Source organism: Rhodanobacter sp. ANJX3 (assembly GCF_014200755.1).
GTDB lineage: Bacteria > Pseudomonadota > Gammaproteobacteria > Xanthomonadales > Rhodanobacteraceae > Rhodanobacter.
Genome location: NZ_JACHCM010000002.1, coordinates 57672 through 287199, shown reverse-complemented (window position 1 = coordinate 287199; position 229528 = coordinate 57672). Strand labels below are relative to the sequence as shown.

Below are 229528 nucleotides of genomic sequence, written 5' to 3'. Positions count from 1 at the left end.
TCGATTCCACCTCGTCGTCGAACAGCTCGATGCGGTACGGCTCGTTGCTGCCCATCGGGAAAATGTCGATCAGCGCGCCGCGTACGGCGAAGTCGCCGGGCTCGGCCACCTGCGGCACGTTGCGATAGCCGGAGGCCTCCAGCCGCCGCTGCTCGGCGATGATGTCGAGCTTCTGGCCCTTGCTCAGCATCAGCCCGGCGCCGGTGATGTGGGCACGCGGCGCGATGCGCTGCATCAGCGTGGCTACCGGCACCACCAGCACGCCGCGCTTCACGCTGGGCAGCTGGTACAGCGTGGCGATGCGCTGCGAGACCACCTCCGGATGCGGGCTGAACGCGTCGTACGGCAGCGTTTCCCAATCGGGGAAGTGCAGCACCGGCAGGCCGCCGGCAAAGAGTTTCAGCTCGGCCTCCAGCGCATGCGCACGCTGGGTGTCGCGCGTCACGGCCACCAGCAGGCCCGGATGTTCGCGCGCCGACTCGGCGATCAGCAGCGCGCGCGCCGAGCCGTGCGGCGGCGACCAGTAACGGCGCTGCTTGGGCGTGGTGGGAAGGGGAGGATGCGGGATCAAAACGGGCATATCGGCGTCGGCACGTAAACCACTTGTTCGGGACGCGACCGGCAGGTCGCCTCGGGTAAGCGGACAAGTGTAACGTGCCGATGGCAGATGGCTGAGTCGCGGTGGACGGATGCGGGTAAACGCCGCAGAGCGGGCGCTTTCTAGATCAGGCGCAGTACGATCTGCGCCACGCCCGGCTCGTTGTCCATCCGGCGACGGACGAAACCCAGCGCCTTGCACAGATCGAGCATCGGCCGGTTTTCCAGCAGCACGTAGCCCCAGATTTCGGCGAGGCCGCGGCGGCGGCAGTCGTCGACCAGCCGCTGCATCAGCAGGGCGCCGAGGCCGAGCCGGGTCCAGTCTTTTTCCACCAGCACGGAGAACTCGGCGCTGTCGGCCGCTTCGTCGACATAGATACGGCCGACACCGCGGATTTCGCCGGGCACCACGGTCTCGTCCACCAGCACCAGCGCGGTCTCGATGCTCGGGTCGATCTGGCACAGGCGCTGCGCCATCGGCGTGGGCAGCTCGGACATGGCGTGCAGAAAGCGGCGGCGCACGTCTTCGGGCGACAGCCGCAGAAAGCAGCGCTGCAGGGCTTCGATATCGTTGGGCCGGATACTGCGCAGGTGCAGCTTGCGGCCGTCCTGGATGGACACCAGCTCGCCGGAGGTCTCCGGCACCAGGCGCGGCGCAAAGCGTTCGCGCGCGGGCGGGCGCAGCGAGGCTTCGTCGGGCGGCAGGGAAAAGTCGATGGCAGGTAGCGGCAGCATATCCGTACTCTAGCGTATTTGGTGCGACGCAACATGAATGGGAGGGCTTTGGAACGCCGTTCTCATTGCAGCGCCGATCGTCCAGCGTGGCGGCGAATGGCGCGGGGGCCGCCGTAGCCGATCATCGGCATCATCGCGGCGCTCCACGCCACAATGTGCTTATCGACGGCTCTTATGACGAAGGCACCGAGTCCAATGCGCAGAACGATGGGGATGAGCGCGCGGCAGCTGGAAGCGTTTTGCGGCCATTGGCCGGGCGTGACGCGCGATATCAAATGGGAGACCAAGCTCGTGCTCAGCGTCGGCGGCAAGATGTTTGCGATGACGCCGGCCGACGGCAGCGACGGCGGCCGGCTTTCCTGCAAGGTAGACGACGCGCGCTTTCTGGAGCTGACCGATCAGCCGGGTATCATGCCCGCCCCTTACCTGGCGCGCGCGGGCTGGATCTCCATCATCGAGCCGTCGCGGTTCGCTACGACCGAGCTGCAGGACCTTATCCGCGACGCCTACCTACTCGTGCGCGCCAGGCTCACCAAAAAAGTACAGGCGGAGCTCGCTCTGCTGCCAACTGACAAGGCAACCAAGTCATGACACAACATCTCGGCGCACTCGCGCTGCTGGTCGACGATTACGACGAAGCGATCGCCTGGTACACCCGCGCGCTGGGTTTCGATCTGGTCGAAGACACCGACATGTGCCACGGCAAGCGCTGGGTGCTGCTGGCGCCGCCGGGCTCGACCGAAACGCGACTGCTGCTGGCCAAGGCCAAGGGCGACGAGCAGGTCTCGCGCGTCGGCAACCAGACCGGCGGCCGCGTGTTCCTGCTGCTGCATACCGATGACTTTGAGCGCGACTGGCAGCGCATGCGCGCCGAAGGCGTGCACTTTCGCGAAGAGCCGCGGCACGAAGCCTACGGCACCGTGGCCGTGTTCGAGGATCTGTACGGCAACGGCTGGGATCTGCTGCAGCTGAAAAAGTAGCCTGCGCCAGCTGGCGCGCTACGCGTGCGGCGCGTTCTTCGCCTGCCACACCCAGCGGCCCTGCACGGCGGCGTCTTCGCCGGACTTATCCATGGCGAATACCACGGCGCTGCGTGGGGCCACGCGCAGCTGTGCGCCGGGTTGCAGGCCGAGCTTGGCGACGTCTTCGCCGGCGATGTCGGCCTCCAGCGTGTGGTCCAGCGAGGGCACATAAAGCTCCAGATGCGCCACGCTGCCGGCCAGGTAGACGTGACGCAGTCGAGCGCTCCAGGCGGGCTGGGTTTCCGGTACATCAAGCGCCAGATGCTCGGGCCGCACGTAGGCGACGGCGTGGGCATGCTCGCCGTTCCACGGCTCGCCATCGAGGAGCCATTCGCCCATGCCGAGCCGGCCGCCGCTGAGCGTGAGCGGCAGCTTGTTGACCTTGCCGATGAACTCGCATACGAAGGGCGTGGCCGGCTGCTGATAGATCGCCTCGGGCGTGCCGACCTGCTCGATGCGGCCGCGGTTCATCACGGCGACGCGGTCGGCCAGCTCCAGCGCTTCCTCCTGATCGTGGGTAACGAAAATGGTGGTGAGCTCGAGGTCCTCATGCAGTTCGCGCAGCCAGCGGCGAAGGGTGAGGCGAACCTGCGCGTCGAGTGCGCCGAAGGGTTCGTCGAGCAGCAGCAGGCTAGGCTCCACCGCGAGCGCGCGCGCCAGTGCGACGCGCTGGCGCTGGCCGCCGGAGAGCTGGGTCGGATAGCGATGGCCAAAGCCATCGAGCTGAACGCGCTGGAGCAGTTGCTCGACGCGCTCGGCGATCGCTTTTTTGGACGGCCGCAGCCTGCGCTTGCGCACGCGCAAACCGAAAGCCACATTTTCGGCCACGGTAAGGTGACGGAACAGCGCGTAATGCTGAAAGACCAGGCCGATTTTTCGTTCGCGCGCCGGTGCGGCCAGAAAGTTTTGGCCGTCCAGATCGACGCTGCCGCTATCGGGGTAATCGAGCCCCGCCAGGATGCGCAGCAGCGTGGTCTTGCCCGAACCGGACGGCCCGAGCAGCGCCAGGAACTCGCCCGGCGCGATCGACAGGCTGACGTCGTCCAGCGCGGCGAAGTCAGTGAAGCGGCGGCTCAGATGGGAAAGTTCGAGAGTCATGGTTGTCTCAGTGTCCACCTGGCGCATGCGCGGCAATCTCGTCGCCGTAGCGCCATTCCAGCAGTGTCTTGATCGCCAGCGTCAGCAGGGCCAGCAGCGCCAGCAGCGAGGCCACGGCGAAGGCGCCGACATAGTCGTACTCGTTGTAGCGCATCTCCACCTCCAGCGGCATGGTGGTGGTGAGCCCGCGGATATGCCCCGACACGACGGACACGGCGCCGAACTCGCCCATCGCGCGGGCGTTGCACAACAGCACGCCGTACAGCAGCGCCCAGCGGATATTGGGCAACGTGACGCGGAAAAACATCTGCCAGCCGCCCGCGCCGAGCACGCGCGCGGCTTCCTCCTCGTCGCTGCCCTGCGCCTGCATCAGCGGAATCAGTTCGCGCGCGATAAAGGGCAGGGTGATGAAAATGGTGGCCAGCACCAGCCCCGGCACGGCAAAAATGATCTTGACGTGGTGCGCCTGCAGCCACGGTCCGAACCAGCCCTGAGCGCCGAACAGCAGCACGTAAACCAGGCCGGAAATCACCGGCGAGATCGAAAACGGCAAATCGATGAAGGCACCCAGCAGCGCCTTGCCGCGAAATTCGAAGCGTGCCATCGCCCATGCCGCGGCGATGCCGAACACGATATTCAGCGGTACGGCGATCACCGCGACCAGCAGGGTCAGTCGGATCGCAGACAGCGCTTCCGGTTGTTTGATGGTCGAAAGATACGCGTGCATGCCTTGACGAAACGCCTCGACGAACACCACGCTCAGCGGCAGCACCAGAAACACGGCAAGAAAGATCACCGCCGCCAGGATCAGCAGCGAACGCCCGATCTTGCGTGGCCAGTGTGGCGCGCGCCTGTGCCGAATGCCTGTCGCTGACGTGGTCGAAGAGGCCGTCATCGCGTGTGCTCCGCCCAGCGCCGGCTCCATCGTTGCAGCAGCGAGATGACGATCAGCAGCACGAACGAGGCGATCAGCATCACCATGCCGAGCGCGGCCGCGCCGGCGTAGTCGAATTCCTCCAGCTTCTCCACGATCAGCAGTGGGGCGATCTCCGAGCGCATCGGGATGTTGCCGGCGATGAAGATCACCGAACCGTATTCGCCCACGGCGCGGGCCAGCGCCAGCGCAAAGCCGGTCAGCAGCGTAGGAAACAGCATCGGCAGGATCACCCGGAAAAAGGTTTGCGGATGCGACGCGCCGAGACTCTCGGCGGCCTCTTCCACATCGCGATCGAGCGATTCCAGCACCGGCTGCAGCGTGCGCACCACGAAAGGAAAGCCGACGAACACCATCGCCAGGATCACGCCCGGCGGTGCATAGGCAATCTGGATACCGTGCGGCACCAGCCACTGCCCGAGCCAGCCGTTGGGTGCGTAAAGCGCGGTCAGCGCGATGCCGGCGACCGCGGTGGGCAGGGCAAACGGCAGGTCGACCAGCGCATCGAAAAGTCGTCGCCCGGGAAAGCGGTAGCGCACCAGCACCCAGGCGACCAGCAGACCGACGAAGGCGTTGACCACGGCGGCGAACGTCGCGCCGACAAAGCTCAGCTTGAGCGCGGCGAAGGTACGCGGCGAACTGAGCAGGCGGATCAAACCGTGCAGGCCGATACCGGAAGCCTTCCACGCCAGCGCCGCCAGCGGCAGCAGCACGATCAGGCCCAGATACGCCAGCGCATAACCCAGACTGAGCCCGAAACCGGGCAGGATGCGCCGACGCATGCGTGGTCAGTGCCCGGGGCCGATCTGGTCGAAGATCGCGCCGTCGGCGAAGAATTTCGCCTGCGCCTGGCGCCAGTCGCCGAACAGCTCGTTGATGGTGAAGGTGTTGACCTTGGGAAACTGCGCGGCGAACTGCGCCGATACGGCGGGCAGGCGCGGGCGATAGAAGCTCTTGGCTTCGATGGTCTGCGCCTGTGGCGAATAGAGAAACTTCACGTAAGCCTCGGCCACGGCGCGCGTGCCGTGCGTGTCGACGTTGCTGTCGACCACGGCGACCGGCGGCTCGGCCAGTATGCTGATCGACGGCACCACGATGTCGAACGTGCCTTTACCCATCTGCTGCTGTGCCAGCAGCGCCTCGCTTTCCCAGGCCACCAGCACGTCGCCCACGCCGCGTTGCGCGAAGGTGTTGGTGGCGCCTCGCGCGCCCGCATCAAGCACCGGCACATGCTGGTACAGCGCCTGCACATAGGCCTTCGCCTTGGCCTCGTTGCCACCGGGCTGTTTGAGCGCGTAGCCCCAGGCTGCCAGAAAATTCCAGCGCGCACCGCCAGAGGTTTTCGGGTTTGGCGTGATGACCTGCACGCCGGGCTTGATCAGATCGGCCCAGTCCTTGATGCCCTTGGGATTGCCCTTGCGCACCAAGAAGACGATGGTCGAGGTGTAGGGCGACGCGTTGTCGGGCAGGCGGGTCTGCCAATTCTTCGCGAGCAATCCATGATCGGCGATCGCATCGATGTCGTAGGCCAGCGCCAGCGTGACGATATCGGCCGGCAATCCGTCGACCACCGAGCGCGCCTGCTTGCCCGAGCCGCCGTGCGACATCTGTACGGTCACGTCGTCGCCGTGCTGGGCCTTCCACTGCGCCGCGAACGCGGTGTTGATATCTCGGTACAGCTCGCGCGTGGGATCGTAGGACACGTTCAACAGCGTCACGTCTTTCGCCTGCGCAGTCGCCGCCGACAGTGTGCCCAGCATGGCCAACAGCATTCCCAGCTTTTTCATGGTCCGTGTCTCCCTTAGGCGGATGGACGGGTCAGCGTAGCCAGCGCGCCGTCCGCCACAAAATGGCCAAATGCCATTTGTTTATACCCGATCGTTATGCCCGATGGCTGAAGAAAGTTTCATGGGCGATGCCATATGGCGCGTATGCCCCGTACTACTGGGCCAGCGCCTGATCGATGGCGCGCTGCGCCAGCGGCGTCATCACCGCGTAGCCTGCGGCGTTCGGGTGCAGGCCGTCGAAGGAGAGACTCCTCTTCATCGAATGGTTTGCGTCAAGCAGGGCGGAGTAATAGTCCGCATAGATGAAATGTTGTTTCCGTGCGTAAGACTTGATCCACTCATTGAGTTCTAGAATTTTTTGTGGCGGGTGCGCCGTTGTCTGAGTTGGAATCAAAAAATTGCTGACAGGCGTCAGTGAACTCATGACCACTTTGATACCGTTGGCCCTTGCCAGTTCGGCCATGGAGCTGAGATTGCCTTCGATCGTGGTGAGTGCTGCGGGTTCCGGCGTGGTGGCGAGGTCGTTGACGCCACCGAGTAGGACGACGACGCGCGGATGGAGGTCGATAACGTCTTGTCGAAAACGTAGCAGCATTTGCGATGTTGTTTGGCCGCCGATACCGCGATTTATATACGGCTTGCCGGGGAAAAATACGTCTGCGCTGTGGCCCCACAGATCAGTGATCGAATCGCCCATAAAGACGACTCGTGTTTCGCCCTGTTTGCGTGGAGCGACACCGGCGTTTTGCTTTTGGTAGTAGCCAAGTTGTGGCCAGTCGGCGAGCAACTTTTCATCGGCCTGAAATTTTTGTGTCACCGCCTGCGGCAACGACGCCGTGGTCTGCGCGAAAGTTGCGGCGTTACACGCGATCGCGGCTAGCAAGACCAGATACTTTTTCATCGCAGTTGCTCCATCGGCCGATAGCTCGCTGTAAATAAGATCTTTACTCGAACTGTCCTGTTCGCCTGCGCGTTATGTGTCGAAGTGACCATATTTTTGACTGATCCGATGATCGGATCTTAATCCGTGAAATCCGGCTCGAAGAAGCTCCAGCGCACGTCGTCGAACTGGGTTTTCATGGCGCGCTCGACCGTGTTGATCGCCTCGATCAAACCGCGCGCATCGGCGGTCGGCGCCATCAGCGCCTTGACCGCGACCATCACGTCCGGGCCCATTTGCAGGGTGATCAGGTTCAGCACCTGGGATACTTCGTGACGCGCTTGGAGAAACGCCATCAGTTCGGCCCGGCGCTGCGGCTCCACGCCCTGGCCGATCAGCAGGGCTTTCACCTCGATCGCCAGCAGAATCGCGACCACCACCAGCAGCACGCCGATCGCCACCGTGCCGATGGCGTCGTACATCATGTTGCCGGTGAGCATGGTGGCGCCGATGGACACCGCGGCGAAACACAGGCCGAGCAGGGCGGCCAGATCCTCGCCGAAGATCACCAGCAGCTCGCTCGAACGCGTTTCGCGGAACCAGCGCCACAGGCTGCGATCGCCGCGCGCCTTGTTCACTTCGGCCAGGCAGCCGCGCATCGAGATGCTTTCGGCGACGATGCCGAACACCAGCACGCCCAGCGCCAGCCACGGCCATTTCAGCGGCTCGGGATTCGTCAGCTTGTGCACGCCCTCGTACACCGAAAACATGCCGCCCACGGAGAACAGCAGGATCGCCACCAGAAACGACCAGAAGTACAGCGCGCGGCCCCAGCCCAGCGGATATTCCGACGAGGCCGGCCGCTTGGCCTGGCGCATGCCCAACAGAAGCAGGCCCTGGTTGCCGCAGTCGGCGAGCGAGTGCACCGCTTCGGCCATCATCGCGCCGGAGCCGGTGACGAACGCGGCGACCAACTTGCTCACGAAGATCGCGAAGTTGGCGCCCAAGGCCAGAAAAATCGCTTTCAGCGAATTGGCGTTACCCGACATGCGAGAGTCCTTGTTCGAAGAAGGGGCGGCGGCTGCGCCGGCACTCCGTTGCGTTGCTCATCATCAATGGATGCCGACACCCACGCCCAGGCCGAAGCTGACGTTGTTGCGACCCTGCTCCAGCTCCTTGCGGGTCCATACGTGCGACTGCGTAGCGCTGACCAGCGGGAATACGTAGTTCGCTTCGCCGACCTTGCCGGCGCGGCTGCCGTTGAGCTTGCCGCTGACCGTGATCAGCGAGACGCTCGGGTAGTCCAGCGGTTCCACGTAACCGGGCATCGCCACGATGAAGCGGCCGTTGCCGCTGTCGTTTGCCTTGGGGCGCTGCGAGCTGTCCAGCGGATAGGCCAGCACTTCGACCTCGCTGTGGTCCGACAAATTGGTGACCTGCACGATGCGGCCGCCCCAGATCACGTCGCCGCTGGTGTAGCGCTCGGGCGTTTGCGACACCTGCATGGGGGTCACGATCACGGCGCCCGGCACCGGCTTGTAGATCGGTGCCGGCGCGCACGCGGCCAGCGCGAGAACGGCGAGGGGAGCAAGCCATCGACTGAAGCGGAAAGTATTGCGGCGCATGCTGAACTCCGGCGGGGATGAGGGAAGGTCCGAACGGTTCGTGCGTCGACGCGACCGCGTCGAACCGTCGTACCGACGACGCTACAACAAGATGCGTGGCAAGAGCGTATATCGCCGGCCGCGCAGTGAAGCGGGCCGCCGCAGCTTCAGCGCGGCCGGCGCGTACGCGGCTCCGGCGTCACACGCGAGCGGGGCATCGGGCTGGCGACCGGGACGGCATCACCCTCCTGCAGCAGCCAGTCCAGCTTCCATTCGGCGGGGTGATCTTTCGACAGCAGGCGCGCCATCGCCCGCAGCGAGTCGCGCAGCACGTCGTCGAGTTTCCACGGCGCGTTCAGAATGACCATGCCCGAACCGTTCAGCCGCAGCGGCGAGTCGTCCGGATGCACCAGCAGCTCGGCGCGCAGCACGCGCTTGGCGCCGCTGCGCGGCAGCCAGCGCAGGAAAGGCTGCACCTGGCTGCGCAGCTTGATCGGGTACCAGATCGCATACACGCCGGTCGGCCAGCGCTGCATGCACAGCTTGATCGCCTGTTCGAGCTGCTTGTATTCGGCCTCCTGCGCCTCGTACGGCGGATCGATAAGCACCAGGCCGCGTTTTTCTTTCGGCGGCAGCAGCGCCTTCAGCGCTTCGTAGCCGTTGCGCTGGTGCGTGTGGATGCGGTCGTCGCGGTGGAACAGCTCGGCCAGCAGGCCAGCTTCTGTCGGATGCAGTTCGCACAGCTGCGCGCTGTCTTCGGCGCGGATCGCCTGGGCGATCTGCAGCGGCGAGCCGGGGTAGAGCTTCAGTTCGTCCTCGTTGCCAGGTATGGCCAGCACGCTGTCGAGCCAGCGGCGCAGCAGCGGCGGCAGCGCGGCGGCATCCGCCTTGCCGCCGTGCAAGTCGGGATACAGCAGCCGCGAGATGCCGTCCTTGAATTCGCCGGTCTTGCCGGCCTCGTAACCGTCCAGCGCATAGCGGCCGCTGCCGGCGTGGGTTTCGATCACGCAGAACGGCGTCGGTTTGCTGCGCATCGCCTCGATCAGCGCGAGCAGCACGGTGTGTTTCAGGACATCGGCGAAGTTGCCGGCGTGATAGGCGTGGCGATAGTTCATGGAGATCACGGCATGCGGGATAGGCAAGTATAGGGGCGCTTGGCGTTACAGCCTGTTTTGACCTGTTGAGCATCGGCGGCGCAGCGCCTAAGCTTATTGATGTGAACCAATCACTCCGCCATGTCACGCACTCGCCGTTCCTTCGGGTTCTGGCGGCTTTTGCGTGGCTGCTGCTGGTGGTTTTGCCGGTACACGGCGAAACCATGGCGATGAACGGCACCGCCTCGGTGGCCAGCCACTTGACCGTCAGTCACTCGATGGGCGGCATGTCGCCCCTGTCGATGGCATCCGCGGCCGGTGCCGATCACGCCCAGCATGCGGCTCCGGCCAAGCCATCGGTGCACGCCGAAGACTGCTGTGGCGCCGGCAAGCACGGTCTGGCCGGCAGCTGCCACTGCGCCGCAAGCGCCGGCAGCGCCATGGCGGCGGTCAGCATCATCGAGCTGCTCCCGTTGATGCCTGCCGACACGTATCCATCGCTGCGCAGAGCCGCCGCACCGGATGTCGCCCACGCTCCACCGCTGCGACCGCCAGCCGCCTGATCCTCCCCCGTCGCGATGAGCCCGGCTCGCGCGCGCCTGTTCGCATGCGCCGCCGGAACTACGACCGGCATCGCCATAGATGCCAGCGCGGAGAGCGTCATGAAACATCGATTTCCTTCCTACGCGGCTGACCTTTCGCGGCGCCGCTTTGTTCAGGGCCTTGCGCTGGGCGGTGCGGCCGCCGGCCTGGGCCTGCTGAGTCCTTCCAACGCGTGGGCGCTGAGCAGCCCAGGCCAGCCGACGGTGCTCAGCGGCAGCGACTTTGCGCTGGATATCGCCGACACGCCGGTCAATATCACCGGCAATACCCGCCCGGCGACGACGGTCAATGGCGGTGTGCCGGGCCCCGTTCTCCGCTGCAAGGAGGGCAGCGCGCTGACGCTGCGCGTCACCAACCGGCTGAAGGTGCCGACCTCGATCCACTGGCACGGCATCGTGCTGCCGTACGAGATGGATGGTGTGCCTGGCATCAGCTTCGACGGCATTGCGCCCGGCGAGACGTTCGTCTACCGGTTTGCGTTGAAGCAGTCGGGCACCTACTGGTACCACTCGCACTCGCGTTTTCAGGAGCAGACGGGTTTGTACGGTGCGCTGATCGTCGATCCGATCGAGCCGGATCGCCATGCCGCCGATCGCGATTATGTCGTGCTGCTCAGCGACTGGAGCGACCAAGACCCCGAGCGCATCTGCGCCACGCTGAAGAAGCGCAGCGACTATTACAACCGCGCCATGCCCACGGCGCCGAACTTTGCGCGCGACGTGCGTGAGCAGGGCATCGGCAAGGCACTGGCCGAGCGCAAGATGTGGAACGTCATGCGTATGAACCCGACCGATTTCAGCGACGTCTCCGCTTACACCTATACCTATCTGATGAACGGTGCCGCGCCGGCGGCCAACTGGACCGGCCTGTTCCGTCCCGGCGAAACGATCCGGCTGCGCTTTATCAACGGCTCGTCGATGAGCCTTTTCGACGTGCGTATTCCGGGCTTGAAAATGACTGTGGTCGCGGCCGACGGTCAGACCGTGGAGCCGGTGTCGATCGATGAATTTCGCATCGCCGTGGCGGAAACCTACGACGTAGTCGTCGAGCCGCAGGAGGATCGTGCCTATACCGTGTTCGCCCAGTCGATCGACCGCAGCGGCTACGCCCGCGGCACGCTGGCGCCGCGCGCCGGTATGGAGGCGGCAGTGCCCGAGGTCGACCGCATCGTGCAGCTCGGCATGCAGGACATGATGGGCGCGATGGCGATGTCGGGTGCCGGCGATCGCGGCAGCATGGCCGGTATGAGCACGGGCGACGCGCCGGCCGTGCATCATGCGCGTACCGAGTACGGCCCCGGGGTCGACATGCAAGTCGACATGCCGCGCACCAACCTCGACGATCCGGGTGTCGGCCTGCGCGACAACGGCCGACGCGCGCTCACCTACGCCGATCTGCACACCGTCGGCGGATCGATCGATACGCGCGAACCGAATCGCGAAATCGAGCTGCACCTCACCGGCAATATGGAACGCTATATGTGGTCGTTCGACGGCGTGAAGTTTTCCGACGCGGCGCCGGTGCATTTTCGTCGGGGCGAGCGGCTGCGCATCGTTTTGGTCAACGACACCATGATGAATCATCCGATCCATCTGCACGGCATGTGGAGCGAGCTGGAAAATCCGCACGGGCAATTCCAGGTGCGCAAGCACACCATCAACGTGCAGCCGGCGCAGCGCATCACCTATGCAGTGACCGCCGACGCGCCCGGGCGTTGGGCGTATCACTGCCACATGCTCTATCACATGGAAGCGGGCATGTTCCGCGAAGTGGTGGTGGCATGAGTTCGCACAACCTCGTCCCAACCGTCGCTCAGAGATCGTGGTTGATGGCGACAGTGCTGTACGCCTGCGTGTCGACGGCGGTCGCGCAAACGGCGCCGGCGTCGTCCAGCAGCACATCGTCATCGGACATGTCTGGGATGGATCACGACAGCATGCCCGGCATGGACATGGGCACGCCGACGGCACCGGCGAGCACGGCGAAGCCCGCTCCGGCCAAGAGTGCTTCGGCCTCCGGCGATATGCGGAGCATGGACGGCATGCAGGGCATGGATCATGCGTCCATGCCGGCGACGAATTCTGCACCTGCGCCAGCGGCCACTCCCGGCGTCATGCATCACGGTTCGATGCCATCAGAGCAAAGCGGCGGCATGTCCGGCATGCGGATGGGTCCGATGCAGGGCGGCAGCGCGCCGGCGAATGCACGCAGCGCGGATTACTCCGATGGCATCGGCTACGGTCCGATGCGCGGCATGGACATGCAGGACAACGCGCCGCAAAGCATGCTGACGATCGATCAGTTCGAGGCGTTCCACGACAGGGATGCCAACGGGCAGTCGTGGGAGGCGGAGGCCTGGTACGGCAACGATGACGACAAGCTGTGGTTGCGTACCGAAGGCGAGCGCTATCGTGGCCGGCTGGATGATGGCGACATCGAGGCGCTGTGGAATCACACCGTAGCGACCTACTGGAGCACGCAGCTCGGTCTGCGGCGGGATATCGGTCAGGGTCCGAATCGCGACTGGGCCGCCTTCGGCGTGCAGGGTTTGTCGCCATACTGGTTCGAGCTCGAGGCGACGGCGTATCTTGGCGACAGCGGCCGCACGGCGGCGCGTTTTCGCGCGGAGTACGACTTGCTGTTTACCCAGCGGCTGATCCTGCAGCCGGAGTTCGAAGTCAATCTATACGGCCAGTCCGATCCGTCACGGCGCATCGGCAGCGGCCTGTCGGATGCGCAGCTTGGCCTGCGTCTGCGTTACGAAATCGGCCGGCAGTTTGCGCCCTACGTCGGCGTGGTGTGGACGAATCGTTACGGTCGCACGGCTGACTTTTTGCGCGACGATCATCAGGGCGCGTTCGATCGGCAGTGGGTGGCCGGCGTGCGTTTCTGGTTTTGAGATTTCGAACTTGGACGTCTACTTTTATTTCTATTTTTGGCGATATTTCAGCGGGAGATTTTCATGATGCAAGCGATCAGGCGAGTCGTCATCACGATCGTCATTCTTGGGGCAATAGGGGCGGTCGGCATCGGCGCGTTCGTTTATTCCGGCATCTACAACATCGGCGCGGACGATCATCACACCCGCCCGGTGTTTGCCCTGCTGCAGACGCTGCGCGAACGCTCGATCACGGTGCGTGCACGCCACGTGCAGGTGCCGGATCTGGAAGACCCGGCCTTGATCCTCAAGGGCGCCGGCCAGTATGCGGCGATGTGCACGCAATGCCATCTCACGCCGGGCATGAAGGACTCGGAAATACGACCCGGCCTGTATCCGCAGCCGCCCAATCTGGCCCGGCTGCGGGTGGCGCCTGGCGAGGCCTTCTGGGTGATCAAGCACGGCATCAAGATGAGTGCGATGCCGGCCTGGGGCGGCAGCCACGACGATGCCACGATCTGGAGCATGGTCGCGTTTCTGCAGAAGCTGCCAGACCTGTCGCCGAAGCAGTACAAGGACATGGTGGCCAAGGCGCCGCCGGATGACGATATGGATATGAGCGAGATGGATCGCGACGGGAAAGCCGCCGACCGCCCGGCCGAGCAGCGCGCGGGCAGCGCGGTCGACCAGGGGGGCGATGCTGGCGACGTTCCGGCGATGGCGATGCCGGCGGCGCCGACCAGCGTTGCGCCGCCGCCTGCCGTCAAGGCATCGCATCGCCGCCACTGAGCCGTCCTCGCGCCTGGCGCAACTGCGTGGCGAACCCCTTCTCGCCGCTGGGCCACCATGGGCCACCATGGGCCGCCATGCCACAATATGGCCGAGTAGGTGAGTTATCGGTGCCGCTTGGTATCGGGAAAGGGGCCCCGAGTCGATGAGCGCGACGCTTCGACACTTGTGGATTGTGGCCGCTGCGCTGCTCGCGCTGGCGTGCTTGCCCGTGCGGGCGCAACAGTATTCCTTCCAGAGTTACGACCGCAAATCCGGGCTGGAAAGCCAGACCATCAACTGCATGCTGCAGGATCATCGCGGCTTTATCTGGGCCTGTTCGGAGATGGGTCTGTACCGTTTCGACGGCACCAACTTCGTGCGCATGGGCCGCGCGGAAGGTTTCGACAAGGGCGAGTACGTCACGTCCATCGTCGAGAACGTGAACACCGGACGATTCTGGGTAGCCACACAGTCGGGCCTGCGCGTGGGCGACGGCCTGCATTTCCAGAAAGTGGAGCCCGATGGCAAGCCGCTGGTGGTCGATGTGGCCAGACAATTGGTCGCGCTGGACGACGGCCGGCTGCTGCTGGTTCGCAATGACCGGCTGATGGTGTTGTCGCCGCGTCATACCGATGGCCAGTGGCAACTGGCGCCGATGTTCAGCACGGCGCAGCTAGACCGCTATCCGCAGCTGCGCAGGATTACCTCCGTCTTTGCCTATCGGAACGGCCTGTGGATCGGCTGCGACACCGCCCTGTGCGAGATCGGCGCCGACGGTCAGGTCCGCATCCACGGTGCCGACGAAGGCGTGCCGGCAGACACCTGGTCGGGCATGCGCGTGGACAACGACGGCACGCTGTGGCTGCGTGGCGTGCATCAGGTGCGGGCGCGGCCCGCCGGCAGCGCCCGCTTCGTCGCGCGCGACGTGCCCGACAAGGACATGGACACCGTCACCGACAACGGCACGTTTATCGAGGATCCTGCGGGACATGTTCTCACCCCCACCAACCACGGCCTGGCGCGCTGGAACGGCATGCACTGGGATGTCATCGACGCGCGCAACGGCCTGCCGGATATCGGTATCACCGCCGTGCTGTTCGACCGCGACGGCACGATGTGGCTGGGCACCTACGGACGCGGCATCTTTCGGCTGAGCAACTATGGCCTCGTCGATGGCTGGGGCCGCGGGCAGGGGCTGGACAGCGTGCCGAACTGGTCGATTCTTCGCGATGGCCAGGGCACCATGTGGTTCGGCAACGAACTGGGCGGCAGCGTGCTGCCGCGTGGACAGACCCACATGAGTCCGTGGCCGGTCAGCATTTCGCCCGCGCCGCGACAGGTACTGTCGATGGTCAAGGCGCCGGACGGTGCCATCTGGATCGGCCTCTACGAACATCGCCTGTTGCGCTACGACCCGGTGAGCAAACGCACCGCGCTGGTGGCGCGGCTGCCGAGTTTCATCAAGGTGCTGTTTTTCGATCGGCAGGGCCGCCTGTGGATCGGTACGGTCAACGGGATTTATCACATCGATCGTCTCGGCGCGCCGCCGCAGCGCGTGCCGGCGGAACAAAGCACCGACAACCAGTGCTCGGACATCGCCGAAGACAGCCACGGCGCGCTGTGGTTTGCCTGCAACGCTGGCGTGCTGCGCTACGCCGACGAGCGCTGGACGCTGATGGCCGCTACCGAGGTGAGCATGGCCTCCGGCTTCAGCGCGATCACTATCGGCACCGACGACAGCCTGTGGCTGGGTGCGAACGAGCCGGGCGTCTTTCGCGGCAAGGTGGTCGGCGATCAGCTGAGCATCGCAGCGGTGGACGATAGCTGGCTGCAACGTTCGCTGGTGTATTTCATCCGGCGCGATCGGCGCGGCTGGATATGGACGGGCGGCGGTGGCGGCGTGGACGTTTTCAACGGCCACAGCTGGACGCATCTGTCGCCGGACGACGGACTGATCTGGGACGAAACCGACCAGAACACGTTTTTCGAGGACGACGACGGCTCGATCTGGATCGGCACGCCGGTCGGCATCAGCCACGTGCTGCGACCCGAGGACATGCTGTCGGCCAGCCCGCATACAGTGGTGATCACCTCGGTGATGCATGGCGCGCAGCCGGTCAACGAGGGCGATACCGTGCCGAACGACGGCAACCACGCGCCGCTGATTGTGCGTTACACCTTGCTCGGCCGGGTTTCCAGCAGCGCGCCGCACTTCCGCTATCGGCTGCAGGGCTCGGACTGGATCGAAACCTCGTCGCATGTGATCAATTTCACCGGGCTGCCGTCGGGCCACTATCGTTTCGAAGTGCAGTCGATCGATGAAGATCGGCGTTCGGTTTCATCCTCGGCCACGTTCACTTTCCGGATTCCCGCGCCGTGGTGGTTTGCATGGTGGACTTATCCGCTGGAGATCGTGCTGGCAGTCCTGATGCTTGCCCTGGTCTGGCGCTGGCGCTCACGCCTGCTGCGAGGGCAGAACCGCCGCCTGGAGGCGATGGTGGCCAAGCGTACGGCCGAGCTTACCGAAGAGAAGCGTGAGCTGGAGCGGGCTCGCGCCGAGCTCTATGTGCAGGCCACCCACGACGGTCTCACCGGCTTGTACAACCGCATGGCGATTCTCGGTCTGCTGGCCGCGCATCTGGAAAAAGGCGCGCGCGTATCGCCGGGCCTGGCGGTAGCCTTGATCGATGCCGACCACTTCAAGCGGATCAACGATACCTTCGGCCATCAGGCCGGCGATGCCACTCTGCAGACGATTGCCGAGCAGCTGCAGTCGTATGTGCGCGGCGGCGATCAGCTGGGTCGTTACGGCGGCGAAGAAATTCTGATGGTGCTGCCGGGCATCGGTCATCTCGATGCGGAAAATCGCATGCTGCAGATCCAGCAGGCGGTGAGCGCCATCGCGCACAGTTGGCACGGCGATCAGTTTCGCGTCACGCTGAGCATCGGCCTGGTCTGGGTCGGCGGCGAAACGGTCACCGTCGAAGACGTTATCCGTCGCGCCGATGACGCGCTGTATGCCGCCAAGAGCGAAGGTCGCGATCGGGTCGTCAGCGAGGTCATCGGCGCCTGACCGGGCGCCCGAAGCGCGAGTGCATTACTCCACCATGCCGTGGCTTTCCGCGGTGCTCAGCAGCTCCGGCTGCTGCGTCGCACCCTGCCGGCGATGGAGCAGCGGATGCATGAATACGGCGGCGAGGATCACCACCACGCCTGCATAGAACCAGCCGTCCAACTCGCGCTGCTCGTGCAGCAGCACGATCGCCAGCACGATGGCGTACACCGGTTCGAGGTTGGTGATCATCTGCGTGCCGAACGCGCTGATATGACGCAAAGCGACCAGGGCCAGGGCGAATGGCAGCAGCGTGCAGCCGAACGACAGCGCCAGCAGCATCCAGGTGTCATGCAGATTCGGCCATACGAACGCCGCGCCGGCATGCGGAAAGAAGGGTGCCATGGCGGTGAGAAACAGCGCGCCCGTACCCATCTCGATGCAGGTCACCGTCAGCGGATCGCCGTGATCCACCAGCCGCTTGTTGAGCGAGCCGAACAAGGCCACGAACAGCGCCGACAGCACGCCGACCAGAATACCCGGGCGCATGCCGTGCGGCACGCCGCCCACCACCATCGCCACGCCGGGCACTACCGCTGCGCCGATCAGCAGTTCGCGCGGATCGAACTTGCGGCGGGCGATCCATGGTTCGATGAATGCCAGAAAGACCGGCCCCAGCGCGATGCAAGTGGCGCCCACCGACGCGTTGGAAAGCTTGATCGCGGCATAAAAGCTCAGCCAGTGCAGCGAGACCAGCACGCCGATGCCGGCATACGCCCAGCGCACTCGTGCCGGCATGGCACTCAGGCCACGCCAGACCTTCGGTAGCAGCAACAGTGCCCCGGAGACCAGCAGCATGCGCCACCACACCAGCGGTAGCGCGGGCAGGGTGATCAGCTTGCCGAGGATGGCGGTAAAGCCCCACAGCACCACGCAGAAATGGATCTGCAGGCGCGCCTTGCTTGCAGCTTGCATGCGTCAGTCACATCGTGGGAGAAGGCGCATTCTAGCCGGACGGGTGCTAGCTTGGTCCGCCAACCCGGTGAGGCCGCCGGGTTGGCTCGATCGGTTTGGGTTAATGGGTCTTCTTCGGCACGCCGCTCTTGGTCGCCGCCTCGGTTGCCGGCATGGCGCTGCCAGAGTTGCGCAGCTGCTGCAGCACATCGCGACACGTGTTGCCGCCATCGTCGCCATGGTTCGGCGAGATCAGCGCCAGCAGCGCAGCCGCCGGCGCGGCAACCACGCCCAGCGTGACCGCTCCCGCACCGCGAAGGATCAACGGCACTTTCTGCACGCCGACATCCGGGTTTTTCAGGGTGCCGCGCGCATACAGCGGCGTGCGCAGCGAAAAGATGCGGAAGCCCTTGGTCTGCGGCCGCACGTTGAGGTCGAGCTTTTCCGTGGCAAAGTCCACCGTGCCGTCGACCTTGATCACCGCGTCATCAGTGTCGAAGACGAACAGGTTCATGGTGAACAATCCGTCCTTGGCTGTCATGTCCGACGCAGCGCAGTTGATCGGCACCGTGCGGTCGCCGAACAGCTTGCCGATGATGATGTTGCCGACGTTGAGGCCGGCCGTTTCCAGCAGGGTCTTGCTGATCGCGCCGTCGTTCATCAGCAGCTTCATCTCGCCGTTGGAACTGCCGAGCAGGGTAGCGACGGAGTTGCCGCGTGCGGTAAGGCTGACGTCGCCGTTGATTTCGCCGAACGCGGTGCGCATCGGCGCAAAGGTCGGGAACAACTGCTTGAGCTTGAGATGCCGCGCGCCGATTTTTATCGTGCCCTGTAGCGGCGTCTTGCTGCCATCGAGGCGGATGGTGCTCTGGACGGTGCCGCCGGCGAGGCCGAAGTTCAGCGGCGTCAGCTGCAGCACGCCGCTGTCCATGATCAAATGGGTGTCGAGCGAGTTGATCGGCAGCTTGTCGTTCTGCACGATGCGCGCGGCGCTGAAGGTGACGTCGGCATCCATCGCTTTCCAGCGATCGGTGCTGAACGGTTCGACCGGCAGCAGTTTGTCCTTCGGCTGCACGGTCTTGTCGCCGCGCTGCTTCTTTTCTTCATCGGAACCACCGCCGATCAGCGGCGCCAGATCGGCGAACTGCAGCAGCTGCGAAGACAGATTGCCGCTGAGCTTCGGCCGCGCGCCGCCGGTGGTATAGAGCAGGCTGCCGCTGGCGTCGCTGCCGCCGATATGGCCATGGAAATTCTCGTAGCTGAAGCGGCTGTTGTTCTTGTGCAGCTGCGCGATCAAGTGGCCTTCGGTAGCGTAAGGCGGCGTGTTGGGCAGAGTGACGCCGGTGATCGCGTAAAGCTTGGCCATGCTGGAGCCGGAGAACCACAGTTTCAGATCCAGCGCCGCCAGATGCACCGGATCGGTCAGCGTGCCGACCAGCGCGATATGGCTGTCACCGATATGCACGTCCGCCTGCACCGGGAATGGCTGGTTGGCTTCTTGGAGCGCCAGTACGGCGCCGGTTTTTCCACTGCCGCTGACGGCTGCACCTTGATAGCTGCCGTCGGCCTTCCAGGCAAACTGATAGCTGGTCTTGGATGCTGCAGCGGCCGTCTTTGGATCGGCTGGCGCATCGGCCGAGGCGGCTTTTTTGAGCGATTTCGTATTCGTTCCGGTTTGCGCACGGGTTGCGGCCGACTGCTGGGCCACGAGCTGGTCGTAGGGAATGGCCTGCTGCAGCGGCGTGATGGCGACTTGCAATTTGATCTTGCTGGCGGCGTCATCCAGCGACACCTCGCCGCGATCGAAACCGATCGACCCGAGCTGCAGACTCCAGGTGGACGGCTGGCCATCGTTCTGCGGCAGCGTGAAATCCCACGTTGCGCGGTCCTGCTTGTCGCGCTCCAGATCGACGGTCGGATGCACCAGCTGCAGCGACGGCACGTCGACCGTGTGGGCGATCAGCGCCAACGGCGACAGGCGAAAGCGCAGCGCATCGAGCTGGGCGAACTGGGGCTTCGCTGCCCACACCGGGTTGCCGATGCGGATGTTTTGAGCGGTGAACTCCGGCCATGGCACCCACGCATGCCAGCCACCCTCGGTGGGCTCGCGTCGCCAGTCGACGCTGAGGTTTCCCTGGATCGCAAAAGGACGACCGATGGCCTGGCTCACCTTGTCGTCGATAAACGGCTTGAGCCGATTCCAGTCGAAAGTGGCGATGACGACGACCAGCACCGCCATCAGCGCCAGGAATATTCCGCCGATCCATGTCAGCACTTTGCGGCTGCGCTTCATTCACTCTTCCCATGATGGTCCCGCGACGGCGGGCGTAGCGCGCTTGATAGCGCACCGGATGGAAAAGTTATGTATGCAAATGCTGAAAAGCCGTACAGGAAACCCCTGCGAAGGCCGGTCTTAGCCTCAATCGTCCGATAGTGTCGGCGTCAAACGGCGACGCGCTTCCGCTGGCGTCGGCCGATTCGATACACCGTGGCGGGCGGCAGATTGAACAGCACGCTGCCGATGCGAACCGCCTCAAGGTCGAGCTGTTCAAGCAGGTGACGTGGCAGCGGGCAACGGTGGCCGTAGGTGAACTGATAGAGCGCACCATCCGCGTGCAGCTGCTGATCGAACACGCCGCGAATAATCGCCGCGACCTGCTCCGGTGGCATCGACAGTAGCGGCAGGCCGCTGATCACGGCGCTGGCGCGTTCGTCGCCGAACAGCGGCAGCGTATCGCCCAACTTCGCAGCATCCATGCGCAGCACGTTCGCCTGGGGATAACGCTGAATGAGAGCATCGGCAAAGACCGGGTCGGCCTCCACCAGCGCCAGCCGATGCATCGGCAGTCCGCCAGCGAGCAGGGCGCGAGTGAATACGCCGGTGCCCGGACCCAGTTCGATCACCGGGCCATGCCGATGATTGACATGGCGCGTCATCAGTCGCGCCAGCGATGGTCCCGACGGCGCCACGGCGCCCACGCTGCGCGGCGCGCGCAGCCATGCACGCCAAAAGCTGAAGGTCTCACTCAACATCATCCGTTTCCCTGGTCAACGCGGCATCACGCATGCAGGCATTCCGCAAACCGTCAAACTAGCTGATGACGCTGAATAAAATGTTGTAGCGAGGCTCAATGCCTGGTCGCGGCAGCCGTCGGGATCGCGCGCATCGGCACATCGATGCTGCAGATGTCGATCTTGCCGGCCGGCACGGTGTAGAACGCATCGCGGCGGTTGCGCTTGGCGTCGACCAGGGCCGCGAAGGTCTTGCTGTCGGTACGCAGCACCTCGATCGATGGCCGTTGCGCCGCCGGCAGATCGGCGGCCAGTTGCACGGACTGGATGGCGACCTGCTGCGACGGCTTGTCGTAGAAACCCATCGGACCCGTGCCACGCGGCAGGCTCGACAGCAGCGGCATGCCATCGAGCACGCGGCCGATCACGGCGAGGTTGCGATCGAGCCGACGCGGCGCCTGACCGATCACCGCGTACAGCGCGCTGCCGTTTCCGGTATCCGCACCGTTGTCGCGGCCCACGCCGACCATGCCGTAGCAATGGGTCAGCCACTCCTGCCCGCTGGCCGGATCGCGCGCCACCGGAAAGCCTTCGGAGAAACCGACTTCCGCCGCATACACGTCGCCATCGGGCAATCTCGTCCACGGCAGTTTCGCGTCGATCGGACGAGTGAACTCCGGTGGCACGGTGGCCTTGGCCTTGCCTAACGGGTGCATCTTCGATTTGTCGCCGTTGTCGTCGCCCGCCGGGTCATCCCACTGCGTGACGAAGTTGTCCTGCACCCGCACGATCGCCAGCCCGTCGAAGTAGTGCTGGCGGATCAGCGTGCGGATATTCGCCGCGTGCAGCGGCGTGAAATCCGGCGCCAGTTCGATCAGCACACGGCCGTTGGCCAGCTGCATGACCACCAGGTTTTCCGGATTCGGCTTGCGCCATTCGTCCGAGGTGGACTTGGCCAGCAGCTGCGGCGTGGTCAGCGTCGGCGCGGCCTGGTCCTTTTCGGCCAGGGCAGGCAGCGCGAACATCAGACTGGTGAGCAAGGCAGCGGCGAACTGGCGGCAACGGATCATGGCGGTCCCCTTCTATCGAATCGGTACAGAGCGCAACTTAGCAGAGCTGAAGGACCGACATGAGCCGCTGCTCTAACTCGCGGGAATCCAGCCAAGCCCGAGGCTCTTTTGCAGCGACACGAAGTCGTTCAGCAGATCGGCGCGTCCCTCGACGAGATTTTGCTGCGCGGAAAACTGCACCCGCTGCGTATCCAGCAGGTCGATCAGCGATGAAGCGCCCGCGTCGTAACGCTGGCGCATCAATGTCGCCGAGCGATCGGCCGAGGCTTCGATCTGCTGCAGGCGGGCGACGCTTTCGCGCTGGTGACCGTAGCGGGACAGCGCATTGTTGGCGTCCTGCAACGCAGCGAGCACGGTTTGCGCATAGCGGGCGTCGGCCTCGTCGCGGCTCGCTTCGGCCTGTCGAATACCGGCGCGCGTGCGTCCAAAGTCGAACACATCCCATTGCAGATAAGGCACGCCCAGCCAGGAGAGTGAGCGCTTTCGCGTCAAGTGCCCCGGGTCGGCCGCGTTGGAGCCGACAAATCCCAGCATCGTCACCTTGGGAAACAAGTCGGCGGTGCGTTCGCCGATCTGCGCGTTGCTCGCGGCCAGCCGCCGCTCGGCGGCGCGAATGTCCGGGCGCTGCCGTAACAGTCTTGCGGGATCGTCGATTGGCACGATCGACGGCAAAACCGGCAACGGGGCAGGCGCCGACAGCTCCCGATCGAGCGCGCCGGGCGCCTGTCCGGTGAGCACGGCAAGCTGATCGAGCGACTCGGTGATCTGCTCGTCCAGCGGAATGAGCGTCGCGCGGGTGGTTTCCACTTGCGTGGTCTGGCGTTCGACATCCGCGTCGCCGGCGACGCCACGAGCGCGCCGCTGCTGTATCAATACCAGCGTCCGCTGTTCCAACGCGGCCGACTGATTGACCAAGGTCAGGCGTTGCTGCTGGTCGCGCAGATGGATGTAAGCCTGGGCCACCTCGGCGGCCAGCGAGACCTGCGTATCGGCGAGATCCGCGTCGACCGCATCGGCCTGCGCAGAAGCCGCTTCGATGGCGCGGCGCGTGCCACCGAACAGATCCAGTTCCCAGGATGCGTCGAAGCCGGCGCTGTACAGCTGCAGCGGACTCTGTCCGCGCGACGTGCGACTGGCTTGTGCGGTGGAGGCCGTCGGGTTCGTGTCAGTCGGCGACGTCTGCAGGCCGGCAAGATCCGGTTCCCGCGTGCGCAGCGCGGCGGCGTCGGCCGACACGGTCGGCAACGCGTCGGCACGCTGTTGCTGCAGCTGCGCGCGCGATTCGCGCAAGCGTGCCTGCGCCGCTTGCAGATCCTGGTTGTGCGCCAGCGCGGTCTCGATCAAGGCGCTCAGCTGCGCATCGCCGAGCGTGCGCCACCATCGGCTTGGCGCATGCGTCGATGCCATTCCGGCGGACGGTGCGCGCACGAATGCGCTGGCGTGCAGCGCGTTCCCCGCAATATTCGGTGCGCCACGATAATCGGGGCCGACGGTGCAGCCCGGCAATGCGGCGAGCGAACCCAGTAGCGCAAAAAAGAGAACGCGTGAAACCGGTGAATCGCTTATAGGCATGACGGACATCCTTAATGGCCTGCGGCGGCGGGTGCGCCATAGCTGGGTGTTTTCAGAAGCAAGGCGAGTGGAATGCAGCACGCGAGCGCGATGCTGAGCAGGTAGAAAACTTCGGAATAGGTGATCACCATCGCCTGCTGCTGAATCTGCGCAGCAAGCTGGCCAAGCACGCGCATTTTTGCGTAGGCCATATCCCCGGTCCGCGCGAACCAGCCCGCTGCATTGGCGGCCAGACGATCCTGGCCCAGCACCGAATTCGCCGTCAGCGATTCGCGGATGGAAGCGACATGGAACGTATTGCGCCGATCGATGACGGTGCCGATGACCGCCAGGCCGATCGATCCGCCGAGGTTGCGTGCCATGTTGTACACGCCGGCGGCATCGCCGGCTTCCTCCCGTGTTACCGCGGCCATCGATGCCTGGTTCAACGGCATGAACACCAGCATCTGGCCGGCGCCGCGTATCAGCTGCGACCAGAGGAAATCGTGGCCGACGCTTTGCGCGGTCAAATGGATGTCCAGCAGGCAGCTCACCACAAAACACATCAGGCCGACGATCACCATGATGCGGAAATCGACCTTGCCCAGCAGGCGCGGCAGCAGCGGCATCATCAAGAACGCCGGCACGCCGGATGCCAGCATCACCCAGCCCGATTGCTCGGCGTTGTAGCCGGCGATCAAGCCGAGGAATTGCGGTATCAGATAGATGACCGAATAGAACACCGCGCCGACCACCAGCACGATAAAAATGACGCTGGCATAGCGCGGGTTGCGCAGCAGGCTCAAGCGCATCACCGGGCGCCTGGCGGTGAACTGCGAGATCGCGATCAGCACCATGCCAGCCAGCGATAGCAGGCTCAGCCAGATGATCAGATCGGACTCGAACCAGCGCTCGCGCTGGCCTTCTTCCAGCACCACCGTCAACGAACTCAGGCCGGCGGTGAGCCCGACGATGCCCAGCCAGTCGGCCTGCTTGAGCGCATCCCATTGGGGCCGATCGGGCGGCAGTCCGATCAACAGCAGCGCGATCAAGCCGATGCACACGGGCAGGTTGATAAAGAAGCACCAGCTCCAGCTGATGTTTTCCGTCAGCCAGCCGCCCAGCACCGGGCCGAGCAGGGGGCCGAGCAGCACGATCAAACCGAAGATCGTCATGCCGATCGGCAGTTGCGACATCGGCAGGCGGCTGCGAATGATGGTCTGTCCGGTCGGAATCATCGCGCCGCCGGTCAGGCCCTGGCCGATGCGGCCGACGATCATGGCCGTCAAGGTATGCGACAGGCCGCACATCATCGAGAACAGCATGAACAGCACCGCCCCGCCGAGCAAAAAGTTGCGCAGGCCGAATACGCGCGTCAGCCACGCGGCCAGGGGAATGATCACGATTTCGGACATCAGGTAGCCGGTCGAAATCCAGGTGCCTTCCGTACCGGTAGCGCCGATTTCGCCCTGGATCTGCGGCAGCGCGGAATTGGTGATGGAGATGTCGAGCGTGGCCATCAGCGCGCCAAGCGAACCGGCGGCCACGGCAATCCAGTCGGCAGCGCTGGCGCGGTCGGGGTGTGCTGCCGGGATGGAGGCCGCCTCAGCCATGAGGGTTGCCTGCGCTGGCGACGGCCCGATCGTCGTGTGCCGGGCGTGTATCCACCTCGACCGTCACCGACAAGCCGGGTACCAGCAGCTTGCGCGTCTGTTCGTCGGTATCGATGCGAATGCGCACCGGCACGCGCTGCACGATCTTGGTGAAATTGCCGGTCGCGTTTTCGGGCGGAAGCAAGGCAAATTGCGAGCCCGTGCCCGGGGCGAAGCTGTCCACCACGCCGTGCAGATCGGCATCCGATAGGGCATCGATGTGCAAGCGCGCACGCTGGCCGGCACGCATGTGCCCGACCTGGGTTTCCTTGAAGTTGGCCGTGAGATAAATGCTCTGCACCGGCACCACGGTCAGCATGCGCGTGCCGGGCTGCACATATTGCCCGACGCGTACCGTGCGATCGCCGATGCGGCCACTCAGCGAACTGCGGATCACGGTGTCTTGCAGGTCGAGCTGCGTTTGTCGCGCGGAGGCCTGTGCCGCCTCCAGTTGCGCGCGTGCCTGCGCCAGCTGGGCATCCAGATCGGCCATACGTGCCTGCGCCTGGTCCAGCGCCGCGGTGTCGGCGGCGAGCGTCGCGCGCGCCTGGTCGCGATTGCTGGTCAGTACGGATAGTTGGTCGCCGCTTTCCGCACCGGTCGTCGCCAGCGGCCCGTAACGACGCACTTCGTCTTCGGCGTGGCGGCTATTGAGCGCGGCCACTTGCTGCTGCGCCTTGGCTTGTGCGATCGCGGCCCGCTGCTGCGGCACACCGGCTTGCGCGCGCAGAATATCCGCCTTGCGTGTGTCGATCGTGGCCTGGGCCTGATCCAGCGCAGCCTGATATTGACGGCTGTCGAGCCGTACCAGCGGCTCGCCTGCTTTCACCGAGACGTTGTCGCCCACGTAGACATCGGTGACGTAGCCGCTGACCTTGGGCGCGACGGTGACGCTGTCGGCCTGCAGATACGCATCGTCCGTGCTCTGCATGAAGCGGCCGACGAGCCACCAGTAAACCAGCGCGACGACCGCGATGATGGCGACGACAATGCCGGCGGGGATGAGGAAACGACGCACTTTCGACGGTCGCGCCGGTGGGGCGGTGGTGCCTTGCGTGCCGTCGGCGTTCGATGCGGATCCAGTAGCGGGAGGCATGGTTATCGTCCAAAAGTATTCCGGGTGGAACATTTATTCCGATTGGAATACTTTTGTCAAATGTTATTATCCGCGGGCATCCAGGAGATCACCCGTATGAGAGCCCGCGCATGAGCCCCGTCAAGCGACCCCGTCGGCCGTTGGCGGGCGGTTATGCGCGTGGCGACGAAACGCGTCAGCGCATCATCGCCGCGGCGGTGAAGCTGTTCGGCGAGCACGGTTTTGCCGGTGCATCCACACGCGATATCGCCGCCGCCGCCGGCGTCAACGCGCCGGCGCTGCAGTACTACTTCGAAAACAAGGAGGGGGTGTATCAGGCGTGCGCCGAATACATCACCAACGATCTCAGGGATCGCTTCGCGCCGGCCATGCGGCAAGCCAATGACGTATTGAAAAGCCATGGCGATAGCGATGCACTGATCGACGCCTTCATCGCCATCCAGGCAACCACCTTGGATTGCGTGCTTCTACAGCCCTATGCCTCCAAGCGACGACTTTTCGTGGCTCGAGAGCTGGCCGACGAAGAGGCCGATGTTGCCTCCAAGCTGCTCCATCGTCGATTGAAGCAGCCGCTGAACAAAGTGACCCTGACCCTGCTTTCGCGCATCACCGGTCGTAGCGTCAACGACTCCATAACCCGCATCCGGATGCTCACGCTCAAAGGCCAGATCATGCCGTTCTACCATCCTCCCGGGGCTTGCCTCGATGTGCTCGGGTGGAAAGAGATCGATGCGGCCAACGGCGCTTTGCTGAAAGCGACCGTACTTGAGCAGACACGCACTTTGCTCGATAGCTGGGCTGCGCTATCGGCTGCGAAGCCGGCGAAGTAACAGCTTCACCGTTCCAGACAATCATGCGTGTCGCCGCCCATGGACGTATTCGGCGCTGTCAGGCGCAAGGTTTTTATGCTGAGTCTGCCAAGTGGGCGTGGCACCAAAGTCTGTGCAGTTTTGGAGACCAAAGTATGTGCCGGACAGGCCACTGGAACGCCCCATGCGTCTTGCCACCAAGAAGGCAAAGTGACGATGAGGTCAAAGACAGTCGCCGTCCTGCCATGCTCGCCTGGCACTTCATTTTTTTGTGCTATTCACGTAAGCGGTGATGTCGGCGACCGCGTCGAGAATCTTCACTGTAAGCGTGCTCGGATGCCTGCTTCCAGACTCGTCGTCATGGTACTGCTTGATGTCTATCGACTTGTCGTTTCGCTCTTTTCCATATTCAGGGCTATTGATGGTCTGCGATGGGCCATCGCTGCGTTCTTTCGCCTTGCGAGGCGCAAAGCTCATTGCGCCATAGAGTGCATGACAGCAGTCGAGTAGCTTTTATCGTTGGAACGATGTCGCGATTTCAATGTGCTTCCGCCTCGCGGCTGAGAACTTCGAGCTCCGTCGCGGATTTGATACAGGACTCCATCTCGCGGCGGCCTGTAGGTAGCTCGCGTTTTGCGGTCAGCGCATGATGCCGGTATGGCCCAGCGAATAGCGTCCCGGCTGCGGCCATACGGTCAGGCCGTGCGGCTCCATGCCGACCTTGATACTGCGCACCTTGCCGGTGCGAGTGTTGATCGCATACACCACGTCGTCGAAGCGACCGCTCAACCACAGCATGCTGCCATCGGCGCTGACATTGCCCATGTCCGGGCTGCCGCCACCGGGAATCCGCCACCTGGCGACGACCTTGCGCGTGGCGTAGTCGATCACCGAGACACTGCCCTTGCCGTGGCGTCGGCCGTGAATATTGTGCGAGCCCCGATTGCTGACGTACAGCCGGGTGCCGTTGCGACTGGGGTACAGCCCATGGGTGCCGATGCCGGTGTGGATGAAGCCGATCTTGGTGAAGCTGTCGCCGTCGATCAGGAACACGCCATCGGCCATCATGTCCGCCACGTAGAACACCTTGCCGTCCGGCGAAACTCGGACGTCCTGCGGCATGCCGGCTTTCTTGTCCACCTGCAGGTAGCCGAGCACCTTGTGGTTCACCATGTCGATCTTGGCCAGAGCGCCGCCAAACTCGCAGGTGAAGATCGCGTAGCGCCCGTCGATCGAGAAGTCGGCGTGGTTGATGCCCTTGCAGCCAGGCACCGGCAGGCGGCTCTTCAGCGCCATCGTGTGCGCATCACGAAAATCCAGCTGCGCATGCGCATCGGATACGACGATCGCTTCGCTGCCATCCGGGGTGAAGTACATGTTGTACGGGTCGTCCACCGGGATCGCCTCGCCCGGCTGACCGGTCAGGGGATCGATCGGGGTCAGGCTGCCTTCGCTACCGCCCTCGGCATTGTTGGTCACCCACAGCTTCTTCAGATCCCATGACGGCACGATGTGCTGCGGGCTGCGGCCAACCTTGAACGTGGTCAGCACCTTGAATGTGGCTGGATCGATCACGGATACGTCATCTGAACGCACGTTCGGCACATACACCCGCGGCAGTGCGCCCTTCACGGCCGGGCTGAAATCGTTGGCGGCGGACTGGCTGTAGAGGTTTGCCGGGCTGCTCACCGGCGGCATGCCCGGCACGGTGACGATTGGCGTTGCCGCGGTTACGGTGCCCGTCAGCGCCAAGCCGGCCCACAGCACATTCGCGCCACCCGCGCGACGCATCAAACGGTGGAAGGGCATATCTAGCGTGTCCTGTTCTGGTTTCGTCGAGTGTCGATGATAGGGAAATGGCCGGCCTGCGCGAGATCAGTGGCCGACGGTTTCTTCACGGATCGCCGCGACCGTGCGAGACACGATCGCATCGATGCCCAGTTTACCAAGCTGCGCGGAGGAGCGACGCGGATCGCCGCCATAGACTCCATCGACGGCGCCTGGTTTAACGGCATGTCGCAACACATCCAGCCGGACCATCTGCGGCGCCACGGCCAATTGCAGCGAGGTATCGGCCATGCCTGCATGAGTACCGATCTCGTCATCGTGAAAACCGTGCTGGCGCAATATTTGCGCAAAGCCCGTCGAACTGCTTTCGTAGTAAGCGGGAGGCACGAACGCGCGCACCCTGGTCTGCGCCCATGCTTTATTAAGCTCAGCCACCACCCGCTTGAGGTCGTTCTGGTAGCCGCCGTGATCACCCAGGAACACGATGTCGCGAAAACCATGCACCGCAAAACTGTTTGCGACGGACACCAGCATTTGCTCGAACGTCGAGTCAGGGATGGTGATTGTGCCGGGGAAGCGCATATGCGCAGTGGGCGGCGCATAACCACCCTCCGGCACATAGGCCACTACCGGTGCCACCAGCGCATTGCCCAACTGCTGAGCGATTTGTTGCGACAGCCATGCCGCCCGCGCATTGTGCTTGCCCAACGCGACGTAGGGCCCGCTCTGCTCGGTGCCGCCGATCGGTATGATGACGGTGGTCTTGCCCGCTGCAATCTGGGCGCGCAGCTCGGTCCAAGTGAGATCTTGAAGTTGCACCGTGTGCGGGACCTGCGCGCGGGCTAGTTGCGCCAGCAAGAGCAGCAGCGAGAAGGCGAAGATCTGTCGACACGAAAAGCGGGGCAGGGGAGAGTTGGGCACGGCGACATGATGGTTGAAGAACGGTACCGCGAACAGTGGAGCAGTGATGTGTCGTTGCGCAAGCCCGGGTACCAGACCCGCTCCCCCCATCGGTACAACGACCTCGGCGCCTCTGGCGCCTGCTCCAGCCTGGGAAAGCTCTCGTCCAACTGCGCACGATCGCGTGGGTGAGTCCACTGCGACAGTAGGCGAGGCAGGTGGTCATGAGGTTTCGCGTTTGGTCGACGACAAAGATGACAACTTTTTTCATTGAGCTGGTGTTCGACACGAGGCAGTTGGGGCATCAATCCATCTACTTACTTCCATCCACTGATTTTTTCGGACCGGGACTGCATATAAACAAGGAGAGCCAAAACGCTTCACGCAAAAACCAAAAATGAGGCCGAGAGCCAGTTATTCGCATTTACCGAGCAATTTCCGTGCTTGCGTAGGTGCACAGATACGGGACGGAGATCCGCAACTCTTTAAGATTCCTACCGGCACGAATAAGCACCGTCGACAGCTGATGCCTAGGTCAGCACTTGTCCGACATCAACTGTTCGCAGCGCCACTGCAAAAGGGGTATGGGCCAATCCACGTGCCGGCGCCCGCTCGCACATGTGTTTACGCGAGTCTAAAACCCATATCTGTAAAACGCCCACACCCATTGGTTTCATGCCCACAAGACTTTGCCGGGACCATGACTTCAGGCCCATGTACTAGTGCTAACTAAGTACTACTGTTTACTCACGACTAAGTAGCCGTGCAGGTAAGTCCATGGATGACCTCGTCAGCCAGTTGAAGAAATTCCAGAAGGAGCTTTCCAGCGGCACGGTTTCGCTGGTGCTGCTGGCGGTACTGAGCCAGTCGCGCCAACCGATGTACGGCTATCAGATTGCCAAGCGGCTGGAAGAAACCGGCGAGGGCGTGCTGGCAGGTAAGCAGAGCGCGCTGTATCCGGTGCTGCGCAATCTGGAAGCGGCAGGCCTGCTTTCCAGCGAGGTCGAGCCTTCCGTCAGCGGTCCGCCGCGTCGTTATTACCGCATCACCAAACCAGGGCGCGAGGTGCTGCGCGAGTGGGTCGCGGCATGGAACGCCACCCGCGATTCCGTCGATAACGTTTTGCAAGGAGGGGTGTCATGAACTCGTCGTCGCCAGGTGCACCGCGCACGATCGTCGAATATCTCAATCAGTTGCGCACTGCTTTGCGTGGCGCCGATCCGGCGTTGATCCAGGATGCGCTGTACGACGCGGAAGAGCACTTGCGCGCCGAACTGGCCGATCAGCCGGGCCGCAATGAGGCGACCATGCTGCAACACGTCGTCGGCAGCTACGGTGCGCCCGATGAAGTGGCCGATATCTATCGCGATCAGGAAATAAAGATCCAGCGTGCGATTCGGCCACCGCCCGTACCGCGGCGGCGGTCTCTGGCGGGACGCTTCTTCGGCGTGGCGGCCGATCCGCGGACTTACGGCGCGCTGTTTTATATGCTGCTGTCCTTGGCCACGGGCAGCCTCTATTTCAGCTGGGCCGTCGTCGGGCTCTCGCTGTCGCTCAGTTTGTCGATATTGATTATCGGCATTCCCTTCATCGTGCTTTTCTTCAGCAGCGTGCGCGGCTTGTCGCTGCTGGAAGGTCGCACGGTAGAGGCTCTGCTCGGTGTACGCATGCCGCGGCGGCCGGCATATCCCGCGCAGCCCGGGCAGTCGCTGTTCAAACGCATCGGCACGATGTTCACCGATGCGCGCACCTGGACCACGTTGTTCTACATGCTGCTGATGCTGCCGCTGGGTATCGTTTATTTCACCCTGGCCGTGACCCTGCTCGGCGTGTCCTTGCTACTCGTTCTCGCACCCGTCGCACTCGCGATTCAGGACACCGGCGTTGCCAATCTTTTCGTGGATGGCCGTCTGATGATCGACTGGGGTTTCGGCGCGCACGTGCCGGGTTGGGGCGAGGCGATCGTTCTATCGTTCATCGGCTTTCTGTTGATGTTTATATCGCTGCATCTCGTTCGCGGTTTGGGTCGGCTTCACGGTCAGCTCGCCAAGCATCTGCTGGTACAACGTTCTTCGCCCGAATGACGCGCTGTACTCCAAGTGGATAGCTAGAACGAACGTATTACCGGATCATCGGTAATTGAGATCCGGCGACGCCAGCAAAAAGCTGTTCCACTCCTGCTGCGAGTTGGCCTTGGCCAGCGCATCGTGTGTGGCCGCAGACAGATAGGGCTCGATCGTGTCGTAGTAGAGGCGCGTGGTCAGCATCGGAAAACCGGCAGCGCGCGCGGTGCTGCCGGCCGGCGTGAACAGCAGGTTGTTGCCGTTGCCGATCGCGCGTGCGATGTCGAAGCGCTGGGTCAGCTGGCCGGAGCTGGACCAGCTGGCGCCGTCCAGCGGCCAGCCATCGGGCGTGATGCGGCCGAACAGCGGCTCGTCCAGCTGGTTGAGCCAATAGACCAGCGGCAGCGCATTGGCGATGGGCTTGCCATCGAAAGCCAGGCGCACCGACGAGACAACGAAGCGCATCGGATCGTCGAATTTTGCATCGTGGCGTTTCGGGTCGGTGCCGGCCACCCATTCGCGCGACTCGATCATGGTGCGCATCACCTTCGCGATATCGCCGCCGCTACGCTGGAAGGTGTGCGCCATTTTCTTCACCAGCGCCGGTGGCGGATTGTCGGAGACGAAATACTCGGCCAGTTGGCGCGAGATGAATTCGCCGCACGCCGGTTGTTGCACGATCAGGTCGACGGCCTGGGTTACTTCGTCGAAGCCGCTGCCCTTGATCGTATGGCCGAGGAACACTTTGTCGCTGAAATCGTGCCGCTGCGGGTTGAACTCGAACAGCCCGTTGCGCACCACCAGCGGCGCCATCTTCGGATTGAATTTTTCCGGCTTGCCGTTGGTCGGCGCGATGCCGACGCCGGAGAGGATCAGCGCCAACTGCTGCACGTCCTGCTGCGAATAGCCCGAGCCCACGCCCAGCGTGTGCAGCTCCATCAGCTCACGCGCGTAGTTCTCGTTGACGTGCCCTTTGGCGTTCTGATTGTTGTCGAGAAATTCCAGCATCGCCGGGCTTTCCAGCGTGGCCATCACCAGATCGCGGAACTTGCCGAGCGCGTGCGGACGAATGGCGTTCTGCGTGTAATCGCCCAGCTCCCAGCGCACGCGTCCTTTCGGCGCGTAGACGCTGAAATGGTTGAGCCAGAACCACACCAGCTGCTCCTTGAGCTGGTTCGGCCCATAGACGGCCTGCAGTAGTTCGGCCTGCTGCGCCTGCTGCTGCAGCTGGTTGCCCATGTCCTGCAGATTCTTTTTCGCGGCGACCTGATCGGGGCCGTCCGGCATCGTTTTGATGTGCTGCTGGGCGGCGTCCAGCTCCATCAGCAGCTGCTGTGGCGGCGTGGCGATGGCCTGGTAGCCGTCGAGCAGCGACGCGATGGGTGGCGGCAGTGAATCATTGATATGGTCCGCGAGCTGCGCATCGAGCAGCCCGTTTCGACCCAGGTCGCGATAACGCGTTACCGCGGCGGTATCCAGGCCGAACCCGTCGCGGCGCAGCCAGGTGATGTCATCGGGCTTCAGCGGCGCCGTGCCGCGCGCGCTGGCGATGAGAGGAGCGAGCAGAACGAGGCATGCGCCGATGCGCAGGCGGGAAATAACAAGGCGTTTCGAAAGGGCGATTCGTTGGGGTTGCATGCAAGGCGTTTCCTGTGAAATCCATTTAGAGTCGTCGCGCCGCTCAACGAGCGTGCGCGACGTCGCACTCAGACCAGCTGCAGATCGCGCGGCTTTGCGCCGGGGAACACCGTCTGCATGCGGTTGCCCTGCAGCCCCCACAGGCGGCCGAGCAGGCCGGCGAGCACGTCGCGATAATTGTTCAACACCTGATAGTCGCGGTTCTGCAAGAGATTTTGTTGGGTCACGGCGATCTGTTCGCCGGCGATGCGGCCACCGTTGACCTTGCCGCCGAGCACCCAGTGCACGGTGCCGTGGCCGTGGTCGGTGCCCTTGTCGCCGTTTTCGCGGAAGGTGCGGCCGAACTCGGAGACGACCACGACCGTAGTGTTGTTCCACTCGTCGCCCAGCGCATCGGCGTAGGCGGCCAGGCCGTCGCCGAGATTTTTCAGGTTATTGGCGAGGCCGCCGGTGACGCTGCCCTGGTTGACGTGGGTATCCCAGCCGCCGACATCGACAAAGCCGAGCTTGTACTGATCGCGCATCATGGTGGCGATGCGCTGCGTCTCGGTGGCGAAGTTGCGTGCGCTCGGTGCGCCGCGGCCCGCTTTGGCCATTTCGTCCATCAGATCCTTCGACACCGTCTTGCGCAGCTCCAGGCCGTCGGCCGTGGCGGAAGCCAGCGGGGTGCCGCGGTACATGTCGGTGAGGATGGCCGACTGCCGCGCGTCGAACGAGGAGGCGGTATTGCCGCGCAGCGAAATGTTCGGCACGTCCTTGGCCGCGCCCTGCAGGCTCAGCGGCAGGTCGTTGGTGAAGGCGATGGTCGGCACGCCGGTGAGCTGGCCGGACAGTCGCGCGAGAAAGCCGGAACGGTAGTTGCCGGTAGCACCCGCTGCCTGGCCGCGCTCGATATTGTCCTGCGTTTCGAAGTGGCTGCGCGAGAGATCGTCGGTGCCTGCGAATGGGATGAAGGCGACCTGTTTGCGCTGCCATAGCGGATAGATCGAATCGCGCAGCACCGGGTTGAGCCCCCAGTGGGCGTCCAGCGCAATGGCACTGTTCGCGTTGCCGGCGTCGGGCTTGGCGATGGCCAGGGTAGGCCGCGACTCGTAGTAGAAGTCGCTGCTGTAAGGCACCAGCAGGTTGTTGCAGTCGTAGCCGCCGCGCAGAAAAACGAACAGGAAGCGCGGTGAGCTGGCGGGCGCCGCAAACAGCTTGCCGGAGAAGGACAGCGTCGGCAGCGCGACGGCCGCCGAGGCGGCAGCGAGCAGAAATTCACGACGGTTCATAAGCACCTCGACTCAGTGGGTGTTCTGGAAATAACGCAGCGTTGTTGCATTTGATAAGCATCGAAATAAGTCGTACCCGGCTCATCGGTAATTGAACTCCGGCGAGGACAGCACAAACGTATTCCATTCTTCTGGTGACGTGGCCTTGCTCAACGCGGTGCGCGTGTTGGGCGATAGCATCGGCTCGATCGTCTGCTGGTATACGGCATTGTTCATGACCGGCGGATCGACTCGCGCTGGCGGCGCATCGCCGACGGCGAAGAGGCGGTTTTTTCCGCTACCGATCATATGCGCCACGTCGAAGCGTTTGGCCATCTGTCCGGAACTCGACCAGTTGCCGCCATCCAGCGGCCAGCCGTCAGGCGTGATGCGGCCGAAGACCGGCTCGCCCATCTGGTTGAGCCAGTTGACCAGCGGCTGGGCGTTGCCGATCGGCTGGCCATCGTAAGCCAGCCGCATGGCGGAAACTAGAAACTGGGTCGGGTCCTTGAACTTTCTGGCCTCATGGGCCGAGTTCAGGCTGGCCGTCAGCGCTTTGGACAGAAACATCGTGCGCAGCACGGAAGCGATATCGCCGTCGGTGCGCTGGAACGTCTTCGCCATGGCATCGACCAGCGCGGCGGGCGGCTTATCGGCCACGAAATACTGCGCGATCTGTCCTGACACGAATGTCGCGCAGGCCGGCTGCTGCACGATCAGGTCCACGGCCTGCGCGATTTCGTCCGCGCCGCGGCCCTTGATCGTGTGACCAAGAAAAATCTTGTCGCTGAAATCGTGCTTGTTGGGGTTGAAGACGAACAGGCCGTTGCGCACCATGCCGGGCGGTTGGCGATGGAAAAAGCCCTGGTCCGCGCCATCCCCCTTGCCGAGGGCCAGGCCGGCGCCGGTGAGGATCAGCGTCAGCTGCTGCACATCCTGCTGGCTGTAGCCAGAGCCGACGCCCAGCGTATGCAGTTCCATCAGCTCGCGCGCGTAGTTCTCGTTGGTCTTGTCCTTGACGTTTTTTGCGTTGTCGAGAAACTGCAGCATCGCGGGGCTTTCCAGCGTCGCCAGCAGCAGATCCTTGAACTTGCCCAGCGCGCGGGGGCGAATCACGTTTTCCTCGTAGTCGGCCGCACCGATGGCGACGCCGCCTTTGGCCGCATAGACGCTGAAGTGATTGAGCCAGAACCAGACCATTTGCTCTTTCAGCTGGTCGGTGCCGTAAATGGCACGTAGCAACTCGGTTTGCTGAGCCTGCGTCGCCAGTTCGCGGCCGTGGATGCGCAGCGCTTTTTTGGCGGCAATCTTGCCATCGCCGTCCGGCATCGCCTGAATGCCCTGTCGAGCATCGCGAAACTGCACTGCCAGTTGGCTGATGGGGGTGTCGATGGCCTCGTAGCTCTGAATCATCGAAGCTACCTCGGGCGGCAGCGCATTGTCGCGGCGGTCGGCAAGCTGTTCATCCAGAAACCGTACGCGGCCAAGCTTTCGGTAATCTGACAGTTCGGCCGAGTCGATACCGAAGCCGATCCGCTGCAGCCAGGCGATGTCTTCCTTCCCGAGCGGCTGTTCGCTCGACAGCGCGGGCGTTGCGGCCAGCACGCACAGCGCGGTGACTGCCAGCGCGGGCCATACCTTGCGTACCCGATTGCCTGTTTTCGAGACCATGCCGATGCCCACGCGAGACGACGAAAGCGCCGCCGGAAGGCGACTTGTTTCCTATCAACGTATGAAATCGTGGTCGGCTGACTCGCCAACGAAAATAAAACGATTGTGTTGGCTTGGATTCACCTGACGCGTCGCGAGAACTGCCGAGCTGGGCAGTTATTTTATTTGTGGTCGAAGCGCGCTGCGCGTTTTTGCGAGGCGGAGCCGCGTCAAAACTCGTCGACGAACTCGATGCCTGCTTCCAGTTCGTAGGCCACCGCTTCGGCGCTGCCGCGCACGGTGTCGGCGACGTCGTCGGTCGGCGTATCCACCTCGATGCAGTAGACCTGGCCTTCGCTGTCACTGACCGACTCGCTGGAGCTGGAGTCGTCGCGCATCATCGGCATAAGATCGTCGACTTCTTCCACATGCTCGACGTCGTTGATGCCATGCAGTGCGGCGATGACCGAATCGGCGCTGGCGCGGCTGCCGATCAGACGAAAACGGACCATGGGCATAAGGGATTCCTTCGGCAAGATTCAGAACATGATGCTGACAAGCCGCACGCATACGCGAGGTGATGTCTTCGCTATTGGATACCATATGCGCCAGGCGGGCGTTGCCCTGCGTCGCCCATCGCCGCGCCTTATCACCCGAGAACCGACCATGCCGAAGACCTACGACCGCGATTATTTCGACAAGTGGTATCGCGACCCGAAGCACGCGGTGGGCTCGCCTGCCGAGCTGAAGCGCAAGGTGGCGATGGTGGTGGCGCAGGCGGAGTATTACCTCGGCCGGCCGTTGCGCAACGTACTCGATGTGGGCTGTGGCGAGGCGACTTGGCGTGCGCCGCTGTTGTCCTTGCGGCCAGGCGTCGCGTATCGGGGTCTCGATGCGAGCGAGTACGTGGTCGCGCGTTACGGCCGGCGCCGGAATATCGGGCTGGCGCGTTTCGGGCAGCTGGAGCAGCTGCGCTTCGATACGCGCTTCGATCTGATCGTTTGCACCGATGTGCTGCACTATCTCAAGCCGGCGGAAATTCGCGCCGGCCTGGTCGGTATCGGCGAGATGCTGGAGGGTATCGCCTTCCTCGAAGTATTCACCCGTCGCGACGATGTGGCCGGCGATCACCATGGCTTCGTCTCGCGCGCGCCGTCGTGGTATCTGCGCCAGTTCGGCGAGGTCGGCCTGCTGCCCTGCGGTTCGCACTGCTACCTGGGGCCAAGGCTGGAGCGCCATATCGCGGCGCTGGAGCGGGCGCAATTGCCAGTTTGATGAACGGGGAACAGGGAATGGGGAACAAAAGCTTGAGCTCGCCGTGATCCGCTCTTTCCATTCCCCGTTCCCCGTTTTACCGCTTCTCCACTGTCTTGTCCTTGAACCGACAAAGATCGCGAATCACGCATTGCGGACAGTCCGGCTTGCGCGCCTTGCACACATAGCGGCCGTGCAGGATCAGCCAGTGGTGGGCATCCATCTTGAACTCGTCCGGGATCACCTTGACCAGCTTGTCTTCGACCGCGCGCACGTCTTTGCCGGGCGCCAGGCCGGTGCGATTGGCGACGCGAAAGATATGCGTATCGACCGCCATGGTCGGTTCGCCGAACGCGGTGTTGAGCACCACGTTCGCGGTTTTGCGGCCTACTCCGGGCAGGGCTTCCAGCGCTGCGCGGTCGCGGGGCACCTCGCCGTCATGCCGATCGATCAGCAGCCGGCATAGCGCGATCACGTTTTTCGCTTTGGCATTGAACAATCCGATGGAGCTGATGTAGCGCTTCAGGCCGTCTTCGCCGAGATCGAAAATGGCTTGCGGGGTGTTGGCGACCGGATAGAGTTTCTTGGTCGCCTTGTTTACGCCAACATCGGTGGCCTGCGCCGACAGCACCACCGCGACCAGCAGTTCGAACGGTGTGCTGTACGCCAGTTCGGTGGTGGGGTGCGGATTGAGTTCGCGCAAGCGGGTGAACAGCTCGATGACGTCGGCGCGCTTCATGATTCACTTTTCATGGGTTGGTGGTCGGCTTTTTGGCTTTGGCGCGAGCGAGCGCTTCGAGCACTGGATTGCGTTGCGCGGCGCGCTCGCCCACGGCCGCTTTGTGCGCCGCCAGCTCGGCGTCACGCTGCCGGCGCTGGCGTTCCAGTCGGGCTTCGCGCCGCTGGAAGTGCTCGCGTGCGGCATCGGCATGGGCTTGATCGATCTGTGTCGCAGGCATCGGCAGCAGCACGATGCAGTCGACCGGGCAGGCGGGCACGCAAAGTTCGCAGCCGGTGCAGTCGTCGGCGATGACGGTGTGCATCACTTTGGATGCGCCCACGATCGCGTCCACCGGGCAGGCCTGGATGCACTTGGTGCAACCAATGCAATCGGCCTCGACGATGCGCGCCAGCGCACGCGGCTTCTCGACACCGTGATCCGGGTCGAGCGGTACGATCGGTCGATTCAACAGCGAGGCGAGCCGCTCGATGCCTGCCGCGCCACCGGGCGGGCATTGATTGATCGATGCTTCACCGCGCGCTATGGCTTCGGCATACGGTCGGCAGCCGTGGTATCCGCACTGCTCACACTGCGTCTGCGGCAGGATCGCATCGATGCGGTCGGCGAGCGTGTGGAAAGAGGATTCGATGTTCACCGTCGCATTGTAACGACGGCCGACCTGCTGCGATGCGTGTATAGCCGCTTGCCTGCCTGTCTATCGGCGGGTTGAATCGCCGAGCGATCGCCGCATGTATTCGGTACACCCTTCGCCAGATCGAGGAATCATCATGAAAATAGGCATCATCGGCGCCGGCCAGATCGGCGGCACGCTGGCTCGACGTTTCACCGAGCTCGGCCATCAGGTTTCCATCGCCAACTCGCGCGGACCGGCCTCGTTGGCCGACGTGGCGGCAAAGACCGGCGCGAAGGCGGTGACCGCCCACGAAGCGGCGCGCGCGGGCGACGTGGTTGTCGTGACGATCCAGCAGTCGCGCATCCCGGAGTTGCCCAAGGATCTGTTCGCCGGCGTACCCGACAGCGTCACGGTGATCGACACCGGCAATTATTATCCGCGCGAGCGCGACGGCCGCATCGAAGGTATCGAGGGCGGCCTGATCGAGAGCCGCTGGGTCGAGCAGCAATTGGGTCGGCCGGTGATCAAGGCGTTCAACAATATCTACGCCAAGAGCCTCGGCGACAAAGGCACGCCGGCGGGCACGCCGGGACGCGTGGCGCTGCCGGTCGCGGGCGACGAAGCGGCTGCCAAGGCCGCCGTGCTGAAGCTGGTCGAGGAGCTGGGCTTCGATGCCATCGATGCCGGCGGCCTGGATGAGTCGTGGCGCCAGCAGCCCGGCACGCCGGTCTACTGCAAGGACTACGACGCGGCCGGCGTGCGCAAGGCCTTGTCCGAAGCCAGCCGGCAACGCACGGCGCAGTGGAGCGGCACCGAAAACAGCCCGGGTACGTTTGAATCACCGGCGTGATTGCGTAGTCGCTCCATAAAATAAAAGCCGGCGGCCTCGAAGCAGCCGGCTTTTTATGGAAAGCGATCAGCGGACGGCGGCGCGCGACGTGACCGTTTCATAGGCTGCGCTAGCCGATGTGTGCGAATGACTTAAGCGGTCCCTTCCTTACCGAGCGTCGAAACGCCTGACGGGTGATTTCATTCCAGCGGTTTCAACGCCTTGGGCACTGGATACGTTTTGCCGTCGTAACTCAATCGATAAGCCGGTTGATCCTGCTTGCTGATCTTCTGCTGGCAATCGCCGTTCTTGCCCACCGAGGCCGTTGTGCTGGAGGACTTTTCGGTCACCAGGATATCGGCGTAGCCATTGTGCGTAGCCGCGTCCATGGCGAGCGTGCGGTGGGTTTCGTCGAACGTCCCCGCGCATTGGGTATCCCATTCACCGCCGTTCTTGCGGGTAACTATCCCGTCAAGCACAGGGCGCAGCCTGTCGTGGTCGACCATATAGAGCGACAGATCCACTTCGCCGAAGGGATCGGGGCGAGAACTCCCCTCGAGGCTGATGCGCAGCCCGAAAGCCGACTGATCCGGCGTGAGTCGATAGCGCGCGGTATCGAACTGGATGTCGGCGATGCGGACGGCGTCGTCATTCATGCGTGCATGCAGGCGCAGTCTCGATTGGACCTTCAGCGAGTTTCGATCGATCACCAGCACATCGAGATCGCCCTCGTTGCCGTCGTCGTCGATCTTGGTCATCAGTGGCACGGCCACCAGCAGCCATTGCGGGTACGCGGGCCACGCGCGGCAGATCAGCGCGTGGGGGTCATCACCTGAAGCGTCGGCCGTTGGCAGCGTGATACTGGCGTCGCCCACGCGGAAGCCGTCGGTTGAAGCTTTTGCCCCAGGGTAGGCCTGCTGCACGATGGTGGCGGCCTTGTTGCCGCAGGCGTCTTCGGCGTGCGCGATTGGGGTTTCGAGCAGCAGGGCGGCGACAATCAAAAAGCACTGTGTCTTCAGCATGCGCATGACTTCCTGTGTGGCTAATGCGACGCAACGAAAGCCTGATGCCGCTCAGCGGACAGTGGCACCCGGCGCGGCGCCCTGGTCGGCATCGAGCAGAAACAGATCGCTGCCACCGTCACCGGCGGAAAGAATCATGCCTTCGGACAGGCCGAAGCGCATCTTGCGCGGCGCGAGGTTGGCGATGAAAACCACGTTGCGGCCGACGAGTTTCTCCGGCTCGGCGTAGGCGGCGCGAATGCCCGAGAAGATCTGGCGCGTACCGAGGCTGCCGGCATCCAGTGCGAAGCGCAGCAGCTTGTCCGAGCCTTCCACGAATTCGCAGGCGGTGACTTTGCCGATGCGCAGATCGAGTTTGGCGAAATCGTCGATGGAAACGGTCGATGTCGCCGCGGCGTCGCCGCTGGTGGGCTGGTCGTTCATAGGCTTGCTGGATTCCTTGGGCTTTTTAGTCGGCGCGACCTTCGCTGGCGGCTCGCTGGAGGGAGCGCCCAGCGATTCCTTCGAGGCTTCGACCATGGCTTCGACGTGTTTCGGATCGATGCGGCCGAGCAGCGACTCGAACGGCTGGATCGTGTGGCCGAACAGCGTACGGCGCGCATCGTCGAAGCTGCCGATCGGCGCAGCGAGGAACTGTTCGGCAGCGGCAACGGTTGCCGGCAGCATCGGCTTGAGCAGGCCGGCCAGCAGGCGAAAACCATTCAATGCCAGCGTGCAAATCTGCTGCATTTCGTCGCGACGGCTGTCGTCTTTCGCCATCAGCCACGGCGCCTTGGCGGCGATGTAGCCGTTGACCAGATCGGCGATGGTGACGAAGCGGCGGGTGACCTCGGCGAATTCGCCGGTTTCGTAAAGCTCGTCGACGCCGTCGTAGTGCGCCAGCAGGGTCTGCCACAGCGCGGATTCTTCGGTGCCGAAATGATCGGCCAGCTTGCCGTCGAAGAATTTCTGCACGAAGCCGGCGGTGCGACTGGCGATATTCACCCACTTGCCGATCAGGTGCGAATTGACGCGCTCCTCGAAGGCCTTGAGGTCGAGATCCACGTCGACCGGCGCATCGCTGAGCATGGTGGCGAAGTAGTAGCGCAGGAATTCCGGATGCAGGCCCGCATCGAGATACGTGCGTGCCTTGATGAAGGTGCCGCGCGACTTGGACATCTTGGCGCCGTTGACCGACAGGTAGCCGTTGACGTGCAGCGCCGTCGGCGTGCGCAGCTGCGCACCGTGCAGCATCGCCGGCCAGAACAGGCCGTGGAAATTGATGATGTCCTTGCCGATGAAGTGGTGCATTTCGGCCGTGCTGTCCGGCGCCAGAAAGTCGTCGAACGTCAGCCCGGTCCGGTCGCACAGCGCCTTGAAGCTGGCGAGGTAGCCGACGGGCGCATCCAGCCACACATAGAAAAACTTGCCCGGCGCATCGGGTATCGGAAAGCCGAAATACGGCGCGTCGCGCGAGATGTCCCAGTCCTTCAGGCCGCCGTCCAGCCACTCCATCAGCTTGGCCACCACCCCGCCGTTGGCGACCGGCTTGCCGGCAGTGAACTTGCCGCCGAACCAGTCGCGCAGCAGCGGTTCGAACTTGGACAGCTCGAAAAAGTAGTGCTCCGAATCGCGCAGCACCGGCGTGGCGCCGGACATCACCGAGTAAGGGTTGATCAGGTCGGTGGGCGCATACGTGGCGCCGCAGTTCTCGCAGTTGTCGCCGTACTGGTCGGGCGTACCGCAGTTGGGGCACACGCCCTTGATGTAGCGGTCCGGCAGAAACATGTCCTTTTCCGGATCGAACAGCTGCTGGATGCTGCGGCGGGCGATGTAGGTTTGATTTTCCGCGCTGCCGCGCCGGGCGCCGTCGCGCAGTCGCGTATAGATCAGCGAGGCCAGCTCGCGATTCTCTTCCGAGTGCGTGGTGTGATAGTGGTCGAAGCTGAAATGGAAGTCCGAAAAGTCCGCTTCGTGACCCGCACGAATGTCGGCGATAAACGCTTCAGGCGACACGCCGGCCTTTTCGGCGGCCAGCATGATCGGCGTGCCGTGCGCGTCGTCCGCCGCCACGAAATGCACCTCGTTGCCCATCATGCGCTGCGCACGCGCCCAGATATCGGTCTGGATATAACCCAGCATGTGGCCCAGATGCAGCGGGCCATTGGCGTAGGGCAGGGCGTGGGTAACGAGCAGGCGACGTGGCATGGCGGTTTTGATGACGGCGATTCGGCAGCGGGAAAGCCCCGAATTATGGCACGCAGGCATGACGGCCGGTGCGGCGTTCCCCTTGCGGGAGCCCGGAATGACTCAACCGAGCGTGCACGATTTGCAATGCATGTTTATGCATGTTTATATATGTTTATGAATATTCTAAACGACGTGGTGCAAGAGCCGTATGACGCCGTCGGAGGGCGGGCCTTGCAAAAAGCCGCCCTGGCGACGCGCCTGATTTTTCTGATGGCGGGATTTGCGATGGCCAGCTGGGCGCCGATGGTTCCCTACGCCAAGGCCCGACTTCATCTCGACGATGCGGATCTCGGGCTCGTGCTGCTGGCGTTCGGCGGTGGATCGATGCTGTCGATGCCGGCGATCGGCTGGCTGGCCGGTCGCTACGGCAATCGCCGCGTGATCGGCGCCGCGGGTTTTCTGATGTGTCTGGCTCTGCCGGTGTTGGCGCTGGTTTCCACGCTGCCGTTGCTTGCCGTGGGACTGCTCTATTTCGGCGCGATGCTTGGCGCGGTGGATGTGGCGATGAACGCGCATGCGGTGGACGTCGAGCGGCTGCAGGGTCGCGCGATGATGTCCGGCTTCCACGGGCTTTTCAGCGTGGGCGGTCTGGTCGGTGCCGCGGGTATGAGTGCGATGCTGGCCAGCGGTCTGCCTTTATTGGCCTGTGCGCTGTTTGTCTCGCTGGCGATAGCGGTCATCGTTTTCAGTCAGCAAGCCAGCCTGCTGCGTGGGGCGGCTGCCACGCGCGGTGCGGCGGCGCCGGCGTTCGTCTTCCGCCTTCCCCGCGGATTGCTGCTGCTGGTCGGCATGCTTTGCTTCGTCATCTTTCTGGCGGAAGGCTCGATGCTCGACTGGAGCGCGCTGCTGCTGCGCGACTTTCGCGGTACTGCAGCGGCGTCTGCCGGCATCGGCTATGCGTGTTTCTCAGTGGCGATGGCCGTTGGACGGCTGACCGGCGATCGCCTGGTCGCGCGGCTCGGCCCGGTGTGGACGGTGCGCGCGGGCGCAGCGCTGGCAGCGATCGGTTTTCTCATCGCGGCGTTGCTGCCGTGGGAAGCCACCGCGCTGCTCGGCTTTGTGCTGGTCGGCCTGGGCGCTGCCAACGTGGTGCCGGTGATGTTCAGCGCGGCGGGCCGTTTGCCGGCGAGCGCGCCGGCGGTGTCGATCGCCGCCGTGACCACACTGGGCTACGCCGGCCTGCTGCTGGGACCGGCGTTGATCGGCTTCGTCGCCCACGCAACCACTCTGCCTGCGGCGCTGGCCTGCGTGGCGGCGCTCTTGCTGCTGGTGGCGGCGTCCGCGCGCGTGGTGCGCCGTTGATTTCTTCTTTCTTGCATGGAGTGAATGCCGTGAACGATGCATGGGTCGACGAACCGGAGCAGCCTGCGCCCGATACGGTGATTTTCGATATCGGTGGCGTGCTGATCGACTGGAATCCCCGCTATCTCTATCGCCAGTTGTTCGACGATGAAACGGCCATGGAACGATTTCTCGCCGAGGTATGCAGCCCCGAGTGGAACGAACGGCAGGATGCCGGTCGCTCCTGGGATGAGGCGATCGCGCTCTTATTGGCGAAATTCCCTCGGCAGGCGTCGCTGATCCGCGCTTACCGCGAGCGCTGGGACGAAATGCTCGGCGGCGCCTTGCACGACACCGTGGCCGTGCTCGATGCGCTGCGCCAGCGCGGCGTGCGCGTGTTTGCCTTGACCAACTGGTCGCACGACACGTTCGTCATTGCGCGGCAGCGCTATGCCTTTCTGCAGTGGTTCGAAGACATCGTGGTTTCCGGCACCGAGGGTTTGATCAAACCGGATCCGGCCATCTTTCGGCTGCTGCTGGCGCGCGGTGGTATCGACGCGGCGCGCGCGGTCTACATCGACGATACGCTGCGGCACGTCGATGCAGCGAAGGCGATCGGCATGCGTGCGCTGCAGTTCCGCGATGCGGCGGGCCTGCGCCGCGAGCTCGCCGCGATGGGCTTGCTGGCGCCCTTGTCGGAGGCGACCGCGTCATGACCACGCCCACGCCCGACGAAGCGCTGCCGCGCGAACGACAGCAGTGGATTCTCGAACGGCTGCGCAGTCATGGTCGCGTGGTGTCGGTGGAACTGGCGCAGACGTTTCGGGTATCGGAGGACGCGGTTCGTCGCGATCTGCGCGAGCTGGCGGCGCAAGGACTGTGCAAGCGCGTCTACGGTGGCGCGCTCCCGCTTTCCGCGGCATCGACGCCGTTGAAACAGCGTCGTCAAGAACATGCCGAGCGGAAGATGGCGCTGGCGCGCAAGGCCGTGACGCTGGTGCGTCAGGATCAGGTATTGCTGATCGATGCGGGTTCGACCAATGCGGCCATCGCCGCGGCCCTACCTGAAAATTTCGGCTTGACCGTGGTCACCAATGCACCCGACGTGGCGCGCATCCTGATCGATCGCGAAGGTTTCGAGATACTGCTGATCGGCGGTCGCATACACGCTGGTATCGGCGCTGCCATCGGGGCGCAGGCGATCAAGGACATCCGCCGCATTCGCGCCGATCTCTGCTTTCCCGGCGCCTGCGCCATCGACGCTGAGCACGGCTTGTGGAGTTTCGACAGCGAAGAGGCGCTGCTGAAGCGGGCCATGATCGAGGCCAGCGGCGAAACGGTAGTGGTCGCGACGCAGGACAAGCTGGGATCGGCCGCGACATATCAAGTTGCCGGCATGGACGAAGTGCATCATCTGGTGATCGAACACGCGGTGGATCGCGCCACGCGCGGGGCGTTGACCGCCAGCGGCGTCACGGTGCATCGGGCGGATGCGGTCAGCGGTTGAAGCCCTGCGATATCGCGCACGCGGAGCCATAAAAAAACCCCATGCCGGATAAAAACATGGGGTCTTTCAGGGTGGATGACCTTTTCAGCGCTGTGGCAGCGAATTATTGCGACAGGCGATACCATGTCTGCGAGCGGCCGAGCAGCGAGAAGCCGATGTAGCCGCGCACGTCCATTTTCTGGCCGCCGTTGTCGAGCGTGAGCTTGACCTTATAGACCTTGCCGGTTTTCGGGTCGAGAATCTTGCCGCCATCCCACACGTCGCCGTCCTTCTTGACGCCGGACATGATCGTCATGCCTTCGACCGGCTGATCCTTGAGCGCGCCCTCGCACAGCACGCATTTGGGATGCTCGCCGCCGCCTTTGGCGATTTCTTCCGGGGACAGGTTCATGATCTGCAGAACCTTGCCCTGGAGCGTGCCTCCATTATCGGTGATCTCGATGACCGACTTCTGCTTGCCCGAGACATCGTCGATCTGCTTCCATTTTCCGACTGGCGAGTCGGTGGCCGCCATGGCGGTTGCGGCCGCCAGCAACAGGCTGGTGGCGAATGCGATGCGAAACACTTGCTTCATGGTATTTCCTCCCGTACGAAAGCGTATGGATGCAGAGTGACCAGCCGTCGGGAAGCGGTCAAGTTGCACTGCGCAAAGACTGATTTTTCACATATGGCCGGCCTGTATGGCGCCGACTGGCATAATGCGCAGCTGACTCTTTCCGATTGCTTATAACGAATGAATGTCTCTATCGAAGCCCTGGTTCGCCGCGTTCTCGCCGAGCAAACAGATCCGCACACGGGCGCTCCCTTGGTCGACGCCGTACGCGCTATCGGCGTCGATGGCGGCCGCGTTTCCGTCGATATTCAGTTGGGTTATCCCGCTATCGGTGCCGTTGACGAGCTGACCAAACGCGTCCAACAGGCGCTCGAAGCCGAGCCGACCATCGAGTCGGCGGCGGTGTCGATGACCAGTCGCGTCCATGTCCACAAAGTACAGGGCACGCTGGCGCCGCTGCCCAACGTGAAGAACATCATCGTGGTCGCCTCGGGCAAGGGCGGCGTGGGCAAATCCACCGTCTCGGCCAATCTGGCGTTGGCGCTGCAGGCGGAGGGGGCCAAGGTGGGCGTGCTGGATGCGGATATCTACGGTCCGAGCCAGCCGCGCATGCTCGGCGTCAGCGGCAAACCCGAATCGCCCGATGGCAAAGTCATCATCCCGATGCAGGCGCATGGCCTGTCGGTGATGTCGATCGGCTTCCTGGTCGAGGAAGACACGCCGATGATCTGGCGTGGCCCGATGGTGACCCAGGCGATGATGCAGCTGCTGACCGATACGCGCTGGGAGCAACTGGATTATCTGATCGTCGACCTTCCACCAGGCACCGGCGATATCCAGCTGACCCTCTCGCAGAAGGTGCCGGTGGCCGGCGCGGTGATCGTCACCACGCCGCAGGACATCGCGCTTTTGGACGCGCGCAAGGCGTTGAAGATGTTCGAGAAGGTCGAGGTGCCGGTGCTGGGCGTCGTGGAAAATATGGCGACGCACGTGTGCTCGAACTGCGGCCACGAGGAACATATTTTTGGCGAAGGCGGCGGTGCGCGCATGGCCGAGCAATACGGCGTGCCGTATCTGGGTTCGCTGCCGCTGGATATCCGCATCCGCGAGCAGGCCGATGGCGGTACGCCGACGGTCGTGGCCATACCGGATTCCGATCTGGCCGCCCGCTATCGTGAAATCGCCCGCAATGCCGCCGGGCGCCTGTCGCGTCAGCCGCGCAACAAGTCGCTGGGGCTGGGCAAAATCGTGGTGCAGGGCGCGCCTGCCGCATGATGCGGCAACGCGTGCTGTGCCTGTCGGGCAGCCTGCGCCGGATCTCGACGAATACGGCGGTACTGCAGGCAGCGCAGCAACTGGCGCCGGACACGCTCGAACTCGAGTTGTATACCGGTCTTGGCCGCTTGCCGCTGTTCTGTCCGGATGACGACGTCGAGCCGTTGCCGGCCACGGTACAGGCGTTGCGCAGTGCGGTGGGTCGCAGCGATGCGCTGCTGATTGCCTGTCCCGAATACGCCCATGGCGTGCCGGGTGCGTTCAAGAACCTGCTCGACTGGCTGGTTGGCAGCCTGGAGTTTCCGGGCAGACCGGTGGCACTGCTGAATACCTCTGGCCGTGGTTCGTTTCATGCGCAGGTCGCCTTGCGCGAGATCCTGCGCACGATGTCTGCGCAGTTGCTGGAGTCAGCCTGTATGACGGTGCCGTTGTCGGGCGCAGGCTGTGAGGTCGGGGCGATCCTGGACAACCCGGCGCGCTGCGCCGAATTGCGTGGCGTCCTGGCCGCGCTTGCCACGGAACTGTCCAGTGGGTGATGCCCAAGGCGCATTGCGCGGCCCGTGCCGTGGTATTTTGGGCACCTTTGGCCGGGTTCGTGCCCAGCCGCAGCCCGCTTTGAGACTGGAGATCGCGTGAGCATCAAACCTGACAAGTGGATTCGCCGCATGGCGGAGCAGCACGGCATGATCGAGCCGTTCGAGCCCGGCCAGGTCAAGCTGCGGGACGGCCAGAAGCTGGTCTCCTACGGCACCTCCAGCTACGGCTACGACGTGCGCTGCGCCAACGAATTCAAGATATTCACCAATATCAACTCGACCATCGTCGACCCCAAGCATTTCGATGCGGGCAGCTTCGTCGACGTGACGGCGGATGTCTGTATTATCCCGCCCAATTCGTTCGCCCTGGCGCGGACGGTCGAGTACTTCCGCATTCCGCGCAAGGTATTGACCATTTGCCTCGGCAAAAGCACCTATGCACGCTGCGGCATCATCGTCAACGTGACGCCGCTGGAGCCGGAGTGGGAAGGTCACGTGACGCTGGAATTTTCCAACACCACGCCACTGCCGGCACGCATCTATGCCAACGAAGGCGTAGCTCAGATGCTGTTCCTCGAATCCGACGAGGAATGCGAAACCAGTTACAAGGATCGCGGCGGCAAATATCAGGGCCAGCAGGGCGTTACGCTGCCGCGCACCTGAGCCATCGCTTCCTGCGCCTGAACGGCCTTTGTAAAGGCCGCTGCCATTGCCGCAGCCGGGCGCTACACTCCAACCGATTGAATCGATCCACCGCACGGGAGACTTGCATGATCCGTTTTTCCACACTGCTGAAGCGCGCCACGGCCGCGATCATGCTGGGCAGCGTTGTGCTGCTTTCCGGTTGCCATATGTTTGGTGGGACGAAGCAGGTTCCTTCCTATACGGTGAAAGGTCAGTTTGACACCACCATCCAGGCTTACAAGGAAGGGCAATTTCTTGTCGATGGCGCCGTTTTGTCGGCAATCGACACAGGTAGCCATTTCGCCTATCTGAAAGATCAGGGCAAATTGCCCAAGACGGTGCTGCTGACGGCCAGCGACGATTCGAAAATCCGTAAAATTCACTTGCAGTACATGGCTCGCCTGCAGCTCGATTACGGGTTTCGCGTGTATTACCAGGACAAGGATCAGTTAGTCGAAATCAACCCGGTCGATACAAAGGCGCGCGCTCTGGAAGATCACCACGAGAAAGCACCGATTGAGGACTCCGCTCCACCGCCGCAGGACCATACCGGTGCGGGTAACGGTTACTGATCAGGCAATTTCTACCGTCTAGTCAAAAGGTCCGCGGAGCAATCTGCGGACCTTTTGCTTTTGAGTCGTTCAATGAGGCGAGGCTGGGCGTGCTTAGCGCTGTATCAATCTATTGCACCGGCAGAAAGCTTGCGATCAACGCTGGTGACAATGGCGGTGCGCAGCGCAATCTCAAGTCCCTGCACGACATCAGCCTGCGCCATGCTGGCGGCGCCGCGCAAGCGTGCAGCCTGCTCCGGTAGGTAGGGAATATGCATGAAGCCCGCCCGCACGCCGCGCTTTTTAGAAGCTAGATGCAGCATGGCGTAAGCGATATGGTTGCAGACGTAGGTTCCCGCCGTTTGCGATATCTCGGCCGGCAGTCCCTTCGCGTGGAGCGCAGCAAGCATGGCTTTGATCGGTAGGGTGCTGAAGTATGCCGCCGGACCATCGGCAATCACCGGCTCGTCGACCGGCTGTGCGCCGGCGTTGTCGGCGATGCGCGCGTCCTGCACGTTGATGGCGACGCGTTCGATCGATAGCTGAGTACGACCGCCCGCTTGGCCCACACCGAGCAAAATAATCGGGGCGATCTCGCGGACGGCCGCCTTTAAGACGCGCAGCGAGCCGGCGAATTCGGTCGGTAGCTGACGGGCCACGATGCGATGTCCGCCGATGCGCTTTCCGTCCAACGTGCGCACCGCCTCCCATGACGGGTTGATGCTTTCGCCGCCAAACGGATCGAAGCCGGTCAGCAGAATGCGTGGCAGATCCTGGTGGGAGGTCTTTGGCATGGTCGGTGATCGAATCAGCGGAACACCAACAGATACATCAGCATGACGTTGGCGGCAAGAATCGCCAGCGCGCTGCCGAGCTGGGCACGAATCACGCCGTACGGGCTGCGCAGTTCCAGCAGGGCGGCCGGCACCAGATTGAAGTCGGCAGCCATCGGCGTCATCAGTGTGCCGCAATAGCCGCACAGCATGCCCATCGAGCCGAGAATCGCCGGATTCGCGTGATGCTGCTGGATCAACAGCGGCAGGCCGATGCCGGCCATCATCACTGGAAAGGCGGCGAAGGCGTTGCCCATGATCACGGTGAAGATCACCATGCCCAGCGCGAACCCCAGCAGGCAGGCGAGCGCGCTACCGGTAGGCAGCCAAGCGCTGGTGAGCCCGGAAATCGCGTTGCCGACGCCACTCTCGGTAAACACTTGGCCCAGTGCAGCGAGTAGCAGCGGCAAAACGGTAGCCCAGCCGATCGCATCGAGCAGGCGTCTGCCTTCGAAGAACCCGTCTTGCATCGGTGCGCGGGTGACGCGCGAGGCAGCGAACAGTGCGACAACACAGGCGAGCGCCAGGCCGGTCAGGGTCAGCTGCGGCTTGGCGAATACGGCGTAGCCCATGATCGACAGATGTGGGCCGAGCAGCGCGATCAGCAAGGTCACCAGTGGAATAAGCAGCGCAGGTACGAATAATCGGTGACCAAGTCGCAGCGCCGATTGCCGGCGCGTCTTGCTGCCTACATCCTGCGCGTGCGGCACACGCCGCAACCGCGGTGCCAGCAGTGCGAGCAGAATCACGCCACCACCGGCCAGTTGCGAGGGCAGTTCGTTCCCTGCTGCCTGCTGTGCCAGCACCTCGTCGCCACTGGCGAAAAGCAGGCCCAGCAGTAGCCAGAATGCCGCGCGCCAGCCCTGGCGCTCGCGCAGATGGCGTAGCCCTGCATAGAGCAAAAAAGCGGCGATCAGCCAATAAGCGTATTCAACCCGCAGCATGCTCAGCCTTTCCTTGGTGCATGAACGTCGCCGGCCCGGCGTTGCAGCTGCCGTTGATAAAGCCAGACGCGCACCGATTGAATGACGAAGGCGGCCACAGCGGTCGGCAAGGCCCATAGAGCAATCGCCAACGGCGACAGCTCGATGCCGTGCTGGGTATAGAACGCCTGAATCAGCAGCACGCCGCCGAGCGCAATGAACACGTCCTCGCCGAAGAAGCGGCCGACGTTGTCGGTGGCGGCCGCGATGGCGCGCACTTCATCGCGATCGGCATCGGTCAATGCCGGCAGGATTTTTTCCGCCGCCGCCTCGCTCATCGGGGCCAGCAGTGGGCGCACCGTTTGCGGTGCACCGGCGACGCCGGTCAGGCCGAACATCGCCAGCACTTGGCGCACGAGAAGGTAGCTCATCAGCAGTCGCGCCAGGCTCAGACCGCGCAGCTGGCCGATCCAGCGCTGCGCGTGTTCGCGTAACCCGGCACGCTCGAGCAGGCCGATCACCGGTAGGGTCAGCACAAAAAGCAGCAGCAGGCGGCTGGAGACGAAGCTTTTGCCCAGCAGCGCGAGCAGCGTCAGCGGGGCGATGCCGGCCAGCAGACCACTGGTCAGTGCGGCGCACACGACAACCGGCACCGGATTGAAGCGCAACAGGAAGCCGATCACGATCACGGCGATGCCGAGCAACGGCCAGTAGTTCATCGGCTCGTCTCGGTAATGGCCGCGGCCTCCGCTAACAACGTCGACGCGACCGGCATCATTGCGTGCCCGGTGCGCTGATTTGCAAGCCAGCAGTCAGCAAGGCTTCGTGCAACCGGCTGGCGAACATCAGCGCGTGCGCGCCGTCGCCATGCAGGCATAGCGTGTCGGCGTGCAGCGATACGGTGCTTCCATCGTTGGCGATGACATGGCCGTGCTGTGCGATAGCGATCGCCTGCGTTGTCGCGTCGTCGATGTCCTCGATGACGGCACCGGTTTCGCCGCGTGGCTGCAGCGAACCATCGTTGCGATAGCGCCGGTCGACGAACGCCTCGCTCGCCACCGGCAAACCGATGGCTTCGGCCGACGCGATCAGCGCGGAGTTCGCCAGGCCAAACAGGCGCAGCCGCGGATCGAACCGATGAACGGCGTCGGCGATGGCGTCGGCGAGCGCGGCGTCGCGTGCGGCCATGTTGTACAGCGCGCCGTGCGGTTTGACGTGCGCCAGCCGTGTGCCGGCCGCGACGGCGAAGGCGTGCAGGGCGCCGATCTGGTACAGCGTCATGGCTTGTACTTCGGCCGGTGTCACGCGCATTTCGCGCCGGCCGAAACCCTGTAGATCCGGCAGGGATACGTGCGCGCCGATCGCCACGCCGTGTGCCATGGCCTGTTTGACGGTGTACTGCATGATCGTGGGGTCGCCGGCATGGAAACCGCAGGCGATGCTGGCGGAGCTGATCAGTGCCAGTACCGCATCGTCGGCGCCCATGCGCCAGGCGCCGAAGGACTCGCCGAGGTCGCAGTTCAGGTCGATGCGTTTCATCGCGTATCCCCTCTCATCCCATCCCACTCCATCTCGTTCGCTTAGTGTGCCGTCCGATCCAGCCGGAGCCTGCGCTGGATCGTCTGGATCAACTTCCCCAGCCGCTGCTCACGTTCGTGCAATCGTCGGACAGCGTCGTCGAGCGTGCTCGGACGAAAGCATACGGCATCACCGGGACGACGCTGTGCCAGTCGCGGTAGATCCACCACGGCGATCTGGCCGATGCGTGGGTAGCCGCCGGTCACCGGCGCTTCGGCCAGCAGTGCGATCGGCTGGCCGGACGGCGGCAGCTGCAGCGTGCCGGGAAGGGTGGCTTCGGAGATCAGTTCCAGCGGCTGGCGCAGGCTCAGCGTATGGCCGTCCAGACGTCCGGCGGTTCGGTTGCTGTCCTTGCTCAGAACGAACTTTCCATCATGCAAAATTTGCTGCGATCTTTTGTCCAAAAGCGCCGAGTGTTTGCCCGCCAATAGCGCCAGCGGCCGGAAAGCGAAGTCGAACCACGGATGCGGGTCGATGCTCCAGGGCAGCGATGTCAGTTCATCGTTGTGGTGCATGGATGCTTGCGATGTGCACGCTCCCGTCGGCAGTGCGTCACCCGCGCGCAGCGCCCGGCCGTTGGCGTAGCCCAGCCTGGCATGCAGATCGGTACTGCGGCTGCCCAGCACCTTCGCCACGTCGAAACCGCCGCCCACGGCTAGATAGCTGCGGCAACCCACCGACATGCCGCCGAGCTGCAGCACGCTTCCGGCGGGCAGCTGGCAGCGCGTCCACATCGGGATCGGTCGACCGTCGACCGACGCCTCTATCGTAGCGCCGGTCAGCGCGATCACGGTCGCTTCGATAAATTTCAATGTGGGTCCGAGCAAGGTGCATTCGATCGCCGCCTCGTTGTCGACATTGCCGACCAGCGCGTTGGCCAGCTGCAAGGCCGGCCCATCCATCGCGCCTGCGCGTCCCACGCCAAGCGCCGCATGGCCCGGGCGACCGGCGTCCTGCAGCGTGCTCAGAAGCCCGGGCTTGAGGACGATGACGCTCATGCGGATCGCGCTTTGGCGATCTGCTGAAAGGTCGCCCGATCGATCGCGCGGAACCGAACCCGATCGCCGGCGGCCAGCAGCGATGGAACATCGGCGGCGACATCGAACAGCTGCAGCGGGGTGCGTCCGATCAGCTGCCAGCCGCCGGGCAATTCAGTGGGATAGATACCGGTCTGTCGGCCACCGATGGCGACGCTGCCGGCGGGCACTCGCTGGCGCGGATCGGTCCGGCGCGGTACGGCAAGTGCCGGATCCAGTCCGAGCAGATAGGGAAAGCCTGGCGCGAAGCCGAGCATCGCCACTCGATATTCCACCGCGCCGTGGCGCACGATGACGTCCTCGATGGAAAAGCCGGTGAGCGCGGCAACGTCGGTCAGATCGGGGCCGTCGTAGAGCACGGGTATCTCGATCAGCGCAGATGCGGTCGCTGCCGTCGACAGGTCGGCCAGCGCGGCGATAACGGCATCGCCCAGCTGCTGATGCGGCGAGCGTTCTTCGAGCGCAGGCCAATGCGCGGGATCGAAACGCAGCAGCACGCTGGCATAGGCCGGCACATATTCCAGTGTCGGCAGCCGCTCTCGCAGATGCGCGGTAGCCGCATGGACGCAGGTGTTGAGGGAACTATCGATCGTGTCGCCGAAGCGCAACAGCAGGGCGTTCTCCGCCATCGCCTCCCACTGCACGGCAGGCGGCACGGCGCTAATGGGCGGTGCCGCCGAGCGCGTCACGCAGTGCCTCGACTCGTTCGTTCAGCGCTGGCGCGCCGTACGTCTCGGCCTTGCCATGGCCCCATACCGGGCCGGGCCATGCGGCGTCGCCCTCGATACGCGCCACCAGATGAATATGCAGCTGGCGCACGATATTGCCCAGCGCGCCGAGGTTGAGCTTGTCGCAGGGCGCCACCGCGCGCAGGGCGGCGGTGGCGCGGTCGACTTCCTGCCACAGCGTTGCCTGGTCCTCAATGGCCAGATCGGTGATTTCGACCAGGCCGGTGCGGCGCGGTACCAGCACCAGCCACGCGTAGCGCGCGTCGTTCATCAGCAGCACGTCGCACAGCGGGAGCGACATCACGCCGACCGTGTCGGCTGCCAGTCGCGCATCGAGTGCGAAATGCCGATCGATCACGCCAGGTTCTTCTCGAAGAAGGCCAGCGTGCGCTCCATCGCCAGCTTGGCGGCGCTCGCGTCGTAGCTGCCGCGCTGGTCGCAGTTGAAGCCATGGTCGGCGTCGTAGACGTAGAAGCCGGCATCCGGATTGGCGGCCTGCACCTTGGCGCGATCGTCGGCGCTGATATGCGCGTCGCGTTCGCCGTAGTGGAACAGCAGCGGCGCCTTGGCCTGCAGGTCGACGAACATGACGTTGCGCCCGCCGTAGTAGCTCACGCCCGGCAGGCCCAGCTTGATCGCCGACAGGTACGCCACGCTGCCGCCCCAGCAGAAGCCGACGGTGCCGACTTTACCCGCGCCGGCAATACGCTTGGCGGCGGCTTCGACGTCCTGGATCGGCTGGTCGAAGCCGACCTTGCCGACCAGATCGATACCGGCCTTCATGCCGGCTTCGTCGTAATTCAGCTCGACGTTTTTCTCGGCGTGATCGAACAGCGCCGGTGCGATGGCGGTATAGCCGGCCTGGGCAAAGCGATCGGTGACGTCGCGGATGTGGCTGTTGACGCCGAAGATCTCCTGGATCACCACGATACCGCCCTTGGATTTGCCCGCGGGTTCCGCCAGATAGGCGTCGATAGTGGTATTGCCGCTTTCAAGCTTGATGAACTGGCCCATGAGTTGTCCTGTGCTGTGGTTGGGGGGTATCGGTGGCATCGCATGGAGAGCAGGGAAGCGATGCCGACGAAACGGTGGATCGAATGCGCGAAGTCTAGCGCGAGGCACCGCCCGGGCATGTTAGACATTCGTCGTCGCAAGGTGCTGCGGCCGATGGACGCGGCGCGCGGGGTACAATACGCAGTCTTGCCATCACGTTTCCAGCCCATGCCCGCCTCAGCCAGCCCCTCCACGAGCACGCAAAAAATCGGTTTCGTCAGCCTGGGTTGCCCCAAGGCGCTGGTCGATTCCGAGCGCATCCTCACCCAGCTCAAGGTCGAGGGCTACGAGATCGTGCCCAGCTACAACGCCGCCGACGCGGTGGTGGTGAACACCTGCGGCTTTATCGATTCGGCCGTGCAGGAGTCGCTGGACGCGATCGGCGAGGCCTTGCACGAGAACGGCAAGGTGATCGTCACCGGCTGCCTGGGCAAGCGCGAGAGCCTGATCCGCGAGGCCTATCCTGACGTGCTGTCGATCAGCGGTCCGCAGGACTACGCCAGCGTGATGACGGCGGTGCACAAGGCGCTGCCGCCGATGCGCAACAAGTTCCTCGATATCGTGCCGGACACAGGCGTGAAGCTCACGCCCAAGCACTACGCCTATCTGAAAATTTCCGAAGGCTGCAACCACCGCTGCAGCTTTTGCATCATTCCGTCGATGCGCGGCAATCTCGTCTCGCGCCCGGTCGACGAAGTGCTGCTGGAAGCCGAGCGTCTGGTGAAGGGCGGCGTCAAGGAGCTGCTGGTCATCTCGCAGGACACCAGTGCCTACGGTGTGGATCTGAAATACGCCGAGCGCCCGTGGCGCGACAAGACCTACCGCACGCGCATGACCGAACTGTGCGAAGGCCTGTCGGAGCTGGGCGTGTGGTCGCGGTTGCATTACGTCTACCCGTACCCGCACGTCGACGAAATCATGCCGCTGATGGCAGAAGGAAAATTGCTGCCGTATCTGGATATTCCGTTCCAGCACGCCAGCCCGCGCATCCTCAAGCTGATGAAGCGGCCGGGCAATATCGACCGCACGCTGGAGCGCATCAACAACTGGCGCAAGGTCGTGCCGGATCTGACGATTCGCAGCACCTTCATCGTCGGCTTTCCCGGCGAGACCGACGCCGAGTTCGAGGAGCTGCTCGATTTTCTGCGTGAGGCCAAGCTCGATCGCGTCGGTGCGTTCGCCTATTCGCCGGTCGACGGCGCCAAGGCCAACGAGCTGCCCGATCCGGTTTCCGAAGAGCTGAAGGAAGATCGCCTCGAGCAGTTCATGATGGTGCAGGCGGAGATTTCCGCGGCCAAGCTGCAGCAGAAAATCGGTCGCACCATCAAGGTGCTGGTCGACGAAGCCGGCAAGGACGGTGCAATCGCGCGTTCGGCCGCCGATGCGCCGGAAATCGATGGCACCGTCATCATTGCGGACGGTCAGAAGCTGCGCCCGGGTCAGTTTGTCGACGTGGTCGTCGAGTCCGCCGACGATCACGACCTGCACGCCCGCCTCGTCGGCTGATCCATGCGCTATCACGCGCCGGCGCGCGGGACGGTCGATGCGGCCGCGTTTGCGCGGCAGCCGCTGGCGGCGTGGCGCGAGCATGCGGCGAAGCTGGAAGGCATCGAATGGCCGTCCATCGATGCGTTGAACGATGCCCTACCGAGGGACGCTGGCGTCCGTTTCGTAGCGCAGACGCCCGACCTGCTAGCCGATGGCATGCACTACGAACAGCGCATCGCCGAGCGCGGTGAAATTGCCACCCGTGAGGGCAACTGGCACGACCTGCTCAATGCGCTGATCTGGCTGCGCCATCCGGCGTTGAAGCAGGCGTTGAATCGACGTCAGGTCGACGAGATCGCACGCATGGGGCCTAAACAGCGCTCGCGCCCGCAGTACGCGATGACCCACTTCGACGAAGCCGGTGTGATCGTCGCCGTGCGCGACCCCGCGCTGCTGGCGCTGTGGAATGCGCACGACTGGTATGGCCTGTTCTGGAATCGGCGGCGGGCTTGGCTCGACGGCAGCATCGAAGTGGAAGTGTTCGGCCATGCGCTGCTGGAGCACGCGCTGAGCCCGGACAAGCTGCTGGTCGGCAAGGCGCTGGTCTTCCAGCCGACGACCACGATGGACATGGCGGATGTGCATCGCGCCTGCGTCGATGCCGTGATGAGTGGACAGCTGCTGTGCGATCCGTTGGAGCTGCGGCCGCTGCCGCTATCGGGCATTCCGGGCTGGCATCCGCAGGGCGATAACGAGGCGTTCCATCGCAGCGCGGACTGCTACCAGCCGCGGCGGGCGGACCGCGAGTATCCCGACGCCTTGCGTCTGGCCTGAACCAGGCGTTGCTCCACGCTCACACTGACTAAATGCGCCGATGCTAGGCTCTGCGTTCACCGAAACCAACCAGGAGCGTTTGATGAAAACACGTACGACGGTAAACAAGCGCTTTAGGCGACCGCTGCTGTTATTGCTCGGCGGCATGCTGGCGATGGCCCCGCTCTGGTCGCAGGCGCAGCAGGTTCCGGTCTTTTCGCCGGAAGACAAGCAGGCGATCGAGAATTACAGCTTGAACGAAGACAACTTCAAGCGGCTCGTCGGTGCGACCAAGGAAGCGCACGACCTGCACATCAATCCGGAGCAGCCGAAGGATTTTTCCAACGTGCACAGCCTGGACGATCTGGCCAACCTGCCGGTGGCGCAGGACAAGCGCGTGGCGCCGTTGCTGCAGAAGTACGGCTTCACGCCGCGCGAATTTCTGCTGGCGAACTTTGCGCTGATGAATGCGGGTATGGCCGTGCAGGCCAAGAGCCATCCGGAAGCGGCGCAGTATATGGATAAGAGCCGGATCAACCCGGCCAATGTCAGCTTCTACGAAGCACACGAGGAGCAGATCGGCGCGCTGCAGCAGGAACTGAACGGCGCTCAATAGTCGCTTTCGACGCCTGCGGCAATCGTCGCGGGCGTCACCTTCCAGCGGCCGCCTTCAGGCGTATTCGATGCCGATAATGGCGAACGCTGCCGGACCATGCGGCAATTCCACGTTGAACTCGTCGTCGACACGTCGCTTCAGCGCGGCACGCGCCAGCGGCGAGTCGATACTGATCCACCCACGCTTGGCGTCGGTCTCGTCCGGCCCGACGATCCGGTAGTGGACGATCTCGCCGGTATCGACGTTTTCCAGTTCGATGCGCGCGCCGAAAAACACCAGGCCCGGATCGCCCGGCAGTCCTTCCGCGACTTTCAGATCGGGAATGCGCTTGCTCAGATAGCGCGCCCGCCGGTCGATTTCACCCAGCTGCTTTTTGCGATAGATGTATTCGGCGTTTTCCGAACGATCGCCTTCGGCTGCCGCGGCGGCCAGAGCCTTCACCACCTGCGGCCGCAGCACGTGCCACAGGTGATCGAGCTCGGCCTTCAGCCGCTCGAAACCCTCGCGGGTGATGATCGCGGTGGAGCGGGGTGACGGCGGGCGCCAGCGGCTCATGGCGTGCGCGCCAGGCGCGATCGCTGCAGGCCGATTTCTGCGTGCAGCGGGTGTTCCGGCCACGCGCAAGCCAGGCTATCCAATAGCTGTGCCGCTTCGCTTTTGTGCTCGGGCTCGTCGGCCAACAGGCGCGCGGCCAGCAGGCCGACATGCGGTGCATCGGTGTCGCGCGGCCACGTGTTGAGAAATCCGCGGCCGAGATGAAGCGCCAGCCGGCGCATGCCCAGCCGCGCCGACAGATCGGCCAGTTCGCGGCAGGTGCGCGGGTCGTCGGGAATGAAATGCGCGTCGATGCCGCAGCACTCCTGCAGCACGCCCAGCGCGCGTTTGGCTTCGCCCTGGGCCATCAGCGAAGCCATCCATATCTGTCCGTGCACCAGCAGGCCGTCGCGAAAACCCTGCTGCTGAAGCAGCCGTCGATACGCCAGATGCAGCGGCGTCGGCGCCACGCGATTCTGCATGCGCGCCACCAGCAGCGACGTGGCCGCCATCGGATCGTCCGACGCCAGCGCTTCGACCTGCGCCAGCAAATCTTCATCGGCATCTTGTCCGACGGCCTTGGCCAGCCGTGGCGCTTCGGGCTCCAGTCCGAAACGCTCATGGCGCTGATGAATAAGTACCCCCATCAGATGGAAGGCCAGCACGGCGAGATAGCTGTAGGCAAAGGCGAACAGCGGCAGCGCCAGGATCTGCGGCAAAAAGGCGGTGGTGATCGATGCGATGACGATCGTGATGGCCAGCAGCCCATTGATCGCCACCGGAACCAGATACGCGCTGCCGAAGGCGCCGATTACGCGAGCCCAGTTCAACGGGTTGATCGCCAGCGCCATATTGCCGTCGAATGCCAGCGACATGTCGATCGCCGGCAGCACCAGCGCAAACAGGATCAGCAGCGGCAGCAGCGCATGCGGATAGAACACGATCGCCAGCACGCAAAACGCCACCACCAGCAGATGGATGGCGGTGAGCCCCCAGGCGCTGGCGTCGCCGCTGTCCACGCCGACATCGGGTGGATCGGCGTAGCCGTTGGCGGTGTGCAGCAGGCAAGTGGCGGCATAGCGCCAGGTCGCGGTCCATACCAGCATCCTGGCCAGCACGCCGATGTACGACGGTAACAGGCCGACATAATGAAACAGCGCCAGCGCGACGCAGGTGGCCAACCCTGCGCCGCGCAGCGGGTAACCGAAGCCGCTGCGCAGGCGTTCGCGGAACGGGGTGTCGGCCGAAGCCACTTCGATGCGTGCCATGCCGAATTCAGCACTCGTCGCCGGCAAGGTCGCAACGCCTATAACGGCCGCGGCGTTTGCCAACAGGAGCCGTCGGTTCCGATTCCTTTTTGCAGCCAGGTCGATGATCGCCCGGGCCGTTCGGGCGGGTGCGGCGTCTGTTACTGCGGTCGATGGGGGTTTCCTTCATGGTGTGGCAATCCGTGGTTGGCCGCTCGATTGTAGCGATCAGCCGATGCCTGTCGTTATCCGCGTCGTTTGCAGCCATGGTCGTTGAGTCAAAACGCCGTGCGGGCTATGGTGGGCGCTTTGCAGCCAGCGAACTTTCCATGTCGGTACTTCTCCGTTGCCTCCGTGTCGCGCCTCTCGCTGCCGCCATGACTTTGCTTGCTGCTTGTGCAACCACGCCCTCGGCGGCCGGCAAACCCAGTGCCCAGGTCAACGCGCTCTACGCACAGCTCGACCAGGCCAGCCAGGGCTACGAAGTGGCGCTGCAGCAGTCGCGTCAAGGCAACGTACAGGCCTCGCAGATCACGCTGACGCAGTCGCTGGATCAGCTCAAGGCGGCAGCGGCGCGCTGCGGCAGCACGCCGGGCTGCGATTCGCAGCGCTTCTATTCGGTATTCGATCATCTGCTGCGGCTCAAGGACGGCGACTTCGGCGGCGATCAGGATCTGGACAGCGATATCGATCCCAGCCAGGCCGCGCTGCCCACAGGCAAGACCGGCGCGGCCAGTCTGCCCGAGGCGCAGCGCAGCGTGACCCTGCTGCACGGGCAGAAACTCTCTGAGTTGATCGCGATGAACGGGCCGGTCAAGGCGGCGCTGGAAATGTGGTTGACGCAGTGGCGCCCGGCGCTCATGGATGCCTACGTCAACTATCAGTACATGCGCTTCGAAATGTGGCCGCAATACCAGGCGGCGGATCTGCCCGAAGCGCTGCTGTTCGGCATCATGGCTAAAGAGTCCGGCGGCAAGGTGCATGCGGTATCGCGTTCGGGCGCGGCCGGGCCGCTGCAGTTCATGTACGCCACCGGCACGCGCTTCGGCCTGACCAGCGACGGCGGCTTCGATCTGCGCTACGACCCGTCGGAATCGGCGCGCGCCAACGCTGAGTACATCAACGAGCAGCTCGGCCAGTTCAACAACAATCTCGAGCTGACCATTGCCGCTTACAACGGCGGCGAAGGGCGCGTGCGCCGCGTGGTCGGCGACGATACCTCGGTGAGTTTTTACGACCCGCGCATCTACAACCAGCTGTCGCAGGAGACGCGTGACTACGTGCCGTCGGTGCTGGCGGCCGCGTGGCTGTTCCTGCATCCGGACAGCTACAACCTGAAATTTCCCAAGGTCGATGGCGCACCGGGCAAGGTCACGCTCAAGCGCGCGGCCTCGCTGTCCGAGCTCACCGTCTGCCTGGGTTCGTCCAACGGCATGAATGACGGCTGGTTCCGCACCTTGCGCAACCTCAATCCGCGGCTGGATCCGCAGGCCCAGCAACCGGCGGGCAGCGACATCCACCTGCCCAAGTCGCTGGAAAGGGTCTATGCCTCGCGCTGCGTCAGCGGCCCGTGGCCGATTCTCGCCAACGATCTGCATACGGCGGTGATTCCGGTGGTTGCCTATACACCGACGCCATCCTCGCCCGCGCCGAAGGCCGAACGACGCTACAAGGTGTACAAAGTTCGTCGGGGCGATTCGCTAGCCAGTGTCGTGCGCAAGTTGCAGTGTTCGAGCGTGCAGGAAGTGGCCGATCTGAATGGGTTGAAGCATCACTCGATCAGCCCCGGTCAGACGCTGAAGCTGCCCGATTGCCGCTAGTCGGCGAATCAGTAAAAGCTGCGTCACCGCATTGGCGAGTGACGCAGGCGGTTCCACGCGCGGCGGTTTCAGGCGTTAGTTGCTTGAGTTTGAGCAGAGGCCGATGCGCTGACCGACCAGCACCGCCTGCTGCGGCTGCAGCGCATCCAGCGTGACCATGCCCGCCGGCATCAGCAGGATCACGGTGGAGCCCATATTGAAGCGGGCCATTTCGGCGAACCGCTCCAGCGTGATGTTCTGGCCTTCGAACGACTTGCGCCGGATCGACGAGGCATACGGTGGAATCACCAGACCGTCCCACACCGTGGCGACCGACGACACCAGAATGGCGCCGACCATCACCAGCACGAACGGGCCGTGCTCGCCTTCGAAATGGCAGACCAGCCGTTCGTTGCGCGCGAACAGCTGCGGAATAGCCTCGACCGCGAACGGCGCCACGCTGAAGATGCGGCCGGGCACGTGCACGGTTTCCTTCAGCCGCCCGGCCATCGGCATGTGCACCCGGTGGTAGTCGCGCGGAGAAAGATAGACGTTGACGAAGCGGCCGTTGCGATACGGCGCCGCGGCGGCCTCGTCGCCGAGCAGCTCGGCCGCGGTGTAATCGTGGCCCTTGGCCTGGAAGATCCGCCCGTCGACGATATCGCCGGACTGGCTGACGCGCCCGTCGGCCGGGCAAAGCAGGGTGGTCGGGTCGGCATCGGCAAGCCGGGCGTCGGCGCGCAGCTTGCGGGTAAAGAAGGCGTTGAAATGCTGGTAGGCCAGCGGATCGGGCTGCAGCGCCTCGGCCATATTGACCTGGTAGTTCCGCACGATGGTGCCGATCAGCCAGTTTTTCCACGGCGCGAACGTCCAGCGCGTAGCCCAATAGACCACTCGCGACAGGGCGCGGTGGGGCAGCACGTACTGGAGGATGATCTTGAAGGTCATCCTGCCAGTATAAGCAAGCCGGGCGATCCGGGTCGCTGGCTTTATACTGCCCGCCCTTGAATGCGCCTGCCCAGGATTTTCCGTGACTGCCGAACTCGCCTCGATCATCGACTTCATCCGCTATGGCGCCAGTCGCTTCTCGGCCGCCGGGCTGACCTTCGGGCACAGTCACGACAACCCGATCGACGAGGCCACCCACCTGGTGCTGGCCAGTCTGCATCTGCCGCCGGATATTCCGCCGGCCTACGGCGCGGGACGTTTGACCAGCGAAGAGCGCGCCGCCGTGCTGACGCTGATCGACCGCCGCGTCAACGAGCGCCTGCCGGTCGCCTACCTGGTCGGTGAAACCTGGTTCGCCGGACTGAAGTTCAAGAGCGACCGCCGCGCGCTGGTGCCGCGCTCGCCGATCGCCGAGCTGATCGAGTCGCGCTTTGCGCCGTGGCTGGACCACCGACCGATCGAGCGAGCGCTGGATCTCTGCACCGGCTCGGGCTGCATCGGCATTGCCATGGCCGAATACAACCCCGACTGGCAGGTCGACATCGTCGATATCAGCGAGGAGGCGCTGTCGCTGGCACGCGAGAACATCGTGTTCCAGCACCTGGAAGGCCGCGTGCATGCGATCCAGTCCGATCTCTTCGCCGGCGTCGAAGGCCGGCATTACGATCTGATCGTCTCCAATCCGCCCTACGTCACCGAAGACGAGTACACCGCGCTGCCGGGCGAATACCGGCACGAGCCCAAACTCGGGCTGACCTCCGGCGCGGACGGTCTGGACCTGTGCCTGCGCATGCTGGACGAGGCGGCCGAGTATCTCACCGACGAAGGCCTGCTGATCGTCGAGGTCGGCGAAAGCGAGCACGCGCTGGCGGCGCTGCTGCCCGAAGTGCCGTTTATCTGGATCGAGTTCAAGGTCGGCGCGATGGGCGTGTTCGCGCTCGAGCGGCGCGACCTGATCGAGCATGCCGATGCCATTCGCGCGGCGGCGGCCGCTCGACGCGCGGCTTGATGCGCTTGCCGCAAGCATCAGACCGTGCCGCACGGCTGAGCGTCTTCGCGGTTAAGCTGTAACGGTTATCCACGACGCATCGACGCCATGTCCAGCAATTCCTTCGGCACGCTTTTTACGGTCACTACCTTTGGCGAGAGCCACGGGCCGGCGATTGGTTGCGTCATTGACGGCTGCCCGCCCGGGCTGCCGATCAGCGTCGAAGAATTTCGTACGGATCTCGATCGTCGCGCCACTGGCCGCAGCCGCTACACCTCGCAGCGGCACGAGGCGGACGATGTGGAAATTCTCTCCGGCGTGTACGAGGGCAGGACCACCGGCACGCCGATCGGGCTGCTGATTCGCAACACCGATCAGCGCAGCAAGGACTACGGCGACATCGCGCAGACCTTCCGTCCGGGCCACGCCGATTACACGTACTGGCAGAAGTACGGCATCCGCGATCCGCGCGGCGGCGGACGCTCTTCCGCGCGCGAAACCACCATGCGCGTGGCGGCAGGGGTCATCGCCAAGAAGTGGCTGGCCGAGAGATACGGCGTCCGCATCCGCGGTTACCTGGCGCAGATCGGCGACATCGTCGCGAGCGCGTTCGACTGGGATGCGGTCGAGCAGAATCCGTTTTTCTGGCCCGATGCCGGTCAGGTGGCTGAGCTGGAAGCCTTCATCAACGCGCTGCGCAAGTCCGGCGACTCGGTCGGCGCACGCGTCAACGTGGTTGCCGACGGGGTGCCGCCGGGCTGGGGCGAGCCGATCTACGGCAAGCTCGACAGCGACCTGGCCAGCGCGCTGATGTCGATCAATGCCGTCAAAGGCGTGGAGATCGGCGACGGCTTCGCCGCGGTGAGCCAGCGCGGCAGCCAGCATCGCGACGAGATTCGTCTGGACGGCTTTGCGTCCAACCATGCCGGCGGCATTCTCGGCGGCATCAGCAGCGGACAGCCGGTGACGGCATCGATGGTGCTGAAGCCCACCTCGAGCATTCTGATTCCCGGCCAAAGCGTCAACACCGCCGGCGAAGTGACCGAGGTCGTGACCAAAGGCCGGCACGACCCCTGCGTCGGCATTCGCGCCACGCCGATCGCCGAGGCGATGATGGCGCTGGTGCTGATCGATCATGCGCTGCGCCATCGCGCGCAATGCGGCGACGTCGGTATCGTCGAGCCGCGGATTCCCTGATGCGTTCTACGCCGGATAGGGCGGAAGGCTCCATTGAAAGGACAGTGCTTAAGTGAGCGAGCGACAACGCGTATGGGTATCGCGCCCCATTTTTCCCGAGACCCTGACGACGCTGGGGCAGTATTTTGAGGTCGTGGCCGAGACCGTGGAGCAGAAGCTTTCCGCCGAGCAGCTGAAAGCCACGCTGATGGACGTCGATGGTGCCATCCTCGGCGGCGGCGACCGTATCGACGCGGCCTTGCTCGAGGGCAATCGCCGGCTGAAGGTGGTCGCCAACCTCGGCGTGGGCTACAACAATCTGGATATCCCCGCACTGACCCGGGCCGGCGTACTCGCCTGCAATACGCCCGACGTGCTCGACGAGAGCGTGGCCGACTACGCCTGGGCGCTGATGCTGGCGGCCGCGCGTCGGGTCGGCGCCGCCGAGCGCTGGCTGCGGGCGGGTCAATGGCACGGCATGCGCTTCGACGACTGGCTCGGCGTCGACGTGCATGGCAAGACGCTGGGTATTCTGGGCATGGGCCGCATCGGCCAGGCGATCGCGCGCCGCGCCGCGGGCTTCGGCATGCCGGTGATCTATCACAACCGCCGTCGGCTGGCGGCGGATATCGAACTGGACTGCAAGGCACGCTACGTCGAAAAGCCTGTGCTGCTGGCGCAGTCCGATCATCTGATCCTGGTGCTGCCGTACACGCCGGAAAACCGGCACGCCATCGGCGCGGCCGAGCTGGCGATGATGAGGCCGCATGCCGTACTGGTGAATATTGCGCGCGGCGGCATCGTCGACGACGCGGCGCTGGCGGCGGCTCTGCGCGAGGGGCGCCTGGCGGCGGCCGGCCTGGATGTGTTCGAAGGCGAGCCGGCGGTGCATCCCGATCTGCTGGCGCTCGATAACGCCGTGCTGAGTCCGCATATTGGCAGCGCTACCGCAGCAACCCGCCGTGCGATGGCCACATTGGCGGTCGATAATGTCATTGCGGCGTTGGGCCACGGTCCGCATGCGGGGCATCCACCCACGCCGATCAATGCCGAGTTGCTCACAAAGTGAGCGCTCAACTGGCCGTCCAAATGTTTGCACGTGTACTCTGTGGCGCGGCGGGATTTCGGCATCGTGATTGTTCCGCCATGTTTTCTCCCTTGAGCCATCCTTAGAACCGGAATCGCAGGTAATCAATCCGTGAGTAAAAAGAGCAGTTACAAAGTGGCCATGGTCGGTGCTACCGGCGCCGTCGGCGAGACGCTGCTGGCGATCCTGGCCGAGCGTGATTTTCCGGTCAGCGAGCTGATGCCGCTGGCGAGCGAGCGATCCGCCGGTGGCAAGGTCAAATACGCCGGGCAGGACGTGACCGTGCAACTGCTCGATACCTACGATTTTGCCGGCGTCGATATCGCCTTCTTTTCCGCCGGCGGTTCGGTCAGCCGCGCGCATGCGCCGCGTGCGGCGGCGGCCGGCGCCGTGGTGATCGACAACACTTCCGAGTTTCGCTACGACGACGACGTGCCGCTGGTGATCAGCGAGGTCAACCCGCACGCCATCGCCGACTACACGCGCCGCGGCATTATCGCGAACCCGAACTGCTCGACCATGCAGATGCTGGTGGCGCTGGCGCCGATCCATCGTGCCGTGCAGATCGAGCGGATCAATGTAGCGACGTATCAGTCGGTATCGGGTGCCGGACGCACGGGCATGGAGGAACTCGGCCGGCAGACCGCGGCGCTGCTGAATTTCCAAAGCGTCGACCCAGGCAAGAAATTTCCGGCGCAGATCGCGTTCAATGTCATCCCGCAGATCGACGACTTCCAGCCCAACGGTTACACCAAGGAAGAAATGAAGCTGGTGTGGGAGACGCGCAAGATCCTCGAGGACGAGTCGATCCAGGTCAATCCGACGGCCGTGCGTGTACCGGTGTTCTACGGCCACTCCGAGGCGGTGCATATCGAGACGACCGACAAGATCACCGCCGAGCAGGCGCGCGAGCTATTGGAAAAGGCGGAAGGCGTGATCCTGGTGGACGAGCGCAAGCCCGGCGGTTATCCGACCCCGGTGGGGGAGGCCGCCGGCAACGACGCGGTCTACGTGGGGCGCATCCGCGAGGATATTTCGCACGAGCGCGGCCTGGACCTGTGGATCGTCTCGGACAACATCCGCAAGGGTGCCGCGCTCAACGCCGTGCAGATCGCCGAAAAGCTGATCGAGGACTATCTGTGATGGCGCGTACAAGCATGACGCTGGCTCTGAAAGCCGCCACCCTGGCGCTGCTGCTCGCTTCCCCCGCGGTCTGGGCCGATGGCCGGGCGATGTCGCACAAGGACCGATCCGGTGCGGCGACGCAGGCCTCGCTGGCCCGCGCCAAGCAGAAACTGCAGCAGCAGCAGGCTCAGGTGGAGCAGTTGCAGGGTTCGGTCGCAAAGCAGGAGTCGGACAGCAAGCAGGCCAGCGAAAGGTTGCAGCAGCAGGACAAGGCCATCGCCCAAATGCAGCAGGAACTGCAGGCGCTGCAGGCAAAACAGGCAGCAGGACATCGCTAAGACGGCTGGCATAGCGAGAACGGACTACAGGAATGTACTGCAAGTGGTCGTTTCAGCTATTGTTGATTAGTCTGCATGTAACTAAAGTGGTTCCGCGTATGGAGCACGCTGCGGCGTCGGCAACTTCATCAATGGCGCTGTCCATGGCGTCAAGAGTCGTTCGGGGGAAAACGCAATGAATCGTTCGTTGAAGTTGTCGATGCTCGTCGCGTTGGCATTGGGCAGCAGCCAAGTGCTGGCGCTGGACATGGGGCAAATCCAGGTCAAGTCGGCCCTCTGGCAGCCGCTGCTGGCCGAGATCCCGATCAATTCCGCTACGCCGGCCGAGCTGAAAGGACTGACCGTGCAGCTGGCCTCCAACGAGGACTTTGCGCGTGCGGGCATTGTCGGCGGGCGAACCACCGTGCCGCTGAGCTTCAGCGTGGTGAACAGCGGCGGGCGACCGGTGATCCGCATTACCAGCACGGTCGCCGTCAACGATCCCTATCTGGACCTGCTGCTCGAGGTGAACGATCACGCGGGCAAGAGCGTGCGCGAGTTCGCCATTCTGCTCGACCCACCCAATTCTACGCCCGGCGCCGGCGTCGCGACCGCTCCATCGGTGCCCGTTCGTTCGGCCCCGGTTCGCCCGGCGCGCACCACGCCATCGACGTCGACCGCCGCCGAGTCTGCGCCCGCGCCGCGCCCGCATCACCCGGCAGCAGCGCCGAAATCCGACGAGGCCGCCGTCGGCGCAAGCAAAGGCAAGTACGGCCCGGTCGAAAGCGGGCAGACGCTGTCGTCCATCGCACGCAGCACGGCGCCGAGTGCCGGCGTCAGCATGAATCAGATGCTGATCGCGCTGAAGCAGGCCAATCCCGACGCGTTCTATCGCGACAATATCAACGCGCTCAAGCGCGGCGTGATCTTGCGCATTCCTACCGCTGCCGAAGCGCAGACGCTCGCCGCTGCCGCGGCGGTCGCCGAAGTCCAGCAGCAGAATAGCGACTGGCGCGCTGGCCGTGTCGGCAAATCGACCACCGTTGCCGACACGGCGACGCGTTCGCCAGCTTCCGGCACAGCCTCGTCAGGATCCAACGGCGTCACGGATCGTCTGGCGCTGGTGTCTGCGGCGGATCGGCAAGGGGCGAGCGGTCAGGGCGGCCAGGTCGGCGGCAAGGGCGATCAGTCGTCCGCCGGCCTGCGGCAGGAGCTGCAGCGCACCAAGGAAAGCCTGGCCAGCGTGCAGCAGCAGAGCAATGATCTGAAGACGCGGCTGCAGGATCTGAACGATATCAACAGCAAGAACGAGCGCCTGCTGTCGCTCAAAGACAATCAAATCGCCGAGCTGCAGGCCAAGCTCGCCACCGCGCGCAAGGCCGCCGGTTTGCCGGCGCAGACCGTGTCCGCCGTCGCCACACCGGCCAAAGCCGCCACGGCTGCGGCGAAACCGCCGGTTACGGTGGCTGCCGCGGGTTCCGCAGCGGCGCCGGGTGCAACCGCGTCGGCATCTGCCGCCGCGCCGGTCGCGTCCAGCTCGGTGAAAACGGCGCCGGTCGCGGCGGTTGCCGCGCCAGCTGCGGTCAAGCCCAAGCCCGTCATCGTGCCGACGCCGGTCGCCGAGGATCCCTGGTATATGCAGACCTGGGCATGGGCAGCGGGTGCCGGTGCGGTGGTCGTCCTGGTGCTGCTGGCCTTGCTTGGCCGCCGCCGCAAGGCAGCGGCCGAGGTCGAGTCGTCGCCGGCGTCGCTGGCCGATCGTTTCGGCTCCGAGTCGATCGGTCACGATCCCAGCGATATCGATCAGAACGAGCTGCTCGATCAGCTGGCCGAGCATCCGGACGACATCGGCCTGCATCTGGAGCTGGTCACGCTGTATTACTCCCGCCGCGACGTCGATCATTTCGAAGCGGCTGCCGAAGCCATGCACGCGCACATCACCGATACCGAGCAGGATGAGTGGCAGGACGTGCTGCATATGGGCGAGGATCTCGCGCCGGGCCACCCGCTGTTCGATCACCACGTGGAGCTGCCGCCGCACGAAATGCATGAGGCGCGCCGTGCGTTCGATATCGACCACTATGCGTCGGACGACGTGATGCCTGATTTCGAGGCGCCTGCGGCGAAGACACCGTCGGCGATGCCGCCGTTGCCACCCTCGAAGATGGTCAGCGAGTACCACTTCAATTTCGACGGCGACAAGCCTGAAGTGCCCAGCACAGCCCCTGGCGAGCCGGAGGACGACGTCATGCTTCCGCCGGTGACGGCGCCGGATTCACACGACGAGCTTTCGCATGCAGCCCCGGTCAAGGCCATATCGGATTTTGGCTTCGACGAGCCGGAGTCCTTTCACACGGAAACATTCCATAAGGACGGCGACCTTGGCGGCAATCAGGGACTGAATCTGGATGATTTCAACGATGACCCGGTCGATACCAAGCTCGATCTGGCGCGCGCCTATGTCGACATGGGCGACGCCGACGGCGCGCGCGCCATGCTCGGCGAGGTGATCAAGGAAGGTACGCAGATTCAGCAGGATGTCGCCAAACGGCTGCTGGAAACGCTGCACTGATCGTCCGCCGCGACCGATGTACTTGACCGTCGGGCCGGCCTTGCCGGCCCGACGTCGTTGTCGGCGACCGCCGACCGAGGATGGCCCAGTGTCGCGAGCGCCCCTAGAGGGATGCCCAAAGAGCGGGCACAGGATGCGCAGGAGCGACCTGCTAATCTTGTGCGTCTTCGATCGAGCTTTTACCGAACGTCATGCGCATCGCCCTGGGTATCGAATACGACGGCACCGATTTCTCCGGCTGGCAGCGGCTGAAAACCGAGGCCAGCGTGCAGGCGAGCGTGGAGCAGGCATTGTCCAGAGTTGCCGCGCATCCGGTGGAAATCAGCTGCGCGGGTCGTACCGATGCCGGCGTGCATGGACGCTGTCAGGTCGTGCATTTCGACAGCGAGGCGCAGCGCGACATGCGCGGCTGGATGCTCGGCGTCTCGTCCAATCTGCCCGATAGCGTGGCGGTGCTGTGGGCGCAGCCGGTGGCGGCCGAGTTTCACGCGCGCTACGCCGCGCGCAGCCGCCGCTATCGCTATCACATCCTCAATCGGCCGGTGCGCGCGGCGCTGGACGCGCGCTACGTCACCTGGGAGCGCCTGCCGCTCGACGCCGATCGGATGCACGAGGCGGCGCAGGCACTGTGCGGCGAGCACGACTTCAGCGCATTCCGCGCGCTGTCCTGCCAGGCCGCGCATCCGCGTCGTACGGTGCTGAACGTGTGCGTTCGACGCGAGGGTCAGCACGTTTTCGTCGAGATCGAGGCCAACGCATTTTTGCATCACATGGTGCGCAATATCGTCGGTTCGCTGCTGCTGGTCGGTCGCGGCGAAAAACCAACGACATGGATGGGGGAACTGCTGGCCGGCTGCGATCGCCAGGTGGCCGGTCCCACCGCGCCGGCATCGGGCCTTACCTTTCTGGGGCCGCGCTACCCGACCCACTGGGGTCTGCCGGCCGAGGTCAGTCAGCTCGAACCGTCGGTGCCTGAAGCATTGCCCATCGAATCAGCATGGCCGGAGATTGCCTCGTGACGCGCATCAAGTGCTGTGGCATGACCCGGGTCGAGGATGCGCTGCTGGCTGCGCGGCTGGGGGCGGACGCGATCGGGCTGGTGTTTACCGCGCGCAGCGCGCGTCGGGTCACCATCGAACAGGCCGCGCAGATTCGCCGGGCGCTGCCGCCGTTCGTGAGCGCGGTGGCACTGTTCATGGACGACGCCGAAGTGCTGGTGCGTGAGGTGATCGACGCCGTGCAGCCGGACCTGCTGCAGTTTCATGGGCAGGAGAGCGACGCGTGGTGTGCCCAGTTCGGCCAGCGTTACCTCAAGGCGATCGCGATGGGCGAGGGTGTCGCGGCGCTGTCGCGGCTGCACGATTATCCGGGCGCTGCCGGACTCCTGCTGGATGGCCACGGGCTCGGCGAGGTCGGCGGCAGCGGGCGCACGTTCGACTGGTCGCAGATGCCGCGTGACCTGACGCAACCGCTGATCCTCGCCGGCGGACTCACGGCCGACAACGTGGCTCGGGCCATCTGCATCGCCCGGCCGTGGGCGGTGGACGTGGCCAGCGGCATCGAGATTTCGCCCGGTATCAAGGATGCCGCTAAGATGACGGCTTTGATCGACGCGGTTCGATCCGTCGCCATGCCCGCCTGATGGCAACCTTGGCGTTGCGTCGGCGGCTTCCTCCGCGACGTTGTGCCCCTGTGTGGCTTGAGCTGCTGCTGGGATGATGTTTTTTTGTCTTGATTGAGTGAGTGCATGAGCAAGATCGCGGATTTCAACGCCTACCCGGATGCGCACGGCCGTTTTGGCGAGTACGGCGGCAGCTATGTGGCCGAAACGCTGATGGCGCCGCTGGCCGAGCTGGCCGAGGCCTACGAGCGGCTGCGCCACGATCCGGAATTCATCGCCGAGCTGGATCGCGACCTGAAGTACTACGTCGGTCGACCCAGCCCGATCTACCACGCCGAGCGCCTGTCGCAGCATGTCGGCGGCGCGCGCATCCTGCTCAAGCGCGAGGATCTGAACCACACCGGCGCGCACAAGATCAACAACACGGTCGGCCAGGGCCTGGTGGCCAAGCGCATGGGCAAGCCGCGCATCATCGCCGAAACCGGCGCCGGCCAGCACGGCGTCGCCAGCGCCACCGTGGCCGCGCGGCTCGGCCTGAAGTGTGTGGTCTACATGGGCGAGACCGACATCGAGCGACAGAAGATCAACGTCTTCCGCATGAAGTTGCTCGGCGCCGAAGTGATACCGGTGACCTCGGGTTCCAGGACATTGAAGGACGCGCTCAACGAAGCGATGCGCGACTGGGTCACCAATGTCGCCGATACGTTCTACATCATCGGCACCGTGGCCGGCCCGCACCCGTATCCGATGATGGTGCGCGATTTCAACGCCATCGTCGGGCGCGAGGCGCGCGAGCAGATGCTGGAGCAGTACGGTCGTCTGCCCGATGCGATGACCGCCTGTGTCGGCGGCGGCTCGAACGCGATCGGCCTGTTCCACGCATTTCTCAACGATGCCGACGTGCGCATCGTCGGTGCCGAAGCGGCGGGCGAGAGCATTGCCAGCGGCCATCACGCGGCGTCGCTGGTGGCCGGGCGTCCGGGCGTGCTGCACGGCAACCGTACGTACGTGTTATGCGACGACAACGGCCAGATCACCGAGACCCACTCGGTGTCCGCCGGCCTCGACTATCCGGGCGTCGGTCCCGAGCATGCGTTCCTGAAAGACGCCGGCCGCGCCGAATACGTCGGCGTGACCGACGACGAGGCGATGGAAGCGTTCCACCTGCTGGCGCGCACCGAAGGCATTCTCGCCGCGCTGGAATCGGCGCACGCCGTGGCGCAGGCGATCAAGCTGGCGCGCGAGTATCCGAAGGACGCGTTGATTCTGTGCAATCTGTCCGGCCGCGGCGACAAGGACGTGCAGACGATTGCCGAGCGTGAAGGAGTCACGATATGAGCCGCATCGATCGGCGCTTCGCCGCGCTCAAGGCGGCCAAGCGCACCGGCCTGATTCCGTTCGTCACCGCCGGCGATCCTTCACCCGACCATGCGGTAGCGCTGATGCATGCACTGGTCGACGCGGGTGCCGACCTGATCGAGCTGGGCGTGCCGTTTTCCGACCCGATGGCCGATGGTCCGGTGATTCAGCACGCCAGCGAGCGCTCGATTGCCAAAGGTATCGGCCTGGCGCATGTGCTGCACTGGGTCGGCGAGTTCCGTACGCGCGATACGGACACCCCGGTCGTGCTGATGGGTTACCTCAATCCGATCGAAATCCACGGCTACGCGCGCTTTGCCAAGGAAGCGGTCGAGGCCGGGGTCGACGGCGTGCTGGTGGTCGATTGCCCGCTGGAGGAGGCGGCCGTGCTGAAGCCGCTGATCGATGCGGGGCTGCAGCAGATTCGCCTCGCCGCACCGACCACGGCGCCCGAGCGGCTGGCCCAGCTGTGCGAAGCCGCCACAGGTTTTCTGTATTACGTATCGTTTGCCGGCATTACCGGTGCCGGCCATTTGAGCACCGACGACATTGCTGTACGCGTGGCCGATATCCGTGCACGTGCCAAGGCGCCGGTGGCGGTGGGTTTCGGCATCCGCGACCCGGCCAGCGCCAAGGCGATCGCCGGCTTCGCCGATGCGGTGGTGATCGGCAGCGCGCTGGTCGAAAAGCTCGACGGCGCCAGCGATGCGGCAACGATCGCCGAGCGCGTGAGCGCCTTTCTCGCGCCGATCCGCGCCGCGCTGGATGAGCGCTGACCCATGCCGATCGCGCACCGGACCGGCCGCATGCGGACCTGGGGTGACGACTGGGCGATAATGAACCGATTTCTCGACAAGCGGTGATGCGATGAACTGGCTGCAAAAAATCATGAACCCGCGCACGCGCAGGCCCCAGCCGAACCCCGGCAAGGGCTCGGTGCCCGAGGGCGTGTGGGAAAAATGCGGCGGCTGCGGCAGCGTGCTGTATCGGCCCGAGCTTGAGCAGAACCTGATGGTCTGTCCCAAGTGCGGCCATCATGGCTATATCGAGGCGCGCACGCGCCTGCTCGCGCTATTCGACGAAGGTTCCAGCCAAGAATTCTGGGCCAGCATGGAGCCGACCGACCCGCTGAAATTTCGCGATACGAAAAAGTATCGTGATCGCATCGTCGCCATGCAGAAAAAAACCGGCGAGAAAGATTCGCTGCTCGTGATGCGTGGCCTGCTGAAGGCCAGGCCATTGGTCGCCTGCGCTTTCGAATACGCGTTTATCGGCGGTTCGATGGGTTCGGTCGGCGGCGAAAAATTCGCGCGTGCGGGCGAGCTGGCACTCAAAGAGCGCGCGCCATTGGTGTGTTTCGCCGCCAGCGGCGGCATGCGCATGCAGGAAGGGCTGTTCTCGCTGATGCAGATGGCCAAGGCCGCGGCCGTGCTGGCACGTTTGCGCGATGCCGGCATTCCGTTTATTTCGGTGCTGACGGATCCGACCACTGGCGGCGTATCGGCCAGTTTCGGCATGCTGGGCGACATCAACATCGGCGAGCCGAAGGCATTGATCGGTTTTGCCGGTCCGCGCGTGATCGAGCAGACCGTGCGCGAGACGTTGCCGGAAGGCTTCCAGCGTTCGGAATTTCTGGTCGATCACGGCGCCATCGACATGATCGTCGACCGTCGCGAGATGCGCGACAAGCTGGCCGATCTGCTCGGCATTCTTTCCAGTCAGGCGCGCGCGGCCTGATCCGTTTGAATGATGAGTTTTCCACAGCGAATGTGGAACGCTTGCGGCAAAGCCTGTGGACAAGCAGGCTTTGTCGTTTATGGATCAAGCACTTGCTACACATTGTGCAGCTTTTGATCAGCTTCGAGCCGACGGTGTCGCCGAAGTTTTCCACAGCGATTGTGGAGCGAGCGGCTTAAAGCCTGTGGACAACATAGCTATCTGTCTGACGGCAAAGAGACTTGTGACAGCGTGTCGATGAATTGACCATGCCGACGTCCGCTGTCGCCGAACCCCTTACGCGACGGCGAACAGCAGTGGTGCGAGATACAGCGACGCCGCGCTCAGGCCGCAGCCGATGCCGATCGCTGCCAGCACGTCGCTGGGATAATGCAGGCCCAGTATCACGCGCGAGGCGGCGATCAGCGAGGTAAAGCCGATCAGCAAGGGAGCCAGCGCGGGAAACCAGCTGATCGCCACGACGCTGAAGCTCACCGCTTGCAGCGTATGGCCGGAGGGGAAACTGAATTCGTCCAGCGGCGGCACGTGCGCGATCACGCCAGGGCATACGCGATAGGGACGCGGTCGACGCGTCCAGCGTTTCAGCAGTCGATAAAGCAGCAGCGCGGTGAGTCCGGTCAGGGCCATGTGGATCGCGGCAAACACGCCATGCCTGCCGCCGATGACGGCCAGCACCGCCATCAGCGAATACCAGAACACGCCGTCGCCAAGCCGGCTGATGACGCCGAAGAAAAGTCCGACCGCGCGTCGCGCGCCCCAGCGATTCGCCGCGACACATACGCGACCGTCGAGCGCAAAGCGCGGGCCGAGGCCAAGTTCCGGCGTCAGCACCGGGTCGAGCTCAGGCGTGTGAAACAGCGGCAGCAGACGCATCGGAGTTCTCCTCGGCCAGATCACGCAGCAGTTTTTCGAAATCGCGGATCACCGCATCGGGCGAAAGACCCGCCATGCCTTGGTGCGCAGCGCGGCCCATGTGTCGGATCAGCGCCGGATTGCCGCCGAGGTTGGCGGCCGCCTCGATAAAGGCGGCGCTGTTGCCCGACTCGATGCAGTAGCCGTTGACGCCGTCGATCAGATGTTCGCGCGCGGCGCCTTCCGCAAACGCGACGACCGGCAGACCTGCGGCCAGCGCTTCGAGAATCACGTTGCCAAAGGTTTCGCTGAGGCTGGAAAACGGAAACAGATCGGCGCTGGCGTAGTGCCGCGCCAGCGCATCACCGCGCTGCACGCCGGCGAAGACGAAATCCGGGTTGGCAGCTTGCAGCGCTGCGCGCTCCGGGCCGTCGCCGACCCACACGTAGCGCGCCTGCGGTACACGCTGCTGGATGGCGCGAAAGGCCTGCACGGCGACAGTGAGATTCTTTTCCGCCGCGATACGCCCGACGTACAGCACCACCGGCGTAGCGGCATCCACACCCCACGACGTGCGCAGGGCCTCATCGCGATAGCGGGGATGGAACAGCTGCGTATCGACCGCGCGGCGCAGCAGGCGCGCGTTGCCGACGCCCATGGCGTGCAGTTCGTCGGCCAGCGCCTCGGTGGGCACCAGCGTGGCCGCCGCGCGCTGATGAAAGCGCCGCAGGTAGCTGCGTACCAGTGGCGTGAGCAGGCCCACGCCGTAATGATCGGCGTAGCTGTCGAAACGCGTGTGGAAACCGCTGCTCAGCGCAATGCCCATGGACTTGGCTGTGCGCATCGCCGACCAGCCGAGCGGGCCTTCGGTGGCGACATAGACGGCATCGGGCCGCTGCTGCGTCCAGTGCTGGCGCAAGGTGCGCGCCGCCGGTAGTCCGAAACGCAGGCCTGGATAACGGGGCAGGGCGCCGCCGCGCACGCTCAGCACGTCGATGCCGGGCTCGTCCGGATGCGGCTGCTGCTGGCGCGGGCGGATCAGGTCGACGCTGTGGCCGCGCGCGGCGAGTCCGGCGGCCAGGCTGTGCACGGTCAGTGCGACGCCATTGATCTCGGGCGGATAGGTTTCGCTGACTATGCCGATGCGCATGAGCGTGCCCCTACAGTGATGGCGTAGCTTGGCCCGATCGCGTTGCGTCAACGTGGCGGCCGCATGACGTTGCGGTGACTGCGATCGTGCACGCGTCGATTCGCCGGGATGCGTTTACGTCAAGGTCGTGACTACACTGGCTTCCCATCCTTAGTGGAGTGCACCGATGAAACGCGTACTGCTCGCTCTCGCTCTCTCCGTCGCAGGCTTCGCCGGCGCCTCGATCGCCGCCGATGCGCCCGGTCTGCCCATCACCAAGGCGCCTAGCGGTGCCGAGGTCTACATCATCTCGCCGAAAGACGGCGCCACCGTGGGTCAGAACGTGACCGTCCAGTTCGGACTCAAGGGCATGGGCGTGGCGCCGGCCGGCGTCGATAAGGAAAAGACCGGCCATCACCACCTGTTGGTGGACGTCAAAGATCTGCCGCCCGCCGGCCAGCCGATTCCCAAGGACGAAACGCATCTGCACTTCGGCGGCGGTCAGACCGAGACCACACTGAAGCTGACACCCGGCACGCACACGCTGCAGCTCGAACTGGGCGATGAGAACCACATTCCGTTCGACCCGCCGCTGGTCTCGAAAAAAATCACCATCCACGTCAAGTGATCCCGACGCGGTGCATGCGATGCCCGCGTGCACCGCGTTCGATCAGTGGCCGAAATAGATCGACACGCCGAGGTTGGTCTGCCACTCGGAGGCGCTGCCGGAAACGCGATGGTCGAAGCCGGCGTCGAGCTGCACGCGTGGGGTGACCAGCCAAGCCAGGCCGGCACCGACCACGGCGCCGCTACCTTGGTCCGATGCGTGCAGAAAGGCGGTTTCCGCATAAACCGTCAATGTCTTGCTGACGCTGTAGTTGTCGCTGAGCGCCACCGTGGTGCTGTCGCGGCCGCCCGCCCGAACGTCTTCCAGATACGCGCCGAGCGAATTTTTTTCATCGGCCTGCAGATTGAACTGAGCGCCCAGGAGGTACTGGTTCTGGTCGTTGCGAAAGGTTTTCGAACCGTCGGTGAACTCGACGCTGGCGAGCAGGCCCCAGCTGAAAATCTTGCTCGAGGTGGGCAGCACGAATTTCACCGCGAGGTTGGTGTCGCCATGACCGTAGCTGCGGCTGTTGATGCCGGGTCCGGTCTGGTGCAGGTAATCGTACGCCGATCCGCCCAGCTGCAGCTCGAACGGGCCGCCGATGCCGAGCCTGAGCAGGGTGTCGGTGGTGTATTGCGAGCTGCTCACGCCATTCTGGTGATCGCGACTCCAGTCCGGAAACCCCTGTTCCAGGGTGAAGTCGTCCGCGCCCAGCACGACCGGGGTGAAGCCGTAGCCGGGGCGGTCATAGCCGGGATTGTCCGCGCGCGCCGATGCGGCGACGGCCAGCCATCCTGCCAGCACAGCCACGGACGCCGCGACGCTTCGATGCAACCGACGCATGCCGCGCTCTTTTTGCCGGTTATCGCTCCGGTATCGGCTAAAATCCACGCTTTGATTTCCCCATAGTTTGAATACGATGACCGTACGCACCCGCTTCGCGCCCAGTCCGACCGGCTTTCTACATATCGGTGGCGCACGCACTGCACTTTACTGCTGGCTCGAATCGCGTCGTCGCGGCGGCGAGTTCGTGCTGCGCATCGAGGATACCGACCGTGAGCGCTCGACCGACGCCGCCGTGCAGGCCATCCTCGACGCGATGCAGTGGTTGGGCCTGAATCACGACGAAGGTCCGTTCTACCAGACCCAGCGGTTGGAGAGATACCGGCAGGTGGCTGACGACCTCGTGAAGGCGGGCAAGGCCTACTACGCCTACGAGAGCAAGGAAGAAATCGAGGCCATGCGCGAGGCCGCGATGGCCAAGGGCGAGAAGCCGCGCTACAACGGTTATTACCGCGAGCGTAATGAACCTCTGCGCGACGATCCGAATCGTGTGATCCGCTTCAAGAATCCGACCGAGGGTTCGGTGGTGTTTGACGACAAGGTCAAGGGCCGCATCGAGTGGGCGAACGCCGAGCTGGACGATCTGGTGATCTTCCGCTCCGACGGCTGGCCGACCTACAACTTTGCCGTGGTGGTCGATGATATCGACATGGGCATCACCGAGGTGATCCGCGGCGACGACCACGTCAACAATACGCCGCGCCAGATCAATATCTATCACGCGCTGGGTGCGACGGTGCCGGAATTCGCGCACCTGCCGATGATTCTGGATAAGGAGGGCAAGAAGCTCTCCAAGCGGACCAGCGCGGTCAGCGTGATGGAGTATCGCGACGACGGCTTCCTGCCGCACGCCTTGCTTAATTATCTGGTTCGCCTCGGCTGGTCACACGGCGATCAGGAGATTTTTTCCACCGACGAAATGATCGCGCTGTTCGATATCGCCGATGTGAACAAGGCTGCCTCGCGCTTCGATACCGAAAAGCTGGCCTGGCTCAACCAGCATTACCTGAAGACCGACGATCCGCAGACCTTGGCGCCGGAGTTCGCATGGCATCTGGCGCGCGCCGGCGTCGACACGTCGAACGGCCCGGCGCCGGCCGATGTGATCGTGGCGCTGCGCGATCGCGTGCATACCTTCAAGGAAATGGTCGAGAAGGCGATGATCTGGTACGGCCCGATCGTCGAGTGGGACGACAAGGCGGTGGCCAAGCACCTGAAGAACGACACCGCGGTGGCGGTGCTGCAGCAGGCGAAAACGCTACTGGCCGATTGCGAGTGGAAGCCCGAGCCGATTCATCGGGTGATCGAACGGATTGCCGCCACGCTCGAACTGGGCATGGGCAAGATCGCGCAGCCGCTGCGCGTGGCGCTGACCGGCACGCAGGTGTCGCCATCGATCGACCACACGCTGTATCTGGCCGGTCGCGCCGAGGCGCTCACGCGCATCGAGGCGGCCATCGGCAGGGCGCAGGGTTGATCGCCTCCCTGTCGATAACGTACTGATATCGGCATGGACGCGCTGCTCGCCAAGGCCTCGCAGGGTGTCGATCCGGATGCCCCCGACGCGTTTTTCCAGATATTTCTCAACCTGTTGAATCTGATGCCGTGGGCAGCCATGTTCTGGTGGAGTGTGGCGTTTGTCGTGGTCGGCGCCTTGCTCGGCTGGTTTCGCGGCCGCACCGTGGAAGGCATCGTGTGGGCCGCCGCACTGGGCCCGATCGGCTGGATCGTGATCTTGATCCGGCCCAGACCCAAGCCGCGCGCGGAGCCGCCGCCGCTGTAGAGGCATCCCCGTCGCGCAGCCGCGGGGATGTATGATCCGCCAACGAGGTAATCCCGTGAGCCATGACGCCAACCCGCACGCCCATCATCCGCATCCGCACGATGCCAAGAAGTTCGTGCGCGCGGTGGAACACGCCAGCGAAGAGCGCGGCCTGCGCCTGACGCCGCTGCGCAAGGAAGTGCTGGAGCTGGTCGCCGCGGCCGACAAGCCGGTGAAGGCCTACGATCTATTAGATCAATTGCGCGAGCGGCACGGCAACGCCGCGCCGCCCACGGTATATCGCGCGCTCGATTTTCTGCTCGACAACGGATTCATCCACAAACTCGAGTCGATCAACGCCTTCGTTTCCTGCCATCACCCGGCGGAAGCGCATCAGGTGCCGTTTCTGATCTGCGACAGCTGCGACAGCGCGCAGGAGGTCTGCGACGAGCGCGTGGCGGACCTGATCGAAGCGCAGGCCAAAGCCATGGGCTTCAAGCCGCAGGCACAGACGCTCGAAGTTCACGGCACCTGCAAGGCCTGCCGCACGGCCTGATGCATGCATTTTGCCCGTAGCCGGCGGCTATGGATTTCGTCAGTGTTATAAAGTAACATCGCCGGACTGAGCACAAGCCGCCCCGCCGGGTGACGCCCAGTCCAGGCCTATGAACTCCGATCAGGCACCCAAATCCCGCTGGTGGCATCTGGCCGATCGCGTCGGCGCGACGGCATCATTTCTCTGCGCCATCCACTGCGCAGCGCTGCCCTTTGTGCTGGCACTGCTGCCGTTTATCGGCCTGCAGTTTCTGGCCGACCATCGATTCGAGCGCGGCTTCGTATTCTTCGCCTGCGCGCTCGCCCTGTTTGCGTTGATCACCGGCTATCGCCGTCATCAGCGCCCGCTGCCGCTGATGCTGGCCATACCGGGTTTATTGCTGCTGATTTTCGGCGTGACCTGGGCCGAAGGCATCTCGATCATCGTACACAGCGTGCTGGTGACGATTGGCGGCCTGTTGGTGGCCAGCTCGCATTTCGTCAACCTGCGCAGCGACCGCCGCCGAAGCCACGCCGGCCACGTCCATGGCCCGCAGTGCGCGCATTGATTCGCATGCTTTTTGTGCGCAGTGATTGTGTAACGGCGCCGGCCGTTCCTAGCATGTGCGCATGAGCACCACTCACAACCACTCTCATGATCACGCGCATGACCACGCGCCTGGTCATGCCCATGCGCACGCTCACCATGATCATGGCATCAGCGATATCGGTGATCCGGGCAGCCGTCGCCGCACCAAGCTGCTGTTCGCCTTTGCGCTGACGACGGTGATGATGGTCGCCGAGGTGTTCGGCGGCCTGTGGTCCGGCTCGCTCGCACTGCTCGCCGATGCCGGCCACATGATGGTCGATTCGCTGGCGCTGCTATTGGCATTCGTCGGCGCGTGGATGGCGACCAAGCCCGCCGACGCACGTCGCAGCTACGGCTACGGCCGGATGGAAGTGCTGATCGGCTTCGTCAACGCGCTGAGCCAGTTCGTGCTGGTCGGCTGGATCATCTACGAGGCGATTACCCGGCTGATGCATCCGGGCGAAATCCTCTCCGGCGTGATGTTCGTGGTGGCGATTTTCGGCCTGCTGGTCAATGTGGTGGTGCTGCGCATGCTGCACGGCCACGCGCACGACGACGTCAACCTCGCCGGTGCCAGCCTGCACGTGCTGGGCGATTTGCTCGGCTCGGTCGCCGCCGTTCTGGCGGCGCTGGCGATTCGCTGGAAGGGCTGGGTGTGGGCCGACCCGGTGCTGTCGCTGCTGGTGTCGCTGCTGATCCTCAACAGCGCATGGCGACTGCTGCGGCTGTCCGCGCATATCCTGCTCGAAGGCGTGCCCGACGGCATGGACTGCGCCGAAGTGGAGACCTCGCTGCGCGCGGCGCACCCGTCGATCCGCAATGTCCACCACCTGCACGTGTGGCAGCTGGCCTCGGGCTCCCGCATGGCGACCCTGCACGCCGAGTTGACCGAGCCTGGACAAAGCGCCGAGGCCCTGCTGGCCATCAATCAGCTGCTGCTGCAGCGCTTCAACATCCAGCATGTGACGGTGCAGGTCGATCCGAACGGCGAATGCTTCGACCAGGCGGCCGGCTGCGTGGGCCACGGCCATCTCTGACTTTGGCGCTTTGCGCCCGCGCTGCTATGATGCTTGGCCAGTCATTCATATTTGTAAGGAGTTTCCATGGGTAAGGGCGATCGCAAGACCCGTCGTGGCAAGACCTACCGCGGCAGCTACGGCAATACCCGTGCGCACGGTGCAGCTCCGGCTGTGGTCGGCACCAAGGAGACCGTGACCAAGCCGGTCGCCGCCAAGAAGGCCGCGCCGAAGAAAAAGTCGGCCTGAGTCTTTCCGGCCAGCTTTGACGAAGACCCCCGCCCGTGCGGGGGTTTTTGTTTGTGGAAGCTGCGTCGGCTATGCCGTAGAAAGCCGATGACGCAGGCTTCAGCCCCCTTGCGCCTGCGCCATCTCCAGCCTGCACGGCTGCGGTTGCACGATGACATCATCACCCACGTGGATCAGCGTTCGACCGTCGGCTATCGGCATCGCCAGCCGGTAGCTCGGCATGCGTCGGCCCAGATGAATGGCGACGATCGCGACCTTGCTCTTGTCGTCGCTGCCGCCGTCAGCCGTGCCCAGGCAGTGGTCGTCGATGCCGGCCGGAAGCTTGGCGCGCGACACGATGCCCGCGATGCGGCCATCCCGCCATTGCTCGGGGCTTTTGCTGAAGAGCGGCGTGCAGCCCGCGCAAGCCAGCGCGGCAGACAAAGTTGAAAGGCATAAAGCGCTGATTTTGGGATACATGGGATGCCTCACTTGGCGACCTGTAGGCTCTGCGGGTTGGTGCTATGGTCGGTGCTTTCGGGTTCGGCGATGCCGAGCGCGGGCGAGACGGGCTCTTTGGCGGCCGTCCAGCTGCCGCCCAGCGCCTGCAGCAGCGCAGCGGTATCGCTGAATTCGGCGGCCTGCGCCTGGATTTCGGTCAGGCGCGTCTGCTGATAGGCCTGCTCGGTATTGAGCACGGTCAGGGCATTCACGTAGCCCAAGGCCTGCTGCTTGCGGATCAAATCCAGCGTCTTGCCCGCGGAGGTTTCGGCATAACGGGCGGCCTGCAGCGCACGATCGTCCGCCTGCAGCGCATACAGCGCATCGGCGACGTTCTGAAACGCCGAGAGCACCACCGATCGGTACTGCGCCTGCGACTGCTGCCAGGCTGCCTCGGCGGCGCGCTGGCGGTGCTTGAGCGTGCCAAAGTCGAGCAGGGTCTGCGACAGGCTGCCGGTAAGTCCCCAGAAGGTGTTGTTGTCGGCAAACATCTGGCTGAAGCTCGTCGCGCTGCCGCCGTATTGCGCCGAAAGCGATAGCTGCGGCAGCCGGTTGGCGATCGCCACGCCGACCTGCGCGTTGGCGGATTGCACCTCGGCCTCGGCCGCGCGCACGTCCGGGCGCTGATCGACGAGCTGCGATGGCAGCGCGCGTGGCAACGAAGCCGGCAGTCGCAGCGCGGCTAGATCGAAATCCTGCTGGCCGCCCTGCGCCGGCGGATCGCCGGCGAGCACGGCCAGCAGGTCGCGCGTCTGCTCGAGCTGCTTTTCCAGCGGTGGCAGCAGCTGCTGGGCCTGTGCCAGAGCCGTCTCCTGCGCCGCGACGTCGAGACCGGAAGCTTCGCCGAGCGCGGCCTGCTGTTGCAGAAGCTGGAGCGACTGCTGATCGGCACGTAGCGCCTCGTGGGCCGCCTGAATCTGCGCGCGCTCCGCGGCCTGCTGGATCGCCGCCAGCACGACGTTCGATGCCAGCGTGAGATAGGCCGCCTGCAGCTGAAAGCGCTGCATATCGGCCTGCGCCTGCAGCGATTCCATCGTGCGGCGATTCAGGCCAAAAACATCCGGAGCATAGGCGATGCTCAGCTGCGCCGTATGCAGCGTATAGAGCGCCTGGCCCGAGCTGAGCGTCGGTGCGAGCGTGCCCACCGCATTCTTCTGCCGGCTGGGTGAGTAGCTCAGTGAGGCGGTAGGGAAGTAGGCGCCGCGCTGGGCCGCCACGTTCTCCTGCGCTTCGCGCAGCGTGGCCTGCGCGCTGGCGATATCGGGGTTGTGAGCAAGCGCGCGCTCGACCAGCGCATCGAGCGACGGCGAGGCGAAGACGGTCCACCAGTCCTGCCGGATGACGGCATGCGTGTCGCGGATCGCTGTCTCTGCATCGGTTTCGCCTACGCGGGACGAGTCAGCCGGCACCGGCCGGGTAAATCGCGTTTCGCTGGGCAGGCTCGGGCGGCGATAGTCCGGGCCGACCACGCAACCGGCACACAAAGCGTTCAACGCCAGCGTCAAGGCGCCGGCGAAACGACGAACGAAGGCCATGCGTTTCATCACAGGCCTCCGGTTTCACGCGGGCGCGCTGGCTTGCGGCTCTTGCGCCGATGCGACCACTCCACGACCAGCACCTGCAGCGCTGGCGCAACGATCAACAGCATCACCGGACCGAGCAACATGCCGCCCACCACCACCGTCGCCAGCGGACGCTGCACCTGACTGCCGATGCCGGTGGACAGCGCCGCCGGCAGCAGGCCGATACATGCCGACAGCGCCGTCATCAGCATCGGGCGCATGCGCTGTTCGGCGGCCAGATACATCGCCTCCAGCGGCGTCCTACCCTCGAATACCAGGTGGTTGAAATAGGAGATGACCAGGATGCCGTTCATCACCGACACGCCGAACAGCGAGACGAAGCCGATCGCCGCCGAGACGCTCATGTTCAGGCCGGAAAAGTACAGTGCGATAATGCCGCCGGCGATCGAAAACGGAATCGCGGCCAGTGTCAGCAAGCTGTCGCGCAGCGAATTGAACAGCGTGTAGAGCAACGCGAGAATCAGGCCGATGGCAATCGGCAGCACGATCGCCAGGCGATGCTTGGCTTGCTGCATGTCTTCGAATTCACCGGCCCACACCAGGTGGTAACCCGTCGGCAGCACGACGTTCCTGGCGATGCGCTGCTGGGCGTCTTCCACGGTGCTGCCCAAGTCGCGGCCGCGCACGCTGAACTTCACCGGGATAAAGCGCTCGTTGCTCTCGTGATAGATGTAGGAGGCGCCGGTATCGAGCGAGATGTCGGCCACATCGCGCAACGGGACGTACGCCGTGGCGCCGCTCGGCGTGGCGTATCCCACCGGTATGTTGCCGATGGCCTCCACGTCGTTCCGAAACGGCGAGGCAAGGCGTACCACCAGTGAAAACTGCCGATCGTCCTCCAGCACCGTGGTCGCCTGCGTGCCGCCGGCGGCGGCCTGCACCACCGCATTGATGTCGCCGGTATTGAGGCCGTAGCGCGCGGCCCTGGCCCGATCGACGGTGATGTTGAGATTGGGCTGGCCCAGCACGCGGAACACGCCCAGATCCTGCACGCCTTTGACCTGGCGCATCTGGTGCAGGACGTCGTCGGAGAGCTTCTCCAGCTCGTGCAGATCCGGCCCGACGATCTTGACCGAGTTGGCGCCCTTGACGCCCGACAGCCCTTCTTCGATGTTGTCCTGGATGTACTGGGAGAAGTTGAACTCCACGCCCGGAAATTCGTCGCTGAACTGCTGCTGCAGCGAATTGACCAGCTTTTCCTTGCTGTCGCCGCTGGGCCAGTCGCCCTCCGGCTTCAGCGGTACGAACAGCTCGACGTTGTAGAAGCCCGAGGCGTCGCTGCCGTCGTCGGGTCGGCCGTGCTGGGACACGACGGTCACCACCTCCGGATGATTCTTGATGATGCGGCGCATGCGGTTGACCTTGTCCATGCCCGCATCGAGCGAGATCGTGGTCGGCATGCTGGCGCGTATCCACAAGTTGCCTTCTTCCAGCGCCGGCAGAAACTCGCTGCCTATATGTGGCAGCAGCAAAGCGGCGACGAGCAGAAAGCCGACGCCGATGGCCACAGTGGCCTTACGCTTCTCCAGCGCCCAACGCAGCACTGGCGAGTAGACGCGGCGGATGCCGCGTACGAACAGCGTCTCCACTTCGTTGACGTGCTTGGGTAGCAGTAGCGACGCCAGCACCGGCGTTACGCTGAAGGTCGCCAGCAGGGCGCCGGACAACGCATAGGCGTAGGTGCGTGCCATCGGATTGAAGATCTGGCCCTCGACGCCCTGCATCGTGAACAGCGGGATGAAAGCAGCGACGGTGATGGCCGAGGAAAACAGCACCGCGCGATCGACCTGGATCGCACTGATGTAGAGCAGGCGCAGACGTTCGGTCCAGCCATGTGCGGCGTTCCCGCGCGCATACATGGCGTGGTTGCTCTGTGCCTGGTCGTGCAGCAATTCCTGCCGCTCGTCGTGATTCTTCTGGAAGTTGCGGAAAATATTCTCGATCAGGATCACTGCCGAATCGACGATGATGCCGAAGTCCACCGCACCCACCGAGAGCAGGTTTGCCGAGTCGCCCAGCAGCACCAGGATGATGATGCTGAAGAACAGGGCGATGGGAATATTGGCGCTGACGATGATTGCGCTGCGCAGGTCGCCGAGGAAAATCCACTGGATGAAAAACACCAGCAGGCAGCCGAAGAGCAGATTGTGCAGCACCGTATGCGTGGTGACCTCGACCAGCGACGAGCGGTCGTAGAAAGGCACCACCCGCACGCCGGGCGGCAGGGTGCCGTCATGATTGAGCTTGTCCACCGCCGCCTTGACGCGGTTGACCACGTCGTTGGTCTGTTCCGTGCGGCTCATCACGACAATGCCGGTGACCACATCGTCCTGATCGTCGCGCCCGGCATTGCCCAGCCGCAGCACGGCGCCGATGGAAACCTTGGCGAGGTCGCTCACCAGCACCGGCGCGCCGTTGGATTGGGAAAGCACGATATGGCCGATATCGTCCACGTCCTTGATCAGCCCGACACCGCGGATATTCACCGACTGCTGGCCGATATTGATCGTGCGGCCGCCGACGTTGGTGTTGGCATTGCCGATGGCGGCGATCAGCTGCGGCAGCGTGACGGCGTAGCCCTGCAGCTTGTTCAGATCGACATCGACGTCGTACTCCTTGGTCGTGCCGCCCCAGGTCACCACCTGGGCGATGCCTGGGACTGAGAGGAGTCGCCTCGTCACGACCCAGTCCTGCAGCGTGCGCAAGTTGGTCAAACCGAAATGCGGCGGGCCGACGATCTGGTAGCGGTAGATTTCGCCGACCAGGCTCGATGCCTGGATCTGCGGCTGCACGTTGTTCGGTAGCGTGACGTTCTGCTGCAGGTTCAGCGCGGCCTGCGCCAGCGCAAAGTAGTAATCGACGCCGTACTTGAAGGTCACGCGGACGAAGGACAGACCATAGAACGAGGTCGAGCGGATATTGTCGACGCCGGGCGTGGTCGCCAGTCCCACCTCCATCGGTCGCGTATAGCTGCGCTCCATTTCCTCGGCGGACAGGCCGGGCGCCTGGGCGGTGATCTCGAGGATCACCGGGGCAGGGTTGGGGTAGGCCTCGATATTGAGCTTGGCGTAAGCGACCAGTCCGGCGCCGACAAAGGCCAACAGCGCCAGGATGATGATCGAGCGCCGGGTCAGCGCAAACGCGATAAGACCTCTGAACACGTGGGGTTCTTCCGTATCCGGGGCTTACTGCGACTGCAGCGCCAGCGCGCTGCTGATAAACAGCGCACCGTTGCCGGCCAGCTTCTCGCCGGGACTGAGGCCGGCAAGAATCTGATCCATGCCATATTGTTGGAGGCCCAGCCGAACCTCTCGCCGTTCGAAGCGCCGACCGTCCTGCGTGGTGAACACGGTCATGCTGCCATCGCCTTCGCGCACGACGGCATCCGGCGGCACGGCCACCGAAGGCGTCGGTGCGCCGGTCTGTATCGTAAAGCTCGCCATCGTCTGCGGATGCAGCTGATGCTGGGGATCGTCGATCTGCGCCCGCACGCCGATGCGGTGGGTGCCGGGGTCGGCTGCGCTGCCGATGTAGCTGATGGTGCCGTGCAGCTTCTGCTGCGGTAGACCGTTGACGCTGACCTCGACCGGCTGGTCCATCCGCACGCGGGCAATCTCGTCTTCGGGTACGTTGGCCACCACCCAGACGCTGGAAAGGTCGGACACCACAAATGCCGGCGAGGATGCGCCCGGCTGCACCAGGGTGCCCGGCGCAATATTGCGCGCGGTGACGTGGCCGTCGATCGGGCTGCTGATCGTCAGCGTGTTGTCGATCGTGCGCGTGGCGATCAGGTGATCGATCTCGGCATCGGATTTGCCGAAGATCTTGACCGCGTTGCGCGACGCCAGATAGTTGCCGTGCGCCGTTTGCTGATCCGACACGGCCTGCTCCAGATCCTTCTGCGCATTGGCCTGCACGACGAGCATCTTGCGCGCTCGCTCAAGTATCTTGCTGGAGAGATCGAAGACGGCCGCGTTCGAAATCAAGGCCGATTCCGCCTGAACCAGATCGGGGCTCTCGACGGTGAACAACACCTGGCCTTTCTTGACGTCGTCGCCCGCCCTGGCCCGCACCGCGAGCACACGGCCCTGGTAAGGCGAGTAAATTTGTGCCGTGTTGTCCTGATTAAAGTCGACGTATCCGAGCGCATCCAGGCGGGCATCAAAGGCCTGTGTGGTGGCGCGGATCACATGCACCTGCGTCGCCTGCTTGTCGCTGATCGTTACGCTGTCTGTCGCGCCAGCCGTTTTCGGCGGGGTCGAGTCGGCGTTGGGGCTGGCCGTGCGGTTCGAAAAGTGCAGCCAGCTCCACGCTGCGACCAGCACGATCACAGCAGCAACCGCCCAATGTCGATGACGTCGATGGCGCATGCCTGTTCCGGTTTTTCTTGGTTCGCACGGGATATCCGGCGCACGACGAGGCCGTGCCGGCCAGTGCAGCGCCGATCACCTTATCGGCCACGCACGAGGACGAACAGTTACGATCCGGAAAGGTTGGGCGGGCCGGCGAGGCAGCTTAGTCGCGCGGAAGCCGGATGCTCACACGCAGCCCCGGCTGGGCGTCTTCGAGCGCCATCCGGCCGCGGTGCAGTGCGACCACCGCGGCCACGATCGACAGTCCCAGACCGTTGCCGCGCAGATGCCGGCTCGCATCGACGCGGAAGAAACGCTCGGTAGCGCGGCCGATCAGTTTGGGCGGAATACCGGGGCCGTTGTCCTCGACGACCAGGCAGAGGCTTTCCGGCTCAGCGGTCACGCGCACCGTCACCTGCGTGCCGTGGCCGGCATACTTGAGCGCGTTGTCGAGCAGGTTGGCCATGACGCCAGCAATCAGGTCGCGATCGATCGAGGCATGCGCCGTCGTTTCGATGGCCAGCGCCATGGTCTGGCCCTGATTCTCAGCTGCCGGCTGGTACAGCTCGACGATGTCGGTAATCACTTCGCCCAGTGGCATCGAGGCGAAGTGCTGACGACGCACGCCGGATTCGGCTTCGGCGATTTGCAGCAGCTTGTCCAGCACGGTAGTCACCGCATCGATTTCGTCGATGGCGTACTGCGCACTGACCGGCAAGCGCTCGGCATTCGACGGCAGGCTCAACGCCTCTTCGAGGTTGCCGCGAATGCGGCTCAGCGGCGTTCGCAGATCGTGCGCAATGGCATTGGACACGTCGCGCGCGGTTTCCATCAGGCGCTCGATTTCATCGAGCATGACGTTGACGTCGTGCGCCACCATCGCAAACTCGTCCCGCGATCGGCCGACGTCGATGCGCTTGTCCAGATTGCCGGCGGATATTTCCGTCGTCGTGAGGTGGATGGCGTTGAGTTGCCTTTTCAACTGCCGACGAAACAGCCACGCGCCGAGCGCCGCCAGCACCAGCGCCAGCAGGCCGCCGAGCGACAGCGCGGTGACGCTCATCCGTTCGAGCTCGCGCTGATCGCGCATGTCGCGTCCCACCACCAGCGTGCTGCCGTCGGGGAAGCGATAGATCAGCAGGCGGCTGACCGAGTCTCGCCCCAGCCGCTTCACCGGCTGTTTGAGCAGTTCGTTACTGTGACCGCTGAGACCGGGCCACGCGGTGAGGTTGCCGATGATCTTGCGGCCCTGCGGATCGACCAGCAGGTAGATCTCGGTATCGACGTCGCGATCGTCGGTCAGCAGAGTGTGTATCTCGTGTTCGAGCGCCGGCTGGCCCGCCTGATGGCGTATGTCGATCAGGCGGCGGGAGGTCGCGGTGAGCTGCGCGTCGATATTGCGGGAGATCAAACCGGCGGTGCCGACATAGAACACCGTCGAGATCAGTGCGACCGACAGCAACAGCAGCAGCCCGTAGCCGACGGCCATGCGAAACACCACGGAGTGGCGGAAGCTAGCCATCGCTGACGTTTTCACCGGGCGCTCGCACGGTATAACCCGCACCGCGCACGGTGTGGATCAGTGGGGTGGCGGCGTCCTTGTCGATCTTGGTGCGCAGTCGGCTCATCTGCACGTCGATGACATTGGTCTCGGGGTCGAAGTGGTAGCCCCACACCGCGGTCAGCAGCATTTTTCGCGTAACGACTTCGCCCTGGTGGCGAACCAGATACTCCAGCAGCTGATATTCCCGCGGCTGCAGAATAATCGGCTGCTGGTCACGAAATACGCGGCGCGCGCGCGTGTCGACTTTCAGATCGCCGACAACGAGCACGCCCATATCCTCGCGCTGTCCGGCGCGACGAATCAGCGCCTCGATGCGCGCCAGCAGTTCATCGAACGCAAACGGCTTGGTCAGATAATCGTCGCAGCCGTCGCGCAGGCCGCGCACGCGCTCATTCAGGCTGCCGAGCGCGCTGAGAATCAGCACCGGGGTGGCATCGCCGCGCCCGCGCATGGTCGAGAGGATGTCCAGGCCATCGAGCGCGCCCGGCAGCATGCGATCGAGCACGACCACGTCCCAATCCGCTTCGTTGACCTTCGACAGCCCGCTCGCGCCATCGTGGCAGGCAGTCACGCTAAACCCTTCGCGCTGCAATCCATCCTGGATCAGCTGCGCGGCGGCCTGGTCATCTTCGATTAGCAGACAGCGCATGCGCGGAGACTTTCCGATCAAGGTAGGGTTGTGAAGCAGCCAGACTTTTCGGCTGTTTCCGCATGATAAGCGACTCGTCGTTCTGGTGCGTTGTCAGCCGCTGGCTAGCTCAGGAGCAGGGTGCCTGCTTGCCTGAACAATCGCATCCTGGCTGTTTGCACTGCCTAAGTGCGATCTGTAAGATGCAACCATTGTATTAACGCATTAGTACGTTATGAAGCGCCGATCGCTCGATCCAGAGACACCCGACGCATCCGCCAAGCTGAGCCTGTGCGAGGCGCTGCTGTCGTTGAAGAACGCCGAAGAGATGGGCGCTTTCCTCACCGATCTGTGCACGCCGGCAGAACTCGAAGTGCTGGTGGATCGCTGGCGCGTCGTGCCGTATCTGCTGGAAAGTCTTTCGTACCGTGAAATCCATGAGCGCACCGCCGTCAGCATCACGACCATCGGACGGGTGGCGCGCTATCTCAATCAAGGCAACGGCGGTTACCTGGCGGCGGCAGCGCGGGCGGCGCGGCGTCAATCGCAGACAGCAAAAAAGGCCAGGGCATGAAACAGCGTGATCGACTTCGTATAGCGATGCAGAAATCCGGACGGCTGACCGAGCCGGCGCTGGAGCTGCTCAACCGCTGCGGCCTCAGCTTCCGGCAGAGCCGCGACAAGCTGTTCTGCTTCGGCGAAGGCGAGCCGGTGGATCTGCTGCTGGTGCGCGATGACGATATTCCCGGGCTGATCGCGCAGGGCGTGTGCGACCTCGGCATCGTCGGCCGCAACGTGCTGGACGAGTTCCGCCTTACAACGGGGCGCGACGCCGCGCCGCTGAATGAACTGCGCCCGCTCGGCTTCGGCCGCTGCCGCCTGTCGATCGCCGTGCCGCAGGAGCTGGATTACCAGGGCCCGCAGACGCTGGAGGGCGAGCGCATCGCCACCTCCTATCCGGGCCTGCTCGGCGAGTGGCTGCGCACGCATGCGGTCAACGCCAGTGTGATCATGCTGTCGGGTTCCGTCGAGATCGCGCCGAAGCTCGGGACCGCCGACGCGATCTGCGATCTGGTGCAGAGCGGTGGCACCCTGGTCGCCAACCAGCTGCGCGAGGCCGAGGTGCTGCTGGAAAGCGAGGCCGTGCTGGCCGGCCCGCTGACCCTGCCGATCGACGAGCGCGGCGACATGCTGGAGCTGCTGCTGAAGCGCCTGGACGGCGTGATCCAGGTGCGCGAATCGCGCCTGCTGCTGCTGCAGACCTCGCGCAGCTCGCTGGAGGCGATCACCCGTCTTTTGCCCGGCGGCCCGCAGCCGACGCTGCTGGCGGTGGCCGGCCAGCCCGATCAGCTGATGCTGCAGGCGCTGTGCGCCGGCGAAGTGAGCTGGCGTCAGCTGGAAGAAATCAAGAAAGCCGGCGCGCGCGAGATGTATGTGCTGCCGGTGGAAAAAATGCTCGCCTGAGCCGGGCTCGCAGCCTGAGAAAAAATCAATCATCACGTCGTAATGAGCAAGGTTGTCATGAACAAGGCTTTCGCAAATCCCATCGCCGTTGAACCGACGCCGATGAAGCGGCTCGACTGGAGCGCGCTGAACGAGGCAGGGCGTCGCGACGCGCTGGCGCGGCCCGCACAATCCCGCGCGGACGATCTGCGCCGTGGCGTCGAGCAGATCATCGCCAGCGTACGCGCCGGCGGCGACGCCGCCCTGCTCGAGCTCAGTCAGAAGTACGACCGCTGCACGCTGGACGCGATCGAAGTCACCGAAGCCGAATTCGATCAGGCCGAGGCCGCGCTCGATCCGGCGTTGAAACAGGCAATCCAGGAAGCGGCCGGGCGCATCGAGGCGTTCCATCGCGCCGCCGCGCCGCAGCCGGTGAGCGTGGATACGGCGCCCGGCGTGCGGGTAGAGCGAGTGCTGCGACCGATCAGCCGCGTCGGCCTCTACGTACCGGCGGGCAGTGCGCCGCTGCCCTCGACCGCGCTGATGCTGGGCGTACCGGCGCGCATCGCCGCCTGTCGCGAGATCGTTCTGTGCTCGCCGGCGCGCACCGATGGCCGCTGCGACGAGGCGGTGCTGTACGTGGCGCGCCTCACCGGCGTGCACAAGGTCTTCAAGCTTGGCGGCGCGCAGGCGATTGCCGCCATGGCTTACGGTACGGCCAGCGTGCCCAAGTGCGACAAGTTGTTCGGTCCGGGCAACGCCTGGGTCACCGAGGCCAAGCTGCAGGTCTCCGGTGATCCAGACGGCGCAGCCATCGACATGCCGGCCGGCCCGTCCGAAGTGCTGGTCATCGCCGACGCGGAAGCCGATCCGGCCTTCGTCGCCGCCGATCTGCTGTCGCAGGCCGAGCACGGGCCGGATTCGCAGGTGATTCTGCTCAGCCCCTCGGCCGACATGCTCGACATGGTCGCCGGGGAAGTGGATCGCCAGTGTGCGGCGCTGCCGCGCAACGCCATCGCCGCACAGGCGCTGGCGCAGAGCCGGTTGATCAAGGTCGATTCGCTGGCGCAGGCGATCGAGGTCAGCAATCGCTACGCGCCGGAGCATCTGATTCTGCAGGTGCAGCAGCCGCGCGATCTGCTGGAAAGCATCGACAGCGCCGGCTCGATCTTCCTCGGCGCGTGGACGCCCGAGTCGGTCGGTGACTACTGCAGCGGCAGCAACCACGTGCTGCCGACCTACGGCTACGCGCGCAGCTACAGCGGCGTATCGGTGGCGAGTTTCCAGAAACAGATCACGGTTCAGGAAGTGACGCCCGACGGCCTGCGCGCAATCGGCCCCTGCGCCGCCACGCTGGCGGCCGCCGAACAGCTGGAGGCCCATCGCCGCGCGGTCACCCTGCGGCTGGCCGTGCTGGATGGCGATGCCGAAGGGAAAACGTCATGAGCGTGCTCGATCTCGCGCGTGCGGAAATTCGCGCCATGCAGCCGTATTCGTCGGCACGCATGGAGGCCAGCGGCGGCCGCATATGGCTCAACGCCAACGAGTCGTCGTGGTTGCCTGAGGGCGACGCAGGAGCCGGCTGCAACCGCTACCCGGAACCGCAGCCGGCGGCCTTGATCGACGCCTTGGCGACACTTTACGGCGTGCGCCACGAGCAGCTGCTGGTCGGTCGCGGCAGCGACGAAGCGATCGACCTGCTGGTGCGCGCGTTCTGCCGTGCCGGCGAGGATGCGATCCTGATCCAGCCGCCGACCTTCGGCATGTACTCGGTCTGCGCACGCACGCAGAATGCCGCGGTGATCGAGGTGGCGTTGCGAGACGACTTCACCCTGGACGTCGATGCGCTGCTGGCGGCGGTGACGCCGGCAGTGAAGCTGGTGTTTGTCTGCACGCCGAACAATCCGACAGGACAGATCGTGCCACGTGCCAACATCGAACAGTTGGCGCAGGCCTTGTCCGATCGCGCACTGCTTGTCGTCGACGAGGCCTATATCGAATTTGCCGACGTCGACAGCGCGATCGCGCTGATCGATCGCCACGAAAACCTCGCCGTGCTGCGCACGCTGTCCAAAGCCTGGGCGTTGGCCGGCGCGCGCATTGGCAGCCTGCTGGCGTCGCCACCCATTATCGCTTTGCTGCGCAAGATCATGGCACCGTATCCGCTGCCGTCGCCGTGCGTGGTGGCGGCGTTGTCCGCCTTGTCTGCGTCGGGTCAGCAGAATGCGCGCGATCATCTGGCTATAGTGAAAGAGCAGCGCGACGTGATGAAGGCGGCGCTGTCCCAGCTTGCCGGCGTGCGCGAGGTGCTGCCGTCACAGGCGAATTTTCTGGCCGTGCGTTTCGACGATCCGGGCGCTGTCTACGCGCGCTTGCTGGCCGCGGGCATCGTGGTGCGCGACGTTCGCCGCTATCCGCACTTGGGCGACGCGCTGCGCATCACCATCGGCACGCCGCAGGAGAACGACAACGTGCTGGCCGTATTGACGAGTCCGACGATGGATAGCCGGGATGTCGCCGAAGCATTGGCTGTAGGAAAACCACGATGAGCCGCAAGATTCTTTTTGTCGATCGCGACGGTTGCCTGATCGAAGAGCCTGCCGATGAGCAGATCGACAGCTACGAGAAACTCGCGCTGCTGCCCGGCGTGATCGCCGCGCTGCAGCGCTTCGTCGCCGCCGGTTATCAGCTGGTGATGGTGACCAATCAGGACGGTCTCGGTACGGACAGTTTTCCCGAAGCCGCCTTTGCCGGACCGCAGGAGCTGCTGCTGCGCATCCTCAGCTCGCAGGGCATTCGCTTTCAGGAAATCCTGATCGACCGCAGCTTTCCGTATCAGCATCTCGACACCCGCAAGCCCGGGGTCGGCATGATGCGCCACTACCTCGCCAGCGACGACTGGAGCCGCGCGGCCTCGGCGATGGTTGGCGACCGCGAAACCGATCTGCAGTTTGCCCAGAACATGGGCGTGCGCGGTTGCCGCGTGGGCCCCGCGGGCATCGGCTGGGACGCGATTGCGCACCAGCTGCTCGACGCGCCGCGTACGGCCAGCGTAGTGCGTAACACCAAGGAAACCCGCATCACCGTCAACGTCGACCTGGATCGCGTCGCCGATCCGCAGGTGCATACCGGCCTGGGCTTTTTCGATCACATGCTGGAGCAGATCGGCAAGCACGGCGGCTTTGCGCTGGAGCTGCGCTGCGAGGGCGATACGCATATCGACGAGCACCACACGATGGAAGATTCCGCGCTCGCTTTGGGTCAAGCGCTGAAGCAGGCGCTGGGCGACAAGCGCGGCATCGGCCGCTACGGCTTCACCCTGCCGATGGACGAGTCGCGCGCAGTCGCGGCGCTGGATCTGTCGGGACGCCCTTACTTCGTCTTCGAAGGCAGCTTTCCGCGCGAGCGCGTGGGCGATGTGCCGACCGAGCTGGTGCCGCATTTTTTCCGCTCCGTCTGCGAGACGCTGGGTGCGAACCTGCATCTGAGCGTGCACGGCGACAATGCGCACCACATGGTCGAAGGCTGCTTCAAGGTGTTTGCGCGCACCCTGCGTCAGGCCATTCGCCGCGAAGGCAGCGAACTGCCCAGCACCAAGGGCACGCTGTAATGAGCGTGGTGCTGGTCGATGCCGGTGGCACCAATATCGGTTCGGTGCGCTATGCGCTGCAGCGCTTGGGCGCGGATGCCCAGCTGACCTCGGACGCGGCGACGATTCGTGCGGCCGACAAGGTGATTCTCCCCGGCGTCGGTGCCGCAGGTCCGGGCATGGCGCGCCTGCGCGAGCTGGACCTGGTCGAGGTGATGCGCAACCTGACCCAGCCCGTGCTCGGCGTGTGTCTGGGCATGCAGCTGCTTTGCACCCATTCGGAAGAGGGCGATACCGACTGTCTCGGCGTCGTTCCCGCCGTCGTGCGCCGTTTCGACGATATGCCCGGACTGCGCGTGCCGCACATGGGCTGGAACCGCCTGGTCGGTCGCCAGCCTCACGCGCTGCTGGCAGGGCTCGGCGATGATGACAGCGCCTATTTCGTGCACAGCTACGCGGTGCCACCCGGCAATTACTCTCTGGCGACGACCGACTTCGGCGGCGAGTTTTCGTCAGTCATTGCCAACCATAATTTTCATGGCATGCAGTTTCATCCCGAGCGTTCGGCCGCCGTGGGTGCCAAGCTGCTCAAGAATTTCCTCAGCCTGTGAGTACGCAAGCCGTGAGTTTGAACGTGATTCCCGCCATCGACCTGCGCGGCGGCAAGGTGGTGCGCCTGAAGCAGGGCGACTACGCGCAGCAGACCACGTACGAAGCCGACCCGCGCGAGCTGGCTCAGCGTTATGCGGCGGCGGGCGCCCAGTGGCTGCACCTGGTCGATCTCGACGGTGCGCGCTCCGGCAGTCTCGATAACCTCGCCGTGATCGAATCGATCGCCGCGAACGGCATGCGGATTCAGGCCGGCGGCGGCGTGCGCAGCGAGGACGACCTGGCGCGCTTGTTCAGCGCGGGCGTGAGCCGGGTGGTGCTCGGCAGCGTGGCGATTCGGGAGCCCGAGCTCGTCGCCGACTGGCTCACGCGCTACGGCGCCGAGCAGTTGACCATTGCCCTCGATACGCGTCAGGTAGATGGCCGTTGGGCGCTGCCCAGCGCCGGCTGGACCGAGATGGAAACGCGCACGCTGGACGAGCTGGCGCCGTGGTACGCGAGTAAGGGCGCGCGGCATCTGCTGTGCACGGATATCAACCGCGACGGCATGCTGGCCGGCTTCAATCTCGATCTGTATCGCCACCTGGCGGAAACGGTTCCGGATTTGGCCGTCCAGGCGTCCGGCGGCGTGCGCTCGCTGGACGATATCCGCGCGGCGCGCGAGGCGGGCGCGACGGGCGTGATACTCGGTCGTGCGCTGCTCGAAGCGCGCTTCACTATCGAGGAGGCGTTGGCATGCTGAGCCGTCGGATTATCCCGTGCCTCGACGTGCGCGATGGGCAAGTGGTCAAGGGCGTGCAGTTTCGCGACCACGTCGTGATGGGTGAAATCGTCGATCTGGCGCTGCGCTATCGCGACGAGGGGGCGGACGAGCTGGTGTTTTACGACATCACTGCCAGCCCCGAAGGTCGCAGCGTCGATCGCGGCTGGGTCGAGCGGGTGGCGCGCGTCATCGATATCCCGTTCTGCGTCGCCGGCGGCATTCGCTCGGTCGATGAAGCGCGCGCGGTGCTGCACGCCGGTGCCGACAAGATTTCGGTGAACTCGCCCGCGCTGGAGCGCCCGGCGTTGATCGACGAGCTGGCCGCCGCGTTCGGCGTGCAGTGCGTGGTGGTCGGCATCGACTCGTTACGCGATGCCGACGGCGAATGGCACGTGCGGCAATACACGGGTGACCCCAACAAGACCCAGGCGCTGGCGCGCCGAACGCTGGACTGGATGATCGAAGCGCAGCAGCGCGGCGCCGGCGAGATCGTACTCAACTGCATGGGCAGCGATGGCGTGCGCAAGGGTTACGACCTCGAGCAGCTTTCCGTGGCGCGTGCGGTATGCCACGTGCCGCTGGTGGCTTCCGGTGGCGCGGGCACGCCCGAGCACTTCCGCGATGCATTCATCGAAGCCGATGTCGACGGCGCCTTGGCCGCCAGCGTGTTTCACTCCGGCGCCATCGCCATTCCCGAACTCAAACGATACCTGCGCGCCGAAGGCGTGGCGGTACGTTTGTAACCCGCGCTGCACGTAGTCAAGGAACGTCGCGATGAGCGATTCGAATACTGATCTCAAGCGCCTCGACTGGGCCAAAGGCGACGGTCTGCTACCCACTATCGTGCAGCACTGGCAAAGCGGCGAAGTGCTGATGCTCGGCTATATGAACGCCGAAGCGCTGGCGCACACGCAGGCCAGCGGCCACGTCACGTTCTTCAGCCGCAGCAAGCAGCGCCTGTGGACCAAGGGCGAAAGCTCCGGTCACGTGCTCGCCCTCAAATCCATCCGCATCGACTGTGACGCTGACACCTTGCTGGTGCAAGCCGAGCCGCATGGCCCTACCTGTCACGAAGGTACATCCAGCTGTTTCGGCGACAGCGCCGACGTACGCCCACCGCTGGGCTTCCTGGCAGAACTCGACGCACTCGTCGCACAACGCCACGCCGAACGACCCGAAGGCAGCTATACCACCAGCCTGTTCGAAGGCGGCATCCGCCGGATGGCCCAGAAAGTCGGCGAAGAAGGCGTCGAGACAGCGCTGGCCGCCGTCGCGCAGGATGACACCGAACTGCTGGGCGAGTCGGCGGATCTGATCTTTCACCTTGCGGTGGTATTGCGCGCGCGCGGGCTATCGCTGGCCGATGTGGCGGCGTTGCTGGCCGAGCGTCATTCCCATCGAAGCGGCAGCGCCTGACATTCGATTGATACATGTTGCTGGAAACCTTGCGGCGTTCGTGTTTTGCTCTCTTCGCGGTGCCAAACACAACGACAACAGGACGGTCATTCTCGTGTTCATCCGGCGTATGCGACGCGTTGTTTGGGTGGTGTGGCTTTGGTGTTTCTTTGCGGCGTTTGCTGTGCAGGCAGCGGATCGTCGTATCGCCACTGACGCGGAATTGAAGCAGTATTTGACAGATACGCCGCAGGGGCAATCACCTCTGGATGCTTTGTCACCCGGCGGGCGCAGACGTTTTCTAGGAGAGCTCGCATTCGGCAGACTTGGCCTGGGCTCAGTACCGCTAGACGATCCTTCAAACGAGCTTACCCATCCGCAGGTTGTTCGGCTCTTTGCCTTGTTTGGTGTTGAGGAATTTGCGCAAGGGTCGGGGATTTCCCCGGAGCGGCAGGCTCGCATCCAGCAAGAGCGGCTTGCCGATGCTGCCGCGCGCGGTTGTGGCATCAAAGACTGCCCGGAAAGCGACATCGAAAAGCGCTACGACCAACTGGTTTTGGCAAAACCTGATTTTTCCCTGCCGGATGCTCGACGATTTTTGCTGGACGGGCAGCGGTACGATCGCCTCTTCCAAAGCTATCAGACGCCAGCAAAACTGCGTGCGGTCAGCAGTCCAGATCTGCGGCTGTTGAAGCGTGCAGGTGACAGGGTGGTCAGTTACTCCCCTACAGCTTCGCATCTCGACGATCTCCGGAATGATCTCGATGAGATGCAGCAGCGTCACATGGCGGAGGACCAGGACTACGCCGGCCTCTATCAGGCTCTGGTGACGAGTCGGCAGTTCGCGAATGCTGAAACGGTGGCAAGGCAGCACCCGGCTCTGGGTGTGGATGCTGCACCGACCTTGGTTACAGGCAGCGTGCTACTGAAAGGGCAGCCGACCGCGCTCTCGCTGGATGCGCAAGCTCACACAATGCGCCGGGAAGCCTTCGATCTTTCGCAGCCCTTACGTATTGTGATCGTGGCTTCCTGCCATTTTTCGGAGGATGCAGCGCGCGCTGTGGAGTCGGACCCACAACTGCGGCCACTGTTCGCCCAGCACGCCATCTGGCTCGCCAGCCAGAGCGAAGCATTTCAATCGGTGGCAGAGTGGAACCGCAAGCTTCCCGATCAGCCGATCCACGTTGCCTGGCAAGACAGCGAGTGGTCGATGCTGGACGATTGGTCGATGCCGACGTTCTACGTATTCCGCCACGGCCGCCTGGCGAAGAAATTCAGGGGCTGGTTTGACGTCCAGACGCTGAAGCAATCGTTGCGCGATGCGGGCGCTTTGCGCTAACCAACTCTCTGAAACCAAATGGTTGCTTGAGTGCAGCATCTGCCAAATGCCAAAGAAAGTCGGCGAAGAAGGTGTCCAAAAGGCGGCAGCAGCCGTAGCGTAGGAAGATGCCGAACTGCTGGGCGTGAACTATCACCTTACGGTGGTGTTGCGGGCACGCGGGCTATCGCCGGCGGATGTGGCGACGTTGCGGGCTGAGCGGCACGCTGCGCGCGTCGGGCATTGAGGGAAACATCGCAAGGTAGCGGCTGCGAGTCAATTAGTCTGAATTAGCTGAGTTTTTGAGTATCCGTTTTCGGCCAACAACGGCCGGTCGGCTGATCCAATTGCGCGGCCAGAAGCGGACGGTCAAAAAAGATTTAATTGATCTCAGGGGAATGTACGGTCATTGGTATTTCGCTCAACGAGCGGTAGACCGGCAGCCCCATTTCCATTGCTCGGCGTACATCTTCGTCGGCGCCTCTGGATGGGCCATCAATGCGCCATAGCGCGTCACAGCGACTGAGTAATCGCTCTGCTGCCGGATACAGAAAGGCCTCGCTGATCTCGTCACCTGGTTCGCTCGAACCTGCCTCGCGTGCCAACGGAAGGGCGAGCCATTCGCCGATCATGGGTACGTGGCCTCGCAGGTATACCGCGAGGGCTGCCTGTTCAAGAACTTGCAGGTTTCGGGCAGCCTTGACTGGATCACCGTCAGTGCCACTCCGAAATGGGCCCGCGATGAGGACGAGGAGCGGTGTCATGGTGAGGCCTCCGCTCTAACAAACAGATGCAGCGCGGCATATTGGAGCAGCATGATGGTTTTTCCATCAGCAATTTCGCCACGACAAACCATCGCCAGAGCCTCCTCGAATGGCAGCTCCAGCACCTCGATGTCCTCGCCTTCAGACTCAATGCCGCCACCGGCACTGACTCTTGACGCGCTGTCGTATTCGGCAACGAAGAAATATAGCTTCTCTGTCACGGATCCGGGGCTCATGAACGCCTCGAAGACCTTGCGTACATCACCCACGCGATAACCGGTCTCCTCCTCCACTTCCGCCCGAATTCGCTGCTCCGGCGTTGCATGGTCGAGCAAACCGGCCGGCGCCTCAACCAGCATGCCGTCATGGCCGTTGACGTAGGCAGGAAAGCGGAACTGACGGGTCAAGACCACTCTTCTCGAGGCTAGTTGATAGAGCAGCAAGGCGGCGCCATTGCCGCGGTCGTAGGTCTCACGTTGCTGACGCTGCCAACTGCCATCAGCGCGGCGAAAGTCGAAGGTGGTTTTCTTCAGCAAATACCAGTCATCGGACAGCACCTGGCTCTGGATTACGCGGACTCGCTCGGCGGTTTCGGTCACGGCACCCACTCACGGCTGGACAAAAAGTGACAAAAACCGTATCGTGCAATATCGTGCAATGTCAATTACTTTCGTGCATTTCATGCTGACCAAACATCGCAAGCAATCCATTCTTGCCGCGCTCAAACGAGATGGGCAGGTCATCGCCAAAGCGCTCAGCGCATCGTTTGAAGTGTCGGAAGACACGATCCGCCGCGACCTTCGTGAGTTGGCTTCAGAAGGCCTGCTTCAACGGGTGCATGGTGGCGCGTTGCCATCATCGCCGGCAGTGGGAGATTTCGTTCAGCGACAGCAGATCAATACCGTTGCCAAATTGGCGATTGCTCGTAAGGCAGTAGAACTCATGCTGCCGGGACAGGTTGCGATTCTCGACGGGGGAACGACATGCGTTCTACTGGCGCGCCACCTGCCGCCGACACTTGAGGCGACCATCGTTACGCATAGCCCGAGCGTCGCGGTGGAATTGGTAAATCATCCTGGTATTGAGGTCGTAATGATCGGCGGCCGCCTGTTCAAGCATTCTATGGTCGCGGTCGGTGCTGCGGCTATTGAAGCGATCACGCATATTCGTGCCGACGTCTATTTCATGGGAGTGACCGGCATTCATCCAACCGCAGGATTGAGTACGGGTGATCTGGAAGAGGCTTACATCAAACGGGCGCTCGCCGCACGCGCCGCGGAAGTCGTAGTGCTTGCTTCGACCGAGAAGGTCAACGCTGCCTCCGCCTATGTCATCGCGGAAGTAACGGCCGCAAACACCGTCGTGGTCGAGCGCAAAACCCCGAGGGCATTGACTGATCCTCTCGCTGCCCTAGGCCTTACGATCTTGCACGCTTAGTTCATGGCGTACCTCGCGTTGATGTGCAGCTTTTGCGTTGCAAGAGATTATGCCTGTGCGACTGACTGTAGCGGATCCATCGCGGCTTGCCCGGCCGCTATCGAGCGTGCAAAGGCTGCGATCGGCCAAAAGCGGCCAGTCGAGGTCTCAATTGAGCTGCCAGAAAGCTGCCGCTCGCCGGATAGACTGCAGCACCGCGCCCGGCAAATTGTTCGTGCACGGCAGAGCTGGGTCGACCAGCCGACTGTGATCGACGCATGCTTTTCACGAAGCTGGCAATTGTTCAATACCGGATTGAATTGGCCGTTGGGAGTACCGACCTGACTGCTTACACGACGTGGCAAAGATCAGGTGGTGCTGGTAGGCCAGCAAGAAGGAGCGCCATGCAAGTTAGGGTTGACTTGACGCGGAATAAAGCAATCTGCGCTGCCGGCCAAGGAGGACAGTACACTGCTGGCACAGACTAAGCTTTGAGTCGCTGCGCCGACAATTGAGTGAAACACCCGATCGGTGTGCGGGCCCTGCAAGCATGCGAGATTGGAGCCTAAGGGCACGATGCCCGCTGGCGTGGGTATAAATCCGTAAAGGTGGCTTACTCCAGCGTCGGCGCAACCATGAGAATGCGGAAAGATCCTTACAAGGAATCTATGGCTCCCGTACTAGATGACCTGCTAAATGACCGCCGGCTAGCGCGACTTTTCTCGGAGGATGTCCGCCACTGCGCGTTACAAATGTGGGTATTGCAGATCAAGTCCGAGCAATCGATTGAAAGTCGCATCGTCTACGGCCGCCTGCTCCCCTACAGCTATTCCAGCAATACCTGGTCCTCCAGCGACGATGATAACTTTCAAACCTTCGGCCAAGTTCAGGCGCAGGTTAGCCGCCTCAATCTGTACGTCAAAAGCGTCAGTTGCGCGGACCTCTTACAGCAATTGAGCACTGGCCGAACCATCTCGGCCATAAGCGAAGAACTGAAGCTCAAGCTCTCGGCCAAGTTGAAAGCGCGGTTCGGAGCGGCGGCGCTCGCTACCGATGATCTGGTTTACCGCCCAGTCGCTTACCTGCTAAATCGCGACGCGCATGACCGCCGTTCGCCCTCCAGCCCGCATAGCGGAGCCGGTGCCTTCAGCGCTTCCATCACCCAAGCCAACAAAGCAGCGCTGTTTCGGCTTGGTCAGGACTACGACGTCGCCTTGACGTCATCGGTGATCAAGCAACTAGATGCGGATACAGGACTAGACTTCGGTGGCGCCGACTCGGTCCGATTCGGGGACCTTGAGTTGCTGGTCTTTCCCGCGTTGGACGATCTAGAGCGGGACTTGCTGAGCGTGAGCTGGACCGACGCTCCGCGCGCACTGGTCGCCCGATTCAATCCGATGCAAGTGCCGCACTTCAGCGGCTTCCTGTTCCGGCTGAGCATTGCGAATGACGGCCAAATCGTCTACTCGGGCGTTGCCACAGCTGCCCGGAACTCGGAAGACGTGTTCGAGTGCAAGTTCGAGCTGAGCGAGCAGTTGCGCGCAACGACTGACAGCACCGAATTGGAGATCTTTGCCTTCCATGACGAGAATTCCCATGAGGGCACGTTGTGTTGCCGATGGCGGATTGGGTACTTTCGAGATCTTCATCTTCAGATGCATGTGGCTGATCACGGGACCAGGCCAGTCAAATTCGATTGGCTGGAAAATGCCACTCGGCCGTCCGTGTCGGCGCGGGTAAAGGCAGCCTTAACGATCAATCTCGACAATCAGCGATTCACCAACAGCATTGGCGGGCGTGAGGCGGATCCCTGGGTCTCGGCCAATCGCGATCTCGTATCCCTCTTTACGCGACTCCATCCACCGCAGTCGGAGGGGCATTTCTTTCTGCGCTGGGGCCAAGACGACGGCGAGGGGCGGCTCAAATTCGTCGAGTGGTTCAGGGCGCTGTTGGCTAAGTACCAGCGGCAACAAATAGTCATTTTTGATCCTTATTTCGAGGCCGCCGGCTTGGGGCTTGTGTTGCTTTGTGCGGCCTCGTCGGCCGACTACATTGTCTTCAGGTCTCTGCCAAAGCCCGTCAAGGAAGGCAAACCCCTGCGTCGCAAATCCGACAAAGCCGCCTACGAAGGAATTAACAATCTGCTGGCGAACTGTGATCAGAACCAACGTCTACTAGATCGCATCAAGTTGCGCATCTACGGCCTGAAGGAGGGCAGACTGCACGATCGCTACATCCTGATAATGGGGCCGGACAGGCTACCGCTCGCGGGTTTCAACCTGTCCAACTCGTTTCAGAAGGCCGCGGAAAATTATCCTTTACTGGTCACCCCGATCCCGGCGGATGTCCTGCTCGAGGTTGAGCAATACAAGTCCAAGTTGGTGCAGGAGGCAGACGCCGCGCAGCTCAAAGGTGATATCGAAAATTCCTCCATGCGGCTTCTCTTTGACTCTAAGGCGTCGCCTACAGCGCCGAGGCGTTACGAGCCGCTGCTCTTTCTCCAGAAGGAGCGGGCTGGCAACGTGCTGGGCATGTGGACCGGCGAGCCGTCGCTAAAAGGCTTGAGCGGCGATTCGTTGAGGGAACGAATGTCGGCGTTGAATCTGCTGAAGGATGAGTCGCTCGCACTGCCCGAGACAGTTGGCCTGCTCAAATGCGTGGATCATCAGGCGGGCGACTTTGCGGACTTCACAGAGACCTGGGAGGTACTTGGCGAGATACTCGCTCATTCACACACCGAAGACAGCTGCATTCGCGAGCTTGAATCCAAGCGTGGATTTTTGGAACTTTTAGCGCGATTCCTCGAGGCATCTTTCAATCGCGCGCATAGCGAGGTGGACAAGGGATTGGCCACTCTGGATGCCCGGTTCTTTCGCGAACCGGTAGAGACCCTGCTGCACAGCGCCTATAACCTGCATCACTTATTCCATCCGATAAAATATGCGGCTCTGACCTGGCCGGAGTACTTCTGCGTCAAGTTTTTGTGGAGGTGTTCGCCCGATACACTGCTTGAAATGGCCGAAGCCCAGATGGCCAGTGTGCCAATGGAGCCTCAAGGCCGAGAAGTGGTGCGACTGGCCCTGTTGAGCCAGATCGTCAGCGATATTTCGCTATCAATCCAGTTTGATATCAGCGAGATGAATCGAGAACGCCTCGTTCGTAGCAGCAACGGGCTACTCCAATGGATGGGACTGAATGCGATCGAGCGACAGCTGGAAAAGCACGGAGGGCTCATCACCGCCCTCCAGTTGATCGCCTCCCTCTCCCACACAGAGCAAGTGCGGGTCCTAGGCTGGTTGGTTCAACGAGCGGCAAAAAATCCGACGAATGCGAATATCTACAACGGTCTGTTAGCGGCACTGCGCGACGCTCTGCCGACGACGATCCCAAGCAAAGAGCTGAGGCTTTTGGTGGACTCGATGCGGGGGCACATGCGGCAACTGGCCTGGGCCGAGCCGTGGCTATTCCAGGACGTGGTTTTTCCCCTGTTGCGGAGTGACCGCGCCAACACGGACGATGCCTGCGAGATATGGGTTGAGGAGCTGGCTGCTTTGCTGGAGCCTGAATCGAAACAGCAATCTATGCTGTTTGACCGCGCACGCGAGGGCCAGACGACCAACATCACCGCGTTCCTTTTCGCCTACAGCAGCCCCGAGCGACAGAAGTCTAGTCTGCAGGCGGTACGGGTAATCCTGAATCGGCACAAGCGAATCGTACAACAACCCCTCGCCAGCACTTCCGACTGGACTCGATGGGACGGCTCCCTAGCGGTCTCGATGTGGCTTCTGACCTTTATTCGATGGGGGCAGTACTATCTGCGCGGACGCGGTATGACCGACAGAGGGCTGGATGAACTTTCGCAGAGCGCCCGCGATCTTGCGATGGTCAGACCCATGGCCGAATGGCGAGCGGAGGGCGCCGGCAAGGAGGGTGAGCTTGCCGCGTTCCTCGACCAGGTGGATGAGCTCCTAACCTCAAGTCACGAGTCGGAAAGCAAACTTAAATAGCTGCCGGTTCAGTGTTGGCCTCACACCAGTCAGCTCTTGCTGAAGTAGTGACGTCATGCTCGGGATCGCCGAATCCGACAGGCGTTCGGCCCCTCCTCACACCGCAAGCGGGGCCACGCCTAGATCTGCGCAAAAAGCGCGGCTTTGCAATCTGGCCACCAGCCCTCCCGAAAACGGACGCTCGCGACCGGCTCAAATGGGTCGAAAGCAGACTATTTCCACCAATTAGCACGCAACTTACAGGGTTGCCCAATCTCAGTGCGTAGCCGCGCAGTCAATATGTGGACTGCAACGCGCCTCGTCGATAACGTCATGAATAGCCTGCGCTACCAGCTCCGGCCTTTCCTGGTGGATGTAATGGGTACTGCCGTCAACAATGATTCGGCGACCGCGGGTAGAGGAGGCGCAATAGCAGCATCTTGGGCTTGCCACATCGCAAGCAGGAGGCGATCTTGCAGATCTTGCCCATAGTCAAACTGTTCATGCGTAGCATCTAGAATGATCAGCGGCTTGTTGCCCATCTTCCGTGGCGTTTGTATCGCCAGCTTTTCTGCAGGTGACATGCCGCCCTCAGCGGGTGGATAGGTATCCAGCAGCTGGCTCAGTTTGGTGGCCGCTTCGCCCGGTCGCGCCATTTGCTCGTCGAGCAAGCGATGTAATGCGGGATCGGGATTGGCCGGTTCGTCCAAGCAGTCCCGATGTTTTTGGGGCTGGTGCCTTAATTCTTCGGACTGGGCTAGCGCGAGGCACTTCCTCGCTTGCGCGATGTCGTTTTGATCGTCGGCCAACCAGGCTTTGAGCTGAGAGGGCGTAAGAACGCGTTCGGCATTTTCTTCTGCGCCAACTTGAAAGGGATCAATCAGCACCATCCCGGCGAAGTCATCCGGCCAGCGCGATGCGTACATGCTGACGTAAAGACCACCATCGGAGTGGCCGACCAGCACGATAGGCAGTGGAATGTCGGCTTGGCGCAATAGTTCATGCAAATCCTGAAGCACGTACTCCGCGCTACTAGGATGAGACGAAGGATCGCTGAAGCCCATGCCCGCGCGGTCATAGCTACACACGCGAGTGAAGTGAGCGACGTGCGCCTGCAGGATGCGATAGGTAAGGCTGTCGTCGCCGCCCCCAGCTTCAAGGACTACGGTAGGCGAGCCCTGTCCGATGCACAGTAAATTTACGCGTCGACCATCAGTCAGTCGCACCAACGTTTGCGCTTGTTCGTATGCACTTAAAGGTATTTGCTCGGCAGTCGTAGCTGCCGACAATGGCGAAGCAAAGACGCCGATCAAGAGAGCGGTGATTAAGCGATTGCAGCACGCCTCAAACCAGCCTTTCATGGCAATACCTCGCTCTCGCAGCAGCCGGCACTATGTTGGCTCAGCGCCGCACAGAAACGACTCTTAGTAACCTCGGGGTAGAACGCAGACCTCACTTATCAGATCGACGGAGAGGCGACTTTGTCGCTCGAACTTCGCTACGCAACAGCGGATCCGACCCAGACAACAACTTTGGATATGACAACTGACTTGTACCAAGCGGTCCCGTAGATATCGAAAACCTTCGGAAACGGGCCGACTTCGTAGCTTCCAGTCGTCACCTCGACGCAAACGGCTCCGCGCTGAGATTTTGGACAGTCGATCAATCGAACCGAGTCGATTTTATCTAACTTAAGCCACTTGAGATCGTCTCGGCCTTCAGCGCATCTGCCCGTGCACTCGTAACTGAAATTTTGATTTGAAAATGGACCGTTACCCGCTATTGCATCCACATATAGAGCGACGCTCAACGCGGTTTGCGCATCAGGCGAGGGATAGTAGTTTTTGTTGACTTAACAGAAGCGCAAAGTTTTCTGGAATCGTCCTGCGCTTCGGGCGGATGATACATATCACCCGCTATGCCGTACCGACGCTCGGCCGATAGCGACTCAATGGTTTGTTTCGCATTGAACCCGACGGTGACCCAATCTGCTGCGCAGAGACCGAATTGCGAGCCAGTAGCCATTGCGTGGGTATAAAACCTAATGGGGTCATCTGCCAAGTTACTCAATCTCGGGCGATCGACGTCGATCATGATTGCGCCAGATTCGCCCAAAAGTCTGTGAGCAATTTTAGGCAGAGACATCGTTCTAGCCTGATCCGACGTGATTCCTGCAATACAAAATGTAGGAATTAGGGCAACTAATAAAAATATTGAGGACGCTAAGCGCTTCATGAACCCTCCTGTACCGATCTATTGACGATGCCCATGAGATGGCCGGCTGTTGTGACCTTTGCCTGCCCGCCGACACCCAACCGCCTCCAAGCGGTTAGCATGTAAAATAGCGGTTTTTCAGCCAGAAATATGCCGCAAGCTACTCACCGGACCAGTGTCCGTGGCCCGACGTTTATTCGCTTGCTTGCCCGCCTGACGGACGTCGACGTTCGACCATCCAGGCAATCGTTGTCGGACCGGTTGGGCCAGTGGCTCGACTGGACGCACGCGGTGGCGCTGTCCACGGCGCTCGATGGCAAGCCGTCCGAGGTGGACGTGGATGCGCAGGCCTTTGGCAGCGCGGAAGAGCGCGAGTGCGCCCTCGTGCGTCGCGCGTTGGTCAGCGCCATTGCCACCGATGGCACATTCGCCGCGTCGCGCCAGCGCGCGGTCGCGCACGTGTCGACCGAGGAAGAGGGCGCGCCTGAAGCGGTCGATTACTCGGTGTTTCGTCAGCGCTATCTGGCCATTCAGCGGTCGATGCAGGCGGCTACTGGTAATCTGCGCGGCCGTTTGCGCGACATGCTTGCGCAGAAGTCGGTCGACATGGCACGGCTGGCGGACGTGGATGCGGTCATGGAGCGTGTGCTGAGTCCGCGCGAGCAGGCGTTACTGGCTCGCGTGCCAGCGCTGCTCGGCGATCGTTTCGAACGCTTGCGTCAGGCCGAGCAGAAGGCGCTGGCCGAGGCGCAGGTGTCGGAAGTTGTCCCGGCGACAACGCCTGGCGCATGGCTGGACGTGTTTCGCCAGGATGTGCAGAGCGTGTTGCTCGCCGAATTGGACGTTCGTTTTCATCCGGTGGAAGGCCTGCTCGCAGCGCTTCGCACCTAATTATTGAGGCGTCATGGTCAGAAATCTGCTTCATCTCGCGGTGTTTTTCGTCGGTCTGGCCGCGGTGTGCTGGATCGGCGCCGGCTACGTCGGAGCCAATCCGCTGGCGACCGCCGTTACGCTGGTGATTGGCGTGTGCTATCTGGCGGGCGCTCTGGAGCTGCATCGTTATCGGCAGGCCACGTTCACGCTGACGCGCGCGGTAACGGATCTGTCCTCCGCACCGGCCAGCCTGAGCGACTGGCTCGGCGGTTTGCATCCGAGCCTGCGCAACGCGACGCGCCTGCGCATCGAGGGTGAGCGCGTGGCCTTGCCGGTGCCGGTGCTGACGTCGTATCTGGTGGGCTTGCTCGTGCTGCTCGGCATGCTGGGCACGTTGCTGGGCATGATGGCGACGCTTCGGGGCACCGGCATGGCGCTGGAAAGCGCGACGGATCTGCAGGCGATCCGCGGCTCGCTCGCCGCGCCGGTCAAGGGGCTGGGATTTGCGTTCGGCACCTCGATCGCCGGCGTGGCCAGCTCGGCGATGCTCGGGCTGCTGTCGGCGCTTTGCCGGCGCGAGCGGCTGCAGGCGGTGCAGGTGCTGGACGCGAATATCGCGACGACCTTGCGCATTCATTCGCAGAGCCATCAGCGCGAGGAGTCGTTCAAGTTGCTGCAGCAGCAGACCGAACTGATGCCGGTTCTGGTCGATCGTCTGCAGACGATGATGGCGACCATCGAACAACACAGCGTGGCCACCAGCGAGCGGCAGGTGGCCAGCCATGAAGCCTTCCACGCGAGTTCCGAGGCTACCTATACGCGCCTTGCCAGCGCCGTGCAGGCGTCGTTGCAGGAGAGCGTGGCCGCGAGTGCTGCTGCGGTCGGGACGGCGCTGCAGCCAGCGGTGGAAGCCACCATGGCCGGTCTCGCACGCGAAACGGCATCGCTGCACGAGACGGTGACGCAGGCCGTGGCGCGTCAGTTGGATGGCGTGTCGACCGGCTTGGAGACGACCACCGCGACCATGGCCGCGGTCTGGAACGAGGCACTGGCGCAGCAGCAGCGGACGAACGAGGCGCTGGCCGAGGATTTGCGCCGCTCACTGCAGCAATTCAGCGAGACCTTCGAGCAACGCTCGGCCGGCTTGCTGGAAGGCGTCGCTGCACGCCTCGACGCCACGGCGGACGGCGCGGCGAGCGCGTGGAACGATGCGCTGTCGCGGCAGGATGCCGTCAACGCCGATCTGGCGACCCGCCATCAGCAGGCGTTGAGTGCGGCAGCGGCGACGTTCGATGAACACGCCACGTCGCTGGTCCAGCGCGTGCATCAGTCGCATGCGGACTTGCAGACGTTGCTGGAATCGCGGGACAAGAATCGTTTGACGACCTGGACGGATGCGTTCGCTGCGATGACCGCGGTGCTGAGCAACCAGTGGGAGCAGACGGGCGAGCAGGCCGCAACCCGGCAGCAGGCGATTTGCGACACGCTGGCGAAGACCGCGCACGACATCTCGGCACAGACCCAGGCACACGCCAGCGACACGATCGCCGAAATTTCCCGGCTCGTGCAAGCCGCGTCCGAAGCGCCCAGGGCCGCTGCCGAAGTCGTCGCGGAGATGCGCCAGAAACTCTCCGACAGCATGGTCCGCGATACCGCCATGCTGGAGGAACGTAGCCGCCTGATGGCCACACTCGATACCCTGCTCGATGCGGTGAACCACGCGTCCACCGAGCAACGCGTGGCCGTCGATGCGCTGGTGACCACCTCGGCGGATCTGCTGGATCGTGTCGGCACGCGCTTCACCGACCATATCGAGGCGGAAACCGGCAAGCTCGGTGCCGTCGCTGCGCAGGTCACCGGCAGTGCCGTCGAGGTGGCCAGCCTGGGCGAAGTCTTCGGTGCGGCCGTGCAGACGTTCGGCGAGTCGAACGGCCTGCTGATGGAGCACCTGCAGCGCATCGAAGCGGCGCTGGACAAGTCGCTCGCGCGCAGCGACGAGCAGCTCGCCTATTACGTCGCGCAGGCGAGGGAAGTGATCGATCTGAGCATGCTGTCGCAGAAGCAGATCATCGAGGAAATGCAGCAGCTCGCCGGCCAGCGGGCGCTCGCCGGGGCCGAAGCGACATGAGCGACGAAGTGGATGGCGTCGAGGAGTCGACGGCGCCGATCTGGGCGGCCTTCGGCGACCTGATGTCGGTGCTGCTGGGTGTGTTCGTGCTGATCCTGGTGGGCGTGATCGGCGTGCAGCTGCAGCTGTCGAACAAGCTGGATGAAGCGGTCAAACAGCAGCAGGCCGAGGCGAAGCGCAGCATGACTCTGGAGCAGGCGCTGGCGGTTCCGCTGGCCGCTGGCCGGGTGACCCTCGTCAACGGGCGCATCGGTATCCGCGGCAGCGTGTTGTTCGCGCTGAACTCCGATCAGCTGCAGCCCGAGGGGCATGAGGTATTGAGGAGCCTGGCGGCCCCGCTGGCCGACTACCTCAAGTCGCGCGACGAGATTCTGATGGTTAGCGGTTTCACCGATGACCGGCAAGTGCGCGACGGCAACCGGCAATTCGCCGACAACTGGGAGCTGTCCGCCGAGCGCGCGCTGACCGTGACGCGAGCCTTGATCGCCGATGGTTTGCCGGCCTCGTCGGTCTTTGCCGCGGCGTTCGGTGCCGAGCAGCCGGTAGGCTCGAATGCCGACGACGAGGGACGGGCGAAGAACCGGCGCGTGGAAATTTCGCCGATCCCGAAGCAGCCGACGGCAGCCGTGGCGGCTCATGAGTGATAGCGCATCACGCATCCGCAAGATCCTCGACGCGTGGCGGCAGCAGAACGCCGATCGCCTGAGTCCGTGGCGATTTCATTTCATCGAAGTGCTGGAGCAGCGTGCGGCAGGCCATGACGGTGCGACGCGGCAGCTGCTGGATAAGCGGCTGACCAAGCTTGTCGAGGCGTATGCGGCGGATCTCGACAATGCGGCATCCTGCGCTGGCGATGCCGACGGCGTGTCCGCGCCATCGGCGCCGGCTCGTGGCGCGTTAGGCGAATTGCTCGATGACATCGCCAACCGTGCAGCCACTCGTGTTGACGATCTCGCCACGACTGACGCGACGCCTGGGACCACCGCATTGCCAACGCTGGAGGCGCTAGATGAGTTCAGAAACATCTGGTCCGAGGTGCGCATCGAGAGCCAGATACGCCAGTCGCTGGAGCAGGTGCCTGCCGATGCCGGACCGCTCAACTCGGGCAGCCTGGTGCATCGGTCGCTCACCCTCATGCACGAGCTTTCGCCAGGCTATCTGCAGCATTTTCTGTCCTACATCGACACGCTGTCGTGGATGGAACAGATGAGCGATGGCGGCGCTCCTTCACCCAAGGACGGGGCGCGGGTGCCGTCAAAGCGCACGCGTGCCAAAGCTCCGCGGGCACCGTAAAGCCAAGCGAGCTTCGAGCTACTGCGCCAGCGCCGTCGTGCTGGCTGGCGCCGGCGCCGCCGGCTTGAATGGCACGGCGGGGCCCGGCGTGAAACCCTGGCGCCACAGCGCGAGCTGTTCGGCGATGCCGCTGCCGACATCGATCTGAGGCTCTGATGGCGTGAGTTTGTCGCGCTGCTCCCACTGGCTGATTTCACCGCTGGCCTGTTTGAAGGCGGCGATGAAATCGGGTGTCTGGTTCAGCGCATCCACCAGCCAGGCCTTGCCGAAGTAAGTGGCGTCCGAATCGCTGCCGCAGCCGAACGAGCTGCGGTCGGTGCGGGCCGCGGTGATCACCAGCGTACCGGCGCCGTGCAGGGGCGGCACGAAGCCGCCCGAATAGCAGGCGCTGACCACCAGCACCTTCCATTTGAAGGGCCGTTTGGCCAGGATGCCGGCAAGGTCCGGTGCGCCGATCTGGTCCAGCGCCAGCGGGTCCATATCCACCAGCAGGTTGTGATCCTCGTCGCCGTGGCTGGTGATGTAGAGCATCAGCACGTCCTGATCGGGCTTCATCACTTTGGCCACCCCATCGAGCGCCGCTTCGAGATTGCTCCAGCTGGCCAGCGGGTGGCTGGACAAGGTATCGGGATTGTTCTCCAGCACCAGCGTGTGCGCGGTGGGGCCGAAGCGCTGCGGGAAAAGCTGCGCGGCGTATTCGGCCTCATTGCGGAACACGTCTTCGCCACCGTCGCCGGCAAAGGTCACCAGGTAGAGATTCGTTTTGCCGGCGACGCGCGGGGTGAGTTTGGCCAGCGCATCGGCGACCATCTTCGGCTGCGCATACATCACCTGCTCGGGTGACGGGCCGCTGCTCGGCCAGTCGGCGTCGTTGTTTTCATCCGGGTCGTCGTCGGCCGACGATGATGACGCCGGTTCGCCGCTGCTGGAACCGGTCGCCGTGGCAGTCGTCGAACCGGATTGCCCGTTACCTAAGTTGAGGGCGGAATGACGCGGCAGCCACAGCATCACGAGGACGCCGGCAGCGAACGCGAGGACGGTGATCAGTGCAGTTCGCATGGCAGGGCTCGTACGCGGTGGCGTCAGGGTTGGATGGCGTTGAAATCGCGATACGCCGCATGGCGCGGCGCGTTCGGCCAGGCCAGCGGTTCGCGGATCAGCCACGCGGTCTGCAAGCCGGCCGTCTGCGCGGCGTCGAGCTCTTCCACGATATCCGACAGAAACAGGATCTGATGCGGCGGCAGGCTGATGGCTTCAGCGATCTTCGTGTAAGAGTCGGCCTCGCGCTTGTGGCCGGTTTCGGTGTCGAAGTAGCCGGAAAAGAGCGGCGTCAGATCGCCGGCTTCGCTGAAACCGAACAGCAGCTTCTGCGCCGGCACGGAGCCGGACGAGTAGACGTAGAGCGAAAGGCCGCTGGCCTGCCACGCCCGCAAACGAGCGGCGACTTCGGGGTACATGTGGGACTGGTAATCGCCGGCCTCGTAGCCGTCTTTCCAGATCATGCCCTGCAGCGCCTTGAGCGCGGTCGACTTGCGGTCCTCGTCGACCCAATGGATCAGCAGTTCGATGATCTCTTGCCGGCTGGCCTCGACCAGGCCGGCCTCTTTCGCCGCCTCGTGCAGCCAGTGCTGCACCTCGGGCGTGTCGCCGTGCGTTTCGATGAAGGCGGGCAGGCGCTCGCGGGCATAGGGAAACAGCACATCACGAACGAAGCTGATCGAGCTGGTGGTGCCCTCGATGTCGGTGACGATGGCGCGGATATCGGTCATGGTTTGGCGTTGCCTGGAAAAGGCGCCCAGCATAAACGACCGGGCGATCTGGCCGGTCAACGTTCGGCTTGGCCGTGTCAGCGACGGCGGGTTCTATTCAGCGAGTTGCTGGCGAGTAGGGCTGCATCCGCGGGAAACGCTCGGCAATACCGTCGCCGGTGAAGTTGGCGACCCAGCCTTCCTTGTTGGTGAAGAAGCGAATGGCCACGAAGTAGGGCGCTTCGCTCATGTCGAACCAGTGGCGCGTGCCGTCGGGGACGCCGATCAGGTCGCCGGATTCGCACAGCACGTCGTAGATCTTGCCGTCGATGTGCAGGGTGAACTGGCCGGCGCCGGCGACGAAGAAGCGCACTTCGTCCTCGCTGTGGGTGTGCTCGCTGAGAAACTTCTGCCGCAGCATGGCGCGATCGGGATGATCGGGCGTGAGGCTGATCACATCGACGGCCTGGTAGCCGGTTTCCGCCATCAGCCGATCGATATCCGTTTTATAGGCGGCAATGACCTCGTCCTGGCTGGCGCCGGGCGAAATCGGCTGGCTGGCCTCCCACTGTTCGAAGCGGATGCCGACCTTGCCCAGCTCGCGGGCGATGGCGGCGTAATCGCGGTGCAGCGCGAGCTCGGCGTCGGGATGACTTTCGTCGAAGATGCGTAGTTGGCTCATGATGCCCTCAACCTTTTCAGATCCAGTTCGCAGCCCAGCAGGAATTCGAGTGCTTCCAGATGGCGGTGCGTTTCCTTCATGTCGCGGCCCCAAGTATAGATGCCGTGGCCGTCGATCAAATACGCGTGCAGCGGTTTGCCGCTGTCGATCCAGGCGTCGACCTTATCGACCAGCTCAGGCATGTGCTGGGTGTTGGGGAATACCGGTATCTCCAGCAGGCTTTCGTGCGTGGTGTAGCCGGTAATCGCTTTCTGCAGCTCCCAGCCCTGCAGGCGGATGACGCCATCGTCGGCGTACAGGCGCGAGGCGACGCTCTGCGTGCGCGAGTGCGTATGCAGCACGGCGCCCATCTCAGGCCAGCGACGGTAGATTTGCGTATGCAGCGCGGTCTCTGCGCTCGGTTTCGCATCGGTGCCGACGGCATTGCCGTGCATGTCGATCAACATGATGTCGTCGCGACCGAGCTTGCCCTTGTCGCGGCCGGAGATGGTGATCGCCGCGTAGTCGGCGTCGATGCGGGCGGAAAAATTGCTGCTGGTCGCCGGCGTCCAGCCCAGCGCTGCGAGCTCGCGCGCGGTGTTCGCGATCGAGTCTGCGCGCGCCTCGAACAGGCTGGTCGATATCGTAGCGGGTAGCTGCTGGCTCATGGGATTTGGACGTCCAAATGGAAGATCATCATATCACGCACAAACGCCCGCCCAGTCTTGAATGAGAGCCATTCTCGCCAGTCACGAATGATTGACGAAACAGGCGTACTATCGCCGCAATCCACCGCAAAGGGCGTGGGATACATGACGGAGGCTTGCCCATGTCAAATGAGAAGAACATCGAATCACGGCGTCGTTTTTTGAAGGTTGCTGCCGGTACCACGGCCGCGGTGGCCATCATGGGTGGCCTGCCGCGCTTCGCGCGCGCCGCCGACCTGCCGCCGGTCAGTGTGGACGATCCCACGGCCAAGGCGCTGGGCTATGTGGAAGATGGCAGCAAGGCGACCGATCCGAAACACAAGGCGGGCGACAACTGCTCCAACTGCCAGTTCTACTCCGGCAGTGCGACGGGTCGTGGACCGTGCCAGCTGTTCCCGGGCAAGTCGGTCAACGCGAAGGGCTGGTGCGTTTCGCATAACCCGAAAGCGGGCTGACCTTCGCAACGTATCTTCGATGCGCGCAGGGTAGAGCGTGAAATAAAAAGGCCGGCATCTTGCCGGCCTTTTTGCATGGCGGATCGCGCAAAACACATCGGCGCAAACTCAGCCTGCAGAATTCAGTCATCGCGATAAAAGTGCTGCCCGACGCACCAAGCTGAGGAGCTGACCCCACTCGATGCGCCGGGCGGCGATCCGAAGGCCCACTGCCAAGTGATATCCCCGGACTGGGGATGATACTCCCGAGCAGCACGAATGGGCGGCTGGTACGAAAATTTCTCTCGAAAAAATCTCGTTAAGTACTTTTAAAACAAAGACTTACGAAAAAATTCTCAGTTAGCGTTGAGACTTTCAGCGACTCAGCGTGAGGAAGCATGCGTGGCCAGGAAATGCAATTATCGGCGGCAATTCGGCATTTTTCTAGCCATTCGGCGAAATTCAGGTCTTTGAGCTCAGCGCCTGCTCTTGGCGCAGATGGCTGTGCCGGCGCCCGTAGCCGAAGTAGATGGCCATGCCGACGACCGTCCAGATGCCCAGCAGCAGCCACTGGTACCAGTTCTCCCAGTACAGCAGTGCCAGGCAGCTGAGCACGCCGAGCACGCAGGTCACCGGTGCCCAAGGCACACGGAAGGTACGCGGCAAATCGGGCCGCGTCTTGCGCAGAATCAGCACGCCGGCGCAGACCGCGACGAAGGCGATCAGAGTACCCATGGACACTAGGTCACCGAGCACGTCGAGTGGGAACACCGCCGCCAGCGCGGCGATGCCCACGCCGGTAATGACCGTGTTGATATGCGGCGTGTGATATTTCGGATGGATCTTGGCGAACACCGGCGGCAGCAGACCGTCGCGAGCCATGATCATGAAGATGCGCGGCTGCGCGATGATCATCACCAGGATCACCGACGACAGGCCGATCAAGGCACCGATCTCCACGGCCCAGCGCAGAATAAACAGCTGCGGATGTGCGCGCACGGCGGTGACCACCGGCTCGGCCGTGTCGAGCTGGTCGAAGCGCAGCAGGCCGGTGATCACGGCAGCGATGCCGATATACAGAATCGTGCAGATCGCCAGCGAGGCGAGCGTGGCGATCGGTAGATCGCGCTGCGGGTTCTTCGCCTCCTGCGCCGCCGTGGACGTTGCCTCGAAACCGATATAGGCAAAGAACACCAGCGTAGCGGCGCGCATGATGCCGGCCCAGCCGTATTTTTCCGGCCCCTGGCTGGCTGGAATGAACGGATGCCAGAGCGCGGGGTTCACGTAATGCCAGCCGGCAGCGATCACCAGCACGATCAGCGCGACCTTGAAAATTACCATCACCAGATTGGCGCCGCTGGACTCCCGGATGCCGACGTAGCAAAGCCAGGTCAGCGCCATCACGATGGCGACGGCAGGGAGATTGAACAGTGCTCCCGTGGTCACCAGATGCCCGTCGGTATAGGCAAGCGGCGCATTGGTCAGCACGGCCGGAAGATGGATGCCGAAATGGTCGAGCAGGCTCACGAAGTATCCCGTCCAGCTCACCGCTACCGCGGATGCCGATACGCCGTATTCCAGCACCATGTTCCAGCCGATGAACCACGCCACCAGCTCGCCCAGCGTGGCGTAGGCGTAGGAATACGAGCTGCCCGACATGGGAATCAGCGTGGCGAACTCGGCGTAGCACAGCGCAGTAAAGCTGCAGCAGATCGCCGCGATGACGAAGGCAAGAATGATTGCCGGGCCCGCATGCTCGGCCGCGGCCTGACCGGTAATCACGAAGATGCCGCCGCCAATCACTGCGCCGATGCCCAGCGCCGTCAGTCCCCAGGGTCCCAGCGTTCGCTTCAGCGCCGGGCCGTGTTGGCCATCGTCGGTTTGCGAAAAATCGGTCTTGCGCGCGAGTAACTGTTTAAGCATCGAGTCGCCTTGCCAGCATGAGGTGGGACGGTTCGTGGTGCATCGGTAAAACGAAGGGCCGGGAGAGGGCCGGCCCTTCGATCGCGTATCAGGCGCGGCTGCTGGGGCCGCGCATCTTGCTGTGCCAGTGGCCATAGCCGAAGTAGATCGCCATGCCGATGGCGGTCCAGCCGACGATCAGCGGCCAGTTGACCTGGAACGACTGCCAGAACAGGTAGAGGCAGATCAACGAACCCAGCCCGCTGACCAGCCAAACGCCGACCATGCCGCCCGGTACGCGAAACGCTCGCGGCAGTTCGGGGCGGGTATAGCGCAACGTCAGCACGCCGATGCAGACCGTGGTGAAGGCCAGCAGCGTGCCCATCGATACCAGCTCGCCGAGAATGCTCACGGGAAACAGGCCGGCAGTGACGGCGGCAACCACGCCCGAAACGATCGTCGCGACGGAAGGCGAGCGGCGAACGGGGTGGACCCGTCCCATCGCCACCGGCAGCAGGCCGTCTTTGGACATGCTGAAAAAGATGCGCGACGTGCCCAGCAGCATCACCAGGATCACCGAGGAAAGGCCGGCCAGCGCCCCGAACGAGACGATCGCTTTCAGCCACAGCAGCTGCGGGTAGAAGCTGAGCGCGGTGGCGACCGGTTCCGGCGTGCCCAGGGCGCGATACGGCGCAATGCCTGTCAGCGTCAGCGCCATGGCGATGTACAGCACGGTGCAGATCGCCAGGGAGCCGAGGATGCCGATCGGCATGTCACGCTGCGGATTTTTCGCTTCTCCGGCGGCGGTCGATACCGCATCGAAACCCACGTACGAGAAGAACACCAGAACTGCCGCGCGGAAGATGCCGCTGGTGCCGAACTGCCCCGGGCCTTCCGCCGGCGGAATGAACGGATGCCAGTTGGCCGGGTTGATGAAACGGAACGCGAAGATGAGGAAAAGAAAAATCACGATCAGCTTGATCGACACGATGATCGCGTTGACGAAGGACGACTGCCGGATGCCGATGTAGCACAGCCAGGTCAGGCCGCCCACGATGGCCATGGCCGGAAGATTGATCAGCGTGCCGGTACCGACGATGCTATGACCGGCAAACTTGAACGGCGCCGAGGCCAGCGACTCGGGCAGAGCCAGCGACATGCCCGTCCAGTGTCCGATGATCGAAAGGCACTCGTTGAAATACCCCGACCAGCCGGCCGCCACCGTGGCGACGGCGAACATGTATTCCAGCACCAGGTTCCAACCGATGAACCAGGCCACGATCTCGCCGAGCGTGGCATAGGAATACGCGTAGGCGCTGCCGGAAACCGGAATCATCGCCGCGAACTCGGCGTAGCACAGGCCTGCGAAGGCGCAGGCGATGCCCGCGACGATAAAGCTGATCATCACCGCCGGGCCGGCATGCTCGGCCGCCGCCTGTCCGGTGATCACGAAGATACCCGCACCGATAACCGCGCCGATGCCCAGGGTGACCAGATGCCGCGCGGTGAGCACGCGCTTGAGCGAAGGCTCGCCGGTGACGCTGTCGAAAGCCGCATCGATCTGCGGCGTCGCACTGATGGGATGCTTCGCGAAAAGTTGTTTGAGCATGCGTGGGTCCCCTGAGAGAGTGGCGGCTTTTGCTGGCAGGCACAGGCTGCTGCGTGGGCCTTGCCGCTCGTTTGTGTCAATCTGGAACCATAGCCGAGCCATCGTGGGGGTACAAGCTGCGCTGCGGCTATGATCTGCTCTGGTTTTAAGCTAATCCCGCCATGACCTTCCGTTCGCCCGACACCGCTCCCCTCTTTCGAAATTACGCGGCAAGCTATCCCGAGCACGCATGGCTGGCGCAACAATTTGTCGATTTTTCGCTCGGCGGTTTCGAGACGTTTGAGCGAACCCACAGTGCAGGCCACTTCACCGGCTCGGCGTGGCTGGTCAGCGCGGACGGCGAGCGCGTGCTGTTGACTCATCACCGCAAGCTCGGTCGCTGGCTGCAGTTAGGTGGGCATGCCGATGGTGATACCGACTTGGCCAACGTGGCCCTGCGCGAGGCCGAGGAAGAATCCGGATTGACCGATCTGGTGGTCGAGCCGGCTATTTTCGATCTCGACCGTCACCGTATTCCCGCACGCGGCGATGAGCCGGAGCACTGGCATTACGACGTGCGTTACGTGGTGCGCGCCACAGGCAGCGAACAGTTTGCGATCAGCGAGGAGTCGCTGGCGCTGGCGTGGAAATCGATCCTCGACATCGCGAACGATGCGTCGGCCGATGACTCGCTGCGGCGAATGGCAGGCAAGTGGCTGGCGCGCGGTAAATAGAGTCAGCCGCGCGATAGGTTTGTCGCGTACGGCGGCATCAGCTTTATCTCAGCCGTATTTGGCTGGTGCCGGATTCAGATGGCCGCACTGGCCGCAGGTGCGCGCGTCGCGCGAACGGTAGAAACGATCGAACACCGGCGGAAAATCCTGCTCGATGTCGCCGAGCACGAAAAATTCTTCGTAGAGCTTGTGATTGCAGTTTTCGCAGAACCACAGCAGCCCGTCTTGTTCGTGCGGCAGGCGCTTGCGCTCGATCACCAGGCCGATGGATGCGGGCATGCGCTGCGGCGAATGCGGCGTGCGCGGCGGCAGATAGAAAAGTTCGCCGGCGCGAATTGGAATATCGCGTGCGCGGCCGTCGTCCTGCACTTTCAGCACCATCTCGCCCTCAAGCTGATAGAAGAACTCCGGGCCTTCGTCGTAGTGATAGTCGGTGCGGGCGTTGGGGCCGCCGACGATCATGACGATGAAGTCGCCATCGACGATGCACTTGTTGCCTACCGGTAGCTTGAGCAGGTGGCGGTTGTCGTCGATCCAGCGCTGCAGATCGAGAGGTGGCAGCAAGGACATGGGTGTCGCTCGGTAATAACCAGTCGTCACCTTAGCCCGGTCGAGCGCACAAAAAAAGCCGCCCCGATGAGGGAGTCGGGGCGCTGGTGAAACACTCGCGTTTTAAAACGGCGATGCGGATTACGGCATCAAAACCTTGTCGATGACGTGGATCTCACCGTTGGACTGCTTCACGTTGGCGATGGTGACGTGGGCGACGTTGCCCTTGTCGTCGGTAATGGCCACGCCCTGCGCATCCTTGCTGAACGTCAGCGAGTCGCCTTCGACGGTCTTTACCGAAGCCTTGCCGCCGCCTTTCTTGATCAGCTTGAGCAGGTCGGCCGAGGTCACATTGCCGGGCACCACGTGGTACGTGAGGATCTTGGTCAGATCCGCCTTGTTTTCCGGCTTCAGCAGGGTGTCGACGGTGCCGGCAGGCAGTGCAGCGAACGCTTCATTGGTCGGCGCGAACACGGTGAACGGGCCGGCGCCCGAGAGCGTATCGACCAGGCCGGCAGCCTTGACGGCGGCAACCAGGGTGGTGTGATCCTTCGAGTTCACCGCGTTTTCGATGATGTTCTTGTTCGGGTACATCGGTGCTCCGCCCACTTCGACGGTCTTGCCCATGCTCATGTTGCTCATCGAGTCGGCCATCGCCATCGGCGCCACGGCGACAGTGGCAAAAGCCAGCGAGAGTCCAAGGGCGATACCACGCAGACGCTGATTCTTGTTCATGTGTAACTCCAGATTTTCCGCTTCGCGGATTGGAAGCGTGAGGAGATACGGCGCGAGTCGTGGGTCGGATGCACGGGACCACGAACAAAACCGATGCGGCGTCAGGGTGTGCGTCAACGCCGCATGTCTGTATCTGCCGGATAACGCGGGATCGCGACCGGTGGTAATGAGGACGCGGGGCTCGTTCGAACCACGAAGCGATTCGACACACGGCGGGCCGCATTGAAAAACGCAGCCGCCGTTTGGCTGGCTCAGACTTCCAGCGTCGCCAGGTCGCCTTTCTCTTCCAGCCAGGCCTTGCGATCGCCGGCGCGTTTTTTTGCCAGCAGCATGTCCATCAGTTTGGAGGTGCCGTCCTCATCGCCGATGGTCAGCTGCACCAGCCGACGCGTATCGGGATGGATGGTCGATTCGCGTAGCTGCGGCGGATTCATTTCGCCCAGGCCCTTGAAACGCGTGGTGTTGACCGCGCCCTTCATTTTTTCGCGTTCGATCCGCTGCAGCATCGCTTCCTTCTCGCTCTCGTCGAGGCAGTAGAACACCTGCTTGCCCACGTCGACGCGGAACAGCGGCGGCATCGCCACGAAGACGTGGCCTTCGCTGACCAGGGTTGGGAAGTGCTTGAGGAAAAGTGCAGTCAACAAAGTTGCGATATGCAGGCCGTCCGAATCGGCGTCGGCCAGAATGATCACCTTGCCGTAGCGCAGCCCCGAGAGATCGTTCTTGCCTGGATCGCAGCCGATGGCGATGGCGAGGTTGTGCACCTCTTCCGACGCCAGCACCGAACCGGACTCGACTTCCCAGGTGTTGAGGATCTTGCCGCGCAGCGGCAGGATCGCCTGGAACTCCTTGTCGCGCGCCTGCTTGGCGCTGCCGCCGGCGGAGTCGCCCTCGACCAGAAACAGTTCGGTGCGGGTGAGGTCGGTCGCGGTGCAGTCGGCCAGTTTGCCGGGCAGCTGCGGGCCCTGGGTGATCTTTTTGCGGACAATCTGCTTGGCCGCTTTCAAGCGCGCGCTGGCGCGTTCGATCGCCAGCTGCGCGATCCGCTCGCCCATGTCGACGTGCTGGTTGAGCCACAGGCTGAAGGCGTCGTGGATGACGTTTTCGATCATGCCGGCGGTTTGGCGTGACGACAGTCGCTCCTTGGTCTGGCCGGCGAACTGCGGATCCTGCAAGCGTGCAGAAAGCACAAACGCCAGCCGTTCCCATACGTCTTCCGGCGCCAGCTTCACGCCACGCGGCAGCAGGTTGCGGATGTCGCAGAACTCGCGGATGGCCGTGGTCAGGCCGGTGCGCAGGCCGTTCACATGCGTGCCGCCCTGCGCGGTGGGGATCAGGTTGACGTAGCTTTCCTGCACCAGTTCGCCTTCCGGCAGCCAGGCCAGCGCGACCTCCATGCCTTCGACATCGCGCGCCATGTGATGCACGAACAGCTCGCTGGGCAGGGCCTCGGCGCCGTCGAGTTCGCCGCGCAAATAGTCGCGCAGGCCGTCCTCGTAGTACCAGTCGTTGACTTCGCCGCTGGCAACGTCGGTGAGCTTGACGCTGAGGCCGGCGCACAGCACGGCCTTGGCCCGCAGCAGATGCCGCAGCCGCGCCAGCGACACCTTCGGCGAATCGAAATACTTGGCCTCGGGCCAGAAATGCAGGGTGGTGCCGGTGCGCTTCTTCGGCACGGAGCCGACGATCTCCAGCGGGCTGACCTTGTCGCCGTGCTCGAAGGCCATGCGGTATTCGTTGCCATCGCGGCGGATCGATACCTCGACGCGATCGGACAGCGCATTGACCACCGACACGCCGACGCCGTGCAGGCCGCCGGAGAAGTTGTAGTTCTTGCCGCTGAATTTTCCGCCGGCGTGCAGTCGCGTCATGATCAGCTCGACGCCAGACACGCCTTCTTCCGGATGGATGTCCACCGGCATGCCGCGGCCGTCGTCGCTCACCTCGACCGAGCCGTCCGCATGCAGCACCACTTCGATACTGCGCGCGTGGCCGGCCAGGGCTTCATCCACCGAGTTGTCGACCACTTCCTGCACCAGATGGTTCGGGCGGGTGGTATCGGTATACATGCCGGGTCGGCGTTTGACCGGGTCGAGACCGGAGAGGACTTCAATATCGGCGGCGTTGTAGCGACTGCTCATGCGTGTGTTTCAACCGGGGTGGGACGTCTAGCGGACAGCGAAGCATGGGGCGCGGGGGCGGGCAGGGTCAAGCTGCAGGGGTGTTTTCTAGCGGTAGCCTTGCGCCTGCAGCGAAAACAGGTGGGCGTAGTGGCCGGCCTGCGCCATCAGCTGCTCGTGGCTGCCGCGTTCCTTGATGCGGCCGTCCTGGATCACGATGATCTGGTCGGCCATCCGCACTGTCGAGAAGCGGTGCGAGATCAGGATCGCGATGCGGCCGCCGGACAGTTCGCGGAAATGCTCGAAGATGGTGGCTTCGGCTTCGGCGTCCATCGCCGCGGTGGGCTCGTCCAGCACTAGGATGTCCGCGCGCGAGCGCATGAAGGCACGCGCCAGCGCGATCTTCTGCCACTGTCCGCCGGACAGCTCGCGGCCGTCGCGAAACCACTTGCCGAGCTGGGTATCGAAGCCGGCCGGCAAGGTGTCGATGAATTCGCTGGCCATGCCCTTGTCGCTCGCTTCGCGCCAGCGCTCGGCGTTTTCGAACGCGGTCACGTCGCCGACGCCGACGTTCTCGCCGACGCGCATCTGGTAGCGCGCAAAGTCCTGGAATATCACCCCGACACGCTGCAGCAGTACGCCTTCATCCCAGTCGCGCAGGTCGTTGCCGTCGAGCAGCACGCGGCCGCTGTCGGGCGAGTACAGCCGCGTCAGCAGCTTGATCAAGGTGGTCTTGCCGGAGCCGTTCTGGCCGACCAGCGCCAGCGACTCGCCGGGTTTGATGTGCAGGTCGATATCCTGCAGCGCCGGCTCGGTCGCGCCGGGATAGGTGAAGCTGACCCGCTCGAAGCGAATGCCGTCGCTCGGTTGGGCGCCGACCTGCACGGTGCCGGTGGATGGCGGCACCGGAGTTTCGAGGTACTCGTAGAGTGTCGACAGATAGAGGTTGTCCTCATACATGCCGCCGATCGCCGACAGCATCGCCGACACCGCCGACTGACCCTGCCGGAACAGCATCAGGTACATCGTCATCTGGCCCAGCGTGATGCGCCCGACCACCGTGCTCATGGCAATCCACACATAGGCGGCATAAAGCGTCAGCGTGCCGAGCAGGCCCAGCCCGAAACCCCAGCTGTCGCGACGAATGGTCAGGTCGCGGTCGTCGCGATAAAGCGTGTCGAAGATGTTGCGATAACGATCGAGCAGCAGTGGCCCGAGGCCGTAGAGCTTCACTTCCTTGGCGTGGTCTTCGCGCGCCAGCACCGTTTCCAGATACAGCTGCATGCGCGTCTCGGGCGAGCGCCAGCGGAACAGGCGAAACGCATCGCCGGAAAATTTGGTTTCGGAAATAAAAGACGGCAAACCGGCCAGCAGCAGGACCAGCACCGCCCACGGCGAAAAATGGAACAGCAATGTGCCGTAGCTGATCAGCGATATCGCGTTCTGCCCAAGGCCGAACGTGCGCGTGACCAGCGACAGCGGCCGCGTCGAGGCTTCGCGCCGCGCGCGGGTGAGTTTGTCGTAGAACTCCGAATCCTCGAAATGGGCCAGCTCCAGCGTCAGCGCCTTTTCGAGAATCATGACGTTGACGCGCTGGCCCAGCAGCGCGCGCAGTAGCGACTGGCATACCGAGAGCCCACGCTGAGCGCCGGCCAGCAAGGCCACCAGCAAACCTTCGAGGAGTACCCAGCGGATCACCGGCCACCACGGCGCACTGCCGTTGGCTGCCCATTGGCGACTTGCTTGGACCACGGCGTCGACGATGTGTGCACCCACATACGCCACGCCGGCCGGCAACAGACCGGCGATCAGCGTGAGCAAGGCCAGCGCGATGGTCAGCGGCCGGCTGGTGCTCCAGACCAACTGGAGCGCGCGGCCGCTGTAACGAAACACGCCCAGAAAACTGCGCGTGAGTTCATTCGATTCAGTCGCTGACGAAGAGGTGGCGTGAGGCGTCACGAGGGGAGAGTCTTCCAGCCAGCCGCGCGGCGCGCGCAGAAGTCCAGAGATGGGGATCGTGACGCCTCACGCAAGTCGAACCTATCGTGACGCGTTGCCAATGACTCAGTGCAGCTGAACTTCGACGACCTGTTGCTCGTCCTTGTAGATCGTCGGATAGAGCTTTTTCAGCTTCGAGACCATCGGCGCATCGTTGTAGGCGATGTACGGATTGTCCGGATGCAGCTGCGCATAATTCTGGTGGTAGGCCTCGGCCGGATAGAACGCCTTCAGCGGCACCACCTGCGTCACGATCGATCCGTGGAAGGTTTTGGCCGCGGTCAGTTGCGCGATATAGCTGCTGGCGATTTTCTGCTGCTCCGGGCTGTTGTAGAAGATTGCCGAGCGGTACTGCGTGCCGCTGTCCGGCCCCTGCCGGTTCAGCTCGGTCGGATCGACCGGCACCGAGAAATACACCTGCAGCAGCTGGCCGTAGCTGATCTGGCTGGGATCGAACTCCACGCGGATCGACTCGGCGTGGCCGGTATCGCCATCGCTCACCTGGTCGTAGTGCGCGGTGTTGGCCGCGCCGCCGGAGTAGCCAGCCTCGACCTTTTGCACGCCTTTGACGTGCTCGAACACGGACTGCATGCCCCAGAAGCAGCCGCCGGCCAGCACGGCGATCTGGTCTTTCGACGCCGCGGTTTTCGGGGCATCGATGGTGGGTGCGGGAACAACGCCGGCATCGCTGGCCGCAGACGCGGACTGGCAGGCGCTCAGGCCGGCCATCATCAGGGCGGCGGCCAGGGGCAGGGCTTTGAACAGGGTGCGACGATTCATGGTGGCCTCGCTAGCGGTAAGGATGCGGCAGGTCGCGATGCATCCAGTTACGTGGTGACGACGGCAGCGGATGCAGCGGGAAGGTGCCTGGCCTTCGTTTCTTACGGCTCTGGCCCGGCGTTCCTGCAGCATCCGGATGCCCCGGATACACGTTATTCGCTCACCGGCCGGCGCGGGTTACCCTTCCGGCCTCGATCGTCGCCGCGCTTCAGCGGGCGTCCGCCAGCACGTGGATTTCCATGTCGTCGATGGTGACGACCTGACCCGCACGGATCTTGCAGGTCTTGCGCAGTTCCATCGTGCCGTCGACCAGCACGGCGCCGCTGGCCACAATCGCCTTGCCGGCACCGCCGCTGTCGCAGATGCCGGTGAGTTTGAGCAGCATGTTGAGTTCGACGTAGTCGCCTTCGAGTTCGAAATCCTGGGTTTGCATGATTTTCCGGCTGAGGTGATGAATGCGTGGGTGATGAATGTTTGGAGTGATGAATAAGGTGTTGGAGCGGGAAACGTCAGCCCGCGGCTTCGGTGGCCGCGTCAGGCAACGCGAGAAACGCGAACCACGGCATGTCGTTGTCACTGGCAAAGGTGGCGGCGTCGTCGAGAATACCAAGCAGGATGTCGAAGTCCGCTGCCGCAGAGCGCCGCAAATCGTCGGCGTGGTCGAACAGCAGCACATAGCCCCAGGCCGGCATCCAGCGCAGATCGCGCAGGCTGTCGGCCAGCGCATCCCAGTTGTCGCCAAACGTGGCGGGTAGTTCGAGCGACACGCTCAGCCGTCGCAGTAAATCAGCCTTGCCGTGGCAACCGGAAAGGTCGGTATGGCAAACGCGCAGCTCGTCGCGCGCCGCGGTTCTGGCCAGCCGCGCAAGGTCGTCGCTGCCCACGAAGTAGATTCCGCTCTGCGTCGGCTGCGTGAGGTTCGGGTCGATCTCGCGCGGGCCGTACGAGCGATACAGGCTCATTGGGCCACCTTGAACGCGCGAAAGCTGCGGTAGTGATCGTCGGTGTAGTAATAGATTTGCGGCGGCGTACCGCCGGTGATGATGCGCCGTGCGCCGCGCGTGTCCGCACCGGGTGTTTCCACCGTGTACTCGTGGTAATAGCCGCGCGGCTCCTGCGGCAGCAGGTTTTCGTAGTTGCCGAACACCACGCCGTCCTGCCGATGCGTGAAAGGGCCGCCGCTGGCGATTCGGTCCAGCGTGGCGCTAGCTTCCGCCGGGAGAAAGCTGGGCAGGCCGGCATCGGTGCTGGCGCTGCGGGTTGTGGGAAAAACGTTCGTTCTTCCGCCGATCGATGTCCCGTGTCCCGACCAGAAGATCGCGGCAGCCGCTAGCGCGATAAGCAGGATCAGTGGCTTGAGTTGGCGCATCGGAATTCACACGCAGGGTTGATAGACCGAAAGCTTAGTCCGTTGGCCGTGCGCGTAGCGACAATCTCTCGCGGCTATCGTGGATCAAGCGGCGTCGACGCGCGCCTGCATCGCCATGGCGGCGGCGGGATTGCGCTCTTTGGCGCTGCTGATAAAGAACACAAACACATCGCGCGCTTTTGCCTTGGCGGTGGGCTGGCCCACATGCGGAAGGTCGTCCGGATCGCCGCCACGTGCCCAGACGCTCGCGCGTTTCGCCCACTGGCCGAGTGCGCTGGCCGAGTAGCCCGTGGCGATATCCGCGTGGCTGCGCATCATCCGCGCGTAGACGAAATCGCCGGTGATATCGGCCATCGACGGATAGGTGGTCGAGTCGGTGAACACCGTGGCCACGTTCTGCGCGCGCGCCAGCTGCAGGTAGGTATCGCACAGAAAGCTCTCGTGCCGCACTTCCAGCACGTGGCGCAACGGGCGCCCGTTCAATGTGCGCGGCAGCGCGTCGAGAAAGGCATCGAGATCGTCGCGATCGAATGTGCGTGAGGGCGGCAGCTGCCACAGGATCGGTCCGAGCCGTGCACCGAATTCGTCCAGGCCGCCGCTGATGAAACGCTTCGCAGCGGCGGTCGACTCGGCCAGCCGTCTACCTTGGGTTACCGTCTTGGGCGCCTTCAGCGAAAACACGAAGTCCTCCGGCGTCTCGGCGGCCCACTTCGCGTAGACGGCTGGCGTCTGCGCCCGGTAGAAGGTGCCGTTGATCTCGATGGCGCGCAGCTGCCGGCTGGCGTATTCCAGCTCACGTCGCTGCACGAGACCCTCGGGATAAAAATTCTTGCGCCAGGGTGCAAACGTCCAGCCGCCGATGCCGACGCGAATCGGCGAGGTCCCGGCAGCGGGTGCCGGGCTGGCGAATAGATCGTCGGTGGTCGATGGCATCGGGGGCAACGTCCTACGGGTAGGAAATATGGTAACCGGCTAAGACGATGCCGGGTCGCTGTCGGGGGTGGCGTGAAGAACCATGACTTCCAGCGCTGGCTTCGCGCCTGCTTTGCCGCGATAGTTGGTCGATTGACCTGAAGGAATCGATATGCCAAAGACCTTTTCCCGCCCATCGCTTTCTCTCGGGACGGTAAGTCTTTTCGTGCTGCTGGCGCTGGCTGGATCCGCCAGCGCGCAGACCTCGCCCGCACCGGCTCTCGCCGACGCCGGAGCGGCCTCGTCAAATACTCAAGACTCCGCGGCATTGCCGACTCAGTTGCAGGATTTCGGCGCCTACGTCGAGAGCGCGCGCAAGACCTTCGACGTGCCGGGCATCGCCGTGGCCATCGTCAAGGACGGCAAGGTGGTGATGGAGCAGGGCTTCGGCCTGCGCGAGGTTGGCAAGCCGGACAAGGTCGATGCGCACACGCTGTTCGCCATCGCGTCCAATACCAAGGCGTTCACCGCCGCGGCGCTGCAGCAGCTGGCCGAACAGGGCAAGCTGAAGATGGACGATCGAGTGATCGATCACCTGCCGTGGTTCCGCATGTCCGATCCCTACGTTACGCACGAGATGCGCATCCGCGACCTGCTGGCGCATCGCAGCGGCCTGAGTCTGGGCGCGGGCGATCTGCTGTACTGGCCGCCGACCTCCTACACCACGAAAGAGGTCGTCGAGCACCTGCGCTACGTGCCGATCAAGAACGGCTTTCGCAGCGGTTACGCCTACGACAACATCCTGTTCGCCGTGGCCACCCTGGTGATCGAACAGGCGTCGGGCCAGAGCTACGCCGACTATGTGCGCACCCACCTGTTCCAGCCGGTCGGCATGGACGAGTCGCTGATCGACAAGACCTATCTCAAGCCGGGGATGGACGTGGCGACCGGCCACGCGCGGGCCAATTTCAAGAATCTGGAGCCGGTGCCGCCGATGGCCTGGTTGAACGATCCGGGCGCGGGCGGCATCTACGCCAGCGTGCACGATCTGGCCAAGTGGATGAACGTGCAGCTGGCCGGCGGCGTGTTGCCGGGTTCGAGAAAAGACGGCAAGCCGGTGCGGTTGTTCTCCGAGGACAGCCAGCAGCAGATGTGGTCGATGCTCACGCCGATCACCATCAACAAACCGCCGATCCCCGAGCTGGCGCCGCTGACGCCGCACTTCTACGGCTACGGCGAGAGCTGGTTCCTGTCCGATTACCGCAATCAGCGGCTGGTCTGGCATACCGGTGGCTGGCCGGGCATGGTGTCGCGCGTCACCCTGGTGCCCGAGCTGCATCTGGGCGTGGTGGTGCTGACCAATCAGGAATCCGGCGCGGCGTTCAACGCGGTGACCTACCGGGCGCTCGATGCCTACCTCAACCCGACGCAGAAGACGAACTGGGTAGCGGTTTACGACAAGGCGGTGAAGCAGGCCGAGTCGAAGGCCGACGGCAGCTTCGCCGCCCATGAAAAGGCGCGCGACAAGAGCAGCAAGCCGTCGCTGCCGCTGGCGCAATATGCCGGCATCTATCGCGACCCCTGGTATGGCGACGTGATCATTAGCAACGAAGGCGGCAAGCTGCGCTTGCGCTTCAGCAAGACCGCTCAGCTGATCGGTACCTTGTCGCCGTGGCAGCACGACACGTTCACCGTGCGCTGGGACGATCGCGACCTGAATGCCGATGCCTTCATCAGCTTCAGCCTCGATATGGACGGCCATATCCGCGAGGCGCGGATGGAGCCTATCTCGCCGCTGACGGATTTCAGTTTCGACTTCCAGGACCTGCGGCTGGCGCCGGTGAAGCCGGCTATGGCGAACGAGTAAGACGCTGGACGCCACGCTGCGGTGGCGAGTGAAATTCCGCTTGTCTGTCCTTCTTTTTCGGAGATGATCCATGCGTTATCGCCATGTTGCTGCTGCCGTGTTGCTGTCCGCGTTTCTTGTCGGTTCGGCCGATGCGCAGACCGACGCGCTCCCCGCGCACCGCTTTTTCCACGTGCAGTTAGACAGCTCGGCGTCGGCCACGCCGACCTCCGGCAGGCTGCTGCTGTTCGCCGTCGAGGCCAAGGCGGCCGAGGCCGACGCGAAGACCGAATCCGACGGCAAGAGCAGCACCGTCGATGACGTGGACGCCAATCCCTTCAGCGCCACGCAGACCTCGGTGGCCGCGCGCGAGATCAGCCGCTGGACGCCCGGTCAGATCAACGATATCGACGCCGACCAGCTGGCTTTCCCCGCCGGCTTTTCCCAGCTGCCGCCGGGCGACTATTACGTGCAGGCGGTGCTCGATACCGAGCATAGTTACAACTACCTCGGGCGCGGCGCGGGCGATCTGGTCAGCAACGTGGTGAAGCTGCATCTGCCGGTTGCCAGCATCCCGACGCTGGCGCTGAGCAAGGCGCTGCCGGCGCGCGATCCGTGGAAGCTGTCGGCGTCTGCGCCTGCGGCCGCCCGTGATGCGTTGCCGGAGGCGCGCCAGCACGCCACGGCGATCCAGTTCGTGAGTCCCTCGCTGAGCGCCTTCTGGGGCCGCCCCATCACCATGCGCGGTCAGGTGCTGACGCCGCCGGGCTACGATGCGAAGGCCGGCAAGCGCTATCCCACCGTGTATTACACGCAGGGCTTCGGCGGCAACAACGATCGCGTTGCCGGTCCTCTGACGACGGTGTATGCGGCGATGAAGCAGGGCGAGATGCCGCCGATGATCTGGGTATTTCTCGACGAGTCCAGCCCCACCGGCACGCACGAGTTCGCCGACTCGGTCAACAACGGGCCGTGGGGACAGGCGCTCACGACCGAGCTGATTCCGCAGCTGGAAACGCAGTACCGGATGGATGCCAAGCCGAGCGGGCGCTTCCTCAACGGCCACTCCTCCGGCGGCTGGGCCACGCTGTGGCTGCAGACGCGCTACCCGAAAATTTTCGGCGGTACGTGGTCGACGTCGCCCGACCCGAGCGATTTCCACGATTTCACCGGCATCGATCTGTACGCGCCGCATGCCAACGTCTATCGCAAGCCGGACGGCTCGGCCTATCCGCTGGTGCGCGATCACGGCAAGGTGCTGGGCACGTTCGAACAGTTCGCCAAGCTTGAGCGCGTGCTCGGCACCTATGGCGGCCAGCTCGGTTCGTTCGAGTGGGTGTTTTCGCCGCGCGGCAAGAACGGCCTGCCGCTGCCGATGTTCGATCGCGACACCGGCGATATCGACCCCGCCGTCGTTGACTACTGGCGCGATCACTACGACATCAGCTGGCGGCTGCAGCACAACTGGCCGCAGCTGAAACCCGATCTGGACGGTAAGATCCATCTGATCGTCGGCACGGCCGATACGTTCTATCTCGACGGCGCCGCGCACAAGCTGCAGGCGACGCTGGACGGGCTGCATGCCAGATCGGATTTTCGTTTCCTGCCCAACCGCACGCATATGGATCTGTACGTACAGGGCAAGGATCGACAAGGCTTGCTGAAACAGATCAGCTGGGAGATGTATGCGCAGGCGCGGCCTGACTCGCCGCTCAAGCCACCGGCCCATTGAGACTGCCGCCGCAAAATGCGCCGACCCGCGAGGGCTCTGCTGACGCGAAGATGACTCGGCGCCCGTTATCCTGAGGTTTCTCGTATCCCAACGTGCGACATGCCGCGTTGAGTAGATGGAAATCATTGGAAAAGCTTGGCATGCGCAAGTCGGTATGGATCGCTCTGACGTTGTCCCTGGTGGTCGTACTGGCCATGCTCGCGTCGGCCCTGGCGCTGCGCTGGCATGCCGGGGTGACCCCGCCGATCTTCAAGGTGGAACTGGACGGGGCGGCGACGCAGCCGGTGTCCGGCCGGTTGCTGTTGTTCGCTACCGAAGCCACGGCGGCGCGCAAGGCAGCCAAAAATGGCAAGGTCGAAAGCGTCGACGCCGATCCGCTCTACCCCATGCGCACGGCGGTGGCGTCGCGTGAAGTGAGCCGGCTGGCGCCGCGGCAAAGCGTCACCATCGACACGGACAATCAGGCGTTTCCCAGGAGCTTCTCGAGCCTGCCGCCGGGCGAATACCTCTTGCAGGCCGTGCTCGATCTGGATCACAACTACAATTACAGCGGACGCAGCGCCGGCGATCTGGTCAGCCCGGTGATCAGCGTGCATCTGCCCGCCATCACGCCCTCGACGCTCAGGCTGGTGCGCGTGCAGTCCGAGCCGTACCCGTGGCAGATGACGTCGGCGCCCGATCTGCAGGCAGCCGCGCCGGACGCGCGTGCGCATACCAAGCCGATCGATAGGGTGAGCACGGTGCTATCCGCGTTCTGGGGCCGGCCCATCCATATGCGCGGCTGGGTGCTGACGCCGCCGGGTTATGAAACCAGCGGTAACGCCCATTTTCCCACGGTCTATTACACCCACGGCTTCGGCGGCAGCGAGGAGCGGCTGATCAACACCCTGGTTGGCGTACATCTGGATATGGTCAAGGGACAGATGCCGCCGATGATCTGGGTTTTTCTGGATGAGTCCGGCCCCACCGGCACGCATGAATTTGCCGACTCGGTCAATAACGGACCGTGGGGCAAGGCGCTGACAACCGAGCTGATTCCCGCGCTCGAATCGCATTACCGCATGGATGCGAAAGCATCAGGACGGTTTCTCACCGGCCACTCGTCCGGCGGCTGGGCAACGCTGTGGCTGCAGATCAATTACCCGAAACTATTTGGCGGTACCTGGTCGACGTCGCCGGACCCGGTGGACTTTCATGATTTCTCAGGCGTCAATTTGTACGCGCCGCACGCCAACGTCTATCGTCGGCCGGACGGCACGCTGTGGCCGCTGGAGCGGCTGAACGGAAAAGTGCAGGGGACCTTCGAGGATTCGGTCAGGCTGGAGCGCGTGCTGGGTGCGTACGGTGGCCAGATGTCGTCTTACGAATGGGTGTTTTCGCCGCGCAACGACGATGGTCGGCCGGCCCTGCTGTTCGATCGGGACACCGGCACGGTCGATCCGGCAGTCGCCGCGTACTGGCGGGATCACTACGACATTGCCCATCGGCTGCAGGCCGACTGGCCAAAGCTCGAGCCCGACCTCGAAGGCAAAATCCACGTGATGGTCGGTACCGCCGACACGTACTATCTGGACGGCGCGGTGCACAGACTGCAGGCGGTGCTGGACGGGCTGCACGCCAAAACCGACTTTCGCTATCTGCCCGGGAAAACGCACGCGGATTTGTATATGCACGGCGACGACCCGCGCGCCCTGCTCAAGCAGATCAGCTGGGAAATGTACGCCCAGGCGCGACCTGACTCCTCGATTAAAGCGCCGGCGCAGGCGCTGATGGTCGCACCTGCGTCCACCGTGGCACAGCACGTCGACTGAGGCGTGGCGAACGGCCGCCGGCTGATTAAGAGCCTGTTCAACGTCTCCGCATGGCCCTTTGGATTGCCTAACCGTGGTCGTTTTGATAGATCGCATGGCGGGTGCGACCCCAAACCCTTTGCGAATGCGGTGCGCACGTCGCGGTAGCGTAGGCAGGGAATGATAGAGCTGCCGTCGGGCGTAGCGGTCGTCACGCACAATCTCCACGGTGAGTGGCGGGATTTTCTTCAAATTCCACGAGCGAAGGTGGCGTCGAGCAGGCCTTCGTTTCTCTCAATCCTTGTCCTCGTGGTTGTCGTCGCCGACCTGTGGAGAGGGAAGCGTGCGTACCACCATGCTTTGCGGGCTGGTCATCGGCAGTTTGGCGTCGCGCAGACGTTCGAGTGTTTCGAACAGCAGATCGCTTTTCACCGCGCTGACGTCGCGCGGACTGTTGACATAGGCCGTGCAGTCGAAGGTCATGGTGCCCGCATCGAGATTGTCCAGCCGCACCACGGGTGCCGGCGTCGCCAGGGTCGAAGCATGCGCATTGAGCACATCGAGAATGATTTCACGCGCCCTGCCGGCATCGGTATCCAGCGGCATAGGCAGCGTGATGTGTACGCGGCCCTGCGCGTTGGCGAGAGTCACGTTGCGCACGTTCTGGGTGATGAACTGCGAGTTCGGCACGATCATGGTCGAACGATCGCCCATCTGAATTTCGGTGGCGCGCACATTGATGCGGCGGATGTCGCCTTCCACGCCACCGATACTGACCCAGTCGCCCACCTTCACCGGGCGCTCGGCCAGCAGAATCAGGCCGGAGATGAAGTTCTGCACGATCGCCTGCAGGCCGAAACCGATACCGACCGAAAGGGCGCTGGCCATCCAGGTGATGCTGGTCAGATTGACCTTCAGCTCGACCAGGGTCAGTACGAAAATGAGCACGCCGCCGACGTAGCCGATCAGGGTGAGCACCGAGTTCTGCATGCCCAGATCGAACGAGGTTTTCGGCAGCAGCTGTTCGCTCAGCCAGCGCTTGACGATGCGCAACACCACCCAGCCGGTACCGAATACCAGCAGTGCCGCAAAAATATTGCCCGGGACAATTTTCAGCTCGCCCAGCGAACCTCCCGACGACAGCAGCGCGCCGGCACGATCGGCCAGTTCCGATGGGCCCGCGCCGAAGGGCGCCAGCACGAACGCAATCGACATCAGCAACAAAATCGCGCGGGTGATGCCGGACAGCACCGTGCCGATCTGTTCGAGCGCTCTGGCAGGCATGCCGAAGCTGGCCTGCAGGCGTTTCCCGGTGCGCCCCTTGGGCGCAAAAATCGTGTCGAAAATATCGTCGACCAGGTGCATCACCAGATACAGCGCCGTGAGGATCACGCCGACCCATAGCATCTGCCGCGCCATGAAAAAAGCGAACGCGATATAGCCCGATGCAACGCCGAGCAAGGTGAGGCCGACGGAAACGAAGGCCGCCGCCACAATCAGTCCTACCCAGACCGGCCGCTGGCTCGGTTCTTCACCCGAGGCCAGCATGACGCGGCGTGACTTGCCCAGCCGAATCAGCGCATCGGCAAACAGCACGGCAATCAAGGTGGCGACAAACCCGCGCGTCGCCACGGTGGCCGGCAGGCTCAAACCGATGGCGCTGATCACGCTTTCCAGCAGGCCCAGTAGAAACGCCGCGGCACCCAACAGCCAGGGGAACAGGCGCAGGCGCTGCGCAGCGTCATCAGATAGCGAAGGCAATCGCCATGACGGTCGCTGCGTCGACAATATGGCGCGGCCAAGGCCGGTAAGAAACGCCGCGAACGTCACTAGGCGCGCCAGCTTCTGGCCCAGGTCGGCAAGGTCGTCGCTGAGGGTGTCGTTCCAGTTCAGCGCCTCGTACGCAAAATGCGCTGCCAGTCCGACGGTCAGGGTGTAGGCCAGAGCGATCGTCACGGCCAGCGCGCTGCGGCGCAGACGCCCCGCGGGCATGCTGCTTGTGGTCAGGTGCACCAGCGTTCTTTCGATCAGCCAGCGCACCACCGTCATCAGCAGCACGGCAAAGATCAGGCACAGGATGAACGGGGTGCGGTTGGGCAGCTGCCACGCCGTGGATACGGCATCGGCGACATTGCTTTTCAAGAGTTTCGCACGCGCCAGATCGTCGGGGAACGCCTGTGCCGGATCGGCCCAGAACGCACCGCTGAACGGCGTGGCCGTTCGCGATGCCAGCGAGGCCTGGAATTGATCGCGGCGCATATCGGACACATGCGCGGCCAGCTGCGTCGCTTCGGTACTGAGTGAATTGGCCTGTTTGATCTGGCCGTCCAGTTCGTTCTTGGCCTTGGTCAGCTGCCGCCTTTGGGCGCTGAGTTCCGACGATTCCGGCGGTGCACCCTTGGCTGGTGCGGGGCCAAGCACGTCCAGACGCGTCTGCAGGCTGGCATCCTGTGGTGCCAGACTGGTGGCAAGCTGTTCGGCTTTCTGCTGCACGGCGAGTGCGCTGGTGCGCAGATCGTTCAGTGGCGTGTCCGGTTTTTTCGCATCGACCGAACTCTTGATGTTGTCCAGTTCGCTGCGTAGCTGGGTCAGCGTCTGCACCGGCGTCAGCGCAGGCTGGGCGGCGGACGCGCTGCTGGCCGGCGCATCCTGCGCCACGGCGATGCTGCCTGAAAAGGTCAGCAGAAGAATGAAAAGATAGCGAAGCGAGTTGGGCATCCGGCGATGATCCGGTCCTGGCCGCGGTCGGTCAACCGAAATGACGGTCGTGAGGCGCTCGCTTTGACGCCGCGTTCAGACTCGTTTGCTCAGTCTCGCGGATATGACCGAGCAAGACGACGATGCGTCGAGCCCACACGGCTGGCCACACTTCGACACCGGCGAAACGCTGGCCTGGGACGGCGACGTCGCGCGCGCCCGCGCGCTCCAAACCGAACTTGCGCATCGCGTGCGTCTTGAGGACGACTATCCGCCGTTGCGCCTGCTAGCCGGCGTCGACGTGGGCTTTGAGGAGGACGGTGCGATCACAAGGGCCGCCGCCGTGCTGATCAATGCGCAAACCCTGCAGCCGCTGGCGGAGGTCATTGCCCGACGGCCGACGCGGATGCCGTATATCCCGGGGCTGCTGTCGTTTCGCGAGCTGCCCGCGGTACTCCATGCGTTGGCCGAACTGCCGCAGCCGCCGGACCTGATTTTCGTTGACGGTCTTGGCGTGGCGCATCCGCGCGGTCTGGGCATCGCGGCGCATCTGGGCGTGATCACCGGTTTGCCCACCATCGGCGTGGCCAAATCAATTCTGGTCGGGCATCACGCCGAACTGGGACCGCTGCGCGGGGATCGCACCGATCTTATCTATCGCGGTAAACGCATTGGCACCGTGTTGCGCAGCAAGGATCGGATCAAGCCGCTGATCGTTTCGCCCGGGCATCGTGTGAGTCAGGCAAGCGCGCCGGATCTCGTGCTGGCCTGCTGCACGCGCTACAAATTGCCCGAGCCGACGCGATTGGCCGATCGGCTGGCATCGCGGCGCGATCGATCGGGACAGCAGGTTTTGCCATTGGGCTGATAGTTGGGTTCGATCCTGCCCGCGCAATGCCAACTTGCCGCCGAAGTTCGCGCGTGGCATCGCCGCGTGATTTTCGGGGCGTCGACCCCATATCCGTCACTTCTGCAGTGGAGCGCTTCCAGCACAATGGGCGCCTGCAGCCTATGGAGCTTTCATGATTTTTCGCTGGTTCGAATCCCTGATCGATGCGTTCAAAGAGCCCTCCGACGGCATGCCGCCGAAGCCGGTGTGGCGTTTTTACGCGTTCTATCTGCGCCAGGTGTGGCCGGTGTTTCTGGCTGCGATCGTCGTCGGTTTCGGTGTGGCGATCGTCGAGGTCTCGCTGTTCGGCTTCATCGGCAGCATTGTCGATATGACCAAGGGCCTGCCGGGACCGGATTTTTTCCGCTTGCACGGGCATGAGCTGATCTTGATGGGCCTGGTGGCGTTGGTCGCACGGCCTGTATTGAGCAGCCTGCACGACTTGCTGGTGAATCAGGCCATCGTGCCTAGCCTGACCAATCGCATTCGCTGGCAGAACCATCGTTACGTGATCCGGCAGAGCCTTGGCTTCTTCCAGAACGATTTTGCCGGACGCATTGCCAATCGCATCATGCAGACCGGCTCCAGCCTGCGCGAGTCGGCGGTGCAGATCGTGGACGCGCTCTGGTACGTGACCATCTACACCGGCAGCGCGATCGTGCTGTTCGCCAAGGCCGACACGTGGCTTGCGGTGCCGCTGTTGGTCTGGCTGCTCGCCTATATCGGCCTGATGGCGTATTTCATTCCGCGCATCAAGCAGCGGTCCTGGCTGGCGTCCGAGGCGCGCTCGAAGATGATGGGTCGTATTGTCGACGGCTACAGCAACATCCTCACGCTGAAACTCTTTGCGCATACCCGGCGCGAGGAGGCTTACGTCGCCGATGCGATGGGCGAGCAGACCGGCAAGCTGCGCCACATGACCCGGCTTACCACGGCGATGGATGCCAGCATCACCATCCTCAACGGGTTTCTGATCGTGGGTACGACCGGGCTGGCGATCTGGCTGTGGAGCGAAGGCAAGGTCACCGTCGGTGCGATCGCGCTGTCGACCGGGCTGGTGATCCGCATCAACAACATGTCCGGCTGGATCATGTGGGTGGTCAACGGCATTTTCGAAAACGTGGGTACGGTGCAGGACGGCATCACCACGATTTCGCAGCCGCGCGCGGTGCAGGATAACGAGGGCGCGAAGCCGCTGGCGGTGACGCGCGGCGACGTGCGCTTCGAGGACATCCACTTTCACTACGGCAAGCAGGGCGGTGTAATTGCGGGCCTGAATCTCGCCGTGCGTGCCGGTGAAAAGATCGGCGTGGTCGGGCCGTCCGGCGCGGGCAAGTCGACGCTGGTCAACGTGTTGCTACGCCTCTACGACCTGGAGAGCGGTCGCATTCTGATCGACGATCAGGACATTGCGCAGGTGTCGCAGGAGAGCCTGCGCTCGCAGATTGGCGTGGTCACCCAGGATACCTCGCTGCTGCACCGCTCGATCCGCGACAACATCCTGTATGGACGTCCAGATGCGAGCGAGGCGCAGGTGCTCGAGGCGGTTCGCAAAGCGCGCGCCGATGAATTCATTCCGCAGCTGGTCGATGGCGAAGGCCGTTTCGGTTATGACGCGCTGGTGGGCGAGCGCGGCGTCAAACTCAGCGGCGGTCAGCGTCAGCGCATCGCCATTGCGCGCGTGCTGCTGAAGGACGCGCCGATCCTGGTGCTGGACGAAGCCACCTCCGCGCTCGATTCCGAAGCCGAAGCGGCGATCCAGGACAGCCTGGATATTTTGATGCAGGGCAAGACCGTGATCGCCATCGCGCACCGGTTGTCCACCATCGCGCGAATGGACCGGCTGGTGGTTCTGGACAAAGGACGCATCGTCGAAACCGGTACGCATGCCGAGCTGATTGCCCAACGCGGCCTGTATGCCCGACTGTGGCAGCGCCAGACCGGTGGTTTCGTGGCGGCCGAGGACGCTCTGGTCTGAGCGTTTAAGGCGTCGCTGTTTACGAGTCCAGCATGAGCCGATTGCGTCCGCTTTCCTTGGCGGCATAAAGCAGTTTGTCGGCTCGCCTGTAGAGGTTTTCAGGCGTGTCGTCCGCATGCGCTATGGCGAGCCCTAGACTCAGTGTGATCGGCGTCATCACCGGCAGCATCGGCGTAGTCAGTCGTATCGATTCGCACAGCGCTGAGGCATCTGCGATATCGAACTGGGGAAGCAGCAGGGCGAATTCCTCGCCGCCGCAGCGTGCGGCCATCGCGCCCTCGCCAAGCGCTTGCTGGAGCATCAGCGCCAACTCGATCAACACTTGATCGCCGGCGGGGTGGCCAAACGTGTCGTTGATTTTTTTGAAATAATCGATATCGCACATGGCTAGCGCGAGCGGGCTGCCGAGCGCCTTCGAGCGCGCCAGCTCGGCGTCCAGCTGGGCGTTGAAGGCGCGCCGGTTGGCCAGGCCGGTGAGTGGGTCGGCGCGCGTCTGTGCGATCAGCTGGGCATTCTGCAATTCCAGCGCGTCGCGATGTTCCTGCAGCCGCTGCTCGTACCATTCGCGCTCGCTCAGCTGATGGCGCAGCTCCCGCGTGCTGAGGCGAAGCTCCATCAGCGCGCTGGCCTGACGTGACAGGGCGCTAAGCGCCGATTTCTGAAACGAAGTGAGCCTCCGCGGTTCGTGATCCATTACACACAACGCCCCGAGCGCATGGCCGTCGCTGCTGGTCAGCGGCGCGCCGGCGTAGAAGCGGATATTCGTTTCGCCCGTGACCAGCGGATTGTCGAAGAAGCGCGGATCTCTTTCTGCATCCTCCACCACCATCAGCTCGCTGGGCTGCAACATGGCGTGGGCGCAAAACGAGTCGCTTCGCGGCGTTTGCGATACCTCAAGGCCCAGCTTGGCTTTGAACCACTGGCGATCCTCGTCAACAAGGGTAACGGCCCCCATCGGTGCCCCACAAATGCCGGCGAGGATGTTTAGCAAGTCGTCGTAGGCGTCCTCAGCCAGCGTATCGAGAATGCGGTAGCGCTTCAGGGCAGCGATACGCTCGTTTTCATTGAGAGGAATGTCTGGCTTGATCATGAGCAACACAAACGGGGCAGTAGGTTTCTTTTGAGACTAGCGTATGTCGTCATTGGTTCAATACGGTGTGCGCCATCGTGATGACGAGTGTCACTGCCGATGACTGACGGCTGCCTCTGCTTTCGCCGGGATGGAAGATGGATTATTTCTCCACGTACCACGGTGGTGCCGGAGAACTTCCATGAAAACCCTCATTGCTCATCCGATCTTCAATAAGCCCCTGGCCATGCTGGGCGCCAGCTTTATCACGGCGTCGATCACGTTCGCCCTCTGGCAGGCCAGCTTGCTGTTGCCGGGCTGATCGACGCCATTTCGGTGATCTCGCGAACAAACCGCTTTTCTTCATCCATCAAGGCGCCATACGCAACGGGTACGGTGCAGGAGAACACGCATGAACGTATTCAATAACGGCGGCAGCGACACTCGCGTCAACGACCTGTTCGGCAAGCTGGAAAAGTATGTGCCGCTGATGTTTGCCCTGCTGATCGCGTTTCTCGCTGGCAAGGCGCTGAAGAAAATGTTCTGGACCGCGTTCGGCATGTATATGGCCTTGCACTACAGCGGTATCCATCTGTTCGGCTGAGTGCGCCGAACGGCGCGCCTGGTCGGATGCCCGCAGAACGCAAGCCGCGTCTTACCTGAGTCTCTCGATGCTTTAAGCTGTTCGTCCGACCAAGACGGAGGCTGAAAGCATGTCCGATACCAAGGCGCTGATCGAGCACTATTACGACGCGTTCAATCGCGCCGACTGGGAAGCGATGCTGGCCTGCCTCACCGATGATGTGGCGCACGATCTCAACCAGGGGCCACGTGAGCAGGGACTCGACGCGTTTCGCGCGTTTCTCGGGCGCATGCAGGGCAGCTACAGCGAGCAGCTGCAGAAGATCGTGGTCATGGCATCCGCCGACGGTCTGCGCGCCGCGGCCGAGTACGAAGTGCACGGGGTTTATCTGGCCGACGACGAGGGGCTTCCCCCGGCGAAAAACCAGCGCTACGTGTTGCCGGGCGGCGCGTTCTTCGACATTCGGGATGGTCGTATTTCCCGCGTCAGCAACTATTACAACCTCAATGACTGGATCGCCCAGGTTACAGGCGGCTGACCCATGGCCGTTAGCGTGACTACGTGCGTGGGTGAAGCCGTCGCGCCCTACCTGGATGACTTGTCGCGCTTGCGCACTGCCGTGTTTCGCGACTATCCGTATCTGTATGAAGGGGATGCCGCATACGAGCGTGATTATCTCTCCGCTTACGCGCGTTCGCCGCGCAGCCTATTCGTGCTGGCGTTCGATGGCGAAAGGGTGGTTGGCGCTTCCAGCGGCCTCCCTTTGGCCGATGACGGCGACCCGTTCCAGCGGCCGTTTCGCGAGCAAGGCATGGCGGTGGACGAGGTTTTCTACTTTGGCGAATCGGTGCTGTTGAACGCGTATCGCGGTCAGGGCCTCGGCCATCGATTTTTCGACGAGCGCGAGGCGCATGCGCGTCGGCTTGGCGGATTTCGCTGCACGGCGTTCTGCGCGGTCGAGCGTGACGCCGACGATCCTCGGCGCCCGCCGCACTATCGATCCAATGACGCGTTCTGGCGCAAGCGCGGCTATCGGCGGCAGGAGACGATGTTCTGCCATCTGGATTGGACAGAGATCGGGGATATCACGCCGACTTTGCACCGTCTTCGTTTCTGGCTTCGGCCGCTGGATGATCGAAGCACGCGGCCGGAAGGCTAAACTGTACGCAGGCTTTCCATAAAGATCGTTGCATGACCCGCACTCTCGCCGAATGGCTGTCGTATCAGGAACAGGTCAACCTGCGCAGCATCGAGCTGGGGCTCGATCGGGTGCGCGCGGTATGGCAGCGGATGGGCGCGGTGGCGCCGGCGCGTCGGGTGATCACGGTCGGTGGCACCAATGGCAAAGGCTCGACGGTAGCATTTCTTGAAGCGATGCTGAGGGCGGCCGGCATGCGCGTCGGAAGCTTCACGTCGCCGCATTTGATGCATTACAACGAACGCGTGCGCATCGACGGGGTGGATGCCGATGATGCGACGTTGACGGCATCGTTCGAGCGCATCGAATCGGCGCGTCTGGCGCTTACGCACGACGGCGCAAAGCAAACGGAAATCCCGCTGACCTATTTCGAATTCGGCACGCTGGCCGCATTCGATATTTTTTCCCGCGCCGATTTGGACGTGGCCATTCTCGAGGTGGGTTTGGGCGGACGCCTCGATGCGGTGAACATCGTCGATGCCGACGTCGCCATCGTGACGACGGTGGACCTCGATCACATGGACTGGTTGGGTCCCGACCGCGACAGTATCGGCCGCGAGAAGGCGGGCATCGCGCGGGCCGGGCATCCGGTCATCGTCGGCGAGATCGATCCGCCGGCGGGCCTTCTTGATGCGCTGGCGGGCATCGGAGCGAACGTGCAGCGCGCGGGCATCGATTTCTCGACGCAGCGTCTGGACACCGGTTGGCGCTGGCAGCACCGCGATGGTCTGGCGATGGTCTTGCCCGATCCGGCGCTGGCGGCCCCGGTTCAATATGCGAACGCGGCGGCGGCGATTGCAGCGCTGTATGCCCTGTTCGCCGATGACGTATCGCTGCCGTCGAAGGATTTTTTCGCGGCGGTGAGTCTGGCCCTGCGATCGGTTCGCGTGCCTGCCCGACTGCAGTCGCTGGGTGGCAATCCGGTCTTGCTGGTGGATGTAGGCCACAATCCGCAGGCGGCACGGGCGCTGGCGCAGTGGCTGGATGCACAGCCGCGAGCCCGCGTGCATGCGGTGTACGGTGCGCTGGCCGATAAAGATGTGAATGGTGTGCTAACGGCGCTGGGCCGGCGTATCGATCACTGGCACCTGGCCGGCCTGGATGCCGATACGCCCCGCGGCCTGTCGGCGGAAGAGCTGGTAAAGCGGCTCGATCTGGCGCTACCGCAGGCGTCGTTCGACGCGCATGCCAATGTAGCGAGCGCACTGTCGGCAGCTCGGGGGCTTGCGCAGCCGGGCGAGCGCATTCTGGCGTTCGGCTCGTTTTTCGTGGCCAGCGCCGTGATGGCGGCGGCGCTGGATAAACCCGCGTTAGCCGATTGAACGTGGTGGGCGACGCGGGCAGGTATAATCGCCGTGTTTCGTATTGCGTTTGCCGCTTTGGAGCCACGTCTTGAAAACACGCCTGCTGGGTGCCGCCGTCCTGCTAGCACTGCTGGTTCTGTTCGTACCGATGCTTTTTTCCAGCAAGCCGCCGGCTCCCGGCGGTGATCAGGCGGTAAGCCTGGCGATTCCGCCCGCACCGGATCGGGATCTCCAGACCAAAACCATGAGCCTCAACCCCGACGCCGCCGTTGGCGCGCCGAGCAGTGCGGCTTCCACAGCGCAAACGAGCGCGTCGAAGGTGCCGCCTGGAGCGAGTGGCCAGCTGCCTACCGTGGATATCGGCTCACGCCGACCGCGCGACGTGGAAACCGACCCGCTGGCCGGCAAAAAGCCGGCGCCGACCACGGTCATCACGGGTTCCGGCGCCAGCTCGACCGAGCCGGTGATTCCGATGCAGAACCGGGCGCCGGCCAGCGTGCCGGCGGCGAAGCCGGCTGCCGTGAGCGCCGCGGCGCAAAAAGCGCCGAAGACCGCGCTGGCGAATGATGCGGCTCCGGTCGGTGGGCGCGGCAGTTACAAGATCAACCTCAGCGCCTATGCCAGTGCAGCGGGTGCAGCCAGCCTGCAGCGCCGCGTACAGGCACTGGGTTATCCGGTAAGCAGCCACGCGATCACCCAGGGCGGGCAGCCGCGCACGGTGGTGATCGCCGGGCCGTTCGAAACGCGCACGGCCGCCGAAGCCGCGCGTCTGAAGATCACCCAGTCGGTGCCGGGTGTGCCGGCGCGGCTGCAGCAGGATGCCAGCGAGGAGAGCGCTACCGCCGCCGCGGCACCTGTTTCCGCTTCGGCGAGTAAAGCGGCTGTGGCCGCCGCTGTGCCGGCCACGACAAAGTCCCGGGCCGGCGGTTTTGCCGTGCAGCTGGCCGCGATGAGCAACCAAGGCGACGCGACTGCGCTGCGCGACAAACTGCGTGGCGCCGGCTTCGATGGCTTCGTGGATTCGGTGCTGGCCGGCGGCAAGCAGCTGTGGCGTGTGCGCGCCGGTCCGCAGACGCAGCGTGCCGATGCGGAGCGTATTCGCGACCAGATCAAGGCCAAGCTCGGTATCGCGGGCAATATCGTTCCGGTTCCCTGAGCTTTGTCGTTGCTTTGGGTGGTTGCAGTCAACTAATGCGTCATCAGCTCAGGTGAAGGGATGAACTGGACCGACTGCATCATTCTCGGCGTACTGGCCCTTTCTGTATTGATCGGCTTGTTCCGCGGGCTGATCGCCGAGGTGCTGTCGCTGGTGATCTGGGTGGCGGCATTCTGGGCGACCGCGCTTTTCGGTCCGATAGTGACGGCGCAGCTGGCGCATTCGATCAGTTCAGTGCCGCTGCGCACCTTTGTCGGCTACGGCGTCTGTTTTGTGGTGGTACTGATACTGGGCGCGATCATCCGATTTACGGTGAGGCGGTTGATCTGGAGCGCAGGCCTGTCCGGCGTCGACCGCCTGTTCGGCACGCTGTTCGGGTTTGTCCGTGGCGTGCTGATCGTTGCGGTGCTGGTCTTTCTGGTCGACCTGACCGGGTTCACCAAGGAATCGTGGTGGCGGGAGTCGACGCTGGCACCGCAGTTTCAGGGCTTGGCGTCCTGGTTGGGGCAGGCGGTTCCGACCAGCATTCCCGCCAGCCTGCGCGATCGCGTTCACCCCGAAGCCGTGCTCGATAAGATTCACCCGTCCGAAATGCTCGATCACATGCCCGACTTGTCCAAGCTGCCGCACGTCCCCACTTTCGGCTCGCCCCTGAGCCCCTCGTCAGCACGCACAGCGTTACCGGCCCCCGCGACCAGCGTGGCCCCATCCTCTACGAATTACTGAAGCAGGCTACGACCATGTGCGGAATCATCGGTATCGTCGGTATCACCGAAGTCGCCTCGGCCCTTTACGACGGGTTGACCGTGTTGCAGCACCGCGGCCAGGACGCTGCGGGCATCGCCACCGTGGACGGTTCGCGCCTGCGCCTGCACAAGGGCAACGGGCTGGTGCGCGACGTGTTCGGCCAGGCGGCCATGGCCGAACTGCGCGGGCGCATCGGTATCGGCCACTGCCGCTATCCGACGGCGGGCTCCGAAGGTTCGTCCGAAGCGCAGCCGTTCTACGTCAATTCGCCCTACGGCATCGCGTTTGCGCACAACGGCAATCTGGTCAACACCGAATCGCTGCGCCGCGAGATGTTCGAGGACGATCGCCGGCACATCAACACCGATTCGGATTCCGAAGTGCTGCTCAACGTGCTGGCGCACGAGCTGCAGATCCAGGACCGCATGCGTCTGACGCCGGATCATATTTTCAAGGCGGTGGCCGGCGTGCACGCGCGCGCCAGTGGCGGCTACGCCTGCATCGCGCTGGTGCTGGGCTATGGCTTGATCGCATTCCGTGATCCTCACGGCATCCGTCCGCTGGTGCTGGGCGAGCGTGTCACCGCTACCGGCACCGAATATGCGGTGGCTTCCGAATCGGTCGCGTTCGACGTGCTGGGCTTCAAACGCGTGCGTGACATTCTGCCGGGCGAGGCGGTAATCATCACCGACGGCGGTCAGCTGTATTCGCGTCGTTGTTCCGAGGGCGCCGTGCATGCGCCGTGCATCTTCGAATACGTCTATCTGGCGCGGCCCGATTCGATGATCGAGGACGTGTCGGTGTACAAGGCGCGCCTGCGCATGGGTGAAAAGCTGGCCGAAAAGATCCTGCGCGAGCGGCCCGATCACGGCATCGACGCGGTGATACCGATTCCCGATACCGCGCGCACCGTTGCCAGCGCGCTGGCCGGTGCGCTGGGCGTGCCGTTCCGCGAGGGCTTCGTCAAGAACAGCTATATCGGCCGCACCTTCATCATGCCCGGGCAGGGCGAGCGCGTGAAATCGGTGCGCCGCAAGCTCAATGCGATCGACCTGGAATTCCGCAAGAAGAACGTGCTGCTGGTGGACGACTCCATCGTGCGCGGCACCACGTCGAAGCAGATCATCCAGATGGCTCGCGACGCCGGCGCCAAGAGCGTGTACTTCGCCTCGGCCGCGCCGCCGGTGCGCTACCCCAATGTCTACGGCATCGATATGCCCTCGGTTTCCGAACTGGTCGCAGCCGGCCGCACCGAGAAGGAAGTGGAACAGACGCTGGGCGCCGACTGGCTGATCTATCAGAACCTCGAGGATCTGATCTGGGCCGTGCAGGACGGCAACGAAGACCTCAAGCACTTCGACACCTCGTGTTTTTCCGGCGAATACGTCACCGGCCTCGACGATCGTTATCTCGAGCAGATCCAGATGCTGCGCTCGGACGACGCCAAGGCGGCGCGACGTACCGCGTGATGCTCGGCATCCTCTTCCGTCGGGGAGAGGATCGAGAAGGGCGCTTGCGAAAATTTCCATGACCGATCTCCACGCCGCCGCCAAGCGCTGCCTCGATGCGGCCGACCCGGCTGAAAAGCTTTGCCTGAGCCGCACCACCTGGGAGTCATTGCTGGCCGGTCAGCTGCGCGCGGATCCTTCATCGCGTGCGCCCGAACCGATCGGTGCACCGGGTCGTCCGGCCAAACCTCGGCTGGTCAACGCGCGCCAGGTGCCGCAGCGTGGACTCGGGAGCCCCGAAGGCCGTGCCGCGTTGGTGCATGCCGTTGCGCATATCGAATTCAACGCCATCAACCTGGCTTGGGACGCGGTGTACCGCTTTCGCGGCAAGCCTGATGCGTACTACCGCGACTGGGCCAGCTGCGCCAATGACGAGGCGCGGCATTTCGCCATGCTCGCCGGCCGGCTCGCCGAGCTCGGTCATGCCTATGGCGATTTCGACGCGCACGACGGCCTGTGGGCCATGGCCGAGAAAACCGCGGATAACGATACCGCCCGCATGGCGCTGGTGCCGCGCGTACTTGAAGCGCGCGGGCTGGATGTGACGCCGGGGATGATCGATCGCCTGCGCCACCTCGGCGACACCCGCACGGTCGCCATCCTCGAAGTGATCTTGCGTGAGGAAGTCGCCCACGTCGCTGCCGGTACGCGCTGGTACCGCTATTGCTGCGAACGTGACGGTGTCGATCCCGCCGAGCATTTTTTCGAATTGTTGCGCGAATACATGGGCGTCAGCCTGCGCGGCCCGTTCAATCTGCCCGCGCGACGCGAGGCGGGTTTCGACGAGCATGAACTCGACCAGCTGCTGGCCTTGATGCCGTAGCTTCGCCTTGCGGCGAGGCGGTGAGGTGGGATTGCAACGCTGCACTGCAGCTTTTTTCAGGCGTGGCGGGCGAGTACGTTCAAACGGCCAGTCCGATGCCTCGCACGCATACCCGCGTTGGCGAAGTCGGCGTATCTCGCGGCACCTCCGCCATCTATCGTGGAATCCAGACCCATGCCAAAATTTCTGATCGAGCGCGAAATCCCTGGGGCCGGCCAGCTAAACGCCGCCGAACTGAAAGGTATTTCGCAGACGTCCTGCGGGGTGCTGCAGGCGATGGGTCCCAGCATTCAGTGGGTGCAGAGCTACGTGACCGACGACAAGATCTACTGCGTCTACATCGCGCCGGACGAAGCGACCGTGCGTGAACACGCCAGGCAGGGCGGCTTTCCGGCCAACAAGGTCACGCCGATTCACGCCATCATCGATCCGGCCACGGCAGAGTAAGCTGGCGAGAGGCAAGCGGCGGCCATAAAAAAGCCGGCGCTGGGCCGGCTCGATCATCGAATTTTGGTCGGGGAGACAGGATTCGAACCTGCGACTTCTACGTCCCGAACGTAGCGCTCTACCAGGCTGAGCTACACCCCGTGGTAAGCCGCGTATCTTAATGGCGCTCGGCAACCTTGGCAACAGCCGGCGACGCCAAGGTGTACAGGATCGCTTCGGAACGGACTCTGCCTTCTGTTAATCTTGACGGCTGCCGCCGCGCGCGTTGCGCGGCATGCGTTCCCTATTGTCAGCAGAGGATTTCATGGCGCTTACCCCGGCCCGCACCATGCCCGGCGTGCTCGAGCTGCTGCCGCTCGACCAGATCGCATTTCAGCGCATGCTCGACGTGATCCGTCGCAATTACGAGCGTTTCGGCTTTCTGCCGATCGAAACGCCGGTGATCGAGTACTCCGACGTGCTGCTCACCAAGACCGGTGGCGAGACCGAGCGACAGGTGTACTTCGTGCAGTCTACCGGCGCGCTGAATGCGGCCGACAAAGAAGGCATGCCCGAGCTGGCGCTGCGCTTCGACCTCACCGTACCGCTGGCGCGTTATGTGTCCGAGCATGAGCGCGAGCTAAGCTTTCCGTTTCGCCGCTATCAGATGCAGCGCGTCTACCGCGGCGAGCGCGCGCAGCGCGGTCGCTTCCGCGAGTTCTACCAGTGCGATATCGATGTGATCGGCAAAGACGCGCTGTCGGTACGTTACGACGCCGAGATTCCGGCGGTGATCTACAGCGTATTCCGCGAGCTGAACATCGGTGCGTTCACCATCCAGCTCAACAACCGCAAGCTGATGCGCGGTTATTTCGAGAGCCTGGGCATCGTCGACAGCGAGCAGCAGATGCTGGTGCTGCGCGAGGTGGACAAGCTGGACAAGCGCGGCGCCGATTACGTGCGCGATACGCTGACCGGCGAGACCTTCAATCTGAGCGCCGACGTGGCGCAAAAGATTCTTGCCTTCGTGCAGATTCGTTCGACCTCGCTGAAAAATGCCTTCGAGCATCTCGATGCGCTAGGTGCCGGGCCGGAAGCGCTGGAGCAGGGGCGCGCGGAGCTGAAAGAGGTGCTGGGTTTGATCCATGCCTTCGGCGTGCCGGAGACGCATTTCGTACTGAACCTGTCGATCGCCCGCGGCCTCGACTATTACACCGGCACCGTTTACGAAACCACGCTCAACGATCATCCGCAGATCGGTTCGATCTGCTCGGGCGGCCGTTATGAAAATCTCGCCGGCCAGTACACCAAGTCGCACTTGCCGGGCGTCGGCATTTCGATCGGACTGACGCGGCTCTACTGGCAGCTGCGCGACGCCGGTTTGATCGATACCGCCAAGAGCACGGTCGATGTGCTGGTGACGCAGATGGACGAGGCGCAGTTGCCGGCGTATCTCGCGTTGGCCGGTGAGCTGCGCGCTGCAGGCATCGCCACCGAAGTGGTGCTGGAAGGTGGCAAGCTCGGCAAGCAGTTCAAATACGCCGATCGCGCAGGCATCCGCTTCGTGATCGTGCTGGGCGAAGACGAGATTGCCAAAGGCGTGGTCACGGTGAAGGATCTGCGCCGTGAAGACCAGTTCGAAGTGGCGCGCAGCGAGCTTGTCAAGACGCTGCGGGTGGAACTGGAGCAGGCCGCGGCGATGGGTTGAGTTTCGCTTTCCAATTCCGCGAGAAAAGGCAGTTATTTGCAACAGCAGTGTCGTAGGTTGGGGTGAGCGAAGCGAGCCCCAACGCTTTGCGGATGTTGAGGTATTTGTTGGGGTTTGCTTCGCTCACTCCAACCTAACTTGTTATCACCGCGGGCCGAGCGGCCGGCGGTTACCGTATTCGATTTTTGTGAGGCAGCTTTGAGCCACTCCGACACCATTCTTCTCGATGGCAACCATCTCAGCCGCGCGCAGCTGGTCGCCGTCGCGCGTTCCGGCAACAAGGTTTCACTGGACCCTGCCGGGCTCAAGCGCGTACAGCGCGCCGCGGATTTTCTGGCTGAAAAGGTCAGCTGCGGTGAGCCGACCTATGGCGTCACGACCGGCTTCGGCAGCAACGCCGACAAGCTGCTCGGCGCGCATCGTCTGCGCGACGAGCTGCCCGGGGCGGCTCTGATCAAACGCGGGCCGCATGACACCGAAGGCACGCTTCTCGAAGAGTTGCAGCACAACCTGATCATCACCCATGCGGTTTGCGTGGGTAAGCCGTTCAGCGAGGAAGTGGTGCGGGCGATGCTGCTGATCCGCATCAACACGCTGATGCGCGGTCATTCGGGCATTCGGGTCAGCACGCTGGAAGCGCTGACCGCGATGCTCAACGCCGGCGTGGTGCCGGTGGTGCCGGAAAAAGGTTCGGTCGGCGCCAGCGGCGACCTCGCGCCACTGTCGCATCTGGCGATCGTGCTGCTGGGCGGCGGCGAGGCGTTTTACCAGGGCGAACGCGTGTCTGGTGCCGAGGCGCTGAAGCGCGCCGGGCTTTCGCCGATCCGCCTGTCCTTCAAGGAAGGTCTTGCGCTAAACAACGGCACCGCGCAAATGCTGGCAACTGCCGCGCTGGCGCTGGACACGCTGGAACAATTGCTGGACACCGCCGATCTCGCTGCGTCGATGACGCTCGACGCGTTCGCCGGCCGCAGCGGGGCATTGCGACCGGAAGTGCACGCGCTGCGCCCGCATCCGGGGCAGGTGGAAACCGCGGCCAACGTGCGCGAGCTGCTGGTCGGCTCCACGCTGGTCGATATTCCGTATCACCTGGTACCGCGCTTCAAACCGTGGAGCGCCGAAGCCTGGAGCGAGCCGGACGATCAGGCGCTGAGCTTCGATATCGGCTGGGACTGGGTGCCGGCCAACCAGCGGCACGGTCGCGAGGCGTTCTACAGCCGTTTTCTGCCGTTCAAGGGCGGCAAAAAGCATCAGCCGCAGGACGCCTACAGCCTGCGCTGCATGCCACAGGTGCACGGCGCCGTGCGCGACGCGTGGGCGCAGGCGTGTCGGGTGATCGATATCGAATTGAACTCGGTCACCGACAACCCGCTGATCTTCCCCGATGCGGAAGATGCGCAGTTCATCGAGGATCAGGTGATCTCGGCCGGCCATTTCCACGGCATGCCGCTGGCGTTGGCGATGAGTTACGTCAAGGCGGCGATTCCCGTGCTGGCGTCGATTTCCGAGCGGCGCCTCAACAAGCTGGTCGATCCGGCCACCAACGACGGCCTGCCGGCGTTTCTGACCGGCAACGAGGACGGCACGGATTCCGGCTTCATGATCGTGCAGTACACGGCGGCGGCCCTGGTCAACGACCTGGCCACGCGTGCGCATCCGGCCAGCGTGTATTCGATACCGACCAGTTCGAACGCCGAAGACCATGTCTCGATGGGCGCCAACGAAGCACGCCACGTGCTGGAAATGACCGAAGACCTCAGTCACGTGCTGGCCCTGGAGATCTACACCGCCGCGCAGGCGCTCGATTTTCGTCAGGCCATGCTGAACGCTGCGCGCCGGCTGGCCGGACGCGCCGGCTGGCAGGCGATTGCGGAAAAGATTGCCAATGCGCCGCGCGAAGGTCACGCGCACTACGCCCAGTTTGTGGCGGAGGTGCAGCAGCTCACGTCCGCGCTGGCCGAGGTGGGTGATTTCCACGCGGGGACGCGCGTGCGCGAGGCCCATGCCGTGCTGCGTCGACATATCGATTTTATGCATCGCGATCGTGCGATGGATGGCGAGGTACGCACCGTGTGCGAGCTGGTCCAGCAAGGCGCGTTTCGTCGATCGCACTGAATCCCTACTGCGGAGTTTTACCATGAGCCTTATCCAGACCCCGGTGTCCTACGGCGAGCTGATCGACAAGATCACCATTCTCGAAATCAAGTCGCGCCGCATCACCGACGACGCCAAGCTGGCCAACGTACGCAACGAGTTGGACATGCTCAACGCGACGTGGGCGAACGACTCGGCGTCACAGATCGATATTGCCGACGAGCGCGAGCGCCTGCACACGGTCAACGAGACGCTGTGGGATATCGAGGACGCGATCCGCATGAAGGAGCGTGCGCAGGCCTTCGATCAGGAGTTCATCGAGCTGGCGCGCGCGGTGTATTTCCGCAACGACGAGCGTGCCGCGTTTAAGCGCGAGATCAATCTCAAATTGGGTTCGGAGCTGGTCGAAGAGAAGTCGTACCAGCATTATCGCGCGGTCTAACGGCGTATCCGAGCCGTGCCATCAGCTCAGGCCTAGGTCTAGCGCGGCCGCGTCGAAGCGCTCGATCACGTCGTCCACGCCGATCAGGTCCATCACGCCGGGCCGCTCGATCTTGCTGCCCCAGGCCAGTTCGCTGGCGGATTTGCCGAAGTATTTTTGCGCCGCCGCGTCATATTTGTCGACGCACCAGCGCCGGTCCGAATACGGGCCGGAGCGATCTGGATTGCTCGCGGCGTGCAGGCCGAGCACCTTCGTGCCGACGGCATTGGCCATATGCATCGGGCCCGAGTCCGGGGTCAGCACCAGCTGCGCCCGAGCCAGCATGGCCATCAGGCGTTTGAGCGTGTCCTTGCCGGTCAGGTCCAGCGGCGCGCGCCGGCAAGCGGCCAGTACGGCGTCGGCCATCTCACGTTCACCGGATGACGGGCCGCCGATCAGGGCTACACGCCAGCCGCACGCGGCAGCGTAGTCCATGACGGCGGCGTAGCGCTCGGGACGCCAGTTGCGCAGCGCGTGGCTGGAGGTCGGGCTGATCAGCAAGGTTGGCGTGTCGCCGGGCAATACCTCGGCCGCCCAGGCGTGCGCCTCGTCTGGAACGGGAATATCCCAACGCACCTTCGTCTGTTTCAAACCCAGTGGCTCGACGAAGCTGCCCAGTGCGTCGAGGACATGCTCGCCGCGGCGCGCGGGAATGCGCCGGTTGATCACCAGACCGTGCAGATCTTTCGAGCGCGCCGCGTCGTAGCCGATGCGCTGCGGAGCCTTGATCCCCAGACTCAGCAGGTTCGATCGCATCGCTACCTGCATCTGCAGCAGCGCATCGAAGCGCCGCCCGTGCAAAGCGCGATGGACCTCGCGCATGCCGGCCCAGCCCGCGCTTTTGTCGAACGTGACGAACTCCACGCCGGGCAGGTCGCCGACCAGCTTGCGCTCGAGCTTGCCGACGACCCACGTCAGTGACGTTTGCGGCCACGCCTGCTGCAGCGTGCGCACCAGCGGCACAACATGCGTGACGTCACCGATGGCCGAGGTACGCAGCAGACAGATAGATGATGGCGTGGAGAGGGCGGAGGAGGCGGTCATCGGGCTTGAATTGGGCGGACGTGGGCTAGAATCGGAGGCTGACATGGGCGCGCATGCAAGGCGTCACAGACCGACGCCACCAGGCAGGATGATGCAGGAACGAACGCTCAAAGATACAGCCGATGTGATCCTGTTCGATGCCGATGTATCGCCGGCGATCGATGCCGACTGGTTTTCCGCCGACTACTGGCGCGCGCGCGGCGCGCTGCACGAGCAATCCGGCGGGCGCGGTGGCGTCGCGGTGATCGGTACGCCGGCGGGCGACTGCGTGCTGCGGCATTATCGTCGCGGCGGCATGGTGGCTGCACTGCTCGGCGACCGTTACCTGTGGACAGGCGCGGACCGAACGCGCGCGTTTGCCGAGTTTCGCCTGCTCGGCGACATTGCGCGGCTCGGTCTGCCCGGGCCGCAGGCGGTGGCCGCGCGTTATCGGCGCCGGGGCTTTTACTATTGCGCCGACCTGATGACGCGTCGTATTGCCGATGCGCGCACGCTGGCCGAATGCCTCGCCGCCGGGCAACTCGATGGGGGGATGGCGGCTCAGGTCGGCGTGCTGATCGCACGATTCCATCGGGCAGGCATCTGGCACGCCGACTTGAACGCACACAATATGCTGGTGACGCCAGCGCAGCTGTATCTGATCGACTTCGATCGCGGTGAGCTGCGCGTGCCCGCCGAGGCGTGGCGGCTTGCCAATCTGCAGCGTCTGCGGCGTTCGCTGGTAAAGCTCGGCGCCGCCGTGCCGAGCGATGCGGCATTCGATCAGGCCATCTGGCAGCCCCTGCTGCAGGCCTATCAGCGTACATTTGGCGCATGAACTGGCATCTGCATTTTCTCGGCGTCGGCGCCGCGCATGCGGTCGAACTGGGCTCCTCGTCGGCGGTGATCGAGCGTGACGGCGAGCCGCTGTTGCTGATCGACTGCGGCCCCGACACGCTGGACCGCTATCAGGCAGCTTACGGCAAGCCGCCACATGCACTCTTCATCACGCATACCCATATGGATCATGTGGCGGGGCTGGAGCGGTTGTTTTTTCGGCTGTGGTTCGACGAGAGCCTGCGCGGCAATACCAAGGTTTTCCTGCATGCCGCGCTGCTGCCGTGGCTGCAGGCGCGCGTGGCGGACTATCCGGGCGCGCTGGCCGAAGGTGGCGTCAATTACTGGGAGGCTTTCCGGCTGGTTCCCTGTACGCGGGGATTCTGGTTGGAGGGGCTGTGGTTCGACGTGTTCGCCACGCGGCATCATGCGCCGGGGACCTCGTATGGTGTCGCGCTGGACGGCAGCTTTGTCTATACGGGCGACACGCGGCCGATTCCCGAGGTGTTGGGCCGGTATGCCGGCGGGCCGGAGCTGATCGCGCACGATTGCGGTCTGATCGGCAATCCTTCGCACACGGGCGTGGACGATCTCGAACGCGAATACACCGCTTCGCTGCGCGCGCAGTGCCTGCTTTACCACTACGGCAGCGCCGCCGATGGGGCTGCGCTCGCTTCCCGCGGATTCCTTGTTGTGGGCACCGACGAACGCGTAGCGCTGGCTCAGCCCGCCCCGCCGAGGGCCGATGCCGGTTGAATCATGTGAGGTTTGCTTGCCTGTAATGGCCCCGGACGTTATCCTTCCGATTCTTTGTCGGGCTGGATGTCCGGGCGAAGAGGTTGCAAGGAGAGGTGTCCGAGTGGTTGAAGGAGCACGCCTGGAAAGTGTGTATACGGTCAAACGTATCGCGGGTTCGACAAATTCGTCTGGAACGAATTTGGACAGCCGCAGGCTGGCCCCGAACGTAGTGAGGGGTGAGGCTCAGGATGAGCCGAACATATCCCGCTCGTAAAGGTTGCAATCGTTTTAGTTACATCAAGTGGAGAGGTGTCCGAGTGGTTGAAGGAGCACGCCTGGAAAGTGTGTATACGGTCAAACGTATCGCGGGTTCGAATCCCGCTCTCTCCGCCAATTTTTGAGAAGTGAAGTGCGACGAACTTCAGGTTCGGCGCATGTAGAAGTAACGTCTATGGTGGCCCCGTCGGTCCCCCCGCGACGATAGTTCGCAAACTCCGCCAGGTCCGGAAGGAAGCAACGGTAGCGAATGATTCGGGTGCCGGGGTGTGGCTGGCGGGGCCGCCGCCTTTTGGGCCGCCTCGCAGCCCGTGCGACACCCAGGGTGCAGAATGCCTGCCACTGCACGGCGACAGCTACTGACTTGCCATCGCCGACTTGGCACAATCCCCCTTTGCCCCCACGTTGGTAGCCATGTCCTATCAGGTACTCGCACGCAAATGGCGCCCGCGCAAGTTCTCCGAACTGGTCGGCCAGGAGCACGTGGTGCGCGCGCTCACCAATGCGCTCGATACCGGCCGCATGCACCACGCCTATCTGTTCACCGGCACGCGTGGCGTCGGCAAGACCACGATCGCGCGCATCTTCGCCAAGTCGCTGAACTGCGAACGCGGGCAGTCGGCGGACCCTTGCGGCGAATGCTCGGTCTGCACCTCGGTCGATGAGGGTCGCTTCGTCGACCTGCTGGAAATCGACGCGGCCAGCAACACTGGCGTGGACGACGTACGCGAGGTCATCGAAAACGCGCAGTACGCGCCCTCGCGCGGACGTTTCAAGGTGTACCTGGTCGACGAGGTGCACATGCTTTCGCGCAATGCGTTCAACGCGTTGCTGAAGACGCTGGAAGAACCGCCGCCGCACGTGAAGTTTCTGCTCGCCACCACCGACCCGCAGAAGCTGCCGGTGACGGTGCTGTCGCGCTGCCTGAAGTTCAACCTCAAGCGGCTGTTGCCGGAACAGATTTCCGGCCAGATGCGGCACATTCTGGGTGCTGAAAACATTGCCTACGACGACAGCGCCATCGGCGAACTGGCGCGTGCGGCCGACGGCTCGCTGCGCGATGGTTTGTCGCTGCTCGATCAGGCGATTGCCTATGGCGGGGGTGCGCTGCATGCCGACGATGTGCGCACGATGCTCGGCAGCGTGGCGCGCGGTCAGGTGCTCGGCGTGCTCGACGCGCTGGCCGCGGGCGATGGCGAACGGCTGCTGGCCGAATGCACGCAGATCGCCTCGTACTCCCCGGACTTCGGCGGCGTGCTCGACGATCTGGCCAGCGTGCTGCATCGCCTGCAGCTGATCCAGCTGATTCCCGGTTACAAGCCCGAAGAGGGTGGTGCCGACGATAGCGCGCTGGTGTCGCTGGCCGAGCGCATGACGCCGGAAGACGTGCAGCTGTATTACCAGATAGCTACTTCGGGCCGGCGCGATTTGTCGATGGCTCCGGACGCGCGCACCGGCTTCGAGATGGCGATGCTGCGCATGTTGGCGTTTCGGCCTGACGATGGTGGTACGTCGGCAACGCGTGCCGAGCGGCCCGCGGCAGCGGTGTCGTCACCGGTCGTGGCGCCCCCGCGTGCCGCCGGTGCGTCCGCGTCGCCGCCGCGCTCCGCACCGGCTGCACCATCGCCGGCGGAAGTCGGGCCTGCGCCGGTCGCGCGCGCGGAGCCGTTGGCAGCTTCTGCGCCAGTATCCGTCGCGCCCATCGCCACCGACGATCAAGGGCTGCCGCATTGGGAAAGCCTGATCGAGCGCGCCAATCTGCGCGGTCCGTTCGGACTGCTGGCGCAGAATGCGCTGCTGCGCGAGCGCGACGGCAATACGCTGGTACTGGCTCTGCAGCCGGCGCATATGAGCCTGGCGGTGGAGCCTATGGTCAGCCAGATGGAAGAACGCATCGGCCACGCGCTCGGCGAGCGCATTCGTTTGCGCTTTGTAAGCATTACCGCGGACGTCATCGCAGAAACACCGGCGGCACGCGCGGCGCAGGCGCGCGACACGGCGCAGTCCGAGGCGGAGCGGTCGATCGAAGGCGATCCACTGGTGCAGTCGCTCAAGCGCGAATTCGGCGCCCGCGTGGTGCCGCAGTCCGTCAAGCCCTTTAGCCCAAACCCCTGAATAACGACGTTGGAGTATCACCCATGAAAGGTCAGATCGGTCAGCTGATGCAACAGGCGCAGCGCATGCAGGAAGACATGAAGCGCGCGCAGGAAGAGATTGCCCAACTCGAGGTTACCGGCAGCGCCGGCGGCGGTCTGGTCAGCATCGTGATGACCGGCGCGCATGAAGTGCGTCGCGTGCAGATCGATCGGCAGACCTTCGCCGATGATCCGGAAATGGCCGAGGATCTGGTCGCTGCGGCGATCAACGACGCAGTGAACAAGGTCGCCGAAGTCAGCAAGAACAAGCTCGGCGGCGTGACGGCAGGGATGAATCTGCCGGCCGGCTTCAAGATGCCGTTCTGATTTTTCGGCCATCGATTCCCTATCGAGCTGCGATCGTTCGAGCCCGACGTATCCATTGATTGACTACGCGCATTCATGAGCAAGCTGCTGAATGATTTGATCGAAGCACTGCGCTGTCTGCCCGGCGTAGGCAATAAGAGCGCGCAGCGTATGGCCTTCCATTTGCTGGAGCGCGAACGCGAGCGCGGGCTGAAATTGGCTGCGACGCTGGAGCAGGCGATGCAGCGCATCGGCCGCTGTACGCAGTGCCGAAACTTCAGCGAGGACCCGCTGTGCCCACTGTGTGCCAGCAGCAGCCGCGACCGTCAGGTGCTGTGCGTGGTGGAGTCGCCGACGGATCTGGCCGCGATCGAACAGGCCACCGGCTTTCGCGGTCAGTACTTTGTGCTGATGGGCCGGCTGTCGCCGCTGGACGGTCTGGGACCGGAGGAGCTCGGCCTGGCGCAGCTCACCCAGCGCCTCGGCGAGGGCGAGATCGAAGAAATGATCATCGCCACCAATCCCACGGTGGAAGGCGAGGCGACCGCGCACTATCTCGCCCAGCTGGCGCGGGCGGGCGGGGTGCGTCCGACGCGCCTCGCCCACGGCGTGCCGCTTGGCGGTGAACTGGAATATGTCGATCGCGGCACGCTCGCGCACGCCTTTGGCAGCCGACAGCTGCTGGATTGAACCCACCAAGGAACCCGGCCATGAGCGACACCATTTTCAGCAAAATCATCCGGCGCGAAATTCCCGCGGACATCGTCTTCGAGAGCGACGACGTGCTGGCTTTTCGCGACGTGAACCCCCAGGCCCCGGTGCACGTGTTGTTTATTCCGAAAAAACCGTTCGCCACGCTCAACGATGTCTCAGTGTCAGACTCCGAACTACTGGGCAAACTGCTGCTCGCTGCTGCCGCTTACGCTAAGCAGGAGGGTTTTGCCGAGCAGGGCTATCGGACGGTGATCAACTGCAATGAGGATGGGGGACAGACGGTGTTTCATCTGCACGTGCATTTGCTCGCTGGGCGTCACATGCATTGGCCGCCGGGTTGAACTGCTGCCGAGCCGAGTGGGGCGATTCAACGCTCGCCGAAATGGCTCCTGCATTTCCCGCGTAATGATCATACATGGCAATGAAAAACGCCGGCATCGAGCCGGCGTTTTTAATTGAGCGAGACGCGTTCAGTGGTGGACTGGGCGCACCACGATGACGCGCGGGCCGCCCCAGCCGTAGCCACCCCAGCCACCGCCCCAGTAGCCACCGTAGTAACCCGGGCCCCAAGGGCCACCCCAGAACGGGTCGTAGTAGCCCGGGTAGCCGTAATTGGCCACGCGCTTGGGCCACAGGTAAACCACGTCGGCCTCGACGCGCGGATAGGCGTAGTCGAAGTTGCCGACCTTCTGCGATACGGTGCCGTGCAACGTGCCGGTGATGGTCAGCTCGCGGCCGCGAGTGAATACTTCCGGATCGTAGAAGCCGGTACGGCAGGCGACGAAACGCCCCTGGTTGTCGCCATCATTGGCGCCGCGTGTCGGGCGCGCCTCGCTGTCCAACGGCCGCGACAGAATATAGAAACAGGTTTCCTGCGGACCCGGTTCGGTTTTGATGATCTCGCCACCCCAGCGTACGCGGGTGCCGCCAGCGCCGCCCTGCTGGGCGCTGGCCGTGGTGATGTTGGTGTAGTTGCCTTGCAGCGGCTGCGGCACCGTCACGCAACCGCCCAGCAGGGCGATGGCAGCGACAAGAGCGAGCGGACGATAGAGTGACATGGCGGCATCTCCGGAAGGACGACGGCATACGCCGTCAGATTGGGTTCATTTGACCACGCTAACGACTCGAAAATCCCTCACCGCGCGCTGGAAGGCGCGCAGCGGTTCAGGTGCCGGTATGTCATTTGCATAACGTAGTTCAAGGTAATGCGTCATCAGCGTCGCAAGTTCATCACGTTGGTGCGGCAGCGCGCGTGCAGCGCGGCTCAGGTAATGTTGCGGACCTTCACTAGGCCGCCGCACTATTCCCTTTCGCGCCAGCGTTTTTTCCAGCTCGCGCAATGCTTCGCGCAGCTCGTCGCGTGGCTTTCTACGCAGCAGCGCCCAACCCAGTCCGATGGCGATAAAAACCACGCTGCCGATCGCCAGCAGCAAACCTAGCGTCGCCGTATCCATGTCGCGCACGCCAAACGGAGTGAGCAAGCCGCGCTGACGCAGCGAGTCGAAGCCGATAACGCCTTGATCCCACCAGCGGTTGACGATGTCCCAGCGATTGCGCACGCCCTGCAGCCAATCGTTGCGATACCAGGAAAGCTGATCGCCGGCCGCCGCTGCCGCGCCCAATGAGACACGTTCCGGACGCACCGCGCCGGTGGGGTCGACACGCACCCAGCCGCGACCTTCCAGCCACACCTCGCTCCACGCGTGCGCGTCGGAGTTGCGCACCAACAGATAGTTACCTAGCTTGTTCCAAAAGCCGCCCTGATAACCGGTGACCACGCGCGCAGGAATGCCCGCATCGCGCATCAGCATCGTAAAGGCCGAGGAGTAGTGCTCGCAAAAACCTTCGTGTGTAAAGAAAAGAAAATCATCGATCGAATCGCGGCCCAGCGATGCCGGCGCCAGCGTGTAGCGAAAGCCGCCGTCGTGAAAAAGCGATAAAGCCGCCTGCACGATGGCAGCATCGTTATGGCCGAATTGCTGCCGCCACTGCGTCGCCAACGCGAGCGTGCGCGGATTGAAACCGATCGGCCGCTGCAGCCCGAGCCGGCGTGCGCGATCGTCCAGCTCGGGTTGCAGGCGATAGCGCAGGGCCGAACGTAGCGTGTAGCTGAGTTGGTCGTTGACCGGTTTGTCGGCCACTATTTCGTGGTCCGACAATAACTGCGCCTGCGCCGGTGCATTCAGCGCCACATCGAGAGCGGGCAGCACCCGCTGATGCGTGGGCACGAGGCTGATGCTGTAACCGATTGTGGTGGCGGCCTCGATCGGTGTCGCCGATTGATTCTCGCCGCGCCGAACAAACGGGCGGCGCCAGCTGCGGCCGTCGAACTCCCACATGACGTAGGCACGAAAGTAGCGCAGGTCCGGCGGCGGCACCTCGCGGTCGAACGTCACACGCAGGGCGGGGCGATCGTCGGTCAGCAGATCGGTGAAGTTGCCCGGTGACATGCTGTCGCTCAAGCCGGTGTGAGCCTCGTCCGGTGTGGGCGCGCCCCACAGCGGCTCGCTCAAACGCGGCACCAGCAGAAAGGCGAGCAGCGCCATCGGCAGCGCCGCAGCCAGCAATCCCAGCCCGGGCAGCAGCGTGTGCGGCAGACTGGTTTGTTGCTGCGCCGGCTCCAGCGCACGCAGCGTCGCCAGCGCCGGCAGTAGACCGATCGCCACCACGAAGGTGACGACCAGACCCTGGTCGATCAGCAGCGCACTCATCAGTGCGAAGCAGGCAAAGCCGGCGCCGACGCGTATGTCGCGCGGTGTTTCCGTCTCCAGCAACTTCAGGACAAGCAGGCCAACAGCCAGTGCCGTGCCCGGTTCACGCCCAAAGATGTTGCCGTAGCTGATGATCACCGCCAGGGTGAGCAAGGCCAGCACGGGTATCTTCAGCCACGCCGGCACGCGACCCGTCTGTTGTCGCCGCTGCCACCAGCGCCAGCCGAGGATCAACGCCAACCCGATGCTCAGCCACCACGGCAGATGCGAAGCGTGTACCACCAGCACCAGCGCAACGGTGATGCTGAGCAGGTCGAATGTACGGTTGTCGATCGCCGGCTCGACGGATTTCTTGCGTCGTATCCAGGACGTCAGGTCGACGGCCATCATGGCAATTGCGCCAGCGTGCTCATGCAGTTGGCATAGTGCAGTGGGCCGCTGCTGGCGGCAATTTCGGTGCCCGGCACCCATAGGCTGTAGCTGCGTCGTTCGGCCTGCGCCTCGCCGATCCAGCGCGCCAGCCGGGCGATCCGCGACTCGCTGTCCATGCTCGTGAGCAGCCGCCAGTCGAGCTGCCACTGCGGGCGGTTCTGCGGCTGCTCGAAGTCCTTGACCAGCAGGTTGTCGTGATGTGCGCTGGCCTTCCACGCGATGTGGCGCTGCGGGTCGCCGGGGCGGTACTCGCGCAACGCCGCGAGTTCATCGCCGCGGTAGAGCCGCATGTGCCGCGCATCGTCCGCTGGCGCTCGCGGCGGCGGACCGGACAATTCCGATCGCGGCCACACCAGCACGGATTGATCCGGATGCAGCCAGCTCCACGCGCGAAACAGCCCCAGCGGCCAGGTCGTCCAAAGGCGGATGCGCGGCAGCGGCAGCCAGCCGCGATCAAAGGTCTGCAGGGTCAGCTTCACGGCAGCGGTGCCGTTGGCGTCGATGGCAAACGCAGTGAACGCGTCATCGATATCGAGGCGGATCGCGCTGCGTGTGCGCAGCGTCTCGAAGGTCAGGGTCAGCTCGATCGGCTGGCCGGCTACCGCATGCCCCGCGCGAATCTGCGTAAGCCGCAAGCCGTCGAGGCTGCGGAATCCGAACAGCATGCTGGTCGAGCTCGCCGCGCCGAGCAGGCAGGTCAACAACAGGGCCGCATTGTTCGAATAGTTGAGCGCACCGACCAGCATGACCAGGAGCAGAATGGAAAAGCCCAGGCCGAACATCGTCGGCACAATATAAATGCGCCGCCGATGCAGTTCGATCGGCAGCGTCTCCGGGCGACGGTAACGGGTCAGCGCAGGCAGACGACGCTCGGCCCAGGTTTGCAGGCGCTGCAGCATGCCGCGCATCAATCCACCGCCACCTCGGCCAGCAGTTGGCGCGCCAGCAGATCACCGTTGGCGCCACGTGCCGGCAGCAGGCGATGCGCCGCCAGCGGCACGAACAGGGCCTGGATATCTTCGGGCAGTACATGCGAACGGTTGCTCAGCAAGGCCCAGGCGCGCGCGGCGGCCAACAGCGCTAGACCAGCGCGTGGTGACAGACCTACGCGGATATCGGCATGCCGGCGGCTGGCGGCCAGCAGGGCCTGCAGATAGTCGAGCAGGGCGGCGCTGGCGGTGATCGCTTGCGACTGCCGGTTCAGTGCGAGCAGCGCCGCACCATCGAGCTGCGGCGTGAGCTGCGCCAGCAGATCGCGACGATCGCTGCCGGTCAGTAGCGATCGTTCGGCGGCAGCGTCGGGATAATCCAGCGACAGGCGCAGCATAAAGCGATCGAGCTGCGAGTCGGGCAGGGGAAAGGTGCCGTTGAGGTCGAGCGGGTTCTGCGTCGCCACGACGAAAAACGGCGGCGGCAGCGTATGCGTCTGGCCATCCACGGTCACCTGATTTTCGGCCATCGCCTCCAGCAGCGCGCTCTGCGTCTTCGGGCTGGCGCGATTGATTTCGTCGGCCAGCAACAGGCCTGTAAAGATGGGCCCGGGATGAAAGCGGAAGGTCGCGGTTTCACGCTCGTAGATGCTGACGCCGATGATGTCCGACGGCAGCAGGTCGCTGGTGAACTGCACTCGCTGAAATTCCAGCGCAAACGTAGCGGCCAGCGCATGGGCGAGGGTGGTTTTGCCGACGCCCGGCACGTCTTCCAGCAACAAATGGCCGCCGGCGATGAGGCAGGCGAAGGCCAGTTTCACCTGCCGCGGCTTACCCAGCAGAACCTGATTGACCTGAGTCATCGCGGCTTCAAGATGTTTTTGCAGAGTCTCGTCGCGCGGCTGGATAGTGGCGGCCATGGGTCTTCTTGGGTTTGGCGGGAGGTCGAAGCGGCGTACGCAGGGCTGAGTCAGTGTAGCTTTCGCCTTCGCCTGTTGGCGATATTTTGCTCGGATGCCTAGAGCGTGCGACGAAATGAGCGAGGTACGCAGATAATCCAGAATGCTGCTGCGTAGCCAGCGTGTTACGGGATGACGACTCCGCACTCGCGCAACAGTCGCGCTAGCGCGATCAGCGGCAGTCCGATCAGCGCGCTGGGATCCCGATTGTCGATGCGCTCGAACAAGCTGATGCCCAGTCCTTCGCATTTGAAGCTGCCGGCGCAGTCGAGCGGCTTCTCGCGTTCGACATAGCGCTCGATCTCGGCCCGATCGAGTCGGCGAAAATGCACGCGGGTGAGATCGACATGCGTATGCCGGCTGCCGTCGCGTGTATCGAGCACGCACAGCGCCGTGTGGAACTGCACGATGCGGCCGGAGCTCATGGCCAATTGACGGCAGGCGTTTTCGACACTACCGGGCTTGTCCAACGTCAGCCCGTCGAGTTCGGCCACCTGATCCGAGCCGATCACCAGCGCATCTTGCAGCCCCTCGGCCGCCGCCTGCGCCTTTGCTACCGCTAGCCGTAAGGCCCGCGTGCTGGCTGTTTCGCCCGCGAGCGCCGCCTCATCGGTGCCCGGCGCTCGCTGTTCGAAGTCGACAATCAGCCGTCGCAGAAGCTCGGCGCGATAGCGCGAGGTCGATCCAAGCACGATGCTTACCGCACGTTCCCGATCGGTGCTCACGCTTCCGGCTCGCGGCGGATGTGCTCCCGCATGGCGCTGTTGAGATCGCGTTGGGCCTGAGTCAGCGCCTGCAGCAGCGGCTGCAGGCGATTTCGGGCGGCTGTCATCGACAGTGCCGCCTCGTCCAGCTCGCGCTCGCTCGCTCGGGACGAACGGTCGCGTATCCACAGCCGTTGCTGCAGCAGAGCGCGCAGGCCGGCGTCGATCGCGTTTTGCGCGTCCTGCTCGCTGGCTGCCGGCAGATCGGGGTTGAGCGACATCACGGCATGGGCCTGCTGTAGGCCGCTGCGACAGGTCTTGAGGTCTACCTCGAGCCGGTCGGCCAGGTCGAGCAGATGCTGAAGGCTAGCGGTGCGCTTTGCCTGGCGGCGACGAGACAAGGCCATCCAGGCTGCCACAGCAATAACAAGTACGGCGATGGTGGCTGCGCCGAGCGTCAAATTGGGCATTCACGACACTCGGGCTCGGCTGCAATGCGCTGCAGTTTGCCGCATAGCGACCGGATAGGGCAAAATGTGCGGCCGATTCAGCGAATTAAGCCCGTTTTCTAACTGTATCAGTTGACTTAAGCGCGCCGGAAACCTAACATTTACAGATTATGTCCGTGACGCTGCCAGAGTCCGTGGACGCTTGGCGCATGGTTTCGGCGCGGCGTTCATTTGAAGGAACGCTACCCATCGCGACTTTGGCGCGCCTGTGCGAGGCACTGTCGTCGACTGATGGGTTGGTGGAATACGGCATGGATTTTGGCCGTGACAGCCTCGGCATCAGCTACGTCGACGTTCGCGCGCAGGCATCGCTGAGTGTGGTTTGCCAGCGTTCGCTCGAACCGTTTGCGTTGCCGGTGGTGGTGAATACGCGACTGGGCTTGATCAAGCATGAGCGCGACGAAGCGGGTTTGCCGCCTGATTGCGAGCCGCTGCTGGTTGCCGACGATGGTCGGATGAGTCTGGCCGCTGTCATTGAAGACGAATTGTTGTTGGCGTTGCCGCTGGTGCCGGTCAATCCGGAAAGCAGGCTGCCCGACGAAGTGACAAGCCACGAGTCGGAAGAGGAATCTTCCGGCGAGGGGCGTTCGGAGAATCCGTTTGCGGTCTTGCGCGAACTGAAGAAGTAACTACAAGAAATAGCCACCGGCCCGGGTCGTCGATCCAGGTCACGTTGATTCAGACCACTCAAGTTTTCTGTTGGAGAAATGCCATGGCAGTTGCCAAGAGCCGCCGTACCCCGTCCACCCGCGGCATGCGTCGTTCGCACGACTCGCTGAAGACCGTGCAGCTGTCCACCGATCCGACCAGCGGCGAGGTGCATCTGCGCCACCACGTCACCAAGGACGGCTACTACCGTGGCAAGAAAGTGATTGAAACCAAGGGTGCGGTGTCGGTCGACGATTGATGGTTCGTCGGGAACCCTACCCGGTTCCCGATGGTGTCCATGAAGGCGAAACGGCGCGATGACGCGCCGTTTTGCGTTTCTACCCGATGGAAAGTAACGTGGCGCAGTTGATTTCGACGCTGCAATGCTGCGCGATACCCGAGCTTTGGTTGATGGATAAACGATGACCCAGATCTACTCCCGCATTATCGCGACCGGCAGCGCCTTGCCCGAGCGCGTGGTAACCAACGCCGATCTGGAAAAGATCGTCGATACGAGTGACGAGTGGATACGCACGCGTACCGGCATTCGCCAACGTCACATCGCGGCGGACGGCCAGACGACCGGCGACCTCGCTTTCGACGCCGCGCAGCGCGCGCTGGAGGCCGCCGGCGTCAGGGCATCCGAGCTCGATCTGATCGTATTGGGCACCACTACGCCCGACCTGATTTTTCCGTCGACCGCCTGCCTGGTGCAGCATCGGCTCGGCGCCAACGGCTGCGCGGCGTTCGACGTCAATGCGGCCTGCTCGGGTTTCGTCTATGCGCTGGGCGTCGCCGACAAGTTCATCAAGAGCGGAGCATCGAAGAAGGTGCTTGTGATCGGTGCCGAAACGCTGACTCGCATGGTCGACTGGACCGAGCGCGAAACCTGCGTGCTGTTCGGTGACGGCGCCGGTGCCGTCGTGCTGGAAGCGTCCAGCGAACCGGGCATTTACGCCACCTGCCTGCATGCCGATGGCGGCCACAAGAATCTGCTGTACAACCCGGTCGGCGTATCGGTCGGCTTTACCGACGAGCCGAATCACGGTGTGCGCATCCGTATGGCTGGCCGCGAAGTATTCAAGGTTGCGGTGAAGACGCTCGACTCGCTGGTCGACGAAACCCTGCAGGCCGCCGGCATGCAGGAGTCGGACATCGACTGGTTGATTCCCCATCAGGCCAATCTGCGCATCATCGAAGCCACTGCCAAGCGTCTGAAGATGTCGATGGATCGTGTGATTGTCACGGTCGACCAGCACGCCAATACCTCGTCCGGCTCGGTGCCGCTGGCGCTGGATCACGCCGTGCGCTCGGGCAAGGTGCAACGTGGCCAGAACCTGTTGCTGGAAGCGTTCGGCGGCGGCTTTACCTGGGCCTCCGCGCTGCTGCGTTATTGATAGCGACTCCACTGTTTTCCAGCTTCACCCATCGATGCCGCCTCCGTGCGGCATCGTTGCGTTTCGGTCCGGCGTTGCCGGATACAGCTGCGTATGGCGGCAGATGCTGGCACCATGGCGGTTTTCTCCGAACGAATTCGCTCGACTCATGAACGCAAAGTCCGCCTCGCTCGCTTTTGTTTTTCCCGGCCAGGGTTCGCAGTCGGTCGGCATGCTGGCCGAGCTGGCCGCTGCACACCCGGAAGTGCAGGCCTCGTTTGAGGAGGCGTCGCAGGGTGCCGGTCTCGATCTATGGAACCTGGCCGCGCACGGGCCGGAAGATCAGCTCAATCGCACCGAAAATACTCAGCCGGCCCTGCTGGCCGCCAGCGTGGCGGTGTGGCGTGTCTGGCAGAAGCTCGGTGGCGCACAGCCGTCGCAGTTCTCGGGCCACAGCCTGGGCGAATACAGCGCCCTCGTATGCGCCAATGCGCTGTCTTTGCACGATGCCGCGTCGCTGGTCGCCGAGCGCGGACGTTTGATGCAGGCGGCGGTACCGGCCGGCGTCGGCGCCATGGCGGCGATTCTCGGCGGTGACGATGCGCAGATTGCCGCCGTATGCGAAGAGGTCGCGCAGGGTCAGGTGGTCGCGCCGGCCAACTTCAATTCGCCCGGCCAGCTGGTGATCGCCGGCAATGCCGAGGCGGTCGATCGCGCGCTGGCGCGGCTGGCCGAACTGGGCGTAAAGAAGGCCATCAAGCTCGCCGTGTCGGTGCCATCGCATTGTGCGCTGATGCGCGATGCGGCCGATCGTCTGGGTGAGCGGATGGCGTCGATTTCATGGCGGCTGCCGTCGACTCCGGTCGTGCAGAACGCCGAAGCCAGGAAATATACCACCGTCGACGATATCCGCAGCGCGCTGCAGCGCCAGCTGTATCTGCCGGTGCGCTGGACGCAGTGCGTGCAGGCGCTGGCCAGCGGCGGTGCCACGCGACTGGCCGAGTGCGGTCCGGGCAAGGTATTGACCGGTCTGATCAAGCGTATCGACAAGAGTCTCGAAGCGCGCGCCATCGGTACGCCGACCGATATCGACACCGCCGTTGCCGAATGGGTCTGACCGGGCACGCTTTTTTCGATAGCAATCTTCACTCCGCGAACATCAGGACAAATCGATGAGCAATACCCTGCAAGGTGAAATCGCGCTGGTCACCGGCGCCAGTCGCGGCATCGGTGCCGCCATCGCCGACGAGCTGGCTGCCATGGGCGCCACGGTCATCGGCACGGCGACCAGCGAAAGCGGCGCGGCGGCCATCGGCGAGAGGCTGGCCGCCAGCGGCGGGCACGGCCGCGTGCTGAACGTCACCGACAGCGCGGCGGTCGAGGCGCTGGTCGACGGTATCGGCAAGGAGTTCGGCGCGATTTCGATTCTCGTCAACAACGCCGGCATTACCCGCGATCAGCTGCTGATGCGTATGCGCGAAGAAGACTGGAACGTGATCCTCGATACCAATCTCAGCTCGGTCTATCGCACGTCGAAGGCGGTGATGCGCGGCATGATGAAGGCACGCAAGGGTCGCATCATTTCGATCGCCTCGGTGATCGGGCTGACCGGCAATCCGGGCCAGTCCAATTACGCAGCGGCCAAGGCCGGCATCATCGCGTTCTCCAAGTCGCTGGCGCGCGAGATCGGCTCGCGCGGCATCACGGTGAACGTGGTGGCACCCGGTTTTATCGATACCGACATGACCAAGGCGCTGCCGGAAGAGTCGAAGCAGGCGCTGCTGGGACAGATCGCGCTGGGTCGGCTCGGTGACGTGGCCGATATCGCCAAGGCGGTGGGCTTTCTGGCCTCGCCCGCGGCGGCGTACATCACCGGCGAAACCCTTCACGTCAACGGCGGCATGTATATGCCGTAGGAGCCTATCGGGCTTTAGCGGTCGAGGCCTATTTGCGGCCCGGCCAGCTAAAGTCCGACACGCTCCTGAGGCCTGTGGACCGGGTGGTCGCCAGCGGGCACGTTTTAGGCGACAATTACCCTTTCGTGACGGTCGACTCGGCCGTCACTACGTATCATCGGCACATCGTGGCGGCTTCCCGGCGAAGCCACTACAATGCCGCCGGGCTTGTGCAGGCACTCGCCTGCATGGACAAACAACTACTCCTTGAGAGGTATGGGCAACATGAGCACCATCGAAGAGCGCGTCAAGAAAATCGTCATCGAACAGCTGGGCGTAAAGGAAGATGAAGTCACGGCGAACGCGTCGTTCGTAGACGATCTGGGCGCTGATTCGCTCGATACGGTGGAACTGGTCATGGCACTCGAGGAAGAGTTCGAGACCGAGATTCCGGACGAAGACGCCGAAAAGATCACCACCGTGCAGCAGGCTGTGGATTACATCAAGGCCCACTCCAAGGATTGATCGATCCGACATGGGTCGGATCGGAGCCTGGCAGCGACGTTGCCCGACCACCGATCTGGCCACATCGAACACTGCGCCTCTACCGGCGCAGTTTTCATTTCTGCATTTTGTAACGTCCTATCCCGTATGGTGCGCGCTGCGTCTGCGTTGCTGCCGATGACGTATCTATCGAATGCGCCGCTCGCCGATGCGCCGTTTGACCAACCACTGCGGATTGACGGATTACCAAGGAACACAGCATGAGCAAGCGTCGAGTAGTAGTCACTGGCATGGGCATCATTTCCCCGGTTGGCAACGACATTGCCAGCGCATGGGATCGCGTCGTCAAAGGGATCAGTGGCATCGTCCCGGTCACGCATTTCGATGCTTCTGCCTACGCCACCCGCATCGCCGGTCAGGTCAGCGATTTTGACCCGGCCCAGTGGATGGCGGCGAAAGACGTCAAGAAGATGGACCCTTTCATCCACTACGGTGTGGCGGCCGGCACGCAGGCACTGAAGGATTCCGGTCTGGAGATCACCGAGGCCAACGCGCCGCGTATCGGTGTGGCTGTGGGCGCCGGCATCGGCGGGCTGTACACGATCGAAGCCACCACGCTCGATCTGGCCGCCAAAGGCCCGCGCAAGGTGTCGCCGTTCTATGTGCCAAGCTCGATCATCAACATGGTTTCCGGCCAGTTGTCGATCATGTTCGGCCTGAAGGGGCCGAATATTGCCTGCGTCACCGCCTGCACCACGGGCTCGCATAACATTGGCTTGGCGGCGCGAATGATCCAGTACGGCGACGCCGACGCGATGATTGCCGGCGGTACCGAATTTGCGACCACCGGCACGGCAATGGCCGGCTTCTGCTCGGCCAAGGCCATGTCTACCCGCAACGACGAGCCGACCAAGGCCAGCCGTCCGTGGGACAAGGACCGCGACGGCTTCGTGCTGTCCGACGGCGCCGGCGTATTGATGCTGGAAGAATACGAACACGCCAAGGCGCGCGGTGCCCACATCTATGCCGAGCTGGTCGGCTTCGGCATGAGCGGCGACGCCTTCCACATGACCGCGCCGAGCGAAGGCGGCGAAGGCGCGGCGCGCTGCATGCAGACCGCGTTGAACGATGCCGGCCTCAACGCGTCCGACGTGCAGTATGTGAACGCGCACGGCACCTCGACGCCGCTGGGCGATCTTGGCGAAGTAATGGCAGCAAAAACGGTCTTTGGCGATCACGCCTATAAGCTGGCGATGAGTTCGACCAAGTCGACCACCGGGCATCTGCTCGGTGCGGCCGGTGGCGTCGAGGCGATCTTTTCGATCCTGGCGCTGCGCGATCAGGTGCTGCCGCCGACGATCAATCTCGACGAGCCCAGCGAAGGCTGCGATCTGGATTTCGTGCCGAACACCGCGCGCGAGGCCAAGATCGACGTGGCGATTTCCAACTCGTTCGGCTTTGGCGGCACCAACGGCACGCTGGCATTTCGCCGCGTCTGAGCGTGGAAAAGCACGGTCCGGCGCTCAGCCGGCGAGTTCTCGGCGGCCGGCGCGATCTGCTCGCGCCGGCCGCCGCCTTTCCGGCGCGCTATCCCTGCCTGCTCGAAAGCGTGGTGCGCGGCACAGCGCAGTCGCGTTACGACATCTTGTTTGCGTTTCCGCGTGAGGCGCTGACGCTGCTTGCCGATGGCATCGTGCGCGATGGAGCAGGGCAGGTTGTTGGCAGTGCCTTTCTCGATGCGCTGGACGCTGCATGGAGAGCGGAGCGCGTTGCATACGCCGAGGATGATCAGCTGCCGTTTCATGGCGGTTGGGTGCTCCTGCTGGCTTATGAACTTGCCGGTGAAATCGAGCCGCGCCTGCGGCTGCGTCCACCGTCGTCTCTACCCGTGGCGTTGGCCGTTCGTTGTCCTGCGGCGGTCATCGTCGATCACGTTCGCGATTGCACGTTTCTGATCGCCGAAGCGGGTGACGAAAGCTTGCTCGATCAGCTCGAGACCGATCTCGCTGCGGCGCCGCCGATTCCTCCATTGCCGCCGTTGAAGGCATGGCGTGAGGATGCGCCCGAGTCGTTTCTCAACGGCGTGGAACGCATCCACGAATATCTGCGCTCCGGCGATATTTTTCAGGTAAACCTGTCGCGTGCCTGGCATGCGCAGTACGCCGAAGCGCCGTCGCCCGCGTCGCTTTACCGTCAACTGCGACAGGCCAATCCCGCACCGTTTGCCGGCTTGCTGCAGCAGCCTGAGTGGGCGGTGGTGAGCTCGTCGCCGGAGCGGCTGGTCGAGGTGCGGCAGGGTCTGGCGCAGACCCGACCGATCGCGGGCACGCGCGCACGCCTGCCGGGCGATGATGATGGGGAGCGCATTCGCGAACTCACCGCCCATTCGAAAGAACGCGCCGAGCATGTGATGCTGATCGATCTGGAGCGTAACGATCTGGGCCGCGTTTGCGTGCCCGGCACGGTCGAGGTCGACGAGCTGATGGCGGTAGAGAGTTATGCCCACGTTCACCACATCGTCTCCAATGTTAGAGGCCGACTGCGCGCCGATGTCACGCCCGGCGGAGTCATCGCCGCCACGTTTCCGGGCGGCACCATCACCGGTTGCCCGAAGGTGCGCTGCATGGAAATCATCGCCGAACTGGAAGACGCTCCGCGCGGCGCCTATACCGGCGCACTGGGCTATCTCGATCGCAACGGCGACCTCGATCTGAACATCCTGATACGCACGCTGACGCTGTCGGGCGCCGAGGTCAGCCTGCGCGCCGGCGCCGGCATCGTGGCCGATTCGATGGCTGTGCTCGAACTCGATGAAACTCGCGCCAAGGCCCGCGGACTGCTGCGAGCACTCGGAGTGCCGGATTGATGGCCGTGGCCACGCTGATCAACGGCTCGTCCGAGCGCGCGATTTCTCCCATGGATCGCGGGCTGGCCTACGGCGACGGGCTGTTCGAAAGCATCCGCTTCGTCGGCGCAAAAGCGCCGCTGTGGCAGCGGCATATGCGGCGGCTCGACGAGAGCTGCCGACGTCTGCGCATGCCGGCACCCGACCCCGGACAGCTCTGGGAAGAAGCGAGTGCTGTCCGTCGTGATCTGCCGCACGCCGTCGTGCGCATCACGTTGACCCGCGGCGTAGGCGAGCGCGGCTACGCACCCCCGGCGCGGCCGTCGATGACCCGCATCGTGGCAGCTTTCGCGGCGCCCGTCGTGCCATCGGAAAATTATGCGGATGGCGTGTGCGTTCGTCTGTGCGAGCTGCGAATGGCAGCGCAACCCGCGCTTGCCGGCATCAAGCATCTCAATCGGTTGGAGCAGGTGCTGGCGCGCGCCGAGTGGAACGAGCCGGCGGTTGCCGAGGGCTTGCTCTGCGACAGCGACGACCGTGTCGTCTGCGCCACCATGGCCAACGTTTTTGCCGTCATCGACGGTGCGCTGCTAACGCCGTCGGTGGATCGCTGCGGCGTCGCCGGCGTGGCGCGCGCCGAGGTGTTGCAGGCATTTCCGCAGGCGCAAATCGGCGATATTTCGCTGGATGCGCTGCGGATGGCCGAGGAAATCTTTCTGACCTCCAGCGTGCGGGGCATCGTGCCGGTAAGCTTGCTCGGCGATCGTGTGTATGCGCCGGGTACCATCACCCGCAAAGTTCAGCAGCATTGGCACACACTGGGGTTTTCGATGGAGCAGGCAGGATGAGCCGCAGAACGATAAAAGGCGGCGCGTTGGCGAAGTCGCTGTGGACGATCGTGCTGCTGATCATCGTCGGCGGGGTGGCCTACGGCGCCTACGATTACAACCGCTTTACCAGCGCGCCGCTGCATGTCGCGGCGCCGGGCGAAAGCATCGATATTGCGCGCGGCACGGGTTTCCGGAATATCGTGACGGACCTGCAGCAGCGCGGCGTGAGCGATGCCAACGGACTTTATTGGCGTCTGCTGGCCGAGCAGATGCGCGTGGCGGGCAAGCTGCATGCCGGTGAATATGCCATCGATGCCGGCATGACGCCGCGCCAGCTGCTGGCCAACATGGCCGCCGGCAAGGTGCTGCAGCGCAATTTCACTATCGTCGACGGCTGGACCTTTGCCGAGCTGCGTCAGGCGCTGGTCCATGCCGACAAGCTCAGGCACGACAGCGTGGGGCTGGACGACGCCACCGTGATGCAGAAAATCGGTGCTGCCGGCGAAGCCCCCGAGGGCCGCTTTCTGCCGGAGACCTATGCCTACGTGAAAGGTGACAGCGATCTGGATATTCTCAAGCGGGCGCACGGCGCGATGAGCAAGATGCTCGATGCGCTATGGCCGCTGCGCGACAAGGATCTGCTGCTGGCCACGCCGTACGATGCACTGATTCTGGCCTCGATCGTGGAGAAAGAAACTGGCCGCGCCGACGAGCGTCCGCGCATCGCCGGCGTATTCGTGCGGCGGCTGGAAAGCCACATGATGCTGCAGACCGATCCCAGCGTGATCTACGGCATGGGCGCGCAGTACACCGGCAATATTCACAAGAGCGATCTGACTACCGATACGCCGTACAACACGTATACCCGCGCCGGCTTGCCACCGACGCCGATCGCCCTGCCAGGCAAGCCTGCACTGGAAGCGGCGCTGCATCCGGCCGCGGGTAACGACCTGTATTTTGTCGCTCGCGGCGACGGCGGGCACATATTCGCCAGCACGCTCGAAGCGCACAATCGCAATGTCGACTGCTACCAGCGGAAGCATTGCCAGTGAGTGCTATAGCGCAGGCCACAACGCGTGGAAAATTCATCAGCCTCGAAGGCGGCGAGGGCGCGGGTAAAAGCACCTTGCTGACCGGGCTGCGCGCGACCATCGAGCAGCATGGTTTCACCCTGGTGCAGACGCGCGAACCCGGCGGTACGCAACTGGGCGAGGCTGCACGTGCCATCGTGCTCGATCCCGCGCAGCGTGGCCTGACCGCCGAAGCGGAACTGCTGCTGATGTTCGCCTCACGCGCGCAGCTGGTGCGCGAGGTGATTGCCCCTGCGCTCGATACCGGGCAGTGGGTGCTGTGCGATCGATTTGCCGATGCCAGTTACGCGTATCAGGGCGGTGGGCGCGGCCAGCCGGTCGAGCGCATCGCCGAGCTGGAGCGCTGGGCCTGCGCCGGGCTCAAGCCCGATCTGACGCTGCTGCTCGATCTGCCCGTGGCGACCGGCCGCGCCCGCGCCGCCGGTCGCGGTGAGGCGGATCGCATCGAGGTCGAGGCGGATGCGTTTTTCGAACGCATTCGCTCGACCTATCGGGAGCGCGCGGCGGCCGAGCCGGATCGCTTTCGCGTGCTCGATGCCAGCCAGTCGCCGGCCGACGTGCTGAGAGCGGCTACTCAGGCCATCGCCGAATTATTTGCAGGTCGGCCGTCATGAGCGCCTTGCCCTGGCATGCCGAGCACTGGTCGCGCCTGCAGTCGCGCCGTCAGCGCGATGCGCTGCCGCATGCGCTGCTGGTCTGCGGCGCTGCAGGTCTGGGCAAGCGCGAGTTCGTGCAGCGTTTCGTCAACGGGCTGTTGTGCGAGCAGCCGGTCGATGGCGACGCCTGCGGGCACTGCCGTCGCTGCCTGCTGCTGGCGGCGGGCAGTCATCCGGATCTGATCGAGCTGAGCTTCGGTCTGCGCAAAGACGGCGTGCAGCGCAGCGAAATCGTGGTCGACCAGATCCGCGATCTGTCCGCCCGGCTGGCCATGAGCAGCCAGTTCGGCGGCTGGCAGGTGGCGCTGATCGATCCAGCTGACGCGATGAACCCGGCCGCCGGCAATGCGCTGCTGAAAACGCTGGAAGAGCCCTCGCCGCAGACCATGCTGATCCTGATGGCGGATGCGCCATGGCGTTTGCCGCAGACCATCCGCAGCCGCTGCCAGCGCATCGAGTTTCATCTGCCCGACGCTGCCGAGGCGCTGGCGTGGCTGCAGGCACAGGGCGTGCGTGACGCGGCCGGCGCGCTGGCGGCTGCGGGTGGCAATCCAGGCCTTGCCAGCGCATGGGCGCAGGAAGGCGCGCTCGATCGCCGGCTCGAAGTGCGCAAGGATCTGGCCGCGCTGGCGGCCGGTCGCGGTCAGCCGATGGAAGTGGTCAAGCGCTGGCTGGATAACGAGCCGGCCCAGCGCCTGTGGTTCGCCGCGCAGGCCGCGGCCGATGAAATCCGGTCCAAGGTCACGGATAAACCCGGCCCGCTTGCCAGCGCGTTGAACGCCGAGACGCTCGACCAGTGGTACAACGCGGTCAATCGCACGCGGGAAAGTCTGCGCGGTCCGCTGCGCGCCGACCTGCTGCTGCTGGAACTGCTGGCGCAATGGCGTTGACGGCCGCGGCCGTCAGCGTGCGCCCATCGTCTTCCACGCTGAAGCTGCCGGCCTTTTCCGCGCAGACTCGTCTGCTGGTGATCGCGCCGCATCCGGATGACGAGACGATCGCCAACGGCGTGCTGATCCAGCGCGTCCGCGCCGCCGGCGGTGAGGTGAAGCTGGTGCTGCTGACCGCGGGCGAGAACAATCCCTGGCCGCAGCGCTGGCTCGAGCGGCGACTGTGGATCGGCGCGGCCGACCGGCAGCGCTGGGGGCAGCGTCGCCACATTGAATTGCGTCAGGCGCTGCAACAGCTGGCTGTTCCATCGGCCGCGCTGCAAACGCTGGAATGGCCGGACATGGGCGTGACCGATGTTCTGCTGCACTCCGGTTCGCGTGCCGTGGAGGAGCTGGCCGCGGCCATCCGTGCGTTTTGTCCCAACATCGTCGCCATGCCGTCGATGGATGACCGTCATCCAGACCACGGCTCCGCTTATGTGCTGACCCGGCTGGCTTTGGCATCGCTGTCGGATGCGCCGCTGCAGCTGGCTTATCTCATCCACGGACATAGCGCACACGAGCGCTTTGTCGACATGATCGGAACGCCCGAACAGTCGGCCACCAAGCTGCAGGCGCTGAACGCACATCATAGCCAGATGGCTTTGAGCGGCAGTCGCATGCGCCGGCTTGCCGGCCGTGTCGAACGCTATACGCAGGTTTTGCCGGCGTCGCCGACATCACGCGATGCGCTCCCCTGGCGGCCGCCGACGTGGTTGCGGCCGCTGCTGCGCCTGAGCGTGGTCGATCGGTCGTCCGTGCAGACCTGGCCGTGGTCGCGGGCGCCGCTGCAGCGCGACGGTGAGGGCAGGTATCGTCTTGAGTTACCGGATGCAGCCGCGGGCGGACCGCGTTTCGCCCGACTGGCGTGCGCGCTCCCCTCGCTGTGGATCTTCGATCGCTGGGGCTGGTGCGAAATCTGAGAGATCGGTGCGGCCCTTGCATCGGTTGAGCGACAGCGCTAGCTTCGCCGCAGGGGGAACGACCACGCCGATGTTAGGGACCAGTGCAAAGCTGCTGGTGGCGTTGTCTGGACCGACAAGAACGCCGCCGACCTGTTTGCCTCCGGGCGGACGGCAGGTGGACGGACTCCGTTTACCGGCTGGCTACCTGCATGCGTACTTCGGATCAGAATCCACGACGGGTTGACCCCGGGCTGAAACCTCGGAACGTATCCAGCGAAAGCCGGTACGCGGTGCTTTCCGATCTCGGTCAATTACTGCTGCGCTCGCTCGATCCTGCCGTGCTCTACGAAGCGGTGATCGAGGTGCTGGAGCGGCGTATCGGCGCGCGTCTGGTGATGGTTGGCGAGGTGGATCGCGCCATTGGATGGTTTCGGCGCATCGCACCGGCGCGCGTTCCGGCGGGAATGGAAGATATTTATCCCGAGCGGCTGCCGTTCGCCGTGGCGACGCCCTCATTCTGGGAGGGCACGCCGCAGCTGGAGGCCGATATCGCGCACCTGTCGGGCATGGAGAGTTTTCGCATGGCCTTCAGGCGCCACGGCGTCACTTCGTCGATCGCGGTGCCGGTGCTGACTTTCGGCGAAGTGCAGGCCGGTCTGGTAATACGTTCCTCCGATGTCGATTTTTTCTCGACGGCGATGATCGAGCTGTTGCAGCAGGCGGCGTGGAGTATCGGCCTGGGGCTTGAGGCCTATCAGCAGCGAATGCGCCTGCTGCAGTCGCTGCGCGAGGAAGCGCGCCAGCGGCAGGCGCTGCGGCTGCTCAGCGAAATGATCAAGGTGGTCTCGCGAAGCGGGGAGGAACCGCAACTGCTGGCCGATGCCTGCCATGTTGCCCGACACGTCGGCGATTACGCCCTGGCATGGATCGGATTGTCGCCGGACCCGATCGAACCCGGCATCCAGTGGCGGGCACGTCATGGCTTCAGCCACGACAACGAGGCAGGCAGCGGTAGCACGGTGCTGGTTGAAGGGTTTGCCGAGGAAATAGCTCGGCTGACGCTGCAGGCCGGAGAGCCGCAGGTCAGGTACCTCTCTTCTTGCGGACTCGACGAGCGCCCGACGGACGATCCCGCGATGCCGCTGCGCGCGCTGCTGGCATTGCCGCTGCGGATCGATGACGTTGCGGTCGGTGTGTTTGTCATCGGCACCGCCGAGGCCGATGCGTTCAACGCTATCGAGATCCAGGTGTTCTCGGAAATGGGGATCGAACTCGGCCTGGGTATCCAATTTCAGCGCGCACGCGCGGCCCGTCTTGCGGCCGAGCGGGAGCTGCGCTTCAACCTGCAGCATTTCCGCACGATTCTTTCGCATCAGCACTCGGGCATTCTGGTGATCTCCGAGGAAGGGCGGGTGATGTTCGCCAACAAGGCATTCTGCGAGCTGTACGGCTTCGAGCAGACACCGGCCGAATTAGAGAACCGGGCATCGAGCGTGATCTTCGATCGGCTCACGCATGCCTACCGCGATCCCGACGCGGAATTTCTGCGGCTTCGGGAAATCCTGCGCCGAGGAGAGGCCATCAAAGATGAGGAAGTCCACATGCGCGACGGGCGCATCTTGCTGCGCGACTTCACGCCTATCTATATTGACGGCATCCGCCACGGACGCATCTGGAATCAGCGCGATATCACGTCGCAGAAAACGCAGCAGGCCAGCGTCCACCGCCTGGCGTTCTACGACGTGGTCACCGGGCTGCCCAATCGGCGCCTGCTGTTCGATCTGCTTGAAAAAGCGCGGGCCGGCACGCGACAGCATGCCTCGCTGTTGGCCATAGGCGTGCTGGATCTGGATCGCTTCAAGAGTGTCAACGACACGATCGGACACGGCGGCGGCGATCAGGTGCTGGTGGAAGCTTCTGTGCGGGTGCGCAGCCTGCTGCGCACGGTCGACGTGCTGGCCCGGTTCGGTGGCGACGAGTTTGCGCTGATGATCCCCGGCCTGGACAGCAAGGAGCAGCTCGACGCGATCAGTCGCTGCATCCTGCAGGCGCTGCGGCTGCCGTTTCATTGCAGTGGCGAGCAGCTGCACCTGTCGGCCAGCATCGGTTGGACGCTGTTTCCGCTCGATTCCGCCGATGCCGAAGGGTTGGTACGCCATGCCGATCTGGCCATGTACGCGGCTAAACAGCAGGGCAAGGATCGCGGCGCCTTCTACGAGCCGCAGATGGAGCAGGAGCAACTGCGTCTGCAGGCCATGCGCGAGCGCGTCGCCCAGGCGCTGGTGCAGTCGAGATTGCGGCTACTGTTTCAGCCGATCGTCTATGTTGACGGTCTTGCGGGGCCGCAAGGTGTGGCCAGCATGGAGGCGCTCATCCGTCTGCATGACGACGAACTGGGTCTGATCGAGCCAGCCAACTTCACTCATGTACTGGATGATCCGCAGCTGGCGCGGCCAATCGGTCGCTTCGTGTTGGGCGAAGCTTTCAAGCATTGCCGGGAATGGCTGCAGCAGGGCGCGTCGATTCCGGTGTCGGTGAACATCAGCACGCGGCACCTGCTGCATCCGGCGTTCTTCAGCGACATCGACGTGGCGTTGGACGCTTATCCCGAAGTGATGGACGTCGGCTTCTGCATCGAAATCACCGAAACCGGTCCGAGCATGGATCATGTGCAGGCCGCCGTGGTGATCGAGGAGTGCCGTCGCCGCGGCATTCGCGTGGGCCTGGACGATTTCGGCACCGGCAGCGCGTCGCTGAGCCATATCCAGCAGCTCGATATCGAACATATCAAGCTCGACCAACGTTTTGTGCGGGATATCCTCGGCGACGATCGCAATATGGCCATCGCTGCCGGTGTGATCACCACGGCCCGCATGCTGGCCAAGTCGGTGATCGCCGAAGGCGTGGAGTCGCCGGAAGAGGGGGACGTGCTGGCGTCGCTGGGCTGCCATCAGCTGCAGGGGTTTTCCATTTCGCGCCCGATGCCGGGCTTCTCGGTGCCAGCGTGGGTGGCCGGCTGGCTGCCGCCGCCGTCTTGGAGTCGGCTGTCCGGCGAGCGCCAGTCCCTGCTGGACGGCCGGCAGCTCGGCGCCTGAGTACGCCATCGACGCCATGCGTCTGCGCAAAACGCATCGCGCGGTTGCACCCGATGCCGCCGCCGCGGTGGTGCGATGCCAGCGCAGCCTTTATGATCGAAGCATGGATCGGTCGATGCGTTCGGCCGGCAGGAGTCAAGTATGAAACCCGTGGTGGCCGCTGTCCGACAGGGCATCATCTCGCTGAAAATCAAAGATGCTCCGTCGCTTTACAACGCCTATATGCCGTTCCTCAAGAACGGCGGACTGTTTGCGCCGACAGCGCAACACTATGCCTTGGGCGACGAGGTGGTTCTGCTGGTCACGCTGGCCGAGGAAACCGAGCGTCTGTCGGTGGTCGGCAAAGTGGTATGGATCAGTCCGCTGGGCGCGCAGGGTAACCGCACGGCCGGCATCGGTGTGCACTTCAACGAATCGGGTGACGCCGAGGCGGCGCGCAGCCGCATCGAGAATATTCTTGCCGGCACGCTGAGCTCGGATCGTCCCACGCATACCATGTAACCGCGCCGTCGCGATCTGCGGTCAAACCGCACATTGCGGTCATTAGTGCTTGTCGTAGTACCCGTACGCGCTGGTACAATAACCAAGTTCGCGGACCCGTTCTTCGCGAAACGTCACATGCTTCGGGCCTCGCGCCTGCAAGTGTGGTCGATCAGCTCCCCGCTGCTCCGGCCCGACGAACCAAAAGCCGCCAGACCGTTTCCCCGCGGTCACTGATGCGCCGCACGGCGCGGAGGTAGTTGCATCGTGATTGCCGAATATTGGCCCGTTCTGTTGTTCATCGCCGTGGCGATCGGTCTGGGCCTGGCGCTTCTCGCCATTGGCCTGCTGGCCGGCCCCAGCCGCCCGGGTGCCGAAAAGCTGGCGCCGTACGAGTGCGGCTTCGAGGCGTTCGAAGACGCCCGCATGCAGTTCGACGTGCGCTATTACCTGCTGGCCATTCTCTTCATCATTTTCGATCTGGAAATCGCCTTCCTGTTTCCGTGGGCGGTGGTGTTTCAGAAGATCGGCGCCGTGGCGCTGATCGAGATGGCGTTGTTCCTGCTGCTGCTGGTGATCGGTTTCGCTTACGTCTGGAAGAAAGGGGCACTGGAATGGGAATGAGCAATTCCATCAGCCGGGTGATGCACAACCCGGAGCCGCTGAATCTGGTCGACGATATTCTGCGGCCGGCCGGCGACAACCCGATCGTCCAGCGCGGCTTCGCCACCACCAGTGTCGACGCGTTGATGAACTGGGCGCGCACCGGCTCCATGTGGCCGATGACCTTCGGTCTGGCCTGCTGCGCAGTGGAGATGATGCACGCCGGTGCGGCGCGTCTGGACCTGGATCGCTACGGCGTGATTTTTCGCCCCAGCCCGCGCCAGTCCGACGTGATGATCGTGGCCGGCACCCTGGTCAACAAGATGGCTCCCGCGCTGCGCAAGGTCTACGACCAGATGCCGGAGCCGAAGTGGGTGATCTCGATGGGCAGCTGCGCCAACGGCGGCGGCTACTACCACTACTCGTACTCGGTGGTGCGCGGCTGCGACCGCATCGTGCCGGTCGATATCTACGTGCCGGGCTGCCCGCCGACGGCCGAAGCGTTGATCCACGGCATTCTGCAGCTGCAGAAAAAAATTCGTCGCACCAGCACCATCGCGCGTTCGTAAGAGGCTCTTCATGTCCGACCCACATTCGAACGCGCTGGCCGACCGTCTCGCCGCGCGATTCGGCGAAACGCTCACTATCAGCACGGTCCGCAACGAGACCACCGCCGAACTGTCCGCCGCCGATCTCATCGCGGTCGCCACCGCTTTGCGCGATGAGTCGGCATTCCAGTTCAGCGAACTGGTGGATCTGTGCGGTATTGACTACCTCGGCTACAGCCAGGTCGAATGGGATACCGACTCGGTTTCAAGCACTGGCTTTTCGCGCGGCGTGGAAGGCCAGGCGATGGGCCGTTTCGACTGGGCCAGCCGACCGCTCAACGAGGACAAGCCGCGCCGCTTTGCTTCGGTCGTGCATCTGCTATCGATCGTGCACAACTGCCGCCTGCGTCTGCGCGTTTTCTGCGACGACGACACGCTGCCGGTGGTGCCGTCGCTCACTCTCATCTGGCCGGGCGTGAACTGGTTCGAGCGCGAGGCGTTCGACTTGTACGGCATTATTTTCGACGGTCACCCGGACCTGCGCCGCATTCTCACCGACTACGGTTTTGTGGGGCATCCGTTCCGCAAGGATTTCCCGCTGATCGGCAACGTCGAAGTGCGCTACGACCCCGAGCAGAAGCGCGTGATCTACGAGCCGGTGTCGATCGAGCCGCGCGTGCTGGTACCGCGCACCATCCGCAACGACGCCGACCTGATGCAGGCCGAAGCCGAAGCCGCCGACGACTGGCAGAGGAACTGATCGTGCAAGAGATTCGCAACTACACGATGAACTTCGGCCCGCAGCATCCTGCGGCGCACGGCGTGCTGCGTCTGATCATGGAAATGGACGGCGAAACCATCGTCCGTGCCGATCCGCATATCGGCCTGCTGCACCGTGGCACCGAGAAGCTGGCCGAGTCCAAGCCGTTCAACCAGTCCATCGGCTACATGGATCGGCTCGATTACGTCTCGATGATGTGCAACGAGCACGCCTACGTGCGCGCCATCGAAACCCTGCTGGGTATCGAGGCGCCGGAGCGTGCGCAGTACATCCGCACCATGTTCGACGAGATCACCCGCATCCTGAACCACCTAATGTGGGTGGGCTCGAACGCGCTGGATCTCGGTGCGATGGCGGTATTTCTGTACGCCTTCCGCGAGCGCGAAGAGCTGATGGACTGCTACGAAGCCGTTTCCGGCGCGCGCATGCACGCGACGTATTACCGGCCCGGCGGCGTGTATCGCGACCTGCCGGCGCAGATGCCGCAGTACCGCGAGTCGCCGTGGCACAAGGGCAATGACCTCAAGCGCATCAACAGCTGGCGCGAAGGCTCGATGCTCGACTACCTCGAGGCGTTCACCAACGATTTCCCAAGCAAGGTTGACGAATACGAAGAACTGCTCACCGGCAACCGCATCTGGAAACAGCGCACTGTCGGCATCGGCGTGATCAGTCCGGAACTGGCCCAGCAGTGGGGCATGACCGGCGCGATGCTGCGTGGATCGGGCGTGGAATGGGACCTGCGTAAAAAGCAGCCCTACGCGAAGTATGCCGATGTCGATTTCGACATTCCGGTGGGCGTCAACGGCGACTGCTACGACCGCTATCTGGTGCGCGTGGAAGAGATGCGCCAGTCCAACCGCATCATCCAGCAGTGTGTGAAGTGGCTGAAGGCGAATCCCGGTCCGGTGATGGTGAAAAACTTCAAGGTCGCGCCGCCCACGCGCTTTGAAATGAAGGAGGACATGGAAGCCATGATCCATCACTTCAAACTTTTCACCGAAGGCTACTGCGTGCCGGCCGGCGAAACCTACTGTGCGGTCGAAGCGCCCAAGGGCGAGTTCGGCTGCTACCTGGTTTCCGATGGCGCCAACAAGCCGTTCCGCGTGCATCTGCGCGCACCGGGCTTTGCCCATCTCTCGTCCATGGACACCATCGTGCGCGGCCACATGCTCGCCGACGTGGTGGCCATGATTGGCACCTACGATCTCGTGTTCGGCGAAGTCGACCGCTGAGTCCGAAGGAAAGCATCTATGAAAGTCACCGGACATTTTGACCAGGTCAAGAACGTCGACCCGCTGGTCGTGCTCAGCGAGCACACGCGTCATCACATCGACGCCTGGGTCGCCAAGTTTCCGCCCGACCGCAAGCGCTCGGCGCTGATCCAGTCGCTGTTCGCGGCGCAGGAGCAGAACCAGGGCTTTCTCAGCGACGACCTGATCGCCGCCGTGGCGAAGTACCTCGATCTGCCCACGGTCTGGGCGTACGAGGTGGCCAGCTTCTACTCGATGCTGGAAACCAAACCGGTCGGCCGCAACAATGTGGCGATCTGCACCAACATCTCATGCTGGCTCAACGGCGCGGACGACCTTGTGCGTCACTGCGAAAAGAAGCTCGGCGTAAAGCTGGGCGAAAGCACGGCCGACGGCCGCGTGTATCTGAAGAAAGAAGAAGAGTGCATCGCGGCCTGCGTGCGCGCACCGGCGATGACCGTCAACGGCCATTACCACGAGCATCTGGATATCCAGCAGCTCGACAAAATTCTGGACGGGTTGGAGTAGATCATGGCAGTCGGACCCGCACCGAAAGATCATCAGGTCGTCCTGACCACGCTGCATTTCGACAAGCCGTGGGCGATGGACAGCTACGAGCAAATGGACGGCTACAAGGCGTGGCGGAAAATTCTCGCCGAAAAGCCCGATCCGGCGACGTTGATCGAAGAGGTCAAGAAAAGCGCGCTGCGCGGTCGCGGCGGCGCCGGCTTTCCGACCGGGCTGAAATGGTCGTTCATGCCGAAAGGCACGATGCAGAAATACATGCTGTGCAACTCCGACGAGTCGGAGCCGGGCACCTCGCACGATCGCGATATCCTGCGCTACAACCCGCACGCAGTCATCGAAGGTCTGGCCATCGGCTGCTACTGCACCGGTGCCACGGTGGCGTACAACTATCTGCGCGGCGAGTTTCATCACGAGCCGTTCGAGCATTTCGAAGAGGCGTTGAAAGAAGCCTATGCCGCCGGCCTGCTGGGCAAGGACATTCTGGGCAGCGGTGTGGACGTGGACATTTATGCCGCGCTCGGCGCCGGCGCCTACATCTGCGGTGAAGAAACCGCGCTGATGGAGTCGCTCGAAGGCAAGAAAGGGCAGCCGCGCTTCAAGCCGCCGTTTCCGGCCAACTTTGGGCTGTACGGCAAGCCGACGACGATCAACAACACCGAAACCTACGCCTCGATCCCGGCGATCATGCGCAACGGCGCGGACTGGTTCCTCAATATCGGCAAGCCGAACAACGGCGGTCCGAAGGTGTTCTCGGTGTCAGGCCACGTGGCCAAGCCGGGCAACTTCGAAATCGCCCTGGGCACCCCGTTCAAGGACCTGCTCGACATGGCCGGCGGTTTGCGGCCGGGCCGCACGCTGAAGGCCGTGATCCCCGGCGGCGCCTCGATGAAGGTGCTGCCGGCCGAGATCATGATGGACATGACGATGGACTTCGACTGCCTGCAAAAGGCCGGATCGGGTCTGGGTTCGGGCGCCGTCATCGTGATGGACGACACCGCCTGCACGGTGAAGGTCTGCCATCGCATTTCGCGCTTCTACTTCGCCGAATCCTGCGGGCAGTGCACCCCATGCCGCGAGGGAACCGGCTGGATGTACCGCGTGCTGTCGCGCATCGTCGAGGGCAAGGGCGTGCCGGACGATCTGCATCGCCTGAAGGCGGTCGCCGGTCAGATCGAAGGCCACACCATCTGCGCCTTTGGTGAGGCGGCCGCGTGGCCAGTGCAGGGTTTCCTCAACCGCTTTTGGCATGAATTCGAATATTACGTGGAGCACGGTCGTTCGATGACTGAAGACCAGATGGCCGAAGCCAGCCGCGGGGTGGCCGCATGAGCGCGCAGCCCGTTAGCCATGCCGCGCCCGACCTGCTGAATATCGAGGTCGACGGCAAGCCGACCCAGATCCGCAAGGGCGCGATGATCATCGAAGCGGCCGACGCCATCGGCGTGGCCATCCCGCGCTTCTGCTATCACCGCAAGCTGCCGATCGCCGCCAATTGCCGCATGTGCCTGGTCGACGTGGAGATGGGCGGCAAGATGATGCCCAAGCCGCAGCCGGCCTGCGCCACGCCGGTGGCCGAGGGCATGAAGGTCACTACGCGTTCGGACAAGGCGCTGAAATTCCAGAAAGACGTGATGGAGTTTCTGCTGATCAACCATCCGCTGGACTGCCCGATCTGCGATCAGGGCGGCGAGTGCGAGCTGCAGGACGTGGCGCTGGGCTACGGCCGCAGCGTGTCGCGCTACACCGAGCGCAAGCGCACGATCACCGACGAGAACCTCGGTCCGCTGGTCGCCACCGAAATGACCCGCTGCATCCAGTGCACGCGCTGCGTGCGCTTCACCAGCGAAATTGCCGGTACCTACGAGCTCGGCGGCATGAGCCGCGGCGAAAATCTACAGATCGGTACCTATATCGGCAAGACGCTGGAGACCGAGCTTTCCGGCAACATCATCGACGTGTGTCCGGTCGGCGCATTGACCAACAAGCCGTATCAATTCCAGGCGCGCGCCTGGGAGCTGATCGCCAAGCCGTCGATCGCCTATCACGACGCGCTGGGCTCCAACCTGTGGCTGCATACGCGCCGCGGCGACGTGCTGCGCACGGTGCCGCGTGACAACGAAGCGGTCAACGAGTGCTGGCTGTCCGACCGCGATCGCTACAGCTATCAGGGTCTGTATGCGGCCGATCGCATCAGCGCACCGGAAGTGAAGCGCAATGGCCAGTGGCAGGTCACCACCTGGGAAGACGCGCTGAAGGCTGCTGGCGAAGCCTTGAAGAAAGAGTCGGGCAGCGAACTGGGTGTTCTGGTCCATCCCGCGACCTCGAACGAGGAGGGCGATCTGCTGATGCGTCTGGCTCGCGGTCTGGGCAGCGCGCACGTCGATCACCGCCTGCGGCAGCTCGACTTTGCCGACAACGCGGTCGCCACGACGTTCGGTTTGCCGGTGGCCGAGATCGACAAGGTCAAGGCGGCGCTCATCGTCGGTTCCGATCTGCGTCACGAGATGCCGCTGGTCAATCACCGGCTGCACCAGGCGACCAAGAAGGGCGCCAAGGTCTATCTGGTCAACCCGGCGCAGTTCGCCTTCAATTACCCGCTGGCGGGTCAGGCCATCGTGGCGCCGCATGCCATGGTCGATGCCCTGCTGGCAGTGGCCAAAGCGGCCGTTAGTGCCGGCGCTTCGGCGCCATCGGCGCTGGCCGACGCGATCGACGGCGCGCAGGGCGACGATGGCGACAGCGAAGTCATCGGCGCGCTGAAATCCGGCAGCGCTGTCATCATCCTCGGCGAAGCCGCGGTGACGCATCCGCAGGCTTCGTGGCTGCGTGCGATTGCTCGCTTCATCGCCGAAGCGACCGGTGCCGGTTACAACGAATTGCCGGTCGGCGCCAACGCGGTCGGTCTGGCCAAGCTCGGCGTGCAGCCGGGCAACGGCGGCCTCGATGCGCAGGCCATGCTGGCGCAAGCGCGCAAGAGCTACGTGCTGTACGGCGTCGAGCCGCCGCACGATTTTGCCGACGGCGCTGCGGCGCTGAAAGCGCTGCGCGCGGCCGAGCAGGTCGTTGCTTTCAGTGCCTACGCCAGCAACGCCTTGCGTGAAGTCGCGGACGTGATTCTGCCGATCGCGCTACTGCCAGAAATCGACGCGACCCTGGTCAACGTCGACGGACTGGCGCAGAGCGTCGCTGCCGGTGCCAAAGCCCCCGGACAGACCCGTGCGGGCTGGAAGGTGCTGCGTGCGCTGGGCGGTTCGCTGCAGCTGGCCGGCTTCGAATTCGACGATCTTGCCGGTCTGCGCGACGGCATCGGCGAGCGGCCGACAACAGTCACCCATGCGTTGGCCAAGCGTCAGGATGTCTCCGGTCTGGTTCGTCTGGCCACACTGCCGATCTATCGCACCGACGCCGTGCTGCGCCGTGCGACCGCGCTGCAGGCGCATCCTCTCAATCGCGCGCCTGCGGTACGCGTGAATGCGGATGAGGTGAAGCGTCTGGGTCTGACCGGCGGCGAGCAGGTTCGCGTGGCCGACGCGACCCTGGCGTTGACGATCGATCAGGCCGTTCCCGATGGCACTGTCTGGATCGAAGCCGGGCACGACATCACTGCCGCACTGCCGCCTTACGGCGCCGCCATTACTTTGAGCAAGGCATAAGCATCATGGTTGATCAACTCATCAATCATCTCGTGTGGCCGATCGTCTACATCCTGTGCATCACGATCCCGCTGATCCTCGCCGTGGCGATGTTCGTGTACTGGGAGCGCAAGGTCATCGGCTGGATGCACGTGCGCATGGGGCCGAACAAGATCGGTCCGCTCGGCCTGCTGCAGGCCTTCGCCGATGTGGTCAAGCTGCTGATCAAGGAAGTGATTTTGCCGACCACGGCCAATCGCTTTCTTTACTACCTGGCGCCGATGCTGACCCTGGTGCCGGCGCTCGCGGCCTGGGCGGTGATTCCCTTCAGCGGCAAGATGGTACTGTCGAACGCGAACGCCGGCGTGCTGTACCTGCTGGCGATGACCTCGCTCGGCGTGTACGGCATCATTCTCGCCGGCTGGGCGTCCAACTCGCGCTATGCGCTGCTCGGCGCGATGCGCTCGGCGGCTCAGGTGATTTCGTACGAGCTGGCGATGGGCCTGTGCCTGGTCTGCGTGCTGGTGCTGGCCGGCAGCCTCAACCTCACCGATATCGTCAACGCGCAGGCCGGCCACAAGGGTCTGCTCGACTGGTTCTGGCTGCCGCTGCTGCCGGTGTTCGTGATCTATTTCATCTCCGGCGTGGCCGAAACCAACCGCGCACCGTTCGACGTGGCCGAGGGCGAGTCGGAAATCGTCGCGGGTTTCCATGTGGAATATTCCGGCTCGGCGTTCGCGATTTTCTTCCTCGCCGAATACGCCAACATGATCCTGGTGAGCTTTCTCTCCGCGGTCCTGTTCATGGGCGGATGGCTGTCGCCGTTTCCTTCATCATGGGGCTTTATCGGGCACGCCGGTTTCCCGTGGTTGCTGATCAAGGCTTTCCTGTTTTCGTTCCTGTTCCTCTGGTTCCGCGCCAGCTTCCCGCGCTACCGCTATGACCAGATCATGCGGCTGGGCTGGAAGGTATTCATTCCCATCGCCATCGTGTGGGTTCTTGTGGCCGGCTGCCTGAAATATTTCGGCTGGGTCACCATCGGCACGGGGGTCTGAAGAAAGCCATGTCCCGCATTACCCACTATTTCAAAAGTCTGCTGTTGATCGAACTGTTTCGCGGCATGGGTTTGACCATCCGTTACATGTTCAAGCCGAAATACACCGTGCGCTATCCGATGGAGCACATTCCGAAGTCGAACCGCTTCCGCGGCCTGCACGCGTTGCGCCGTTACGCCAACGGCGAAGAGCGCTGCATCGCCTGCAAGCTTTGCGAGGCGGTGTGTCCGGCCTTGGCGATCACCATCGACTCGGCGCCGCGCGCCAGTGACGGCCAGCGCCGCACCACGCGCTACGACATCGATCTGTTCAAGTGCATCTTTTGCGGCTTTTGCGAGGAGAGCTGTCCGGTGGACTCGATCGTCGAAACCAGCATCCACGAATACCATTTCGAACATCGCGGCGAGAACGTGGTGAACAAGCTGCAGCTGCTCGCCATCGGCGATCGCTTCGAGAAGCAGATTGCCGCCGATCGTACCCAAGACGCGGCATATCGCTGAGGCCGTCGACCCATGAATCCCCAACTGCTGCAACTCATCTGTTTTTACCTGTTCGGTTTCATCGCCGTAGTGGCCGCGCTGGCAGTGATCACGCTGAAGAACACCGTGCACGCCGTATTGTCGCTGGTACTGACGTTTTTCAGCGCGGCCTGCCTGTGGATGCTGGCCGACGCCGAATTTCTCGCGCTGGCGCTCATCGTCGTCTATGTCGGCGCGGTGATGGTGCTGTTCCTGTTCGTGGTGATGATGCTGGACATCGATCAGGAGAAAATGCGCGAGGGCTTCGTCAAGTTCCTGCCGGTGGGCCTGATCGTGGCTGCGGCGATGCTGGTCGAGATGCTCGGTCTGATCGGCGTCAAGGCCATGCACGCACAGGTGATGGGCGCCGATCCGGCGGTAGTGGCCGGCGTGTCCAACACGGCTTGGCTGGGCCAGGCGCTGTACACCAAATACCTGCTGCCGTTCGAAGTGGCGGCGTTGATTCTTACCGTGGGCGTGGTGGCCGCCGTGGCACTGACGCTGCGTCAGCGCGTCGATGCCACCCGGCACGAGTCGGCCAGCGAGCAGGTTCGCGTCAATCCGCGCGACCGCGTCCGCATCGTGAAAATGGACGCCGTGCGTCCCGCCCAGCCAACACCCGTGCCGCCCCAGGAGCCAAGCTCATGATCACGCTATCGCACTACATCGTGCTTGGCGCCATTCTGTTCTGCATCGCTGTCGCCGGCCTGTTCATCAACCGCAAGAACGTCATCGTGCTGCTGATGTCGATCGAGCTGATGCTGCTGGCAGTGAATACCAACTTCGTGGCGTTCTCGCGTTTTCTCGGCGATGTGTCGGGTCAGGTGTTCGTCTTCTTCATTCTTACCGTGGCGGCAGCAGAAGCGGCCATCGGTCTGGCGATATTGGTGCTGCTGTTCCGCAATCGCAGCACGATCAATATTTCCGATATCGACAGCATGAAGGGCTGAACACATGGGTCTTTCCACTTCCATTTTGCTGACGATTGCGCTGGCGCCCCTGCTCGGGTGTCTGCTGGCCGGCTTTCTCGGCAAGTTCATCGGCCGGGCCGGTTCGCATACCGTCACCATCCTCGGCGTCGCCATTTCGTGCGCGCTGGCGTTCTACGTGCTGTATCAGCTCACCCTCGGCGGTGCGCCGGTCTACAACCAGAATCTCTATACCTGGTTCCAGATCGGCCGTTTCAGCGCCAGCGTCGGCTTCATGGTCGATCGCCTGACCGCGATGATGCTGGTAGTGGTGAGCTTCGTCTCACTGCTGGTGCATCTGTACACCATTGGCTATATGAGCGACGACCCGGGCTACAAGCGCTTCTTCGCCTATATTTCGCTGTTCACCTTTTCGATGTTCATGCTGGTGATGAGCAACAACTTCATGCAGCTGTTCTTCGGCTGGGAAGCAGTGGGCCTGGTGTCGTACTTGCTGATCGGCTTCTGGTACAAGAAGCCGACCGCGATCTTCGCCAATCTCAAGGCGTTCCTGGTCAACCGCGTAGGCGACTTCGGCTTTCTGCTCGGCATCGCCGGCGTGCTGTATTTCCTCGGCACGATGGACTACACCACGGCCTTTGCCGCCGCGCCCAGCCTGGTCGGCAAGACGCTGCAGATCACCGCGAACACGCACTGGGATGCTGCCACTGTTGTGTGCATCTGCCTGTTCATCGGCGCGATGGGCAAGTCGGCCCAGGTGCCGCTGCACGTGTGGCTGCCCGACTCGATGGAAGGCCCGACGCCGATTTCCGCACTGATCCACGCGGCGACGATGGTGACGGCGGGTATCTTTATGGTGGCGCGCATGTCGCCGCTGTTCGAGCTGTCGCAGACCGCGCTGAGCTTCATCATGGTGATCGGTGCGACCACGGCATTGTTCACCGGCATGATCGGCATCGTGCAGAACGACATCAAGCGCGTGATCGCGTATTCCACGCTCTCGCAGCTGGGATACATGACCGTGGCGCTGGGCGTGTCGGCCTACACCGGCGCGGTGTATCACCTGATGACGCACGCGTTCTTCAAGGCGCTGCTGTTCCTCGGTGCCGGCTCGGTGATCATCGCGATGCATCACGAGCAGGACATGCGCTACATGGGCGGCCTGCGCAAGTACATGCCGATCACCTGGATCACCATGTGGATCGGTTCGCTGGCGCTGTGCGGCGTGCCGTTCTTCTCGGGTTTTTACTCGAAGGACGCGATCATCGAGGCGGTCGGCGAATCGCATCGCTGGGGCGCGGGCTACGCTTACTTCTGCGTGATGGCCGGTGCCATGGTCACGGGCCTGTACACTTTCCGCCAGATGTATCTGACTTTCCACGGCAAGGAGCGCTTTACCGTGGTCGAGCACCACGGGCATGCGCACCTGGACGATCATCACGATCACCATGAGTCGGGCGTGCTGGAACATGCGCCGCACGAATCGCCCTGGGTGGTGACGGTGCCGCTGGTGCTGCTGGCGATTCCCTCATTGTTGGTCGGTTTCTTCACCGTGGGGCCGATGCTGTTCGGCAACTGGTTTGGCAGCGCGATCCACATCGACGAGGCCAACAACGTGTTGGGGGAAGTCGGCAAGGAGTTCCATGGCGCTTTAGACATGGCACTGCACGGATTCAACCCGATCGGTCCGTTCGGCCTGGTGGTGCTGGCTTTCCTTATCCAGACTTACATCTACCTGTTCAACCCGGCGATGGCCGGCAAGATCAAGAGTGCGCTGAAGCCGCTGTGGACCGTGCTGGACAACAAGTACTGGGTCGACAATGTCTACTTTGCGGTTTTCGCTCGCGGCGGCGTCAAGCTGGGGCAGGGCTTCTGCAAGGTTGCCGACGCCGGCCTGATCGACGGCGTGATGGTCAACGGCTCGGTGAGCGTGGTTCACCGCATCGCGGCCACGGTGCGCCGTCTGCAGTCGGGTTATCTGTATCACTACGCATTCGCCATGATTCTCGGCCTGATCGTTTTGTTGGGCGGATATTGGTTGATCGGTTCCGGCGTGGCCGGGCAATAAGGGAAGCATGCACACATGTTCACTCACTTGCTTAGCCTGCTGATCTGGCTACCTGTTGCCGGCGCGATTCCGGTGCTGCTGGCCGGCTCGAAGCGGCCCAATCTCGCACGCTGGCTGTCGCTGATCGTGGCGGTGCTCACCTTCGTGGTCAGCCTGTTCCTGCTAGTGCAGTACCAACCCGATGCCGGCGGTATGCAGCTGGTCGAGAACTACCTGTGGATCCCGTCGTGGGGCGTGCATTACGGGCTGGCGGCAGACGGTATCTCCGTCGCGTTGATTCTGATGACTACCTTTGTCAGCATCCTGGTCATCGTCGGCGCATGGGAAGTCATTCAGGACAAGCCGCACCAGTATATGGCCGCAATGCTGGTGCTGGAGGGTCTGCTGATCGGCGTGTTCTGCGCGACCGACGCGCTGCTGTTCTATGCGCTGTTCGAGGCGATCCTGATCCCGATGTTCATCCTCATCGGCATCTGGGGCGGGCCGCGGCGCGTGTATGCCACGCTGAAGTTCTTCATCTATACGTTCTTCGGCTCGGTCTTCATGCTGATCGCGCTGCTGTACCTGTATCAGAAGGCCGGCACGTTCGACCTCGCCACGCTGGCGGCACTGCCGCTGACGATGAAGGAGCAGACCTGGATCTTCTTCGCCTTCCTCATCGCCTTTGCGATCAAGGTGCCGATGGTGCCGGTGCACACCTGGCTGCCCGACGCGCACGTCGAGGCGCCGACCGGCGGCTCGGTGGTGCTGGCGGCGGTGATGCTGAAGGTGGGTACCTACGGTTTCCTGCGCTTCATTCTGCCGATTACGCCCGATGCCGGCGCGCATTACGCCTGGCTGGTGATCGTGCTGAGCCTGGTTGCGATCGTCTACATCGGCTATGTCGCGCTGGTGCAGGAGGACATGAAGAAGCTGGTGGCGTATTCGTCGATCGCCCATATGGGCTTCGTGACGCTGGGCATTTTCATCGCCTTTCTCCTGATGCGCGATCCGGCCAGCGTGGACATGGCCAAGCTCGGCATGCAGGGCGCCATGATCCAGATGATTTCGCACGGCTTCGTCTCGGGCGCGATGTTCAGCTGCATTGGCGTGATGTACGACCGCATGCACACGCGCCAGATCAAGGATTACGGCGGCGTCATCAACGTGATGCCGTGGTTCGGCTTTTTCTACGTGCTGTTTGCCATGGCCAACTGCGGCCTGCCGGGCACCAGCGGGTTCGTCGGCGAGTTCATGGTGATTCTGGCCAGCTTCAGCGCCAATCCGTGGATTGCGCTATTCGCCGCCTTCACGCTGATCATCGGCGCGGCCTACACGCTGTGGATGGTGAAGCGCGTGCTCTGGGGCGACATCACCAATCCGCACGTGGCCGAGATGAAGGAGATCAATGGTCGCGAGACGTTCGTGCTGATCGCCTTCGCCGCCGCGGTACTGGCGCTGGGTATCTGGCCGCAGCCGTTGGTCCACCTGATGGACACCTCGGTGTCGCATCTGGTGCAGCAGCTTGCCATTCACAAGATTTGATCGGGACAAGACATGCCGAATTTGAATGACATCCTGATCATGCTGCCGGAGTTCTATCTGGTAGTGGCCGCGTGCTTGCTGTTGCTGCTGGACGCGTTCATGAAATCCACCGAGCGGCCGATGCTGCACTGGATTTCCATTGCGGTGCTGCTCGTTGGGATTTATCTGGTCATCGCCGGCCAGCCGGCGCAGACGGTCACCGCCTTCGGCGGCATGTTCGTGCGTGATCGCGTGGCCGAGATCCTCAAGGTCTTCGCCTTGCTCACCACGGCCATCGTTTTCGTGTACGCCAGGCCGTATCTGATCGATCGCAAGCTGGTCAATGGCGAGTTCTACACGCTGATGATCTTCGCGGTGATCGGCATCATGCTGCTGGTGTCTGCCGGCAGTCTGGTCACGGTGTATCTGGGTCTGGAGCTGCTGTCGCTGTCCTCGTATGCGCTGGTGGCATTGAATCGCGACGCCCGGCTGCCGTCGGAAGCGGCGATCAAGTATTTCGTGCTGGGTGCGCTGGCCTCGGGCATGCTGCTGTATGGCATGTCGATGGTTTACGGCGCCTCGGGCATGGGCGGCACGCCGACGCTGGATCTGGCGCAGCTGCACCACGTCACGTCGTACACCACGGCGCCGAAACTGCTGCTGTTCGGGCTGATCTTCATGATCGTCGGTATCGGCTTCAAGCTGGGCGCCGCGCCGTTCCACATGTGGATTCCGGACGTATATCAGGGTGCGCCGACGCCGGTCACCGCGTTTATCGCGTCGGGTTCCAAGCTGGCGGCGTTCGGCATGGCGTATCGCCTGCTCGATGCCGGCATGGGCGATCTGGCGCACCAGTGGCAGCTGATGCTGGCGGTACTGGCGGTGCTGTCGCTGGCGATAGGTAACCTGGTCGCGATCGTGCAGACCAATCTGAAGCGTCTGCTGGCCTATTCGACCATCTCGCACATGGGCTATCTGCTGCTCGGCTTGTCTGCCGCCAGCCCGGAAGGCTATGCGGCGGCGATGTTCTATGCCATCTGCTATGCGCTGATGAGCGTGGCGGCATTCGGCGTGATTCTGGCGCTGGCACGGTCGGGCTTCGAGTGCGAGGAGATTTCCGATCTGAAAGGATTGAATCAGAAGTCGCCCTGGCTGGCCTTTCTGATGATGCTGGCGATGTTCTCGCTGGCCGGTGTACCCCCGCTGGTCGGCTTCTGGGCCAAGGTGCTGGTGCTGGAGTCGGCGATTCACGCCAACATGCTGTGGCTGTCGCTGGTGGGTGTGGTGTTTGCGATCATCGGCCTCTACTACTACCTGCACGTGGTCAAGGTGGTCTATTTCGACAAACCGGCCGAAGGCAGCGTGCTGGCCGCAAAGCCGGATGGGTCGCTACGAATCGTGTTGTCGCTCAACGCATTGGCATTGCTCGCTTTGGGCTTGTTCTGGGGACCCCTGCTTGGCTGGTGCCGCAGCGCGTTCGGTCTGTGATCGTCCACCGCTTCGTCGTCGGGACCGTTTAATTGCATGTTTATGACTTTTTCGGTGGCCATTCGCTTGCAAGAAACCGGCCATACGATTAAACTTCTCGGACTCTGATGCGGGGTGGAGCAGTCTGGCAGCTCGTCGGGCTCATAACCCGAAGGTCGCAGGTTCGAATCCTGCCCCCGCTACCAGATCTTTCTTGATTCAAAGAAAGCCTCCTTGTGAGGCTTTTTTGTTGGGCGCAGGGTTGCGCAGTGCCGGAACGAGATGTTTTGGGCGCGGTAGAGTGCGGTAGAGCAGATACATCGGCGTAGTAAGGAAATGGGCCGTCGGAGCCCTTTTTTTGTTTCTGCGGTTCCCAGTTTGGTGATGTGATTGACGGTGGTCTGGGAGACAAACCCATGGATACAAAGGCATTGGCGGTACGATTCAACGACGTTCTGGCCGATCTGCGGCTGGAGTGCATCGGTGTGGAGTTCACCCCGTCGCATGGGCAGAGTACCCTTCGGGTTTATCTGGACTTGCTGGACAAGAGCGAAACGGCTGAGGCTGGCGCAGACGGTGAACGTCGCGAGGTCGGCATTGAGGATTGCGAGACGGCGAGCCGCGAGCTATCCGCGCTGCTGGATGTCGAGGACCCGATTCCAGGCAACTATGTGCTGGAAGTTTCCTCGCCCGGCCTGGATCGCCCTCTGTTCAACGCAGCGCAGTTTGCGAAAGTCGTCGGTCAGGAAATCAAGCTGCTGTTGAACGCACCACTGGACGGCCGTCGTCGCCTGCGCGGCAAGCTGGTTTCCGTGGAAGGCGAGCACATTACGCTGGAAGCCGAAGGCAAGACGTTCGCGTTCGAGCATTCGCTGGTGGACACCGCCCGCGTGGTGCCGGATTGGGTGGCGCTGGGTTATGCGCCTCAGCCCAAACGCGGCGGCAAGCCGGCCAGCAAGTGATTGAAGAATTGAATAGTGCGGCCATGGATGGCCGCTTCGTGATCCTGGCGTTCAGGGACGAACGCAAAACTCGACGTTTGGGAAGCCTGCGGGCGCCTATGGAGTTGCTGCAATGAGCAAAGAGCTTTTGCTGGTCGTTGATGCCGTCGCCAATGAAAAGGGCGTGCCGCGTGAAGTCATTTTCGAAGCCATGGAAGCCGCGCTGGCTTCGGCGGCGAAGAAGCGCTATCCGGACGAAGAGCCGGACATTCGCGTGTCCATCGACAGCGATACCGGCGAATACGAAACCTTCCGCCGCTGGGAAGTGATTGCCGACGACGGCGAGATGGAGTCGCCGTCCTACCAGCTGCGCCTGATGGACGCGATCGACGAGCGTCCCGATGCTCAGGTCGGTGAATTCATCGAGCAGCAGGTCGAGAACGCCGAGTTCGGCCGCATCGCCGCGCAGGCCGCCAAGCAGGTGATCGTGCAGCGCGTGCGTGAAGCCGAGCGCCAGCAGGTGGTCGACGCCTTCGCCGATCGCGTTGGCGAGCTGGTCACCGGCATCGTCAAGCGCGTCGAGCGCGGCAACATCTATCTGGACCTGGGCAGCAATGCCGAGGCATTCATTCCGCGCGACAAGACGATTCCGCGCGAATCGGCCCGCGTCGGCGATCGCGTGCGCGGCTATTTGTATGAAGTGAAGTCCGAAGTGCGCGGCCCGCAGCTGTTCGTATCGCGCGCCGCACCGGAGTTCATGATCGAGCTGTTCAAGCTCGAAGTGCCGGAAGTGGGCCAGGGCTTGGTCGAGATCAAGGGCTGCGCCCGCGATCCGGGCGACCGCGCCAAGATCGCCGTGCTGGCACACGACAGCCGCACCGATCCGATCGGCGCCTGCATCGGCATGCGCGGTTCGCGCGTGCAGGCGGTGTCGAACGATCTCAACGGCGAGCGCGTCGACATTATCCTGTGGCACGAGAACCAGGCGCAGTTCGTCATCAATGCGATGGCGCCGGCCGAAGTGCAGTCGATCATCATGGATGAAGAAAAGCACTCGATGGACATCGCGGTAGCCGAGGACAAGCTGTCCCAGGCGATCGGTCGCGGCGGCCAGAACGTACGTCTGGCCAGCAAGCTGACCGGCTGGCAGCTCAATGTGATGACCCAGGATCAGGTCACCGCCAAGAGCGAGTCCGAGCAGGAGGCCGCACGCCAGCTGTTCATGGACAAGCTTGAAGTCGACCAGGAAATCGCCATTATCCTGGTGCAGGAAGGCTTTTCCAGCATCGAGGAAATCGCCTACGTTCCCAGCGCCGAGCTGCTGGCGGTCGAGGGTTTCGACGAGGATATCGTCGAGGAACTCCGTGCCCGCGCCCGCGATGCGCTGCTCACCGAGGCACTGGCAGCGGAGGAGGGCGTGGGCGACCATCAGCCTTCCGACGAACTGCTTACGCTCGAGGGCATGGACGAAGCCACCGCCTATGCGCTGGCCGCCCGCGAAATCAGCACGCTGGACGACCTGGCCGATCAGGCGGTGGACGACCTGATCGATATCGAAGGCATGGACGAAGCGCGGGCCGCTGCTCTGATCATGGCTGCACGAGCGCCGATGATCGAACGGTTGGAGAAAGGCGGCTAACCCGCGGACGAGGCTGCGCCCTGGATGGGCGCGCTGAGAAAGGTTTCTTCGGAAGCCTTTCACCATGGATGGCGGTGGCGGTGCAACTTATCGCGGCACAGTCGACAAGGACCGAGAAAGGTCTTCAGGGCCCGCAAGAGCCCAAGCGCGGAAACGGCGGAGCAACAACACGATGTCGGACACGATCAAACAACTCGCCCATACACTGGGCATGCCCGTCGACCGGCTGCTCAAGCAGCTCGGCGAAGCCGGCATGGAATTTTCCGATCAGGAACAGACCATCAGCAGCACCGAAAAGGTGAAGCTGCTCGGGTTCCTGCGTCGCACGCACGGCAAGAACGAAGTCGCCGCCGAAACCGGTGACAGCGCGCCCCGCCAGATCACGCTCAAGCGTCGCACCGTCGGTGAATTGAAAATCGCCACGCCGGGTGCCCGTGGCACGGTGGGCACGGCGAAGACGGTCAACGTCGAGGTTCGCGCCAAGCGCACCTACGTCAAGCGCAGCGAAATCGCGGGCGATGCCGGCGTCGATGGCGAGCGCGAAGACGCCATGCGCAAGCTGCAGGAGTCGCAGCAGCAGCGCGAGGCCGAAGAGCGGGAGCGTGCCGAAGCCGAGCAGCGCCGCCAGCAGGAAGCGCAGCAGCGCGCCCTGGAAGAGCAGCAGCGCCAGCAGGAGCAGGCCGATGCCCAGGCTGCCGCCGAATCGGCCGCCGCCCGCATCGACCAGGTCGCGGAAGTGCCCGCTCCCGTCCCGGTCGCCGAGGCTCCGGCCCCGGCGCCCGCGCCGGCTGCCGACGAGCCCTTCGTGACCCAGCGCATGGACACCCGCGAGCTGGGCATGATTCTTCCGCGCATTCACGAGCCGCGCAAACGCGAAAAGCTGGTCAAGCCCGTTCCCGCCCCGGCACCCGCTCCAGCGGCGCCCGCCGCTGCACCAGCGGCACGACCGAGCGCCGACGCCACTGCACCCGGCGCCTCGTCCGGCGATGCCAGCCGCAAGCCCAAGCATGCGCGAGAGCGCAGCGAAGTCCCTGGAAGCGGCAAGGAAGAGCGCGACGGCAGCAAGCGTTTCGCCGGTGGCCAGATGCATTTGAGCGAGGCCGACCGGGCTCGCCGCTCGTCGTCGTCGAACAACAAGCGCGGCGGCAAGGCCGGTCGTCTGTCCGGCCGCGACATGTCGCGCAGCAACAGTGCCCCAACCGGCCCGCACGGCTTTTCACGCCCGACTGCACCTGTCGTGCGTGAAGTCGTCGTGGCCGAGACCAACAGCGTGGCCGATCTGGCGCAGAAGATGGCGGTCAAGGGTTCGGAGGTGGTCAAGGCGCTGTTCAAGATGGGCGTCATGGCGACCATCAACCAGACCGTCGATCACGATACCGCCGTGCTGGTGGTCGAGGAGCTCGGCCATACTGTTGTGGCCGACACCCAGAGCAACGCCGAAGACACCCTGGCCGCGCACACGCAGAATGTGGAGCTGGTCGGCGACAAGGTCACGCGTCCGCCGGTGGTCACCATCATGGGCCATGTCGATCACGGCAAAACCTCGCTGCTCGATTACATCCGTCGTACCAAGGTGGCGTCGGGCGAGGCGGGCGGCATCACGCAGCACATCGGCGCATATCACGTCGAAACCTCGCGTGGCGTCATCACCTTCCTCGACACGCCCGGACACGCGGCGTTTACCTCGATGCGTGCCCGCGGTGCGCAGTCGACCGATATCGTGGTGCTGGTGGTGGCCGCCGATGACGGCGTCATGCCCCAGACCGTCGAAGCGGTGAAGCATGCGCGCGCCGCCAAGGTGCCGCTGATCGTCGCCGTCAACAAGATGGACAAGGACGGCGCCAACCCGGAGAACGTGAAGCAGGGTCTGGTGCAGTACGAAGTGGTGCCGGAAGACTGGGGCGGCGACGTGCAGTTCATTCCTGTGTCGGCCAAGGCCGGTACCGGTGTCGACGACCTGCTCGATGCGATCTCGATCCAGGCCGAAGTGATGGAGCTGAAGGCCGTAGCCGACGGCCGCGCCTCGGGCGTGGTGATCGAGTCCAGCCTTGACCGGGGCCGTGGTCCGGTGGCGACCGTGCTGGTGCAGCAGGGTACGCTGAAGAAAGGCGATTTCATCGTGTGCGGCGTCGAATACGGCCGTATGCGCGCGCTGATCGACGAAAACGGCAAGCAGGTGCAGGAGGCCGGCCCGTCGATTCCGGTGCAGGTGCTGGGCCTTTCCGGTGTTCCGGAAACCGGCGACGACTTTGTCTGCGTCGACGACGAGCGGCTGGCGCGCGAAGTGGCGCAGGAGCGAGAGCTCAAGCGTCGCGAAACGCGCATGGTCAGCAAGAGCAATCGTCTGGAAGACATCATTGCCAAGATGGGTCAGGGCGTGGAGCAGCAGACGCTCAACATCCTGGTCAAGGGCGATGTGCAGGGTTCGGTCGAGGCGTTGCGCGAGTCGCTGACGCAGATCGGCAACGAGCGTGTGCGCGTCAACGTGGTTTCCTCCGGCGTGGGCGGCATCAACGAATCCGATGCCACGCTGGCCGCGGCTTCCAAGGCCTTGGTGATCGGTTTCAACGTGCGTGCCGACGCCTCCGCGCGCAAGGTGATCGAGACGTCCGGTCTGGACGTGCGTTACTTCTCAATCATCTACGACGTGATCGATCAGGTGACCCAGGCGGCCACCGGCCTGCTCGGCATGGAAGTGCGCGAGGACATCATCGGTATCGCCCAGGTCCGCGACGTGTTCCGCAGCTCCAAGTTCGGCGCCGTGGCCGGTTGTATGGTCGTAGAGGGCTCGGTCAAGCGCAGCAAGCCGATCCGCGTGCTGCGCGACAACGTGGTGATCTTCGAAGGCGAGCTCGAATCGCTGCGCCGCTTCAAGGAGCTGGTCGACGAAGTGCGCAACGGCATGGAGTGCGGCATCGCCGTCAAGCAGTACAACGACGTCAAGCCGGGCGACCAGATCGAGTGCTTCGAGCGCACGGAAGTCGCACGTACGCTGTAACAGCGAAGGGTCGAGGGACGAGTCGAGAGGACTTTCTCGTCCCTCGAATCTCGTCTCTCGCCCCTGGATTTTGAGGAACCTGCCATGCCATCCCGTGATTTCAAACGCACCGACCGCATCGGTGCCGAACTGCGCCGCGAACTGGGTTTGCTGGTGCATGCGGCCGTGCGCGATCACGGCCTGCCGTCGGTCAGCGTGTCCGACGTCGAGATCACCCGTGACCTGGACTGGGCCACGGTATGGGTTACCGCGCTGATGCCCGAACAGGGGTTGCCGGCAGTGAAGGCGCTCAACGACATCAGCCACGAGATTCGTCATTTGCTGGCGCACAGCGGCATGCGCATGCGGCGCGTGCCCGAGTTGAAGTTCAAGTACGACGATTCGGTCGACAAGGGCGAGCGCATCGAATCGCTGCTGCGCCAACAATCGCGCGATCTGTTGCCGCCCGCCGGCGACAAGAAAGACTGATCCATCGACGTTGGCAGCAAGGCATTGATGAGTCGTTCCATTCGTATTCCGCGCGTTCAAAACCGCGATCTGCACGGCATTCTCCTGCTCGACAAGCCGCTGGGCCTGAGTTCCAATCAGGCGTTGCAGGCGGTTCGACGACTGCTGCGCGCTTCCAAGGGCGGTCATACCGGCGCGCTCGACCCTCTGGCTACGGGCCTGTTGCCGCTGTGTTTCGGTGAGGCGACCAAGCTGGCCGGTAGCCTGCTGGGGTCGCGCAAGGCATATATCGCGCAGTGCCAGCTCGGCGTCACCACCGATACCGCGGACAAGGAAGGCGAGGTTCTGCTGAGCCGGCCGGTACCGGCCTTGGATGAGGCCACCATCGAGGCGGCGCTGGTGAAACTGCGCGGTCGCATCCTGCAGGTGCCGCCGGTTTACTCGGCGCTGAAGCAGGACGGCGAGCGACTGTACGTCAAGGCCCGCCGCGGCGAGGCGGTCGAGGTGCCGGCGCGCGAGGTCGACGTTTATCGCCTCGATTTACTGGCCCGTACGGACGACACGCTGACCTTGCATATCGAATGCGGTTCGGGCACCTACGTACGTTCGCTGGCGGTGGATATTGGCGAGGATCTGGGCTGCGGAGCGCACGTCACGACGCTCCGGCGCCTTTGGGTCGAGCCGTTTCGGGAGCCGCGGATGGTGACCATCGAGGAACTGCAGCAGGCGGCTGAGCAGGGCGACGAGGCGCTGCTGACGTCGCTGCTTCCCGTATCGGCCGGATTGGCCGATCTGCCGTCGGTGAACCTGGACGATGGTCAGAGCATGGCCATCTCGCGCGGTCAGAAGATTCAGTTGGATCCTGCGCCGCGGGTTGGCCAGTGCGCGGCTTACGCCAGCGATGGTGCCCTGCTGGCCCTGATCGAAGTGGATATTCAGGGATTTACCCGGATCGTGCGCGGATTCAACCTGCCGCCGGGCTAGCGAATTTAGCGGGATAATCCCCGCGCACTTGTTGTAACACCACTGTGGTCAGTAGAATAGACAGGTTATTTAAACGCTTTCATTCATTAGGCGAAGCTTACGCAACGTCATTCGTGGTGACGTTGCGTAAGCTTCGCATCGCTTTTCAAGGAATTCATACTCATGTCCCTCACCGTAGAACAAACCGGCAAGATCATTGCTGATTTCGGCCGCGTCCCCAACGACACCGGTTCGTCGGAAGTCCAGGTTGCGCTGCTGTCGGCCCGCATCGACCACCTGACCAGCCATTTCAAAGAGCACAAGCAGGATCATCATTCCCGCCGCGGTCTGCTGAAACTGGTCAACCAGCGCAAGCGCCTGCTGAGCTACCTGAAAGATCGCGATCTTGCCCGTTACCAGACCCTGATCGAACGCCTCGGCCTGCGTCGGTAATTCAGCGTAGGTAGCCTGTGCGTTCGTCCGTGAACGCAGAGATCGAAAAGCGGTCATTCTTGGCCGCGCTATTAAGGTCCTGCGTTCGTCCTTGAACGCGAAGGTCAAAAAGCGGTCATCCATAGCCGCACTCCTCAATTCAGGACAAATCAACGTGGCAAAAGTAACCAAGTCATTCCAGTACGGTAGTCACGAAGTCACTCTGGAGACGGGCGAAATTGCCCGCCAGGCGTCCGGCGCGGTGATGGTCAGCATGGGCGGCACGGTGGTGCTGGTTACCGCCGTGGCGGCGACCAAACAGAAGGAAGGTCAGGATTTCTTCCCGCTGACCGTGGATTACGTGGAAAAGTTTTATTCGGCCGGCCGCATCCCGGGTGGCTTCTTCAAGCGCGAAGGCCGTCCGACCGAGAAAGAGACGCTGACCTCGCGTCTGATCGATCGCCCGGTCCGTCCGCTGTTTCCGGAAGAGTTCAAGAACGAAGTGCAGGTCATCGCCCAGGTGGTTTCGCTGAACCCTGAAGTCGACGGCGACATCGCTGCGCTGCTCGGCGCCTCCGCCGCGCTGAGCCTGGCCGGTATCCCGTTCAAGGGGCCGATCGGCGCGGCGCGCGTCGGTTACGCCAACGGCCAGTACCTGCTCAACCCGACCCATACCGAGCTGAAAACGTCCGACCTCGACCTCGTCGTGGCCGGTACCAGCGGTGCGGTGCTGATGGTGGAATCCGAGGCCAAGCTGTTGTCCGAGGACGTGATGCTCGGTGCCGTGATGTTCGGTCACCAGCAGATGCAGGTCGCCATCCGCGCGATTGCCGAGCTGGCGTCCGAAGCGGCCAAGCCGTCGTGGGACTGGCAGGCGCCGGCACAGAACGAGTCGCTGATTGCCGCCGTCAAGGGCGCCGTCGGCAACAAGCTGGAAGAGGCCTTCCAGGTGCGCGACAAGCTGCAGCGCCGCGATGCGATCTCGGCGATCAAGGCCGAAGCGCTGGCCTCGATCAAGGGTCAGGCCGAAGAGAACGGTTGGCATTCGGCCGAGCTGTCGAAGGAATTCGCCGAGCTCGAATACCACACCATGCGCGACAGCGTGCTCAAGACCAAGGTGCGTATCGACGGCCGTCAGCTCGACGACGTGCGTCCGATCACCTGCCGCGTTGGCGTGCTGCCGCGCACGCACGGTTCGGCGCTGTTCACCCGCGGTGAAACCCAGGCGCTGGTGATTGCCACGCTCGGCACCACCCGCGATGCGCAGATCATCGACGCGCCGGAAGGCGAGTCGAAAGACCCGTTTCTGTTCCATTACAACTTCCCTCCGTTCTCGGTGGGCGAGGCCGGCCGCTTCGGTGCGCCGAAGCGGCGCGAAATCGGCCACGGTCGTCTCGCCAAGCGCGGCGTGCAGGCGGTGAAGCCCAGCATCGAGGAATTCCCTTACGTGGTGCGCGTGGTTTCGGAAATCACCGAATCCAACGGCTCCTCGTCGATGGCCTCGGTGTGCGGTTCTTCGCTGGCGATGATGGATGCCGGCGTGCCGCTGAAGGCGCCGGTGGCGGGTATCGCGATGGGTCTGGTCAAGGAAGGCAACGACTTCGTCGTGCTGTCCGACATCCTCGGCGACGAAGATCATCTGGGCGACATGGACTTCAAGGTGGCCGGTAGCGCCAACGGCATCTCCGCGCTGCAGATGGACATCAAGATCGACGGTATCACCGAAGAGATCATGAAGGTAGCGCTGGAGCAGGCCAAGCGTGGCCGTCTGCACATCCTCGGCGAAATGGCCAAGGTCATCACCACGGCGCGTCTCGAGATGAGCGAGTACGCACCGCGCCTGATCACCATCAAGATCCACCCGGACAAGATCCGCGAAGTGATCGGCAAGGGCGGTGCGACCATCCGCTCGATCACCGAAGAGACCGGCGCCACGATCGACATCAACGACGACGGCACGGTCATCATCGCCTCGGTCAACCGCGAAGCGGGCGACGCGGCGAAGAAGCGCATCGAGCAGATCGTTTCCGACGTCGAGCCGGGCCGCATCTACGAGGGCAAGGTCGCCAAGCTGATGGACTTCGGTGCCTTCGTGACGATCATGCCGGGCAAGGATGGTCTGGTGCACGTGTCGCAGATCTCCAGCGAGCGTGTCGAGAAGGTTTCCGACAAGCTCAAGGAAGGCGATATCGTCAAGGTGAAGGTACTCGAGGTCGACAAGCAGGGCCGTATTCGCCTGTCGATGAAAGCCGTGACCGAAGACGAAGCCGCCGCCGGCGTCTGAGTTTCAAGTTATCGATGCGATTGAGAGGCCCGGCTTTCACGCCGGGCCTTTTGCTTTTGCCGTGACCGTTTTTCCGCGGGTCGCTTTTGCTAGGATGAAGCGACATGAGTGACGAGAGCCCGCGCGTGACCAAGCAAGCAGACGATTTTTTCCAGACCGGTGCCGCCAAGGACTATCAGGATATGGTGCGCAAATCCTGGGAGGCGTTTGCGGCCCACATGCAGCCGCCGTTCGGTACCAGCGCAGAAGATGCGCGTCGCTCGTCTTCAACGAAGAGTGCGTCGCCCAATCTCACGCTCGACCACGCGCTGGCTGGCCTGAAAAGCTACGCCGACTGGCTGCAAAGTGCCGCAGCCAGAGTTTCCACCCCGCAGAACGACTGGCAGCAGCAGATCCAGCAGCTTTTCTCCGGCGCTGGTCAGCCTTTCTCTCACGGTTTTGCAGGCGCCGATAATGCGGGGGCTAAAACTTTTGTCGACCAGTGGCAGGCGTGGCTGAATTCCCATCAAAAAGCGGACGCTTCCGCGGCGAAGTCACAGCCACCCGGCGCTGCGGGCTTTGGCAACGACCCGCACGCGCAGCAGCAGGCGCTGGCGGATGCCATCGCAAAACATCTGGAAGCTTTACAGCGTTATCAGGCGCTGATGCAGCGTTCCAATGCGCAGGCCATCGAAAAGCTGCAGGCGAGACTGTCCAAGCTCGCGGCGCCGGGCCAGCAGATCGAATCGCTGAAGGTGCTGTACGACTTGTGGGTCGATTGCGCGGAAGAAGCCTACGCCGAGATTGCGCTCTCGGAAGAATTTCGCGAAGCGTACGGCGAGATGGTCAACACGCAGATACGCGTGCGGCAGCTGCAGCAGGAGCAGACCGAATATCTCTGCCAGCAGCTCGGCATACCGACGCGCAGCGACGTGTCGAGTCTGGGTGAGCGCTTGCATTCGCTGCGGCGTGAGATGCGCCAGGGCAAGACTGCGGCGCCCGTCGCCGATCACGCCGAAGAGCTGGCCTCATTACGCCGCGATGTAGCCTTGCTCAAGGAGCAGCTGCTGGCGAGCGGGGTGACGCGATCGGCCGCAGAGAAGGCTCCGACGGCGAAAACTGCCGCTGTAAAAAAGGTGTCGCGTTCGGCGGTAAAGAAGTCCATCGCCAAATCTTCATCGAAAAAAACAACCAAGGCGGCTGCCAAAAAATCGGCGGCCTCCCCATTTCGCGCAAAGCGCGTGGCGCCAGTCAAACCGCGCAAGCGTAGCTAAGGAGCGGCCGTGGAGCACTCGCCGTTTCGAATGGATCCCAACAAGATCATGGACGAGGTCAGCGCCTTCCAGCGCAAGCTGGCCTCGGGCATGGGGCGGCTTCATGGTGCGCGCCAGCCGGAATACGCCAACACTCCGCGCAAGTTGGTGTACAGCGAAGACAAATTGAAAGTCTGGCATTTCAAGGGCGCGAAAAAACCGACGTCGAGGGTTCCCCTGCTTATCGCCTATGCGCTCGTCAACACCGTCTGGATGACCGATCTGCAGGAAGACCGGTCGATGGTGCGCAATCTGCTGGAGCAGGGTGAGGACGTTTATCTGATCGACTGGGGCTATCCCGATGCGTCCGACCGCTGGCTGACGCTGGACGATTACATCAACGGCTATCTCGACCGCTGTGTCGATGCCGTGCGCCAGAGGCACGAGCTCGACGCGATCGATCTGCTCGGCATTTGCCAGGGCGGCGCGTTTTCGCTGTGCTACACAGCCCTGCATCCACAGAAAATCCGGAATCTGATCACCATGGTGACTCCGGTGGATTTTCAGACGCCGGACAATATGCTTTCGCACTGGGCACGCACGCTCGACGTGGATCGATTCGTCGATACCGTCGGCAATATTCCTGCCTCGTTGATGAATTACGTATATCTCTCGCTCAAGCCTGTGCGCTTGAATCAGCAGAAATACGTGGGGCTGGTCGATATTCTGGAAAGCCCGATCGAGCTGGAAAATTTTCTGCGCATGGAGCGCTGGATATTCGATTCACCCGACCAGGCCGGTGATGCGTTTCGCGAGTTCATTCAGAAGTTCTATCAGCAAAACGGCCTGATGAGTGGCGCGCTGGAGATCGGCGGTCGTCGCGTGGATCTGCGCCAGATCAAACAGCCGGTGTTGAATATTTTTGCCGAGCAGGATCATCTGGTGCCGCCCGACGCGTCGCGCGCCATGGCAACGCGTCTGGGCACCGAGGATTACACCCAGCTGGCGTTCAAGGGCGGCCACATCGGCATTTACGTCTCCGGTCGGGCACAGCGCGAGGTGCCGCCGGCCATTCATCAGTGGCTGCATGCACGCGACTGATCGCTCTCGATGAGGTAATGCGAATGAATACCGAAAAGCGCTTGTATCGATCACGCAGCAACAGGACCGTCGCTGGCGTGTGCGCAGGCATCGCGGAATATTTCGGCTGGGATCCCACGCTGGTGCGGATCGCCTGGATCGTGCTGACCTTTTTTGGCGGCTCTGGCATTTTGATTTACGGCATTCTGTGGTTGGTGGTGCCGGAGGCGCGCTGACACGTCGATCTCGTCCTTCGCTTCGTTTTCCGTCCACTGTGAGGTGTCGCCGGGATGGCATGTCATCGGCGATAATGGATCGATGACAACGCCCAATCCCAACCTCGACTCCATTCGCGCCGTGCAGTGGCAGGGCGATCATCTGCGCCTGCTCGATCAGCGTTTGCTGCCCGCCGAAGAACGGTGGATCGAATGCCGTGATGCGCAACAGGTGACGCAGGCGATCCGCGATCTGGCCGTGCGCGGCGCGCCGGCCATCGGCATCGCGGCGGCTTGGGGCGTGGCCATGGCGGCTCAACAGCAGGTCGATCTCGATCCTGTACTGAGCACGCTGCGCGCGGCGCGGCCCACCGCGGTCAACCTGATGTGGGCGCTCGATCGGATGAAAAAGCGCATCGCATCCAGTGCCGATGCGCCGGGGCTGGTGCGCGAGGCGCAGGCCATCCAGGACGAGGATCTTGCGGCCAATCGCCGGATGGGCGAGCTCGGCGCGTCCTTGATTGCGGCGCATTCCGGCGTGCTGACTCACTGCAATACCGGTTCGCTCGCCACGGCGGGTTATGGTACGGCGCTCGGCGTTATCCGCGCAGGCGTCGCCGGTGGCCGGATCGATCAGGTCTATGCGGGTGAAACGCGGCCGTGGCAGCAGGGTGCGCGGCTGACCATGTGGGAGCTGGTGCGCGACGGCATTCCCGCCAAACTGATTGCCGATTCGGCGGCGTCGCATTTGATGAAATCCGGTGCCGTGCAGTGGGTGATCGTCGGCGCCGATCGCATTGCGGCCAACGGCGATACCGCCAACAAGATAGGCACTTATCAATTGGCCATTGCCGCGAAATACCACGGCGTGAAATTCATGGTCGTCGCGCCGTCGTCGACGGTGGATATGGCGACTGGCACCGGCGAGGATATCGAGATCGAGCTGCGCGATTCGACCGAGCTGCTCAGTACCGCCGGGCAGCGCACCGTGGTCGATGGTGCGCAGGCGTGGAATCCGGTATTCGACGTGACGCCGGCGGAACTGATCGACGCGATCGTGACCGAGCGTGGCGTGATCGAACGACCGAACTCAATCGCCATGCAGGCGATGTTCGGATGGTAAAACTGCACAGGGAAATTTTTCTCTTTGCCGTTGGCGGTGTCGGTGGTCTGGTCATCGATACGGGCATTGTGCAGATGCTGGTCGGCCTGGCCGGCTGGAATCCATACGTGGCGCGCGTGCCGTCGTTTCTTATCGCAGCGACTTTCACCTGGTGGTGGAGTCGCCATTACACCTTTGCCGATCGTCGCAGCGATCGATCGGCGCACGCCGAATGGCTGCACTGGATGGGCTTGATGAGCGTCGGTGCAGCGGTCAATTACGGTGTCTACGCGCTTTTGCTGATGAACTTTCCCGTGCTTCACCGGTGGCCGGCGATCGGCGCTGCAGCGGGCTCGGTGGTAGCGGCATTCGTCAACTTTGCGGCCGCTCGCAGCACGCTTTTCAAGAACCCAAAGGCTTCCGCATAAGTTATTGATAGATAAGGTTTAAAACTTATCTATCTGAGGCCATTCGTGGTACACTTCCGGGGTTGATTTCCAGTCGCCTGCATGCGCGCCGCGAGCGCTCTTCCGGCGACCTTTTTCGTCCTCCAGGAAAGCTAATTCATGGCAGATCTCGCCAAAGAAATCATTCGCGTCAATATCGAAGACGAGATGCGCCAGAGCTACCTCGATTACGCCATGAGCGTGATCGTGGGCCGCGCGCTCCCCGATGTCCGCGATGGTCTCAAGCCGGTGCATCGTCGCGTGCTTTTTGCGATGAGCGAACTGGGTAACGTGTGGAACAAGCCCTATAAGAAATCGGCCCGCGTGGTCGGCGACGTGATCGGTAAATACCATCCGCACGGCGATGCCTCGGTCTACGACGCGATCGTGCGCATGGCGCAGCCGTTTTCACTGCGCTATCTGCTGGTCGACGGTCAGGGCAACTTCGGTTCGGTCGATGGCGACAACGCCGCGGCGATGCGTTACACCGAGGTACGCATGTCGCGCCTCACGCACGAGCTGCTGGCCGATATCGACAAAGAAACCGTCGACTTCGGTCCCAACTACGACGAAAGCGAGCACGAGCCGCTGGTGCTGCCGGCGCGCGTGCCGAACCTGCTCATCAACGGTTCTGCCGGCATCGCGGTCGGTATGGCCACCAATATTCCGCCGCACAACCTCAACGAGGTGATTGCGGCGACACTGGCGCTGATCGACGATCCGTCGCTGGGCGTCGAGGATCTGATGCAGCATATTCCGGGGCCGGACTTTCCGACCCACGGCATCATCAACGGTTCGTCCGGCATCATCGAGGCCTATCGCACGGGCCGCGGCCGCATTCTGGTGCGTGCCAAGGCCGAGGTGGAAACCGAGGCGAACGGCCGTGAAACCATCATCATTCACGAGCTGCCGTATCAGGTGAACAAGGCGCGGCTGATCGAAAAGATCGCCGAGCTGGTCAAGGAAAAGAAGCTCGAAGGCATCAGCGAGCTGCGCGACGAATCCGACAAGGACGGCATGCGCGTGGTGATCGAGATCCGCCGCGATGCGATGGGCGACGTAGTGCTCAACAACCTGTTCCAGCAGACCCAGCTGCAGGTCACCTTCGGCATCAATATGGTCGCGCTGCTCGATGGCCAGCCGCGTCTGCTGAATCTCAAAGATATCCTCGAGGCGTTCATCCGCCATCGTCGCGAAGTGGTGACACGTCGCACGATCTTCGAACTGCGCAAGGCGCGCGCACGTGCGCACATCCTCGAAGGCCTCACGGTAGCGCTGGCCAACATCGACGAGATGATCGAGCTGATCAAGACGTCGGCCTCGCCGGCCGAGGCGCGGGAGCGGATGGTCGTGCGGCGCTGGGAAGCGGGGCTGGTTCGCGCGCTGTTGTCGGCCACCGGAGCCGAAGCCTCACGACCGGAGGAAATGGATCCGCGCGATGGCCTGAAGGATGACGGCTATCAGCTGTCCGAAGCGCAGGCTTTGGAAATTCTGGCGATGCGTCTGCATCGTCTGACCGGACTGGAGCAGGAAAAGCTCTCCGACGAATACAAGCAGATTCTGGAAACCATTCGCGGCCTGATTGAAATTCTGGAAAATCCCGAACGCCTGCTCGAAGTAATTCGCGGCGAACTGGAAACGGTGAAGGAAGAGTTCGGCGATGCCCGCCGCACCGAGATCCAGCATTCGCAGGAAGACCTCAACGTACTCGACCTGATCACGCCGGAAGATGTGGTCGTGACGCTGTCGCATACCGGTTACATCAAGCGTCAGCCGGCGAGCAGCTATCGTTCGCAGCGTCGTGGCGGCAAGGGGCGTTCGGCCTCCGCGCTGAAAGACGAGGATTTCGTCGAGCAGCTGTGGGTGGTCAACACCCACGATACCCTGCTGACCTTCACCAGCACCGGTCGCGTCTATTGGCTCAAGGTATATCAGATGCCGGAAGCGGGCTCGGGTGCGCGCGGCAAGCCGATCGTGAACCTGCTTCCACTGGGCGAAAACGAAAAAGTGCAGGCGGTGCTGCCGGTGCGCGAATACACCGAAGACCGCTTCGTGTTCTTTGCGACCCGCATGGGTACGGTCAAGAAAACGCCGCTCACGGAGTTTGCCTTTCAGCTGCAGAAGGGCAAGATCGCGATCAAGCTCGATGAAGGCGACGCGCTGGTCAACGTGGCGCTGACCAATGGCGACAGCGACGTGCTGCTGTTCGCGTCCAACGGCAAGGTCAACCGCTTCGACGAGAACACCGTGCGCTCGATGGGTCGTACCGCCGGCGGCGTGCGCGGCATGCGGTTGGCCAAGGACGAAAATGTGGTCTCGTTGATCGTGGCCGCCGAGGGCGACATTCTCACGGCGACCGAGCGTGGTTACGGCAAGCGCACCGAGCTGAGCGAATTCCCGAAGAAGGGACGAGGCACCCAGGGCGTGATCGGTATCCAGTGTTCCGAACGCAACGGCGCGCTGGTGGCGGCAACGCAGGTCACCGAACTGCACGAGCTGATGCTGATCTCCGATCAGGGCACGCTGGTACGTACGCGCGTGGCCGAGGTATCGCAGCTCAGCCGTAACACTCAGGGCGTCACCCTGATCAAGCTGCCGGCGGATGAAAAGCTGGTCAGCGTGGTGCGGCTCGATGCGGAAGAAGAAAACGGCGAAGATGGCGAGATTGTCGGCGGCGCTTCGCCCGTCGACGAAAGTGGCTCCGGTGAAGTCGAGCCGACGCCAGTCGAAGACTGATCAGCCGTTTTGCGCGGCAAGAAAAACCCCGGGTATCCGGGGTTTTTTATTGGACGGATTCCGGAGTGATCGCTTCGGCGCAGGCTTTGCGAACGCGCTACTTGGGCAGCGAGGCCAGCGAGTGCAAAACGGCGGAGGATAGTTCGTTGCGCTGGTCGGAGTAGGCGTGGTCGGTGGGAAAATATGCCGATGCGACTTGCTGTCGCCCGTGGGAGTCAGTTCATCCGCGAACGTCTGGTTTTGCTTGGTGAGCCCGCCGTCTGAAGCGACGACGGGCGCCTATGATTTTTCGAGGCATCCACGTATGCCTGGAAGCTCCAGCTTTTCACACGCCTGGCGACAACGAGTGCCAGCTCTGCCCCAACAGATATAGCTCATTGATCGATGGCGGCGAGCATCGCCTCGGCGCTGGACACGCGAAACTCGCCGGGGGCTTCGACATGCAGCAGGCGGACCACACCGTCTTCGGCAAACAGCGCAAAGCGCTTCACCCGAATGCCCATGCCGAAGGCGGTGCCGTCCAGCTCCAGCCCCATCGATCGGGTAAAACCGGCATTGCCGTCGGCCACCATCAGCAGCTCGGCGGGTACTTGTAACGATGCCGCCCATGCCTGCATCACATGCGCATCGTTCACGGCCAGGCACATCACCGTGATGTTGCGTTCGCGAAAGTCGGCCAGATGGTTGACGTAACCTGGCAGATGCTTGTTCGAGCAGGTCGGAGTGAAAGCGCCGGGTACGCCGAACATCACGACCTTTCTGGCGGCGAACAGCTCGGCGGTACGGCATTTGCGCACCTCTGCGTCGACAACCTGCACGGAGGCGTCGGGAATCATTTTGCCGGGTTGGATGATCATGCGTATCTCTCTCGGTTGAGGAGCTGCGCGACCATGTTCGATCGCGCAATTGTTGTTGTCTGGCTGAATCGCGGACTTTCCTCGTGATGATCGGCTGGTTTCGTCGCCTTGAATCATTCGCCGGCGTACCTATCTTGCAACACAGGCGGCCAATGCGCCGCATGGCTATGGAAAAGATCATGGCATGGTCGTCGGTCTCGGTTACCTGGTCGACTTAGGTTGTCGGTCGCTCTGTGTCATTGGAATACTGGCGGCCTGCGGTGGCGTTCGGATGAAGGCTCCTTAAGAAAGGCCAGCCTGTCTAAGTGCACGCCGCCGCATCAACATTCGGCAGTGCGTGAAGCGCTGCAGGAAATGATTTGGCCGAATAAAGACGCACCGGCGCCGCGACGCATTACCATCAACCGCGGCGGTCGATCGGAAAAAGTTGGCCGCAGCACAGTGCGAAACAGGCCGTAACGTTAAGCGAACCGATACGGATTTTGCGTAAGTTGGGGAGTGGCAGTGGAATTCAAAGATTATTACGACATTCTGGGTGTGAAGCCCGACGCCAGCGAGGCCGACATCAAGGCGGCGTATCGCAAGCTGGCGCGCAAGTACCATCCCGACAAAAACAAGGACGCGGGCGCCGAGGAAAAATTCAAGTCGATCAATGAAGCCAACGAGGTGCTCAAGGATGCCGACAAGCGGCGCTCCTATGACGAGCTACGGGCTGGCGGTTATCGACAGGGTGAACAGTTCCGGCCGCCGCCGGGCTGGCAGGGTCAGCCCGGTCACGGCGATATGGGCGATGGCGACTTCAGCGACTTCTTCGAGAGCCTGTTCGGCCGCAATGCCGCGGGAGGACAGCGTGGGCAGGCGCGTCCAAGGCGCGGGCGCGACGTCCAGGCAAGCGTGCAGATCGATCTCCAGACGGCCTTCGACGGCGGTCGCACGCGGCTTTCCATGCAGGATCCCGCTGGCGGTGAACGCGTGCTGGAAGTGAAGATTCCCGCCGGCATCCAGTCCGGCCAGACCATTCGCCTGTCCGGCCAGGGTCAGGCAGGCATGGGCGGGGGTCCCAAGGGCGACCTGTTGCTCGAGGTGACGGTCCGTGACGATCCGCGCTTCCGCCTGGACGGGCGCAATGTGCTGCACGTCCTGCCGATCTCGCCCTGGGAGGCCGCGTTGGGCGCAACCGTTTCCGTGCCGACATTGGCCGGCAAAGTGGATTTGCGCATACCCGCGGGGTCGCAATCGGGCCGCAAACTGCGTCTGAAAGGCCGCGGCATGCCGGGTGCCAATCCGGGCGATCAGCTGGTCGAACTCTCGATCCGCGCGCCGCTGGCCGAAAGCGACAGCCAACGTGCGGCTTATGAGGCATTGCGCGATCAGTTCACGGATTACGATCCACGCAGCTGATAGCGGCGAGCAGCGATGAAAAACGGCGCTCTCGGGCGCCGTTTTTTTGGGCGACTCTTGAGGAAGTCTGACGATTACGGCGCGCGCGCGCCTGGCAGAAACTCGTTCAAGGTCTTGACCAGATCCTCTTCCTTGATCGGCTTGGTGACATAGGCCTTGGCGCCCTGACGCATGCCCCAGACCTTGTCGGTTTCCTGATCCTTGGTGGTCACCAGAATGATCGGGATATGCGCCGTTTCCGGATTCTTGCTGATCGTGCGTGTGGCCTGGAATCCGTTGAGGTTCGGCATCACCACGTCCATCAGGATCAGGTCGGGTAGTTCCTGCTTGGCAACCTCGACGCCGGCGGCGCCATCTTCGGCGGAGAAGGCTTCGTGTCCGAGTTTTTCGACGATTCGCTTGATGCCCAATAGCTGGGACGGAGAATCGTCGACAATCAAGATGCGTGCCATTGGATGTTGGTTCCTTCGGTTTTCGTGAATTCTAAGCGGTGGCTGTGGCAGTTCCAAGCACGCTTTCGTCAAGCGGCGCGATCGATGCGCACCAGCGTACGGCCGAAAGAGTCCCCGGTCAGCATACGCGCAAACGCACCGGACAGCTCTGTGAGGGCGATCTCATTTGTGGCGATACGATCCAGGTGCTGCGGCTTCCAGTCGTTCGCCAGGCGGCGCCAGACCTCGTCGCGAACCGCACGCGGTGTGCCGGCCGAGGCGATGCCGAGCAGCGCCGCGCCGCGAATGATGAAGGGCAGCACGGTGGTATCGAAGGCCACGCCGCCTGCGTTGCCGCAGAGCGCGACGTTGCCAAGAGGGCTGATCAAGGGCAACAGGCCGGCGAGCATGCTGCCGCCCACGTTGTCCAGTACACCGCCGAAACGCACCGAATCCATCGGTTTGCCGCTGAAAGCCAGCTGATGCCGATCGATGCACTCGGCGGCGCCCAGCGCGCGCAGAAAATCGAAATGATCGGTCTTGCCGCTGATCGCGTGCACTTCGTAGCCGGCGCGGCTGAAGATATCGATGGCCAGCATGCCCACGCCGCCGCTGGCACCGGTCACCGCGATAGGGCCGAGCTGCGGCGTCTGATGGTTGTCCAGCATGCGCAGCAAGCCGAGCGCCGCGGTGAAGCCGGCGGTGCCCAGGATCATGCTTTCGCGCAGGCTCAAACCGGCAGGCAGCGGAATCGTCCAGGCAGACGGCAGTCGGATGTACTGGGCGTAGCCGCCGTCGCGCGTTTCGGACAGCCCGCTGCCGGTGCACAGCACCGCGTCGCCTTCCTTGAAGGTGGGGTCGGTCGAGGCGACCACGTGGCCGGCCACGTCGATGCCGCCATTCAAGGGGTACTGACGGAGAATCTTGCCTTTGCCGGTACCGGCGAGCGCATCCTTGTAGTTGACCGAGGAATAGGCGACGGCGACCAGCACTTCGCCGGGCGATAGCGCGTCGGCGCCGATGCTTTCGATACCGGCGCGATAGCCGGCATCGTCGTTGTGGATGCGAAACGCGTGAAAGTCGGACATGTCGGTCACAGCGCTTCCTCTTTCGGCTTGGACGTATGGACGTCCGGAACGCGGTTCATCCAGTCGAACAGCTGGCTCATGCTTTCGCCGAACCACACGTTTTCACGCTGGGTAGAACGGACGAAACCTTCGCCGACCATATGGTCCATCATGCCGCGCAGCGGCGCGTAATAGTCGCGCACGTCGAGAAAGGCGCACGGATAGCTGTGCAGGCCGAGCTGCGACCAGGTCAGCATCTCGAACATTTCGTCCAGCGTGCCGAAGCCACCGGGCAGGGCGACGAAGGCATCGGACAGTTCGAACATGCGCGTCTTGCGCTGGTGCATGGTGTCGACCACCTGCAGCTCGGTCAGGCCGGCGTGTGCGACCTCGCGATCGACCAGCTGGCGTGGGATCACGCCAATGACCTTGCCGCCACCGGCGAGCACCGCATCGGCCACGATGCCCATCAGGCCGACGTTGCCGCCGCCGTAGACCAGGGTGATTCCTCGGCGCGCCATTTCGGTACCGAAGGCGCGTGCCTGCTCGGCGTATTCGGGATGCTTGCCGCTGCTGGAACCGCAGTAGACGCAGAGCGAAGTCACTTCAGCCATGAGGCCTCCATAAGCGCGAAACCCGTCCTTGGGGGACGGGTCGCGATTCGTGCAAAAAAACCAGGCATGGCGAGCGCGATCAGTTGCCTTTGTGGATCGCGCGTTTGTCGACCGACAGCGCCGCCTCGTGCACGGCTTCGGACAGAGTCGGATGCGCGTGGACAATGCGCGCCATGTCTTCTGCCGAACCCTTGAACTCCATCGCCACGACGCACTCGGCGATCAATTCGGAGACGCCGGGTCCGACCATGTGCACACCGAGAATGCGATCGGTTTCGGCGTGAGCGATCATCTTCACCTGACCGATGGCCTCATTCATCGCCACGGCACGGCCGACGGCGGCAAACGGAAAGCTGCCGACCTTGTAAGGCACGCCTTCTTCCTTGAGCTGCTTTTCGGTCTTGCCGGCCCAGGCGATTTCCGGTTCGGTGTAGATGACCCAGGGAATGGTGTCGTAATTGACGTGGCCGGCCTTGCCGCCGATCCACTCGGCCACCGCCATGCCTTCCTCGAAGCCCTTGTGCGCGAGCATCGGGCCGCGCACGGCATCGCCGACCGCCCAGACGCCATCGACGCCGGTGTGGCAATGCTCATCGACCACGATGCGGCCGCGCTCGTCGAGCTTGACGCCGCAGTCCTCCGACAGCAGACCATCGGTATACGCACGACGACCCACGGCGACCAGCAGCTTGTCGACGACCAGGTCATGATCGCCGTCTTTGTCGTTATAGGTGATGTGCACTTCGTTCTTGCTGACCTCGGCCTTGGTCAGCTTGGCACCGAGCTTGATGTCGAGGCCGAGCTTGCCGAATTCCTTGAACGCCACCTTGGCGATATCGGGATCGGCGGCGCCGAGGAATTCCGGCAACGCCTCCAGCACGGTTACTTCCGCACCGAGACGGCGCCACACGCTGCCCAGCTCCAGGCCGATCACACCGGCGCCGATCACGCCCAGGCGCTTCGGCACGGCGTCGAGTTCCAGCGCGCCGGCGTTGTCGATGATGTGCTTGCCGTCGAACTTGGCAAACGGCAGTTCGATCGGCACAGAGCCCGAGGCCAGGATCACGTTGGTAGCGCTGATGGTCTGCTTCTGCCCATCGTTGCCGCTGATCTCGACCTCATTTCCTTTCAGCAGCTTGCCGGTACCGAAATAGCTGGTGATCTTGTTGGCCTTGAACAGCTGGGCAACGCCGCCGGTGAACTGCTTGACGATTTTTTCCTTGCGGCCGATGAAGGTTTTCAGATCGACCTTGGCGTTTTCCACGCTGATGCCGTGCGCGGGCAGGTTGTGCGCCAGGTTGTAGAACTGCTTGGACGAATCCAGCAACGCCTTCGAAGGAATGCAGCCGACGTTGAGGCAGGTACCGCCCAGGGCGGCCTTGCCGTCCTTGCCGGCCCAGGCGTCGACCACCGCGGTCTTCAGACCCAGCTGCGCGGCGCGGATGGCGGCGTGATAACCGGCCGGGCCGCCGCCGATGACGATGACGTCGAATTTGTCGCTCATGGTTCGAGTTCCTTGCTGGCGAGTCACTGCTCGCTGACGGTGCGGGTTCGGCTTTGATGACTGGTAAAACAAGTCGCAAGCATTTGCTGTTTGCGAGTTCTCAATCTCCAGAGCCTCGTTGTCTATTTTCTGATGGCGGAGGCCGCCATCAGAGAGCGATTAGAGACCGAGCAACATACGCTGCGGATTCTCGAGCTGATCCTTGATGTCGACCAGGAACAGCACCGCATCCTTGCCATCGATGATGCGATGGTCGTAGGAGATGGCGATGTACATCATCGGCGCCACGATGACCTGGCCGTTCTCGACGATCGCGCGGTCCTTGATCGTGTGCATGCCCAGAATCGCGCTCTGCGGCGGGTTGACGATCGGCGTGGAAAGCAGCGAACCGAAGGTTCCACCATTGGTGATGGTGAACGTGCCGCCCTGCAGATCGTCCAGGCCCAGCTTGCCGTCGCGCGCCTTCTTGGCGTAGTCGGCGATGCCCTGTTCGATATCGGCAAAGCCCATGTTCTGCACGTCGCGCAGCACTGGCGTGACCAGGCCCTTCTCGGTCGACACGGCGATCGAGATGTCCTGGTAACCGTGATAGATGATGTCGTTGCCGTCGACCGACGCGTTGACGATCGGGCGACGCTTCAACGCCTCGGCCGCGGCCTTGACGAAGAAGCTCATGAAACCGAGCTTGATGCCGTGGGTCTTCTGGAACTGCTCGCCCAGCGACTTGCGCATCTTGGTGACTTCGGCCAGGTTCACCTCGTTGAACGAGGTCAGCATGGCAATCGAGTTCTTCGACTGCATCAGGCGCTCGGCGATCTTGGCGCGCATGCGGGTCATCGGCACGCGCTCTTCCGGACGCGAACCCGGAGTCGGCTTGACGGCAGCCGGCGCGGCCTTCGCGCCACCATCCTTTCCATAGTTGACCAGGTCTTCCTTGGTCACGCGGCCGTCGCGGCCGGTGCCTTCGACCTTGGAGGCGTCGATCTTCTGTTCGGTGGCCACGCGTAGGCCAGCTGGCGACAGATCCTCGTTGCCCTTGCCGGAGGCCTTTTCGGCGCTGGGCGCTTCGGACTTGGCTGCGGCGACGGGCGCCGGCTTCTCGTCCTTGGCTTCTGTCTTGGGCTCTTCTTTGGCAGCTGCGGCGCCTTCCTCGATGATCGCGATGATCTGTTCGCTGTTCACCGTGTCGCCCACTTCGTGCTTGATTTCCTTCAGCACGCCGTCGACCGGCGAGGGAACTTCCAGCACCACCTTGTCGGTTTCGAGATCGACCAGGTTCTCGTCGCGCTTCACTGCGTCGCCGGCTTTCTTGTGCCAGGTGGCGATGGTGGCGTCGGAGACCGACTCGGGCAGAACGGGGACTTTGACTTCGATCGACATGGGGAATCCTAGGTTTTAGCGCTCGTGGGCGAGCGCGAAGGTCATAAAGCGGCCAAACATCTTATTCTGCCGAGTGATCCGTGCCGACCGGCGCGACGAGCGCCTGTTCGACCAGTGCAGCCTGTTCGGCAACGTGCGTGTTGAGATGGCCGGCGGCGGGGGCCGCAGAGCGCGCGCGACCGGCATACGACAAGCTGTGCTTGCTGCTGACGCAGGCCTGCAGGTGATGACGGATCTGGAACCAGGCACCCTGGTTCATCGGCTCTTCCTGGCACCAGAACACTTCCTTGGCCGCCGGGTACTTCTCCAGTTCCGCGGTGACTTCGGCCCGCGGGAAGGGATACAGCTGCTCCACGCGGACGATGGCGACGTCCTTCAATTCGCGTTTTTCGGACTCTTCCAGAAGGTCGTAGTAGACCTTGCCCGAGCACAGCACCACGCGCTTCACCTTCTTCGGCGCCAGCTCGCGGTGTTCGCCGATCACCAGCTGGAAGCTGCCACTGGCCAGTTCGTCCAGGCTGGACACGGCCAGCTTGTGGCGCAGCAGCGATTTGGGCGTCATCACGATCAGCGGCTTGCGCACCGGGCGCAGCATCTGCCGGCGGATCATGTGGAAATCCTGCGCCGGCGTGGTCGGCACGCAGACCTGCATGTTTTCCATCGCGCATAGCTGCAGGAAACGCTCCAGACGCGCGGAGGAGTGCTCCGGGCCCTGGCCCTCGTAACCGTGCGGCAGCAGCAGCACCAGGCCGCTGAGACGATTCCACTTCGCTTCGCCGGAGCTGATGAACTGGTCGATGACGACCTGCGCGCCGTTGGCGAAATCGCCGAACTGGGCTTCCCAGATATTCAGCGTATCCGGATCGGTGGTGGAGTGGCCGTATTCGAAGGCCATGACTGCTTCTTCGCTGAGCAGCGAGTCGATCACTTCGACGTCGGCGTCCTCGCGCACGGTAGCCAGCGGCAGATAGGTGTGGCCGTCTTTCTGGTCATGCAGCACGGCATGACGGTGGAAGAACGTGCCGCGGCCGGAATCCTGGCCGACCATGCGCAGGTCGTGGCCGCCGTCGATTAGGGTCGCGTAAGCCAGGTTCTCGGCAAAGCCCCAGTCGGCCGCCTGCTCGCCGGCAGCCATCTTGCGGCGGTCGTCGTAGATCTTGGCGACGCGTGCCTGCAGCGTGAGATCGGCAGGCAGGGTGAGGATCTGGTTGGCCAGCTCCTGCAGCTTTTTCTTCGGCACCGTGGTGTCGACCGGCGTCGACAGCTTGCCACCGACGAAGCGCGCCCAGTCGACCGGGCGATCGCGGTTGGGCGACGGATCGAGGTCGGCCATCGGTGCACCGGCTTCGAGGCGATCGCGGTAAGCCTCGAACTGCTTCTGCGGCTCGCCGTCGGCCAGTACGCCTTCCTTGACCAGCTTTTGCGCATACAGATCGCGGGTGGTCGGGCGCTTGCGGATGATTTGATACATCACCGGCTGCGTCGCCGACGGCTCATCCGCCTCGTTGTGACCGTGGCGGCGGTAGCAGACCAGGTCGATGACGACGTCCTTGCGGAACGTCTTGCGGAATTCGTAGGCGAGGCGGGTGACTTCGATCACCGCTTCCGGGTCGTCGCCGTTCACGTGAAACACCGGTGCGTTGACCATTTTGGCCAGGTCGGTGCAGTACAGCGTCGAGCGGGCGTCCTGCGGGTTCGAGGTGGTGAAACCAACCTGATTGTTGATCACGATGTGCAGGCTGCCGCCGATCTTGAAGCCGCGGGCCTGCGACATGTTGAACAGCTCCATGTTCACGCCCTGGCCGGCCATGGCCGCGTCGCCGTGGATGATCACGGCCATCGACTTTTCGTGCATCGTGTCGCGGCGGCGGGTCTGGCGCGAATGCACCGAGCCGGAAACCACTGGATTGACGATTTCCAGATGCGACGGGTTGAACGCCAGCGCCACGTGCACGCCGCCCTTGGGCGTCTTGATGTCGGCCGAAAAGCCCATGTGGTACTTCACGTCGCCCGAGTGTGCCGGGTCGTCCGGATGCTCGAAGCGGCCTTCGAATTCGTCGAACAGCGTCTTCGGCGCCTTGCCCAGAATGTTGACCAGCACGTTGAGGCGGCCGCGATGGGCCATACCGATCACGAGTTCCCTGATACCGTTGTCGCCGGCGGCGCGCACCACGTCGTCGAGCATCGGAATCAGGCTGTCGCCGCCTTCCAGTGAAAAGCGCTTCTGGCCGACGTACTTGGTGTGCAGATAGCGTTCCAGACCTTCGGCGCCGTTGAGGCAATCGAGTACGCGCTGCTTGCCGGCCTTGTCCAGGCCGCTCTTGCCCGCGCGCTGCTCGAGCCGCGTATAGATCCAGTTGCGCTGCTCGTGATTGCTGATGTACATGAACTCGGCGCCGATCGTGCTGGCGTAGGTTTTTTGCAGTCGTGTCAGCAACTCGCCCAGCTTCAGGCGCTTGCCGTCGCCGGCATAATTGCCGGTATCGAATTCGGTATTGAGGTCGGCATCGGACAGGCCGTGAAACGCCAGGCCGAGATCGGGCGCCGGCATTTTCTCGGTCAAGCCCAGCGGATCCAGTTCGGCAGCGAGGTGGCCGCGCGAGCGGTAAGCGGTCAACAGGCGCAGTACACCGGCCTGCTTGCGCGCATGCTCGTCGTCAGCCGCCGACACTACGGTGCCGCCGTTGTGGCGCAGCTTCTGGGCGGCCTCGATGCGCGCGATGGCCGGCACGTGCGAGACGTCGCCCGATTCGCGGCCTTTGAACGTTTCGAAGTAGCGACCCCAATCGGAGGATACCGACGCGGCGTCGGCGAGCCAGGAGTCGTATAGGGATTCGACGTAATCGGCGTTGCCGCCAGCGAGTTGCGAAGAGTCGAAAAACTCGCGGATCAGATTAGTACTCACGTCACCACCGGCAGGGAAGGGATGCTTGCAACCATCCGTGTGACTGTGAAGTCGCGGTTGTTCGCCGCTAATGCAAGCCTGGCGAAGCGCCCCCACGGATGGCTGGGGATAAAGCCGGGGAATTATACCCTTTGCCTGCTGCGACGCGGCAACCCAAAACGCCAGAAAGTGTCAAGTTCGTGCGCGCTGATGCGCGCCAGCCGCGGACGTTCTTCGGGAAGCCGGCATTTTCAGCGGTTTATCCCGGCTTGAACGACACGCATGTGAAAACTGCGGGCCAGCTTGTATTCAGCGGAACATCGCCACGTGGCCCCATACGGGCCGGATAGGCGAGCTAGATATTCAGCGTCTGCAGCACGCTGGCGCGTTCCGAGCGTTCCCACAGTTCGTCGAAGTGCTTCTGTAGCGGTGCGTTGGACGCGCGGTCGTGCCGTGCGGCGCGGCCGCGAGGACGATCCGCCTCGGGCAGGAAGAGATAGCCGCCGACGTCGTTGAGCAGGTAAGCCGAGATGTCGCCCAAGTCGGCTTCCTCGATCGGCACGCGAACCTGCACGGCACTGGGCAGGCGCTGCACCAGCGGGATCAAACGATGGCTGTTGCGCAGGGCTGCGGCCGGATCGTGCAGCAGCACGCGGACTTGCGCGCCCCGACCGGAAATGGCCACGCGCCGGAATTCGGCCAGCTCGTCGGGGCTGGCGAACGTATCGTTATCCAGCGCGGGCCAGTGAATGCAAAGACGGTGACGCGCGTCGCCTAGCACCTGCAGGCGCGCTATCGCGGCGTCGGCCCGGCTGGCGACGGGCAGCTCGCCGATATCGCGCGGCGGTGCGATATCGCCATCGGCTTCATCCGAAAACGTCAGCGACATCGCGCGGTGTGGCAGGCCGGCGTCGTCGAATACATTGCCGTGCGCGATGAAACCTTCGCGCTCATAGAAGCCGATCGCACTGACCTGGGCGGCAAGCGCGACCTCGCTCCAGCCCAGCGTGCGGGCACGCTGAATCAGTGTGCGCAGCAGCGCCACGCCGACGCCCTGACCGCGCCATTCGCGCAGCACCGCCATGCGACCGATCTTGTGGTCCGGCGACAGGCGCGCGCAGCCGATCGGCTGGCCGGCCTCGTCGCGCGCCAGCACGTGCCAGCATTCGGGGTCGATGCCATCGCGTTCGCGCGCTTCCGGCACGCCTTGTTCCATCACGAAAACCTGCTGGCGAATGCCGATCAGCGCCGCGCGGTCGCGTTCCTTCGACCAATCGGTGATGCCGACATGGAAGCTCTGCAGTTTCACCGGCGGCGCGACTTTTGTATCAGTAGGTGACCATCGTTGACGAGCGCGAGCAGCAGGGCCTTTTCGGCGGCGCCCAGTTTGCCGGCAAGTGCGATCTCACGCTGTTCGCACAGCTGCTGCGCGAGCGCCGGCGTGGCCGGATACGCGTGACCGCTGACGAACAGCGTGCAGCCGGATTTTGCGCGTGTCCACGCCATGCGCGACCACGGATGACGAAGCAGGGTGGGTTGAGCATCGAGTTGCTTGTCGAAGGCCGCCTCGCTCACCGGCTTGTCCAGCGCGGCGGGCACCTGTGCGTTGCGATAGCGGGTGATAAAGCGGCCGAACCAGTCGCGCAGCATGGCGTCGTCCAGCGCAGCGGCAAATGGCAGCGCGACTTTCAGGCGTTCGATCGCGGCGCGATCGATCTCGCCGGTAGCCTTGGCGGGCGTCAGGTCGGGATCGGCGTAGCGCAGCTCCTCGGGCAGTCGCTCGGCGATATGGTCGGCCAGATCGCCGGTCAGTTCGGCCTGCGAGGGGGCGCGCATGCCGATCGACAGCGTCATGCAAGGGCCGCCAAACGCGACGCCGTCGTGCGGCACGCCGGGCGGTAGATAAAGCATGTCGCCGGGATCGAGCATCCACTCGTTCGTCGATTCGAAGTGCGCCAGCTGCTTCAGCTCGACGTCGTGGCGAAAGTCCTTCGGCGCAGCCGGGTCGGTGCTGATGGCCCAATGGCGCTGACCGATGCCCTGCAGCAGGAACACGTCGTACTGATCGACATGCGCGCCGACGCCGCCGCCTTCCTGGGCGTACGAAATCATGATGTCGTCGACGCGCCAGCTCGGCAGAAAGCGGAAGTGTTCCAGAAGCGCGGCGACATCGGCGTCCCACTTGTCGACGTCCTGCACCAGCAGGGTCCAGTGATCCTTCGGCGTTTTGGCGAAATCATCTTCGCTCAAAGGGCCGGGATGGACGTGCCAGCGATCGCGCTTTTCATCGTGCACGATAAGCCGCGCCAACACGCCGGTCTCGCAAGCCAGGCCGGCCAGATCGTCCGGCTGCAGCGGCGGCTCGAAATCGGCGAACGCGTTGCGGATCAGCAGGGGGCGCTTTTGCCAGTAATCGCGCAGGAACTGGGCGGGCGTCATGCCCAACGGCTGTCTGGCGCTGCCGCGGACTTCAATCGGAAAGGGGGCTGGCTTGGTCATTGCCGCATTGTAGCGGTGCGCCGGCGGTCGGGCCGATACAAATTTTACCGTGGCCGGCGCATGATCCGGTTGCCCGGATTCCCCCGCCGCTTTTTGGAGACGCCCGTGATTTACGACAGCATTCTGGACACTATCGGCCGTACGCCTATCGTCAAATTGCACCGCCTCGCGCCCAAGCACGTGGAGATGTACGTCAAGGTGGAGGCGTTCAATCCCGGCGGCTCGGTGAAGGATCGCCTGGCCCTGGCGATCATCCTCGACGCCGAGCAGCGCGGCGCGCTCAAGCCGGGGCAGACCGTGATCGAGGCGACCTCCGGCAATACCGGCGTGGCACTGGCGATGGTCTGCGCGGCGCGCGGCTATCCGTTTGTCGCCGTGATGAGCGAGACGTTCTCGGTCGAGCGGCGCAAGCTGATTCGCGCCTATGGCGGCAAGGTCTTGCTGACGCCGGCCGCTGCGCGCGGCAGCGGCATGGTGCAAAAGGCCAACGAGTTGGCGCACAAGCACGGTTGGTTCCTCGCCAGTCAGTTCGAAAACCCGGCCAATCCGGCCTACCACCGGCAGACTACCGGACCGGAAATCCTGCGCGATTTCGCCGGCCGTCGGCTGGACTACTTCGTCAGCGGCTGGGGCACCGGCGGCACACTCACCGGCGTGGGCGAAGTGCTCAAAGTGGCGCGGCCCGAGGTAAAGATCATCGCCACCGAGCCCGCCGGTGCGGCGCTGCTCTCCGGTGGCGAGTGGCAGCCGCACAAGATTCAGGGCTGGACGCCGGACTTTTTACCCAGCGTGCTCAACCGCGAGATTGCCGACGAGATCGTGCTGGTTGACGACGTGCTGGCCCGCGACACCTCACGCGCACTGGCCCAACACGAGGGGCTGTTCGTCGGCCTGTCCTGCGGTGCGACGGTGGCGGCCGCCTTGAAGGTGGCCGCCAAGGCGCCGGAGGGTTCGGTGCTGCTGGCGATGCTGCCGGATACCGGCGAACGCTATTTGTCGACTTTCCTGTTCGAGGGCGTCAACGAAGGTTCCGACGACGTCGAATGAGGTCGCTTATCCAGGCGGCAGGCCGATCGACGAGCCGCCTGGACGACCTCAGATAGTTTTCGCCAGCGTTTCGGCCAGGCCGATGTAGCTGCCGGGCGTCAGCGCCAGCAAACGCTGCTTGGCGTCGGCTGGCAGATCGAGGCCGCCGATGAACGTATGCATCGATTCGCGCGTGATGCCCTGGCCGCGGGTCAGCGCCTTGAGCTGCTCGTACGGCTCGGGCAGGCCGTAGCGGCGCATCACGGTCTGCACGGCCTCAGCCAGCACTTCCCAGCTGGCGTCCAGGTCGGCGGCGAGGCGATCGGCATTGACGGTGAGCTTGCCCAGGCCTTTCTTCAAGGACTCCAGCGCGATCAGCGTATGGCCGAAGGCGGTGCCCAGCGCGCGCAGCACGGTGGAGTCGGTGAGGTCGCGCTGCCAGCGGCTGATCGGCAGCTTTTCGGCAAAGTGGCCGAGCAGGGCGTTGGCCAGACCGAAGTTGCCCTCGGCGTTTTCGAAGTCGATCGGGTTGACCTTGTGCGGCATGGTCGACGAGCCGACTTCGCCGGCCTTCAGCGTCTGCTTGAAATAGCCCAGCGAGATATAGCCCCAGATATCGCGCGCCAGATCGATCAGGATGATGTTGGCGCGGCGCACGGCGTCGCAGTATTCGGCCACGCCGTCGTGCGGCTCGATCTGGGTGGTGTAGGCGTTCACCTCGAGTCCCAGGCTTTCGATAAAGCGGCGCGAGAACGCCTGCCAGTCGATTTCGGGATAGGTGATGGCGTGTGCGTTGTAGTTGCCCACGGCACCGTTGATCTTGCCGGAGATTTCCACCGCCGCGAGCTGCTTGCGCTGACGCTGCAGGCGCGCCACCACGTTGGCGATTTCCTTGCCCAGCGTGCTGGGCGAGGCGGTCTGGCCGTGCGTGCGCGAGAGTATCGGCATAGCGGCATTGGCGTGCGAAAGATCGCGCAGTTGGCCGATCACGCCGTCGAACATCGGCAACAGCACCTGTTCGCGCGCGTCGCGCAGCATCAGCGCATAGGAAAGATTGTTGATGTCTTCGCTGGTGCAGGCGAAGTGCACGAATTCCAGTGCTTGTTTCAAGCTGACATCGGCGCTCAGCTTTTCCTTGATGAAGTATTCCACCGCTTTCACGTCGTGATTGGTGGTCGCTTCAATGGCCTTGATGCGTGCGCCATCGTCTACGCTGAAATCGGCGGCAATCGCCTTCAGCGTCTTGATCTGCTCTGGCGTAAACGCCGGCAATTCGACGATTTGCGCATCGGCCGCCAGCGCCAGCAGCCACTCGATTTCCACATGTACGCGCCGATGCATCAGGCCGAATTCGCTGAAGATCGGACGCAGCGGTTCGACCTTGCTGGCGTAGCGGCCGTCCAGCGGCGAGAGGGCGGTCAGGGCATGGGATGACATCGACGGATCCGTTGAGCGGTAAAACGCGCATTCTACAACGGGCCGCCGCGGCCTCGTTTCTCGTCTGCCAAACGCGCGCCCTTGAATTGTCGTGGATCAGGCCTATCGTGAAAGGCGGCTCCCCTTTCGAGATACAGGACGGCAAGCATGAGCAAGTTCCGGATCGAGCACGACAGCATGGGCGAACTGCAGGTGCCCGCCGAGGCCCTGTACGGCGCGCAGACGCAGCGTGCCATCGACAATTTCCCCATCTCCGGCCTGCACCTGCCGCGCGAGTTCATTCGCGCGCTCGGTCTGATCAAGGCGGCCGCGGCCGACGTCAATCTTTCCATGGGCTATCTGAAGAGGCCTCAGGCCAGCGCGATCAGCAAGGCCGCGCTGGCGGTGGCGAACGGCGAATACGACGCGCAGTTTCCCATCGACATCTTCCAGACTGGTTCCGGCACCAGCACCAATATGAATGCGAACGAGGTGATTGCGCATCTGGCGACAAAGGCCGGCACCGCGGTGCACGCCAACGATCACGTCAACTACGGTCAGAGTTCCAACGACGTCATTCCCACCGCGATCCACGTCAGCGCGACGCTTGCCACCGGCGAAAAGCTGCTGCCGGCGCTGAAACATCTGCAGCGTGTGCTCGATCGGCGCGCGCGCCAGCTCAAGCGGGTCGCCAAGACCGGCCGCACGCATCTGATGGACGCGATGCCGATCACCTTCGGTCAGGAGTTGTCCGGCTGGTCGGCGCAAATCGCCTCGGCGATCGAACGCATCGACGACAGTCTCAAACGCCTGCGCCGCCTGCCGCAGGGCGGTACCGCCGTGGGCACAGGCATCAATGCCGACCCGAAGTTCGGCCCGGCGATGGCAGCGCAGCTGAAAAAGCTCACCGGAGCGAAGTTCGTATCGGCCGACAATTACTTCGAGGGCATGGCATCGCAGGACGCTGCCGTGGAGCTGTCCGGCCAGCTGAAGACGCTGGCCGTAGCCTTGATGAAGATTGCCAACGATCTACGCTGGATGAATTCCGGTCCCTTGGCTGGCTTGGGCGAGATCGAGCTGCCCGCGCTGCAGCCGGGCTCGTCGATCATGCCGGGCAAGGTCAATCCGGTGATTCCCGAAGCCACCGCGATGGTGGCCGCGCAGGTGATCGGTAACGATGCGGCCATCACCATTGCGGGCCAGTCGGGCAATTTCCAGCTCAACGTGATGCTGCCGCTGATCGCGTACAACCTGCTGCAGTCGATCGGCCTGCTGGCCAATGTTTCGCGTCTGCTGGCAGACAAGGCGATTGCCGGTTTCACCGTCAATACCGACCGGGTCGATCAGGCGCTGGCGATGAATCCGATTCTGGTGACCGCGCTCAATCCGGTGATCGGTTACGAGAAGGGCGCTGCCACCGCCAAGCAGGCGTACAAGGAGCATCGTGCGATCATCGACGTTGCGCTGGAAACCACTGGTTTGTCGAAAGACGAGCTAAAGAAGTTGCTCGATCCGCTGACGCTGACTAAGGGCGGTATACACGAAGGCAGTTGATGCCAGCGCAGCTGGTCCGCAGGTTTATGGGTGCGGGTTGGTGATGTTGGTGTAGTCGCTGTCGGGTATCGTCACCATCTGCTTGGAACCGCTGCGGCGCAGTTGGATTTTCACGTCGGCGGGTTTGCTCGCTTGTAGTTGCTTGAACAACTCATCCACGTGCTTGACAGCATGATCATCAACCGATAGGAGAACGTCGCCTTTTTGTAATCCCCACAGATTGGCGGGACTCACTTTAGTGACTTCAACGCCTGCGCCGTTATCAGAATGTAACTCAAGGGTACGGCCATCGGAGTTGTGCCAGACAAGGCTATCGTGAGTGTTGTGAAAGCTGGTGTACCAGCCGGCGTAAACCGGCATTGCGGTGAAGGCGGCTGCTAAAAGGGTACCGCACAAGATAAGGTTCAAACGTCGCATCAGGTTTCTCCTCGTGAAAAGTTTTTTACGCATCCGACGTGATTGTTCGTAACGGCAAGTTGCTTTGATTGTCGGCAGACGAAGCTGGTTGAGGTTTCTTCCCTTCAGGAGAAAGGCAATTATTCCGCAGTGGGCGTCTGCCGTTGGCATGCGTATCAGCCTC

Annotated in this window: 214 protein-coding genes, 3 tRNA genes, 1 other RNA gene and 1 pseudogene (1 of these 219 running past the window's edge); 130 read left to right on the top strand and 89 right to left on the bottom strand. The window is 63.4% G+C overall.

The window, feature by feature from the left end; all coding sequences use genetic code 11:
- Positions 1-580, bottom strand: partial view of a transcription-repair coupling factor gene (gene mfd, locus HDE76_RS05965; protein WP_184505997.1) — the start only. 2882 nt of this gene lie to the left of the window's left edge; the window shows 580 of its 3462 coding nt (coding positions 1-580); it begins with the start codon at positions 578-580; its stop codon lies off the left edge, out of view.
- 140 nt (positions 581-720) lie between these two features.
- Complete coding sequence (locus HDE76_RS05960; RefSeq protein WP_184505995.1) at positions 721-1332, bottom strand: GNAT family N-acetyltransferase; 612 nt, start codon at positions 1330-1332, stop codon at positions 721-723.
- Positions 1333-1545: 213 nt separating this feature from the next.
- Between HDE76_RS05960 and HDE76_RS05955 the strand changes: the two genes are divergently transcribed.
- Both HDE76_RS05955 and HDE76_RS05950 read left to right on the top strand, forming a co-directional pair.
- Positions 1546-1923 (top strand): DUF6194 family protein, encoded by a 378-nt coding sequence (locus tag HDE76_RS05955; RefSeq protein ID WP_184505993.1) that lies wholly within the window; start codon positions 1546-1548, stop codon positions 1921-1923.
- Positions 1920-2312 carry a VOC family protein gene (locus HDE76_RS05950; RefSeq protein WP_184505991.1) on the top strand — a complete coding sequence of 131 codons (393 nt, stop codon included), beginning with the start codon at positions 1920-1922 and terminating at the stop codon, positions 2310-2312. Before HDE76_RS05955 ends, HDE76_RS05950 begins: the two co-directional genes overlap by 4 nt.
- An 18-nt stretch (positions 2313-2330) precedes the next feature.
- Here HDE76_RS05950 and HDE76_RS05945 read toward each other — a convergent pair whose 3' ends face one another.
- The 8 genes from HDE76_RS05945 to rlmJ all read right to left on the bottom strand — a co-directional run bounded on the left by HDE76_RS05945 (position 2331) and on the right by rlmJ (position 9772).
- Positions 2331-3452, bottom strand: coding sequence for a TOBE-like domain-containing protein (locus HDE76_RS05945; protein WP_179480159.1), 1122 nt, complete (start codon positions 3450-3452; stop codon positions 2331-2333).
- Between the two features lie 7 nt (positions 3453-3459).
- A complete protein-coding gene (gene cysW, locus HDE76_RS05940) occupies positions 3460-4347 on the bottom strand; it encodes a sulfate ABC transporter permease subunit CysW (RefSeq protein WP_179480161.1) in 888 nt (295 codons plus the stop codon).
- Positions 4344-5168 (bottom strand): sulfate ABC transporter permease subunit CysT, encoded by an 825-nt coding sequence (cysT, locus tag HDE76_RS05935; protein ID WP_179480163.1) that lies wholly within the window; start codon positions 5166-5168, stop codon positions 4344-4346. The genes cysW and cysT overlap by 4 nt, the downstream gene beginning before the upstream one ends.
- A gap of 6 nt (positions 5169-5174) precedes the next feature.
- Positions 5175-6173, bottom strand: coding sequence for a sulfate ABC transporter substrate-binding protein (locus HDE76_RS05930; protein WP_179480164.1), 999 nt, complete (start codon positions 6171-6173; stop codon positions 5175-5177).
- Positions 6174-6327: 154 nt separating this feature from the next.
- Positions 6328-7074, bottom strand: coding sequence for an SGNH/GDSL hydrolase family protein (locus HDE76_RS05925; protein WP_179480166.1), 747 nt, complete (start codon positions 7072-7074; stop codon positions 6328-6330).
- A gap of 119 nt (positions 7075-7193) precedes the next feature.
- Positions 7194-8102: a cation diffusion facilitator family transporter gene (locus tag HDE76_RS05920; RefSeq protein WP_184505989.1), complete on the bottom strand. Its 909-nt coding sequence runs from the start codon at positions 8100-8102 to the stop codon at positions 7194-7196.
- A gap of 63 nt (positions 8103-8165) precedes the next feature.
- Entirely contained in the window at positions 8166-8678 is a 513-nt protein-coding gene (locus tag HDE76_RS05915; RefSeq protein ID WP_184505987.1) for a Slp family lipoprotein, read from the bottom strand.
- 146 nt (positions 8679-8824) lie between these two features.
- Entirely contained in the window at positions 8825-9772 is a 948-nt protein-coding gene (gene rlmJ, locus HDE76_RS05910) for a 23S rRNA (adenine(2030)-N(6))-methyltransferase RlmJ (protein ID WP_179480172.1), read from the bottom strand.
- Positions 9773-9873: 101 nt separating this feature from the next.
- Between rlmJ and HDE76_RS05905 the strand changes: the two genes are divergently transcribed.
- From HDE76_RS05905 to HDE76_RS05885, 5 genes and pseudogenes are all read left to right on the top strand, one after another.
- The gene (locus HDE76_RS05905; RefSeq protein WP_179480174.1) at positions 9874-10314 is read left to right on the top strand and encodes a hypothetical protein; all 441 of its coding nucleotides are present in this window, start codon (positions 9874-9876) and stop codon (positions 10312-10314) included.
- A gap of 99 nt (positions 10315-10413) precedes the next feature.
- Entirely contained in the window at positions 10414-12138 is a 1725-nt protein-coding gene (locus HDE76_RS05900) for a copper resistance system multicopper oxidase (protein ID WP_184505985.1), read from the top strand.
- Positions 12139-12275: 137 nt separating this feature from the next.
- Positions 12276-13253, top strand: coding sequence for a copper resistance protein B (locus HDE76_RS05895; RefSeq protein WP_343205664.1), 978 nt, complete (start codon positions 12276-12278; stop codon positions 13251-13253).
- Between the two features lie 63 nt (positions 13254-13316).
- A pseudogene (locus HDE76_RS05890) lies at positions 13317-13850 on the top strand (cytochrome c); the annotation flags it as partial.
- A 316-nt stretch (positions 13851-14166) separates the two neighbouring features.
- Positions 14167-17076 carry a diguanylate cyclase gene (locus tag HDE76_RS05885; protein WP_184505981.1) on the top strand — a complete coding sequence of 970 codons (2910 nt, stop codon included), beginning with the start codon at positions 14167-14169 and terminating at the stop codon, positions 17074-17076.
- Between the two features lie 24 nt (positions 17077-17100).
- Here the strand turns inward: HDE76_RS05885 and HDE76_RS05880 are convergent, their stop codons facing one another.
- The 7 genes from HDE76_RS05880 to HDE76_RS05850 form a co-directional block, all read right to left on the bottom strand.
- Entirely contained in the window at positions 17101-18030 is a 930-nt protein-coding gene (locus HDE76_RS05880; protein WP_184505979.1) for a DMT family transporter, read from the bottom strand.
- A 100-nt stretch (positions 18031-18130) separates the two neighbouring features.
- Positions 18131-20302: an AsmA family protein gene (locus HDE76_RS05875; protein WP_184505977.1), complete on the bottom strand. Its 2172-nt coding sequence runs from the start codon at positions 20300-20302 to the stop codon at positions 18131-18133.
- A gap of 149 nt (positions 20303-20451) precedes the next feature.
- Positions 20452-21042, bottom strand: a complete 591-nt coding sequence (locus HDE76_RS05870; RefSeq protein ID WP_255457797.1) for a phospholipid methyltransferase — start codon at positions 21040-21042, stop codon at positions 20452-20454.
- A gap of 95 nt (positions 21043-21137) precedes the next feature.
- Positions 21138-22091, bottom strand: a complete 954-nt coding sequence (locus tag HDE76_RS05865; protein WP_179480195.1) for a peptidylprolyl isomerase — start codon at positions 22089-22091, stop codon at positions 21138-21140.
- A gap of 72 nt (positions 22092-22163) precedes the next feature.
- A complete protein-coding gene (locus tag HDE76_RS05860; protein WP_179480197.1) occupies positions 22164-23663 on the bottom strand; it encodes an efflux transporter outer membrane subunit in 1500 nt (499 codons plus the stop codon).
- An 11-nt stretch (positions 23664-23674) separates the two neighbouring features.
- Complete coding sequence (locus tag HDE76_RS05855; protein ID WP_179480199.1) at positions 23675-25255, bottom strand: MDR family MFS transporter; 1581 nt, start codon at positions 25253-25255, stop codon at positions 23675-23677.
- Positions 25248-26390: an HlyD family secretion protein gene (locus tag HDE76_RS05850; RefSeq protein WP_184505975.1), complete on the bottom strand. Its 1143-nt coding sequence runs from the start codon at positions 26388-26390 to the stop codon at positions 25248-25250. Before HDE76_RS05850 ends, HDE76_RS05855 begins: the two co-directional genes overlap by 8 nt.
- A 110-nt stretch (positions 26391-26500) precedes the next feature.
- Between HDE76_RS05850 and HDE76_RS05845 the strand changes: the two genes are divergently transcribed.
- Positions 26501-27220 carry a CerR family C-terminal domain-containing protein gene (locus HDE76_RS05845; RefSeq protein WP_179480203.1) on the top strand — a complete coding sequence of 240 codons (720 nt, stop codon included), beginning with the start codon at positions 26501-26503 and terminating at the stop codon, positions 27218-27220.
- A 240-nt stretch (positions 27221-27460) separates the two neighbouring features.
- Here HDE76_RS05845 and HDE76_RS05840 read toward each other — a convergent pair whose 3' ends face one another.
- From HDE76_RS05840 to HDE76_RS05830, 3 genes are all read right to left on the bottom strand, one after another.
- Positions 27461-27676, bottom strand: coding sequence for a hypothetical protein (locus HDE76_RS05840; protein WP_184505973.1), 216 nt, complete (start codon positions 27674-27676; stop codon positions 27461-27463).
- Positions 27677-27838: 162 nt separating this feature from the next.
- The gene (locus HDE76_RS05835) at positions 27839-29008 is read right to left on the bottom strand and encodes a YncE family protein (RefSeq protein ID WP_221262316.1); all 1170 of its coding nucleotides are present in this window, start codon (positions 29006-29008) and stop codon (positions 27839-27841) included.
- 66 nt (positions 29009-29074) lie between these two features.
- On the bottom strand, positions 29075-29908 hold the full coding sequence (locus HDE76_RS05830; protein WP_343205663.1) for a creatininase family protein: 834 nt from the start codon (positions 29906-29908) through the stop codon (positions 29075-29077).
- A gap of 756 nt (positions 29909-30664) precedes the next feature.
- Between HDE76_RS05830 and HDE76_RS05825 the strand changes: the two genes are divergently transcribed.
- Positions 30665-31030 (top strand): PadR family transcriptional regulator, encoded by a 366-nt coding sequence (locus tag HDE76_RS05825; RefSeq protein ID WP_179480207.1) that lies wholly within the window; start codon positions 30665-30667, stop codon positions 31028-31030.
- Complete coding sequence (locus tag HDE76_RS05820) at positions 31027-31971, top strand: sensor domain-containing protein (protein ID WP_184505969.1); 945 nt, start codon at positions 31027-31029, stop codon at positions 31969-31971. Before HDE76_RS05825 ends, HDE76_RS05820 begins: the two co-directional genes overlap by 4 nt.
- 45 nt (positions 31972-32016) lie before the next feature.
- On the opposite strand, the gene HDE76_RS05815 is transcribed toward HDE76_RS05820, so the two are convergent.
- From HDE76_RS05815 to HDE76_RS05800, 4 genes are all read right to left on the bottom strand, one after another.
- Positions 32017-33588: a DUF1800 domain-containing protein gene (locus tag HDE76_RS05815; protein WP_184505967.1), complete on the bottom strand. Its 1572-nt coding sequence runs from the start codon at positions 33586-33588 to the stop codon at positions 32017-32019.
- Between the two features lie 68 nt (positions 33589-33656).
- On the bottom strand, positions 33657-34859 hold the full coding sequence (locus tag HDE76_RS05810; RefSeq protein WP_184505965.1) for a DUF1501 domain-containing protein: 1203 nt from the start codon (positions 34857-34859) through the stop codon (positions 33657-33659).
- A gap of 81 nt (positions 34860-34940) precedes the next feature.
- The gene (locus HDE76_RS05805; RefSeq protein WP_184505963.1) at positions 34941-36509 is read right to left on the bottom strand and encodes a DUF1800 domain-containing protein; all 1569 of its coding nucleotides are present in this window, start codon (positions 36507-36509) and stop codon (positions 34941-34943) included.
- A 209-nt stretch (positions 36510-36718) separates the two neighbouring features.
- Complete coding sequence (locus tag HDE76_RS05800) at positions 36719-37006, bottom strand: hypothetical protein (RefSeq protein ID WP_184505961.1); 288 nt, start codon at positions 37004-37006, stop codon at positions 36719-36721.
- A gap of 148 nt (positions 37007-37154) precedes the next feature.
- On the opposite strand from HDE76_RS05800, the gene HDE76_RS05795 reads away from it, so the two are divergent.
- Complete coding sequence (locus HDE76_RS05795; RefSeq protein ID WP_179480219.1) at positions 37155-37763, top strand: class I SAM-dependent methyltransferase; 609 nt, start codon at positions 37155-37157, stop codon at positions 37761-37763.
- A 76-nt stretch (positions 37764-37839) separates the two neighbouring features.
- Here HDE76_RS05795 and nth read toward each other — a convergent pair whose 3' ends face one another.
- Both nth and rsxB read right to left on the bottom strand, forming a co-directional pair.
- Complete coding sequence (nth, locus tag HDE76_RS05790) at positions 37840-38481, bottom strand: endonuclease III (RefSeq protein WP_179480221.1); 642 nt, start codon at positions 38479-38481, stop codon at positions 37840-37842.
- A gap of 10 nt (positions 38482-38491) precedes the next feature.
- The gene (rsxB, locus tag HDE76_RS05785) at positions 38492-39112 is read right to left on the bottom strand and encodes an electron transport complex subunit RsxB (protein ID WP_184506663.1); all 621 of its coding nucleotides are present in this window, start codon (positions 39110-39112) and stop codon (positions 38492-38494) included.
- A 139-nt stretch (positions 39113-39251) separates the two neighbouring features.
- On the opposite strand from rsxB, the gene HDE76_RS05780 reads away from it, so the two are divergent.
- Complete coding sequence (locus tag HDE76_RS05780) at positions 39252-39947, top strand: NAD(P)-binding domain-containing protein (protein ID WP_184505959.1); 696 nt, start codon at positions 39252-39254, stop codon at positions 39945-39947.
- Positions 39948-40126: 179 nt separating this feature from the next.
- Here HDE76_RS05780 and HDE76_RS05775 read toward each other — a convergent pair whose 3' ends face one another.
- Together HDE76_RS05775 and metG are read right to left on the bottom strand one after the other, a co-directional pair.
- Positions 40127-40948: a hypothetical protein gene (locus tag HDE76_RS05775; RefSeq protein WP_184505957.1), complete on the bottom strand. Its 822-nt coding sequence runs from the start codon at positions 40946-40948 to the stop codon at positions 40127-40129.
- Between the two features lie 51 nt (positions 40949-40999).
- Positions 41000-43135, bottom strand: coding sequence for a methionine--tRNA ligase (gene metG / locus HDE76_RS05770; protein WP_184505955.1), 2136 nt, complete (start codon positions 43133-43135; stop codon positions 41000-41002).
- A gap of 252 nt (positions 43136-43387) precedes the next feature.
- Here metG and HDE76_RS05765 point away from each other — a divergent pair, with 252 nt between their 5' ends.
- The 3 genes from HDE76_RS05765 to HDE76_RS05755 are packed head-to-tail and all read left to right on the top strand — an operon-like array spanning position 43388 to position 45965.
- The gene (locus tag HDE76_RS05765; protein ID WP_184506661.1) at positions 43388-44479 is read left to right on the top strand and encodes an MFS transporter; all 1092 of its coding nucleotides are present in this window, start codon (positions 43388-43390) and stop codon (positions 44477-44479) included.
- A gap of 29 nt (positions 44480-44508) precedes the next feature.
- Positions 44509-45174: an HAD family phosphatase gene (locus HDE76_RS05760; RefSeq protein ID WP_343205662.1), complete on the top strand. Its 666-nt coding sequence runs from the start codon at positions 44509-44511 to the stop codon at positions 45172-45174.
- Positions 45171-45965, top strand: a complete 795-nt coding sequence (locus tag HDE76_RS05755) for a DeoR/GlpR family DNA-binding transcription regulator (RefSeq protein WP_184505953.1) — start codon at positions 45171-45173, stop codon at positions 45963-45965. The genes HDE76_RS05760 and HDE76_RS05755 overlap by 4 nt, the downstream gene beginning before the upstream one ends.
- A 103-nt stretch (positions 45966-46068) precedes the next feature.
- Here the strand turns inward: HDE76_RS05755 and HDE76_RS05750 are convergent, their stop codons facing one another.
- The gene (locus tag HDE76_RS05750) at positions 46069-46539 is read right to left on the bottom strand and encodes a DUF2147 domain-containing protein (protein WP_184505951.1); all 471 of its coding nucleotides are present in this window, start codon (positions 46537-46539) and stop codon (positions 46069-46071) included.
- A 159-nt stretch (positions 46540-46698) separates the two neighbouring features.
- On the opposite strand from HDE76_RS05750, the gene apbC reads away from it, so the two are divergent.
- The 4 genes from apbC (at position 46699) to HDE76_RS05730 (ending at position 49585) form a co-directional block, all read left to right on the top strand.
- Positions 46699-47793, top strand: coding sequence for an iron-sulfur cluster carrier protein ApbC (apbC, locus tag HDE76_RS05745; protein ID WP_184505949.1), 1095 nt, complete (start codon positions 46699-46701; stop codon positions 47791-47793).
- Positions 47790-48329, top strand: coding sequence for an NADPH-dependent FMN reductase (locus HDE76_RS05740; protein WP_179480241.1), 540 nt, complete (start codon positions 47790-47792; stop codon positions 48327-48329). The genes apbC and HDE76_RS05740 overlap by 4 nt, the downstream gene beginning before the upstream one ends.
- 96 nt (positions 48330-48425) lie before the next feature.
- Positions 48426-48992, top strand: coding sequence for a dCTP deaminase (gene dcd, locus HDE76_RS05735; RefSeq protein ID WP_179480243.1), 567 nt, complete (start codon positions 48426-48428; stop codon positions 48990-48992).
- 107 nt (positions 48993-49099) lie between these two features.
- Positions 49100-49585 carry a hypothetical protein gene (locus HDE76_RS05730; protein WP_179480245.1) on the top strand — a complete coding sequence of 162 codons (486 nt, stop codon included), beginning with the start codon at positions 49100-49102 and terminating at the stop codon, positions 49583-49585.
- A gap of 104 nt (positions 49586-49689) precedes the next feature.
- On the opposite strand, the gene pcp is transcribed toward HDE76_RS05730, so the two are convergent.
- From pcp to HDE76_RS05690, 8 genes are read right to left on the bottom strand one after another with little or no spacing between them, the layout of a single operon-like run.
- Positions 49690-50358, bottom strand: a complete 669-nt coding sequence (pcp, locus tag HDE76_RS05725; RefSeq protein ID WP_221262314.1) for a pyroglutamyl-peptidase I — start codon at positions 50356-50358, stop codon at positions 49690-49692.
- A 14-nt stretch (positions 50359-50372) separates the two neighbouring features.
- On the bottom strand, positions 50373-51341 hold the full coding sequence (locus tag HDE76_RS05720; RefSeq protein WP_184505947.1) for a DUF979 family protein: 969 nt from the start codon (positions 51339-51341) through the stop codon (positions 50373-50375).
- A gap of 2 nt (positions 51342-51343) precedes the next feature.
- Positions 51344-52039, bottom strand: coding sequence for a DUF969 domain-containing protein (locus tag HDE76_RS05715; RefSeq protein WP_179480249.1), 696 nt, complete (start codon positions 52037-52039; stop codon positions 51344-51346).
- Positions 52040-52094: 55 nt separating this feature from the next.
- Positions 52095-52859 carry a 5-oxoprolinase subunit PxpA gene (locus HDE76_RS05710; protein ID WP_184505945.1) on the bottom strand — a complete coding sequence of 255 codons (765 nt, stop codon included), beginning with the start codon at positions 52857-52859 and terminating at the stop codon, positions 52095-52097.
- 41 nt (positions 52860-52900) lie between these two features.
- Positions 52901-53896, bottom strand: coding sequence for a biotin-dependent carboxyltransferase family protein (locus HDE76_RS05705; RefSeq protein ID WP_179480252.1), 996 nt, complete (start codon positions 53894-53896; stop codon positions 52901-52903).
- Positions 53893-54624 (bottom strand): 5-oxoprolinase subunit PxpB, encoded by a 732-nt coding sequence (pxpB, locus tag HDE76_RS05700; protein WP_343205661.1) that lies wholly within the window; start codon positions 54622-54624, stop codon positions 53893-53895. The genes HDE76_RS05705 and pxpB overlap by 4 nt, the downstream gene beginning before the upstream one ends.
- Entirely contained in the window at positions 54596-54964 is a 369-nt protein-coding gene (locus HDE76_RS05695; protein WP_184506653.1) for an HIT family protein, read from the bottom strand. The genes pxpB and HDE76_RS05695 overlap by 29 nt, the downstream gene beginning before the upstream one ends.
- Positions 54965-55017: 53 nt before the next feature.
- The gene (locus tag HDE76_RS05690; protein WP_179480254.1) at positions 55018-55677 is read right to left on the bottom strand and encodes a dienelactone hydrolase family protein; all 660 of its coding nucleotides are present in this window, start codon (positions 55675-55677) and stop codon (positions 55018-55020) included.
- Between the two features lie 207 nt (positions 55678-55884).
- On the opposite strand from HDE76_RS05690, the gene rimO reads away from it, so the two are divergent.
- The 3 genes from rimO to HDE76_RS05675 all read left to right on the top strand — a co-directional run bounded on the left by rimO (position 55885) and on the right by HDE76_RS05675 (position 58633).
- Positions 55885-57222 (top strand): 30S ribosomal protein S12 methylthiotransferase RimO, encoded by a 1338-nt coding sequence (gene rimO / locus HDE76_RS05685; RefSeq protein WP_184505943.1) that lies wholly within the window; start codon positions 55885-55887, stop codon positions 57220-57222.
- 3 nt (positions 57223-57225) lie between these two features.
- On the top strand, positions 57226-58038 hold the full coding sequence (locus HDE76_RS05680) for a DUF3025 domain-containing protein (protein ID WP_184505941.1): 813 nt from the start codon (positions 57226-57228) through the stop codon (positions 58036-58038).
- An 82-nt stretch (positions 58039-58120) separates the two neighbouring features.
- Entirely contained in the window at positions 58121-58633 is a 513-nt protein-coding gene (locus tag HDE76_RS05675; RefSeq protein ID WP_184505939.1) for a hypothetical protein, read from the top strand.
- Positions 58634-58687: 54 nt separating this feature from the next.
- Here the strand turns inward: HDE76_RS05675 and greB are convergent, their stop codons facing one another.
- Both greB and HDE76_RS05665 read right to left on the bottom strand, forming a co-directional pair.
- Entirely contained in the window at positions 58688-59188 is a 501-nt protein-coding gene (gene greB, locus HDE76_RS05670) for a transcription elongation factor GreB (protein ID WP_184505937.1), read from the bottom strand.
- A complete protein-coding gene (locus HDE76_RS05665) occupies positions 59185-60435 on the bottom strand; it encodes a hypothetical protein (protein WP_179480263.1) in 1251 nt (416 codons plus the stop codon). The genes greB and HDE76_RS05665 overlap by 4 nt, the downstream gene beginning before the upstream one ends.
- 308 nt (positions 60436-60743) lie before the next feature.
- On the opposite strand from HDE76_RS05665, the gene HDE76_RS05660 reads away from it, so the two are divergent.
- Complete coding sequence (locus HDE76_RS05660; RefSeq protein WP_184505935.1) at positions 60744-62234, top strand: transglycosylase SLT domain-containing protein; 1491 nt, start codon at positions 60744-60746, stop codon at positions 62232-62234.
- 75 nt (positions 62235-62309) lie between these two features.
- Here HDE76_RS05660 and asd read toward each other — a convergent pair whose 3' ends face one another.
- A complete protein-coding gene (gene asd / locus HDE76_RS05655) occupies positions 62310-63161 on the bottom strand; it encodes an archaetidylserine decarboxylase (RefSeq protein WP_184505933.1) in 852 nt (283 codons plus the stop codon).
- A gap of 82 nt (positions 63162-63243) precedes the next feature.
- Here asd and prmB point away from each other — a divergent pair, with 82 nt between their 5' ends.
- The 11 genes from prmB to accD all read left to right on the top strand — a co-directional run bounded on the left by prmB (position 63244) and on the right by accD (position 75143).
- Positions 63244-64170, top strand: a complete 927-nt coding sequence (gene prmB, locus HDE76_RS05650; protein ID WP_184505931.1) for a 50S ribosomal protein L3 N(5)-glutamine methyltransferase — start codon at positions 63244-63246, stop codon at positions 64168-64170.
- Between the two features lie 87 nt (positions 64171-64257).
- The gene (gene aroC / locus HDE76_RS05645; RefSeq protein WP_184505929.1) at positions 64258-65346 is read left to right on the top strand and encodes a chorismate synthase; all 1089 of its coding nucleotides are present in this window, start codon (positions 64258-64260) and stop codon (positions 65344-65346) included.
- A gap of 52 nt (positions 65347-65398) precedes the next feature.
- A complete protein-coding gene (locus HDE76_RS05640) occupies positions 65399-66394 on the top strand; it encodes a D-glycerate dehydrogenase (RefSeq protein ID WP_184505927.1) in 996 nt (331 codons plus the stop codon).
- Positions 66395-66523: 129 nt separating this feature from the next.
- Positions 66524-67555, top strand: coding sequence for an aspartate-semialdehyde dehydrogenase (locus tag HDE76_RS05635; RefSeq protein WP_184505925.1), 1032 nt, complete (start codon positions 66524-66526; stop codon positions 67553-67555).
- Entirely contained in the window at positions 67555-67875 is a 321-nt protein-coding gene (locus HDE76_RS05630; RefSeq protein WP_255481452.1) for a hypothetical protein, read from the top strand. The genes HDE76_RS05635 and HDE76_RS05630 overlap by 1 nt, the downstream gene beginning before the upstream one ends.
- 175 nt (positions 67876-68050) lie before the next feature.
- A complete protein-coding gene (locus HDE76_RS05625) occupies positions 68051-70426 on the top strand; it encodes a FimV/HubP family polar landmark protein (RefSeq protein WP_184505922.1) in 2376 nt (791 codons plus the stop codon).
- A 191-nt stretch (positions 70427-70617) separates the two neighbouring features.
- Complete coding sequence (gene truA, locus HDE76_RS05620; protein WP_184505920.1) at positions 70618-71445, top strand: tRNA pseudouridine(38-40) synthase TruA; 828 nt, start codon at positions 70618-70620, stop codon at positions 71443-71445.
- Complete coding sequence (locus HDE76_RS05615) at positions 71442-72068, top strand: phosphoribosylanthranilate isomerase (RefSeq protein WP_184505918.1); 627 nt, start codon at positions 71442-71444, stop codon at positions 72066-72068. The genes truA and HDE76_RS05615 overlap by 4 nt, the downstream gene beginning before the upstream one ends.
- Positions 72069-72173: 105 nt before the next feature.
- Positions 72174-73385: a tryptophan synthase subunit beta gene (gene trpB, locus HDE76_RS05610; protein WP_184505916.1), complete on the top strand. Its 1212-nt coding sequence runs from the start codon at positions 72174-72176 to the stop codon at positions 73383-73385.
- On the top strand, positions 73382-74182 hold the full coding sequence (trpA, locus tag HDE76_RS05605; RefSeq protein ID WP_184505914.1) for a tryptophan synthase subunit alpha: 801 nt from the start codon (positions 73382-73384) through the stop codon (positions 74180-74182). The genes trpB and trpA overlap by 4 nt, the downstream gene beginning before the upstream one ends.
- Before the next feature lie 91 nt (positions 74183-74273).
- On the top strand, positions 74274-75143 hold the full coding sequence (gene accD, locus HDE76_RS05600) for an acetyl-CoA carboxylase, carboxyltransferase subunit beta (RefSeq protein WP_179480292.1): 870 nt from the start codon (positions 74274-74276) through the stop codon (positions 75141-75143).
- Positions 75144-75419: 276 nt separating this feature from the next.
- Here accD and HDE76_RS05595 read toward each other — a convergent pair whose 3' ends face one another.
- Together HDE76_RS05595 and HDE76_RS05590 are read right to left on the bottom strand one after the other, a co-directional pair.
- On the bottom strand, positions 75420-76016 hold the full coding sequence (locus HDE76_RS05595; RefSeq protein ID WP_184505912.1) for a phosphatase PAP2 family protein: 597 nt from the start codon (positions 76014-76016) through the stop codon (positions 75420-75422).
- Positions 75985-77145: a glycosyltransferase family 1 protein gene (locus HDE76_RS05590; RefSeq protein ID WP_184505910.1), complete on the bottom strand. Its 1161-nt coding sequence runs from the start codon at positions 77143-77145 to the stop codon at positions 75985-75987. The genes HDE76_RS05595 and HDE76_RS05590 overlap by 32 nt, the downstream gene beginning before the upstream one ends.
- 166 nt (positions 77146-77311) lie before the next feature.
- On the opposite strand from HDE76_RS05590, the gene HDE76_RS05585 reads away from it, so the two are divergent.
- On the top strand, positions 77312-77752 hold the full coding sequence (locus HDE76_RS05585; protein ID WP_184505908.1) for a DUF4399 domain-containing protein: 441 nt from the start codon (positions 77312-77314) through the stop codon (positions 77750-77752).
- A 42-nt stretch (positions 77753-77794) separates the two neighbouring features.
- On the opposite strand, the gene HDE76_RS05580 is transcribed toward HDE76_RS05585, so the two are convergent.
- A complete protein-coding gene (locus tag HDE76_RS05580; RefSeq protein WP_184505906.1) occupies positions 77795-78574 on the bottom strand; it encodes a transporter in 780 nt (259 codons plus the stop codon).
- Positions 78575-78650: 76 nt separating this feature from the next.
- On the opposite strand from HDE76_RS05580, the gene gltX reads away from it, so the two are divergent.
- The 6 genes from gltX to HDE76_RS05550 all read left to right on the top strand — a co-directional run bounded on the left by gltX (position 78651) and on the right by HDE76_RS05550 (position 82724).
- Complete coding sequence (gene gltX / locus HDE76_RS05575; protein ID WP_184505904.1) at positions 78651-80051, top strand: glutamate--tRNA ligase; 1401 nt, start codon at positions 78651-78653, stop codon at positions 80049-80051.
- Between the two features lie 33 nt (positions 80052-80084).
- Positions 80085-80357: a hypothetical protein gene (locus HDE76_RS05570; RefSeq protein ID WP_179480303.1), complete on the top strand. Its 273-nt coding sequence runs from the start codon at positions 80085-80087 to the stop codon at positions 80355-80357.
- 31 nt (positions 80358-80388) lie between these two features.
- A complete protein-coding gene (locus HDE76_RS05565) occupies positions 80389-80892 on the top strand; it encodes a transcriptional repressor (protein ID WP_179480305.1) in 504 nt (167 codons plus the stop codon).
- Between the two features lie 109 nt (positions 80893-81001).
- Positions 81002-81439, top strand: coding sequence for a MerC domain-containing protein (locus HDE76_RS05560; RefSeq protein ID WP_179480307.1), 438 nt, complete (start codon positions 81002-81004; stop codon positions 81437-81439).
- Between the two features lie 61 nt (positions 81440-81500).
- Positions 81501-82496 carry a cation diffusion facilitator family transporter gene (locus HDE76_RS05555; protein WP_184505902.1) on the top strand — a complete coding sequence of 332 codons (996 nt, stop codon included), beginning with the start codon at positions 81501-81503 and terminating at the stop codon, positions 82494-82496.
- Between the two features lie 66 nt (positions 82497-82562).
- Positions 82563-82724 (top strand): 30S ribosomal protein THX, encoded by a 162-nt coding sequence (locus HDE76_RS05550; RefSeq protein ID WP_184505900.1) that lies wholly within the window; start codon positions 82563-82565, stop codon positions 82722-82724.
- A 99-nt stretch (positions 82725-82823) separates the two neighbouring features.
- Here HDE76_RS05550 and HDE76_RS05545 read toward each other — a convergent pair whose 3' ends face one another.
- The 6 genes from HDE76_RS05545 to HDE76_RS05520 all read right to left on the bottom strand — a co-directional run bounded on the left by HDE76_RS05545 (position 82824) and on the right by HDE76_RS05520 (position 91352).
- Positions 82824-83147, bottom strand: coding sequence for a hypothetical protein (locus HDE76_RS05545; protein WP_184505898.1), 324 nt, complete (start codon positions 83145-83147; stop codon positions 82824-82826).
- A gap of 44 nt (positions 83148-83191) precedes the next feature.
- Positions 83192-84748, bottom strand: coding sequence for an efflux transporter outer membrane subunit (locus tag HDE76_RS05540; RefSeq protein WP_255481451.1), 1557 nt, complete (start codon positions 84746-84748; stop codon positions 83192-83194).
- On the bottom strand, positions 84748-87948 hold the full coding sequence (locus tag HDE76_RS05535; RefSeq protein ID WP_184505896.1) for a CusA/CzcA family heavy metal efflux RND transporter: 3201 nt from the start codon (positions 87946-87948) through the stop codon (positions 84748-84750). Before HDE76_RS05535 ends, HDE76_RS05540 begins: the two co-directional genes overlap by 1 nt.
- Before the next feature lie 24 nt (positions 87949-87972).
- A complete protein-coding gene (locus tag HDE76_RS05530) occupies positions 87973-89157 on the bottom strand; it encodes an efflux RND transporter periplasmic adaptor subunit (protein WP_184505894.1) in 1185 nt (394 codons plus the stop codon).
- A gap of 145 nt (positions 89158-89302) precedes the next feature.
- Complete coding sequence (locus tag HDE76_RS05525) at positions 89303-90661, bottom strand: HAMP domain-containing sensor histidine kinase (RefSeq protein WP_184505892.1); 1359 nt, start codon at positions 90659-90661, stop codon at positions 89303-89305.
- The gene (locus HDE76_RS05520) at positions 90654-91352 is read right to left on the bottom strand and encodes a response regulator transcription factor (RefSeq protein ID WP_184505890.1); all 699 of its coding nucleotides are present in this window, start codon (positions 91350-91352) and stop codon (positions 90654-90656) included. The genes HDE76_RS05525 and HDE76_RS05520 overlap by 8 nt, the downstream gene beginning before the upstream one ends.
- A 214-nt stretch (positions 91353-91566) precedes the next feature.
- Between HDE76_RS05520 and HDE76_RS05515 the strand changes: the two genes are divergently transcribed.
- The 10 genes from HDE76_RS05515 (at position 91567) to HDE76_RS05470 (ending at position 100469) form a co-directional block, all read left to right on the top strand.
- Complete coding sequence (locus tag HDE76_RS05515) at positions 91567-91905, top strand: YerC/YecD family TrpR-related protein (protein WP_184505888.1); 339 nt, start codon at positions 91567-91569, stop codon at positions 91903-91905.
- Entirely contained in the window at positions 91902-92795 is an 894-nt protein-coding gene (hisG, locus tag HDE76_RS05510; protein WP_184505886.1) for an ATP phosphoribosyltransferase, read from the top strand. Before HDE76_RS05515 ends, hisG begins: the two co-directional genes overlap by 4 nt.
- A gap of 102 nt (positions 92796-92897) precedes the next feature.
- The gene (hisD, locus tag HDE76_RS05505; RefSeq protein ID WP_184506647.1) at positions 92898-94220 is read left to right on the top strand and encodes a histidinol dehydrogenase; all 1323 of its coding nucleotides are present in this window, start codon (positions 92898-92900) and stop codon (positions 94218-94220) included.
- Positions 94217-95323 carry a histidinol-phosphate transaminase gene (hisC, locus tag HDE76_RS05500; protein ID WP_184505884.1) on the top strand — a complete coding sequence of 369 codons (1107 nt, stop codon included), beginning with the start codon at positions 94217-94219 and terminating at the stop codon, positions 95321-95323. The genes hisD and hisC overlap by 4 nt, the downstream gene beginning before the upstream one ends.
- Positions 95320-96384, top strand: a complete 1065-nt coding sequence (gene hisB / locus HDE76_RS05495) for a bifunctional histidinol-phosphatase/imidazoleglycerol-phosphate dehydratase HisB (RefSeq protein ID WP_184505882.1) — start codon at positions 95320-95322, stop codon at positions 96382-96384. The genes hisC and hisB overlap by 4 nt, the downstream gene beginning before the upstream one ends.
- Positions 96384-96974 (top strand): imidazole glycerol phosphate synthase subunit HisH, encoded by a 591-nt coding sequence (gene hisH / locus HDE76_RS05490; RefSeq protein ID WP_179480331.1) that lies wholly within the window; start codon positions 96384-96386, stop codon positions 96972-96974. The genes hisB and hisH overlap by 1 nt, the downstream gene beginning before the upstream one ends.
- An 11-nt stretch (positions 96975-96985) precedes the next feature.
- A complete protein-coding gene (gene hisA / locus HDE76_RS05485; RefSeq protein WP_184506645.1) occupies positions 96986-97714 on the top strand; it encodes a 1-(5-phosphoribosyl)-5-[(5-phosphoribosylamino)methylideneamino]imidazole-4-carboxamide isomerase in 729 nt (242 codons plus the stop codon).
- Positions 97708-98478: an imidazole glycerol phosphate synthase subunit HisF gene (gene hisF, locus HDE76_RS05480; RefSeq protein ID WP_179480333.1), complete on the top strand. Its 771-nt coding sequence runs from the start codon at positions 97708-97710 to the stop codon at positions 98476-98478. Before hisA ends, hisF begins: the two co-directional genes overlap by 7 nt.
- 31 nt (positions 98479-98509) lie before the next feature.
- Positions 98510-99151, top strand: a complete 642-nt coding sequence (gene hisIE, locus HDE76_RS05475; protein WP_184505880.1) for a bifunctional phosphoribosyl-AMP cyclohydrolase/phosphoribosyl-ATP diphosphatase HisIE — start codon at positions 98510-98512, stop codon at positions 99149-99151.
- A gap of 7 nt (positions 99152-99158) precedes the next feature.
- Entirely contained in the window at positions 99159-100469 is a 1311-nt protein-coding gene (locus tag HDE76_RS05470; protein WP_184505878.1) for a hypothetical protein, read from the top strand.
- Between the two features lie 359 nt (positions 100470-100828).
- On the opposite strand, the gene HDE76_RS05465 is transcribed toward HDE76_RS05470, so the two are convergent.
- Together HDE76_RS05465 and HDE76_RS05460 are read right to left on the bottom strand one after the other, a co-directional pair.
- Entirely contained in the window at positions 100829-101212 is a 384-nt protein-coding gene (locus HDE76_RS05465) for a DUF4406 domain-containing protein (protein WP_184505876.1), read from the bottom strand.
- Positions 101209-101811: an NUDIX domain-containing protein gene (locus tag HDE76_RS05460; protein WP_184505874.1), complete on the bottom strand. Its 603-nt coding sequence runs from the start codon at positions 101809-101811 to the stop codon at positions 101209-101211. The genes HDE76_RS05465 and HDE76_RS05460 overlap by 4 nt, the downstream gene beginning before the upstream one ends.
- A 58-nt stretch (positions 101812-101869) precedes the next feature.
- Between HDE76_RS05460 and HDE76_RS05455 the strand changes: the two genes are divergently transcribed.
- Positions 101870-102649, top strand: coding sequence for a DeoR/GlpR family DNA-binding transcription regulator (locus HDE76_RS05455; protein ID WP_221262312.1), 780 nt, complete (start codon positions 101870-101872; stop codon positions 102647-102649).
- A 731-nt stretch (positions 102650-103380) separates the two neighbouring features.
- Positions 103381-106635: a VPA1262 family protein gene (locus HDE76_RS05450; protein ID WP_221262311.1), complete on the top strand. Its 3255-nt coding sequence runs from the start codon at positions 103381-103383 to the stop codon at positions 106633-106635.
- 326 nt (positions 106636-106961) lie between these two features.
- Here the strand turns inward: HDE76_RS05450 and HDE76_RS05445 are convergent, their stop codons facing one another.
- Positions 106962-107975 (bottom strand): alpha/beta hydrolase, encoded by a 1014-nt coding sequence (locus HDE76_RS05445; protein ID WP_184505872.1) that lies wholly within the window; start codon positions 107973-107975, stop codon positions 106962-106964.
- A gap of 445 nt (positions 107976-108420) precedes the next feature.
- Positions 108421-108849, bottom strand: a complete 429-nt coding sequence (locus tag HDE76_RS05440; RefSeq protein WP_184505870.1) for a hypothetical protein — start codon at positions 108847-108849, stop codon at positions 108421-108423.
- A gap of 129 nt (positions 108850-108978) precedes the next feature.
- On the opposite strand from HDE76_RS05440, the gene HDE76_RS05435 reads away from it, so the two are divergent.
- Genes HDE76_RS05435 through HDE76_RS05420 form a run of 4 tightly spaced genes read left to right on the top strand, consistent with a single transcriptional unit; the run spans position 108979 to position 113122 of the window.
- Positions 108979-109719, top strand: coding sequence for a DUF3348 domain-containing protein (locus HDE76_RS05435; RefSeq protein WP_184505868.1), 741 nt, complete (start codon positions 108979-108981; stop codon positions 109717-109719).
- A 13-nt stretch (positions 109720-109732) separates the two neighbouring features.
- Entirely contained in the window at positions 109733-111829 is a 2097-nt protein-coding gene (locus tag HDE76_RS05430) for a DUF802 domain-containing protein (protein WP_179481748.1), read from the top strand.
- Positions 111826-112473 carry an OmpA family protein gene (locus HDE76_RS05425; protein ID WP_179481746.1) on the top strand — a complete coding sequence of 216 codons (648 nt, stop codon included), beginning with the start codon at positions 111826-111828 and terminating at the stop codon, positions 112471-112473. The genes HDE76_RS05430 and HDE76_RS05425 overlap by 4 nt, the downstream gene beginning before the upstream one ends.
- The gene (locus HDE76_RS05420; RefSeq protein WP_179481744.1) at positions 112466-113122 is read left to right on the top strand and encodes a DUF2894 domain-containing protein; all 657 of its coding nucleotides are present in this window, start codon (positions 112466-112468) and stop codon (positions 113120-113122) included. The genes HDE76_RS05425 and HDE76_RS05420 overlap by 8 nt, the downstream gene beginning before the upstream one ends.
- 18 nt (positions 113123-113140) lie before the next feature.
- Here HDE76_RS05420 and HDE76_RS05415 read toward each other — a convergent pair whose 3' ends face one another.
- The 4 genes from HDE76_RS05415 to HDE76_RS05400 all read right to left on the bottom strand — a co-directional run bounded on the left by HDE76_RS05415 (position 113141) and on the right by HDE76_RS05400 (position 116199).
- On the bottom strand, positions 113141-114181 hold the full coding sequence (locus HDE76_RS05415; RefSeq protein WP_179481742.1) for a C13 family peptidase: 1041 nt from the start codon (positions 114179-114181) through the stop codon (positions 113141-113143).
- A 23-nt stretch (positions 114182-114204) separates the two neighbouring features.
- Entirely contained in the window at positions 114205-114891 is a 687-nt protein-coding gene (gene mtnC / locus HDE76_RS05410; RefSeq protein WP_179481740.1) for an acireductone synthase, read from the bottom strand.
- A 97-nt stretch (positions 114892-114988) separates the two neighbouring features.
- Positions 114989-115552: an acireductone dioxygenase gene (locus HDE76_RS05405; protein ID WP_179481738.1), complete on the bottom strand. Its 564-nt coding sequence runs from the start codon at positions 115550-115552 to the stop codon at positions 114989-114991.
- Complete coding sequence (locus tag HDE76_RS05400) at positions 115549-116199, bottom strand: methylthioribulose 1-phosphate dehydratase (RefSeq protein WP_179481736.1); 651 nt, start codon at positions 116197-116199, stop codon at positions 115549-115551. Before HDE76_RS05400 ends, HDE76_RS05405 begins: the two co-directional genes overlap by 4 nt.
- Before the next feature lie 161 nt (positions 116200-116360).
- On the opposite strand from HDE76_RS05400, the gene HDE76_RS05395 reads away from it, so the two are divergent.
- The gene (locus HDE76_RS05395; protein ID WP_179481734.1) at positions 116361-116693 is read left to right on the top strand and encodes a high-potential iron-sulfur protein; all 333 of its coding nucleotides are present in this window, start codon (positions 116361-116363) and stop codon (positions 116691-116693) included.
- Between the two features lie 441 nt (positions 116694-117134).
- Here HDE76_RS05395 and HDE76_RS05390 read toward each other — a convergent pair whose 3' ends face one another.
- Both HDE76_RS05390 and HDE76_RS05385 read right to left on the bottom strand, forming a co-directional pair.
- Complete coding sequence (locus tag HDE76_RS05390; RefSeq protein ID WP_179481732.1) at positions 117135-118595, bottom strand: amino acid permease; 1461 nt, start codon at positions 118593-118595, stop codon at positions 117135-117137.
- A gap of 88 nt (positions 118596-118683) precedes the next feature.
- On the bottom strand, positions 118684-120183 hold the full coding sequence (locus HDE76_RS05385) for an amino acid permease (protein WP_179481730.1): 1500 nt from the start codon (positions 120181-120183) through the stop codon (positions 118684-118686).
- 161 nt (positions 120184-120344) lie between these two features.
- Between HDE76_RS05385 and HDE76_RS05380 the strand changes: the two genes are divergently transcribed.
- Positions 120345-120896 carry an NUDIX hydrolase gene (locus tag HDE76_RS05380; protein ID WP_179481728.1) on the top strand — a complete coding sequence of 184 codons (552 nt, stop codon included), beginning with the start codon at positions 120345-120347 and terminating at the stop codon, positions 120894-120896.
- A 48-nt stretch (positions 120897-120944) separates the two neighbouring features.
- Here the strand turns inward: HDE76_RS05380 and HDE76_RS05375 are convergent, their stop codons facing one another.
- The 9 genes from HDE76_RS05375 to HDE76_RS05335 form a co-directional block, all read right to left on the bottom strand.
- Positions 120945-121466 carry a 3-hydroxyanthranilate 3,4-dioxygenase gene (locus HDE76_RS05375; RefSeq protein ID WP_179481726.1) on the bottom strand — a complete coding sequence of 174 codons (522 nt, stop codon included), beginning with the start codon at positions 121464-121466 and terminating at the stop codon, positions 120945-120947.
- A 120-nt stretch (positions 121467-121586) separates the two neighbouring features.
- Complete coding sequence (locus tag HDE76_RS05370) at positions 121587-122105, bottom strand: fasciclin domain-containing protein (RefSeq protein WP_218862493.1); 519 nt, start codon at positions 122103-122105, stop codon at positions 121587-121589.
- Positions 122106-122431: 326 nt separating this feature from the next.
- Positions 122432-124321, bottom strand: a complete 1890-nt coding sequence (gene parE / locus HDE76_RS05365) for a DNA topoisomerase IV subunit B (RefSeq protein WP_179481722.1) — start codon at positions 124319-124321, stop codon at positions 122432-122434.
- Between the two features lie 87 nt (positions 124322-124408).
- A complete protein-coding gene (locus tag HDE76_RS05360; protein WP_343205660.1) occupies positions 124409-126259 on the bottom strand; it encodes an ABC transporter ATP-binding protein in 1851 nt (616 codons plus the stop codon).
- Between the two features lie 105 nt (positions 126260-126364).
- Positions 126365-127078 carry a peptide-methionine (S)-S-oxide reductase MsrA gene (msrA, locus tag HDE76_RS05355; protein WP_179481720.1) on the bottom strand — a complete coding sequence of 238 codons (714 nt, stop codon included), beginning with the start codon at positions 127076-127078 and terminating at the stop codon, positions 126365-126367.
- A 208-nt stretch (positions 127079-127286) separates the two neighbouring features.
- Positions 127287-127511, bottom strand: coding sequence for an RNA-binding S4 domain-containing protein (locus HDE76_RS05350; RefSeq protein WP_179481718.1), 225 nt, complete (start codon positions 127509-127511; stop codon positions 127287-127289).
- 76 nt (positions 127512-127587) lie between these two features.
- The gene (locus HDE76_RS05345) at positions 127588-128040 is read right to left on the bottom strand and encodes a barstar family protein (RefSeq protein WP_179481716.1); all 453 of its coding nucleotides are present in this window, start codon (positions 128038-128040) and stop codon (positions 127588-127590) included.
- A complete protein-coding gene (locus HDE76_RS05340; protein WP_179481714.1) occupies positions 128037-128447 on the bottom strand; it encodes a ribonuclease domain-containing protein in 411 nt (136 codons plus the stop codon). Before HDE76_RS05340 ends, HDE76_RS05345 begins: the two co-directional genes overlap by 4 nt.
- An 84-nt stretch (positions 128448-128531) precedes the next feature.
- Complete coding sequence (locus HDE76_RS05335) at positions 128532-129380, bottom strand: DUF72 domain-containing protein (protein ID WP_179481712.1); 849 nt, start codon at positions 129378-129380, stop codon at positions 128532-128534.
- A 151-nt stretch (positions 129381-129531) separates the two neighbouring features.
- Here HDE76_RS05335 and HDE76_RS05330 point away from each other — a divergent pair, with 151 nt between their 5' ends.
- The 3 genes from HDE76_RS05330 to HDE76_RS05320 all read left to right on the top strand — a co-directional run bounded on the left by HDE76_RS05330 (position 129532) and on the right by HDE76_RS05320 (position 134748).
- Positions 129532-131226 (top strand): serine hydrolase, encoded by a 1695-nt coding sequence (locus HDE76_RS05330; protein ID WP_179481710.1) that lies wholly within the window; start codon positions 129532-129534, stop codon positions 131224-131226.
- 70 nt (positions 131227-131296) lie between these two features.
- Positions 131297-132937 carry an alpha/beta hydrolase-fold protein gene (locus tag HDE76_RS05325; protein ID WP_179481708.1) on the top strand — a complete coding sequence of 547 codons (1641 nt, stop codon included), beginning with the start codon at positions 131297-131299 and terminating at the stop codon, positions 132935-132937.
- A 194-nt stretch (positions 132938-133131) separates the two neighbouring features.
- Positions 133132-134748, top strand: a complete 1617-nt coding sequence (locus HDE76_RS05320; protein WP_255457875.1) for an alpha/beta hydrolase-fold protein — start codon at positions 133132-133134, stop codon at positions 134746-134748.
- Between the two features lie 273 nt (positions 134749-135021).
- Here HDE76_RS05320 and HDE76_RS05315 read toward each other — a convergent pair whose 3' ends face one another.
- Positions 135022-137445, bottom strand: a complete 2424-nt coding sequence (locus tag HDE76_RS05315; protein WP_184505866.1) for a DUF3772 domain-containing protein — start codon at positions 137443-137445, stop codon at positions 135022-135024.
- Between the two features lie 103 nt (positions 137446-137548).
- On the opposite strand from HDE76_RS05315, the gene nfi reads away from it, so the two are divergent.
- Positions 137549-138292, top strand: coding sequence for a deoxyribonuclease V (gene nfi / locus HDE76_RS05310; protein WP_184505864.1), 744 nt, complete (start codon positions 137549-137551; stop codon positions 138290-138292).
- A gap of 157 nt (positions 138293-138449) precedes the next feature.
- Positions 138450-140291, top strand: coding sequence for an ABC transporter ATP-binding protein (locus HDE76_RS05305; protein WP_179481779.1), 1842 nt, complete (start codon positions 138450-138452; stop codon positions 140289-140291).
- A gap of 19 nt (positions 140292-140310) precedes the next feature.
- On the opposite strand, the gene HDE76_RS05300 is transcribed toward HDE76_RS05305, so the two are convergent.
- Positions 140311-141381: a diguanylate cyclase gene (locus HDE76_RS05300; RefSeq protein ID WP_179481701.1), complete on the bottom strand. Its 1071-nt coding sequence runs from the start codon at positions 141379-141381 to the stop codon at positions 140311-140313.
- A 391-nt stretch (positions 141382-141772) separates the two neighbouring features.
- On the opposite strand from HDE76_RS05300, the gene HDE76_RS05295 reads away from it, so the two are divergent.
- From HDE76_RS05295 to HDE76_RS05255, 9 genes are all read left to right on the top strand, one after another.
- Complete coding sequence (locus tag HDE76_RS05295) at positions 141773-141964, top strand: hypothetical protein (protein WP_179481699.1); 192 nt, start codon at positions 141773-141775, stop codon at positions 141962-141964.
- Between the two features lie 109 nt (positions 141965-142073).
- A complete protein-coding gene (locus HDE76_RS05290) occupies positions 142074-142481 on the top strand; it encodes a ketosteroid isomerase-related protein (RefSeq protein WP_179481697.1) in 408 nt (135 codons plus the stop codon).
- 3 nt (positions 142482-142484) lie between these two features.
- Positions 142485-143102 carry a GNAT family N-acetyltransferase gene (locus HDE76_RS05285; RefSeq protein WP_179481695.1) on the top strand — a complete coding sequence of 206 codons (618 nt, stop codon included), beginning with the start codon at positions 142485-142487 and terminating at the stop codon, positions 143100-143102.
- Between the two features lie 32 nt (positions 143103-143134).
- Complete coding sequence (gene folC, locus HDE76_RS05280; RefSeq protein ID WP_179481693.1) at positions 143135-144463, top strand: bifunctional tetrahydrofolate synthase/dihydrofolate synthase; 1329 nt, start codon at positions 143135-143137, stop codon at positions 144461-144463.
- A 70-nt stretch (positions 144464-144533) separates the two neighbouring features.
- Positions 144534-145601, top strand: a complete 1068-nt coding sequence (locus HDE76_RS05275) for an SPOR domain-containing protein (RefSeq protein ID WP_184505862.1) — start codon at positions 144534-144536, stop codon at positions 145599-145601.
- Between the two features lie 60 nt (positions 145602-145661).
- Positions 145662-146327: a CvpA family protein gene (locus tag HDE76_RS05270; RefSeq protein WP_184505860.1), complete on the top strand. Its 666-nt coding sequence runs from the start codon at positions 145662-145664 to the stop codon at positions 146325-146327.
- A 14-nt stretch (positions 146328-146341) separates the two neighbouring features.
- A complete protein-coding gene (purF, locus tag HDE76_RS05265; protein WP_179481687.1) occupies positions 146342-147817 on the top strand; it encodes an amidophosphoribosyltransferase in 1476 nt (491 codons plus the stop codon).
- 58 nt (positions 147818-147875) lie between these two features.
- On the top strand, positions 147876-148679 hold the full coding sequence (locus HDE76_RS05260; RefSeq protein ID WP_179481685.1) for a ferritin-like domain-containing protein: 804 nt from the start codon (positions 147876-147878) through the stop codon (positions 148677-148679).
- Between the two features lie 174 nt (positions 148680-148853).
- Positions 148854-149126 (top strand): DUF4242 domain-containing protein, encoded by a 273-nt coding sequence (locus HDE76_RS05255; RefSeq protein WP_179481683.1) that lies wholly within the window; start codon positions 148854-148856, stop codon positions 149124-149126.
- 64 nt (positions 149127-149190) lie between these two features.
- Here the strand turns inward: HDE76_RS05255 and HDE76_RS05250 are convergent.
- Positions 149191-149267 (bottom strand) — tRNA-Pro (locus tag HDE76_RS05250).
- Positions 149268-149430: 163 nt separating this feature from the next.
- Between HDE76_RS05250 and hisS the strand changes: the two genes are divergently transcribed.
- The 3 genes from hisS (at position 149431) to HDE76_RS05235 (ending at position 153349) form a co-directional block, all read left to right on the top strand.
- On the top strand, positions 149431-150813 hold the full coding sequence (hisS, locus tag HDE76_RS05245) for a histidine--tRNA ligase (RefSeq protein ID WP_179481681.1): 1383 nt from the start codon (positions 149431-149433) through the stop codon (positions 150811-150813).
- 198 nt (positions 150814-151011) lie between these two features.
- A complete protein-coding gene (locus HDE76_RS05240; RefSeq protein ID WP_184505858.1) occupies positions 151012-152928 on the top strand; it encodes an aromatic amino acid ammonia-lyase in 1917 nt (638 codons plus the stop codon).
- A gap of 22 nt (positions 152929-152950) precedes the next feature.
- Positions 152951-153349 (top strand): DUF6165 family protein, encoded by a 399-nt coding sequence (locus HDE76_RS05235; protein WP_179481677.1) that lies wholly within the window; start codon positions 152951-152953, stop codon positions 153347-153349.
- A 21-nt stretch (positions 153350-153370) separates the two neighbouring features.
- On the opposite strand, the gene HDE76_RS05230 is transcribed toward HDE76_RS05235, so the two are convergent.
- Positions 153371-154432, bottom strand: a complete 1062-nt coding sequence (locus HDE76_RS05230) for a glycosyltransferase family 9 protein (protein WP_179481676.1) — start codon at positions 154430-154432, stop codon at positions 153371-153373.
- A gap of 91 nt (positions 154433-154523) precedes the next feature.
- Between HDE76_RS05230 and HDE76_RS05225 the strand changes: the two genes are divergently transcribed.
- The 8 genes from HDE76_RS05225 to HDE76_RS05190 all read left to right on the top strand — a co-directional run bounded on the left by HDE76_RS05225 (position 154524) and on the right by HDE76_RS05190 (position 159758).
- Positions 154524-155249, top strand: coding sequence for a 3-deoxy-D-manno-octulosonic acid kinase (locus HDE76_RS05225; protein WP_179481674.1), 726 nt, complete (start codon positions 154524-154526; stop codon positions 155247-155249).
- A complete protein-coding gene (locus tag HDE76_RS05220; RefSeq protein ID WP_179481672.1) occupies positions 155246-156004 on the top strand; it encodes an MBL fold metallo-hydrolase in 759 nt (252 codons plus the stop codon). Before HDE76_RS05225 ends, HDE76_RS05220 begins: the two co-directional genes overlap by 4 nt.
- Positions 156005-156289: 285 nt before the next feature.
- Positions 156290-156379: transfer RNA gene (locus HDE76_RS05215), tRNA-Ser, on the top strand.
- Positions 156380-156447: 68 nt separating this feature from the next.
- Positions 156448-156544: signal recognition particle sRNA small type (gene ffs / locus HDE76_RS05210), an RNA gene on the top strand.
- 132 nt (positions 156545-156676) lie between these two features.
- Positions 156677-158377 carry a DNA polymerase III subunit gamma/tau gene (gene dnaX, locus HDE76_RS05205; protein WP_179481670.1) on the top strand — a complete coding sequence of 567 codons (1701 nt, stop codon included), beginning with the start codon at positions 156677-156679 and terminating at the stop codon, positions 158375-158377.
- Positions 158378-158400: 23 nt separating this feature from the next.
- Positions 158401-158724, top strand: a complete 324-nt coding sequence (locus HDE76_RS05200; protein WP_179481668.1) for a YbaB/EbfC family nucleoid-associated protein — start codon at positions 158401-158403, stop codon at positions 158722-158724.
- Positions 158725-158799: 75 nt separating this feature from the next.
- The gene (gene recR / locus HDE76_RS05195) at positions 158800-159393 is read left to right on the top strand and encodes a recombination mediator RecR (RefSeq protein WP_179481666.1); all 594 of its coding nucleotides are present in this window, start codon (positions 158800-158802) and stop codon (positions 159391-159393) included.
- Positions 159394-159413: 20 nt separating this feature from the next.
- A complete protein-coding gene (locus tag HDE76_RS05190) occupies positions 159414-159758 on the top strand; it encodes a histidine triad nucleotide-binding protein (RefSeq protein ID WP_179481665.1) in 345 nt (114 codons plus the stop codon).
- Between the two features lie 129 nt (positions 159759-159887).
- Here the strand turns inward: HDE76_RS05190 and HDE76_RS05185 are convergent, their stop codons facing one another.
- The 6 genes from HDE76_RS05185 to HDE76_RS05160 form a co-directional block, all read right to left on the bottom strand.
- Positions 159888-160475, bottom strand: a complete 588-nt coding sequence (locus HDE76_RS05185; RefSeq protein ID WP_179481663.1) for a Slp family lipoprotein — start codon at positions 160473-160475, stop codon at positions 159888-159890.
- A 45-nt stretch (positions 160476-160520) separates the two neighbouring features.
- Positions 160521-162518 carry a DUF3488 and transglutaminase-like domain-containing protein gene (locus HDE76_RS05180; RefSeq protein ID WP_255457871.1) on the bottom strand — a complete coding sequence of 666 codons (1998 nt, stop codon included), beginning with the start codon at positions 162516-162518 and terminating at the stop codon, positions 160521-160523.
- Entirely contained in the window at positions 162515-163468 is a 954-nt protein-coding gene (locus HDE76_RS05175) for a DUF58 domain-containing protein (protein WP_184505856.1), read from the bottom strand. The genes HDE76_RS05180 and HDE76_RS05175 overlap by 4 nt, the downstream gene beginning before the upstream one ends.
- Positions 163468-164409 carry an AAA family ATPase gene (locus HDE76_RS05170; RefSeq protein ID WP_179481659.1) on the bottom strand — a complete coding sequence of 314 codons (942 nt, stop codon included), beginning with the start codon at positions 164407-164409 and terminating at the stop codon, positions 163468-163470. Before HDE76_RS05170 ends, HDE76_RS05175 begins: the two co-directional genes overlap by 1 nt.
- A 164-nt stretch (positions 164410-164573) precedes the next feature.
- The gene (locus tag HDE76_RS05165; RefSeq protein WP_343205659.1) at positions 164574-165173 is read right to left on the bottom strand and encodes a Maf family protein; all 600 of its coding nucleotides are present in this window, start codon (positions 165171-165173) and stop codon (positions 164574-164576) included.
- The gene (locus HDE76_RS05160; protein WP_179481655.1) at positions 165170-165622 is read right to left on the bottom strand and encodes a hypothetical protein; all 453 of its coding nucleotides are present in this window, start codon (positions 165620-165622) and stop codon (positions 165170-165172) included. Before HDE76_RS05160 ends, HDE76_RS05165 begins: the two co-directional genes overlap by 4 nt.
- Before the next feature lie 149 nt (positions 165623-165771).
- Here HDE76_RS05160 and HDE76_RS05155 point away from each other — a divergent pair, with 149 nt between their 5' ends.
- The 43 genes from HDE76_RS05155 to gyrA all read left to right on the top strand — a co-directional run bounded on the left by HDE76_RS05155 (position 165772) and on the right by gyrA (position 212315).
- Complete coding sequence (locus tag HDE76_RS05155) at positions 165772-166290, top strand: YceD family protein (RefSeq protein ID WP_255481449.1); 519 nt, start codon at positions 165772-165774, stop codon at positions 166288-166290.
- Positions 166291-166373: 83 nt separating this feature from the next.
- Complete coding sequence (gene rpmF, locus HDE76_RS05150; protein ID WP_179481653.1) at positions 166374-166568, top strand: 50S ribosomal protein L32; 195 nt, start codon at positions 166374-166376, stop codon at positions 166566-166568.
- A gap of 163 nt (positions 166569-166731) precedes the next feature.
- Positions 166732-167706, top strand: a complete 975-nt coding sequence (locus HDE76_RS05145; protein ID WP_184505854.1) for a beta-ketoacyl-ACP synthase III — start codon at positions 166732-166734, stop codon at positions 167704-167706.
- Between the two features lie 148 nt (positions 167707-167854).
- On the top strand, positions 167855-168802 hold the full coding sequence (fabD, locus tag HDE76_RS05140; RefSeq protein WP_179481649.1) for an ACP S-malonyltransferase: 948 nt from the start codon (positions 167855-167857) through the stop codon (positions 168800-168802).
- A 55-nt stretch (positions 168803-168857) separates the two neighbouring features.
- Positions 168858-169601 (top strand): 3-oxoacyl-ACP reductase FabG, encoded by a 744-nt coding sequence (fabG, locus tag HDE76_RS05135; RefSeq protein WP_179481648.1) that lies wholly within the window; start codon positions 168858-168860, stop codon positions 169599-169601.
- Positions 169602-169865: 264 nt separating this feature from the next.
- Entirely contained in the window at positions 169866-170105 is a 240-nt protein-coding gene (acpP, locus tag HDE76_RS05130) for an acyl carrier protein (RefSeq protein WP_007805185.1), read from the top strand.
- Positions 170106-170344: 239 nt separating this feature from the next.
- Positions 170345-171583, top strand: coding sequence for a beta-ketoacyl-ACP synthase II (fabF, locus tag HDE76_RS05125; protein ID WP_179481646.1), 1239 nt, complete (start codon positions 170345-170347; stop codon positions 171581-171583).
- Positions 171584-171585: 2 nt separating this feature from the next.
- Entirely contained in the window at positions 171586-172950 is a 1365-nt protein-coding gene (locus HDE76_RS05120; protein WP_179481645.1) for an aminodeoxychorismate synthase component I, read from the top strand.
- Complete coding sequence (gene pabC / locus HDE76_RS05115) at positions 172950-173777, top strand: aminodeoxychorismate lyase (RefSeq protein WP_179481643.1); 828 nt, start codon at positions 172950-172952, stop codon at positions 173775-173777. Before HDE76_RS05120 ends, pabC begins: the two co-directional genes overlap by 1 nt.
- A complete protein-coding gene (gene mltG, locus HDE76_RS05110) occupies positions 173774-174811 on the top strand; it encodes an endolytic transglycosylase MltG (RefSeq protein WP_184505852.1) in 1038 nt (345 codons plus the stop codon). The genes pabC and mltG overlap by 4 nt, the downstream gene beginning before the upstream one ends.
- Before the next feature lie 5 nt (positions 174812-174816).
- A complete protein-coding gene (tmk, locus tag HDE76_RS05105) occupies positions 174817-175464 on the top strand; it encodes a dTMP kinase (protein ID WP_179481773.1) in 648 nt (215 codons plus the stop codon).
- Positions 175461-176396, top strand: a complete 936-nt coding sequence (gene holB, locus HDE76_RS05100; protein WP_179481639.1) for a DNA polymerase III subunit delta' — start codon at positions 175461-175463, stop codon at positions 176394-176396. Before tmk ends, holB begins: the two co-directional genes overlap by 4 nt.
- Positions 176387-177358: a PIG-L family deacetylase gene (locus HDE76_RS05095; RefSeq protein ID WP_184505850.1), complete on the top strand. Its 972-nt coding sequence runs from the start codon at positions 176387-176389 to the stop codon at positions 177356-177358. Before holB ends, HDE76_RS05095 begins: the two co-directional genes overlap by 10 nt.
- A gap of 191 nt (positions 177359-177549) precedes the next feature.
- Positions 177550-180435: an EAL domain-containing protein gene (locus HDE76_RS05090; protein WP_184505848.1), complete on the top strand. Its 2886-nt coding sequence runs from the start codon at positions 177550-177552 to the stop codon at positions 180433-180435.
- A gap of 153 nt (positions 180436-180588) precedes the next feature.
- A complete protein-coding gene (locus HDE76_RS05085; RefSeq protein ID WP_184506635.1) occupies positions 180589-180936 on the top strand; it encodes a PilZ domain-containing protein in 348 nt (115 codons plus the stop codon).
- Between the two features lie 246 nt (positions 180937-181182).
- Entirely contained in the window at positions 181183-181539 is a 357-nt protein-coding gene (gene ndhC / locus HDE76_RS05080) for an NADH-quinone oxidoreductase subunit A (RefSeq protein ID WP_179481633.1), read from the top strand.
- Positions 181530-182087, top strand: a complete 558-nt coding sequence (locus HDE76_RS05075) for an NADH-quinone oxidoreductase subunit B (protein WP_179481631.1) — start codon at positions 181530-181532, stop codon at positions 182085-182087. Before ndhC ends, HDE76_RS05075 begins: the two co-directional genes overlap by 10 nt.
- Before the next feature lie 10 nt (positions 182088-182097).
- Positions 182098-182826, top strand: coding sequence for an NADH-quinone oxidoreductase subunit C (locus HDE76_RS05070; RefSeq protein WP_184505846.1), 729 nt, complete (start codon positions 182098-182100; stop codon positions 182824-182826).
- Positions 182827-182852: 26 nt separating this feature from the next.
- On the top strand, positions 182853-184082 hold the full coding sequence (locus tag HDE76_RS05065; RefSeq protein ID WP_255457873.1) for an NADH-quinone oxidoreductase subunit D: 1230 nt from the start codon (positions 182853-182855) through the stop codon (positions 184080-184082).
- Between the two features lie 18 nt (positions 184083-184100).
- The gene (nuoE, locus tag HDE76_RS05060) at positions 184101-184628 is read left to right on the top strand and encodes an NADH-quinone oxidoreductase subunit NuoE (RefSeq protein WP_179481625.1); all 528 of its coding nucleotides are present in this window, start codon (positions 184101-184103) and stop codon (positions 184626-184628) included.
- A gap of 3 nt (positions 184629-184631) precedes the next feature.
- Positions 184632-185957 carry an NADH-quinone oxidoreductase subunit NuoF gene (gene nuoF, locus HDE76_RS05055; RefSeq protein WP_184505844.1) on the top strand — a complete coding sequence of 442 codons (1326 nt, stop codon included), beginning with the start codon at positions 184632-184634 and terminating at the stop codon, positions 185955-185957.
- Entirely contained in the window at positions 185954-188281 is a 2328-nt protein-coding gene (gene nuoG, locus HDE76_RS05050) for an NADH-quinone oxidoreductase subunit NuoG (RefSeq protein WP_184505842.1), read from the top strand. The genes nuoF and nuoG overlap by 4 nt, the downstream gene beginning before the upstream one ends.
- Before the next feature lie 5 nt (positions 188282-188286).
- Positions 188287-189315, top strand: coding sequence for an NADH-quinone oxidoreductase subunit NuoH (nuoH, locus tag HDE76_RS05045; protein ID WP_179481619.1), 1029 nt, complete (start codon positions 188287-188289; stop codon positions 189313-189315).
- Between the two features lie 8 nt (positions 189316-189323).
- Positions 189324-189815, top strand: coding sequence for an NADH-quinone oxidoreductase subunit NuoI (gene nuoI, locus HDE76_RS05040; RefSeq protein WP_179481617.1), 492 nt, complete (start codon positions 189324-189326; stop codon positions 189813-189815).
- Positions 189816-189827: 12 nt separating this feature from the next.
- A complete protein-coding gene (locus HDE76_RS05035) occupies positions 189828-190481 on the top strand; it encodes an NADH-quinone oxidoreductase subunit J (RefSeq protein ID WP_179481615.1) in 654 nt (217 codons plus the stop codon).
- Positions 190478-190783, top strand: a complete 306-nt coding sequence (gene nuoK, locus HDE76_RS05030; RefSeq protein ID WP_179481613.1) for an NADH-quinone oxidoreductase subunit NuoK — start codon at positions 190478-190480, stop codon at positions 190781-190783. The genes HDE76_RS05035 and nuoK overlap by 4 nt, the downstream gene beginning before the upstream one ends.
- A 4-nt stretch (positions 190784-190787) precedes the next feature.
- Positions 190788-192830 (top strand): NADH-quinone oxidoreductase subunit L, encoded by a 2043-nt coding sequence (nuoL, locus tag HDE76_RS05025; protein WP_184505840.1) that lies wholly within the window; start codon positions 190788-190790, stop codon positions 192828-192830.
- Between the two features lie 15 nt (positions 192831-192845).
- Positions 192846-194354, top strand: a complete 1509-nt coding sequence (locus tag HDE76_RS05020) for an NADH-quinone oxidoreductase subunit M (protein ID WP_184505838.1) — start codon at positions 192846-192848, stop codon at positions 194352-194354.
- Positions 194355-194366: 12 nt separating this feature from the next.
- On the top strand, positions 194367-195821 hold the full coding sequence (gene nuoN, locus HDE76_RS05015; protein WP_184505836.1) for an NADH-quinone oxidoreductase subunit NuoN: 1455 nt from the start codon (positions 194367-194369) through the stop codon (positions 195819-195821).
- Between the two features lie 108 nt (positions 195822-195929).
- Positions 195930-196006 (top strand) — tRNA-Met (locus HDE76_RS05010).
- A 210-nt stretch (positions 196007-196216) separates the two neighbouring features.
- Positions 196217-196762: a ribosome maturation factor RimP gene (rimP, locus tag HDE76_RS05005; protein WP_184505834.1), complete on the top strand. Its 546-nt coding sequence runs from the start codon at positions 196217-196219 to the stop codon at positions 196760-196762.
- A gap of 112 nt (positions 196763-196874) precedes the next feature.
- Entirely contained in the window at positions 196875-198380 is a 1506-nt protein-coding gene (nusA, locus tag HDE76_RS05000) for a transcription termination factor NusA (RefSeq protein ID WP_184505832.1), read from the top strand.
- Positions 198381-198552: 172 nt separating this feature from the next.
- On the top strand, positions 198553-201378 hold the full coding sequence (gene infB / locus HDE76_RS04995; RefSeq protein ID WP_184505830.1) for a translation initiation factor IF-2: 2826 nt from the start codon (positions 198553-198555) through the stop codon (positions 201376-201378).
- An 84-nt stretch (positions 201379-201462) separates the two neighbouring features.
- Positions 201463-201846, top strand: a complete 384-nt coding sequence (gene rbfA, locus HDE76_RS04990) for a 30S ribosome-binding factor RbfA (RefSeq protein ID WP_184505828.1) — start codon at positions 201463-201465, stop codon at positions 201844-201846.
- Positions 201847-201873: 27 nt separating this feature from the next.
- Positions 201874-202809, top strand: a complete 936-nt coding sequence (truB, locus tag HDE76_RS04985) for a tRNA pseudouridine(55) synthase TruB (protein WP_184505826.1) — start codon at positions 201874-201876, stop codon at positions 202807-202809.
- Between the two features lie 162 nt (positions 202810-202971).
- Positions 202972-203241, top strand: coding sequence for a 30S ribosomal protein S15 (gene rpsO, locus HDE76_RS04980; protein WP_179481595.1), 270 nt, complete (start codon positions 202972-202974; stop codon positions 203239-203241).
- A gap of 154 nt (positions 203242-203395) precedes the next feature.
- The gene (gene pnp / locus HDE76_RS04975; RefSeq protein ID WP_184505824.1) at positions 203396-205504 is read left to right on the top strand and encodes a polyribonucleotide nucleotidyltransferase; all 2109 of its coding nucleotides are present in this window, start codon (positions 203396-203398) and stop codon (positions 205502-205504) included.
- Between the two features lie 104 nt (positions 205505-205608).
- On the top strand, positions 205609-206757 hold the full coding sequence (locus HDE76_RS04970) for a poly(R)-hydroxyalkanoic acid synthase subunit PhaE (protein WP_184505822.1): 1149 nt from the start codon (positions 205609-205611) through the stop codon (positions 206755-206757).
- Between the two features lie 30 nt (positions 206758-206787).
- The gene (gene phaC / locus HDE76_RS04965) at positions 206788-207837 is read left to right on the top strand and encodes a class III poly(R)-hydroxyalkanoic acid synthase subunit PhaC (RefSeq protein WP_184506633.1); all 1050 of its coding nucleotides are present in this window, start codon (positions 206788-206790) and stop codon (positions 207835-207837) included.
- Between the two features lie 23 nt (positions 207838-207860).
- Positions 207861-208052 carry a PspC domain-containing protein gene (locus HDE76_RS04960; protein ID WP_184505820.1) on the top strand — a complete coding sequence of 64 codons (192 nt, stop codon included), beginning with the start codon at positions 207861-207863 and terminating at the stop codon, positions 208050-208052.
- 82 nt (positions 208053-208134) lie between these two features.
- Positions 208135-209154, top strand: a complete 1020-nt coding sequence (gene mtnA / locus HDE76_RS04955) for an S-methyl-5-thioribose-1-phosphate isomerase (protein WP_184505818.1) — start codon at positions 208135-208137, stop codon at positions 209152-209154.
- Positions 209148-209561 (top strand): GtrA family protein, encoded by a 414-nt coding sequence (locus HDE76_RS04950; RefSeq protein WP_184505816.1) that lies wholly within the window; start codon positions 209148-209150, stop codon positions 209559-209561. The genes mtnA and HDE76_RS04950 overlap by 7 nt, the downstream gene beginning before the upstream one ends.
- A 138-nt stretch (positions 209562-209699) precedes the next feature.
- Complete coding sequence (gyrA, locus tag HDE76_RS04945) at positions 209700-212315, top strand: DNA gyrase subunit A (RefSeq protein WP_184505814.1); 2616 nt, start codon at positions 209700-209702, stop codon at positions 212313-212315.
- Positions 212316-212689: 374 nt separating this feature from the next.
- Here the strand turns inward: gyrA and HDE76_RS04940 are convergent, their stop codons facing one another.
- Positions 212690-213172 carry a peroxiredoxin gene (locus tag HDE76_RS04940; protein WP_184505812.1) on the bottom strand — a complete coding sequence of 161 codons (483 nt, stop codon included), beginning with the start codon at positions 213170-213172 and terminating at the stop codon, positions 212690-212692.
- A gap of 504 nt (positions 213173-213676) precedes the next feature.
- On the opposite strand from HDE76_RS04940, the gene HDE76_RS04935 reads away from it, so the two are divergent.
- Complete coding sequence (locus HDE76_RS04935) at positions 213677-214573, top strand: DnaJ C-terminal domain-containing protein (protein ID WP_184505810.1); 897 nt, start codon at positions 213677-213679, stop codon at positions 214571-214573.
- 74 nt (positions 214574-214647) lie between these two features.
- Here the strand turns inward: HDE76_RS04935 and HDE76_RS04930 are convergent, their stop codons facing one another.
- The 8 genes from HDE76_RS04930 to HDE76_RS04895 all read right to left on the bottom strand — a co-directional run bounded on the left by HDE76_RS04930 (position 214648) and on the right by HDE76_RS04895 (position 224952).
- The gene (locus HDE76_RS04930) at positions 214648-215025 is read right to left on the bottom strand and encodes a response regulator (RefSeq protein ID WP_179481576.1); all 378 of its coding nucleotides are present in this window, start codon (positions 215023-215025) and stop codon (positions 214648-214650) included.
- A 68-nt stretch (positions 215026-215093) separates the two neighbouring features.
- Complete coding sequence (locus HDE76_RS04925) at positions 215094-216092, bottom strand: acryloyl-CoA reductase (RefSeq protein ID WP_184506631.1); 999 nt, start codon at positions 216090-216092, stop codon at positions 215094-215096.
- Positions 216093-216097: 5 nt separating this feature from the next.
- Positions 216098-216676 (bottom strand): TIGR00730 family Rossman fold protein, encoded by a 579-nt coding sequence (locus HDE76_RS04920; protein WP_184506629.1) that lies wholly within the window; start codon positions 216674-216676, stop codon positions 216098-216100.
- 88 nt (positions 216677-216764) lie between these two features.
- On the bottom strand, positions 216765-218189 hold the full coding sequence (lpdA, locus tag HDE76_RS04915) for a dihydrolipoyl dehydrogenase (RefSeq protein WP_184505808.1): 1425 nt from the start codon (positions 218187-218189) through the stop codon (positions 216765-216767).
- Between the two features lie 159 nt (positions 218190-218348).
- Positions 218349-219569 (bottom strand): 2-oxoglutarate dehydrogenase complex dihydrolipoyllysine-residue succinyltransferase, encoded by a 1221-nt coding sequence (gene odhB, locus HDE76_RS04910; protein ID WP_184505806.1) that lies wholly within the window; start codon positions 219567-219569, stop codon positions 218349-218351.
- A 61-nt stretch (positions 219570-219630) separates the two neighbouring features.
- The gene (locus HDE76_RS04905; RefSeq protein WP_184505804.1) at positions 219631-222474 is read right to left on the bottom strand and encodes a 2-oxoglutarate dehydrogenase E1 component; all 2844 of its coding nucleotides are present in this window, start codon (positions 222472-222474) and stop codon (positions 219631-219633) included.
- A gap of 334 nt (positions 222475-222808) precedes the next feature.
- Positions 222809-223762, bottom strand: a complete 954-nt coding sequence (locus HDE76_RS04900; protein WP_184505802.1) for a GNAT family N-acetyltransferase — start codon at positions 223760-223762, stop codon at positions 222809-222811.
- Positions 223759-224952 carry a cupin domain-containing protein gene (locus HDE76_RS04895; protein WP_184505800.1) on the bottom strand — a complete coding sequence of 398 codons (1194 nt, stop codon included), beginning with the start codon at positions 224950-224952 and terminating at the stop codon, positions 223759-223761. Before HDE76_RS04895 ends, HDE76_RS04900 begins: the two co-directional genes overlap by 4 nt.
- A gap of 105 nt (positions 224953-225057) precedes the next feature.
- Here HDE76_RS04895 and cysK point away from each other — a divergent pair, with 105 nt between their 5' ends.
- Positions 225058-225999, top strand: coding sequence for a cysteine synthase A (cysK, locus tag HDE76_RS04890; RefSeq protein WP_343205658.1), 942 nt, complete (start codon positions 225058-225060; stop codon positions 225997-225999).
- Between the two features lie 48 nt (positions 226000-226047).
- On the opposite strand, the gene purB is transcribed toward cysK, so the two are convergent.
- On the bottom strand, positions 226048-227415 hold the full coding sequence (gene purB, locus HDE76_RS04885) for an adenylosuccinate lyase (protein WP_184505796.1): 1368 nt from the start codon (positions 227413-227415) through the stop codon (positions 226048-226050).
- Positions 227416-227562: 147 nt separating this feature from the next.
- Here purB and HDE76_RS04880 point away from each other — a divergent pair, with 147 nt between their 5' ends.
- On the top strand, positions 227563-228948 hold the full coding sequence (locus HDE76_RS04880) for a class II fumarate hydratase (RefSeq protein ID WP_179481560.1): 1386 nt from the start codon (positions 227563-227565) through the stop codon (positions 228946-228948).
- Positions 228949-228972: 24 nt separating this feature from the next.
- Here HDE76_RS04880 and HDE76_RS04875 read toward each other — a convergent pair whose 3' ends face one another.
- A complete protein-coding gene (locus HDE76_RS04875; RefSeq protein WP_179481558.1) occupies positions 228973-229515 on the bottom strand; it encodes a PDZ domain-containing protein in 543 nt (180 codons plus the stop codon).
- Positions 229516-229528 lie beyond the last annotated feature (13 nt).

Excerpts from the sequence above, each read along its gene's own strand:
- HDE76_RS05885 (WP_184505981.1), top strand. The coding sequence starts at position 14,167 with ATGAGCGCGACGCTTCGACACTTGTGGATTGTGGCCGCTGCGCTGCTC.
- HDE76_RS05740 (WP_179480241.1), top strand. The coding sequence starts at position 47,790 with ATGATGCGGCAACGCGTGCTGTGCCTGTCGGGCAGCCTGCGCCGGATC.
- HDE76_RS05175 (WP_184505856.1), bottom strand. The coding sequence starts at position 163,468 with ATGCGCGGCATGCTGCAGCGCCTGCAAACCTGGGCCGAGCGTCGTCTG.
- HDE76_RS05665 (WP_179480263.1), bottom strand. The coding sequence starts at position 60,435 with ATGGCACGCATCGAAGTGGCTTCGGCCGACACCCCGTTCCGCGAACGC.
- HDE76_RS05920 (WP_184505989.1), bottom strand. The coding sequence starts at position 8,102 with ATGTCGGGTAACGCCAATTCGCTGAAAGCGATTTTTCTGGCCTTGGGC.
- rimP (WP_184505834.1), top strand. The coding sequence starts at position 196,217 with ATGGATACAAAGGCATTGGCGGTACGATTCAACGACGTTCTGGCCGAT.
- HDE76_RS05065 (WP_255457873.1), top strand. The coding sequence starts at position 182,853 with ATGAACTTCGGCCCGCAGCATCCTGCGGCGCACGGCGTGCTGCGTCTG.
- HDE76_RS04950 (WP_184505816.1), top strand. The coding sequence starts at position 209,148 with ATGGTAAAACTGCACAGGGAAATTTTTCTCTTTGCCGTTGGCGGTGTC.
- HDE76_RS05855 (WP_179480199.1), bottom strand. The coding sequence starts at position 25,255 with ATGGCTGAGGCGGCCTCCATCCCGGCAGCACACCCCGACCGCGCCAGC.
- lpdA (WP_184505808.1), bottom strand. The coding sequence starts at position 218,189 with ATGAGCGACAAATTCGACGTCATCGTCATCGGCGGCGGCCCGGCCGGT.
- HDE76_RS05800 (WP_184505961.1), bottom strand. The coding sequence starts at position 37,006 with ATGCCCATGGTCCGTTTTCGTCTGATCGGCAGCCGCGCCAGCGCCGAT.
- nth (WP_179480221.1), bottom strand. The coding sequence starts at position 38,481 with ATGAAGCGCGCCGACGTCATCGAGCTGTTCACCCGCTTGCGCGAACTC.
- HDE76_RS05550 (WP_184505900.1), top strand. The coding sequence starts at position 82,563 with ATGGGTAAGGGCGATCGCAAGACCCGTCGTGGCAAGACCTACCGCGGC.
- HDE76_RS05450 (WP_221262311.1), top strand. The coding sequence starts at position 103,381 with ATGTGGGTATTGCAGATCAAGTCCGAGCAATCGATTGAAAGTCGCATC.
- HDE76_RS05070 (WP_184505846.1), top strand. The coding sequence starts at position 182,098 with ATGTCCGACCCACATTCGAACGCGCTGGCCGACCGTCTCGCCGCGCGA.
- infB (WP_184505830.1), top strand. The coding sequence starts at position 198,553 with ATGTCGGACACGATCAAACAACTCGCCCATACACTGGGCATGCCCGTC.
- HDE76_RS05930 (WP_179480164.1), bottom strand. The coding sequence starts at position 6,173 with ATGAAAAAGCTGGGAATGCTGTTGGCCATGCTGGGCACACTGTCGGCG.
- HDE76_RS05170 (WP_179481659.1), bottom strand. The coding sequence starts at position 164,409 with ATGGCCGCCACTATCCAGCCGCGCGACGAGACTCTGCAAAAACATCTT.
- nusA (WP_184505832.1), top strand. The coding sequence starts at position 196,875 with ATGAGCAAAGAGCTTTTGCTGGTCGTTGATGCCGTCGCCAATGAAAAG.
- purB (WP_184505796.1), bottom strand. The coding sequence starts at position 227,415 with ATGTCATCCCATGCCCTGACCGCCCTCTCGCCGCTGGACGGCCGCTAC.
- rpsO (WP_179481595.1), top strand. The coding sequence starts at position 202,972 with ATGTCCCTCACCGTAGAACAAACCGGCAAGATCATTGCTGATTTCGGC.
- purF (WP_179481687.1), top strand. The coding sequence starts at position 146,342 with ATGTGCGGAATCATCGGTATCGTCGGTATCACCGAAGTCGCCTCGGCC.
- HDE76_RS05820 (WP_184505969.1), top strand. The coding sequence starts at position 31,027 with ATGAACTCGTCGTCGCCAGGTGCACCGCGCACGATCGTCGAATATCTC.
- HDE76_RS05680 (WP_184505941.1), top strand. The coding sequence starts at position 57,226 with ATGCGCTATCACGCGCCGGCGCGCGGGACGGTCGATGCGGCCGCGTTT.
- HDE76_RS05435 (WP_184505868.1), top strand. The coding sequence starts at position 108,979 with ATGCCGCAAGCTACTCACCGGACCAGTGTCCGTGGCCCGACGTTTATT.
- gyrA (WP_184505814.1), top strand. The coding sequence starts at position 209,700 with ATGGCAGATCTCGCCAAAGAAATCATTCGCGTCAATATCGAAGACGAG.
- HDE76_RS05235 (WP_179481677.1), top strand. The coding sequence starts at position 152,951 with ATGAGCCTTATCCAGACCCCGGTGTCCTACGGCGAGCTGATCGACAAG.
- HDE76_RS05255 (WP_179481683.1), top strand. The coding sequence starts at position 148,854 with ATGCCAAAATTTCTGATCGAGCGCGAAATCCCTGGGGCCGGCCAGCTA.
- HDE76_RS05865 (WP_179480195.1), bottom strand. The coding sequence starts at position 22,091 with ATGATCCGTTGCCGCCAGTTCGCCGCTGCCTTGCTCACCAGTCTGATG.
- HDE76_RS05185 (WP_179481663.1), bottom strand. The coding sequence starts at position 160,475 with ATGTCACTCTATCGTCCGCTCGCTCTTGTCGCTGCCATCGCCCTGCTG.
- HDE76_RS05350 (WP_179481718.1), bottom strand. The coding sequence starts at position 127,511 with ATGCAAACCCAGGATTTCGAACTCGAAGGCGACTACGTCGAACTCAAC.
- HDE76_RS04875 (WP_179481558.1), bottom strand. The coding sequence starts at position 229,515 with ATGCCAACGGCAGACGCCCACTGCGGAATAATTGCCTTTCTCCTGAAG.
- HDE76_RS04930 (WP_179481576.1), bottom strand. The coding sequence starts at position 215,025 with ATGGCACGCATCTTGATTGTCGACGATTCTCCGTCCCAGCTATTGGGC.
- HDE76_RS05520 (WP_184505890.1), bottom strand. The coding sequence starts at position 91,352 with ATGCGCTGTCTGCTAATCGAAGATGACCAGGCCGCCGCGCAGCTGATC.
- HDE76_RS05950 (WP_184505991.1), top strand. The coding sequence starts at position 1,920 with ATGACACAACATCTCGGCGCACTCGCGCTGCTGGTCGACGATTACGAC.
- HDE76_RS05710 (WP_184505945.1), bottom strand. The coding sequence starts at position 52,859 with ATGAAACGCATCGACCTGAACTGCGACCTCGGCGAGTCCTTCGGCGCC.
- nuoG (WP_184505842.1), top strand. The coding sequence starts at position 185,954 with ATGAGCGCGCAGCCCGTTAGCCATGCCGCGCCCGACCTGCTGAATATC.
- HDE76_RS05780 (WP_184505959.1), top strand. The coding sequence starts at position 39,252 with ATGAAAATAGGCATCATCGGCGCCGGCCAGATCGGCGGCACGCTGGCT.
- HDE76_RS05850 (WP_184505975.1), bottom strand. The coding sequence starts at position 26,390 with ATGCCTCCCGCTACTGGATCCGCATCGAACGCCGACGGCACGCAAGGC.
- HDE76_RS05750 (WP_184505951.1), bottom strand. The coding sequence starts at position 46,539 with ATGAAGCAAGTGTTTCGCATCGCATTCGCCACCAGCCTGTTGCTGGCG.
- HDE76_RS05395 (WP_179481734.1), top strand. The coding sequence starts at position 116,361 with ATGTCAAATGAGAAGAACATCGAATCACGGCGTCGTTTTTTGAAGGTT.
- parE (WP_179481722.1), bottom strand. The coding sequence starts at position 124,321 with ATGAGCAGTCGCTACAACGCCGCCGATATTGAAGTCCTCTCCGGTCTC.
- HDE76_RS05595 (WP_184505912.1), bottom strand. The coding sequence starts at position 76,016 with ATGCGTCTGCTGCCGCTGTTTCACACGCCTGAGCTCGACCCGGTGCTG.
- HDE76_RS05875 (WP_184505977.1), bottom strand. The coding sequence starts at position 20,302 with ATGAAGCGCAGCCGCAAAGTGCTGACATGGATCGGCGGAATATTCCTG.
- HDE76_RS05035 (WP_179481615.1), top strand. The coding sequence starts at position 189,828 with ATGAATCCCCAACTGCTGCAACTCATCTGTTTTTACCTGTTCGGTTTC.
- HDE76_RS05155 (WP_255481449.1), top strand. The coding sequence starts at position 165,772 with ATGTCCGTGACGCTGCCAGAGTCCGTGGACGCTTGGCGCATGGTTTCG.
- HDE76_RS05455 (WP_221262312.1), top strand. The coding sequence starts at position 101,870 with ATGTCAATTACTTTCGTGCATTTCATGCTGACCAAACATCGCAAGCAA.
- HDE76_RS05315 (WP_184505866.1), bottom strand. The coding sequence starts at position 137,445 with ATGCCCAACTCGCTTCGCTATCTTTTCATTCTTCTGCTGACCTTTTCA.
- HDE76_RS05560 (WP_179480307.1), top strand. The coding sequence starts at position 81,002 with ATGAACTCCGATCAGGCACCCAAATCCCGCTGGTGGCATCTGGCCGAT.
- nuoE (WP_179481625.1), top strand. The coding sequence starts at position 184,101 with ATGAAAGTCACCGGACATTTTGACCAGGTCAAGAACGTCGACCCGCTG.
- HDE76_RS05390 (WP_179481732.1), bottom strand. The coding sequence starts at position 118,595 with ATGCTTAAACAGTTACTCGCGCGCAAGACCGATTTTTCGCAAACCGAC.
- HDE76_RS05555 (WP_184505902.1), top strand. The coding sequence starts at position 81,501 with ATGAGCACCACTCACAACCACTCTCATGATCACGCGCATGACCACGCG.
- HDE76_RS04925 (WP_184506631.1), bottom strand. The coding sequence starts at position 216,092 with ATGTCCGACTTTCACGCGTTTCGCATCCACAACGACGATGCCGGCTAT.
- HDE76_RS05220 (WP_179481672.1), top strand. The coding sequence starts at position 155,246 with ATGAACTGGCATCTGCATTTTCTCGGCGTCGGCGCCGCGCATGCGGTC.
- HDE76_RS05705 (WP_179480252.1), bottom strand. The coding sequence starts at position 53,896 with ATGAGCGTCATCGTCCTCAAGCCCGGGCTTCTGAGCACGCTGCAGGAC.
- HDE76_RS05290 (WP_179481697.1), top strand. The coding sequence starts at position 142,074 with ATGTCCGATACCAAGGCGCTGATCGAGCACTATTACGACGCGTTCAAT.
- HDE76_RS05345 (WP_179481716.1), bottom strand. The coding sequence starts at position 128,040 with ATGAGCCTGTATCGCTCGTACGGCCCGCGCGAGATCGACCCGAACCTC.
- rlmJ (WP_179480172.1), bottom strand. The coding sequence starts at position 9,772 with ATGAACTATCGCCACGCCTATCACGCCGGCAACTTCGCCGATGTCCTG.
- HDE76_RS05425 (WP_179481746.1), top strand. The coding sequence starts at position 111,826 with ATGAGCGACGAAGTGGATGGCGTCGAGGAGTCGACGGCGCCGATCTGG.
- hisG (WP_184505886.1), top strand. The coding sequence starts at position 91,902 with ATGAAACAGCGTGATCGACTTCGTATAGCGATGCAGAAATCCGGACGG.
- nfi (WP_184505864.1), top strand. The coding sequence starts at position 137,549 with ATGACCGAGCAAGACGACGATGCGTCGAGCCCACACGGCTGGCCACAC.
- HDE76_RS05715 (WP_179480249.1), bottom strand. The coding sequence starts at position 52,039 with ATGAACTACTGGCCGTTGCTCGGCATCGCCGTGATCGTGATCGGCTTC.
- HDE76_RS05720 (WP_184505947.1), bottom strand. The coding sequence starts at position 51,341 with ATGCTGCGGGTTGAATACGCTTATTGGCTGATCGCCGCTTTTTTGCTC.
- hisS (WP_179481681.1), top strand. The coding sequence starts at position 149,431 with ATGGCGCTTACCCCGGCCCGCACCATGCCCGGCGTGCTCGAGCTGCTG.
- nuoI (WP_179481617.1), top strand. The coding sequence starts at position 189,324 with ATGTCCCGCATTACCCACTATTTCAAAAGTCTGCTGTTGATCGAACTG.
- HDE76_RS05840 (WP_184505973.1), bottom strand. The coding sequence starts at position 27,676 with ATGAGCTTTGCGCCTCGCAAGGCGAAAGAACGCAGCGATGGCCCATCG.
- dnaX (WP_179481670.1), top strand. The coding sequence starts at position 156,677 with ATGTCCTATCAGGTACTCGCACGCAAATGGCGCCCGCGCAAGTTCTCC.
- HDE76_RS05260 (WP_179481685.1), top strand. The coding sequence starts at position 147,876 with ATGACCGATCTCCACGCCGCCGCCAAGCGCTGCCTCGATGCGGCCGAC.
- fabD (WP_179481649.1), top strand. The coding sequence starts at position 167,855 with ATGAACGCAAAGTCCGCCTCGCTCGCTTTTGTTTTTCCCGGCCAGGGT.
- HDE76_RS05385 (WP_179481730.1), bottom strand. The coding sequence starts at position 120,183 with ATGCTCAAACAACTTTTCGCGAAGCATCCCATCAGTGCGACGCCGCAG.
- HDE76_RS05870 (WP_255457797.1), bottom strand. The coding sequence starts at position 21,042 with ATGTTGAGTGAGACCTTCAGCTTTTGGCGTGCATGGCTGCGCGCGCCG.
- HDE76_RS05020 (WP_184505838.1), top strand. The coding sequence starts at position 192,846 with ATGTTCACTCACTTGCTTAGCCTGCTGATCTGGCTACCTGTTGCCGGC.
- hisD (WP_184506647.1), top strand. The coding sequence starts at position 92,898 with ATGAAGCGGCTCGACTGGAGCGCGCTGAACGAGGCAGGGCGTCGCGAC.
- HDE76_RS05515 (WP_184505888.1), top strand. The coding sequence starts at position 91,567 with ATGAAGCGCCGATCGCTCGATCCAGAGACACCCGACGCATCCGCCAAG.
- HDE76_RS05810 (WP_184505965.1), bottom strand. The coding sequence starts at position 34,859 with ATGAACCGTCGTGAATTTCTGCTCGCTGCCGCCTCGGCGGCCGTCGCG.
- HDE76_RS05090 (WP_184505848.1), top strand. The coding sequence starts at position 177,550 with ATGCGTACTTCGGATCAGAATCCACGACGGGTTGACCCCGGGCTGAAA.
- HDE76_RS05690 (WP_179480254.1), bottom strand. The coding sequence starts at position 55,677 with ATGGGCCAGTTCATCAAGCTTGAAAGCGGCAATACCACTATCGACGCC.
- nuoH (WP_179481619.1), top strand. The coding sequence starts at position 188,287 with ATGGTTGATCAACTCATCAATCATCTCGTGTGGCCGATCGTCTACATC.
- nuoF (WP_184505844.1), top strand. The coding sequence starts at position 184,632 with ATGGCAGTCGGACCCGCACCGAAAGATCATCAGGTCGTCCTGACCACG.
- HDE76_RS05145 (WP_184505854.1), top strand. The coding sequence starts at position 166,732 with ATGACCCAGATCTACTCCCGCATTATCGCGACCGGCAGCGCCTTGCCC.
- HDE76_RS05960 (WP_184505995.1), bottom strand. The coding sequence starts at position 1,332 with ATGCTGCCGCTACCTGCCATCGACTTTTCCCTGCCGCCCGACGAAGCC.
- HDE76_RS04960 (WP_184505820.1), top strand. The coding sequence starts at position 207,861 with ATGAATACCGAAAAGCGCTTGTATCGATCACGCAGCAACAGGACCGTC.
- HDE76_RS04940 (WP_184505812.1), bottom strand. The coding sequence starts at position 213,172 with ATGATCATCCAACCCGGCAAAATGATTCCCGACGCCTCCGTGCAGGTT.
- HDE76_RS05415 (WP_179481742.1), bottom strand. The coding sequence starts at position 114,181 with ATGCGAACTGCACTGATCACCGTCCTCGCGTTCGCTGCCGGCGTCCTC.
- HDE76_RS05695 (WP_184506653.1), bottom strand. The coding sequence starts at position 54,964 with ATGTCGCTCCCGCTGTGCGACGTGCTGCTGATGAACGACGCGCGCTAC.
- pabC (WP_179481643.1), top strand. The coding sequence starts at position 172,950 with ATGGCCGTGGCCACGCTGATCAACGGCTCGTCCGAGCGCGCGATTTCT.
- HDE76_RS05565 (WP_179480305.1), top strand. The coding sequence starts at position 80,389 with ATGATCCGCCAACGAGGTAATCCCGTGAGCCATGACGCCAACCCGCAC.
- HDE76_RS05880 (WP_184505979.1), bottom strand. The coding sequence starts at position 18,030 with ATGCAAGCTGCAAGCAAGGCGCGCCTGCAGATCCATTTCTGCGTGGTG.
- HDE76_RS04970 (WP_184505822.1), top strand. The coding sequence starts at position 205,609 with ATGAGTGACGAGAGCCCGCGCGTGACCAAGCAAGCAGACGATTTTTTC.
- truA (WP_184505920.1), top strand. The coding sequence starts at position 70,618 with ATGCGCATCGCCCTGGGTATCGAATACGACGGCACCGATTTCTCCGGC.
- hisC (WP_184505884.1), top strand. The coding sequence starts at position 94,217 with ATGAGCGTGCTCGATCTCGCGCGTGCGGAAATTCGCGCCATGCAGCCG.
- HDE76_RS05285 (WP_179481695.1), top strand. The coding sequence starts at position 142,485 with ATGGCCGTTAGCGTGACTACGTGCGTGGGTGAAGCCGTCGCGCCCTAC.
- HDE76_RS05095 (WP_184505850.1), top strand. The coding sequence starts at position 176,387 with ATGGCGTTGACGGCCGCGGCCGTCAGCGTGCGCCCATCGTCTTCCACG.
- HDE76_RS05380 (WP_179481728.1), top strand. The coding sequence starts at position 120,345 with ATGACCTTCCGTTCGCCCGACACCGCTCCCCTCTTTCGAAATTACGCG.
- hisH (WP_179480331.1), top strand. The coding sequence starts at position 96,384 with ATGAGCGTGGTGCTGGTCGATGCCGGTGGCACCAATATCGGTTCGGTG.
- hisIE (WP_184505880.1), top strand. The coding sequence starts at position 98,510 with ATGAGCGATTCGAATACTGATCTCAAGCGCCTCGACTGGGCCAAAGGC.
- HDE76_RS05895 (WP_343205664.1), top strand. The coding sequence starts at position 12,276 with ATGGATCACGACAGCATGCCCGGCATGGACATGGGCACGCCGACGGCA.
- HDE76_RS05445 (WP_184505872.1), bottom strand. The coding sequence starts at position 107,975 with ATGAAAGGCTGGTTTGAGGCGTGCTGCAATCGCTTAATCACCGCTCTC.
- HDE76_RS05400 (WP_179481736.1), bottom strand. The coding sequence starts at position 116,199 with ATGAGCCAGCAGCTACCCGCTACGATATCGACCAGCCTGTTCGAGGCG.
- HDE76_RS05755 (WP_184505953.1), top strand. The coding sequence starts at position 45,171 with ATGACCACGCCCACGCCCGACGAAGCGCTGCCGCGCGAACGACAGCAG.
- hisB (WP_184505882.1), top strand. The coding sequence starts at position 95,320 with ATGAGCCGCAAGATTCTTTTTGTCGATCGCGACGGTTGCCTGATCGAA.
- HDE76_RS05625 (WP_184505922.1), top strand. The coding sequence starts at position 68,051 with ATGAATCGTTCGTTGAAGTTGTCGATGCTCGTCGCGTTGGCATTGGGC.
- HDE76_RS05295 (WP_179481699.1), top strand. The coding sequence starts at position 141,773 with ATGAACGTATTCAATAACGGCGGCAGCGACACTCGCGTCAACGACCTG.
- HDE76_RS05190 (WP_179481665.1), top strand. The coding sequence starts at position 159,414 with ATGAGCGACACCATTTTCAGCAAAATCATCCGGCGCGAAATTCCCGCG.
- HDE76_RS05955 (WP_184505993.1), top strand. The coding sequence starts at position 1,546 with ATGAGCGCGCGGCAGCTGGAAGCGTTTTGCGGCCATTGGCCGGGCGTG.
- rimO (WP_184505943.1), top strand. The coding sequence starts at position 55,885 with ATGCCCGCCTCAGCCAGCCCCTCCACGAGCACGCAAAAAATCGGTTTC.
- asd (WP_184505933.1), bottom strand. The coding sequence starts at position 63,161 with ATGACCTTCAAGATCATCCTCCAGTACGTGCTGCCCCACCGCGCCCTG.
- HDE76_RS05230 (WP_179481676.1), bottom strand. The coding sequence starts at position 154,432 with ATGACCGCCTCCTCCGCCCTCTCCACGCCATCATCTATCTGTCTGCTG.
- HDE76_RS05075 (WP_179481631.1), top strand. The coding sequence starts at position 181,530 with ATGGGAATGAGCAATTCCATCAGCCGGGTGATGCACAACCCGGAGCCG.
- accD (WP_179480292.1), top strand. The coding sequence starts at position 74,274 with ATGAACTGGCTGCAAAAAATCATGAACCCGCGCACGCGCAGGCCCCAG.
- HDE76_RS05860 (WP_179480197.1), bottom strand. The coding sequence starts at position 23,663 with ATGCCTATAAGCGATTCACCGGTTTCACGCGTTCTCTTTTTTGCGCTA.
- HDE76_RS05675 (WP_184505939.1), top strand. The coding sequence starts at position 58,121 with ATGAAAACACGTACGACGGTAAACAAGCGCTTTAGGCGACCGCTGCTG.
- nuoN (WP_184505836.1), top strand. The coding sequence starts at position 194,367 with ATGCCGAATTTGAATGACATCCTGATCATGCTGCCGGAGTTCTATCTG.
- recR (WP_179481666.1), top strand. The coding sequence starts at position 158,800 with ATGAGCAAGCTGCTGAATGATTTGATCGAAGCACTGCGCTGTCTGCCC.
- HDE76_RS05335 (WP_179481712.1), bottom strand. The coding sequence starts at position 129,380 with ATGCCATCGACCACCGACGATCTATTCGCCAGCCCGGCACCCGCTGCC.
- gltX (WP_184505904.1), top strand. The coding sequence starts at position 78,651 with ATGACCGTACGCACCCGCTTCGCGCCCAGTCCGACCGGCTTTCTACAT.
- HDE76_RS05630 (WP_255481452.1), top strand. The coding sequence starts at position 67,555 with ATGGCGCGTACAAGCATGACGCTGGCTCTGAAAGCCGCCACCCTGGCG.
- cysW (WP_179480161.1), bottom strand. The coding sequence starts at position 4,347 with ATGACGGCCTCTTCGACCACGTCAGCGACAGGCATTCGGCACAGGCGC.
- HDE76_RS05320 (WP_255457875.1), top strand. The coding sequence starts at position 133,132 with ATGCTCGCGTCGGCCCTGGCGCTGCGCTGGCATGCCGGGGTGACCCCG.
- HDE76_RS05465 (WP_184505876.1), bottom strand. The coding sequence starts at position 101,212 with ATGACACCGCTCCTCGTCCTCATCGCGGGCCCATTTCGGAGTGGCACT.
- HDE76_RS05370 (WP_218862493.1), bottom strand. The coding sequence starts at position 122,105 with ATGGCGATGGCCGACTCGATGAGCAACATGAGCATGGGCAAGACCGTC.
- cysT (WP_179480163.1), bottom strand. The coding sequence starts at position 5,168 with ATGCGTCGGCGCATCCTGCCCGGTTTCGGGCTCAGTCTGGGTTATGCG.
- acpP (WP_007805185.1), top strand. The coding sequence starts at position 169,866 with ATGAGCACCATCGAAGAGCGCGTCAAGAAAATCGTCATCGAACAGCTG.
- pcp (WP_221262314.1), bottom strand. The coding sequence starts at position 50,358 with ATGCCAAAGACCTCCCACCAGGATCTGCCACGCATTCTGCTGACCGGC.
- fabF (WP_179481646.1), top strand. The coding sequence starts at position 170,345 with ATGAGCAAGCGTCGAGTAGTAGTCACTGGCATGGGCATCATTTCCCCG.
- nuoK (WP_179481613.1), top strand. The coding sequence starts at position 190,478 with ATGATCACGCTATCGCACTACATCGTGCTTGGCGCCATTCTGTTCTGC.
- trpB (WP_184505916.1), top strand. The coding sequence starts at position 72,174 with ATGAGCAAGATCGCGGATTTCAACGCCTACCCGGATGCGCACGGCCGT.
- HDE76_RS05805 (WP_184505963.1), bottom strand. The coding sequence starts at position 36,509 with ATGGTCTCGAAAACAGGCAATCGGGTACGCAAGGTATGGCCCGCGCTG.
- HDE76_RS05900 (WP_184505985.1), top strand. The coding sequence starts at position 10,414 with ATGAAACATCGATTTCCTTCCTACGCGGCTGACCTTTCGCGGCGCCGC.
- greB (WP_184505937.1), bottom strand. The coding sequence starts at position 59,188 with ATGAGCCGCTGGCGCCCGCCGTCACCCCGCTCCACCGCGATCATCACC.
- HDE76_RS05835 (WP_221262316.1), bottom strand. The coding sequence starts at position 29,008 with ATGCCCTTCCACCGTTTGATGCGTCGCGCGGGTGGCGCGAATGTGCTG.
- truB (WP_184505826.1), top strand. The coding sequence starts at position 201,874 with ATGAGTCGTTCCATTCGTATTCCGCGCGTTCAAAACCGCGATCTGCAC.
- HDE76_RS05925 (WP_179480166.1), bottom strand. The coding sequence starts at position 7,074 with ATGAAAAAGTATCTGGTCTTGCTAGCCGCGATCGCGTGTAACGCCGCA.
- HDE76_RS05525 (WP_184505892.1), bottom strand. The coding sequence starts at position 90,661 with ATGGCTAGCTTCCGCCACTCCGTGGTGTTTCGCATGGCCGTCGGCTAC.
- phaC (WP_184506633.1), top strand. The coding sequence starts at position 206,788 with ATGGATCCCAACAAGATCATGGACGAGGTCAGCGCCTTCCAGCGCAAG.
- HDE76_RS05580 (WP_184505906.1), bottom strand. The coding sequence starts at position 78,574 with ATGCGTCGGTTGCATCGAAGCGTCGCGGCGTCCGTGGCTGTGCTGGCA.
- HDE76_RS05375 (WP_179481726.1), bottom strand. The coding sequence starts at position 121,466 with ATGTCCTTGCTGCCACCTCTCGATCTGCAGCGCTGGATCGACGACAAC.
- HDE76_RS05660 (WP_184505935.1), top strand. The coding sequence starts at position 60,744 with ATGTCGGTACTTCTCCGTTGCCTCCGTGTCGCGCCTCTCGCTGCCGCC.
- metG (WP_184505955.1), bottom strand. The coding sequence starts at position 43,135 with ATGCCACGTCGCCTGCTCGTTACCCACGCCCTGCCCTACGCCAATGGC.
- HDE76_RS05815 (WP_184505967.1), bottom strand. The coding sequence starts at position 33,588 with ATGCAACCCCAACGAATCGCCCTTTCGAAACGCCTTGTTATTTCCCGC.
- HDE76_RS05765 (WP_184506661.1), top strand. The coding sequence starts at position 43,388 with ATGGCGGGATTTGCGATGGCCAGCTGGGCGCCGATGGTTCCCTACGCC.
- HDE76_RS05225 (WP_179481674.1), top strand. The coding sequence starts at position 154,524 with ATGCAGGAACGAACGCTCAAAGATACAGCCGATGTGATCCTGTTCGAT.
- mtnC (WP_179481740.1), bottom strand. The coding sequence starts at position 114,891 with ATGACCGATATCCGCGCCATCGTCACCGACATCGAGGGCACCACCAGC.
- trpA (WP_184505914.1), top strand. The coding sequence starts at position 73,382 with ATGAGCCGCATCGATCGGCGCTTCGCCGCGCTCAAGGCGGCCAAGCGC.
- mltG (WP_184505852.1), top strand. The coding sequence starts at position 173,774 with ATGAGCCGCAGAACGATAAAAGGCGGCGCGTTGGCGAAGTCGCTGTGG.
- msrA (WP_179481720.1), bottom strand. The coding sequence starts at position 127,078 with ATGAATCGTCGCACCCTGTTCAAAGCCCTGCCCCTGGCCGCCGCCCTG.
- odhB (WP_184505806.1), bottom strand. The coding sequence starts at position 219,569 with ATGTCGATCGAAGTCAAAGTCCCCGTTCTGCCCGAGTCGGTCTCCGAC.
- aroC (WP_184505929.1), top strand. The coding sequence starts at position 64,258 with ATGTCCAGCAATTCCTTCGGCACGCTTTTTACGGTCACTACCTTTGGC.
- HDE76_RS05325 (WP_179481708.1), top strand. The coding sequence starts at position 131,297 with ATGCGTTATCGCCATGTTGCTGCTGCCGTGTTGCTGTCCGCGTTTCTT.
- HDE76_RS05340 (WP_179481714.1), bottom strand. The coding sequence starts at position 128,447 with ATGCGCCAACTCAAGCCACTGATCCTGCTTATCGCGCTAGCGGCTGCC.
- HDE76_RS05330 (WP_179481710.1), top strand. The coding sequence starts at position 129,532 with ATGCCAAAGACCTTTTCCCGCCCATCGCTTTCTCTCGGGACGGTAAGT.
- HDE76_RS05180 (WP_255457871.1), bottom strand. The coding sequence starts at position 162,518 with ATGATGGCCGTCGACCTGACGTCCTGGATACGACGCAAGAAATCCGTC.
- HDE76_RS05270 (WP_184505860.1), top strand. The coding sequence starts at position 145,662 with ATGAACTGGACCGACTGCATCATTCTCGGCGTACTGGCCCTTTCTGTA.
- HDE76_RS05200 (WP_179481668.1), top strand. The coding sequence starts at position 158,401 with ATGAAAGGTCAGATCGGTCAGCTGATGCAACAGGCGCAGCGCATGCAG.
- rbfA (WP_184505828.1), top strand. The coding sequence starts at position 201,463 with ATGCCATCCCGTGATTTCAAACGCACCGACCGCATCGGTGCCGAACTG.
- HDE76_RS05825 (WP_179480207.1), top strand. The coding sequence starts at position 30,665 with ATGGATGACCTCGTCAGCCAGTTGAAGAAATTCCAGAAGGAGCTTTCC.
- HDE76_RS05915 (WP_184505987.1), bottom strand. The coding sequence starts at position 8,678 with ATGCGCCGCAATACTTTCCGCTTCAGTCGATGGCTTGCTCCCCTCGCC.
- HDE76_RS05795 (WP_179480219.1), top strand. The coding sequence starts at position 37,155 with ATGCCGAAGACCTACGACCGCGATTATTTCGACAAGTGGTATCGCGAC.
- HDE76_RS05540 (WP_255481451.1), bottom strand. The coding sequence starts at position 84,748 with ATGAAACGCATGGCCTTCGTTCGTCGTTTCGCCGGCGCCTTGACGCTG.
- HDE76_RS05730 (WP_179480245.1), top strand. The coding sequence starts at position 49,100 with ATGATCCGTTTTTCCACACTGCTGAAGCGCGCCACGGCCGCGATCATG.
- HDE76_RS05420 (WP_179481744.1), top strand. The coding sequence starts at position 112,466 with ATGAGTGATAGCGCATCACGCATCCGCAAGATCCTCGACGCGTGGCGG.
- HDE76_RS05405 (WP_179481738.1), bottom strand. The coding sequence starts at position 115,552 with ATGAGCCAACTACGCATCTTCGACGAAAGTCATCCCGACGCCGAGCTC.
- HDE76_RS05160 (WP_179481655.1), bottom strand. The coding sequence starts at position 165,622 with ATGCCCAATTTGACGCTCGGCGCAGCCACCATCGCCGTACTTGTTATT.
- apbC (WP_184505949.1), top strand. The coding sequence starts at position 46,699 with ATGAATGTCTCTATCGAAGCCCTGGTTCGCCGCGTTCTCGCCGAGCAA.
- HDE76_RS05570 (WP_179480303.1), top strand. The coding sequence starts at position 80,085 with ATGGACGCGCTGCTCGCCAAGGCCTCGCAGGGTGTCGATCCGGATGCC.
- folC (WP_179481693.1), top strand. The coding sequence starts at position 143,135 with ATGACCCGCACTCTCGCCGAATGGCTGTCGTATCAGGAACAGGTCAAC.
- mtnA (WP_184505818.1), top strand. The coding sequence starts at position 208,135 with ATGACAACGCCCAATCCCAACCTCGACTCCATTCGCGCCGTGCAGTGG.
- nuoL (WP_184505840.1), top strand. The coding sequence starts at position 190,788 with ATGGGTCTTTCCACTTCCATTTTGCTGACGATTGCGCTGGCGCCCCTG.
- HDE76_RS05440 (WP_184505870.1), bottom strand. The coding sequence starts at position 108,849 with ATGAAGCGCTTAGCGTCCTCAATATTTTTATTAGTTGCCCTAATTCCT.
- HDE76_RS05300 (WP_179481701.1), bottom strand. The coding sequence starts at position 141,381 with ATGATCAAGCCAGACATTCCTCTCAATGAAAACGAGCGTATCGCTGCC.
- HDE76_RS05945 (WP_179480159.1), bottom strand. The coding sequence starts at position 3,452 with ATGACTCTCGAACTTTCCCATCTGAGCCGCCGCTTCACTGACTTCGCC.
- HDE76_RS05585 (WP_184505908.1), top strand. The coding sequence starts at position 77,312 with ATGAAACGCGTACTGCTCGCTCTCGCTCTCTCCGTCGCAGGCTTCGCC.
- holB (WP_179481639.1), top strand. The coding sequence starts at position 175,461 with ATGAGCGCCTTGCCCTGGCATGCCGAGCACTGGTCGCGCCTGCAGTCG.
- hisF (WP_179480333.1), top strand. The coding sequence starts at position 97,708 with ATGCTGAGCCGTCGGATTATCCCGTGCCTCGACGTGCGCGATGGGCAA.
- rpmF (WP_179481653.1), top strand. The coding sequence starts at position 166,374 with ATGGCAGTTGCCAAGAGCCGCCGTACCCCGTCCACCCGCGGCATGCGT.
- HDE76_RS04895 (WP_184505800.1), bottom strand. The coding sequence starts at position 224,952 with ATGACCAAGCCAGCCCCCTTTCCGATTGAAGTCCGCGGCAGCGCCAGA.
- HDE76_RS04880 (WP_179481560.1), top strand. The coding sequence starts at position 227,563 with ATGAGCAAGTTCCGGATCGAGCACGACAGCATGGGCGAACTGCAGGTG.
- HDE76_RS05845 (WP_179480203.1), top strand. The coding sequence starts at position 26,501 with ATGAGCCCCGTCAAGCGACCCCGTCGGCCGTTGGCGGGCGGTTATGCG.
- HDE76_RS05775 (WP_184505957.1), bottom strand. The coding sequence starts at position 40,948 with ATGCTGAAGACACAGTGCTTTTTGATTGTCGCCGCCCTGCTGCTCGAA.
- HDE76_RS05430 (WP_179481748.1), top strand. The coding sequence starts at position 109,733 with ATGGTCAGAAATCTGCTTCATCTCGCGGTGTTTTTCGTCGGTCTGGCC.
- HDE76_RS05530 (WP_184505894.1), bottom strand. The coding sequence starts at position 89,157 with ATGCGCCATCGACGTCATCGACATTGGGCGGTTGCTGCTGTGATCGTG.
- fabG (WP_179481648.1), top strand. The coding sequence starts at position 168,858 with ATGAGCAATACCCTGCAAGGTGAAATCGCGCTGGTCACCGGCGCCAGT.
- HDE76_RS05590 (WP_184505910.1), bottom strand. The coding sequence starts at position 77,145 with ATGCGCATCGGCATAGTCAGCGAAACCTATCCGCCCGAGATCAATGGC.